196 protein-coding genes and 1 tRNA gene (2 of these 197 only partly in view) are annotated in these 230,686 nt (G+C 58.6%); 84 read left to right on the top strand and 113 right to left on the bottom strand.

The window, feature by feature from the left end:
* Positions 1-254: the 3' portion of a hypothetical protein gene (locus GQF00_RS07350; protein WP_161318525.1), read on the top strand. 76 nt of this gene lie to the left of the window's left edge; 254 of the gene's 330 nt are visible here — the last part of the coding sequence; its start codon lies off the left edge, out of view; the stop codon is at positions 252-254.
* A gap of 148 nt (positions 255-402) precedes the next feature.
* On the opposite strand, the gene GQF00_RS07355 is transcribed toward GQF00_RS07350, so the two are convergent.
* Positions 403-1,254 (bottom strand): patatin family protein, encoded by an 852-nt coding sequence (locus GQF00_RS07355; RefSeq protein ID WP_161318526.1) that lies wholly within the window; start codon positions 1,252-1,254, stop codon positions 403-405.
* Between the two features lie 346 nt (positions 1,255-1,600).
* Here GQF00_RS07355 and atzF point away from each other — a divergent pair, with 346 nt between their 5' ends.
* Positions 1,601-3,394, top strand: a complete 1,794-nt coding sequence (gene atzF / locus GQF00_RS07360) for an allophanate hydrolase (RefSeq protein ID WP_161318527.1) — start codon at positions 1,601-1,603, stop codon at positions 3,392-3,394.
* Positions 3,395-3,508: 114 nt separating this feature from the next.
* Entirely contained in the window at positions 3,509-4,234 is a 726-nt protein-coding gene (locus GQF00_RS07365) for a GntR family transcriptional regulator (protein WP_161318528.1), read from the top strand.
* Positions 4,235-4,243: 9 nt separating this feature from the next.
* On the opposite strand, the gene GQF00_RS07370 is transcribed toward GQF00_RS07365, so the two are convergent.
* Complete coding sequence (locus tag GQF00_RS07370) at positions 4,244-4,555, bottom strand: hypothetical protein (RefSeq protein ID WP_161318529.1); 312 nt, start codon at positions 4,553-4,555, stop codon at positions 4,244-4,246.
* Between GQF00_RS07370 and GQF00_RS07375 the strand changes: the two genes are divergently transcribed.
* Complete coding sequence (locus GQF00_RS07375; protein WP_161318530.1) at positions 4,535-5,452, top strand: bile acid:sodium symporter family protein; 918 nt, start codon at positions 4,535-4,537, stop codon at positions 5,450-5,452. The two genes, GQF00_RS07370 and GQF00_RS07375, sit on opposite strands and share 21 nt — an antisense overlap.
* A 14-nt stretch (positions 5,453-5,466) precedes the next feature.
* On the opposite strand, the gene pdxH is transcribed toward GQF00_RS07375, so the two are convergent.
* Positions 5,467-6,096 carry a pyridoxamine 5'-phosphate oxidase gene (pdxH, locus tag GQF00_RS07380; protein WP_161318531.1) on the bottom strand — a complete coding sequence of 210 codons (630 nt, stop codon included), beginning with the start codon at positions 6,094-6,096 and terminating at the stop codon, positions 5,467-5,469.
* A gap of 79 nt (positions 6,097-6,175) precedes the next feature.
* Between pdxH and GQF00_RS07385 the strand changes: the two genes are divergently transcribed.
* The 4 genes from GQF00_RS07385 (at position 6,176) to GQF00_RS07400 (ending at position 9,344) form a co-directional block, all read left to right on the top strand.
* Complete coding sequence (locus GQF00_RS07385) at positions 6,176-6,739, top strand: gamma-glutamylcyclotransferase (RefSeq protein ID WP_161318532.1); 564 nt, start codon at positions 6,176-6,178, stop codon at positions 6,737-6,739.
* On the top strand, positions 6,736-7,182 hold the full coding sequence (locus GQF00_RS07390) for a YchJ family protein (protein ID WP_161318533.1): 447 nt from the start codon (positions 6,736-6,738) through the stop codon (positions 7,180-7,182). The genes GQF00_RS07385 and GQF00_RS07390 overlap by 4 nt, the downstream gene beginning before the upstream one ends.
* Positions 7,183-7,812: a DUF2238 domain-containing protein gene (locus GQF00_RS07395; protein ID WP_202560417.1), complete on the top strand. Its 630-nt coding sequence runs from the start codon at positions 7,183-7,185 to the stop codon at positions 7,810-7,812.
* Between the two features lie 107 nt (positions 7,813-7,919).
* Entirely contained in the window at positions 7,920-9,344 is a 1,425-nt protein-coding gene (locus GQF00_RS07400; RefSeq protein WP_161318534.1) for a fatty acid desaturase, read from the top strand.
* Here the strand turns inward: GQF00_RS07400 and GQF00_RS07405 are convergent, their stop codons facing one another.
* A complete protein-coding gene (locus GQF00_RS07405) occupies positions 9,345-10,376 on the bottom strand; it encodes an AraC family transcriptional regulator (protein WP_161318535.1) in 1,032 nt (343 codons plus the stop codon). It lies immediately after the preceding gene.
* 150 nt (positions 10,377-10,526) lie between these two features.
* Here GQF00_RS07405 and GQF00_RS07410 point away from each other — a divergent pair, with 150 nt between their 5' ends.
* Together GQF00_RS07410 and GQF00_RS07415 are read left to right on the top strand one after the other, a co-directional pair.
* Complete coding sequence (locus GQF00_RS07410; RefSeq protein WP_161318536.1) at positions 10,527-11,702, top strand: alkane 1-monooxygenase; 1,176 nt, start codon at positions 10,527-10,529, stop codon at positions 11,700-11,702.
* 166 nt (positions 11,703-11,868) lie between these two features.
* Entirely contained in the window at positions 11,869-13,089 is a 1,221-nt protein-coding gene (locus GQF00_RS07415; RefSeq protein ID WP_161318537.1) for a trans-acting enoyl reductase family protein, read from the top strand.
* Positions 13,090-13,465: 376 nt separating this feature from the next.
* Here GQF00_RS07415 and GQF00_RS07420 read toward each other — a convergent pair whose 3' ends face one another.
* The 4 genes from GQF00_RS07420 to GQF00_RS07435 form a co-directional block, all read right to left on the bottom strand.
* Positions 13,466-13,903 carry a hypothetical protein gene (locus GQF00_RS07420; protein ID WP_161318538.1) on the bottom strand — a complete coding sequence of 146 codons (438 nt, stop codon included), beginning with the start codon at positions 13,901-13,903 and terminating at the stop codon, positions 13,466-13,468.
* Between the two features lie 253 nt (positions 13,904-14,156).
* Positions 14,157-14,918: an ABC transporter permease gene (locus GQF00_RS07425; RefSeq protein WP_161319183.1), complete on the bottom strand. Its 762-nt coding sequence runs from the start codon at positions 14,916-14,918 to the stop codon at positions 14,157-14,159.
* A 2-nt stretch (positions 14,919-14,920) separates the two neighbouring features.
* Positions 14,921-15,871, bottom strand: a complete 951-nt coding sequence (locus GQF00_RS07430; protein WP_161318539.1) for an ABC transporter ATP-binding protein — start codon at positions 15,869-15,871, stop codon at positions 14,921-14,923.
* A gap of 36 nt (positions 15,872-15,907) precedes the next feature.
* Positions 15,908-17,320: a PhoPQ-activated protein PqaA family protein gene (locus GQF00_RS07435; protein ID WP_161318540.1), complete on the bottom strand. Its 1,413-nt coding sequence runs from the start codon at positions 17,318-17,320 to the stop codon at positions 15,908-15,910.
* Positions 17,321-17,468: 148 nt separating this feature from the next.
* Here GQF00_RS07435 and GQF00_RS07440 point away from each other — a divergent pair, with 148 nt between their 5' ends.
* Positions 17,469-18,482: an isocitrate dehydrogenase gene (locus tag GQF00_RS07440; RefSeq protein WP_161318541.1), complete on the top strand. Its 1,014-nt coding sequence runs from the start codon at positions 17,469-17,471 to the stop codon at positions 18,480-18,482.
* Positions 18,483-18,888: 406 nt separating this feature from the next.
* Here the strand turns inward: GQF00_RS07440 and GQF00_RS07445 are convergent, their stop codons facing one another.
* From GQF00_RS07445 to GQF00_RS07470, 6 genes are all read right to left on the bottom strand, one after another.
* On the bottom strand, positions 18,889-20,865 hold the full coding sequence (locus GQF00_RS07445; protein WP_161318542.1) for a hypothetical protein: 1,977 nt from the start codon (positions 20,863-20,865) through the stop codon (positions 18,889-18,891).
* 211 nt (positions 20,866-21,076) lie between these two features.
* On the bottom strand, positions 21,077-23,152 hold the full coding sequence (locus GQF00_RS07450) for a thrombospondin type 3 repeat-containing protein (protein ID WP_202560419.1): 2,076 nt from the start codon (positions 23,150-23,152) through the stop codon (positions 21,077-21,079).
* A 174-nt stretch (positions 23,153-23,326) separates the two neighbouring features.
* A complete protein-coding gene (locus tag GQF00_RS07455; protein ID WP_161318543.1) occupies positions 23,327-24,499 on the bottom strand; it encodes a helix-turn-helix transcriptional regulator in 1,173 nt (390 codons plus the stop codon).
* Positions 24,500-24,570: 71 nt separating this feature from the next.
* Complete coding sequence (locus GQF00_RS07460; protein WP_161318544.1) at positions 24,571-25,521, bottom strand: helix-turn-helix transcriptional regulator; 951 nt, start codon at positions 25,519-25,521, stop codon at positions 24,571-24,573.
* 138 nt (positions 25,522-25,659) lie between these two features.
* A complete protein-coding gene (hemH, locus tag GQF00_RS07465; protein ID WP_161318545.1) occupies positions 25,660-26,742 on the bottom strand; it encodes a ferrochelatase in 1,083 nt (360 codons plus the stop codon).
* Between the two features lie 256 nt (positions 26,743-26,998).
* Entirely contained in the window at positions 26,999-27,403 is a 405-nt protein-coding gene (locus GQF00_RS07470; RefSeq protein WP_161318546.1) for a thioesterase family protein, read from the bottom strand.
* A 193-nt stretch (positions 27,404-27,596) separates the two neighbouring features.
* On the opposite strand from GQF00_RS07470, the gene GQF00_RS07475 reads away from it, so the two are divergent.
* Positions 27,597-29,186, top strand: coding sequence for an ABC-F family ATPase (locus tag GQF00_RS07475; protein ID WP_161318547.1), 1,590 nt, complete (start codon positions 27,597-27,599; stop codon positions 29,184-29,186).
* A 198-nt stretch (positions 29,187-29,384) separates the two neighbouring features.
* Positions 29,385-29,693 (top strand): DUF1244 domain-containing protein, encoded by a 309-nt coding sequence (locus GQF00_RS07480; RefSeq protein WP_161318548.1) that lies wholly within the window; start codon positions 29,385-29,387, stop codon positions 29,691-29,693.
* Between the two features lie 262 nt (positions 29,694-29,955).
* Here GQF00_RS07480 and GQF00_RS07485 read toward each other — a convergent pair whose 3' ends face one another.
* The 3 genes from GQF00_RS07485 to GQF00_RS07495 form a co-directional block, all read right to left on the bottom strand.
* Positions 29,956-31,845, bottom strand: a complete 1,890-nt coding sequence (locus GQF00_RS07485) for a choice-of-anchor I family protein (RefSeq protein ID WP_161318549.1) — start codon at positions 31,843-31,845, stop codon at positions 29,956-29,958.
* 229 nt (positions 31,846-32,074) lie between these two features.
* The gene (locus tag GQF00_RS07490) at positions 32,075-33,661 is read right to left on the bottom strand and encodes an NAD(P)/FAD-dependent oxidoreductase (RefSeq protein WP_161318550.1); all 1,587 of its coding nucleotides are present in this window, start codon (positions 33,659-33,661) and stop codon (positions 32,075-32,077) included.
* Positions 33,662-33,743: 82 nt separating this feature from the next.
* Positions 33,744-34,676, bottom strand: coding sequence for a ferritin-like domain-containing protein (locus GQF00_RS07495; RefSeq protein WP_161318551.1), 933 nt, complete (start codon positions 34,674-34,676; stop codon positions 33,744-33,746).
* Positions 34,677-34,789: 113 nt separating this feature from the next.
* Here GQF00_RS07495 and GQF00_RS07500 point away from each other — a divergent pair, with 113 nt between their 5' ends.
* Positions 34,790-35,401 (top strand): TetR/AcrR family transcriptional regulator, encoded by a 612-nt coding sequence (locus GQF00_RS07500; RefSeq protein WP_161318552.1) that lies wholly within the window; start codon positions 34,790-34,792, stop codon positions 35,399-35,401.
* Positions 35,402-35,420: 19 nt separating this feature from the next.
* On the top strand, positions 35,421-35,915 hold the full coding sequence (locus GQF00_RS07505; protein WP_161318553.1) for a DUF4282 domain-containing protein: 495 nt from the start codon (positions 35,421-35,423) through the stop codon (positions 35,913-35,915).
* A gap of 212 nt (positions 35,916-36,127) precedes the next feature.
* Here the strand turns inward: GQF00_RS07505 and GQF00_RS07510 are convergent, their stop codons facing one another.
* Positions 36,128-37,627: an NAD(P)/FAD-dependent oxidoreductase gene (locus tag GQF00_RS07510; RefSeq protein WP_161318554.1), complete on the bottom strand. Its 1,500-nt coding sequence runs from the start codon at positions 37,625-37,627 to the stop codon at positions 36,128-36,130.
* A gap of 252 nt (positions 37,628-37,879) precedes the next feature.
* Positions 37,880-38,218 carry a hypothetical protein gene (locus GQF00_RS07515; protein ID WP_161318555.1) on the bottom strand — a complete coding sequence of 113 codons (339 nt, stop codon included), beginning with the start codon at positions 38,216-38,218 and terminating at the stop codon, positions 37,880-37,882.
* Between the two features lie 215 nt (positions 38,219-38,433).
* Here GQF00_RS07515 and GQF00_RS07520 point away from each other — a divergent pair, with 215 nt between their 5' ends.
* Positions 38,434-38,676: a hypothetical protein gene (locus GQF00_RS07520; protein WP_161318556.1), complete on the top strand. Its 243-nt coding sequence runs from the start codon at positions 38,434-38,436 to the stop codon at positions 38,674-38,676.
* 23 nt (positions 38,677-38,699) lie between these two features.
* Here the strand turns inward: GQF00_RS07520 and GQF00_RS07525 are convergent, their stop codons facing one another.
* From GQF00_RS07525 to nudE, 3 genes are all read right to left on the bottom strand, one after another.
* Positions 38,700-39,584 carry an alpha/beta hydrolase gene (locus tag GQF00_RS07525; RefSeq protein WP_161318557.1) on the bottom strand — a complete coding sequence of 295 codons (885 nt, stop codon included), beginning with the start codon at positions 39,582-39,584 and terminating at the stop codon, positions 38,700-38,702.
* 82 nt (positions 39,585-39,666) lie between these two features.
* Complete coding sequence (gene cysQ, locus GQF00_RS07530; protein WP_161318558.1) at positions 39,667-40,479, bottom strand: 3'(2'),5'-bisphosphate nucleotidase CysQ; 813 nt, start codon at positions 40,477-40,479, stop codon at positions 39,667-39,669.
* A 333-nt stretch (positions 40,480-40,812) separates the two neighbouring features.
* On the bottom strand, positions 40,813-41,358 hold the full coding sequence (gene nudE, locus GQF00_RS07535; RefSeq protein ID WP_161318559.1) for an ADP compounds hydrolase NudE: 546 nt from the start codon (positions 41,356-41,358) through the stop codon (positions 40,813-40,815).
* A 61-nt stretch (positions 41,359-41,419) separates the two neighbouring features.
* Here nudE and yrfG point away from each other — a divergent pair, with 61 nt between their 5' ends.
* The 5 genes from yrfG to GQF00_RS07560 all read left to right on the top strand — a co-directional run bounded on the left by yrfG (position 41,420) and on the right by GQF00_RS07560 (position 46,862).
* Positions 41,420-42,082, top strand: a complete 663-nt coding sequence (gene yrfG / locus GQF00_RS07540) for a GMP/IMP nucleotidase (protein ID WP_161318560.1) — start codon at positions 41,420-41,422, stop codon at positions 42,080-42,082.
* Between the two features lie 2 nt (positions 42,083-42,084).
* Positions 42,085-42,471 (top strand): RNA-binding S4 domain-containing protein, encoded by a 387-nt coding sequence (locus tag GQF00_RS07545; protein ID WP_161318561.1) that lies wholly within the window; start codon positions 42,085-42,087, stop codon positions 42,469-42,471.
* 77 nt (positions 42,472-42,548) lie between these two features.
* Entirely contained in the window at positions 42,549-43,403 is an 855-nt protein-coding gene (gene hslO / locus GQF00_RS07550) for an Hsp33 family molecular chaperone HslO (protein ID WP_161318562.1), read from the top strand.
* 362 nt (positions 43,404-43,765) lie between these two features.
* The gene (locus GQF00_RS07555; protein WP_161318563.1) at positions 43,766-45,310 is read left to right on the top strand and encodes a phosphoenolpyruvate carboxykinase; all 1,545 of its coding nucleotides are present in this window, start codon (positions 43,766-43,768) and stop codon (positions 45,308-45,310) included.
* Between the two features lie 259 nt (positions 45,311-45,569).
* Positions 45,570-46,862, top strand: coding sequence for an NAD(P)/FAD-dependent oxidoreductase (locus GQF00_RS07560; RefSeq protein WP_161318564.1), 1,293 nt, complete (start codon positions 45,570-45,572; stop codon positions 46,860-46,862).
* A 353-nt stretch (positions 46,863-47,215) separates the two neighbouring features.
* Here GQF00_RS07560 and GQF00_RS07565 read toward each other — a convergent pair whose 3' ends face one another.
* The 11 genes from GQF00_RS07565 to GQF00_RS07615 all read right to left on the bottom strand — a co-directional run bounded on the left by GQF00_RS07565 (position 47,216) and on the right by GQF00_RS07615 (position 75,783).
* The gene (locus GQF00_RS07565; RefSeq protein ID WP_161318565.1) at positions 47,216-52,408 is read right to left on the bottom strand and encodes an OmpA family protein; all 5,193 of its coding nucleotides are present in this window, start codon (positions 52,406-52,408) and stop codon (positions 47,216-47,218) included.
* Complete coding sequence (locus tag GQF00_RS07570) at positions 52,408-65,562, bottom strand: isopeptide-forming domain-containing fimbrial protein (protein ID WP_161318566.1); 13,155 nt, start codon at positions 65,560-65,562, stop codon at positions 52,408-52,410. The genes GQF00_RS07565 and GQF00_RS07570 overlap by 1 nt, the downstream gene beginning before the upstream one ends.
* Positions 65,563-65,969: 407 nt before the next feature.
* A complete protein-coding gene (locus tag GQF00_RS16820) occupies positions 65,970-67,367 on the bottom strand; it encodes an AgmX/PglI C-terminal domain-containing protein (RefSeq protein ID WP_161318567.1) in 1,398 nt (465 codons plus the stop codon).
* Between the two features lie 23 nt (positions 67,368-67,390).
* A complete protein-coding gene (locus GQF00_RS07580; protein WP_202560420.1) occupies positions 67,391-67,876 on the bottom strand; it encodes a biopolymer transporter ExbD in 486 nt (161 codons plus the stop codon).
* Complete coding sequence (locus tag GQF00_RS07585; RefSeq protein ID WP_161318568.1) at positions 67,873-68,355, bottom strand: biopolymer transporter ExbD; 483 nt, start codon at positions 68,353-68,355, stop codon at positions 67,873-67,875. Before GQF00_RS07585 ends, GQF00_RS07580 begins: the two co-directional genes overlap by 4 nt.
* A 10-nt stretch (positions 68,356-68,365) precedes the next feature.
* Positions 68,366-69,085: a MotA/TolQ/ExbB proton channel family protein gene (locus GQF00_RS07590; RefSeq protein ID WP_161318569.1), complete on the bottom strand. Its 720-nt coding sequence runs from the start codon at positions 69,083-69,085 to the stop codon at positions 68,366-68,368.
* A 32-nt stretch (positions 69,086-69,117) separates the two neighbouring features.
* Entirely contained in the window at positions 69,118-69,402 is a 285-nt protein-coding gene (locus GQF00_RS07595) for a hypothetical protein (protein WP_202560421.1), read from the bottom strand.
* 14 nt (positions 69,403-69,416) lie between these two features.
* Complete coding sequence (locus tag GQF00_RS07600) at positions 69,417-70,007, bottom strand: tetratricopeptide repeat protein (RefSeq protein WP_161318570.1); 591 nt, start codon at positions 70,005-70,007, stop codon at positions 69,417-69,419.
* Complete coding sequence (locus GQF00_RS07605; RefSeq protein WP_161318571.1) at positions 70,004-73,294, bottom strand: tetratricopeptide repeat protein; 3,291 nt, start codon at positions 73,292-73,294, stop codon at positions 70,004-70,006. Before GQF00_RS07605 ends, GQF00_RS07600 begins: the two co-directional genes overlap by 4 nt.
* On the bottom strand, positions 73,291-75,273 hold the full coding sequence (locus GQF00_RS07610) for a lipopolysaccharide assembly protein LapB (protein ID WP_161318572.1): 1,983 nt from the start codon (positions 75,271-75,273) through the stop codon (positions 73,291-73,293). The genes GQF00_RS07605 and GQF00_RS07610 overlap by 4 nt, the downstream gene beginning before the upstream one ends.
* A 3-nt stretch (positions 75,274-75,276) precedes the next feature.
* Positions 75,277-75,783 (bottom strand): hypothetical protein, encoded by a 507-nt coding sequence (locus GQF00_RS07615; RefSeq protein WP_161318573.1) that lies wholly within the window; start codon positions 75,781-75,783, stop codon positions 75,277-75,279.
* A 318-nt stretch (positions 75,784-76,101) separates the two neighbouring features.
* On the opposite strand from GQF00_RS07615, the gene GQF00_RS07620 reads away from it, so the two are divergent.
* Both GQF00_RS07620 and GQF00_RS07625 read left to right on the top strand, forming a co-directional pair.
* Complete coding sequence (locus GQF00_RS07620; RefSeq protein ID WP_161318574.1) at positions 76,102-77,001, top strand: YihY/virulence factor BrkB family protein; 900 nt, start codon at positions 76,102-76,104, stop codon at positions 76,999-77,001.
* Between the two features lie 77 nt (positions 77,002-77,078).
* Positions 77,079-78,308 (top strand): lytic murein transglycosylase, encoded by a 1,230-nt coding sequence (locus tag GQF00_RS07625; protein WP_161318575.1) that lies wholly within the window; start codon positions 77,079-77,081, stop codon positions 78,306-78,308.
* A gap of 31 nt (positions 78,309-78,339) precedes the next feature.
* On the opposite strand, the gene GQF00_RS07630 is transcribed toward GQF00_RS07625, so the two are convergent.
* Positions 78,340-79,248: a LysR family transcriptional regulator gene (locus tag GQF00_RS07630; RefSeq protein ID WP_161318576.1), complete on the bottom strand. Its 909-nt coding sequence runs from the start codon at positions 79,246-79,248 to the stop codon at positions 78,340-78,342.
* 109 nt (positions 79,249-79,357) lie between these two features.
* On the opposite strand from GQF00_RS07630, the gene GQF00_RS07635 reads away from it, so the two are divergent.
* From GQF00_RS07635 to GQF00_RS07655, 5 genes are all read left to right on the top strand, one after another.
* Positions 79,358-80,113 carry an SDR family oxidoreductase gene (locus GQF00_RS07635; protein WP_035246190.1) on the top strand — a complete coding sequence of 252 codons (756 nt, stop codon included), beginning with the start codon at positions 79,358-79,360 and terminating at the stop codon, positions 80,111-80,113.
* 64 nt (positions 80,114-80,177) lie between these two features.
* The gene (locus GQF00_RS07640; protein WP_161318577.1) at positions 80,178-80,432 is read left to right on the top strand and encodes a hypothetical protein; all 255 of its coding nucleotides are present in this window, start codon (positions 80,178-80,180) and stop codon (positions 80,430-80,432) included.
* A 16-nt stretch (positions 80,433-80,448) separates the two neighbouring features.
* Positions 80,449-81,030, top strand: coding sequence for a TMEM175 family protein (locus GQF00_RS07645; RefSeq protein WP_161318578.1), 582 nt, complete (start codon positions 80,449-80,451; stop codon positions 81,028-81,030).
* A gap of 4 nt (positions 81,031-81,034) precedes the next feature.
* On the top strand, positions 81,035-82,198 hold the full coding sequence (locus GQF00_RS07650; RefSeq protein ID WP_161318579.1) for a low temperature requirement protein A: 1,164 nt from the start codon (positions 81,035-81,037) through the stop codon (positions 82,196-82,198).
* Between the two features lie 46 nt (positions 82,199-82,244).
* Positions 82,245-83,366 carry a PQQ-dependent sugar dehydrogenase gene (locus GQF00_RS07655; RefSeq protein WP_161318580.1) on the top strand — a complete coding sequence of 374 codons (1,122 nt, stop codon included), beginning with the start codon at positions 82,245-82,247 and terminating at the stop codon, positions 83,364-83,366.
* A gap of 198 nt (positions 83,367-83,564) precedes the next feature.
* Here the strand turns inward: GQF00_RS07655 and GQF00_RS07660 are convergent, their stop codons facing one another.
* Positions 83,565-86,315 carry a hypothetical protein gene (locus GQF00_RS07660; protein WP_161318581.1) on the bottom strand — a complete coding sequence of 917 codons (2,751 nt, stop codon included), beginning with the start codon at positions 86,313-86,315 and terminating at the stop codon, positions 83,565-83,567.
* Positions 86,316-86,520: 205 nt separating this feature from the next.
* On the opposite strand from GQF00_RS07660, the gene GQF00_RS07665 reads away from it, so the two are divergent.
* A complete protein-coding gene (locus GQF00_RS07665; RefSeq protein WP_161318582.1) occupies positions 86,521-88,476 on the top strand; it encodes a CocE/NonD family hydrolase in 1,956 nt (651 codons plus the stop codon).
* A gap of 603 nt (positions 88,477-89,079) precedes the next feature.
* On the opposite strand, the gene GQF00_RS07670 is transcribed toward GQF00_RS07665, so the two are convergent.
* Together GQF00_RS07670 and ompR are read right to left on the bottom strand one after the other, a co-directional pair.
* Positions 89,080-90,396 (bottom strand): ATP-binding protein, encoded by a 1,317-nt coding sequence (locus GQF00_RS07670; RefSeq protein ID WP_161318583.1) that lies wholly within the window; start codon positions 90,394-90,396, stop codon positions 89,080-89,082.
* A 164-nt stretch (positions 90,397-90,560) separates the two neighbouring features.
* Positions 90,561-91,271, bottom strand: a complete 711-nt coding sequence (ompR, locus tag GQF00_RS07675; RefSeq protein WP_161318584.1) for a two-component system response regulator OmpR — start codon at positions 91,269-91,271, stop codon at positions 90,561-90,563.
* A 213-nt stretch (positions 91,272-91,484) separates the two neighbouring features.
* Between ompR and GQF00_RS07680 the strand changes: the two genes are divergently transcribed.
* From GQF00_RS07680 to rsd, 10 genes are all read left to right on the top strand, one after another.
* Entirely contained in the window at positions 91,485-92,789 is a 1,305-nt protein-coding gene (locus GQF00_RS07680) for an efflux RND transporter periplasmic adaptor subunit (protein WP_161318585.1), read from the top strand.
* Entirely contained in the window at positions 92,782-96,390 is a 3,609-nt protein-coding gene (locus GQF00_RS07685; RefSeq protein WP_161318586.1) for an efflux RND transporter permease subunit, read from the top strand. The genes GQF00_RS07680 and GQF00_RS07685 overlap by 8 nt, the downstream gene beginning before the upstream one ends.
* Before the next feature lie 305 nt (positions 96,391-96,695).
* A complete protein-coding gene (locus GQF00_RS07690; protein WP_161318587.1) occupies positions 96,696-97,058 on the top strand; it encodes a PleD family two-component system response regulator in 363 nt (120 codons plus the stop codon).
* Between the two features lie 145 nt (positions 97,059-97,203).
* Entirely contained in the window at positions 97,204-99,552 is a 2,349-nt protein-coding gene (locus GQF00_RS07695) for a Tex family protein (RefSeq protein WP_161318588.1), read from the top strand.
* A 113-nt stretch (positions 99,553-99,665) separates the two neighbouring features.
* Complete coding sequence (gene gshA, locus GQF00_RS07700; protein ID WP_161318589.1) at positions 99,666-101,228, top strand: glutamate--cysteine ligase; 1,563 nt, start codon at positions 99,666-99,668, stop codon at positions 101,226-101,228.
* Between the two features lie 246 nt (positions 101,229-101,474).
* Positions 101,475-101,669, top strand: coding sequence for a ribosome modulation factor (locus GQF00_RS07705; protein ID WP_161318590.1), 195 nt, complete (start codon positions 101,475-101,477; stop codon positions 101,667-101,669).
* Positions 101,670-101,862: 193 nt separating this feature from the next.
* Positions 101,863-102,366, top strand: coding sequence for a disulfide bond formation protein B (locus GQF00_RS07710; protein ID WP_161318591.1), 504 nt, complete (start codon positions 101,863-101,865; stop codon positions 102,364-102,366).
* 6 nt (positions 102,367-102,372) lie between these two features.
* On the top strand, positions 102,373-102,744 hold the full coding sequence (locus GQF00_RS07715) for a CidA/LrgA family protein (protein WP_161318592.1): 372 nt from the start codon (positions 102,373-102,375) through the stop codon (positions 102,742-102,744).
* Positions 102,734-103,462, top strand: a complete 729-nt coding sequence (locus GQF00_RS07720) for an LrgB family protein (protein WP_237440436.1) — start codon at positions 102,734-102,736, stop codon at positions 103,460-103,462. The genes GQF00_RS07715 and GQF00_RS07720 overlap by 11 nt, the downstream gene beginning before the upstream one ends.
* 247 nt (positions 103,463-103,709) lie before the next feature.
* Positions 103,710-104,192: a sigma D regulator gene (gene rsd, locus GQF00_RS07725; RefSeq protein ID WP_161318593.1), complete on the top strand. Its 483-nt coding sequence runs from the start codon at positions 103,710-103,712 to the stop codon at positions 104,190-104,192.
* A 358-nt stretch (positions 104,193-104,550) separates the two neighbouring features.
* Here the strand turns inward: rsd and creD are convergent, their stop codons facing one another.
* The 3 genes from creD to creB form a co-directional block, all read right to left on the bottom strand.
* Positions 104,551-105,909 (bottom strand): cell envelope integrity protein CreD, encoded by a 1,359-nt coding sequence (gene creD / locus GQF00_RS07730; RefSeq protein ID WP_161318594.1) that lies wholly within the window; start codon positions 105,907-105,909, stop codon positions 104,551-104,553.
* Between the two features lie 269 nt (positions 105,910-106,178).
* Entirely contained in the window at positions 106,179-107,579 is a 1,401-nt protein-coding gene (creC, locus tag GQF00_RS07735) for a two-component system sensor histidine kinase CreC (protein WP_161318595.1), read from the bottom strand.
* Positions 107,576-108,232 (bottom strand): two-component system response regulator CreB, encoded by a 657-nt coding sequence (creB, locus tag GQF00_RS07740; RefSeq protein WP_161318596.1) that lies wholly within the window; start codon positions 108,230-108,232, stop codon positions 107,576-107,578. The genes creC and creB overlap by 4 nt, the downstream gene beginning before the upstream one ends.
* Positions 108,233-108,306: 74 nt before the next feature.
* On the opposite strand from creB, the gene GQF00_RS07745 reads away from it, so the two are divergent.
* Positions 108,307-108,669 carry an STAS/SEC14 domain-containing protein gene (locus tag GQF00_RS07745; protein ID WP_161318597.1) on the top strand — a complete coding sequence of 121 codons (363 nt, stop codon included), beginning with the start codon at positions 108,307-108,309 and terminating at the stop codon, positions 108,667-108,669.
* 53 nt (positions 108,670-108,722) lie between these two features.
* Here GQF00_RS07745 and GQF00_RS07750 read toward each other — a convergent pair whose 3' ends face one another.
* Entirely contained in the window at positions 108,723-109,193 is a 471-nt protein-coding gene (locus GQF00_RS07750) for a GAF domain-containing protein (RefSeq protein WP_161318598.1), read from the bottom strand.
* 118 nt (positions 109,194-109,311) lie between these two features.
* Here GQF00_RS07750 and GQF00_RS07755 point away from each other — a divergent pair, with 118 nt between their 5' ends.
* Together GQF00_RS07755 and GQF00_RS07760 are read left to right on the top strand one after the other, a co-directional pair.
* Positions 109,312-109,935: a TetR/AcrR family transcriptional regulator gene (locus tag GQF00_RS07755; RefSeq protein WP_161318599.1), complete on the top strand. Its 624-nt coding sequence runs from the start codon at positions 109,312-109,314 to the stop codon at positions 109,933-109,935.
* Between the two features lie 137 nt (positions 109,936-110,072).
* Positions 110,073-111,038: a nitronate monooxygenase family protein gene (locus tag GQF00_RS07760; protein WP_161318600.1), complete on the top strand. Its 966-nt coding sequence runs from the start codon at positions 110,073-110,075 to the stop codon at positions 111,036-111,038.
* 311 nt (positions 111,039-111,349) lie between these two features.
* Here GQF00_RS07760 and GQF00_RS07765 read toward each other — a convergent pair whose 3' ends face one another.
* The 5 genes from GQF00_RS07765 to glnK all read right to left on the bottom strand — a co-directional run bounded on the left by GQF00_RS07765 (position 111,350) and on the right by glnK (position 117,661).
* Positions 111,350-111,679: a potassium channel family protein gene (locus GQF00_RS07765; protein WP_161318601.1), complete on the bottom strand. Its 330-nt coding sequence runs from the start codon at positions 111,677-111,679 to the stop codon at positions 111,350-111,352.
* Between the two features lie 237 nt (positions 111,680-111,916).
* Entirely contained in the window at positions 111,917-113,116 is a 1,200-nt protein-coding gene (locus tag GQF00_RS07770) for a class I SAM-dependent rRNA methyltransferase (protein WP_161318602.1), read from the bottom strand.
* A 72-nt stretch (positions 113,117-113,188) separates the two neighbouring features.
* Entirely contained in the window at positions 113,189-115,873 is a 2,685-nt protein-coding gene (locus tag GQF00_RS07775) for an ImpA family metalloprotease (protein WP_161318603.1), read from the bottom strand.
* A gap of 127 nt (positions 115,874-116,000) precedes the next feature.
* A complete protein-coding gene (locus GQF00_RS07780) occupies positions 116,001-117,248 on the bottom strand; it encodes an ammonium transporter (RefSeq protein ID WP_161318604.1) in 1,248 nt (415 codons plus the stop codon).
* A gap of 74 nt (positions 117,249-117,322) precedes the next feature.
* Complete coding sequence (gene glnK / locus GQF00_RS07785; protein WP_008930504.1) at positions 117,323-117,661, bottom strand: P-II family nitrogen regulator; 339 nt, start codon at positions 117,659-117,661, stop codon at positions 117,323-117,325.
* Positions 117,662-118,008: 347 nt separating this feature from the next.
* Here glnK and GQF00_RS07790 point away from each other — a divergent pair, with 347 nt between their 5' ends.
* On the top strand, positions 118,009-118,257 hold the full coding sequence (locus GQF00_RS07790) for an accessory factor UbiK family protein (protein ID WP_161318605.1): 249 nt from the start codon (positions 118,009-118,011) through the stop codon (positions 118,255-118,257).
* A gap of 231 nt (positions 118,258-118,488) precedes the next feature.
* A complete protein-coding gene (locus GQF00_RS07795; RefSeq protein ID WP_161318606.1) occupies positions 118,489-119,976 on the top strand; it encodes a YifB family Mg chelatase-like AAA ATPase in 1,488 nt (495 codons plus the stop codon).
* Between the two features lie 245 nt (positions 119,977-120,221).
* Here the strand turns inward: GQF00_RS07795 and GQF00_RS07800 are convergent, their stop codons facing one another.
* Both GQF00_RS07800 and GQF00_RS07805 read right to left on the bottom strand, forming a co-directional pair.
* Entirely contained in the window at positions 120,222-120,890 is a 669-nt protein-coding gene (locus GQF00_RS07800; RefSeq protein WP_237440437.1) for an OmpA family protein, read from the bottom strand.
* Between the two features lie 9 nt (positions 120,891-120,899).
* Positions 120,900-125,972 (bottom strand): autotransporter outer membrane beta-barrel domain-containing protein, encoded by a 5,073-nt coding sequence (locus tag GQF00_RS07805; protein WP_161318607.1) that lies wholly within the window; start codon positions 125,970-125,972, stop codon positions 120,900-120,902.
* Positions 125,973-126,162: 190 nt separating this feature from the next.
* Here GQF00_RS07805 and GQF00_RS07810 point away from each other — a divergent pair, with 190 nt between their 5' ends.
* Positions 126,163-127,140, top strand: coding sequence for an AraC family transcriptional regulator (locus GQF00_RS07810; RefSeq protein ID WP_161318608.1), 978 nt, complete (start codon positions 126,163-126,165; stop codon positions 127,138-127,140).
* Between the two features lie 209 nt (positions 127,141-127,349).
* Here GQF00_RS07810 and GQF00_RS07815 read toward each other — a convergent pair whose 3' ends face one another.
* From GQF00_RS07815 to GQF00_RS07830, 4 genes are all read right to left on the bottom strand, one after another.
* Entirely contained in the window at positions 127,350-128,549 is a 1,200-nt protein-coding gene (locus tag GQF00_RS07815) for an acyl-CoA dehydrogenase family protein (protein WP_161318609.1), read from the bottom strand.
* Between the two features lie 33 nt (positions 128,550-128,582).
* Positions 128,583-129,338 (bottom strand): SDR family NAD(P)-dependent oxidoreductase, encoded by a 756-nt coding sequence (locus tag GQF00_RS07820; protein ID WP_161318610.1) that lies wholly within the window; start codon positions 129,336-129,338, stop codon positions 128,583-128,585.
* A gap of 65 nt (positions 129,339-129,403) precedes the next feature.
* Positions 129,404-129,892, bottom strand: coding sequence for an NUDIX hydrolase (locus tag GQF00_RS07825; protein ID WP_161318611.1), 489 nt, complete (start codon positions 129,890-129,892; stop codon positions 129,404-129,406).
* Between the two features lie 219 nt (positions 129,893-130,111).
* Positions 130,112-131,140, bottom strand: a complete 1,029-nt coding sequence (locus tag GQF00_RS07830) for an AraC family transcriptional regulator (protein ID WP_161318612.1) — start codon at positions 131,138-131,140, stop codon at positions 130,112-130,114.
* A 136-nt stretch (positions 131,141-131,276) separates the two neighbouring features.
* On the opposite strand from GQF00_RS07830, the gene GQF00_RS07835 reads away from it, so the two are divergent.
* Positions 131,277-132,341 (top strand): fatty acid desaturase, encoded by a 1,065-nt coding sequence (locus GQF00_RS07835; protein ID WP_202560426.1) that lies wholly within the window; start codon positions 131,277-131,279, stop codon positions 132,339-132,341.
* Between the two features lie 200 nt (positions 132,342-132,541).
* Here the strand turns inward: GQF00_RS07835 and GQF00_RS07840 are convergent, their stop codons facing one another.
* Positions 132,542-133,231, bottom strand: a complete 690-nt coding sequence (locus GQF00_RS07840) for a 16S rRNA pseudouridine(516) synthase (protein WP_161319190.1) — start codon at positions 133,229-133,231, stop codon at positions 132,542-132,544.
* A 177-nt stretch (positions 133,232-133,408) separates the two neighbouring features.
* On the opposite strand from GQF00_RS07840, the gene rep reads away from it, so the two are divergent.
* On the top strand, positions 133,409-135,430 hold the full coding sequence (gene rep / locus GQF00_RS07845) for a DNA helicase Rep (protein WP_161318613.1): 2,022 nt from the start codon (positions 133,409-133,411) through the stop codon (positions 135,428-135,430).
* 180 nt (positions 135,431-135,610) lie between these two features.
* Here the strand turns inward: rep and GQF00_RS07850 are convergent, their stop codons facing one another.
* Complete coding sequence (locus GQF00_RS07850) at positions 135,611-136,042, bottom strand: YqaA family protein (RefSeq protein ID WP_161318614.1); 432 nt, start codon at positions 136,040-136,042, stop codon at positions 135,611-135,613.
* A gap of 650 nt (positions 136,043-136,692) precedes the next feature.
* Between GQF00_RS07850 and ggpS the strand changes: the two genes are divergently transcribed.
* Positions 136,693-138,975 (top strand): glucosylglycerol-phosphate synthase, encoded by a 2,283-nt coding sequence (gene ggpS / locus GQF00_RS07855; protein WP_161318615.1) that lies wholly within the window; start codon positions 136,693-136,695, stop codon positions 138,973-138,975.
* 186 nt (positions 138,976-139,161) lie between these two features.
* On the opposite strand, the gene GQF00_RS07860 is transcribed toward ggpS, so the two are convergent.
* The 8 genes from GQF00_RS07860 to GQF00_RS07895 all read right to left on the bottom strand — a co-directional run bounded on the left by GQF00_RS07860 (position 139,162) and on the right by GQF00_RS07895 (position 146,895).
* Entirely contained in the window at positions 139,162-139,833 is a 672-nt protein-coding gene (locus tag GQF00_RS07860) for a hypothetical protein (protein WP_161318616.1), read from the bottom strand.
* Between the two features lie 91 nt (positions 139,834-139,924).
* Positions 139,925-140,560, bottom strand: coding sequence for a hypothetical protein (locus GQF00_RS07865; protein WP_161318617.1), 636 nt, complete (start codon positions 140,558-140,560; stop codon positions 139,925-139,927).
* 413 nt (positions 140,561-140,973) lie between these two features.
* Positions 140,974-141,333, bottom strand: a complete 360-nt coding sequence (locus GQF00_RS07870; RefSeq protein WP_161318618.1) for a cytochrome c5 family protein — start codon at positions 141,331-141,333, stop codon at positions 140,974-140,976.
* A gap of 2 nt (positions 141,334-141,335) precedes the next feature.
* A complete protein-coding gene (locus GQF00_RS07875; RefSeq protein WP_161319191.1) occupies positions 141,336-141,794 on the bottom strand; it encodes a cytochrome c5 family protein in 459 nt (152 codons plus the stop codon).
* A gap of 172 nt (positions 141,795-141,966) precedes the next feature.
* A complete protein-coding gene (locus GQF00_RS07880) occupies positions 141,967-144,561 on the bottom strand; it encodes a CHASE2 domain-containing protein (RefSeq protein ID WP_161318619.1) in 2,595 nt (864 codons plus the stop codon).
* 3 nt (positions 144,562-144,564) lie between these two features.
* Positions 144,565-145,689 (bottom strand): FecR domain-containing protein, encoded by a 1,125-nt coding sequence (locus GQF00_RS07885; protein ID WP_161318620.1) that lies wholly within the window; start codon positions 145,687-145,689, stop codon positions 144,565-144,567.
* 35 nt (positions 145,690-145,724) lie between these two features.
* The gene (locus tag GQF00_RS07890; protein WP_161318621.1) at positions 145,725-146,414 is read right to left on the bottom strand and encodes a response regulator transcription factor; all 690 of its coding nucleotides are present in this window, start codon (positions 146,412-146,414) and stop codon (positions 145,725-145,727) included.
* Between the two features lie 151 nt (positions 146,415-146,565).
* Positions 146,566-146,895, bottom strand: a complete 330-nt coding sequence (locus tag GQF00_RS07895) for a multidrug efflux SMR transporter (RefSeq protein WP_161318622.1) — start codon at positions 146,893-146,895, stop codon at positions 146,566-146,568.
* 275 nt (positions 146,896-147,170) lie between these two features.
* Between GQF00_RS07895 and GQF00_RS07900 the strand changes: the two genes are divergently transcribed.
* Positions 147,171-147,247, top strand: a tRNA-Arg gene (locus GQF00_RS07900).
* Positions 147,248-147,328: 81 nt separating this feature from the next.
* Here GQF00_RS07900 and GQF00_RS07905 read toward each other — a convergent pair.
* Positions 147,329-148,345 carry an AraC family transcriptional regulator gene (locus GQF00_RS07905; protein ID WP_161318623.1) on the bottom strand — a complete coding sequence of 339 codons (1,017 nt, stop codon included), beginning with the start codon at positions 148,343-148,345 and terminating at the stop codon, positions 147,329-147,331.
* 131 nt (positions 148,346-148,476) lie between these two features.
* Between GQF00_RS07905 and GQF00_RS07910 the strand changes: the two genes are divergently transcribed.
* The gene (locus tag GQF00_RS07910) at positions 148,477-149,397 is read left to right on the top strand and encodes a fatty acid desaturase (RefSeq protein ID WP_161318624.1); all 921 of its coding nucleotides are present in this window, start codon (positions 148,477-148,479) and stop codon (positions 149,395-149,397) included.
* A 61-nt stretch (positions 149,398-149,458) separates the two neighbouring features.
* On the opposite strand, the gene GQF00_RS07915 is transcribed toward GQF00_RS07910, so the two are convergent.
* Both GQF00_RS07915 and GQF00_RS07920 read right to left on the bottom strand, forming a co-directional pair.
* Positions 149,459-150,280, bottom strand: a complete 822-nt coding sequence (locus GQF00_RS07915) for an alpha/beta hydrolase (protein ID WP_161318625.1) — start codon at positions 150,278-150,280, stop codon at positions 149,459-149,461.
* Positions 150,281-150,352: 72 nt separating this feature from the next.
* Positions 150,353-151,855, bottom strand: coding sequence for an NAD(P)/FAD-dependent oxidoreductase (locus GQF00_RS07920; protein ID WP_237440438.1), 1,503 nt, complete (start codon positions 151,853-151,855; stop codon positions 150,353-150,355).
* A 168-nt stretch (positions 151,856-152,023) separates the two neighbouring features.
* On the opposite strand from GQF00_RS07920, the gene GQF00_RS07925 reads away from it, so the two are divergent.
* Complete coding sequence (locus GQF00_RS07925) at positions 152,024-153,055, top strand: AraC family transcriptional regulator ligand-binding domain-containing protein (RefSeq protein ID WP_161318627.1); 1,032 nt, start codon at positions 152,024-152,026, stop codon at positions 153,053-153,055.
* Between the two features lie 279 nt (positions 153,056-153,334).
* Entirely contained in the window at positions 153,335-154,642 is a 1,308-nt protein-coding gene (locus GQF00_RS07930; RefSeq protein ID WP_237440439.1) for an OmpP1/FadL family transporter, read from the top strand.
* 120 nt (positions 154,643-154,762) lie between these two features.
* Here GQF00_RS07930 and GQF00_RS07935 read toward each other — a convergent pair whose 3' ends face one another.
* The 6 genes from GQF00_RS07935 to GQF00_RS07960 all read right to left on the bottom strand — a co-directional run bounded on the left by GQF00_RS07935 (position 154,763) and on the right by GQF00_RS07960 (position 158,944).
* On the bottom strand, positions 154,763-156,328 hold the full coding sequence (locus GQF00_RS07935) for a PepSY domain-containing protein (protein ID WP_161318629.1): 1,566 nt from the start codon (positions 156,326-156,328) through the stop codon (positions 154,763-154,765).
* The gene (locus GQF00_RS07940) at positions 156,325-156,582 is read right to left on the bottom strand and encodes a hypothetical protein (protein WP_161318630.1); all 258 of its coding nucleotides are present in this window, start codon (positions 156,580-156,582) and stop codon (positions 156,325-156,327) included. Before GQF00_RS07940 ends, GQF00_RS07935 begins: the two co-directional genes overlap by 4 nt.
* The gene (locus GQF00_RS07945) at positions 156,579-156,857 is read right to left on the bottom strand and encodes a hypothetical protein (RefSeq protein WP_161318631.1); all 279 of its coding nucleotides are present in this window, start codon (positions 156,855-156,857) and stop codon (positions 156,579-156,581) included. Before GQF00_RS07945 ends, GQF00_RS07940 begins: the two co-directional genes overlap by 4 nt.
* Positions 156,858-156,949: 92 nt before the next feature.
* On the bottom strand, positions 156,950-157,540 hold the full coding sequence (locus tag GQF00_RS07950) for a hypothetical protein (RefSeq protein ID WP_161318632.1): 591 nt from the start codon (positions 157,538-157,540) through the stop codon (positions 156,950-156,952).
* Positions 157,537-158,148, bottom strand: a complete 612-nt coding sequence (locus tag GQF00_RS07955; protein WP_161318633.1) for a hypothetical protein — start codon at positions 158,146-158,148, stop codon at positions 157,537-157,539. The genes GQF00_RS07950 and GQF00_RS07955 overlap by 4 nt, the downstream gene beginning before the upstream one ends.
* 565 nt (positions 158,149-158,713) lie before the next feature.
* On the bottom strand, positions 158,714-158,944 hold the full coding sequence (locus GQF00_RS07960) for a hypothetical protein (RefSeq protein WP_161318634.1): 231 nt from the start codon (positions 158,942-158,944) through the stop codon (positions 158,714-158,716).
* A gap of 178 nt (positions 158,945-159,122) precedes the next feature.
* On the opposite strand from GQF00_RS07960, the gene GQF00_RS07965 reads away from it, so the two are divergent.
* Positions 159,123-160,223, top strand: coding sequence for an alpha/beta fold hydrolase (locus GQF00_RS07965; RefSeq protein ID WP_161318635.1), 1,101 nt, complete (start codon positions 159,123-159,125; stop codon positions 160,221-160,223).
* Entirely contained in the window at positions 160,205-160,852 is a 648-nt protein-coding gene (locus GQF00_RS07970) for a class I SAM-dependent methyltransferase (protein WP_202560428.1), read from the top strand. The genes GQF00_RS07965 and GQF00_RS07970 overlap by 19 nt, the downstream gene beginning before the upstream one ends.
* Before the next feature lie 2 nt (positions 160,853-160,854).
* On the opposite strand, the gene GQF00_RS16735 is transcribed toward GQF00_RS07970, so the two are convergent.
* The 7 genes from GQF00_RS16735 to GQF00_RS08000 all read right to left on the bottom strand — a co-directional run bounded on the left by GQF00_RS16735 (position 160,855) and on the right by GQF00_RS08000 (position 166,561).
* Positions 160,855-160,977: a hypothetical protein gene (locus GQF00_RS16735; protein ID WP_255461748.1), complete on the bottom strand. Its 123-nt coding sequence runs from the start codon at positions 160,975-160,977 to the stop codon at positions 160,855-160,857.
* 92 nt (positions 160,978-161,069) lie between these two features.
* The gene (locus GQF00_RS07975; protein WP_161318636.1) at positions 161,070-161,660 is read right to left on the bottom strand and encodes a GNAT family N-acetyltransferase; all 591 of its coding nucleotides are present in this window, start codon (positions 161,658-161,660) and stop codon (positions 161,070-161,072) included.
* A gap of 228 nt (positions 161,661-161,888) precedes the next feature.
* Entirely contained in the window at positions 161,889-162,629 is a 741-nt protein-coding gene (locus GQF00_RS07980) for a sulfite exporter TauE/SafE family protein (RefSeq protein ID WP_237440440.1), read from the bottom strand.
* Positions 162,630-162,632: 3 nt separating this feature from the next.
* A complete protein-coding gene (locus GQF00_RS07985; RefSeq protein WP_161318637.1) occupies positions 162,633-163,427 on the bottom strand; it encodes an SDR family oxidoreductase in 795 nt (264 codons plus the stop codon).
* Positions 163,424-164,362, bottom strand: a complete 939-nt coding sequence (locus GQF00_RS07990) for an SDR family oxidoreductase (RefSeq protein ID WP_161318638.1) — start codon at positions 164,360-164,362, stop codon at positions 163,424-163,426. The genes GQF00_RS07985 and GQF00_RS07990 overlap by 4 nt, the downstream gene beginning before the upstream one ends.
* Positions 164,344-165,267 (bottom strand): bile acid:sodium symporter family protein, encoded by a 924-nt coding sequence (locus tag GQF00_RS07995; RefSeq protein ID WP_161318639.1) that lies wholly within the window; start codon positions 165,265-165,267, stop codon positions 164,344-164,346. Before GQF00_RS07995 ends, GQF00_RS07990 begins: the two co-directional genes overlap by 19 nt.
* 1 nt (position 165,268) lies before the next feature.
* Positions 165,269-166,561: an NAD(P)/FAD-dependent oxidoreductase gene (locus GQF00_RS08000; protein WP_161318640.1), complete on the bottom strand. Its 1,293-nt coding sequence runs from the start codon at positions 166,559-166,561 to the stop codon at positions 165,269-165,271.
* Positions 166,562-166,713: 152 nt separating this feature from the next.
* On the opposite strand from GQF00_RS08000, the gene GQF00_RS08005 reads away from it, so the two are divergent.
* Positions 166,714-167,679 carry an AraC family transcriptional regulator gene (locus GQF00_RS08005; RefSeq protein WP_161318641.1) on the top strand — a complete coding sequence of 322 codons (966 nt, stop codon included), beginning with the start codon at positions 166,714-166,716 and terminating at the stop codon, positions 167,677-167,679.
* Here GQF00_RS08005 and GQF00_RS08010 read toward each other — a convergent pair whose 3' ends face one another.
* From GQF00_RS08010 to GQF00_RS08030, 5 genes are all read right to left on the bottom strand, one after another.
* Positions 167,680-168,951, bottom strand: a complete 1,272-nt coding sequence (locus GQF00_RS08010; protein WP_161318642.1) for an O-acetylhomoserine aminocarboxypropyltransferase/cysteine synthase family protein — start codon at positions 168,949-168,951, stop codon at positions 167,680-167,682.
* Between the two features lie 58 nt (positions 168,952-169,009).
* A complete protein-coding gene (locus tag GQF00_RS08015; RefSeq protein WP_161318643.1) occupies positions 169,010-169,876 on the bottom strand; it encodes an enoyl-CoA hydratase-related protein in 867 nt (288 codons plus the stop codon).
* 2 nt (positions 169,877-169,878) lie between these two features.
* Positions 169,879-170,661 (bottom strand): AraC family transcriptional regulator, encoded by a 783-nt coding sequence (locus GQF00_RS08020; protein ID WP_161318644.1) that lies wholly within the window; start codon positions 170,659-170,661, stop codon positions 169,879-169,881.
* 43 nt (positions 170,662-170,704) lie between these two features.
* Positions 170,705-171,196 carry a DUF962 domain-containing protein gene (locus tag GQF00_RS08025; protein ID WP_161318645.1) on the bottom strand — a complete coding sequence of 164 codons (492 nt, stop codon included), beginning with the start codon at positions 171,194-171,196 and terminating at the stop codon, positions 170,705-170,707.
* A 148-nt stretch (positions 171,197-171,344) separates the two neighbouring features.
* Positions 171,345-171,755, bottom strand: a complete 411-nt coding sequence (locus GQF00_RS08030; RefSeq protein ID WP_161318646.1) for a CBS domain-containing protein — start codon at positions 171,753-171,755, stop codon at positions 171,345-171,347.
* A gap of 185 nt (positions 171,756-171,940) precedes the next feature.
* On the opposite strand from GQF00_RS08030, the gene GQF00_RS08035 reads away from it, so the two are divergent.
* Complete coding sequence (locus GQF00_RS08035) at positions 171,941-174,682, top strand: ATP-binding protein (protein WP_161318647.1); 2,742 nt, start codon at positions 171,941-171,943, stop codon at positions 174,680-174,682.
* A complete protein-coding gene (locus GQF00_RS08040) occupies positions 174,675-175,478 on the top strand; it encodes a mechanosensitive ion channel family protein (protein ID WP_161318648.1) in 804 nt (267 codons plus the stop codon). The genes GQF00_RS08035 and GQF00_RS08040 overlap by 8 nt, the downstream gene beginning before the upstream one ends.
* A gap of 89 nt (positions 175,479-175,567) precedes the next feature.
* Here GQF00_RS08040 and GQF00_RS16610 read toward each other — a convergent pair whose 3' ends face one another.
* The 7 genes from GQF00_RS16610 to GQF00_RS08070 all read right to left on the bottom strand — a co-directional run bounded on the left by GQF00_RS16610 (position 175,568) and on the right by GQF00_RS08070 (position 181,969).
* On the bottom strand, positions 175,568-175,807 hold the full coding sequence (locus GQF00_RS16610; protein WP_202560429.1) for a hypothetical protein: 240 nt from the start codon (positions 175,805-175,807) through the stop codon (positions 175,568-175,570).
* Positions 175,808-175,899: 92 nt separating this feature from the next.
* Positions 175,900-176,772 carry a metal-dependent hydrolase gene (locus tag GQF00_RS08045; protein ID WP_161318649.1) on the bottom strand — a complete coding sequence of 291 codons (873 nt, stop codon included), beginning with the start codon at positions 176,770-176,772 and terminating at the stop codon, positions 175,900-175,902.
* Between the two features lie 85 nt (positions 176,773-176,857).
* The gene (locus tag GQF00_RS08050; RefSeq protein ID WP_161318650.1) at positions 176,858-177,793 is read right to left on the bottom strand and encodes a GGDEF domain-containing protein; all 936 of its coding nucleotides are present in this window, start codon (positions 177,791-177,793) and stop codon (positions 176,858-176,860) included.
* Positions 177,794-177,795: 2 nt separating this feature from the next.
* Complete coding sequence (locus tag GQF00_RS08055) at positions 177,796-178,308, bottom strand: methanogen output domain 1-containing protein (protein WP_161318651.1); 513 nt, start codon at positions 178,306-178,308, stop codon at positions 177,796-177,798.
* A gap of 151 nt (positions 178,309-178,459) precedes the next feature.
* Positions 178,460-179,062 carry a 16S rRNA (guanine(966)-N(2))-methyltransferase RsmD gene (rsmD, locus tag GQF00_RS08060; RefSeq protein WP_370519468.1) on the bottom strand — a complete coding sequence of 201 codons (603 nt, stop codon included), beginning with the start codon at positions 179,060-179,062 and terminating at the stop codon, positions 178,460-178,462.
* Positions 179,049-180,647 (bottom strand): pitrilysin family protein, encoded by a 1,599-nt coding sequence (locus GQF00_RS08065; RefSeq protein ID WP_237440441.1) that lies wholly within the window; start codon positions 180,645-180,647, stop codon positions 179,049-179,051. The genes rsmD and GQF00_RS08065 overlap by 14 nt, the downstream gene beginning before the upstream one ends.
* Positions 180,644-181,969, bottom strand: a complete 1,326-nt coding sequence (locus tag GQF00_RS08070) for a pitrilysin family protein (RefSeq protein ID WP_161318652.1) — start codon at positions 181,967-181,969, stop codon at positions 180,644-180,646. The genes GQF00_RS08065 and GQF00_RS08070 overlap by 4 nt, the downstream gene beginning before the upstream one ends.
* A gap of 266 nt (positions 181,970-182,235) precedes the next feature.
* On the opposite strand from GQF00_RS08070, the gene ftsY reads away from it, so the two are divergent.
* The 8 genes from ftsY to trmB all read left to right on the top strand — a co-directional run bounded on the left by ftsY (position 182,236) and on the right by trmB (position 189,245).
* On the top strand, positions 182,236-183,432 hold the full coding sequence (ftsY, locus tag GQF00_RS08075) for a signal recognition particle-docking protein FtsY (RefSeq protein ID WP_161318653.1): 1,197 nt from the start codon (positions 182,236-182,238) through the stop codon (positions 183,430-183,432).
* A gap of 129 nt (positions 183,433-183,561) precedes the next feature.
* On the top strand, positions 183,562-184,248 hold the full coding sequence (ftsE, locus tag GQF00_RS08080) for a cell division ATP-binding protein FtsE (protein WP_161318654.1): 687 nt from the start codon (positions 183,562-183,564) through the stop codon (positions 184,246-184,248).
* A complete protein-coding gene (gene ftsX, locus GQF00_RS08085; protein WP_237440442.1) occupies positions 184,238-185,266 on the top strand; it encodes a permease-like cell division protein FtsX in 1,029 nt (342 codons plus the stop codon). The genes ftsE and ftsX overlap by 11 nt, the downstream gene beginning before the upstream one ends.
* A gap of 340 nt (positions 185,267-185,606) precedes the next feature.
* Positions 185,607-186,470, top strand: coding sequence for an RNA polymerase sigma factor RpoH (rpoH, locus tag GQF00_RS08090; RefSeq protein ID WP_161318656.1), 864 nt, complete (start codon positions 185,607-185,609; stop codon positions 186,468-186,470).
* A 315-nt stretch (positions 186,471-186,785) separates the two neighbouring features.
* Positions 186,786-187,154: a DUF423 domain-containing protein gene (locus GQF00_RS08095; RefSeq protein ID WP_161318657.1), complete on the top strand. Its 369-nt coding sequence runs from the start codon at positions 186,786-186,788 to the stop codon at positions 187,152-187,154.
* Positions 187,155-187,162: 8 nt separating this feature from the next.
* Entirely contained in the window at positions 187,163-187,360 is a 198-nt protein-coding gene (thiS, locus tag GQF00_RS08100; RefSeq protein WP_161318658.1) for a sulfur carrier protein ThiS, read from the top strand.
* A 55-nt stretch (positions 187,361-187,415) separates the two neighbouring features.
* Entirely contained in the window at positions 187,416-188,195 is a 780-nt protein-coding gene (locus GQF00_RS08105) for a thiazole synthase (RefSeq protein WP_161318659.1), read from the top strand.
* Between the two features lie 333 nt (positions 188,196-188,528).
* Positions 188,529-189,245 (top strand): tRNA (guanosine(46)-N7)-methyltransferase TrmB, encoded by a 717-nt coding sequence (trmB, locus tag GQF00_RS08110; RefSeq protein ID WP_161319196.1) that lies wholly within the window; start codon positions 188,529-188,531, stop codon positions 189,243-189,245.
* A 132-nt stretch (positions 189,246-189,377) separates the two neighbouring features.
* Here trmB and GQF00_RS08115 read toward each other — a convergent pair whose 3' ends face one another.
* From GQF00_RS08115 to GQF00_RS08125, 3 genes are all read right to left on the bottom strand, one after another.
* Positions 189,378-190,004: an outer membrane beta-barrel protein gene (locus GQF00_RS08115; RefSeq protein WP_161318660.1), complete on the bottom strand. Its 627-nt coding sequence runs from the start codon at positions 190,002-190,004 to the stop codon at positions 189,378-189,380.
* 205 nt (positions 190,005-190,209) lie between these two features.
* Positions 190,210-190,809, bottom strand: a complete 600-nt coding sequence (locus GQF00_RS08120) for an outer membrane beta-barrel protein (RefSeq protein WP_370519469.1) — start codon at positions 190,807-190,809, stop codon at positions 190,210-190,212.
* A 112-nt stretch (positions 190,810-190,921) separates the two neighbouring features.
* On the bottom strand, positions 190,922-192,223 hold the full coding sequence (locus GQF00_RS08125) for an MFS transporter (RefSeq protein ID WP_161318662.1): 1,302 nt from the start codon (positions 192,221-192,223) through the stop codon (positions 190,922-190,924).
* 90 nt (positions 192,224-192,313) lie between these two features.
* On the opposite strand from GQF00_RS08125, the gene GQF00_RS08130 reads away from it, so the two are divergent.
* From GQF00_RS08130 to GQF00_RS08155, 6 genes are all read left to right on the top strand, one after another.
* Positions 192,314-192,829: a hypothetical protein gene (locus GQF00_RS08130; protein ID WP_161318663.1), complete on the top strand. Its 516-nt coding sequence runs from the start codon at positions 192,314-192,316 to the stop codon at positions 192,827-192,829.
* An 87-nt stretch (positions 192,830-192,916) separates the two neighbouring features.
* Complete coding sequence (locus GQF00_RS08135; protein WP_161318664.1) at positions 192,917-194,104, top strand: homoserine O-acetyltransferase; 1,188 nt, start codon at positions 192,917-192,919, stop codon at positions 194,102-194,104.
* A complete protein-coding gene (metW, locus tag GQF00_RS08140; protein WP_161318665.1) occupies positions 194,097-194,687 on the top strand; it encodes a methionine biosynthesis protein MetW in 591 nt (196 codons plus the stop codon). Before GQF00_RS08135 ends, metW begins: the two co-directional genes overlap by 8 nt.
* Before the next feature lie 138 nt (positions 194,688-194,825).
* Positions 194,826-195,416: an RdgB/HAM1 family non-canonical purine NTP pyrophosphatase gene (rdgB, locus tag GQF00_RS08145; RefSeq protein WP_161318666.1), complete on the top strand. Its 591-nt coding sequence runs from the start codon at positions 194,826-194,828 to the stop codon at positions 195,414-195,416.
* A gap of 184 nt (positions 195,417-195,600) precedes the next feature.
* Positions 195,601-195,816 carry a hypothetical protein gene (locus tag GQF00_RS08150; RefSeq protein WP_161318667.1) on the top strand — a complete coding sequence of 72 codons (216 nt, stop codon included), beginning with the start codon at positions 195,601-195,603 and terminating at the stop codon, positions 195,814-195,816.
* Between the two features lie 89 nt (positions 195,817-195,905).
* Positions 195,906-196,217, top strand: a complete 312-nt coding sequence (locus GQF00_RS08155; protein ID WP_161318668.1) for a hypothetical protein — start codon at positions 195,906-195,908, stop codon at positions 196,215-196,217.
* Here the strand turns inward: GQF00_RS08155 and GQF00_RS08160 are convergent.
* Positions 196,208-196,654: a YaiI/YqxD family protein gene (locus GQF00_RS08160; RefSeq protein WP_161318669.1), complete on the bottom strand. Its 447-nt coding sequence runs from the start codon at positions 196,652-196,654 to the stop codon at positions 196,208-196,210. The two genes, GQF00_RS08155 and GQF00_RS08160, sit on opposite strands and share 10 nt — an antisense overlap.
* Positions 196,655-196,798: 144 nt before the next feature.
* Here GQF00_RS08160 and hemW point away from each other — a divergent pair, with 144 nt between their 5' ends.
* Complete coding sequence (hemW, locus tag GQF00_RS08165) at positions 196,799-197,950, top strand: radical SAM family heme chaperone HemW (RefSeq protein WP_161318670.1); 1,152 nt, start codon at positions 196,799-196,801, stop codon at positions 197,948-197,950.
* Positions 197,951-198,007: 57 nt separating this feature from the next.
* Positions 198,008-198,778: a TetR/AcrR family transcriptional regulator gene (locus tag GQF00_RS08170; RefSeq protein WP_161318671.1), complete on the top strand. Its 771-nt coding sequence runs from the start codon at positions 198,008-198,010 to the stop codon at positions 198,776-198,778.
* Between the two features lie 149 nt (positions 198,779-198,927).
* Here the strand turns inward: GQF00_RS08170 and GQF00_RS08175 are convergent, their stop codons facing one another.
* Together GQF00_RS08175 and mutM are read right to left on the bottom strand one after the other, a co-directional pair.
* The gene (locus tag GQF00_RS08175; protein ID WP_161318672.1) at positions 198,928-199,305 is read right to left on the bottom strand and encodes a hypothetical protein; all 378 of its coding nucleotides are present in this window, start codon (positions 199,303-199,305) and stop codon (positions 198,928-198,930) included.
* Between the two features lie 137 nt (positions 199,306-199,442).
* The gene (mutM, locus tag GQF00_RS08180) at positions 199,443-200,252 is read right to left on the bottom strand and encodes a bifunctional DNA-formamidopyrimidine glycosylase/DNA-(apurinic or apyrimidinic site) lyase (protein ID WP_161318673.1); all 810 of its coding nucleotides are present in this window, start codon (positions 200,250-200,252) and stop codon (positions 199,443-199,445) included.
* Positions 200,253-200,397: 145 nt separating this feature from the next.
* On the opposite strand from mutM, the gene GQF00_RS08185 reads away from it, so the two are divergent.
* On the top strand, positions 200,398-202,374 hold the full coding sequence (locus GQF00_RS08185) for a hydantoinase/oxoprolinase family protein (RefSeq protein ID WP_161318674.1): 1,977 nt from the start codon (positions 200,398-200,400) through the stop codon (positions 202,372-202,374).
* 146 nt (positions 202,375-202,520) lie between these two features.
* On the top strand, positions 202,521-203,717 hold the full coding sequence (locus tag GQF00_RS08190) for a fatty acid desaturase (protein WP_370519470.1): 1,197 nt from the start codon (positions 202,521-202,523) through the stop codon (positions 203,715-203,717).
* A gap of 275 nt (positions 203,718-203,992) precedes the next feature.
* Here GQF00_RS08190 and GQF00_RS08195 read toward each other — a convergent pair whose 3' ends face one another.
* From GQF00_RS08195 to radC, 14 genes are all read right to left on the bottom strand, one after another.
* Positions 203,993-205,723 carry a hypothetical protein gene (locus tag GQF00_RS08195; protein WP_161318676.1) on the bottom strand — a complete coding sequence of 577 codons (1,731 nt, stop codon included), beginning with the start codon at positions 205,721-205,723 and terminating at the stop codon, positions 203,993-203,995.
* Positions 205,698-205,976: a hypothetical protein gene (locus tag GQF00_RS08200; protein ID WP_161318677.1), complete on the bottom strand. Its 279-nt coding sequence runs from the start codon at positions 205,974-205,976 to the stop codon at positions 205,698-205,700. The genes GQF00_RS08195 and GQF00_RS08200 overlap by 26 nt, the downstream gene beginning before the upstream one ends.
* A gap of 29 nt (positions 205,977-206,005) precedes the next feature.
* Positions 206,006-206,674 (bottom strand): hypothetical protein, encoded by a 669-nt coding sequence (locus GQF00_RS08205; protein ID WP_237440443.1) that lies wholly within the window; start codon positions 206,672-206,674, stop codon positions 206,006-206,008.
* A 38-nt stretch (positions 206,675-206,712) separates the two neighbouring features.
* Entirely contained in the window at positions 206,713-207,585 is an 873-nt protein-coding gene (locus GQF00_RS08210) for a type II secretion system F family protein (RefSeq protein WP_161318678.1), read from the bottom strand.
* Positions 207,578-208,498 carry a type II secretion system F family protein gene (locus GQF00_RS08215; protein ID WP_161318679.1) on the bottom strand — a complete coding sequence of 307 codons (921 nt, stop codon included), beginning with the start codon at positions 208,496-208,498 and terminating at the stop codon, positions 207,578-207,580. The genes GQF00_RS08210 and GQF00_RS08215 overlap by 8 nt, the downstream gene beginning before the upstream one ends.
* Entirely contained in the window at positions 208,495-209,655 is a 1,161-nt protein-coding gene (locus GQF00_RS08220) for a CpaF family protein (RefSeq protein WP_161318680.1), read from the bottom strand. The genes GQF00_RS08215 and GQF00_RS08220 overlap by 4 nt, the downstream gene beginning before the upstream one ends.
* Before the next feature lie 28 nt (positions 209,656-209,683).
* Positions 209,684-210,877 (bottom strand): hypothetical protein, encoded by a 1,194-nt coding sequence (locus GQF00_RS08225; protein ID WP_161318681.1) that lies wholly within the window; start codon positions 210,875-210,877, stop codon positions 209,684-209,686.
* 4 nt (positions 210,878-210,881) lie between these two features.
* Entirely contained in the window at positions 210,882-212,042 is a 1,161-nt protein-coding gene (locus tag GQF00_RS08230) for a type II and III secretion system protein family protein (RefSeq protein ID WP_237440444.1), read from the bottom strand.
* Positions 212,032-212,871: a Flp pilus assembly protein CpaB gene (gene cpaB, locus GQF00_RS08235; RefSeq protein ID WP_161318682.1), complete on the bottom strand. Its 840-nt coding sequence runs from the start codon at positions 212,869-212,871 to the stop codon at positions 212,032-212,034. The genes GQF00_RS08230 and cpaB overlap by 11 nt, the downstream gene beginning before the upstream one ends.
* Positions 212,872-212,940: 69 nt before the next feature.
* Positions 212,941-213,393 (bottom strand): TadE/TadG family type IV pilus assembly protein, encoded by a 453-nt coding sequence (locus GQF00_RS08240; protein WP_161318683.1) that lies wholly within the window; start codon positions 213,391-213,393, stop codon positions 212,941-212,943.
* Between the two features lie 26 nt (positions 213,394-213,419).
* Entirely contained in the window at positions 213,420-213,656 is a 237-nt protein-coding gene (locus GQF00_RS08245) for a Flp family type IVb pilin (RefSeq protein WP_202560432.1), read from the bottom strand.
* A 398-nt stretch (positions 213,657-214,054) separates the two neighbouring features.
* The gene (rpmG, locus tag GQF00_RS08250; RefSeq protein ID WP_007151127.1) at positions 214,055-214,222 is read right to left on the bottom strand and encodes a 50S ribosomal protein L33; all 168 of its coding nucleotides are present in this window, start codon (positions 214,220-214,222) and stop codon (positions 214,055-214,057) included.
* Positions 214,223-214,245: 23 nt separating this feature from the next.
* Positions 214,246-214,482: a 50S ribosomal protein L28 gene (gene rpmB / locus GQF00_RS08255; protein WP_035232732.1), complete on the bottom strand. Its 237-nt coding sequence runs from the start codon at positions 214,480-214,482 to the stop codon at positions 214,246-214,248.
* A gap of 185 nt (positions 214,483-214,667) precedes the next feature.
* On the bottom strand, positions 214,668-215,342 hold the full coding sequence (gene radC / locus GQF00_RS08260; protein ID WP_161318684.1) for a DNA repair protein RadC: 675 nt from the start codon (positions 215,340-215,342) through the stop codon (positions 214,668-214,670).
* A 290-nt stretch (positions 215,343-215,632) separates the two neighbouring features.
* On the opposite strand from radC, the gene coaBC reads away from it, so the two are divergent.
* From coaBC to slmA, 5 genes are all read left to right on the top strand, one after another.
* Entirely contained in the window at positions 215,633-216,832 is a 1,200-nt protein-coding gene (coaBC, locus tag GQF00_RS08265) for a bifunctional phosphopantothenoylcysteine decarboxylase/phosphopantothenate--cysteine ligase CoaBC (RefSeq protein WP_161318685.1), read from the top strand.
* A gap of 169 nt (positions 216,833-217,001) precedes the next feature.
* Positions 217,002-217,454: a dUTP diphosphatase gene (gene dut, locus GQF00_RS08270; protein WP_161318686.1), complete on the top strand. Its 453-nt coding sequence runs from the start codon at positions 217,002-217,004 to the stop codon at positions 217,452-217,454.
* Between the two features lie 37 nt (positions 217,455-217,491).
* Positions 217,492-219,897 carry a phosphomannomutase/phosphoglucomutase gene (locus GQF00_RS16780; RefSeq protein ID WP_304503110.1) on the top strand — a complete coding sequence of 802 codons (2,406 nt, stop codon included), beginning with the start codon at positions 217,492-217,494 and terminating at the stop codon, positions 219,895-219,897.
* A gap of 72 nt (positions 219,898-219,969) precedes the next feature.
* The gene (argB, locus tag GQF00_RS08280) at positions 219,970-220,869 is read left to right on the top strand and encodes an acetylglutamate kinase (protein ID WP_161318687.1); all 900 of its coding nucleotides are present in this window, start codon (positions 219,970-219,972) and stop codon (positions 220,867-220,869) included.
* Between the two features lie 340 nt (positions 220,870-221,209).
* Positions 221,210-221,794 carry a nucleoid occlusion factor SlmA gene (slmA, locus tag GQF00_RS08285; RefSeq protein WP_161318688.1) on the top strand — a complete coding sequence of 195 codons (585 nt, stop codon included), beginning with the start codon at positions 221,210-221,212 and terminating at the stop codon, positions 221,792-221,794.
* 215 nt (positions 221,795-222,009) lie between these two features.
* Here slmA and GQF00_RS08290 read toward each other — a convergent pair whose 3' ends face one another.
* Genes GQF00_RS08290 through rph form a run of 3 tightly spaced genes read right to left on the bottom strand, consistent with a single transcriptional unit; the run spans position 222,010 to position 223,997 of the window.
* Entirely contained in the window at positions 222,010-222,624 is a 615-nt protein-coding gene (locus GQF00_RS08290) for a hypothetical protein (RefSeq protein WP_161318689.1), read from the bottom strand.
* A 2-nt stretch (positions 222,625-222,626) separates the two neighbouring features.
* The gene (gene pyrE, locus GQF00_RS08295) at positions 222,627-223,271 is read right to left on the bottom strand and encodes an orotate phosphoribosyltransferase (protein ID WP_161318690.1); all 645 of its coding nucleotides are present in this window, start codon (positions 223,269-223,271) and stop codon (positions 222,627-222,629) included.
* Between the two features lie 9 nt (positions 223,272-223,280).
* Complete coding sequence (gene rph, locus GQF00_RS08300) at positions 223,281-223,997, bottom strand: ribonuclease PH (protein WP_161318691.1); 717 nt, start codon at positions 223,995-223,997, stop codon at positions 223,281-223,283.
* Positions 223,998-224,203: 206 nt separating this feature from the next.
* Here rph and GQF00_RS08305 point away from each other — a divergent pair, with 206 nt between their 5' ends.
* The 4 genes from GQF00_RS08305 to GQF00_RS08320 all read left to right on the top strand — a co-directional run.
* On the top strand, positions 224,204-225,067 hold the full coding sequence (locus GQF00_RS08305) for a YicC/YloC family endoribonuclease (protein WP_161318692.1): 864 nt from the start codon (positions 224,204-224,206) through the stop codon (positions 225,065-225,067).
* An 85-nt stretch (positions 225,068-225,152) separates the two neighbouring features.
* Positions 225,153-226,619, top strand: coding sequence for a Wadjet anti-phage system protein JetA family protein (locus GQF00_RS08310; protein WP_161318693.1), 1,467 nt, complete (start codon positions 225,153-225,155; stop codon positions 226,617-226,619).
* A gap of 19 nt (positions 226,620-226,638) precedes the next feature.
* Positions 226,639-227,280, top strand: coding sequence for a DUF4194 domain-containing protein (locus tag GQF00_RS08315; protein WP_370519471.1), 642 nt, complete (start codon positions 226,639-226,641; stop codon positions 227,278-227,280).
* A gap of 154 nt (positions 227,281-227,434) precedes the next feature.
* Positions 227,435-230,686, top strand: the 5' portion of a protein-coding gene (locus GQF00_RS08320) for an ATP-binding protein (RefSeq protein ID WP_161318695.1). The gene runs 402 nt beyond the window's last position; only the first 3,252 of its 3,654 coding nucleotides appear in the window; the start codon lies at positions 227,435-227,437; its stop codon lies off the right edge, out of view.

The following is a 230,686-nucleotide window of genomic DNA, read 5'->3' on the forward strand; positions in this document are numbered from 1 at the left end:
AAGCTCCGCAAAGCTGCGAAGAAAAAGGCGAAGTCACCATCACCACCGGCAGCAAGTTTCAGGGCATGATCTTCAGCGACGCCTGGATCAACAACAATGCCAGCAAGAAAATCAGGAAAGCCATCAAGAAAGCCGGCGGCAACGTGGGCGTCATCAGCGACCGCCGTGAGTTCCTGATGGAAAGCCAGTTCCGCGGCCTGGAGAGAATTGAGCTGGATGCCTGGGCGTGGAAGTGCGAAGAAAAGGACGATTGAGCTACAAGCCTCAAGCCGCAAGCTACAACGCGGCATAAATCCCCTGATTAATTCCAACATCTCAGCCGCGCCCAAACCATTGAGCGCGGCCTCAATGCTTGAGGACACATGCCAAACCGGCCCGTGTTGCAGCTTGTAGCTTGCTGACCTATAAGCTCGAAGCTACTTTTGTGCCTACTCCCATCGCCTCCATGCCCGCCCAATGCCCCTGCTGATACCCCACTTCCAGCTTTCTCGCATTGGTGGTCAGGCGGCTGACCGGGAAATCTTCCGGTGGCGCAATCACAGTAAGTCGACAATCGCCTGGCGGATTGGCGATGAACGCCAGCGAATCATTGTAGGCATCAGTGCGATTGACCATGGCCTCGTACAACGCGGGCATATCCCTGACCCAGGGCTTGAGCAGGGGAGTCAGGGCACTGGGTTTCTTGCGGTAGCCCTGGTGTCGGGACAGCACCACAGTGATCTCCCGTGCACCCTGCTCATAGGCCCAGCGCACCGGAATGGAGTCGGCCAGCCCACCATCGGTCATGGCATGCCCGTTCACGGTGGGAAAATCCCGGTAGGCAAAGGGGATGGAACAGGAAGCCGTCATGACCTCGTTGAGGTTCTCAGGCCGGGTCTGAAAGTAATGCGCCGTGCCTTTTTCCACTGAGGTAGTCACCACCCACAGCGGCACCTGCCGCTGCCAATGCCGTTCCAGCGCCAACGGCACATCCTCGAGAGACTGGTGCCACAGCCAGTGCACGTCACACAGATGACCGCCGGCCATGAAGCGCTGCCAGTTGATAAAGTCAGGCCGACAGGCATGGTCAGTGATGATCGTCCTGCTACGGCCATGGTCTCCCGCCAGATAACCAATCAGATTGGTAGAACCCGCGGACACACCAACCGCAAAATCGAAGTCCTGATAGTCGCATTCCAGAAACGCATCCAGTACCCCGGCAGCAAAAATGCCGCGCATGGCACCACCCTCTACTACCAAAGCACGCTGACTCACAACGCTCCTCCTGCTGTCTGACTGAACCTGATCTCCACGCAACCATGCCAAAGTGCTGCACGCAGCGGAAATAGAATGGCGCTGTTTCAGCCATCAATTACGGCAATGCCATACGAGGCAGCAGCCGCAATGCACCACGCCGCTTCCATGGCCACAGGGCGTGCTGCACCGTTGCAGCGCAGACGCATCAGGTTGGCGCATTCAGAATCGCCGATCCGTCCCCAAGCAAACAAGGAAACACTGATTAATTATTGTAAAAACAAGGCATTAAAAAAACTCCAGCAGACTGGCACCCCGCTTGCACAAGTAGGCATACAAACTTGTATACAACCAGGTGTGCGAAACAATGATCGGCTGGACTCTGGAAAAATGGCAGGCTGCCTACCGCAGCGGGGAGCTCACCCCGGCGCAGGCGATGAAACAACTGGCAACCGCATTGCACGACAGCGAACGTGCCTTGTGGATCCACCTGCTGGATGAGTCCTCGCTGGTTGCCCAGGCAGAAGCACTTACCGATCCGACTCTGCCCTTGTACGGCATTCCCTTCGCTGTGAAGGACAACATCGACGTGGCCGGCATGCCCACCACCGCCGCCTGCCCCGCCTTTGCCTATACCCCGGAAGAAGATGCCAGCGCCGTTCGCCTGCTACGCGAAGCCGGCGCCATCGTGGTGGGCAAGACCAACCTGGATCAGTTTGCCACCGGCCTGGTGGGCACCCGTTCACCCTATGGCGAAGCACCCAACCCATTCAACCCGGATTACCTCAGTGGCGGTTCCAGTTCCGGTTCCGCAGTAGCCGTAAGCAGCGGCCTGGTGCCATTTGCACTGGGCACCGATACCGCCGGCTCCGGTCGGGTACCGGCTGCCTTTACCAATACTGTCGGCCTGAAACCCACCCGCGGCGCGGTGAGCACCAAAGGCGTCGTGCCGGCCTGCCGCACTCTGGATTGTGTCAGTGTATTTGCCCTCGACGTCACCGATGCGCAAACCATTTACCACCTGATCGGCCAGTTCGACAACGCAGATGCCTACAGCCGAGCCGCACCAAGCCTGCAAAACCAGGGCCTTCCCTCACGCCCCAGGCTCGGCATTCCCAAGGATCTGCCCTGGTTCGGCGACGATCAGGCAAAAGCTCTGTGGGAACGCAACCTGGCGGCCATGAGTGATATCGCCGAGCTGGTGCCGGTGGACACCACGGTGCTGCAGGATGCGGCCGCCCTCCTCTACCAGGGCCCCTGGGTGGCGGAGCGATTCACCGTGGCTGAATCGCTGCTGACAGAACAACCGGATGCCGTGCTGCCGGTAATCCGCAACATTCTTGAACCTGCCGCGGGCATTACTGCCACGGACAGCTTTCGTGCCCAATACCAACTGGCCGAACTCAAACGGCAATCGGAACAACTGATGTGTCAGGTAGACGCCCTGCTGTTGCCTACCACTCCAGGCATCTATACCCGTGCAGCGGTCAATGCCGATCCGATCACTCTCAACAGCCAGCTGGGCACCTGGACCAACTTCGTCAACTTGCTGGACATGTGTGCCCTGGCACTGCCTGGTGGTTTACGGGAAGACGGGCTGCCCGGCGGCATCACGTTGATCGGTGACGCCTGGCAGGATCATGCACTGGCAGAGTTCGGCCGCCGCTGGCAGCGCCACCACCCCTGGCAGGCCGGCGCCACCGGGCAAATGCTGGCGCAGCCCGACAGTGTCGCGGCCAACGACGACCAGGCAGACACCATCAGCGTGGCAGTGGTGGGTGCCCACCTCACAGGTATGCCCCTCAACAGTCAGCTCACTGAACGTCAGGCTGTGCTGCTGGAAGCCACCCACACTGCATCCTGCTACCGGCTTTATGCCCTGGCCAACACGGTTCCCCCCAAACCCGGCCTGATCCGCAATGACAAGGACGGCGGCGACAGCATTCCCATTGAACTGTGGCAAATGCCCGTGGAGCACTTCGGCAGCTTTGTCGGACTGATCCCGGCGCCACTGGGTATTGGCAGCCTGGAAACCGTGGATGGCCGCTGGGTGAAAGGGTTTATCTGTGAGCCCTGGGCCATTGATGACGCCACTGACATCACCGCACTTGGCGGCTGGAGAAATTACATCGCCCAGCTGAAAAAGAAGGAGACACTGTAATGTTGAAGAAAGTGCTGATCGAGTCCGCCATATCGGGGACCGGGGTGACAACCTGATCAGCGCCAACGTCTCGACGCGACAGGTGGAAGAAGACGTCACGACCAAGGATCCGCAATGAGCCGTGCAGCGAAGAAAACTGAAAATCTGGCAGACCGAATTTACCTGCAACTCAAGAAGGACATTTTTGATTTCCGCCTGATGCCCGGTGACCGTTTTAGTGAAAACGAAATCGCCGAGCGCATGGGCGCCTCACGTACCCCCGTGCGTGAGGCGCTGTTCCGCCTGCAACGTGAATGCTATGTGGATGTGTTGCATCGCAGCGGCTGGCAGGTCAAGCCTTTCGATTTCAAGTATTTCGAAGAACTCTACGACGTGCGCACCATCCTTGAGTGCGCGGCCGTGCGCAAACTCTGCGAGGAGCACAGTGACCTCAGCAATCTGGAGGAGCTGGTGGCCCTGTGGTGCGTACCAGCAGAACAACACCTCGACGATGGGCGAGTGGTGAGCGGCATGGATGAGCACTTCCATGAACAACTGGTCGCAGCCGCCGGCAACGATGAAATGGCACGCATTCATCATGACCTGACCGAACGATTACGCATCATCCGGCGTCTGGACTTTACCAAGCCGACCAGAGTGGCGGCCACCTATCACGAGCATCGGGCCGTGCTGGAAGCCATCCTGCATCGCCGTGCGGAGCAGGCCCAGAGGCTGCTGCGGACCCACATCGAGGAATCCCGAAATGCAGTACGCAAGATAACCGTTCACATGCTGCACGAGGCCAATACACGTGGTGAGCGCCAAGCCGGCGAGAACAAAGAAATGACTTCAGCGGGATAGGATCAGTACTCAAACGCGCACAAACCATCTGCGCCAAACAGCAGCATCCAAACAGGGAGACACCGTCTTGAACCGCAAGGGGAAACGGCCATGCGAAAATGCGCTGGACTGTCTGCTTGACGAGCTTGCGCGAAGCGCTTCGTTGATCCATGGCGAGGAAGAAGTGGAGGCGATGGTGGGCATCAGCACCTTTCGGGCATTCTTGATTTTGCCGTTTTGTTTGAGGCTGACAATGTGACTATCATCACCCTCGTCATTTCCACCTAGTAGCGAGCCAATACCTTCGAGGATTTTGATTTCATGATCCAGCGACTCACCCAACTCTTCCCGCTCTGGGCGCTGCTATTCTCCCTTCTGGCGTACTGGCAACCGCAATGGCTTGTCGGCGGCAAACCCGCCATCGTGCCGCTGCTCATGCTGATCATGTTCGGCATGGGGCTGTCACTGAGCTGGGCGGATTTCCGTCGGGTCTTCAAACGGCCCGGGGTGATTGGGCTGGGGGTGCTACTGCAATACAGTCTGATGCCGCTGATCGCCTGGGGCATCGCCACCGCACTGCAACTGCCGCAGGAACTTCTCATTGGTCTGGTGTTGGTCGGCGCCTGCCCCGGCGGCACTGCTTCCAATGTGATTGCCTATCTGGCCAAAGCCAACGTCGCCCTATCCGTCGCCATTACCTTTGCCTCTACTCTGGTCGCCGTGGCAGCAACGCCGTTGCTGACCTGGCTTTATCTGGGCGAACGCATTCCCGTCCCGGTGGATGGCATGCTGCTGTCACTGGTGCAGATCGTGGTGATTCCAGTGGTCGTGGGCAGCGCCCTCAACACGTTCCTGCAGCAACAACTGACGCCTCTACGGGAGGTTTTCCCACTGGTGTCCGTGGCCGCCATTGTGGTCGTCATCGGGATCATTGTGGCGCTGAATCAGGGGCGCATCGGAGAGGCTGGTATGGCTGTGTTTGTGGCGGTGGCGCTGCATAACGGGCTGGGATTGTTGAGCGGGTACGGCATCGCCCGGCTATTACGATTGGACCGCCAGACCGCCCGCACCCTCGCCATTGAGGTGGGCATGCAGAACTCCGGACTGGGCGTCGCCCTGGCCATCAAGCACTTCACGCCTCTGGCCGCTCTGCCGGGAGCCCTGTTCAGCGTCTGGCACAATCTGTCCGGGTCGCTGTTGGCCACGTTCTGGCAGCGCACCGCCAAGACCGACCCGTAGCCGCAGCGAGCCCCTTATGGGGCCAGCCGCTCAATCGTCCAGTCACCATTCGCCTGTTTGCGATAACGATAACGGTCGTGCAAACGACTGGGGCGGCCATGCCAGAACTGGATTTCTGTGGGAATGATCCGATAGCCCCCCCATTGTTCGGGCCGTGGCACCGGCGCAAGGGGGAATTCCTTTTCCAGACGCTCCACTTCCTCTTCCAGCCATTCCCGGCTTACCGGCTGGCTCTGCGGAGAAATGGCCGCGCTGATCTGGCTGGCATGGGGCCGGGAAGCAAAGTAGCTATCTGATTCTTCCGGGTCCACTTTGTGTGCTTCACCGATGACAATCATCTGCCGATCAAAAGGCTGCCAGAACATGGTGAACGACACCTTCGGATTGACGGCTATCTCGCTACCCTTGCGACTGTCGTAATGGGTAAAGAAGGTAAACCCGTTGCCTTCAACCCCTTTCAGCAGCACCACTCGGGAGGACGGCTGGCCGTCTTCGCTGACCGTGGCCAGCGTCATGGCATTGGGCAAAGGCAACCCCGCCTCGATGGCTTCGTCCACCCAACGGCGGGCCTGCTCAAGGGGATCATCGTGGAGCGAGGCTTCTGTCAGCCCTTCTGCGTGGTATTCTTCGCGTACATCTTTCATGGTTTTTCCGACGACCTGTAATACGTGACAACAGTATAGCGCCGCGACCGTGAAGGACACGAACCGGGATCAAGACTGCATGCTGGACACCTCCGAAGAAAACCGCCGTCGCCATTCACTGGATCCACATGAGCCAGTATGGCTGTTCGGGTATGGCTCCCTGATCTACAAGGCGGACTTCCCGTATCTGGAACGTCAGCCAGCGTTCATTACTGGCTGGGCCCGGCGCTTCTGGCAGGGCTCCCATGATCATCGCGGCACCCCCGAGCAGCCCGGCCGGGTGGTGACCCTGATCGAAAGCCCAGGCGCGCGCTGTGACGGTATGGCCTATCACATAACGCCGGACGTGTTTGAGCATCTCGATCACCGGGAAAAGAATGGTTATCTGCGCGTGCGCCAGTCACTCACTTTTGCTGATGGTCACTCAGCCGACGGGCTTATTTATATTGCCAGCGAGGACAATGCCGCCTTTCTCGGCCCGGCAAACGAGGCAGTGATAGCCCGTCATATCGCCAACAGCCATGGACCCAGTGGCAGTAACCGGGACTATCTTTTGCATCTGGCCGAGGCGTTACGAGCCATGGATGCCGACGACGCCCATGTATTCTCCATCGAGCAGCACCTTCAGGAACTTTCGTCATGACTGCACGCGCCTGCCCTTGCCAGTCCGGCAAGGACTATAACCAGTGTTGCCAACCGCTCCATGACGGCCAACCTGCCAGCGGCCCGGAAGCCCTGATGCGCTCACGCTTCAGCGCCTTTGCCCTTGGCAACGCCGATTACATTCAACGGAGCTGGCACCCAGGCACACGCCCAGCCACCCTGTCACTGGACGATGACGAACGCTGGGTCGGGCTCACCATTGCGAGTGCCGATCAGGACGGTGAGCATGGCACGGTACATTTTCGCGCCGTCAGCCAGGCCCCAAACGGCTTCAACGTCCTGGAAGAAACCTCCAACTTTGTCCACGAGAACGGGCACTGGTTCTATGTGGATGGCTCCCCCTCGGTGTCCACACTCAAGCCCGGCCGCAATGACCCCTGCCCCTGTGGCAGCGGCAAGAAATTCAAAAAGTGCTGCGGCTGAATGCCCATGATCAAGGCCGCCTCCCCCCGTTATGCGCTCACCCTGTTTGTGCTGTTCTGGGGATACTGGCTGGTGCTGGCCATTGCGCCGTTACACCGGGACGACTGGATACTGGAAAATGTCCTGGTGGTGCTGACGGTGCCGCTGGTGATTCTCGGCTGGCGCCGCTATGCGTTTTCCCACACCGCCATCACCGCCCTGTGGCTGTTCATGTTGCTCCACGTGCTCGGCTCCCACTACACCTATGCACAAGTACCCTATAACCACTGGACGGAACAGCTGTTCGGCCAGCCCCTCAATAGCTGGTTCGGCTGGGAGCGCAATCACTTTGACCGGTTAGTGCATGGCCTGTTCGGGTTGCTGTTGATGCCGGTATTGTGCGAATGGCTTGCCCAGACCACCGGCGTCGCGCGCCGCTGGCAATACACGTTTGCCATCAGCCTGGTGCTGGCCATTTCCGCAATTTATGAAATTATTGAATGGGTCGCCGTACTGTTGTTCGGCGGTGACCTGGGTCAGGCCTACCTTGGCACCCAGGGCGATGTCTGGGATGCCCAGAAAGACATGGCCCTGGCCGCTCTGGGTGCCATGGTCGGCGCACTTTGCCTGCAGCTCATACGCAAAAAATAGCCAGTCATCAAAACGCTCAACGCCGTTACAAACCGCAACTTGGCCTGCCCGCGAGACAGGCATACGGTAAAGGTATGCACTCTGCGTCTCGACGATTGAGGTGGACCATGGCTTTTGCGCAATCACAACAAACACAACCTGCGGCCTGGCATGACGGCAAACGTTACCTATGGCTGCTCAGCCCCGGCATTCCCGTTCTTGCCCTGTCTCTGCTGCTGATTTACCAGTTCGCCTGGTCCTGGCCCGTGTTGCTGTGGGGCGGACCGATTCTCGTCTATGTGCTGATTCCCTTTGCGGACTGGGTCATCGGCACCGATACCAACAACCCGCCGGAATCCGCCGTTAAGGATCTGGAGGATGACCGTTACTACCGCCTCATCGTTTACGCCTACATCCCCACCCAGTATCTGGCTACCGCTCTGGGTGCCTGGATCGTGGCACAGGGCAATGCTCCCTGGTGGGGAATCGTCGGGCTGATATTGAGCGTCGGCGCGGTCAACGGCATTGCCATCAATACGGCCCACGAACTGGGCCACAAGAAAGGCCAGCTTGAGCGCTGGCTGGCCAAGATCACTCTGGCACCGGTGGCCTACGGCCACTTCTTTGTTGAGCACAACAAGGGCCACCACAAGAATGTGGCCACCCCGGAAGACCCGGCCAGTTCGCGCATGGGGGAATCCTTCTGGCAGTTTTTACCGCGCACCATGATCGGCAGTGTCCGATCCGCCTGGCAGATCGAAGCGCAACGGCTGGCGCGGTGCGAGCAACCCCTGTGGTCACTGAAGAATGAAAACCTGCAGGCCTGGCTGATGACCGTGGTGCTGTTTGCGCTGCTTACTCTCTGGTTTGGCTGGATCGCGCTGCCCTTCCTGCTGCTGCAGGCGTTCTACGGCGCCTCCCTGCTGGAAGTCATCAACTACATGGAGCATTACGGCCTGCTGCGACAGAAAGATGAGCGCGGCCGTTATGAGCGCTGTCAGCCCCGTCATTCCTGGAACAGCAATCACATCGTCACCAACCTGTTTCTTTATCAGTTGCAACGGCATTCGGATCATCATGCCAACCCCACTCGCCGCTTTCAGGCCCTGCGTCATTTTGATGACAGCCCGCAGCTGCCATCCGGGTATGCCTCCATGCTGATCCCGGCCTACCTGCCCTTCGTCTGGTTCAAGAAAATGGATCCGCTGGTCTATCAGCACTTCAAGGGTGACCTGACAAAAGCCAACCTGCAGCCAGAAAAACGGGACGCGCTATTGGCCAAATGGCGGGCGACACCGGTGACCTACCAGAGCGCCGATTCCGAACCGGACGTGGACCAGGCCGCCCTGGAAGCGGCCCACCGGGCAGAACAGGAACAGGATCGAGAGCACCAGTTTGAGTGCCCCAACTGTGGCTATGTGTATGACGAAAGTCAGGGCGATGAGAGCGAAGGTTTCGCGCCGGGCACGCACTGGATCAACATCCCGGATACCTGGTCCTGCCCGGATTGCGCCGTGCGGGACAAGGTGGATTTCGTGCTCAAGCAGCCCTGATCAGCGTCGGACAGACGCTTTGCGCGTCGCCAGCGGTGTCTGTCCGAACCAGCGCCGAAAGGTACGGCTGAAATTGGAGGTGTCCTGATAGCCCAGCTGCTCGGCGATCTGTTCGACAGGTAACGCGGTCTCCTGCAACAGCCATAGCGCCTGCTCCTTGCGCACATCATCCAGCAATTGCTGGTAGCTGGTGCCCTCGGCTTTCAGCTTGCGGATCAGCGACCGTGTGGACATGGCAAAGCGCTCGGCCATCACATCCAGCGTGGGGAATTCCCCGCTCTGATCCAGTAACGCGATACTCACCTGCTGACTGACGGGCCCGCCTTTCTGCAGCATTGCCAGCTGATGCTCACAATCGCGAATCGCATTACGGTGTGTCCCGGCGTCGGCGGTCAGACACGGCATATCCAGCACGGCCTTCGGCACGGTAATGGAGAAGATTTCGGCGGCAAACGTGAGGGGGCAATCCAGCAAGTCGGTGTAGCAGGCACGAATATCCGGCGCATCAAACGGCAATGCCACCGACAACCGTGACGACTGGTTCGGCATCACCGCCTGCACCATCTGGATGAACGTCCCCAGCAAGGCACCATGGATGAATTCGCGACAATCCCCCAAATCCACCGTTTCCTGAATCTGCAGCTGCACGGAATCCGGGGTGTGCTGCAGCACAATGCGCACCCAGCGAATCCGTATGGACACGAACCGCTCCAGCACCTCCAGCATGCCCTCCAGACTGGCAGACGAGACCACCGCATAGCCCAGCGCACCGTGGGCGGAGACCGAGGTGGAGCGGCCCAACGCCAGCCCCAGCCCTTGCATACCGGTCAACGTCGTGGCGCGGCGAATCAGTCGGGACAACTGTTCGAGACTGAGATAACGGTGCTCATTCACCAACTCGGCCCACTGCAAACGGGTACCACTGAAGATCTCAGTCTGGGCATGCCCCATCCCCTGCAGGTGTGCACACAGCAGCCGGCTATAGGTGGGATGTATGCCCGGTTTGAGTCGTTCTGCCGCCAGCTGTTCCATACCCTGCTCACCACGGACAAAGGAACCCCAACGCTAATACATTCTGTTTAACTTGTCACCATATGACGATTATCTGCCATCTCAAGCGGTGCCGCACCCGGCTGGCCGCGCGCATGATGGCAAACAAGGACAACAACAAGAGGCAATACCATGAGCAAGGCAGGTGTATTTATCGGCCCTTCCGGTGTGGAGTACCGTGATCGCAAGCGTCCCCTGTGGATGGTATCGCTGCTGGTTCCCGGCAGTGTCTTTCTCGGCCCGGTGCTTTATTTCGCCACTGGCGAAGCCCTCACCCTCTGGCTTCCCCTGGCATTCTATTATCTGATCATTCCGTTGCTGGACATGCTGATTGGCGAAGACCTCAGCAACCCACCGGAAGAGGTGGTGCCACAACTGGAGGCCGACAGCTACTACCGCTATATGACCTATGCCCTGGTGCCCATCCTCATCGGCGCCTACCTGTTTGGCATGTGGTTTGTAGGCACTCACACACTGCCATTCCATGGCTGGCTGGCCATGGTGCTGCTCACCGGCACCATCTGTGGCGCCGCTGGCATCAATCTGGGTCACGAACTGGGCCACAAAAAAACCCGCCTTGAGCGCTGGCTGGCCAAGATCGTGTTGGCCCCTCTGGGCTACGGGCACTTCCCCATCGAACACAACAAGGGCCACCACCGGGATGTGGCTACCCCGGAAGATCCGGCCTCCTCACGCATGGGCGAGACCATCTGGGGCTTCGCCGTGCGGGAGATCCCCGGCGCCTTTCTGCGCGCCTGGGAACTGGAAGCCAGTCGCCTGAAGAAAGCCGGTCAGCCAGTCTGGTCCCTGCATAACGAGATCCTCCAGCCAGCGCTGATGAGCCTGGTATTGTGGGGCAGCATCATTGCCCTGTTCGGCTGGCAGATGGTGCCCTTCATTGCCGCGGTCACCCTGTGGTCCTACCTGCAGCTGACCTCCGCCAATTATGTGGAACACTACGGTCTGCTGCGCCACAAGCTGCCTGACGGCCGCTACGAGCGTACCCAGCCGCACCACAGCTGGAACAGCAACCATATGTTCTCAAACTGGGCCTCGTTCCACCTGCAGCGCCACTCGGATCATCATGCCCACCCGGCCCGCCGCTACCAGAGCCTGCGCCATTTCGAGAACCTGCCGACCCTGCCCAATGGCTACTTCGGCATGTTCCTGATCAGCTATTTCCCCCCGCTGTGGTTTCGGGTGATGGACCGCAAACTGCTGGAGCACGCCGGCAACCAGGCCAGCAACATCAACTTTCATCCCCGCAAGAAAGAACAGCTGATCCAGCGCTATCAGATCCAGCCCTGATCGAGTTATTCAGAGACGCCTAAGCAACATGGCTACCCCGGTGTCGCCAAAAACGACACCGGGGTGGCATCTACCGCCTTTTTCACTCCAAAGCACATACATTCCAGGCCTTGTTGGTTAGAGTCTTTCTCTGAATTGATTCAGTCAGTCAGCGCAAGGAGTTCCCATGAGTGACGCCCTCTATGATGTGGTGGTCTTTGGTGCCACCAGCTTTGTTGGTCAGATTCTCTGCCAGTACCTCTCCGACACCCACGGGGTGGATGGCGACCTGAAATGGGCGGCCGCCGGCCGCTCCCGCGACAAGCTGGAACAGGTAAAAGCTTCCCTGGGCAGCACCGCCAGCACCCTGCCGCTGATCACCGCCGACGCCAATGATGCCGCCAGTCTCGACGCACTGTGTGCCCAGACTGCCGTGGTAATCTCCACCGTTGGCCCCTACGCCCTTTACGGCGAGCCGATGATTCGCGCCTGCACCGAAAGTGGCACCGATTACTGTGACCTCACCGGCGAAGCCCAGTGGATTGCCGCCATGCTGGAAAAATACGAAGCCACCGCCAAGAAAAGCGGCGCGCGTATCGTGCATTGCTGCGGTTTCGATTCCATCCCCTCCGACATGGGCACTTTCTTCCTGCAACAGCAGGCACAAAAGCAGTTCAAGGCGCCGGCTACCCGAGTGGCCATGCGCGTGAAAGTAGCCAAAGGCGGCGTGTCCGGCGGTACCGTGGCCAGCATGATGAACATCGCCGAAGAAGCATCCAAAGACCCGGCCCTGCGCAAGAAGCTGGCCAACCCCTACCTGCTCTGCCCGCCCAGCCATGGCCTCACCGCTCGCCAGCACAGCATTACCATGCCCGAGTACGATGAGGACCTGCGGGCCTGGGTGGCGCCGTTCGTGATGGATGCCATCAACAGCCGCATCGTGCATCGCTCCAATGCCTTGAACGACTACAGCAAGGACATGACCTACAACGAAGGCATGCTTACCGGCGACGGCGTGGGTGGGCGCATGAAAGCGCTGGGCATTGGCGTGGGTACCGGCCTGTTCTTTGGCGCGGCCGCCATGGCCCCCACTCGCTGGGCACTGAACAAGTTTGTCGTGCCCCAGCCCGGCGAAGGGCCGAGCCCGGAAGCCCAGAAAGCAGGCTTCTACGATGTGCGCTTTGTGGGGCATACCGCCAATGGCGAGATGATCAAGGTGAAAGTCACCGGCGATGCGGACCCGGGCTACGGCTCCACCTCCAAACTGCTGGGCGAAGCCGCGGTGTGTCTGGCCAGAGACATTTCCTCCGACGCTCCCGGCGGTTTCTGGACCACCGCCAGCCTGCTCGGCGAAGCGTTACTCAAACGCCTGCAGAGCAACGCGGGGCTCACCTTCGAGGTGATCTAAGGGATCGCCTGAGGCCTGACAAAAAAGCCCGCCCCGATTTCCGGGCGGGCTTTTTTGCTTCATACCCTACCTTGATAGAACCCACTGCGGGAGGAGCCTGCTCGCGATCCGAGCCTGAGCGAGAGAAGAGTTTCGAAGACCAAAACCCCAACCCTGTTGTGTGCTGTTGGCGCAGCCTTTCGAAACTCGCTTCTCGCAACGCGAAACTGATTACCTCGCTGTCGCTCGGATCGCTTGCTGGCAAGTTATTCGCTACGCTCACCCTTCGGGCCCGCCTGCGGCGGTTACCTCCGTTGCACTCCGGTTCCTACGGCGATTTCGGCAAAGGCCGGGGTTGAATTTCTCGTCAGGCAACCGGCATCAGGCTTCCTGCGCGCTACTGCTTCTTCATCATCTGGTAACGGGCCGAGGTTTCCCAGATCTCATTGCTCTTTGGCAGATAGTAGAACTTGGAAATGTGGTACTGACCCTGGATTTTCATGGCCAGGATGTAAGCACCCACAAACTCTGGATTGCCCGGGCTTTGCTTGATGCGCATGAAATCGCTGCCATCCTTGGTGCGCACCAGTCCCCAGTCAGCCTGCACCGTGCGGCCACCTGCCCAGTTCACCGTGACAGTCCCATTCTTGCCAAAATGGTAGCTGCTGCCGTCCCGGGAGAAGCTGCCGCCCTTGCCTTCGTAGTTGTCATAGCTACCGAAGACGGCGGAGGGAGCCCCGCTCACCGTCACCCTGTGGCCGGAATAATCGAAATCCCCTGCCGATGCCGTCATGGCGAGCCCCAGGCTCGCGATCAACATGATCAACCAACGCATAACCATCCCCTCTTTCCGTAGTTTGGCAAACCGGAGTGTGGCTCCGGTATGCACTCAGGAGCCTCTGAATAACCCCTTGCGTACTCAGCGTGACCTGGAGCGACTGGATTGCGAACCAGCCTGAAAGACTGCGCATGCAAGGGGTATTCAGTAAGGTAGCGGGCGACCACGGCGCCGGCATCCCCCAAATTAGGGATGCCGATCAAAAAAGATCACGGGACAACAGAGCCAATGCCGGGCAACAATCGGGACATCAACTCTTCAGCTTGTAACCGGTCTTGAAGATCCAGCCGACCAGTCCGATACAGATGGCCAGGAACAGGGCGGTCATGCCAATGCTGACGCCGATATGCACATCCGCCGTGCCAAAGAAGCTGTAGCGGAAACCACTGATCAGGTACACCACCGGATTGAACAGTGTCACCGTCTGCCAGAATGGCGGCAGCATATCGATGGAATAGAAACTGCCCCCCAGGAACGTCAACGGTGTGATGATCATTAACGGAATAATCTGCAGTTTCTCGAACGTATCCGCCCACACCCCGATGATGAAACCGAACAGACTAAAGGTGATCGCGGTCAAGAACAGGAAGCTGATCATCATGAACGGATGCTGCACCTGGTAGTCCACAAAGAACCGTGCCGTAATCAGGATCAGTATTCCCAATATCGACGACTTGGTGGCTGCCGCCCCCACGTAACCGATGACGATTTCCACATAGGACACCGGGGCCGACAACACTTCATAAATGGTGCCGGAAAAGGTGGGCATATAAATTCCGAAGGACGCATTGGAGATACTCTGCGTCATCAGCGTCAGCATGATCAGACCAGGAATGATGAAGGCGCCATAGCTGACCCCATCGATCTCCACCATCCGCGAACCGATGGCCGAACCAAACACTACAAAATACAGGGACGTGGAAATCACCGGCGAAGCAATGCTCTGCATCAGGGTGCGCCAGGTGCGCGCCATCTCGAATTTATAAATGGCCTTGATGGAGTAGAAATTCATTTTCATGATGCCTCTCCCTCCAGAGCCTTGTCGCCGTTCTTGACCAGATCCACAAAGATATCTTCCAGGGAACTCTGGCGGGAATGCAGATCCTTGAAGTCGATACTTTCCTCACTCAGCTTGCGCAACAGTTCAGCAATACCCGTACTTTCCTGATTGGCATCGTAGGTATAGATCAACGACCAGCCATCACTGGCCAGCTCCAGGGCTTCGTAGTTGAGCGAACCGGGCAGCTGTTGCAGCGGCTCTGCCAGCTGCACGATCAATTGCTTGCGGCCCAGCTTGTCCATCAAACGGGCCTTATCATCCACCAGGATAATTTCACCGCGGTTGATGATACCCACCCTGTCGGCCATTTCTTCCGCTTCTTCGATGTAGTGGGTGGTAAGAATAATCGTCACGCCCTGCTCGCGCAGTTCGCGCACCATTTCCCACATTTCCCGGCGTAATTCCACATCTACCCCGGCAGTGGGCTCGTCCAGAAACAGGATCTTGGGCTCGTGGGACAAGGCCTTGGCGATCATTACCCGACGCTTCATGCCGCCGGACAACGTGATGATCTTGTTGTCCTTCTTGTCCCACAGGGACAGGTCACGCAGCACCTTCTCGATGTGGGCATCATTGCGAGGCTTGCCGAACAAGCCTCGGCTGAAGCTCACCGTGCCCCACACGGTTTCGAACGCATCGGTGGACAGTTCCTGGGGCACCAGACCAATGGCGCTTCGTGCCGCGCGGAATTCCTTGATGATGTCATGGCCGTCCGCCAATACCGTGCCACTGGATGGATTGACGATGCCGCAAATAATGCTGATCAGGGTGGTCTTGCCGGCCCCGTTGGGGCCCAGCAAGGCAAAAATTTCACCGGCCTGGATATCCAGGTTCACCCCCTTCAGGGCCTGAAAGCCGGACTCATAGATCTTGTTCAGATCCGTCACGGAAATGACAGCACTCACTTGCTTCTCCCTGATCAACTTGCGCAGCTCATTATGTCATGAATCCGCTTCGCTGCGGGGTGAAGCGCAACGGCGCGGCGAATAAGGCATGGCATCCGGGCGCACATGCACTCCACTGGTATAAATTTGCTGCTGCATACCCAGCCAACCACCGAAGCGAACTTCAACAAACCAGCCCCGGTAACCTTGTTGCGGCGTGTCGAGCGTCACCCGATAGATACCGTCGTCATCTGGCTTCAACACACTGGGCATCCAGTTGGCTCCCAAGGTAGCAAGACGAAAATCCCGTGTTTGCGAATTGTGAGCCTGCCACAGCACTACCTCGCGAGGCGTCTCGCTGGGGATCACTTCCAGCACTTGCCCGGCAAGCTTTGACGTCACTGATGGCGGCGTTTCACCGGCAAGAATCTGATCCAGCCAGTTGGCCACCTGGGCCAGTCGGGTAAGACGATCAAACCCGTCCCCCTGGGAATGGCCGGTGTTCGGGGTATAGCGCAACCAGTTGCTGCCAGCCAGATTCGGGTAATAGAAACGCCAACTGTCGCTGACAAAATAGGGATCGCCGGAGGCATTGATTATCAACTTGGGCAGGGTGAGCTGGTCACGCCAGGCGTAAGGGTCCACCTGATTGAGCATGGCCTTGCCCGCCATGGTCCGGATCAGGCAGTCGATACCTTCAGCACTGAACGCGTTCAGCGCCGGGGTGTAGACACCATAGCTCGAATATTGATGATCAAACTGCTTGCCCAGATTCAACATGTCGATGGACACCGGAATCAGGGCACGAATACGAGGATCATGGGCAGCCACCAGCCAGGCCGTCCAGCCACGCTTGGATGAGCCCAGCAGGGCGAAATCGTCAATGGCACCGAGACCACTCTGTTCCAGACTGAAGGCCTGCACCGCATCCAGCGAACGGATTACTGTCTTGACCATGGCATTGTGCAGCGGCCACTCCCCGTCCGGGTTCGCCACCGCCAGCGTCATGGAGCGGGCCAGCAGGCTGTCTTCCCGTCGCGGTGTCGTCTCGCCGATAAACTGCAATGGCTGGTTGGGCACCTGTCGCACATCCACCACAGGCCGACAAAACAACAACGCAAGTCCGGTGGCCATACTGCCCGGCGACGTGCGGGCAGGAACGTCCGGGCGATCCCCGCCAGAGATCAACACCAGCGCCGTTCGATCATCCCGCTCTCGCCCCGGACAGGCCACAGACCGGGGTACAGACACCGTCACCTCATGGTGCCACAGCGAACGATCCACCTGATCTTCATCAAGCCAGCGCTGGGAGGTCACACGCAGGAAATGGTGATCGGCCAACACGCCCTCATCACTGTAGTAATGCTGCCAGGTAAAGTCCGGCTCTGGCTGCGCAAGATAAGCGGCCATGTCCTGACTCCGGGCCAGAGATGATGCCATCAACATCAGCAGCAACAACAAGGGTTTCATTATTCTGTCTCGGGCAGCAGTCATGGTGATCAGTCACCGACAGAGCATGGGCGATGCGACTTAGGTCGGCATTCATTTTGCCTGTCTTAGCGGGCAAAATGGGCTCTCCAGTGACACCCCCATCCAGATTGGCTATTCAGGAGGCAGTATGAACGACAACACAGTTACCGTAATCCCCGGTGATGGTATTGGCCCGGACATTGTGGATGCCACGGTACGCGTACTGAAAGCCCTGGATTGCGGTCTGGAATTTGAATACGCCATCGCCGGTCAGACTGCCCTGGACCAGGGGCTGGACCTGGTACCGGAAGACACCCTGGCCACGCTCAAACGCAACCGTCTGGCCCTGAAAGGCCCCATCACCACCCCGGTGGGCGGCGGCTTCACCTCAGTGAACGTGACCCTGCGCAAGACTTTCGACCTGTTTGCCAATGTACGCCCGGCCCTGTCCATTCCCGGGGTGAAATCCCGCTATGACAACGTGGATATCATGACCATCCGCGAGAATATCGAAGGGATCTATTCCGGGCTGGGGCAAACCGTCAGCGAAGACGGCGAAACCGCTGAGCTGCGCAGCCGCATCACCCGTACTGAATCCGAGCGGCTGCTGCGTTTCGCCTACGAAACCGCCGTGAAGCAGGGCCGCAAGAAAGTCACCGTAGTGCACAAGGCCAATATCATGAAGTCCACTTCCGGCCTGTTTCTGGATGTGGCGCGAAAAGTACGAGAGGACTATCCGCAGCTGGAGCACGAGGAAATGATTGTGGATGCCACCGCCATGCAACTGGCCATGAACCCGCACCGCTTTGATGTGATCGTCACCACCAACCTGTTCGGCGACATTCTCTCCGACCTGTGTGCCGGTCTGATCGGCGGTCTGGGTGTGGCGCCCGGAGCCAACATCGGCGAACACGGCGGCCTGTTCGAAGCCGTCCATGGCAGCGCCCCGGACATCGCCGGCAAAGGCATCGCCAACCCCACCGCCATCATGCTGGCCGGGGCCATGATGCTCGATTACATGGAACTGCACGACAAGGCGAAACAATTGCGCCGCACGGTCCGCCAGGTGGTCGGCGCCGGCGAAGTGGTCACCCCCGATCTGGGCGGCCGCGCCAGCACCACCGAATTCACCGACGAGCTGATTCGGCAGCTGACGACCTGACGAGCACGGGTTTGCCACAGAGGGCACAGAGAAAAATCCGGACCACAATGGCGTACTGGCAGAGCTGCTCTGTTTCGATCTGACTCGGCCCGGAACCCAGGTCTGCGAAAACTGGTGGCCGAACTGAATTTGCAGACCATCCCCGAGCAGCTGGGTCGCGGGGGCGCCACTGCACGTACACAGATCAAACAGATTGCTCTCAAAACCAGTTGCTCACGGCAGAGGGACGTCATAAGCAAGCTGCTGGGAGCATTATTGCGATAAATAAAGCAGCCAATAATTCTTAGCCATCCCGAACTTGATCCGGATCTCCTCCCGATTTCACCGTCTTCCCGAGCGCTCTGCCAATGGAGCGAGGGCCTGGGAGGACGTTGATTTTCTTCAACAGGAAGAGAATATACTGCTTCTACTGTTGATAACCCCCAGCCTGAGTCCCTGCGCCGCTATTACTACACAGACACTCGTAACGGTAGGCATCCCAAGAAACACGGGCACCATTCGGCCGACCATTCTCACCTCGAACGGGCTCTTGCTTGTACGTCGGCGGCCGGCTCAACCAACTAATATTTCCCGTGTCCAGATTATAGGCTCCCGCCATGACAGGCTTGCCCCCCGCCGGACACTGATAATCCGGGCTTGCCTTACCGCCATTGAGGCCACGGACATCAAACACTTGGTTCATTGCCGGAACAGTAGCGGGACCGCCACACACCCGGTAGGCAGACTTCCCTGAAGAACCAGCCCCCGCTGTCGCGACACCACCGGATTTCATGCCACCAGAACCACTGCTGGCCGAGGTATCAAACGAACGGTCAATCCCTTCCAACTTCTTGTTCAACTCTCGCATTGCCGGGGCAGTAGTCGCCTGATAACCAGAACCGGCTCTGACATTACGCATCTGCTGCATCGCATACGCCTGCTGAATGACCTGCTGGGTTTGCGCCATATTGCGGTCCAACATGCGATTCGTCCTATCGAACGTGTTCTGAATGTGATTCATGAGGTCCGCAATCTGTTGCTGCTCACGACGCCGTGATTCCGCGCGTTCGGCGCGGGCTTCCGATTCCGTGATACGAATGAGCTGCTGCTCGATGGGTGCGTATTGTTGTTCTACCTTCTTGTCTGACGGAGTACTGGCGACACGGTCATCAACGATCGTTGCAACCAGACGGGCATTCTGGCCAAAGACACCGGCAAACCAGTCCCGCTGTTTTTTGTAAGTGGAATCCAGGCTGGAGTAATGGCTTGACGCCTGCCTCCTGACAACCTTCCATTCCGACAAACAGGCTTTAGATTGATAGAAACTGTTATTGCTTCCGGTTTCGCATAAGCGACCGAACCCGTTTTCCCTGATGAACGAATCAACAGCTTTTCTTTCTGCGCCGATTTGCACCACTTCATCCAGCGCCTGACTAAGATCAGGGCGGAAGGCAACATAGGAACTGATAGCCTGCTTTTTGGCCTTGACTCTTTTTTGGGCAATTTCCTGCTGGCGACTACGTTCAGCAGCCTCTCTTTTTATTCTTTCGTTTTCCTCTATTTCCTGCTTTTTATTAGCTAAATACGCATCCATTTCAGCCCAATGAGGCATCGCCCCAAGATGCCTAACTTCTTTTTCGGCAAGCAACTTAATTGCGTTATTTAGCCCATTCTTATCATTTGCATCTGGCATCCCCAGCCATGCATCCGAACCGCATTTCCGCCCAGGAACTGAAATAGAAACTTCATCAATAGGATTTTCCAAATCATCCACGTCATAAAGATTAAAATTCGCCCTCACATCTATATCGTCACACCCAACCGGAAGCTGACCAAGGGAATACATAAACATAGCAGAAGAGAGCAGAACTTTTATTGCAGAGTCATCAGGGCCAAAATCCTCCTTTCGACTCACTTCGAATCCATGCGAAACCAAAACAAAGTCTACCCTGCCAAGCTGATCACGGCTCAGATAGGAATAGCCATAAACGTCATGACGCATCATCTGGCCTTCATCAACCACATCTACACCAGCTCTTCTCAGTGAATCCCTAAGAACATTTACCAGTGGCTGCCTGGGCTTATCGTCGTCTTTATTTTCTGTCAAAAAATTATACACTTCCTCACTTTCTCTTCCTTTATATGTATACAGCTTTGCATCATCAATACGGCTTTTCTTTTCAGATTTCGATATAGAGTCTGCAAAGTATGACTCCCATAAAGTTTTTCTATGCCCGGCATCCCTCAATACCGCCACCTTTGCTTTACTTTCAATCAAGCCAAAGTCACCAGAAATTTCCTCAGGCTTAAACCCTGTACACCCACCAACCATTAAAGCGACAACAGAAAGCACAAAAGCAAGGCATGATTTTTTATTACCAGAAAAAATATCACCTACCCCCACATAACAAACCAGAAAAAATCCACCTGATAAAAAACAAAGCCCTTGATGCCATCCTGAGGCGGCGCCCGGTAAATCGTCTTTTTTTGCTATTCCTTTGTCACTCCGAGCTCACCCCGGAGTCTCTCTCACCCCATCGCAGCCATTCCAAACGCCTTTCCAGCGGAAGGAGATCCCGGGCCTGGCCCGGGATCACGATGGGTTATTGGCTTCCTCAGTCTGCCGTAAAGTTCAGGGTGTAATGGCAAACACTTTCTTCGCTGTTGAGGTCCCACGTCCAGGTTTCGGTGACATCAATCGAGCCTGTGATCTTGGGGGATTCTCCTGGGTGATAGGTTGCATTCCACTCAAATTCCACTTCGGCCCACTGGGTAACGCAGTCACCAACCCCATTGCACCCTTGGTAAATCACTTCCTTGGGGTCCGCGCCGCTGGTTGAAATAGAACGGTCAACCTTGTCGTAACTCCCTGCACTTTCACCATCGATAGTGAAATTTCCACTGTCTGCATAAAGGCGCCATGTTTCATCAAAACTTTCGGAATCACCGATCTGACCATCAATATGGCACTGCATGATGGCCCGGTTAGTGGGGTCATTCTCCGGGTCATGGTAGTAGGTCAGCTCTTCACCTGGTGTATAGGCTGACAGTGTCTCGGTAATTGTCAGGTTCAGTGTGGTGGTGCTATTGGAAGGAGCCGGATCTATACCGTCCTCAATACCATCATTATCCGAGTCAGTATCAAAATCATTCGGATCCTGACCGTTCGGCAGGCCGTCTCCATCAATGTCCGGGTCGGCCACATCACCGACGCCATCATTATCAAAATCTTCCTGGCCTGGATTCGGGATAAGAGGGGCATTATCCAGATCATCGATCACGCCGTCCTCATCGGTATCCTGCTCGCAGGCATCCCCTGTGCCATTGCTGTTTTCGTCGGTCTGACTGGCATTGGGAGTCAGACGGCAGTTGTCCGAGGTGTCGGCAACGCCGTCCCCATCATCGTCACTGTCACACACATCACCCTGGCCATCGCTGTCGGTGTCCAACTGACTGGCATTGGGGATTGCCGGGCAATTATCTTCGGCATCCACAATTCCATCGTTATCGGCGTCCAGATCACAGGCATCGCCGATGCCATCGTTATCACCATCCGCCTGGTTGAAATTCGGCGTTTCCGGGCAGTTGTCTTCATGATCCAGGATTTCATCGTTGTCCATGTCCCGGTCACAGGCATCACCTGTACCATCGGCATCCTCATCTTCCTGGTTCGGGTTGGCGATGGCAGGGCAGTTGTCTGCGCTGTCAAGGTGGCCATCCAGGTCGCTATCCGCTTCCAGATCTGGGTTTTCCACGGTTTCATCCAGATCCTCGGGGGGATCCACCTCGACTCCGGTTTGTTCTGTTTCAGCTTCCAGCAGGGTTTCCAGATCACTGATCAGAGTATCGGTGCCCGGCACTTTAACCACGCTCAGGTCCTGGCTCAGATCATCCACCACATTGGTACCGGAAAACCCGGAGATAGGAGCGCCATCAACTTCCCCATCTACAATTCCATCGCTGGCGTCTTCTGCCAGCATGGCGATAACCTCATCGGAGGACGCCGGCGTACTGGTTCTACCCCCAATCCCGGTAGCTACGGCAACCAGCGCTTCATTCGCCATGCGATATTTCACGACGGAGGAGTAATCCGCCTCCTCCATGCCTTCCACGTAGAGAGGCGGTGTTTCAAACAGATTCAGGGCTGGATCGATACCAAACCCCAGCGTGGTAGCGACTTGCGCCTGCGCCGCAGCAAGCTCGTTATCGAAGTTTTCTGTGTTGAGCGCTTTATTGCTCAACAGCTCTACCACCATTGAGGTCATCGGCGTCGCATAAACCGGCTGATTACCACTCAATTGCGACCGGGTCACAATGGTTTTCAGCGTCTGCATAGCGGCATTACCATCATCGGAGGAAAGATCCGTGGTTTCGCCATCGACGGTAATCACTAACAGGAAAGGCGCCTCCACTGGCTTCAATGTCAGGCCTTCAATGGCTGCCTGCTGATTAGTGCGCGTTTCTCCAACGTTGGCTCCCTGCAAATTTTCAGCCGCCACATCAATTCGATAGGCGGTAACGGGAGCATTGGCCAGCGGCCCTTTCACGGCGGCTCCGGACATTTTCATCCCGGAGCTGTTGCCACCATTGTCGGCGGGCGCACTGCTGCTTCCGCCACCACCACAGGCGGACAACGCCGCCGCCACACCTATTGCCAACGCGCTTCGTATAAACCGGCTCTTTGTCGTCATTTCCCCTACCCTCATTCGAGTTTCACCAACGGCAGTGTCTGTCGCCCTGCCATTCATTCACTCAAAGAAAGGTAGCCATGCTGGAAAAATTCCACATCCCCAAAATTGGGGATGAGTAATCACTAACCGGACAAGCCATAAACGCAAAACCTTCCAAGGAAAGCAAAACGAAAGTTAGCCCGCGCTGAAAAGCAGAAAGGGCGCTCGGGGAAGGGAAACCTGGCGCCGCACCGGCAGCGCCCGCACCAGTCTGGTCAGCTGTGCCTGGCTGGATATGTCGGTTTTGAGGAAGATGCTCTTGATCTGGCTGCGTATGGTGTGAATGGAAACGCCACAGCATAGGGCAATGTCCGCCGGCTTTTCACCCTGGGCCACCAGAGACGCCACCCGGGCTTCGGCGTGGGTCAGATCCAGCAGTGATGCCAGCTTGTCCAGATCCATCTGCGTTTCCGCTTCCCCATCCACCAGATAGATAGCAGCATGGGCAGGGATCGGCATCAGCTTGCTGTCAGCATCCGGATGCAACGGGATGACCTGCATCAACAATGGCGTGCGACCAGGGCGCCACACTGGCACCACGCCGCCGGTCACGGGAGCATGGCGGTTGCTGCTGTCAAAAGAGGCCGAGAGCAGCCTGTACAGTTTTTCCTGCCCGGCCTTCTCTACCAGGCGCAGTTTGCGGGCATGGATTCGGATGTTGGTTTCTTCCCGCACCATCTGCCAGGCCGACTCTGACCCATACACTACCTCGCCCCGCACATTGACCAGCAGCATGGCACTGAAGCGACCCTGCTGCTCCAGGTATTCCTGCTGTTGCTTGCGCTGGTGCATGATGGCTTCCAGCCGCAACGCCCGGCGAATGTGCGGCGCAAGGGCATTTAAGGCATTGGTTTCGGCACGGGTGAAATGGCCTTGCCCGCCGGTGCGCTGCATGAACATCTGGATGGTCTGGCCATCATGCTGCCAGACCGTACCGCTGGCCCCGTGGTGGATATCCAGATGGCGAGCCCAATCATTGAAGAATTCAGAACGGTAGAAAGTTTTCTGGTCGCAGATACCATCCAGAAAAGAGGAATAAAACTGTCCCGGTGGCAGTGTCGCCAATCCGGGCCGCCAGGGGCAGAGATTCACATAATGCTCAACAAACGCCTTGTGAGCAGAGGCATCGGTGTTGACCTGCACACCATTGAACACTTCGTCAGCGTCCTGATTCATCACCAGAATCCGCGCCGAGCGACTGCCGGACAGGCTCACCATCCGGTTCAGAAATTCCTGCCACCCTGATGCTTCATAGGGGGCGTGGTACAGGGCATCCAGTAACGTATCCAGCCCCTTGCCAGCAAACATGATGTTAGCCTCTTGTTATCAACCCCTGGGTATCAATATTACCCACAACAACCACGTCCTGCGTTTATGTCTCACGCTGGCAGATTTAGCACCAGTGCGGTCAGCTGAGACTGGGAGTGTGCTCCCGTTTTTCGATAGATATTCTTCACATGATGCCGCACCGTATGCACGGACAGATCGATCTCACCGGCGATATCCCCCGGGCGTCGCCCTTGCGCAATCAGGCTGGCTATCCGTGATTCCGATTCTGTCAGTCCCAGCCACTGGCCGATTACCGCTTCCTGGGAATTTTCCTCACACTGGGCACCCACCATAAAGACCGCCACCAGACCATGGGACAGGAACAACTTGTTATCGCGGGGCTGCACAGTACTGACCAGTAGCCGGCTGATGTTCTGCTCCCCGTCTTTGAGGCTGACCATGCCGGTAGTCCGGCTCTCGAAGCAGCCTTGAATCAAGGCCTCCAGTTCTGCCTGCTTGCTGCGCTGGGTCAACCGCAAACGACCAGCGTCCAGCTTCGCCGCCTCTGTACGTGACAACAGGGATTCCGCCTCCGCGGAGAGGAACACCACATTGTGCTGGCCATCAAGCAGCAGCATGGCACCCTGCTTCTGCCGGTGGACCGCCGTCTGGCGATCGTTAAGCAGCCTGAACACCTCTTCCTGACGCATGGCCCGGGCAATATGGGGCATCAGGTCGCCAAGCAGGCGTTTTTCCGTGCTGGCAAAGTCACCGTGCTCCGCCTGCCGCTGCACAATCAGGTCCACCAGGGTCCCGTCTATCTCGTGCCGGGTACTCCAGGATATCAACGCAGGAGAGTCATCACCTGCATCCCCACACCCTTGCACAGCCCCAGCGCGGCCCTGATAACCTGCCACAAGCTGACCGCGGCCCCCACTCACCACCAACAACTGCGCGGCTTCGGCGCCGCTAATCTCACTGAGCAGATCCAGACAATCCTGCCATCCATGCTTTTGGTGAGACGCAAAATAGATCGCATCCATCACCTCGGTCAGATCCATGTCCCCGATCACCCCAGGTTCCTTTTTATTCCCTCAGCATCACCCTAACCACTTCAAATTGCCTGCACATCCCCAATTTGGGGGATGCCCATAGCAAAACGCCCGCATAAAGCGGGCGTCCTGAAAGCGACATGGGATTTACCTGAGAGCATCCGCCCGGGCTGAGCGCGCCTCGAGGGTGGCGACGTGATTATCCTCCGGCTCCCAGCCTTGCAGGTTATCTTCAATCAGCTGTGTCAGGGCATCCAGGTGCACCGGCTCTGCATTCAGGGCGGGGATATAAGCAAAGGACTCGCCGCCGGCTTCCTCGAAGTAACCGCGATTTTCCACATCGATTTCCTCGATGGTTTCCAGGCAGTCAGCAGAAAAGCCCGGGCAGAACACTTGCACGGATTTCACACCCTTTCCGGGCAACGCCTTCATGGTGGCGTCCATGTAGGGCTGCAGCCATTCCTCACGACCGAAACGGGACTGGAAGGTGGTCATCCACTGGTCCTCATGCAACCCCAATGCCTCTGCCAGCAGCCGCGAGGTCTTGTGACACTCGCAGAAGTACGGATCGCCATTGAGTAGATAGCGCTTGGGGACACCGTGGTAGCTGAAGACCAGCTTGTCGGCACTGCCGTGCTGTTCCCGGAAGACGCGGATGTGATCGGCCATGGCCTGGATGTACGGCGGGTAATCCGGGTAGTGACTGATAAAGCGCAGGTCCGGCAGCCAGCGCCGTTGCATGAAATCCTTGGCCAGCGCATCGAAAGTGGAGCCGTTGGTGGATCCGGAATATTGCGGGTAGAGCGGCAGCACCAGCAACTGGCGCACCCCTTCGTCTTCCATTTCCTGCAGCTGGCTTGGGATGGAGGGATTGCCGTAGCGCATGCCCAACTTGACCACCACATCTTCGCCGTACTGCTGTTTCAATCGTTCACGGATACCTGCCAGCTGGTTTTGGCTGTGCACCAGTAACGGTGACCCTTCCTCGGTCCATACCGTCTTGTAGGCATGGGCGGAACGCGGCGGGCGGATCACCAGAATCACCAGATTGAGAATGAAGAACCAGAGTAAACGCGGCACCTCTACCACCCGGGGGTCCGACAGAAACTCGCGCAAGTAGCGACGCAGGGCGCCCGTCTCAGGGGCATCCGGGGTGCCAAGGTTGGTGATCAGCACGCCAATACGGCGAGGCTGACGATGGTCGAAATTGGGTTGTCCCTTGTAGGCCATCCGGTTCTCTCACTGAGGTAGATGCTTGAACGAGCCACTAGTGTAACGAGATAACGTCAAGACGCCATGATGCTGGTGTAATGACCGTGGTCTGACGCCGGAAGTCGAACGACTGACGCCAAACCCAAGACCCGCTCCAGATCTGGCCCAATATCGTTTTGCTTGTCGCGTCCGTCGTCCGACCTCAGACTTCCGACCGCACTCCCCGGGCTTTTGACTTTCCTCGCAGCTCGTAGCTCAAAGCTCGCAGCTGCTTTTACTCCGGCAACGCGCCCAGATTCCGTTCCAGCTCTTCCCGGAACCGCGCCGGAATCGGCGCCGACGCCTGTTTGTCATGCTCGAAATAGACCTGCACGGCTTTTCCCCGCGCCACCAGTTTGCCCTTCTGCCAGGCCTGCTGGGCGACAATGAAAGAGCTGTTGCCAATGCGCTCGATACCGGTGCGCAGCAGGACGTCACTGCCGTAGTAGATCTGACCAACGAAATCCACCTCCACCCTGGCCAGGATCAACGGTAGTTCTGCAGGTTTGTCATGTCCGGCCGCAAACAGTTCGAACAGCGGTGTCCGGCCGGTCTCGAACCAACCGGTGACCACCGTGTTGTTCACATGGCCAAAGGCATCGGTCTCATAGAAGCGCGGAGTAACGGTCAGTTCGAACATGGCATGATCCTGGTCAGGTAAACAGGAGGGCAATGATACTCCCGCGCCGCGGCAAGTCGAGTTGTCGCCGTCTATCTGGCCCCAACTGCCCGGCGGGACTGCGCTTTACGACATGAAACGGTACAATGCCGCCACTTTTCACCTCGCTCGCGCCGATTCGCCGCCGAGCCGCTTCTTCGTACAGGACAGACCCTTGATCTCTACCGCCAACATCACCATGCAGTTCGGTGCCAAGCCGCTGTTTGAAAACGTCTCCGTCAAGTTCGGCAACGGCAACCGCTACGGCCTGATTGGCGCCAACGGCTGCGGCAAATCCACCTTCATGAAAATCCTCGGGGGCGAACTGCAACCCAGCAACGGGCAGGTGATGCTCGACCCCAATGACCGTATGGGCAAGCTGCGCCAGGATCAGTTCGCCTTCGAGGAACACACGGTGCTGGATACCGTGATCATGGGCCATACCGAGCTGGCCCGCGTCAAGGCGGAGCGCGATCGCATCTACAGCCAGGCGGAGATGAGCGAAGAAGACGGCATGCGGGTGGCGGAACTGGAAATGGAATTCGCCGAAATGGACGGCTATACCGCCGAAGCCCGTGCCGGTGAATTGCTGTTGGGGCTGGGCATTCCCGAGGAACAGCACGCCGGGCCCATGACCGCCGTTGCCCCCGGCTGGAAATTGCGGGTGCTGCTGGCACAGGCCCTGTTCTCTGACCCGGATGTACTGCTGCTGGACGAACCGACCAACCACCTGGACATCCACACTATCCGCTGGCTGGAGGAGATCCTGGTGGCCCGCTCGAGCACCATGATCATCATCTCCCACGACCGCCACTTCCTTAACAGCGTATGCACGCACATGGCGGATCTGGACTACGGTGAACTGCGTCTGTTCCCCGGCAACTACGACGAGTACATGACTGCCGCCACGGCGGCCCGTGAGCGTCTGTACTCAGACAACGCCAAGAAGAAGAAAGAAATTGCCGAGCTGCAAAGCTTCGTCAGTCGCTTCTCGGCCAATGCCTCCAAGGCCAAGCAGGCCACCAGCCGCGCCAAGCAGATCGACAAGATTCAGCTGGAAGAGGTGAAACCCTCCAGCCGGGTGAGCCCGTACATCCGTTTTGACCAGACCAAGAAACTGCATCGTCAGGCAGTCACTCTTGACGGCCTGACAAAAGGGTTTGACGACCTGACCCTGTTCAAGGATCTGAATCTGCAAATTGAAGCTGGCGAACGGGTGGCCATCATCGGTCCCAACGGCATTGGTAAAACTTCCTTGCTGCGGTGCCTGGCCGGTGATCTAGCGGCTGACAGCGGCACCGTCAAATGGGCGGAAGCCGCAGAGCTGGGCTACTTTGCCCAGGATCACAGCCACGACTTTGAAGAAGACATGATCCTGTTCGACTGGATGGCCCAGTGGACTGCTGATGGCGAGCAGGCCGTGCGTGCCGCACTGGGTCGCATGCTGTTCTCCAACGACGAAGTGAAGAAATCCGTCAAGGTCATCTCCGGTGGTGAGCAGGGACGCATGCTGTTCGGCAAGCTGACCCTGACCAAACCCAATGTGCTGCTGCTGGATGAGCCCACCAACCACCTGGACATGGAATCCATTGAAGCGCTCAATCTGGCGCTGGAAAACTATCCCGGCACCCTGATCTTCGTCAGTCATGATCGGGAGTTTGTCAGTTCCCTGGCCACCCGGATTCTGGAAATCACCCCGGACGGGGTTCGTGACTTCAGCGGTAACTACGACGATTATCTGCGCAGCATTGATATGGACAGCTGACGTTACTGTAGGAGTTCCCTTCCAGGGGACGAATCGTGCGCAGCACGACCATCGCCGACAGGCGATTAAAAGGCCAATTGTTATTCAGCACACAGGCTAGCGTTAAGCGCTTTCGAATTTGAACAAGCGCCGGGTTCGTCCCCTGGAAGGGAACTCCTACAGCGGCTTCGAATCTGGCTATGCGAAAAGGAGAATTCCATGACCGACATCGACCAGAACACCAAAACCGAACTGGAAGCGGCCGCCTTTCGGCGCCTGTTGCAGCATCTGGATGAACACAAGGAAGTACAGAACATCGACCTGATGATTCTGGCGGACTTCTGTCGCAACTGCCTGTCAAAGTGGTTGTCCGCTGCCGCCAACGAGCGGGATGTGGAACTGGATTACGAGCAGGCCCGCGAGTGGGTGTACGGCATGCCGTACAGTGAATGGAAAGACAAGTTTCAGGCGCCGGCAACAGACGAACAGATGGCCGCGTTTGAGGCAAAGCAGAAGGCTAAATCGTGATACAAAAATAATGCTCGGACGTCGGACGTCTGATGCTAAAGGCTGAAAACCAAGTCACAAGCATCCCAGTGGAAACACAGCGCCCACAGCGGCCCTCGCCCGGTCACTGCAGCATTCCCGGATAGGCGGATTAGGGGGTACCTCGTACGGCAGGTTTGGGTTGCGCGTCGGACGTCAGACCTCTGACGTCCGACCAACCGGCTTCCCTGCCAATCCGCTACCGAGCAAGAAGCTCCCACTGCGTCGGAGTAGATTCAGCGTCTTACTCGTTTGACACCTGGACTTCGTAAACGGCGGTGGAGCCACTCACTTCGTGACCGACCACCAACAGCGGCTCACCAGTGGGTGAATCTTCCCCGCTGATAAAGACCAGACCTTCCGGACCCAGATCCCCATAGCCATCCAGGTTGCCCGCGTCTGGATCCACATCCCAGGTATTGCGACTGTTCAGGTAGTCCTGGAACACCGGCGATTCCGGGTTGGTAATATCATAAACCAGAATACCGCCCATGCGCTCCAGCCCCAGGAACAGGAAGGTCTGTTCGCCGATCTGGCCGATGGTCAGCCCTTCCGGTTCCGGCCCTTTGGCATCGCTGCGGCTGTCCAGGGAATCCCCTTCGTCATGGCCGGTATTGAAGTAGTCCGCACAGGCAATGGAACGATCCACACCCAGCATGCAGTCGGCGCTTGCCAGGAACTGCTCGATGGCATCGCCGCTGTCGAATACCAGCCCGCCATTTTCGTCCCTCACGGAGAAGGAACGACCGCCGTAGCTGTACAGCTTTTCGTACATGATGCGGTCACCGCCAGCATCTTGCACACCGGCATCGGTGTACATCACCGGGTTACCGGATGCATCGGTCTTGTATCCAGCCGTCCAGGTAATGTTCAGGCGGCCCAGCACATCGTCTTCGCGGCAGTCACCGGGATCCCCTGCGGTAGCGCCGCAGTAGTTGAACACGGCGGGATCCAGCAGCGCGCCGGCAGCCAGATCGCGTAGCTGCGGAGGCATGTCATCGCCACAACGACGATCAAAGCCGCTGGCATGCACCAGGTGCTTGACGCGCCATTCCTCCACGAAGCCCTGGCTGGCATCCGGCTCACAAAGCACCGGCGGCGTCACGGAATCATCCGCTTCCTCACCCCAGTAGGCATCATTGTCTTCACCCCAGGCGCGGGCATCCCCTTCATTGGCGGTGACCAGATAGGTATTGCCACCCGCTGTATAGGCATGAATGGCATCCGGCTGGTAGAGACCAACCACACCAGGCCAGGTCTTGATATTGATGATTTCATCATCATCGCTGGCATCGATACCAAAGCCTTCAACACTGCGGTCGATTTCACCCAGCGGCAGCACATCGGTCACCGTGGCACTGGCCACATCCAGTTTGGCCAGTGCATTGTTTTCCTGCAGCGCCACCCAGGCGGTTGTGCCATCGGCGGACACCGCAATGTATTCCGGCTCCAGATCCTGGGCCACGCTGGCATTGGGGCCATAAATGCGCACACCCTCCGCCTTGAGGGCATCAGCCTGGGCGTTGAAGGCAGTGAAATCGGCGGTGGCAACGCTCAGGTTTTCCAGATCGCGAATATCCACGATGCTGATGGATCCTTCCGGATCCACACTGTAATCATCGCTGGGCTCACCTTCGTTGGCAGTCATGACCGACTCACCATTGGGGGTAAAGGTAATCATGTCCGGCTGGGCACCTACCTGGATGCTGTTGACCAGACTCAGGTCTGATGCCTGATAGATCGCCACATACCCGTTATCGGTTTTGGGATCGGCTTCAACCGCAATGGCCACCAGACCATTCTGTACCGCCACGCTGTTCACTTCTGCACCGGCAGCAATGGCGCCTACACTGATACTGTCAACTTTCACCGGCGTAGCAGGATCGCTCAGATCCAATACGTCCAGTTCACCGGCTTCGGCATTGACCACAAACAGGCGCTGGCTGGCGGCATCATAGGCAGGAATTTCGGCCGCAGAAGCATCGAAAATGCCGGTCTTGTAGCTACCCAGCCAGTTCAGCTTGACGCTGGCGCTGGCACCGCTGTCAGTGCTGTCATCGTTCGAGTCGCCGCCGCAGGCGGTGAGAGCAGCCGCCATCACCAGGCAGCCCCCTAGTGTCGCAATACGTCGCATGGTTATCCCCACTTGTGTGCTGATGTTCGGACCGGAAAAGATGCGCGACAGTATTACTTGTGAAGTGTTGCACCAGCACGACGGAAGTTTGACGGTTTTATGGCGACGGGAAGCACTTCATGCTGCAGACATTCTCAAGGCAATGCCGTTGCTCATTTGGGCGGGGACATAAAAAAACGCGGGCCTTCTCAGACCCGCGTTCACCGGACAAAACCAAGCCTGATTCACATCAGGCGGTTTCGTAATCGTCCTCTCTGAAGTCCGCCATCTGTGCCGCGTACTGGGTAGCAAACCCCGGGTACATGGTGGCATTGAAACCGTCTTCAGTGAGGTACCAGCTCTTGCAGCCGGAATTCCAGTTGGTCTTTGCCAGACGTTTCTGAATACTCTTGTTGTAGCGCTGCTGCACTTCTTCTTTGACGTCCAGCACCTTCAGGTTTTCCCCGATAATCTTGCGAATTCCTTTCAGGGCATACTCAAGCTGCGACTCCATATAGACCAGCGCCGAATTATGGCCAGGCCCGGAGTTTGGTCCGAAGGTCATGAACAGATTGGGGAAGCCGGCGACATTGATACTCTTGTAGGCCTGGGCACCGCCTTTCCATTGCTCACCCAGCACGCGGCCACCACGCCCTTTCACCGGGAACGGGGTACCACTGTTACTGACATCAAAGCCGGTGGCAAACACGATGCAGTCCACCTGGTGCTCAATACCTTCCACCGTGCGCACGCCTTTCTCGCTGATGCGGGCAATGGGCCAGGTAATCAGCTTGGCATTGTCTTTCTGCAAAGCCGGGTAATAATCGTTGGACACCAGCACCCGCTTGCAGCCAATGGTGAAGTCCGGCGTCAACTGACGGCGCAGCCAGCGGTCTTTCACCTGGCGGCGCAGATGCAACTTCGCGACCCGCTCAGCGATCCGGGTCAGGGGCGAATTCCAGATCACCGCCAGCGCCATACTCTCGTGCGTCCAGTACAGCAGATTCCGCATGGCCTGCTGGCTGGCAGGCAGTTTTTTGAACAGCAGCTTGTTCCATTCCGGCGTGGAAAAATCCGGGCGTGGCAACACCCATCCCGGCGTCCGCTGGAACACTTTGACATGCTTCGCCACGTTGACCAGCTCGGGAATAATCTGGATGCCGCTGGCGCCTGTGCCAATCACCGCCACATTCTTGCCGGTAAAGTCATAGTCGTGGTCCCAGCGTGCGCTGTGAATCTTCTTGCCTGCAAAATCATCGATGCCGGTAATGTTCGGGAAACTGCAGTTGGACAGCGGCCCCTGGGCCATGATCGCTGCCCGCCCGGCAAACCTTTCTTTCTTGTCCGTCGTCGCCGTCCAGACACCTGTCTTCTCATCAAAACTCAGGTCAGCCACGTTCTTTTCAAAACGAATGTGTTTTTCCAGATCAAACTCAGCGACAAGATGATGGATGTAGTCGAGGATTTCCTGGCTACCGGAAAAACTTCGCGACCAGTTGGGATTCGGCGCGAAGGAATAGGAATACAGATTCGAGGGGATGTCACAGGCAGCGCCCGGGTACTGGTTGTCACGCCAGGTGCCACCCACCGCGTTACCCCGCTCCAGAATAACGAAATCGTCAATACCCGCCTGCTTGAGGCGAATGGCCATCCCCAGACCGGCAAAACCGGCCCCCACAATCAATACGGACACCGGTGTCACTGCCGGAGCGCGTTTGGCCGGGGCCTTGCGCGCAGCCGCTTTTCTTGCTGTCGCAGCTTTCTTGGCGGCAGACTTTCTGCGAGCCGGCGCTTTCTTGCCCGCTGACGCTTTCTTTGCATTGCTTGATTCAGACATACGGATTCGCTCTTGCTCTTTTCACGACAGGGCAGGGGGCGGATTACCTCAGCCCCCTGCCCTGCTTTCCACTCAGCCGTAATTAACGGGTAGCCACGGGCTCGTAAGTGAGCTCTTTCACCCATGACGGAACAGCGGGCAAGGCCTTACGGGGCACCAAACCGGTGATCTTGACCAGCGCATCCACCGGTACGTGATAAGCCTTGTTGCTGCGATTGGTGACCCAGCGACCGTGCTGCTTAATCAGCTGGAACCACGGGTTGCGGCGGCCCTCTTCCGTCCGCCCACCGATGCGCTCGAACTTCTGCATGGCCTTGTAGAGTTTTTCTTCCGGCAAACCCATGGCAATCACGTTATCGCGCATCTTGTTAAGCAAGGGCATATAGGACGCGATACCCAGGATCAGACGGGGATCCATTACCCGGGCCATCATCTGTACCATCTTGATGTAGGACGCACTGCGGCCCTGCATTTCCATCACGGTAAAGCCCACACCCAGATGGCGGGACTCATCATCATTGATCTTTTCAAACGCCTGATGACACACCGGATCCTCAACGGTTTCCAGCAGGAAGGTGCACAGGGCGCCGTCCAGGGCGATTTCCAGCATGGGTACCACCGTGCCCAGTACATACACCGGCATTTCATCGGCAAAGCGGTCCAGCCACTCGATCACGATGCGCAGGTTCACGTTCGGCTCGGGAATCTCATCGCCGTCCAGCATGCCCCAGCGACGCATCAATGCCATTTCCGCATTGGCGTGGCGCTGCTCTTCCGCATGGAAATAGCTGTAGATTTCGCGCAGGGTGTCGGTAGGCGCCTTTTTGGACAAGGCGGCAAAGGCGCGCGCACCTACATGTTCAATCCACATCAGGTCGGCCATGAATTCCTTTAGCTTGGGCCACTGCTCTTCCGTGATCAGCTCCGCACCGGGCGCATCCCAGTCAATATCCGACAGGGCCCACTGGGTGCTTTTGATTTTTTCCAGCATTTTGTCCAGATCGATGGAAGCCATGATTGTCTCTCCCTTAAACCGATATTCGCGCTTGCGCATGCAGGCGGATTAATGTCACATTGCACAATGTTAAGATAAAGCGAATGCTCGTTCGGTTTCAATTCGGATATCTCATGGCCAGAAAACCCAAACAACAACGCTCCAAAGCCACCGTGGATGCCATCATCCAGGCCACCATGATGGCCATCGCCGAGCATGGCCCGGCCGCTATCACCGCCCGCCAAATCGCTGAAACGGCGGGGATTGGCGTGGGCTCACTGTATGAATACTTCGAGGACAAGGACGCCATCATTCATGCCGCCAGCGTGCGCTTCGTGGACGACACCGTGGCCATGATCAAGCCTCTGGTCCCCGAGCTGGTCCAGATGGATATTCGCAGCGCCATCAAAATGTTGCTGTTCAGGTTTCGGGATTTCCTGGAAGAGAATAACCAGCTCTATCTGAAGTGCGCTCGTCACGCCTTTACCATGGACATGGTGGTCTATCAGGAGCCGGTAAACCGGGCACTGATGGATTTTTTTACCCAGTATCTGATGCACCACCCGGAGCTGCTCAAGCTCCCCAACATCCCCACTGTGGCCTACTTCTATATCAACGGCGGTGTGTTCACCGTGGTCCGCCATCTGTGTGAAGAAAAACCCATGCAGACCTTCGAAGAGTTGACCGAGGTGTTTGGTGACGTGCTGGCCAGTTACACCGAGCACAAGCTGACAACGATGCGCTAACCACAGGCAGGCAGATGCGATGAAAACTCCCAACCCGTCTTCCCCGACCCCCAATGCCTCGCAAGGGCCCATCCCGAACCTGGCGGACTGGCGCTTTAACCGCTATCTGACCATGCAGCTGATGCCGCTGTTTTACCTGTTGCTGATTCTGGGCGCGCTGGTGGTAGTGGTTGGCATCGTCGGCATCTGCTTCTGGTTTTCCATGCTGGCCGGCATCATTGCCGCGCTCATCGCACCGCTTGCGTTTCTGGTTATCGTGGCGGTAATCCGCGCAGCGCTGGAATACCTGATCATGGCCCACCGCATCATGCGGATTATCGAGCGCATGGATGCACTGCCTGATCAGGTCGCCGACCTCTCCGTGCGCGTCGACGGCATTACCGACCATGTGGATTTACTCAACAGCCATGTCCACGACATTCATGAAACCCTGATGCACGTGCAGCCACTGCTACGCTCGGCGGGCCTGCCCAGCCGACTGATCAATGCCTTGCGTCCACCGGGAAAACGCTGAAAGGCAAATCGAACGTCGAATTCGTCCAGCCCAGCCGGCCCCCACAATAAGCTCCCGTCCACGTGACCAGCCTCATGCATCTGCACTCCTGGGGAGGTAGCGGGTGTGGCCTGCTTTCCCTCTAACCCGCGATGAATCACAAAAAAGGCCGCACCCGTTTCCGGATGCGGCCTATGTTTTTTCTCGCAGCTCGAAGCTGGTAGCTCGCGGCGTTAAGCCCCGAGCAGCGACGCTACCAGCCCTTTCTTTTTCACCGGCTGGTAATCACTGAATTCCAGCACATCATCTTCCACGCTGCCGTATCGCAGACGCGGCAGATCGTAGAAGTAGTTCTGCACAACCTGCCATGGCGCCCGGGTACCCTGGCGCGGCAATTCGTTGTTGGCGCGCTGGATATAACCGGATTGCATGCCGAGGAAGTTGCCCTCGTCCTGGCAATCTTCCTTGTCCCGCGGAATCACGGTCTGGGCGCCCGTCTTGTCCATATGGTTCAGCACACGACAGACATACTCACAGACCAGGTCCGCCTTGAGGGTCCAGGAGGAGTTGGTGTAGCCGAAGATCATGGCCATGTTGGGCACATCCTTCAGCATCGACCCCTTGTAGACCATGGTCTCGTTGGGATGTACCGGCTTGCCATCCACCGTCCCCTGAATGCCGCCCAGCATCTGGATGTTCAGGCCGGTGGCGGTAATGATGATATCCGCCTCCAGCTCCTTGCCGGACTTCAACAAAATGCCGCTCTCGGTGAAACGCTCGATGTGATCGGTAACCACTTCGGATTCCCCCTTGCGCAGGCTCTTGAACAGATCACCATTGGGCACCGCACAGAGACGCTCATCCCAGGGGTTGTAGCTGGGACGGAAATGGGACATGTCAAAATCATCCCCCAGCTGACGTCGGGCAGCGGCCAACAAGGCGCGACGCACCAGTTTCGGACGCTGCTTGGCCAGCTTGAACACCATCCGCTGGATACCGATATTGCGCGCCCGCCCAAGACGGTACACCGCCATGTCAGGCAGAAAACGACGCAGCCCTTCTGAAATGGGATCCACTTCAGGCACGGTGGCCACATAGGTGGGCGAGCGCTGCAGCATGGTCACTTTCGCCCCTTTGGAGGCCATGGCAGGCACCAGGGTAACGGCGGTGGCGCCGGAGCCAATCACTACCACTTTCTTGCCTTCGTACTGAAGATCTTCCGGCCAGTGCTGCGGGTGAATGATCTCGCCCTTGAAGGTTTCCTCGCCGGGGAAATCCGGACGGTAACCCTGATCGTAGTTGTAGTAACCCGTGCAGGAGAACAGGAAGTTGGCAGAGAAATGTTCCTTCTCGCCAGTTTGCTCATTGGTGGTTTCCACGGTCCAGCACTTGTCGTCGCTGGACCAGTTGGCGTTAATCACCTTGCGGCCAAAGCGGATGTGTCGGGTCACTCCGTTTTCCCTGGCCGTGTCTTCCACGTACTCACGGATGGAAGCGCCATCCGCCAGCACCTTGGACTGGGTCCAGGGCTTGAAGCTGTAGCCAAGGGTGAACATGTCGGAGTCAGACCGAATGCCTGGGTATTTGAACAGATCCCAGGTGCCACCGATGCGCTCACGGCGCTCAAGAATGGCATAGGTACGATTGGGGCACTTGCGGGTCAGGTGCACCGCGGCGTCGATGCCGGACAGGCCGGCCCCGATGATCAGGACATCAAAATGGTTATTGGACATTATTCGTTACCTCCGACAGCACGCTGCCTGGTCACAGCGGCAAACACTTACATTGAGCAATGGCACAATGATCTGAGCTAGAGAATAGACGTACCGGCGGGTAGGGAAAAGGCCAGAATGGGCCGATTATTGGCCGTAGAGCCGAAAAAAACTGCCGCTGCAGACCTGTGGAATGGCCCAGTGGGCAGAATGTATGGGCTGGAGAGAGCGGCTCAGCCGGGAAGCGATCACCTTACTGTTGTCTGACAATGCTCAATAGCGCCCGCCATGGCGTTCCAGACAGTCCATCTTGTTGGCAGGAATCATGTACTCCAGCAAACGCCGCTGGCTGCCATACTCCGGGTAGGCCCATTGGCGACGGTCATTGGCCACACGTCGTGGCTGGTAGCTCAGCCCTCGCTCCCGCAGCAACTTGTCCATCAACGCTTCGCGCTGGTCGTCGCCCAGCTGCCGACCCATTTCTCGTACGCAATCTTCATAACCGGCAATCAGAGCGAACTGCTCCAGAGAGTAGTGGAAGTTGCCGGCTGCCATCGCCGCTGCAGGCGACAGCAACAGCAACGCCCCCAATGCGGCCATTCGCTTGTTCACTGTACCGCCCTCCATACGCAACGAATGTCGCATTGCAAGCCATTAATAATAAAGAAGTTTCATAAAAAATGCGGCACGTTCGAACCAAGTTCAGCCTGCACTTTCCTTTTTGTGAAGCCTGCCACACTGACAGAATTTTACATTATGCATACTGCATCCGGCATTTCGGGAGGGGCTGGATTACCTGCCTGACAAATAATAACAAGGGGATTGAGATGCAGGCTTTAACAGAACTTTGGCACACCCTGGGCGACCACCCCTGGTTGGGCATGCCCTTCCTGTACGCACTGCTGTTCGCCATGTTGTTGTGGACCGGGCGCATTCGTCACCCGGCGGCCATCAATGTGGTTGCCATCGGATTGATCCTTCCCTGCATCAATCTGGGAGTCATTGCCACTGGCATCATGTTATCCACTGGTCGTTTGCAGGTGGCCATGGGCGAACTGATGCCTTTCTGAGCACAGTTCCTGCACGTCCTCCCTCAGGCCAGGGCGCTCAGGAAGTCCAGCTGATCCGCCACGCTAATCTCGCGGGCCTCACCTTGATAAACATCAAAGTGCCCCACTGGATAACGCTTCACCACCGCGTTGGCCATGGCTGCTGCCGCTTTCTCGGCAGATGATGCAGGCGCCACCGTATCGGTTTCACAGATCAGAATCAGGGCCGGGCAGGTCACCTTGCTGGCGCTGGCCACCGGCCGAAACAGGGGCAGGACCAGGGCAATCCTGGCCGCCACCTCGTTGGGAACATTGGCAGGCATCAGTGCGGTATACCCGTCCCAGGCATCCGCGCTGGACATGGCTGCCAGCTCACCAGGGCGACCCGCAGAGGGCAACGTCTTCGGCCCCATACCCACCGCACTGGCGGCAAGATCCATCATGCCGAGAGCGCTCATCTTCAACGCCTGACCAATACCGGCATAACGCACCACCTCCAGCACCGAGGCAAGGCCGTCCATCATCGGACACTGGGCAATAATGCCGGCCACCGGCTCACGACCGGCCACCACCGACACCAGCCCGCCAGAAAACGAGGTCCCCCACAACACAATCTTCTGATTGTCCACTTCCGGGATCTTGCGCACACAGGCCAGCGCAGCCTGCCAGTCAGCCACCTCCCGATTGGGCAGTAACACCTGACGCGGTACGCCCTCGCTTTCACCAAAGTGGCGGTAATCGAACAGGAACACCGCATAGCCAGCCTTCAGAAAGGCGTCACGAAACGGCTCCAGACCACACTCTTTGGTCAAGCCAAAGCCATGGGCCATCACCAGTGTCAGGAAAGGGCCGTCACCGTCAGGAAGGTACAGATCACCACGACAGGACTGGCCATCACTGACAAACCGTAATTCACGTTTTTCACTCATGGGAGAGCTCCATATTCAGGACCGCAATCGCAGGGCGGAAATCGCATCTTGCTTTTCGCGTTGAGCATACGACGTCTGGCGTTTACCCAATCGCCGGTGCGATAAAGCGCCATTCGTCGATGCTTTGACCCAGCACCAGGAAGTGCGGGTTAAGGATATTTTCCTTGTTGTATTGAAGCGGCTCGAAGGCGGTGTTCACCACGACGCCCCCGGCGGCGGTGACCACCGCATGAGCTGCCGCGGTATCCCACTCGCTGGTAGGTGCCAGACGCGGGTAGATATCGGCACTGCCTTCTGCCACCAGGCACAGTTTCAGGGAAGAGCCCATGGAGGCCCGCTCCACCTCGCCAACCTCCTCCCGGATAAAGGCTTCCAGCTTTTCCACCGCCTCACCGCCATGACTGCGGCTGGCCACCATCACCACCGGAGTAGTGCGGGCGCGACAGGTAATCGGCTGGCGTTCATTATTCTGTTCCTTGAAGGCACCGACCCCCTCACCACCCAGATAGGTGATACCCGTCACCGGCACATGGACCACACCCAGCACCGGGGTGTCGCCGCGAATCAGGGCAATGTTCACGGTGAATTCGCCATTGCGCTTGATGAATTCCTTGGTGCCGTCCAGCGGATCAACCAGCCAGAACTGCGGCCAGTCCTTGCGATCCGCGAAGGCAATATCCCCGGATTCTTCGGAGTACACAGGAATCTCCGGGGTCAGCGCTTTGAGACGCGCCTCGATAATGTCATGGGCCGCCTTGTCCGCCTCGGTAATCGGCGACTTGTCGTCCTTGGTTTCCACCCCGTGATCATCCCGCTCATACACCTCAAGAATCGCCTCACCGGCTTCACGGGCAATATCGGCGAGGGGGTTGAGCAGGGTGTTGAAGTCGGTCATTTGTGTTTTTCCTGTTTTCGAATTCATGTCTGAGGAGCAAGCTACAAGCTTCAAGCTGCAACGCGGTGCAAGGTCTTCATGACCTGCCATCCCGTCACTCCGCGCTGGCTGTTAACGGGGGGCGCGCAAGGCCTACGATCACAGCACGGCCTTACCCGCGACTTGCAACTTGTCACCTGGAACTTGCGTCTAATCGCTTGCAGGCAAGCTCCTGCAGCGGACGCCGCAGCGGCCACGTTTTATGGCCGCACCGAATCCCGCAGCGCGGAGCCGGGAGGACTCGGCTCACCCCGCCACATCCGCGCGTTGCAGCTTGAAACTTGTAGCTTGCCCCTATCTCTTCTCCAGCAACCGCTTGGTCATCAACAACGCCGCGATCACCCTTGCCTCCGTCACATCATCCCGTTCGATCAGCTGATCCAGCGCGGACAACTTCCAGGGCACTACTTCCAGTGTTTCCGGTTCATCGCCGGGCAGTGATTCTTCGTAAAGATCTTCCGCCAGTACCACCTTGATACGGTGGCCCATGTATCCTGGCGACAGAGTCATATCCTTCATCAGGGTGAGTTGGCGAGCGCCATGGCCCGCCTCTTCCTTCAATTCCCGGTTAGCGGCCTCGCGCCAGTCCTCACCATGCTCGAACGCGCCCTTGGGCAGGGTCAGCTCGTAGCTTTCGGTGCCAGCGCCATACTCGCGAATCAACAGCACGGTGTCATTGTCCAGCAACGGCACCATCATCACCGCAGCAATCGGCGGGGTACGCAGGCGCTCATAGGTACGCTCCACCCCGTTGCTGAAACGCAAGTGCAGCTCTTCGATACCGAAAAGACGGCTCCTGGCCACCAGACGGGTGTCGAGAATCTCCGGTTTCTCATCCATAATCTGTCATCAAGTGCCTTCTTCTGAAGAGCGAAGACTAACCTGATCGCCCGGGAATTGCATGATTGACTGGCAGTCTGTGGACACTGTGTTACTGGATATGGACGGCACCCTGCTGGACCTGAGTTTCGACAACTGGTTCTGGCAGCGCCATGTCCCCGAAGCCTACGCCCGGCAGCTGGGACTTCCCCAGGATGAAGCTGACCGCATTATCCATGACTGGATCACCAGCCATCAGGGCACGCTGAACTGGTACTGCCTGGATTTCTGGACCGATGAGCTGGGACTGGAAATCGCCCGCTTGAAAAGCGAAGCCCGCGACCGCATATCGGTGCGGCCCGGCGCCGAGATGTTCCTGGAACACCTCCAGCAATCCGGCAAGCAGATCATCATGGTAACCAATGCCCATCGTGATGCACTGGACGTAAAAGTGGCCCAGACCGGCATCGACAAGTACTTTCATGAGCTGGTCTCCAGTCATGACTACGGCCACCCCAAGGAAGCCCAGGCCTTCTGGCAGCATTTGCAGCGCCACCTTCCCTTTGAGCCGACCCGGGCCTTGCTGGTGGACGATTCCCTGCCCGTGCTGCATAGCGCCAAACTGTATGGCATCGGCCAGCCGGTGAGCATCCTGCATCCGGATTCCAGCCTGCCCAAACGGGAGCACACCGACCCGTTTGTGGCCATTGATGATTTCGAATCGGTACTGCCGGAAGCAGAATAACCATGGAAAGCGTACGCATTGATTCCTGGCTGTGGGCCGCCCGCTTCTTCAAGACCCGCACCCTGGCCAAAACCGCCATTGAGGGTGGCAAGGTACATATAGATGGCAGCCGAACCAAACCCAGCAAGGCGGTTCAGCCCGGCCAGACCGTGACCATCACCAAGGGCACAGAACACTTTGAAGTGATCGTGCGCGATCTGAGCAGCAAACGCGGCCCGGCCAAGGTGGCACAGACACTGTACGAGGAAACCCCGGAAAGTGTGGCCAAACGGGAAATGAGCAGCGAACAGCGAAAACTGGCCCGGGCGGCAGCAGCGGCCCCGGATCACAAACCCAGCAAGAAGGAGCGCCGGGATATCCAGCGCTTCCGGCGGGACAATCTGGAATAACCTTTATCGTGGTAGAACGCCCCCTGCCCAGTGAGAGCCGGTATTCGACCACGAACTTCCAACATCAGGACATTGTCATGCAAGACCACAAGCAGCGCTTTCTTTTCCCTGACTCTGACATTCGGGGCGAACTGGTCCAGGTAGAAGGCAGCATCAGCCGCATTCTTGAAGGCCACAGCTACCCGCTGCCCGTGCAGGGCCTGATCGGCGAAGCCGTGGCCGCCGTGGCACTCCTTGCCAGCACCCTCAAGTTCAAGGGCCGCCTGGCACTGCAAGCGCAGGGCCACGGCCCGGTCTCCCTGTTGCTGGCCGAATGCACCAATGAGGGCGAGCTGCGCGCCGTGGCTCGCCACAGCGAGGGCCAGGACTGGAGCCACGGTGACATCCGCACCCTGATCGGCGATGGCAACATGGTCATTACCATCATTCCCGAGCAGGGACAGCAGTACCAGGGCATCGTGCCGCTGGAAGGCGACACCCTTGCCCAGTGCCTGGAATCCTATTTTCAGCAATCCGAGCAGCTGCCCACCCGCCTGTGGCTGACCAGCGGCAACAATCGCGCGGCCGGTCTGCTGCTGCAGCGGCTACCCAACCAGCTGGCCAGCACGGATGCCAATACTCAAATGTGGAATCACCTGGATGCCCTGGCCACCACCCTGACCATGGAGGAGCTGCTGAATCTGGATGACCAGACCATCCTCCACCGGCTGTTCCATGACACTCCACCGCAACTGCCCGACGCCCAGCCCCTGCAGTTCGGCTGCACCTGCACCCGGGACCGCAACCGTAACGCCTTGATTTCCCTTGGCGTCAACGAATTGCAGACCCCGCTGGACGAAGACGGCGAAGTTACCCTCACCTGCGACTTCTGCCGCCACCAGGAGAAGTTCGATGCCGTGGATCTGGCGGAGATGATCAAGGAAATCAATTAATAATGAATAGTTAATAAATTCGCGAGATTGGTGATAGGTTCTGCAATGTGAGAGGCCGCGACCAAGGGATAGGCGCGGCCTCTTGCGTATGAGGCAAAACCACACTGCCGCGCGCAACTGTTAACTGTTCATTATTAACTATTAATTGCCTTTGGCGCATGACCGGCCAGTCCGAGGGGGAATCGCCACTGTTTCAGATTTCTGGCATAATCGCGCGCCTGTGCTGACTGGAGCCTGGCTCTAGTCACCTTTATGTCTTGCCCGCTGGCTGTAACGGGCACGAGACCGGCACTGTTACCCGCAATGCGAACCCGGTACGGAACACCACGCCGTACCGCATGGCTACAAGCCCAGGAATGACCATGACCGACCCGATTGTTTATAACGACCTCAGCCCAGCCCAGCTGGTAGAAATGGCTGTTCAGCGTAACGAAGGCCGCCTGTCCGACACCGGCGCCCTGGTGGTGGAAACCGGTCACCGCACCGGCCGCTCTCCCATGGACCGTTACATCGTTGAAGAGCCGAGCACCAGCGAGCATATCCACTGGGGCGCCATTAACCGTCCCTTCCCCGCTGACAAGTTTGATGCTCTGTGGGATCGCGTTTCCGCTGCCACCGGGGAAAGCGACAGCTTCGTTTCCCACCTGCATGTGGGCGCTGACTCTGATCATTACCTGGCCGTAAAAGTGACTGCGCAAACCGCGTGGCACAACCTGTTCGCCAACACCATGTTCATCCGCCCGGAAAAGTACAACCCGCGCAGCAAGGAAGAGTGGCAGATCCTGCACGCCCCGCACTTCCAGTGCGAGCCCGAGCGTGACGGCACCAACTCCGACGGCTGTGTGATCCTCAACTTTGCCCAGCGCAAGGTACTGATCGCCGGTATGCGTTACGCCGGTGAAATGAAGAAAGCCATGTTCTCCGTGCAGAACTTCCTGCTGCCGGAGAAAGACGTACTGCCGATGCACTGTTCCGCCAACGTGGGCGATGACGGCGACGTGGCCCTGTTCTTCGGCCTGTCCGGCACGGGAAAAACCACCCTGTCCGCCGATCCGGCCCGTTACCTGATTGGTGATGACGAGCACGGCTGGGGCAAGGACGTGGTCTTCAACATCGAAGGCGGTTGCTACGCCAAGTGCATCGACCTGAGCCAGAAGAACGAGCCGGTAATCTGGGACGCCATCAAGTTCGGCGCGGTACTGGAAAACGTCATCATCAATGACGAGACCCGCACCGCCGACTACACCGACGTGTCCCTGACCCAGAACACCCGTGCCGCCTACCCGCTGGAAAACATCGACAAGAAAGTCGAAGCCAACCGAGCCGGCGAGCCCAAGCACATCATCTTCCTGACTTGCGACCTGACCGGCGTCCTGCCGCCTGTGTCCAAGTTGTCCAAGGAAGCGGCGGCGTACCACTTCCTGAGCGGCTACACCGCGCTGGTGGGCTCCACTGAAATGGGTTCCGGTGGCGGCATCAAGAGCACCTTCTCCACCTGCTTCGGCGCGCCCTTCTTCCCCCGTCGTGCCGGCGAGTACGCCGAGCTGTTGATCAAGCGCATGGAAGAATTCGGCTCCAAGGTTTACCTGGTGAACACTGGCTGGACCGGTGGCCCCTACGGTGAAGGCGAGCGTTTCAGCATCCCCACCACCCGTGGCGTGGTTACTGCCATTCTGTCCGGCGAGCTGGACGAAGCAGAAACCGAGCACCTGGACATCATCAACCTGGACGTGCCGAAGTCTGTTCCCGGCGTTGACAGCAAGCTGCTGCAGCCCAAGAACACCTGGGCCAACCCGGAAAACTACGAAGCACGCGCCCGCGATCTGGCCGAGCAGTTCGAGAAGAACTTCGCCGAGAAGTACGCGGATGTGTCCGACGAGATTCGCGCCGCCGGCCCCAAGGCCTGAGTAGCGTGAGCTATTGAAGAAGCCCGCCACCGGCGGGCTTTTTCATTATCGCCCGGCGTGCAGACCCGCGCGCCAGGGAAGATAGGGAAGTTTTTCCAGTTTGATCCCGCGCCAAGTGCGGGATCAAATTTGCATTTCCGGCCCGGAAAGCTCGGCGCCGGCCGCCCCAAAAGGGCCTGCCTTTGAAGAATAATTCAGAAACACAAAATGAATTTGAACGGTTTGCCCGTCCGTGACGGCGAACCTGACAGGAGCTTCAATGAGCATACCCAAGATTGTTGTCGTTGGCGGCGGTGCCGGCGGCTTGCCTCTGGTCACCAAACTGGGCCGCAAACTCGGCCGTGTCGGCAACGCCGATGTGACGCTGGTGGATTCCTCCAGCATTCACGTCTGGAAACCCCGCTTCCACGAAGTGGCCACCGGTGCCATTGATGCCGATCTCGATGCAGTGGATTACCGTGCCCATGCGCAGTTGAACCATTACCGCTTCGAGCCCGGCACGCTTACCGAAGTGGACACGGCCAACCAGCAGCTTACTCTGGCCCCGCTCCATGATGAGCACGGCAAGGAAGTGCTGCCACAACGCCAACTGGACTACGACTACCTGGTGCTGGCCACCGGCAGCCAAAGTAATGACTTTGGCACTCCCGGTGTACGCGACAATTGTCTGTTCATGGACAGCCGCGCCCAGGCCGAGCGTTTTCGTGAGCGTTTCCTGAATGCCTGCCTGCATGCCAACTACGAGGGCAAACCGGTCTCCGTGGCCATCGTTGGCGGTGGCGCTACCGGGGTGGAACTGGCGGCAGAACTGCACCACGCCGTGTCCATGCTCAACTTTTACGGCCACGACAAGCTGGATCGCAAGCACCTGCAGGTGGATATCATCGAGGCGGCACCGCGCATCCTGCCGGTGTTGAGCGAGCGCGTGTCTGCCACCGCCACCAAACGCCTGGAAGCCCTGGGCGTGAAAGTGCGCACCGGCGTCATGGTGGCTGAAGCCACCGAAGAAGCCTTCGTGCCAAAGGACGGCGACCCGATCAAGGCTGATCTGCTGGTCTGGGCCGCGGGTGTGAAGTGTCCGGAATGGCTGGGCCAGATTGAAGGCCTTACCACTAACCGCATCAACCAGGTGGAAGTGGAACCAACCCTGCAGGCCAAGGGCCACAAGAACATCTTCATCATTGGTGATGCGGCCTTCCTGATCCCGGAAGGCGCGGAACGGCCAATCCCGCCGCGCGCCCAGTCTGCCCAGCAGATGGCCCAGCACACCGCCCGCAGCCTGCAGCAGTTGCTGATGAACCGCGACCCGCGTCCGTTCGAATACAAGGACCACGGCTCCCTCGTGTCCCTGTCCAACTACAGTTCCGTGGGCATGCTGATGGGCAACCTGAAAGGCGGCAACTTCTTCGTGGAAGGCTGGCTGGCAAGAATGATGTACATCAGCCTGTACCGTATGCACCAGGCCGCGCTGTATGGTTGGCCGAGAACGGTGATGCTGTTGATCGCCGGGCGCTTCAACAAGCTGGTTAGACCGCGATTGAAGTTGCACTGAGGCGGTAGCGAGCTTCGAGCTTCGAGCTTCGAAGATCAAACCCCGGACCGAAGTCGCCCGCAATAAGAAAAGGCCGCCCCCAGATTGGGGCGGCCTTTTTGTTTTCTGTAGGAGTTCCTCTCGAGGGACGAACCGTGCGCAGCACGGCACCGCCCGAAGGGCGATCAGGTTTGTTGGCGCAGGCCTTGGGCTGCTCACCTCGCTATCGCTCGGGTTCGTCCCTCGAGAGGAACTCCTACAAGGAGCGCTGTAGAAAGGTTCTCATTTATGTTGCGCGGGCAATCATGCGGGAGGGTTGGCACCTAACCCCTCCCGCGCCTCGTAGCTCACAGCTCATAGCTCGCAGCTGCTTTTTAAATCTTCCCGACCAGGTTAATAAACGCCCCTTCGTGATCGTAATCCAGATCGGTCAGATCATCGGAGAAGGTGCTGAAGTTGTAACCCACACCCAACTTCAGATTGTCATTCAAGTGGCGATAGATAGCCGCCAGCATACCGCTCTTGCTGTCTTCTGCATCCGGCAGATCCAACATGCGGCCTTCCAGGGAGGCATCCCACTTGCGGATGAAGTGCCAGTCGATACGCGCCACATAGAGGCTGGCACGGCTGTCGAAGAATTCCGGATCATCCCGGTCCTGGCTGATCTGGCCCAGACGGTAGGCATACTTGCCTCCGATGCTCCAGCGACGGGTCAGGTCGTAGATCGCATCCACGGAGAGGATGTGGCTCTTCTGGATGAACTCGGCGCTGGTGTTGTTCACTGTCACCTGATCCGCAGTCGGCAGGTTATAGAAGTAAGTGTACTTGGCCAGCACGTTAAGACGGTCGTTATACACGGGACGGTAACCGTAACCGAAGATGGCTTCGATAAAGCGGCCATCGTAAAAATCCCCCAGCGAGCTGTCGCTGTCTGAGTAATTCAGACGACCAATCAAACGCCAGTCCGGCGTGAACTGATACTTGAGGCTATTCTTGGTCAGCCAGGTCTTGCGTTCGGAATCGCTCAGGTTGGACGCTTCCATCTTGTCGATCCGATATTCAAGAATACTCGCCATCTGCACGGCGTTATGGCCATAACCCACCTTGAAACCGTACGCCTGGCGCTCCTGCTCAGCACCCGTCTGACGATCACGCAAGGTGCCGAAATCCAGAGTCGCACCGTAATTCCAGCGATCGTTCGGGGCGATATCCACACCCGTGGCATGAGTCAGGCCAGTGGGCACATCCCCATGACTGTAGCGCTCTTCCAGATACACACTGGTGGTATCCGAGTAACGGCTACGCACCCCGGTGGCCATATCGCCACGACGGGCACGCACACCGTTATCGCTACGTTCATTTTCCAGTGAATAGTTCAGGTACAGATTACTGCGATCCGATACCTGGAACTCGGTGCCCGCCTCAGCGCCAACGCCCAGATCACCACCGGATACTTCACCATTGGTACGCCAGCGGTCAGTCAGACGCAGTTCACCACCGGCCCCGAATCGACCATTGTCTTCCTGGTTGCCATCCTTGGAGGCCGTGTCCTGGACATAACCGTAAGCCGCCCAGCGCTTGAGAGAATCATAATCACCGCGCAACACCACATCCGTACGATCCCCTTCCACCTGGGTCAGGGGTACGACCACGGAGTTATCCTCGCGCTTCTCCTGACGCACCCCGGCACTGACTCGCCATTGTTCATTCAGGCGCTGCCCCACGTTCAGCTCTGCCGCGCTGGTTTCCAGTCCCTGCTCCTGCTCCAGGCTATCCACCTTCACGGTCACATCCGTGCTCTTGGTCACCGGCACCTGCAAGGTGGCACCCACCTGCTCGGTGTCCTTGGCGGTAATCTGGCCCGGAGCGGAGTAACCGGCTTCCACTTCCTGACGATAGGCGGTCACGTTACCGTCCACCGCCTTGTCCCACACATCCCGAAAGCCAACGCTGGCATCTACCCGATTGGCGTCGGCGGTGATGTCTTCACCCGGCAATGCCCCATTGCTGACACCGGCAAAATTGTAACCGCCATCGGTGGAGAAAAAGGTGGAGTCGTCAGAACCCTCGCTGGTGGCTAATTCGGTTTTCACCCAGGTCCGCGCACTCTTGCGCAGGGTTAGATCCACGGATCCCAGATCGCTGCTGGCCTCTTCACTGGAGTTACTGCCAGTCACACCCAGTTTCACATGATCGCCAAACCAGTAGTGCATCCGGCCACCCTGGGACAGGTCACTGGTTTCCTCAAAGCTGAAGGTGTACTCATAACGAGCCACCAGGAAAACGTCGTTGCCACTGCCGGCATCAGTGGAGACCAGCAGTTCATCTGCCATCTTGGGTGACAGCGGCTCGTTGAGCATCACCCGGCCCTGCAGATAATCAATGTCGTAATCAACACCGGGCACCAGATTCTTCACGGCCAGCACGATGCCGGAATCCTTGTCACGGACTTCCACCCGAACCCGGTCTGACCCTTCCAGCACATCCAGATGGCGCAGGTAGTAAAGCGAACCACCCGTGCCCCGGAATTCATCACGACCGGCAATGGTGCCCGGATCCGCCACAAAGCCGTCGATCATGAAACGCTGCTCACCGAAGCTGGTGACGCCAGCGGATTCATAGTGGAACTTACCCCCGTAGAGGCTGCGATCCACCTGCGCCAGAGTGGTGTCCAGATAACTGGTGTGGAAGTTACCCCACATTCCGTAATCATCATCACGCTGCACTTTCAGATAGAACTTGCCCAGCGTGGGAGCTCCGTCTTCCACGGTGCTGTCATCACCGTAAGTAGGGAAGTAATAATCCGGATCAATGCGACGGAACATGGCATCCGGTGACTTGTCCATGAAGCCGGAGAACAGTTCATCCACCGGCCCGTCCAGGGTGTCCGCGCTGGACGTCAGCTGCCAATTATCACCAAACTTTCCGCGAGCGTAGTAAGCCAGTCGACCATAGAGGTTGAATTTGTCGTCATAGTAATCGTCATCGGTCACCAGCTTGGCCGGGCCGTCTGTTTCACCGTAGGAGGCGGTCACATCGGCCACACCCACATAGAACCAGTCGTTCTTTTCCAGTTCCAGATCACGCAGGAACAGCTCACCATTACCTTCGTTGTCGATGACCGCCACTTCCACGGTATGCAGACCCGGAGGAAGAATTTCCTCTACCGCAAACTCACCCTCGGCCGCCACGGGCACACTGCGCCCGGCAACGAAGACTTCACGTCCTTTCGGAATTGCATTGCCGTAAACCCGGATGGTGCCGCCGTTGAGCGGGATATCGGAACGCACCAGACGGTTTTCCCCGTAACCCACTTTCAATTCTTCATCAGGGGTCAGGTACTCATCTTTCTTGTCCGCCAGATCTTCCGGCGTCACTTCGTCCACTACCCACAGTGTCTGCGGTGCGGTTTCGTCGTAATGGCCTTCCTTGTCGTAAACCCGTAACAGATAACGCAGATCGGTACCGGAGGTTTTCTCATCCAGTTCTACCAGCCATTCACCATCACCATTCACCGGCAGTGCCACCACTGCCAGCGGCTCATCACGGACAGACTTACCCAGTTCGAAAATGCGCACTTCTGCCTTGTCGAGATAGGCCGGGTAGTTGCTATACGCGCGGAACTGCACCAGGTTGTCCGGGCCTTCGGTTTGCGGGTTATCCTGCCCCGCCACGGTATTAGGCCAGGCGCTCACGTTCAGACGCGGTTTGATTTCCAGGTTATCAAACTTGAACTGGATATCGGTGTCCTCCAGTGCCACGTCGGTACAGCGCTGCACGTCTGCCGAGCTTTTCAGCGGATCATCAATGGCCTTGCCGTCCACGCTGATGCGCATCAGGTTCAAGGCATAGGGATTGGCCATATCCACTTCGCGGGTCAGGCGCTGAATATCCACCCCTTCCAGATCATCCAGCACCGCCAGCTCGTCGTAGATCACTTCCACATCCACGCGGGACAGATCGGATTCCACAAAACCGGCATTGACCACATCATCGCTTTGCACGTGGCCGCGACCTTCAAACTCGGTCTGCTCTTCAGTGAGTTTCAGCTGTTTGCTGACTGCGTCCATCACCCGGCGGGCACGCGCCGTGGACAGCCCTACATCATCGCCATAAACCATGGCGGTACGACGATCCAGACGCTCGTTGCTGGTGTAACCGATAAAACGCAAGCGAACATTGGATTTGTCTTTCACATCCTCAAGAATGTTGGCCAGACGCGCCATGTAGCCGTCAGCAATGACCGGATCTCCCTGCTTATAGATCACAGGGCGAATCGCGCCGGAGGGCGGATCATAGGTTCGCGTGACGGTTTCGGCGCCCGCCTCTTCCGGACACATCTGCGGCTCACCGGACAGGGACTGCAGAATATCGTCGTACCAGAATTCCACTTCTACCCGGCGGTTAAGGGCACGACCGGATTCAGCCTCGTTGGAGGCAATCGGATTACTGCTGCCCTTACCGGTGCTTTCCAGCATGGCAGACGGCAGTGAAAGCGCATCCTGCAGAGCCAATAATGCCCGACGGGCACGCGCTTTCGACAAACCTTCGTGGCTGCCATAGATACGCGCATCACGACCGGTGATGGGCGCATTGTCGGTGTAACCAATCAGGCGGATAACCACATTGTCCTTGTTCGCCAGATTCTCCAGCGCCTGCTGGATATGGCTTTGGAAAGAAGCGGGAATCTCCACGGACTCATCATTGAAGTGCAGCGGCGGTACCAGATTTTTCACCCGGGTACGCTTGGAATGCCCTTCCTTATAAGTCAGCTTACACACCGTCTCTACCCGGCAGACTTTCACCCGGTTGAGCTTTTCTTCCACCACCACTTCTTTTTCGACGGTCTTTCTCTCGACCTCGTCATACCAGACTTCCACTTCCACCCGGCGGTTTTCCGCACGGCCCGCTGCTGAGTCATTGGACGCCAGCGGCTGGGACTCACCCATGCCTTCATAGGAAATGGATTCTGGTGGCAGATCGAGAGCCACCTGAAAATATTCTGCTGCGGCACCGGCACGCTCACGGGACAACCCTGTGTTATCACCAAGGCGAGCACGCAGCGCCCCAAACAATGGCACGTTGTCAGAATGGCCAACAAAGTGCAGACGGACGTTCAGACGCCCACGCATGCTGGCCAACACATCACGCAGCTTTTCCACATAGGAAGCCGGGATTTCCGACACACCGGATTCATAGCGAATCGGCGGCACCACATTGGTCAACTTGATGGTCTTGAGGTTTTCCACCTCCTCAGTCTGGGTTTCAATACGATCCCCCAGATTCTGCTCATAGCGGCCAGGGTCCTGCACCCAGGTCTGATAGTCCACATACAAGGGCAGCTGGCGCTCAACCGCCTCACCGAGAGGGGCCGTTTGGCGGACTTGCCCCTTGCTCTGCTTTTCGGCCGTAGTTGCCCCGGTCGCTTCCTGTGCCTGCAGCGGTGCGCTCAGCGTCACGGCCAAACCCAGTGCACTGATACGCAGCGTCTTGCCCAACACCGGAGTCCCCGCAATCAGCAAGGATAGCGTTTTCATTTTTGTCGTTAGCACGGTAAGTCTGCTCATTACTTGCCACCCCCTTTCAGAGGCGCGCCGGTTCGCCAGAAGACTTCCGTCTCTATCACCAGCTCGTAGGGGTTCCCCAGCTCGTTCCATTTGCGGGCAATCTGTTTCTTCATGGCCTTGAGGCGATCCTCCACCAGGCCTTCGTTTTCCCGCTCAGCCATGTAGGCAATACGCAGGACAGATTGTTCTTCGACCAACTGCTCCATGAGCAGAGGCATCCGCGAAGCCCATTGCATGCGCATCTCGACACTGCCCGGCTCGAATACTGGATCAGCAATGTCCAGACGCACGGCCCGATGCAGCGCTGCGCCGAAGTTGAACTTGATCATCTTGCCTCGGGTGGCACGGCGCACCAGCGGGTTTTCGGTGGTCATGCGATAACCGGAAGGCAGGGAACGATCATCCACCTTGAGAATGAAGTTGGAGCCACGCAGATCGTTGGGAACCACCGCACAGGTGATATGGAAACGGCCATACTGATCGCTGGTCACAATCAGCCCACGGGCGGTCACTGCGCGCACATTCGGCAAGCCCGCTTCACCGTCATCCTGATAGCCGTTCAGGTTGGCATCATCAAAGACCTTGCCAATCACGTCGGAACAGTCGAAGTCCGGATCGGGCACCACTCTTACTGTAGCGCTGGCCTGGCCGGACACTGACGCAGCTCCGGACAACGATGTGCGAGCCCGTCGTGTACTACGCGCCTGGAAGACCTGGGCACGGTTCACGTACTCGCCTTCCCCCACACCGGCACCGACAATAAACAGCATCTTGAGGGTATGCTCACCAGAGGCACCGAGATCCAGTCCCTGCCAGATCAGGCGACGCCCCTGCACCTCCGGTTCTACCGGCAGGTCATCCAGTCGCGCAGACCCTTCCACATATTTGAAGCCCGCCGGGAAGTCATCGACGATGGCCAGATCATTGAGGCGGCTGCCGTAGCTATTGTTGATGCGAATCACATAGGGCACGAACTCACCGCGACTCACATTAACCACTGACGCCACCTTGCTGATGGTGACCGCGCCACTGAGTTTCGGATCCACCGGAATGTGGTTGTTGAAAATCTGCCGACCGTCCACGGCCGCACCGGCCAACATCAGGTTGAGGTAATACCCGGTCAACGGGCTGTTGGCCGCCACAGAGGTTGGCGGTGCCGCAGCGCTGACCTGCGCCTCACACTCGGCAGACGTCCCGATCGCATCGTCACTACATACCGGCACGTCATAGGCTGCGGTCTGCTCCCCGGTGATCGGAGTAATGATGCTCGATTCACCGGCACTGAAGCCGCCACCCGGCGCCTGCACCTGGATACGGTAATCCCCCCCGGAGAGACAGGAAGGATCACTGAAGTTCATGTCGAACTTGTAGAAACCCGAAGCCAGTGTCACCTGACCCTGCTGTGCGGGATCATCAAAGCAGGCTGATGCCACCGGTATGCCGTTGGCAGTCACCATGCTCAATGTGGCTCCTGCCAAGGGCTCGCGGGTGATGGCATTGTAGACCACCCCGTTGGGATCGATGGGCAGGTTCAGGTTCTGCACCACCGCATCCGCCACGGCAGTAATGCCGGTGATACGTTGCAACCCATCGGTAAAGGCAGGATCGGAGTCGGTCATGCCCAACGCCGCAGTGGTAGCCGTGGCCCCCGGCGCTTCAAATCGCAGTTCGTAGCTCGCCCCCGGCTGGGTCTCCGGCAGACCTGCCAGGCTGTAGCTGCCGTCGTTGGCCGATTGGGTTACCCGTAGCAGAGTATTGTTGCTCCAGACCTGAATTTCCCAATCCACCAGCGGGGTTTCGGTGGCATCAAAGAGGTTGTCAAAATCCTCGTCATGCCACAGCGAACCACTCAAGGTGGCGGCACCCGGAATAGCCCCCACCTGGATATCTACGGTACTGCTGGCCGTCTGGGTATTGTTGTTCCAGTACACGTCACCGGTGTTGCTGACGATGGCATCCCAGGGAATGGCGCTGTCCAGGGTCACCCGGAAGCGCAACAAGGCATTGCCCCCCGGTGCCAGATCGCCATAGGCCATGCCGTAATCTGCGACCAGCACAGTGCCTTCAGTCACACCGGCAATGCCGCCATTCAGGGTGGCCGAATTGGCGGCAAAGACGCCCATGGTCGCCAGCCAGGAAAGGTCATCCTGAATAATCACCTGGGTCGCCGGCACGGTTCCCACATTCGAGACCTGCACCGTGTACTCCAGCTCGGAACCCGGCATCACCGCGCCACCGCCCACCACGACCACATTTTTCACAATGGCCAGCTGTTGAGCTTCACCCACAGTAATCATGGTGGGCTGGTCACCATTGGAATCGATACCGTCCTGATCCGACAGTTCGTCCGGCAGTTCTTCACTGCTCATGGTGCCCTGGTTGACGATCACCGTGCCGTTGGCGGTACCGGCATTGATAGTGACCCGCAGGGTGACTTCGGCAGTGCTGTTAGCCGCCACGGTGCCGGCGGCCTCACCGACGGAATTCACCGGCATGCCGGACACCAGTGGCGAAGCACCGCTGAGATCGGCCACCGCCACCGTGTTAAGGGTGGTGCTGGCTGGCACATAGCTGGTGTTAGCCGGCGTCAGATCGGTCAGCATTACATTGGTGGCAGGCTGATCCGCGGTGTTGGTTACCGTAAAGGTATACAGCAAGGTGTCGCCCGGATCCGGGGCATTGTTAGCGTTAAGATCATTGGCCAGCACCACGGTTTTCTGCACATCCAGCAGCGGCAGATTGCCGACAATATCCACGGTGGGGTCATTCAGCGCCGGGGTGGCCGGATCATCGGAGGGCTGCTCCATGAAGTCGGTACCACCATTGCCGGTGCCTGCCACAAAACCCTGGTTGGCAATCAATGTGCCGGGCAACGTATCGCTGTCCACCTGTACATCGAAGGTCACCGTGGCCACGTGATCGGCCGGTGCCAGGCTGTCCGCCAGCATCACCCCGGCGGTGACATCCACCGGCCCATTGACCAGCATGCCGCTTTCGATGGCCGACATGCCGGCAGCCGGGTCGGCAACCGGATCACCGTTCAGCGTGGTGGTGCCCGGCAGGTAAGTGGTGTACTGCGGGATGGCATCACGCAGGAATACATCACGGGCATCTTCATTGCCGATATTCGCCACGGTAATGGTGTAGCGCAGGGTTTCCCCCGGCTCCAGCACGCCGGGGTCGGCACTGATATCGTCTGACACCTTCTGCACCAACATGCGTGGTGCTGAATTCACCGTGATCGCGGTGGGATCTTCAGTCCCTCCCAGGGCGGGGTCATCGGTGAGCTGCAGGGTGTTGCCCAGGAACTCGATCCGGCCCTGATTCAGTATCTCGGTGGCATCATCCAGCACCGCCCCCAGAGTAATGTCGAAAGCCAGCTGGATGGCGTCGCCAGCGTCGCCCTGGGCGGCAAGATTGAGGTCACGGATGTCCACCAGCCCCTGACCGTTGGTGCCGCCAGCCGGGTCGGAGTTATCGGTGCTACCGGTTGGCAACGAGGCAATCACCAGAGAGCCAGGCTCAAACCAGCTACCGGCATTCAGCGCCCCCGGATCATCGATGATGGAGAAACCGGTCAGCGATGCCGCACTGGTGTTGGTCACATCAATCACATAGCGCAGGGTATCGCCAGGGCTGGGCTGGCCATCACCATCCGCATCCACCTGCACACTGACCGTCTTGTCCACCTGCATGGAGGGCAGTACCGGAATCAGTGTGTGGTAATCCTGCGGGTCCGCCACATCCTCGATCACCTGCTGCAAATCATGATCATAGGTACGACGCACCGGTGCCGTATCGGCAGCGCTGAACCATTCCGTGGCCGCCGCAAAATTGGTCAGCGTGGCATCGGTAGGAGTGTCCTGATCCAGTTGCGCTTCATAGCTCACCACCAGAATCTGTTCCGGCCCCAATACCGCTGCAGCACTCTGGCCGTTGATGATCAGTGCACAGGGATCGCCAGGCGCAAAGCTCACCGCATAGTCAGTGCCTTCTGCCAGTGCCGTCACCAGGGTAGTGGCATCAGCTTCGAAGATACGCACATCAGTGACTACCGGCGGCACATCACACATGCCGCCCTCTGCCAGGGTTGGCAGGTAATCGGTCACCGTGATGTCCCGTGCCGTGGCGACGATGTCCGTATTCTGTACCGACAGGGTGAACAGTCCCGGCGTGCCGTAGGCAAGGGTGGCCGGGCCATCCTTGGTCATCACCAGGGCCGGCTCGACAATGGTCATGTCTTCGGAGGTATCGGCCAGGGTGGCGGTATCACCGGCGAAGCTGCCGTAGGAATAACGCGCGGTATTATTGAAGGTGAGCCCCGCCACATTGGCCGGGTCATCCTGCAGATAGACCGTCAGCTCCACCAGCATCTGCCCCGATGCCGGCACATCCACACCATTGCCGCTGGCCTGATCCACCAGGTCCAGTGCGGTGGCCGTACCCTGGTTGCTCATGGCGGACCAGCTGGTGCCACCGTCGAGACTGTAGCGGGCGTCGCTGAAGGCCAGCGCCGCCGCAGAAGTGGACAGGTCATCCAGTACATGCACATCGCTCAGGGCAATGTTTTCCGCCACCGCGGGCACACGCATCTGGTAAGTGAACGGCACCCCGATTTCGGCTTCCGGCTGGGTGATGGTTTTATCCAGCGCACCGGCACCCGGGGACGTCAGGCTGGCCGACAGGGCCGCCGTCGGGCCGTAATCTTCCCGCTCACTGGCGTCACCGTCGGTGGGCACGTCTCCGTTGTCGAAGGAGAAATACAGATTCACCAGCACGCTGTTGTCCAGCGTCAGGCTGGCACCCAGATTCGCATCCGCCTGGGCGGTATAGACCAGGCGCAGGGTGTCCCCTGCCGGGATGGTCCAGGCATCGGCGGCGCCATCCAGATCCCACTGGGCCAGGCCCGTCACTGGATCATAGGTCGGGGCCTGTACCGGTAACGCAGCCCCGGACAACAACTCGATACTCTGGGTGGTCACACCTGCCACTCGCAGACCGGCAGGCAGCACATCCTGAATCTGCACATCGTAGGCCGGGGCCTGACCGTTGTTCTGAATATCAACGGTGTAGGCAGCGGCTTCGCCTGCTGTCACCACCGCATCGCCGCCGGTGGCAGTGGACACGTTGACCGCGATCACGTCCAGCAAGGGCTGATGCACCGCAATGCTGGCCGTGGCCGGAATCGGAGCAACCGGACCACTCACCAGGGTATAGGTCAGTTCTGCACTGTTGGCGAGGGTCTGCACCAGCGGCTGCTGGCTGAGCGTATCCAGATTCAGCACCCGTGCCTGATAGGTGATCACATAGACGTCGTTGCTGGCATCGCCATCCACCGGGTTGGTGATATCACCAATGTCGAAAGTGACGGTCTGGCCACTCACCGCCGGTGCCGCCAAGGTTCCTGGCATACCAAACTGGTCCACACTGACCACTTGCTCGAACGCCATGCCAGCCGGCAGGGTATCGGTCACCGCCAGATCGGTGTGGGCACCTTCCTGCAAGGCAAGCTCAAGGGCAAAGTTGACCCGGTCACCCACCCGCAACACGGCATCATCAACCGGCAGAAAAGTATCGCTGACCACCTGTTTGCTGAAGGCGGTGCTGTCGGTAGTGGCGACCTGACTGCTGTCCGTCGCCACATAGTCATTGAACGCCGGGCTCTCGCTGCCGGTGCGCTCGTAGACACTGCTGCCCGCCAGACTGGTCCAGCGCAGCACCAGGGTGTTGTTCAATGTCTGGCCGGCACCCACGCTGTCTTGCACAGCCGCCTGATAGGTGAGGTTGAGACTGTTACCTTCCGTCAGGCTGGCCACGTTCCAGGTGAGCACTTGCGGGGTGCTGATACCGTCACCGGTAATCGTATCCGGCTCACCCAGGTTGGCACTGCCGGTTTCATACACCAGCCCGATATCCAGCGTATCGGTGAGTGTCAGGTCGTGGGCATCCGCGGCATTGGGCCCCGCGGCTGCCGTTACCAGCACGCTGTAATCCAGTACTGTACCTGCACTGATGGTGGCCGGAGCGGTCACATCCTTGGTCAGGGTCAGTTGCGGCTCCGCAATGGTGAGCGCCGCCGTCGCCGAACTGGTCAGCGTGTTGCCGTTGAAGGTATAGCTGGCGGTGTTCACGAAGCTGTCGCCGGCATTGCTGTCTGCCGTGTTCACCACCCTGGCCACCAGGGTAATTTCCGCCTGCTGCCCGGCCGGAATTTGCGCCAGGGTCAGATCCACGTTCTGGTCTGCGCTGCCGTTGTCGGTCAGCCCGAACGCAGGGTCGTTCACCGTTGCGGAGACAAACTCCAGATCGCTATTCAGGGTATCGATAATCTGTACATCGCTGAGCGCTGCGGACAGGGTCGCACCGGGTACCGCGATGGTGTATTCCACTTCCTCGCCGATCACCGCCTTGGTGGTGGGGCTCAGCAACGTCTTCACCGGCACCGCCAATGTTGCCGGATTGCTCATCACAAATTCGGTCACTGCCACCGGCGCATAACGCTGGCCACTGGTGGCGGGCAGCGACCAGTATTCGGTGATCCCGGCGCCATGGCTCCAGCTGGTATTGGGCGGCGTGTCGGTATGGAAACCAATGTCGTAATCGATGATCAGCGCACTACCCGGCATCACCGGCACATTCAGTTTGATACTGAAGCTGCCACCGCGGGCCGCGGGCGGGGTATAGACAAAGTCGGCGACGTCCAAAGGCGTGCCATCGAGGGTCAGCACCGGCGACGTCAGGGTGCCTTCATCCAGCTCGTAGGCCACATCGGCGCTGATCAGCAAATCATAGGCAGGTGCATCACCGTTGTTCTGCGTCTCCAGCCGGAACTCCATGGTCTCGCCAACCAGATCCATGACGTTGTAGGGACTGGTGCGACCACTGCGCTCGGTCTTGACCACATCACTCATCAACGGCTGGTTAACGGTGATCGCCACCGTATCCTGCATGCGGGTCGGATCCAGCGGCACCGGATCACCACTCAGGGTGGCGTAGGAAAGGGTGACCGCGTTATCCAGCCCCAGGGTCGCCTGGTGCGCCAGCACATCCTCGACCACACGGGCACGGTAAACCAGTACCAGCTCATTATTGGCCGAGTTGTTATCGTTGGCGTTACTCACATCCCCCAGATTGAAAGTGACCGTCTGCCCGCTGGTTGCATCACCAGCGACGGATGGCGCGCCAATGGCCGCGTGGGTAAACGGATACACCGGATCAAACGGCGCTGCACTGTCGCCGTTGACGGATACGATCCGGTCAAACTCCATCCCTGCGGGCAGCACGTCGGACAACACCACGTTACGGGTAGTGCTCTCGTTCAGGGTCAGAGAGAGCTGGTAATCCAGGCTATCGCCCACCCGCAGTCGGGCATCGCCGCCCAGGCTGCCATCGGCGGCCCAGGTATCCACCAGGAACGCCTTGCTGATCGCAGTGTCATCAGCAGAATCAGCAGTGGTCACCTGAGCCGAGACACAGTAGTCATCCGGCGCAGTGATGGCCGGACAGCCGGCACCGGTTCGTTCGTAAATGCTGGCATCCTGCAGCGAGGTCCAGTCTGCGTTGACGCTGTTGGTGAAGGTGCCGCCGGGGATGCTGATCACGGCACGGTAGGTCAGCACCAGTTCCTGACCGGCAGGTAGATCCAGACTGCCATCACCATTATCGCGACCCCATATCCATTGTCCGCCGCCGCTATCCGTGGGCGTGCTGACAAAGCTGCCTACTGCCGCACCATTGATGGTTACCGTCGGGGCAAAGGTGGTATCCAGCGACAGTCCTGCCGGCAGGGTATCGACAATATTAAGATCATAGGCGGTGGCGTTACCGGTGTTCTCCAGGGTAACGGTGTACTCCAGTACGGTACCTCCGGTGAGCTGACCACCGCTGATGTTGGTATAGTTCTTGGTAGCAGACAGGTCCGACTCGATAGCGGTCACCAACGCCGTGCTGTCATTCAGGGTGGGGGCTGGCGCACCGGTCTGACCGTGGGTGTAATTCACCTGTACCCCGTTGCCCAGGGTATCGCCAGCATCCGTACCCAGATCATTATTGATCCGGCCGTAATAGGTAATACGGATCTGCGGAGTCAGTGTAGTGGTGCTCAAATCATCTTCTGTGGCGGTGAGCACCGTGCCCACATTCCACAGCACCGCGCCGCTGGCTCCATCGGCGGGCACCGCATTCATGGCCGCTTCTGATGGCGCAGCGCCGTTGATGCTGGCGATGCCGATAAAGTCGTAGCTGATATCAAAGTCGGCGTTGTCTGCCAGCAGATAGCTGACCGCACCACTGTTGAGGAAATCCTGGATCTGCAGGTTCTGGGTGGTGCCCTCCGGTAACTGAAGATCCAGCTGGAACGCTTTGTGTGCCCCGATTTCCGGCGCCAGGGTTGGATCCAGATCGGTCTTGGTCAGGGTCAGCGGACCCACGCTGGCCTGCACCGTGTTGCTGATAGCTTCATAGTCGTTAGGTGCGCTGGCGGTGCCATCCAGCGAACCGATACGCTGACCATCCACTGCACCATTTGTGCCGATCTGTCCGTTGCTGTTGAGGGCGGTTCCCTGTCCCGGCAGGGACGTCCAGTCACCGCGCACCAGGTTCTGCAGCATCTGCAGGGGCTGCACGGTGTCATCGACCTGCACCTGGAAAGTGAAGGTGCGGCTGGCACCCGGTGCCAGCGGGTTGGCGGGCTGCCACACAAATACCGGACGGTTCGGGCCATAGGTGGTGGTGTCCACCACATCCGGGGGATCCGTTCCTGACACGCTGCCGGCAATAAAGGTCATTTCACTGTCGAGCAGGTCTTCCCACACTCGCAGGTTGTAGGCCGGCGCTGTGCCGTTATTGGTGGCGGTGATGGTGATGTCGATCAGATCGCCACCATCCACCGGATTGACCCAGACCTTGTCCAGGCTCACGTTCGCCTCCGTGACCTCCACAGCCACTTCATCAAAGGTGAGCACCACGGTGGCGCCCCCCTGATTTTCATAGCTCAGCTGGGTGGTGGTGGCCGGGAAGCCATTGGTCAGGGTGGTGCCATCATTGTTGCCGGCACTGTTGTCCACACGGGCAATAAAGGTCAGCGGGAACTCGAAGCGACTCTGGCCGGCAATCACGGAGGTCAGCGTTACATCACCAAAATCCCAGCGCACCTGGGTGCCGCTACAGGTCGGCGTAATCGGCGGCACCGGAGTCAGGTCCGGACGTTTGAAACCTGCGGCGGCATAGGGAGGCTGACTCAGATCCACCACCGGTGCCTCGGCACAGGTCAACCCGCTGGGTAATTGATCTTCCACCACCAGATTGCGCAACACAGCCACCGGCAACTCTGCCAGCAGCTGGTATTCGATTTCTTCACCCGGCGTCACTTCCTGGGGACTGCCCTGCCCCAGCGGCGTCTGCGACAGACGCAGGATTTCCTTGGGCTGGGTCAGCAGGGGAATGATTTCGATGGCGGCATCGGCTTCCGCGCTGTTGTACTGACGGGCACCGCCCAGTTCGCCGTTGCCCGGCGTGGTCACGGTCTGCTGGCCATGCTCGTTGGCGCTACCTTCCAGGCTGTCGTAGACGGAGCTGAAGCGGTTGGTCAGCACCTGCTGCGGGGCGGCGCGCTCATCCGGGTCCACCCGGTAGTACAGCTCCACACTGTCGCCCGGCTCGATGCGGCGCAAACCCGTGCCATCCACCCCGTGCAGGTGCGAGAAGGTGATGACGGCCGGGGTACCGTTGAGCACCACATTGTCGGCCACGCCTCCTTCGCCATCAGTGTCGGCCCCATCGATCAGGCCATCACCATCGTTATCCAGACCATCAGTGGCGAAATCCACCACCAGCATCAAGTCACTGGCATCCAGATTGTCGGTGATTTCAAGATCGTAGGCCGGCGCTCGCGGCTGGCCATCATCGTCGGCACGGTTGCTGACAGTCAGACGGAAAATATAGCTGTGGAAGGTGTCACCCTCGTCGGTGAGATCAACCCAGGTACTACAACTTGGCCCCGCACCATAGAGCGTTTCATTACAGACTTTCTTGTCAACTTCGATGACCGGTTCGGTTACCAGAACATCGGCCCGTCGGATGGGTTCTTCCGGGTAACCGGTAGTGGTGCCTTGGGACAAACTGCCCTCTGCCCCGATCAGCCCACTACCCAGGGTGTAGTTTTCCTGCAGCTGGGTATTCTCGTTAAAAAACGCCGCATCAAAGGTGGAGTCCAGCACATTGGTACGGTTGGCAGCATGCACGTTGGGCGGATTGCGATCATCCTGGGGTTTGTTAAGGATCCGGGTGACGGTATCAAGGATGAACCACTCATCCGCCACTTCGATGCGCGTGCTGTCAGGCACGTTGAAACGCCAGCCAAATTCGCCCTCTTCCAGTGGAGTCCGCGCTGCATCCATGCTCACACCGGTAATCCGTGCCGTGGATTCCAGGGTGTAGTCGGTATTGGAAATATAGCTCTGGCCATCCGGCACCTGATCGCGCACCTGGATGTTCTGTACCGAGATAAACGAGAAGCCCGGAGTTTCAAAACCGAACCAGCCGCCGGTCTCAATCTTCCAGGTACACTCTTCACCAATCTGGACCCGCTCCCGGTCCTTGGCCTGCCCCGACGCAGGACCGTCGTAACTCACGTCTGCCATGTTTTCACTACAGACGCCGACAAGATCCTTGATCAAGTTAAAACCGATAACCCTTGCCCAGTGCGTATCCAGGGAATAGTTGTTACCCCGATCGATTTCACCATCAGCACGCAGATTGTTGGCACTGCCGGGTTCCGGGAACCACAGGGGCAGTCCAGCACCACTGGCATTGAGTCCGTTGGCAGTAAAAATTTCACCCACCACGTCAGCACGGAAGGTCAGGTCATCTTCTGCAATACCCGCAGGATCACTAGTCTTGATGACCTCAAAGTCATAATTGACGGTCTGCCCCGGCGCGACAGGCAAGGGTTCATCACAACGATACACCGTGGCGGTGGAGGGGATGTCGACCGTGTCCACCCAGGTCTTCCAGGGGTTGGGCTGTGTAGGACTACCTGACAGCGAAACTACGGAGCACTGTCCCGGTGAAGAGACAATTTCCATGGTGGCCCCGAAGGTGACAAATGCCTGGTAATCCTCCGCATCGTGACCGCCGTTGTTGGTCAGAACAACCCGCAGAGGTAGACGCTGATTGCGGTCATTGGTCAGGATAAAAGTCTGGCCATCAATATGGATATCCAGGTCTTCTGGATCTGCCGGAACAAGTCCCCGGTCCTGATCACCGATTGCGTAATTGTTCAGGTTTCCGCCGGCAATGTTGCCATCGTTATTGTTGCCCCTCAGGTCATACTCCTGCAGCCCCTGGGCATCACAAAGCGTACGAAACTGAACATAGAGGCGGTTCTCCAGATCCGGCACCCTGGAAGGATCCGTGTTCGGCTCTGGCGTGGAAATCACTTCCTCTTCCAGCACATCCAGGTTGGCGGAACGGTCGTAGTAATCCGGATCGATCAATACCACACGAAACTGAAAGGTGAGCTCATCGCCATGGCGCATCAGGTGCCGGTCTTCTTCGGCCTGGTCTGCGTCACTGTCAGTGGTGGAACTGGACAGGCGAAATTCCGGTGCAGTGTTGTTGAGGTAAGAAGTGTAATCCGAGCCACTCAGTGGCAGGGCGCCAGCCCGGTTTATCCAGTCCAGCGTATCAACCCTGCCCTCATAATTGCCGTACAACTGGGACTCGGCAATGATCCGCGGCGTGAAGGTGGGATCCATCACATATTCCGGAGGCAGCACATCGCGCAGATGCCAGCTATCCCCCTGGTCAAAGTAGACTGTACCGCGACCTTCATTACGCAGGGTAATGGTCATCAGACCACGGGCACCCACTGGCTGGTTGCCATCAAGCCCGGTTAACCGGCGCTTCACACGCAGGCCGATATTGCTGCCGCCACCATCGGTTTCGCCATAACGGGTGTACATGTTGGCGTCACCAGTATCAGACACATCGATCCCGCCGGGACCTGGCTGTGATTCACAACCGTACTCCACATCCTGCACATCATTCTGCAACCAGCCCTGGCGGCAGGAGGCGTCGTCGTAAATCTTGCCGACCATGTAAAGGTTGATGGTCTGGCCGTCATTGGCATCGACCAAATCACCATTTTCATAGGGCTGGTTGTCATCCCCTGCCCCGAACGGCGGTTCCACCACGTAATTATTCAGCGGGTTACCCAGCGCAACGCTGGTTGCCTCACAATTGGCAGGCATGCCGGCGCCATTATTCGCCGCCACATTGTTGGCTGATCCCTCGGACGCACAGATGTGCGTTATTTCCATTAGGTCGGCATCGCTGATCACATCATCCAGGCGCAGATCCTGCACGGGAGCATCGCCGTTATTGCGAATCCGCACACGCCAGACCACATCGTCATCGTTATGACCATAAACCGTGTCGCTCTCGGTACTACGACGCTGGCCCGCATCATAATTCCAGCCGGATTTGGCTACATCGATGTTGGGGGAACGGTAATCCAGGGTGTCATTACGTGAAAAACTCCCTTCGTTATAAGGATCCGTTTCCCAGCTCCACCCCCCTGGAAAGCTCCATTGACGATCCCACTCCAGTGCATTGCTCACCGAGCAGCTATCCTGCATGTCAAAATCAGTCAGCTGGGCGCTGACATTCTTGGAGGCAAACTCCAGCCCCTCCGGGTTGGAAGGACGATGCACGGCAATACGCACACGCAACGTTGTGGCACGACCAATGCCTCCACCATTTTCACGGTTATTACTGCCGTTATTCTGCAGAACAGGAAGATTGGTAACTCTTACCGTATTACCGGACTGGGACACTGAACCACCAGCGGTATACCCTCCTCCATTAAGACTGTAAGACACCTCGGGTACCGCCCCGCCACCGCCGTACCAGAGCTGCAGGCCCGTGGCCCCCAGATCAAACTCGATCTCGATATTCTCAATATCCGGATCGCTGGTGCCATCGGCACCGTCCATGAAGGGGTTGCGAACTTCAACAGTCACGTAGCCGTAGCCACATAACTCGCAATAGTTGAGATTGTTATTACCGACAAAATCAAACAGTTGTGGCGAACCTTCCCGGGCATAACACTGCGCCCACAGCTGCCCACCCGACACAGACAACAGCAACAACATCCCCAAAAGCCGAACAGCCGATAAGGCTCGGAATCGAGAATGGACTTCAGAAACGGCTTTCACCCCGGCCAAAAGCAGGCGGGAGAGGCTTTTTGTCGAGTTCAATTGATACGATCTTCTTGGCTGAATAGGCTTAATTCCCCTTTATGGGGACTTTTTTATTAGTAATATATTCGTATATATAAGCTTTCAATACCGTGAAGCCTCTCGCATCTGGCCACTTCACCTAAGAAGAAAGCGTGACACCGCTCAAAGAACTGCAAGGCAGGCAGGTGTTTCTTCCAACACCAAAACACAACGCCCAAAAAGGTATGGGATGCATCTGAGTAGCCGGTATGGCCGAGCGGCAAGGCAAAAAAAAGGCGCCTGTCCTGGTCCGGACGACGCCTTCTCTCCCGCCTTTAAAACTAACCTGCAGGCAGGAAGTCGATGGGGTAGAGGATCTTCGTCTGCGGCACACCTTCCTTGGGCCCGAAGTTGAACATCTTCACACGCATAACAATCTTCTGGCCCAGGGTCGGAGAATCCAGATCCGAGGATTTCACCCGACAGGCCGACACTGAACCGTCCGGCTCGATCACCAGTTCCAGCACCATTTTGCCCCGCAAACTGGGATTGTTACGCAGCTCCCGGTTGTAGATCCGGTAGAGCGCAGACTTGTAGCGATCGAAGACAATCTGGATCTCTTCGTCAGTACGTGACGGACCGGCACCCTTGGTGAGCGGGCGAGCGCTTTCCTTGACACTGGCCGCCACAGCACTCTGTACCTGGCCGGTGGAAAGGCCACTGCCGCTGATGGCGTTACCACCACCACTGCCAACACCTCCACGGCTCACCGAGCTGGCCGCCGCCACACCGCCACTGCCACCTGCGGAGGCGGTGATAAGTGCCCGGGAACCTGCCGCACCATTGGCTGCGGCCGCCCCCGTTGCCCGACTACCCGAAATTTTGGCTTCCGCCCCCAGGTTGGAGGTCATGGAATCATCCATCAGGTCAGAGAACATATCGCTATGGGCCAGCACCCCTTTGGTTTCAGCGGTCTTGCGCGCCTTCTTGATCTCTTCAGGCTTTGGCTCGTCCTTCTTCGCCACCTTGGGCTCTTCCGGTTTGGGCTCGTCGTCTTTCCTGGCCTGCTCCTGTTTCTTCTCAACAGGTTTTGGCTTGGCTTTTTCCTTCACCAGCTTGGCCAGACGCTCGGGAATTTCGATCTCCTTGTTAGGATCCGGTGGCGGCAATACCCAGATTGCCGGAATACCACCAATGAGGAACATCAGGAGCAACGAAATCAGCAGTATCTTGCGCTGCCGCTTCTCGTCCTCTTCTGCTCTGGACCAGGGCAACAATCCAGCCGCAAAGACTTTCTCTTCGTCCGCGTCTCGCTCAATGACAAAATCGAACTTGGCGTTTTCCAGTTCCTCGGTGACTTCAGCCAGGTGAAAGTTGAGTTCATTGATATTGCCCTGATGCCAGGCAATTTTTTCATTCAATGAACCCTGCGCTTCATCCAGCACCTTGAGTTCGTCGTTGAACTGTTCGGCCACATCGCGAGTACGGGCGATCTTTTGCTCATGCTCCGCCTCGGACACGCCCTCACCCCAGAAGAGCGACGCAGCTCCCATTTCATGCAGCTGGTCCAGTGATTCGCAAATCACACCCAGCAACTGAAACTTCTGGCGCTGCGGCGCCTTTTCCGTCAGTTCGGTTTCAACTTTTCGCAGCTCTTCCTGCAGGTCGGTGAGCGCTTGCTGCTCGCTTTCCACCCGTCCTATCAGGTCCTGCTGTCGCCGTGCTAATGATGTATTCACAGGATCTGCCAATCTGGAAATTATTATTTCTGATTAACCGCAAGTGAAATCTTGGTGTATCCGGCAGCGGTACATGACGCCATCACGCGTTTCATTACGCTGTAATGCACCTTGCGATCAGCCATGATCGTCACCTCGGTACTCTTGTCTTCTTCTTCTTCGGCCCCCAGACCGATGGAACTCTCCCGGATTTCCACCATGCGGTCACGAATCGGCGCAATAATGCCTTTGTCGTTCTCCAGCACTTCGGCCATGGAGACGACCGCCTCGCCTTTCACGATCACCTGGTCCGCATTGACGGTCACCACCACAGTTTCCCGCGGCTTGGTTTCGACAATGGAATCCGGCAGCTTCACATCCTTGGGCGGCTCCAGCGGAGTATCCGACTGGTTTACCAGCAGATAGAGCAGCAGGATGGTGAAGATATCCATCAAAGAGGTCAGATTCAGACTGGAGCCTGACTTGTTCCCGATCCGCGCCAGTCGGCGCATTCGACGCTGGTTTCTCATGGCGCATCCCCTATGGAAATATCAGGGAACAGCACCTCGGACTCATCCGGGCCATCTTCCTGCTCAATTTTGTGGATCTTCACCGTATCCATCACAGCGATCATGTCGTTGTATTCAATATCCGGCTCAAGAAGCACAGTGACATCTTCCTTTTCCGGGTGCTTTTCTTTCAGCCTGCGCAGCTCTTCAGTCAGTCCCGCCAGGTCATACTCACCATCCTTGCTGGGGAAGCGGTCGGTGATCACCTTGCCATTACTGATTTCCAGTGCGTCCTTACGCACCATCACCTCAATATTGACCTTGGGCTTGTCCGCCACTTCACCTCCAGAACCGGAGGGCAGGTTGAGCTCCTGAATGGAAACCTGGGAAAACACCGCGGTTGCCAGCAGGAAGGGGATCAGAACCACCATCAGGTTCATGAACGAGGTGACGTCCAGTTCCGCTTCAGGCAGCTGCTTTTTATGTGTTTTGCGTGCCATGACTTACCACTCAGCTGGAGGCTTCGGCGGAGGTATCGCCCTCTTCCTCATTCTTTTCTTCTTCCTGGTCCGCTTCGTTGGAAGCAGGCGGCGCCTGGAAACCACGACGGGACAGGGTGCTGATCAGCTTGAGGGTTTTCACAGAAATCATTTCCAGGCTACCCACGATGGCAGCAGTCTTGGAGTTGACCATGTTGAAACACACCAACAGCGGAATTGCAGCAATCAAACCAAACGCTGTGGTGTTCATCGCCATCGCGATAGAACTGGACAGCAGCGCTGATTTCTCTGCCGGGTTGGCATTGGCTACCGCCTCAAATGCAGAAATCAAACCGATAATGGTACCCAGCAGCCCCAACAGGGTGGCCACATTGGCAAACATGGAGATATATACCGTGCGCGCTTCCAGCTGTGGCGTAATTTCCATCATCGCTTCTTCCATGGCGATTTCGATATCGTCACGGCGGCGCACGGTACCCTGGACTTCCAGCCCCATGGTCAGAAGCTGGCCCACTGCCGAATTACTGGCTTCCACCATCTGGCGAGCCTTATCGAAGTCCCCCTTTACCAGCAACGGATGGATATCATTCCATGTGCGCCGGTTAGCTCGCTCAAGAAGCTTCAGCTTGATAAAACGCTCGACGGCAAAGGCGCCACCCAGGATCCCCACAATCAGGATCGGGTACATCCAGAAACCGCCATCCTGGAAAAATTTGATAATAACGTTCATGACTTCACTCTTCCTCAGAACCTAATGGTTGATTATTTTTCAGTGCCTTCCGTGCTTACCTGATAAAACTCCAGCTCCCGCATGAATACCGGCTTGTCTACCGGTGTCATGTCCTCATTGAGAAGACTGGAAGTCAGATCCGTTTCCAGTCCGATTTCGGAAGTTTTCCAGGGCACGATGTACAGGGACTTGGGGGCGTCGTTATTCCCCATTACAGACATCCCTGATATTTCCTTGGTTTCCTGAGCAGTACCTTCTGCCTGAACCCAGGCAGGCAGAAGGCACAGCAGGAAAAACATATAAGCAAGCTGTCTCATGATGCCTCCCTTGCCTATTGCGTTCGCATTTCCAGATCCGAAATCCAGATCTGCACATCTTGATCGTCCGGCGTCACTGCGCTGTATGCCTGGTAGGCATCCAGTGCGCACTGGTAATCCTTGATATAGATATCACACAGCACGCCCAGGTTTTTGTTGGCCAACGCAAACTTTGGATATTTTGTCAGAATTTTTTCGTAAGTCTTTCGCGCCTCGATAAACTGTCCCATTTTTCTGAGGAGCAGTGCGTACTCATTATTCGCGACGGGATTTTCTGGCTCCAATTCCAGCGCAAGTTCCAGTTTTTCCCTGGCCTTGTCTGGTGATTCAAGCTTTTTGTAAGCGATAGCCATATTGATATAGGGCACCGCACTGGTGTTATTCTGGGCAACTAGCTTCTCAAGTTGATCGATGCCCGCCTGATAATTTTCCTGATCCATTTGCAGCATGGCAGCATTGAACAAGGCGTTCTGCGCATCATCTAACACGATATTGCCGGCGGACTCTCGAGGGCCCGATGTGGTTGCGCAGCCGCTAACCATAAGAGTTATCAGCAACCCAACAGTTGGTGACATGATTCGAAGAGAGCTCAGTCGCATTTTCATGACTCCACTTCCTCGGTAGACGCTGTCTCGGCCGGAACCACAGCCGCACCTGCGGCCTTTTCACCGGTATCATTTTCAGGCGACGCTTCAGTCGTGCCGACCGCCTCGTTTTCACCAGCCTTCTCCAAAGAAGAATCTGGGGCGGACTCATGCGTCGATACCGTTTCATTCTTTTCAGCAACGACCGAAGCGTCGCTGGCAACACCGGCTTCAATCGCGTCACCAGCAAGAGCCTCTTTCTCCAATGGCGTCACCGGCAATCGGGGATTTACCAGTGACTGGTAACTCACATTATTGACCATCGTAATAAAGCCACTACTTTCCTCAAACTTGGCATAGCGGCCAGGCATCACCTTGGAAAGCCTGGCAATACTCTTGTCCACCCAATCGTTGTAGACACCCACATCAATCAGCCCCACGTTTTTCTCGTGAATGTCGATGGATTTTTCTTCGAAAGGATAGGACTGCTCATCCAGAAGGAATTCATACTGCTGCATTTCCAGCTCACTCAAACCGCTGGGACGTTCTGAATTCAACAGCGAGCGACTAAAGTTGTAGTAGATTTCCGCAATGTAGTACGTCGCTGCCGCCGTCACCTCACCAATTTCGTAATCCACCAATTTACCGAAGGCAGAATTTGCTGCCTTCATGGCATCGCGCTTTTGACGCAGACTGGTTTCAAATGGCTGGGTCAGCTTGAGCTCGGCAAACTCGTCATACATCGGCTCGGTGAGGGTCAGGTGTGCGGTACCGGCCAGGTAGCGCATACGATCAGTACGATCATCTGCTCCTGCTTGAGAATACACATTCACCAGTGCATTCAGTTCGTTGTGATAGCCCGCAATATCGCCTCTGGATTTAAGAATACCGGCAATTGCGCTATGCATTTCCATCACCGGTTCACGGGGGGCCGGGAAGTACGCGATAAAGCGACGACGAACATCGATGGCCTTATCCTTGTCATCCACTTCCATGTAAAGATCAGCAGCAACCTTCAACGCTTCGCGACGAATACCCTCATCATCACTCTCACTTTCGATGCGCTCATATTCTGCCGCAGCCAGCGCCAGCTTGCCGTCTTCGCTGTAAACCTGTGCCAGTTTCTTGGTGACATCCGCCTGGAGTTCGTGATCAGGATAATTATCGCGGAATGCCCTCAGCACATTCGCGGAGCGGGTCCAGTCTTCCAGTTTGATCAGTGCCGTTGCTGCATCGTAGTCAGCAGCAGGACGCAGCCTGGATTGCGGCGCCGCCTGACCTACACGCAGAAAATGCTCTGCCGCCATCAAGAACTGGCCTTCGTCATTGGCTTGTTCACCCTGCTTGTAAATGGAGGCGGCCAGATTCTCCACCAGCTCACCACGACTCGGGTCATCCGGGGCCGTCAGAGTCAGCACATTCTGGTAAGAGGCTTCAGCATCAGCGAACTTCTCCAGCTCGAAGGATGAATGCGCCACGATCAGCCAACCGGAACGGCGTTCTTCCCGGGGCGCCTGCGGGAACATTTCCAGCATCTTGCGACCGGTTGTCACTGCGAAGGTGTAATCCTTCATGGCAAAGATATCTTCCAGCGCGGCGTTCATGACCAAGGACGCCTTTTCGTGCTCCGGGAATGCCTCTGAAAAACGCAGGGAGCTGCGAATCACATCACGCTTGACCGTATCCTTGCTCTCTTGCTCCGCCACCTCCAGGTTCTTACGGTGGGTATACACTGCTGCGTAACCTGCCGCAGACGCTTTCTCGTGAGCCGGGTAATCATAGGCGGTACGCTCATATTCCAGCGCAGCCTCATGATAGGACTTGTTCTCCAGCAACAGGTCTGCCAGCTGATAGTTCATTACCGGCGCCTGCTTGTCCTTCGGGAAAGAGTCGAGGAATTCGTGGTACCAGTGCTGTGCTTCAACAAAGTTGTCGGCCCGTTGTTTGGAAAAGTCCCTGTTCTGGTACATGGCGTGGTAGTAATTTGCCAGTTCGGTCAGTGTGGACTTGAGCAATGCCAGCACGTCCGGGTAGGACGCCACTTCAAAGTGCTGCCAGTATTTCGACTTCAGGCCATAGCTGGTGGCAAATTCCTTGTTGGCATCAATAACCAGTTTCGGAAAGCCCCCTTTCTTGTAGATCTCGATGACCCGCATATCAAAGTGCGGCGCCACCTTGTGATAGGGATTGAGCTCTACAAAAGTTTTATAGGAAGACGCTGCATCCGCATAGCGACGCTTATCGAGATAGTACTCGCCCAGATTGCGGTAGATATCCACTTCATAGCTGCGCTCGCCATTTTTCTTGAAGTAGTTGACCACGGAATCCGGGCCGCCCATGGCAGAAAAACTCAGACTGATAACCCGGAAGGTATCATCAACGCGCTTCTGCTCAATATCATCTTCCGGGCTGTCGAAGTCGTAACCAATACTGATCTTGTGGTCGAGCAAGGCCACAAACTGGTCCATGCCTTCTTCAAGCATGTCCTGCTTGTAGAAGGTCCAACCCAGCTTGTAGAGCGACAGCTCGTAGTAAAAAGAACCCGGCCCCATGTTAACGATGGCCAGGTAGGCGTTTTCTGCGTCCAGATATTTCTTGCGCGTAAAGTAATACTCACCACGCCGAAACTGGATTTCATCAATGTAATCGGAATTCGGGTATTCAGATGCGATGCGGTTCATTACACCAATGGCTTCATCCACTCGCCCCAGCTCTTCATAGGCCCGTGTCATCTGATAGAGCACTTGATCGTTACGCTCGTACATCGGGTATTTTTCAAGCAATTGCTTGTAAAGCCCAATGGCTTCTTCTGCGCTCTTGTTTTCCAGACCATTGGCAACCTGGTCTTCCGGCACTGCACCAACTGTTGTCGGCAAATCTGTCTGGGTGGTTCGGTTTTCGAATTCGGACTCCGACTCCTGATCACCAACCACCGCGATGCCGGAAGCCGCAGCTTCCGCAGCTGTGGACAGTGCTGATTTCTCCGGCGCATCCATTGCCGCGACTGCAGCACCAGTAGCCGGCGCGGTCACGCCCACCCCCGGGCTCTCGAAAGTGCCGTATTCACGCTCGATTTTCAGATCGGCAAGACGACGAATCGCCTCCGGCGTCATGGCCGACTCCGGGGTTTCTTCCAGGAAATTCCGGTAACCCTGCATGGCCTTTTCGATGCCACCCTCGATAACCTCATCGGAAAGATCCAGCTTCACATTACGCAGTTCGGCAATGGTGCCTTTTTCCGATACCGACGCACAGGAGGCCAGCATCACGGAGGTGGCAAGCAAACCCACAAAACGAAAAGGCATCATGGCGTGCTAGCCTCCCCGTCTTTTTCTCCGACAGCAGCGTCATCCGATGCTTCACCACCGGCCTTACCTGCCTCTCTGATCTGCATCATTTTCTGCTGCGCTGCTTCCTGCTGGGCCTTCACCGCGCGGTCATAGCTTTCTGCCATCGCGAAGCGCGCCTGAATCTGGTATTGATCGATACGCTCACGGCGCTGCCTGAGTTCGTTGATCGCCATTTTCTCCAGCATGTGGCCCACGCCATTCATGAGGTGCGCCACCGTCTTGTTGGCACGGTCGATCTTGGCCCGCGCCCTGACAATCTGCTCTTCATAGCCTTTATAGCTTTGCGTCGCCGCCTGGCGATTACGTACGTAGGAGGCATAGAGAGCCTCCATTCTCGCAACGTCGGCTTCCAGTTCGCGGAGGTGCTCGAAGGCCTCAGTCAGACGATCCTGGTAATCCTGATTCACATTCCAGCTGAGCACGCCTCGCAGCCGCCTGATGCGTCGGCGCGCGTCAACACCTGCAGGGCTCTCATCGTTCTGGTATTGACGCTCAAGCTGATCGAGCTGCATGGAGACAATCCGCTCATTCGCAGTAATCAGCATTTCCGGACGCGGAGCGACCAGCAAACGCTGCAGACGATCGCGAATGCTGTCGCGCTGCTCCATGCGAAGCAAAATTCGGGAATCCAGTTCGCGGAAACGGGCATCAATACCCGGCAACAATGGTTCGTAGTAACGGCGGCGCATTTCGATCAGATCTTCGTAGGCTGAAAGGTTTTCTTGCCATGCCCTCATTCGCCGGCGCATATCTTCCAGATCCAGATAGTTTTTTAACAGCACCTGAAAGTCATTGGATGCCATCAAGTCCATCAGATAATAGGTTTCCGGGGTTTCCGGCAGCTCACGCAGTCGAATCAGCCAGTTACTGTCCAACTTGATCTCTTCGCGCACCATTGCCTTGAAGAAGTTGCCGTTCTGAATGCTCTCGATGGAATCATTAAGGCGGACCTTTTCCACACTGAAGGCATCCAGCGCGCTGCCATACAGCACTGCCGCGCGGCCATGCATTTCCAGATTGGCGTAGGAATAGGGGACACCCAACAAGGTTTCCTGCACGGCCTTGTTGGTGGGATTACGCTTGAAAAGAATGGTCCAGGGAACCAGGGCACGATCAAAGCGCTGTAACGCCACATCAGACCAGCCTGATCCCAGCAACGCCTTGTTGGAGAACGGCCCGTCGAGCCGAACCCGGTCAAGATACTGCTTCGCTTCTTCCGGTTTCTCTGCTTCCAGCAAACGATAGCCCAGCACCAGGTTGGCCTTGTCACGAATACCCAGCGATGGCTCGTCTTTTTTGCTCACCTTGATTTGACCAGTCTTGTCCAGCTGGTCGAGGCCCTTCTTTTCTTGTCCGGAGAGAATCAGGGCAATACCCAGGTTGTACCCCGCAAAGCCTTCATAGCCGGGCACCTTTTCCAGTTTTTCCAGTATGTCGATGGCTTCACTGAATCGACCATTCACAGTGTAGATCTGCGCACGCAGCAGGCGTTCATCATCTCGCACACTTTCCGGTACCTTGCCTTCGATACGGTCGATGGCATGCACCGCATTCAGCTTTTCGCCTTTCTCGTAAAAGATTCGGGCTAATCGGTAGGCGGCTTCATTCTTGACCGGCTGCTCCACATCGCCTTCCAATACTGCGCTGATAGCGCGACCGGCCTTGCGATGCATCCGATAGGAGAGCTCAAAGTCCCCCACGGAAAACTCGGCATAGCTGGAATGAATGTGCAGCGGGTCCAGGTTCCGCTCATCCACCCGATAGTACTGCTCAAGCTCGGCGTCCAGCCGGGAGATAGCATCAAAGTACAGCCCTTGCTGGGCGTAATAGAATGCCTCCCCCAGGAACAGATCCCGAGGCTGCTGATCAGAAATCTCGTCAGCCCAGGCAGGCACCATGGCGCACAGCCCGAACAGCACAACGTGTCGCAGAGCCATGAATTACCGGTCTTTGAAATTGATGGTGTTACCCGAATCAAACAGGCTGATTTCGACCAGGCGCGGTCCCTGTTCCTTGCTGAAGGTGTGGGTGGCGGCCTCCTGGAAATCCTGGCCTGATACAGTCACTTCAAGCTTGTGCTGCCCTTCCCGCACATTGCCGGTATAGATGCGCTGCACCCCCCCGGACTTGAGAGCCTCCAGCTCCTTGTGGGTATAGACGTGGTGCATGACATCTTCGCCATCCACACGGATATCCACGGAATCCACCCGTGCATCCGGATCTGCCGCCATGGAGACGAATACGGAAACCTGGGTATTGGAGGGGTAGATCAGCTTCTCTTCCAACTGCAACAGCTCGGCAGAAATGGCAAGCACATCCTGCTTGATATCCTGAACCTGCTCGTCCAGACCTTTGATCTTGTCACGAGACACGTCATCCGCCGCACTGGCGAGCTGCGCCAAGACCAACATCATGGCCAGCGTCAGGCCCTTCATCACTTCCAACATATCGACCCCGGGGCGAGCCCCTCCAGAATTCTTTTAGGCCATATGATCACGAAGCAGATAATCAAATCATCCGACTGGTACTCATTTTTATAAGTTGAAAGCATTACTTTTTTATATATAACAAGTACCTAGCCTGCACCGTTAAAGGGTGATATCCGAACCCCGCATTGAATAAATGCCAGATGGCAAAGCCCTCCACCCCATCAGCGCTACCGCTCATACCCCGCAATCACCCGATTTATGAACCGCATCACACCCCCCTTTCTCCATCACGGCAAGTACGGCACACTCTCTGCACAGGCAAACTATCGAGGCGTAATGACCACATTCCTCACTCATGGACTGAACATCCTAAAGCGGGCAGCGCGATTGTGGCTGGACAGTAATGCGGGCAGCTATGCCGGATCACTGGCCTTTTTCACTCTGTTTTCTCTGGCGCCAGTAATCATTCTGGCGGTAAAGGTCACCTCCCTGGTGATGACCAGCGATGTGGCCATGTCGGAAATTCTTGCCCAGCTGGAGAGCACCGTCGGACCTGCGGCTACGGACGAGATCCGCAACCTGATCGCCAAGACCCAGACGCCTAGCCAGGGATTGCTGGCGGGCGCGCTCAGCCTGCTGGTCATGGTCATCGGCGCCACCACTGTGTTTGGCCAAATGCAGCACTCCATGAACACCATCTGGGACGTTGCTCCCCGGCCCTCTCGCAACACTATCGTGGCATTGATAAAAAGCCGCCTGCTGTCACTGACCGTGGTAATTTCGCTTGGCTTTGTCCTGCTCGTCTCGCTATTACTGAACGTCTTTGTCCAATCGCTCATGGCGTATGCCAGCGACTGGATTCCGTTTCACGGCAGCCTGGCCGTGGCCATGGAAATGCTGGTCTCGTTATTGGTCATCACCCTCCTTTTTGCCACCATGTTTCGTGTGCTGCCGGACGTGGTACTGCAAATGAAGGATGTATTTCTGGCTGCCCTCATTACCGCCCTGCTGTTCTCCATCGGCCGCGCCCTTATCGCCCTATATCTGACGTATACCGCAACCGCCTCCAGCTACGGCGCCGCCGGTTCACTGGTGGTATTACTGATGTGGGTCTACTACTCCTCCATGATCCTGCTGTTTGGCGCGGCCTTGGCACGCGCCATCTGTGAACATCGAAATATCGACGTTCGCCCACGCAGCACCGCCATTCGCGTGCGCCGAGAACTGGTTCACTGAGTTTTTTACAGCCCCGCCCGATGCGGACAGGTATCCTTGGCATTTACCACCCCCTATCGAAATTGCCTGGAGAGTGCATGTCCGCTGTACGCCTGCTGCCCCTCATTGTTCCTGCCCTGTTCATTTCCCAGCCAGCCCTGGCAGTGAATACCGGGAAAACACTCACGGAAGAGGCTTTTCGCCAGTGCGTCACCACCCTGGAAGCCGATGCCATTGCGGCAGGCCTGCCGGAAAAGACGGTCAGGGATAACCTGGCCGGCGTCAGCCTCAATGAAAAAGTCATCGAACTGGATCGCAGCCAACCGGAATTCACCAGCAGCTTTGCCGACTATTACACTCGCCGGGTCAGTGACACCCGGGTGGCCAGCGGCCGCCAGCGCTATCAGGATCTGCAACCCCTGCTACACCAGCTGACACAGGAATATGGCATTCCCGGCCACTACCTGGTGGCCTTCTGGGGGCTGGAAACCAATTACGGCGGCTATCTGGGCTATATTCCCACTCTGGATGCTCTCAGCACGCTCTCCTGCGAAGGGCGGCGCGGGGAGTACTTCAAGGGCGAGCTATTCAATGCCCTGCGCATTCTCGACCGCGGCGATGTGGCGCTGAAGAACATGCAAGGTTCCTGGGCCGGCGCCATGGGGCAGACCCAGTTCATGCCTGCCATTTTTCTACGCTATGCCATCGACCACGATGGCGACGGCAAACGAAACCTGTGGGGCAGCGAGCGGGACGCACTGGCCTCTGCGGCCAATTTTCTTCGCGATCTGGGCTGGGAAAAGGAGCAACGCTGGGGCAGGGAGATCTCCCTGCCGGACAATTTCGACTATTCCCTCAGTGGCCTGGGTAGCAAGCGAAGTCTCACTGAATGGGCAACCATGGGCGTGCGCATGCCCGATGGCAGCCCGCTGCCTGCCGCGGACATGCAGGCATCCGTGATCGTGCCGTCCGGTCATAACGGCCCGGCGTTTCTCGCCTACCAGAACTTCCGCGTCATCATGGGCTGGAACCGCTCCGAGTCCTACGCCATCGCGGTGGGCCGCCTGGCGGACCGCATCGCCGGCGCCGGCGCCCTATCACAGCCCCCCCCGCAGGCACCCCGGCTCGACCGGGAGCAGGTCACCCGCCTGCAGCGCATCCTCAATGAGCAGGGCTTTGACGCCGGCGAAGAAGATGGGCTGATGGGGCCCGGCACCCGCAAGGCCATCGCCCGCTACCAACAGGCCAACGATCTGGTCGCCGATGGTTTCCCGGGTGAAGACGTGCTGACTCGCATCGGCGCCTACCCTGGCCCCCCAGGAGAATAAGCCGGGGGATGCCGGAGTTCGCCAAGCCTGACTACGCCATCCCCAGCACCTTGTCTTTGAGCACCGGCACGACCCAGTCAATAAAGGCTTCAAGGCGTCGGGTCATATGTTCCCGGTGCGGATACAACAGGGTGATGGGCATGGGGGGCGGCACGGCGTCCGGCAGCACGCTGACCAGGCGGCCAGAGTCCAGATGATGGCGCACATCATAGTGCGGCACCTGTATCATCCCCAGCCCTGCCAGGGCACAGGCGATCAGCGCTTCTGCGGTATTCACCGTGACACGGGACGGCAGCGGCACACTCTCCAGCCGGTCGCCCTGACGGTATTCCCAGCTTTCCACCCTGCCGGTCATCGACGACACAAACGCCACAATGGGATGGGATGACAGATCCTTCGGGGTGGCCGGTCGGCCATACCGGGCCAGATAGGCCGGGCTGGCGCAATTGCACAGCGGCAAGCTTCCCAGCGGCCGGGCAATCAGGTTGCTGTCGGTCAGCTCCCCCACCCGAATCACGCAATCCACGCCTTCACTCACCAGATCCACAGCCCGGTCGGTGACCCCCATCTGGATATCAATATCCGGGTAACGATTCAGGAAATCCGGCAACGCCGGCGCCAGAATTCGTCGTCCCAGACGCCCGGGCACATTGATGCGCAGCTTGCCTTGGGGGCGGCGATCATTGGCCACAAATGCCCCCTGCAACTGTTCATAATCCTGCAACAGTGTCACGCACTTCTGATAGAGAAAATGGCCCTCCTCGGTAACCTTGATGGCCCGGGTGGTGCGGTTCAGCAGACGCGCGCCCATCTCGGCCTCCAGTTCCTTGATGGCCGTGGACACGGTGGAACGGGGAATTTCCAGGCTCTCTGCGGCCCGGGTAAAGCTCAGGCAATCCACCACCCGGACAAAGATATGCATTCTTTCGAGACGGTCCATGCTTTTCCATTGTTCGTTATTTTCGACATATGCTGTCAGCTTACACCGGTTTATGCCCACGCCAAGCCTGCAGACAATGTCGACACCTTAACGAGCAGGAGCAAGACTGATGACGGATTACGGATTCAAGGACAAGGTAGTGTTGATTGCTGGCGGCGCCAAGAACCTGGGCGGCCTGTTGAGCCGGCAAATCGGTCGCGAAGGCGCCAAGGTCGTGGTGCATTACAACAGCGATGCCAGCCGCGCCGATGCAGAAGACACGGTCAAGGCGGTGAAAGACCTGGGTGGCGAGGCCTACATGACCCAGGGCGATCTGACCCGGCCGGCCAACGTGGAAGCACTGTTTCTGGAAGCCAAGGACAAGTTCGGCGGCATCGATGTGGCCATCAATACCGTGGGCAAGGTGTTGCGCAAACCGATCGTGGAAACCAGTGAAGAAGAATACGACTCCATGTTCGACATCAATGCCAAGTCCGCCTATTTCTTCATCAAGGAAGCGGGCAAACACCTGAACGATAATGGCAAGATCGTCACTGTACTCACCTCTCTGCTGGCCGCCTTTACCGATGGCTACTCCACCTATGCCGGCGGCAAGTCACCGGTAGAGCACTTCACCCGTGCCGCCGCCAAGGAATTCGGGGGGCGTGGTATCTCGGTCTCCGCGGTGGCCCCCGGCCCCATGGACACCCCCTTCTTTTACGGCCAGGAAACCCCGGAACGGGTGGCCTACCACAAGTCACAGGCCATGAACGGGGACCTGACCAAAATCGAGGACATCGCCCCCATCATCAAATTCCTGGCCACGGAAGGTTGGTGGATCACCGGCCAGACGATTTTCCCCAATGGCGGCTACACTACCCGGTAATGCCAGCCACTTACTCCAGGCGGGCACATAACGTGCCTGCCGCTCTTTTGACTGGGAGCCGCCCATGCATACGCTGACTGTCATTCTCGGAGGGCTGTTGTTGTTCGCCGTACTGGCGCTGACCGCCCGCCTGATCCCCTGGTTGCAACACCACCTGCTCGCCGTCTTCGCCCTGCTCTGGTTTATCGCTTCGGCCATCAATATGACCGTCGGCATTGTCCACGCCGGGTATTCTTTTATGGCGGAGTTACCGATCTTCTTTGTCGTGTTTCTGGTACCGGTGGCCCTCGCCAGTTTGATAAACCGAAAGCTCCTCTGAGGAGCGCACACAAACCATGGATACACACCGCTTGGAAGCCCTCAGCGATGGCGTTCTTGCCATTGCGATTACCATCATGGTGCTGGAGTTGAAAGCCCCGGACCAGGCCGGAACGGCGGGATTGCTATCCGTTGCCCCAACCTTTTTGTCCTATATCCTCAGCTTCGTTTACCTAGGCATTCACTGGAATAATCACCACCACCTTTTCATGGCCTGCCGTACTGTCACTGCGCCGGTGATGTGGGCCAACATGCACCTGCTGTTCTGGCTGTCGCTGATTCCTCTGACAACCGACTGGCTGGGAAAGAGCTCCTTTGCCGGTCTTCCCTCTGCAGTTTACGGTTTTGTGTTATTCATGGCTGCCATCGCCTACATTATCTTGCAACGTTGTGTGCTAGCCACCTACCCGGAATCGGCCCCACTCCGAAAGCGTTTCCATGCTGATACCAAGGGACGAATTTCCCTGCTCTTGTATCTGGCCGGCATCGCCATTTCCGGGGTGTCACCCTTTCTGGCAACCACCCTTTATGTCTTCGTCGCCATTTTATGGGTCATCCCCGACAAGCGCCTTGCGACCCACCTGAACGTGAAACCCTGACACCATGAAGAAACCATCCCTGCTGCGCATACCCGGCCACAACGATCACAAGGCCTCCTTTGTTGAGCTGTTTTTTGATCTGGTGTTCGTCTTTACCATCATCCAGTTATCTCACACGCTGTCGCATCATTTCAGCTTGAGCGGCTTTCTTGAAACCCTGCTTCTCGGCATTGCGATCTGGTGGATATGGATCTACACCACCTGGGTCACTAACTGGCTCGACCCGGACAAGAGCTCCGTACGAGGCATGTTGTTCTTCCTGATGTTTCTCGGGTTACTGATGTCCACGTCAATCCCCGATGCGTTTGGCGAGCGGGGCTGGCTATTTGCGGGAGCCTATGTCGCCATTCAGATTTTACGGTCTGCCTATATGCTGTACGCATTGAAGGGAACAGATAAGCAGAATTTTCGAAATTTTCAACGAATCACAATCTGGCTGACGGTCTCTTCCTTGTTCTGGGTAACCGGCACGTTTTTCCACCATGAGCAACGTCTGCTGATCTGGACAATTGCACTGACCCTGGAGTTTATTTCTCCGGCACTGGGCTTCCGGGTGCCCGGCCTGGGACATTCCTCGGAGAAGGACTGGAAAGTCTCTGGCGAACACATGGCTGAACGTTGTGCACTTTTTATTATTATTTGCCTTGGCGAAACCATTCTCGTCATGGGTAGCAATTTCACCGACATCGCTCCCAGTGCCATCAATCTGTTGGCCTTTGCCATCACCTTTATCACCACCATCAGTTTCTGGTGGCTGTACTTTCGTTTTGGCCACGAACGGGCCGCCCCTCTGATCGCCAATTCCAGCAACCCGGGCGGGCTGGCACGCTGGGCCTACACCTATGCCCATACACCCATTGTTATCGGGATCCTGATTACTGCAGTGGCCGCCGATTTCACATTGAGCCACTCACAACAAATCGCCACGATGGAAACTGCAGCGGCCATCATCGGCGGGCCGATGATCTTTCTTGCCGGAAACATGCTGTTCAAGACCATCACCAACGGGCGACCGCCCTTGTCTCACCTGTTCGGTCTGGTCACCTTGGGCATGCTTGCCTTCCCCCTGACAATCAGCAACCTGACACTGGCCACTCTGTGCACCATGGTATTGCTGATAACCGCGGCGTGGGAATGGCACTCCCTGGGCGGCACGGTTCAAACCTGACGACCAACATGTCATTCTCAAGCTCTGTTCTCATACGGAGTTCACCATGCACTCGTATCTTTTCCTGCTACTCGCCAGCCTGACTGTCACCGCCTGTGCGGATCACAACCCCACCCTGCAACCACGGAGCGACGCCAACGCAACCACCACGGTAATCACCGATGGCCTGCATCACCCCTGGTCACTGGCATTTGTTTCCGACAGCGAATGGCTAATTACCGAACGCCGCGGCACTCTGCGCCGGATCATGAACGGCGAGCTGCAGGCCAATCCGGTCAAGGGTGTCCCTGAGGTGATCGCAAAAGGACAGGGCGGGCTGCTGGATATGGCACGCCATCCAGACTTTGCCAGTAACCAGCGGCTGTACCTGAGCTACGCCAAACCCTGTCACGAAGGCGGCGGCACGACCGCCGTGGGCTACGGCACCTACCAGAGCGGCATCCTTGCCGACTTCCGCGATATCTATGTGGCTGAAAAATCCTGCACCAATACCGCCAAACATTTCGGCGGCAGAATCCTGTTCGATAATGACGGCTACCTGTTCCTGACCATCGGCGATCGTGGCCAACGGGACCGAGCCCAGGACACCGCCGACCCCGCGGGCAGCGTGCTCCGCCTGCATGATGACGGGCGCATTCCTGAAGACAATCCGCTGACCGGGCAGGCAGGTAAAGCCACCGAAATCTGGAGCTGGGGTCATCGCAATCCACAGGGGCTGGCTCTTCACCCGGAAACCGGCAACCCCTGGCTGAACGAACACGGTCCCCGTGGCGGTGACGAAATCAACGCCCCCGAACCAGGCACCAACTACGGCTGGCCGGTGATCACCTATGGCCGCGAATATTACGGCCCCAGCATTGGCGACACAGAAAAGAAAGGCTATGCCCAGCCGCTGCTGCACTGGACGCCCTCTATCGCGCCCTCCGGCATGGCCTTCATCACCAGCGACCGCTATCCGGGCTGGCAAGGCGATGTGGTGAATGGCGCACTGAAGCTGACCCACCTGAACAAGGTCAGCTTTGAGGATCAAACCCCCACAGATGAAATACGTATGCTGCAGGACCGCAACGAACGCATCCGCGATGTGCGCCAGGGCCCGGATGGTTATCTGTATCTGCTCACCGACAGCAGCAATGGCAAGCTGTTGCGACTCGAACCGGGGGAATAGAAGCAGTTGAACGTTTAACGTTCAAAGCGCGAAGACAGGTCATGACTGATTGAAGGGCTCGTCTCCGCGTTGAAAGGGTTGAAGAACATCCTTTACCAAATCGAGGTTCAACTCACTGTCACTGCGGCGCGGAACCAAAGGCATGGGGATGACACCACCCCCTCCGCGCCTTTCAACTTTAAACTTTCAACTCATCCCCTAGAACGACAGCCCCGCCACCAGCTGAAAACTGTTCTCGCTGGTGAGGGTGTCATCGTCGGTATAGGCATACTCAAACGCGAAACGCAGTGGCGAGCGATGGAACAGCAACAGCTCAAAATCCAACCCGACAATGGCCTGATTCAGCTCCAGCTCAGCGCCACCAAAATCAATGTCGTAATGCCGATAGCGCAGGTGCAATGCCTCACGGCGCAGTGATACCGGTGACTTGAAGGAGTACCAGGGAAGATTGATCACTTTGGACAGACTAGCCTCACCAAAGCGAACCTGTTCCGCGTAGTAGGTATCATCCAGTGCCGGAATCACTACCCGCGACGGATCATTGGCAATGTAATCCGGTGCCTCGTCCAGCTCCACACCGCGCCGCTCAAACTGATTGGGTGCAGCATTGCTGCGCGAGAACTGGCCCTTTGCCCCCAGATAAAACTCCGCCGGCAGATCGGTCATCAGACTCAGAGTACCGCCGTAACTGTTGTCATCGCGGTCATCCACGCCGTAACCGGTGATGCCAAAATGCTTGTTGGGCAGATAGCTGTTGCCGAACTGTGTGGTTCGACTCAGGCGCCACTGGCCAGCCAGGGGTTCACGTTCGTCAAGGTGATAATCCTGATACCAGGTGCCAGCCAGCTCGCTATACCAGTACCCGGACTGCAGTAAGGGCAGACGCAACTCGGCGCTCAGACCGTGATTGCGCGCTTCCTCTGGCGGTGTCTCACGATCCAGCTGATCATCCAGCACCCAGTATTGCTTCACCCCTCCGATCAGGAAGAACTGGTTGTTGCTGTAGGCCACGCCTCCCAGCTTGGTAAGATCCTCATCGCGATAGCTGAATAAGGTAACCTGATTTTGTTCCAGCGGGTCGGCAAAATTGATCCAAAGGTTATATAGCCCATGCAGATCTTCGGACTCATCTTCCGGTGTGGCGTCATCATCCTCTTGTGAATACAACGAGAAGGACAAATCGGTACCGCTGTAACGCATGGCCGTTAAGGAATGATAACGACGATCCAGTTCCACTGGCTCTGATACGCGCTCCCGGGTCAGATTCTCCGCCTGCCCCTCCTCGGTATCCCAGCGCAGCTGACGTACAAAAGGTACACCCTCCTGCTGTTGCAGCGGCTTCAGGTAATACCCGTAATAGTCCGCCTGTATCGCCACCGCCAGCACCTTGTCATCGTCCAGCAGGCGCGCTGCCACGATGTCATCTTCTGCCAGCACCCGGCTGACCGTGCCCTCCGTATCCACGCGATACAGGGCCGAACCATGCTCGCTGTTGGCTACAAACAGCACTCTGCCCCGACTGTCTATATCGGCGACGACGCCGTAGTAACCCTGATAGCGATAGAGCACTGTCCGGTTGCGATACAGGGTGCGTTCTGCGCCATCCTGAACGAAGTAATAAAGATCATCGCCGCGCACTTCCACACCGGAGTTCACCTGACCATAAAAGGTATCGCCCACATACAGTTGCGGCTGATCATAGGAACTGGCCACGTCGAAATACACCGGCTTGCCGGCCGAGGTATACCCCTGAAGAACCTTGCCGCGCGTGCCATCCTTCAAATAGCTCCCTTCGCTGAACAGACCCTGCGAGATACGCCACGGCGAACTGTAGGCGCTGGCCATGGACCAGGTCTCACCCTCATGACGGAACAACTCGCCGGCGCGATAGGTGCTGCGTTGTTTTTGCAGGTCCCCGGTTTGCCGATTGAGCACCACATGGAAGGGCGCACGCACGTCCTGGGGACTGGCCAGAAAGAACACCTCGTCCGCATCACTGTTCAACGCAGTGAAGTGCCTGGAGGTGATCAGCGGCTCCCCTTCAGACATCACCGCCAGCGCTGCTTTTTGGCTCGCTTGCTCTGCCCATTCGTCAAAGGTGTCATCAAAATTTCTGCCGATGGCCGTGCGCAGTGGAGCATTGGTAACGAATGGCAGATACCAGTAACGGGAACGAATCTTGAAGTAGCTGTTGGTGGCATCCAGGCCGTAATTATCGGCCAGGTAATACTGGTAATGACTACCCAGCACGTAACTGTTTTCGCCGTAAGGGAAATACAGGGTCTGGTTATAGGCGCGCTCCGGCGTCAGATGCCCGGCCTTGGCCTTGGCATTTACCAGCGCATCAAAGCGCCCACTGTAAAGCCGCCCCCCATTGCCATGTCGGGACTCATTCAGTACCGCATTCCCTTCCAGCATGAACGAGGACTCGAAAACGTTAGGGACAATGGCCGGAAAGAAAGGGGTCATGAAAGTCCCGTTACCCAGCACCGTATTCAGGGAACGCGACACCGCATTGTCCTTGGCGTTCATCTGGTAGTTGTGGGCCGTCTCGTGAAACAACAGGGTATCGAGCCAGGAGGTGGTGGCGAAATAATCCACCGCAGAAGCGCCCCCCACATAATTGATCTGGCGGTTGTGGGGAAACTGGGTGGAGAAACCGTTGGCGATCTGGTTGTTGTCGGAGATCAGTCCCACGTAAAGTGGCGCATCCATCCGATAGCCGAAGGTGGCCTCGTAATCCGGCTGCAGATGCTGCTCAATACCGGCGGCATGCTCTGCGAAGGGCCAGTTCTGCTCAGTGAAGATCAGTTCGGTATTGCGAACCGTCGCCTTGTAGTAATCCTCATCATGGGGCACCACCGTTTGATTACGCTGCACCAAGGTTTCCGCCTGTGCGATTGTCGCCATCAGCAGTCCCGATACGATCACCCCAACCATCCCTTTCATTGCCGTTCCCATCGCAAATCAAACAAAGGCCGCAAGCGTAGCAGATTGGCTTCTGCGAACCATTACACAGACTCACAGAACGCATCATTGCGCAAACCAACATCCACCGCATACCAACTGTATTGCATGTTCACATTATTTAGCCTCGGTGGCACTTGCTCCTTTCACGTCCGCCTGACGACAAATAACAATACCGAGGCCAAGTATGCTGACGCCCCATTCAATCCGTTACTGCACCGTCGCGGCCACTACCCTGGCCCTATCCCTGATGCTTTCCGCCTGTGGCGGTGGCAGTTCGTCAGCAGCTCCCTCCAGCCCAGGCAGTAGTGCAACCAGTACTGCTACGCCCAACGCGGGCGAACCTGATGCGGAAACAGAAGCGCCAAGGGCAGTCAATCTGGAGTGGCCGGAGGCCTACCAGCGCGACATCGACTACCCGGGCACCGTCACGCTCCCCCAACAGCTTATTACCCTGCGCGACGGCATTCGTCTGGCCGCCAGCATTACCCTGCCAGCGGATGAAAACGGCAACGCCATCGACGGGCAATTCCCGGTCATCGCCACCTTCACCGGCTACAACCAGTTCTATTCCGCCGGCGTGTTCGCCGATACCGGACTGGTGCAACGGGGCTATGCCTATATCACCGTGGACATGCGCGGCACCGGTGCTTCGGAAGGCAGCTGGCAGGCGTTCAGCCAGATCGATCACGACGACATCGCCGAACTGATCGATTACATCAAGGTGCAACCCTGGAGTAACGGCACCATCGGCATGAATGGCGCGTCTTACATGGGTATTACCGGCCTGCTTGCCGGCGCCACGGAAGATCCGGCGGTGAAGGCCATTTTTGCCGTGGTCCCCATGGCCGATGCCTACCGCGATGTGGTGTTTGGCGGCGGCCAGGTCAATGCCGGTTTCATCCCCCTGTGGGTCACCCTGGTCACCGGACTCGGCCTGATCCCCACTCCCGCCGGTTTTGACAACAACGACCCCGGTTACAGCCTGACCACCCTGTTGCAACACGTGCAGGGCGCCCTCACCGATTTTCAGGTTCCGGTGATCGCCGGTGCCCTGATTGGCGATGAGAATAAATACGACACCCCGTTCTGGCGCATCCGCTCTCCCATCGAGAAGATAGACAAGATCGCAGCTCCCACCTTTGTGGTCGGTGGCCTGCACGACATTTTCCAACGTGGAGAGCCTCTGGTCTACGAGGGCCTGAAAGCGCGCACCAATGCCAAACTGCTGATCGGTCCCTGGACCCACCTGCAGGGTTCATTCGGCGAAGGCCTTCCCGCTGACGGGGTGCCGGACCTGGCCAGCATCCGTCTTGCCTGGTTTGATCATTACCTCAAGAGCATAGACACAGGCGCCGATAACTACCCGCCGGTCACCCAGTTCTACAAGGGCGAAGAGCGTTACGTTACCGCCGCCGACTGGCCACACCCGAAAGCCGTTGCGGACACCTTCTACCTGCACGGCAAGCCGCTACTGCCACTGTTCGGTACCATTACCGAACAGGCACCGTCCGCCAGCTACCAAACCAGCCTGTTGCAGACCCCGCTCAACGGCCTGTGCTCTGCCAGCGCCAGCCAGTGGACTGCCGGCGTGCTTGGCATGATCACCCCGCCCTGCGCCGAGCAAGACAACGTGGTCAACCTGCTGGAAGCGGTCTACACCAGCGCGCCGCTGGACGAGCCCATGGCTATCAATGGCCCGATCACCGGCCAGATCTGGGCTTCCACTACCGCCTTCGATACCAACGTGACCGTTCGCATCAGTGTGGTGGATGAAAACGGTATCGCCCGGCCGCTGACCCACGGCATTCAGATGGCGTCCATGAGCGCCAACGACCCTGAGCGTGCCCGCTATCTGGATGACAAACTGATCCAGCCCTGGCACCCCTACAGCGCCGAAAGTCAGCGCAGCATTACCCCCTTCAAGCCCTTTCAGGTGGATGTGGAGGTGTTTCCCACCAGCGCGCTGATTGCTGCCGGTGAACGACTGCGCGTGAGCGTCGGCGCCAGCGATTTGCCTCACGGCCTCAGTCCACTGCCCGACCTGCTCGCCAGTCTGCTCGGTGCGCTTACGATCTACAGTACCCCGGAGATGTCTTCGCGGGTAAATATTCCGCTGGTGCCAGTAAGCGAGGTGCAATAGAGAGTGTCAGTGCGGAGGCCTGAAAACTGACTTGCCACGGAAACCGCCCGGAAGTGTTGACGCCAAACCGGTTTCGTTTTTGGTGTCAGATGTCGCACATCGGGCCATCGAGCAGTCTTATTCCCGCCGATCCCCGATAAACCAAAAAAAAGGCCGCACAAAAGTGCGGCCCAACGACCTGTGCCAGGGGGCAGCAGGTTATCGGCATTCACAACACGACATGGAACTGCCATTCAAAGAGCAGAACCCGCGTGATGGAATCAGCAGAAATGAGTGTTGGGTGGTGAGGCAATACGGGGCGAAAACCCGTTATCCAGACAGGTCATAATGAGCTCTCCCAAGTCCTTTTGTTCGCTCGCGGCCTGCTTGTCTTTGGTTGTTATCAGGCCGTTCTGTGTTCTCTGTGCTTTTTATATGCAGCTACGCGCGTAAACACAATCCCTCGTTTACGGCCAAAGGCCAGGCGGTCGAATTTCACGGGTTTGCGGTTGAATTCGGCTGCCGAATGGCCTTCATTGATTTCGAGAATGCGCCGCCAGAGAACAGCAAACCGTGAACTGGCGCACAACCGACAAAACTGACAAGCAAATGACCACTGGATGCCTACCGGACACCCGCAGACAGGGACTCCGGTTGCACGAATTGGCCTGTGACCGGGAAGCGTACCGTCACCAACAGACCTCCATGGGGGTGATTGGCCAAGCTCATCTCTCCGTGATGCATGTCCACAATCCGCTTGACGATGGCCAGCCCCAGCCCGCTACCGCTGAGAGTGCGCGCCTTTTCGCCACGGGAAAACGGCTGCAGCAGCAGAGGAATATCTTCCTCCTTCACCCCCTTGCCATGATCACGCAAAGCCAGCACCACCACGTTGTCTTCCACTGCCGTGCGGATCTCCACCGGTGAGGCGCCGTACTTGAGGGCGTTGCCAATCAGATTGGCCAACATGCGCTTCACGGTCAGCCGCTTGAGCATCATCCGCGGCAGGTCATCCAGCTGAAAGCGCAGTTGCTCCGCCGGATACTTGCCCGCAACTTCCTGAATCAGACCATTCAGATTCTCAAAGTCCGGAGTCTCATCCGCCCCGTCACGAATGAAGGCGATGAACTGATCGAGGATGGCATCCATGTCCTCAATGTCTTCGATGATGCCTTTGGCCAGCTCCTCGTCCTGCATGAACTCCGCCGACAGGCGCAGTCGGGTCAGCGGTGTGCGCAAGTCATGGGAGACCCCCGCCAATAGCAGAGCTCTGTCCCGCTGGGCATGCTGCAAATCGCTGGTCATGCGATTGAAGGCCGCATTCACCGCCTGAATTTCTTCCGGCCCGATGGAGGTGTCCAGCACCGATACGGCCTCTCCGCGCCCGACTTTCAACGCCACCCGGGCCAGACGACGCAGGGGCAGATTCAGGCCACGGGCAATCAGCAAGCCACCGATAATGGCCAGCAAGGGCACGGTCACCCCCCAACCCAGCAGCAGATAACGGTCGTAGTCGCGGAAAAACTCCATGGGCACCCGCAACCAATTACCCTGGAACGAGGGCGCGCTGACCCACAGCACCGGCTGGCGATTGTCCTCCAGTCGCACGGTCACTGGCTCATCCAGCATCTGTTCCAGCTCTTCCTTGAAACGGCTGACCACCGGCAGCGACAACAACATGGCGCCCTGATGAAGGTTACTGGGAGTAGCGGCCTCAATACTGGTGGCCCCCGCCAGACGCCCGGCCAGCCGGGCATCCTCATCACCACTGCCGGTAAAGGCCAGCTCCGCCTGCAGCACCGTCAGGCGAGCGTATTCCCGGATCCCGGGCAGGTAGGCATTGCGCGCAAAGAACCACAGGGTCAGCGCCTGACTGATACCAATCACCAGCCCCACCACGATGGCGGAGCGGACAAAGGCGGTGCGGGGATAAAACTTCACTGGCAAGATTCCATGACTGTTTGGGCTGAGAATAACAGGTCGGACATCGCACGTCGGACGCCAACGCCCAAACCATGAATTCCCGGAAGTGCAAGGATAATGCAGCCGAGATTCAGCCTCGTAAGTACAGCGTCAGACATCCGACTTCAGACGTCAGACCTCTCTCAATCCGGAACAAACACATAACCCACGCCCCACACGGTCTGGACGTAGCGGGGCTTGGAGGGATCGTCTTCCAGCAAGCGCCGCAGACGCGACACCTGCACGTCGATGGAGCGCTCCATGGCAGACCATTCGCGGCCCCGGGCCAGGCTCATCAGCTTGTCACGGGTGAGCGGTTCACGGGGGTTCTGCACCAGCGCCTTTAGCACGGCGAATTCACCCGTGGTCAGGCCCTGCGGATCGCCATCGCGGGTCAGGGTGCGGTTGGCCAGATCCAGGGTCCAGGGGCCGAAGCTGACCTGCCCTTCTTCCTTGCTCGGTGCCCCCGGCAATTCACGCACATGGCGACGCAACACGGCACGGATGCGGGCATCCAGTTCCTTGGGATTGAACGGCTTGGGCAGATAGTCATCCGCCCCTGCATCCAGCCCTTCGATCCGTTCAGCGTCATCCCCCTTGGCCGTGAGCATAATGATCGGCATGCTGTTTTCCGCTTCCCGCAGGCGACGGCAAATAGACAAACCATCTTCGCCCGGCAGCATCAGATCCAGTACCATGAGTGAATAGATTTCACGGGACAGGGCACGGTCCATCTGATCGGCATCGCCCACCGCCTTGACGGTGTAACCGGCCTCTTCCAGAAACCGTTGCAACAGGCTGCGCAGTCGCGCATCGTCGTCCACGACGAGAATCTTGTCTTGTTGTTCGCTCACTGGACCTCCCGGGGCTCTGCTGTCAGGCAAGCAGACGAAAAAAATGACGCCATCTAACTGTTTCAGCGTCTGATTTACGCATTATGCTGCGAACGTGCAAGAAATTGGCATGACCAGATTGTTTAAAAACATTGCCGAGCCCATTGCTCCGGCTTGACGGACCCTTGCCACAACGGTCCTTAATCTCAAAAGAAAACAGAAAAGGGGTCGACCTTGCGCGAGCGCCTCAAACAGATTCCACCAGTACCGAGGGTCATGCTGGGCACGCTAGTGGCCATTATCCTGCTGGCTGTATTCAAGCCTCCCGCTGAAACCCGGGATGTCAGCAAGCATTATGACCGGGTACGCTACATGCTTGCCGAGCCTGGCGCCCGTGCCCCGCAAATCCAGCTGTTCGGTCGGGTACAGTCTCCCCGTGCCGCCGGCCTCACTGCGGTAGTGACCGCCAATGTGGCAGACATCCCCGTTCGCGCCGGCAACCGTGTCAGCCAGGGCGACCTGCTAATCCAGCTGGATGACAGCGAAGCGGCACTGGCCCGCGACAGAGCGCGGGCCAGCCGCGATGAAGCCCAGGCCCAGCTGCAGACCACACGGCTGCGCTACGACAGCGACAAACAGAATCTGGTGCTGGAAAAGAAGCTGGCACAACTGGCCGCCGACAACCTTGAGCGTCTGCAGTCGCTGCGCGGCAAGAATCTGGTTTCACAGACCCAGCTGGACCAGGCCGAAGAGGCCAAGGCCCGGGCCGACCTGTCGCTGGCCCAACGCCAACTCAGCGTGAACGACTTCCGCAACGAACTGGCACGCATGGAAGCCCGTCTGGCCAGTGCCAATGCCCAGCTCAAGCAGGCCGAAATGGATCTGGGACGCACCCGCGTGGAGGCCCCCTTCGATGGCACCGTCACCCGCGTGGCCGTGGCCCCCGGTGAGCGGGTTCGCCCCGGCGAGCCCTTGATCAGCCTGTTTGCCGACACCGAACTGGAAGTGCGCGCACAGATTCCCGACCGGCACCTGCCCGCCATCCGGGATGGCCTGCTGCAGGGTGATCTGACCGCCAGCACCCATCTGGAAGGCCAGACTCTCGCCCTCAATCTCAAACGTCTGGCCGGGGACGCCGCCGATGCCCGTGGGGGTATCGACGGTTTGTTTGCTTTTGTTGATGGCGCCCCCGCCGCCGCCCTGGGCCGTCCCATCACCATTACCCTGACGCTGCCCAAACAGGACCAGCTGCTGGCTCTGCCCGCCACATCCCTGCACGGCCTCAACCGGTTGTACCGCATTGATGACGACAATCGCCTGCAGCGGGTGAGCGCGGAGATCGTCGGCGAATCCATGGACGGCGACCAGTCACTGTTGCTGCTCAGGGCGCCGCAACTGGCCGAGGGCGAGCGGGTAATGACCACCCAGCTGCCCCAGGCCATCGTTGGCCTGAAGGTAGATCCGCAACCGGTACCCGGCAGTAATGCCGACCCTGGCGTGACAGAGGAATCATCCAGCACGGAGAATCAGGGTGAGTGAACCCCGCAGCCTGATCGCCAGCTTCACCGGCCACAAGGTGGCCGCCAACCTGCTGATGCTGTTGATGCTGATGCTGGGCCTGCTTGGCCTCACCCGCCTCAACACCCAGCTGTTCCCCAACTTCGAGTTTGATTACGTCACCGTCACCATTCCCTGGCGCGGCGCCAGCCCGGAAGACGTGCAACGCTCCATCACCATTCCGGTGGAGCAGGCCATCAAGACCCTGCCCAACACCAAGAAACTGATCGCCCGCTCCCAGCAGGGAGCCGCCGCCTTCTTTATCGAACTGGAAGCCGGCACCGATCTTGGCCTGGCCCTGGATGAGGTGCGCCAGCGCATCGATTCCATCCGCAACCTGCCCCAGGATGCGGAACGCCCGGTCATCCAGAAGATCACCCGCTATTCGCTGGTCACCAGCATTCTGCTCACCTCCGAGAATGGCAGCCTGGAAGAATTGCGCCATCTGGCTCGCCAGATAGAGGACGAGCTGTTAGCGCTAGGGGTCGGCAAGGTGGAATATGCCGGCATGCCCGAAGAGGAGATGGCCATTCAGGTGCCCGCCGGCACCCTCCACGACCTGCGCATGACCCTGGGCGATATTGCCAACCGGGTGCGCAGCTTCAGCCAGGACACCCCTGCCGGCACCGTGGGCCGCGACGATGCCGCCAAGCAGCTGCGGGCCCTGGGCCAGCGCCGTGATGAACGCGCCTTCGCTGAGCTGCCGTTGATCACCACTGCTGATGGCCAGCAGCTGACCCTGGGCGATGTGGCCATCATCGAACGGCGCCCCCGTGACGATCAGGCCACCCTGACCTACCAGGGCAACCCGGCCATTGAACTGCAGGCCTTGCGCGGCGAAGACGATGACATGCTGGAACTGGCTGACCGCATCCTCAGCTGGGGCGCACAGCGCCAGGCCAGCTTGCCGGAAGGGGTCACGCTCACCTTTCACTCCCAGGCCTGGAAGCTGGTGGAAGATCGCATTTCCACGCTGTTATGGAACGGGATTTCCGGCCTTGTACTGGTCATTCTCACCCTTTATTTCTTCCTCAATGCCAGGGTCGCCTGGTGGGTCACCGTGGGCATTCCGGTGTCATTCATGGCCACGCTGGGGCTGCTGTGGTTCTTCGGCGGCACCATCAACATGATCAGCCTGTTCGGCCTGATCCTGGCCCTGGGTCTGATCGTGGATGACGCCATCGTGGTCGGCGAGGACACCCTGACACATCTGCAGCAGGGGGAATCCGCCCACCGCGCCGCCTTGGGCGGGGCAAGGCGAATGTTCTGGCCAGTGGTCGCCTCCTCCACCACCACCATGGCCGCTTTCCTGCCACTGGGCATGATGAGCGGCGCCATGGGCAAGATCGCCTTCGACATTCCCTTTGTGATGATCTGTGTGATCCTCGCCTCGCTGCTGGAATGTTTCCTGGTCCTGCCCGGCCACCTGCATCACAGTTTCCGGGGACTGCAGATCAAAAGCAGCGGCCTGCGTCAGCGCATTGACGACGGCTTCAACCGTCTGCGCGACGAGAAATTCCGCCCGCTGGTGCACTGGGCCGTGCGCCACCGCCACCTGGTCAGCGTCTCGGCCATCTGCGCCTTTGTACTGGCGCTCACCGTGGTGGCCACCGGCTGGCTCAGGTTCACTTTCTTCCCACCGGTGGACAGCGACCAGATCCGCGCCATCGCCGAATTCACCTCCGGCACCGACCAGGCCCAGGTGAATCAGTTTCTCGATCATCTGGAAGAAACGCTTTATGCCACCAACGAAGAATTGGGTGGTCATCTGGTGCAGACCACCATCATGCACCATGGCGCCGCCGCCGGATTCCCCAGCCCCGGGGGCCGCCAGGACAAGAGCGGCGATGAATACGGCACCCTCATGGCAGAGGTCTACATCGGCGCCGATCGGGAAATCAGTAACGACGAGCTGATCAAGCAGTGGCGTGACAAGGTGAAACTGCCTGCCGGTCTCGAACAGCTGACCATTTCCCAGCCGGAGGCCGGCCCCCCGGGCAAGCCCATTGAGGTCAAACTCACCGGCAATGATGCCGAATCCCTCAAGGAGGCCTCGCTGATCCTGCAGGAGCGTCTGCGGGAATTCTCCGGGGTCAGCAACGTGGACGATGATCTGCCCTACGGCAAGGAGCAGCTCACCTTCCAGCTCACCCCCCAGGGGCGGGCGCTGGGACTGTCACTGAACGATGTGGCCGGTCAACTGCGCGCCGCCTTCGACGGCAACCTGGCCCAGCTCTACAACGAGGAAGATGACGAGGTGGAAGTGCGGCTAATGCTGCCCGACAACGAACGCCGTCGCTTCAGCGCCATCGAACGCCTGCCCATCATCACCCCCCAGGGCGAAGCCGTGCCGCTGCGTGACGTCGTCACCTTCGATGCCCGCAAGGGCGTGGATCTGCTGCGCCGGGTCAACGGGGAACTGGCGGTCACGGTCTATGCCGATCTGGATCCGGAGCAGGGCAACGCCAACGCCATCATCGCTTCGCTCAAGGAAGAGACGCTGCCCGGGCTGCAAGCTCGCTTCGGGGTCGGCGTGGGCTACGAAGGCAAGCTCCAGGAGCAGGCGGACAACCTCCGAGATATGGCCACCGGTGCCCTGCTCGGGTTGGCCATCATCTATATCGTGCTGGCCTGGGTGTTCAGTTCCTATTCCTGGCCGCTGGCAATCATGACCGCCATCTTCTTCGGGCTGACCGGCGCCGTGATTGGCCACCTGTTCACCGCCCCGTTTGGCATCAAGTTCTCCATGTTCTCGGCCATGGGTCTGTTCGGCCTGTCCGGGATTATCGTCAACGACTCCATCGTGCTGGTGAGTTTCTACCAACAGCTGGTGGCCGATGGCATGGAGCGGTTCGAGGCCATCGTGGAAGCCTGCGTACGACGCCTGCGCGCCGTGCTGCTCACCTCCATCACCACCATTGCCGGGCTGACACCGATCCTGTTCGAGACCTCCATGCAGGCCCAGTTCCTCAAACCCATGGCCGTGAGTCTGGTTTTCGGGCTGCTGTTCGGCACCAGCCTTATTCTGCTGGTTGTGCCCGCCATGTTGATGATCATCGAGGAACAACGGGATCGCGTCCGGCATCTGGGACACACCCTGTCAGTCAGCAACTGGGGCAATCTGGCCAGAGCTGTGTGGCGCTTTGATCCGAGCCATTACCGCCGGCAACCAGGCCCCGAAGGACTCGGCGGCCACCTGTGGTGGGTGATGATTCTGGGCCCCTGGTTGTTGCTGATGGTGCTCGGCAAACTGCCCTTGATTATTACCGCGGCCAAGGCCGGCAACCTGCTGGTGGCAGTCTCCGGCGCCCTGCTGTGGGCAACCATGATGGCTCTGGGCGGGCGGTTCCTGTGGCAACTGTTCCGGCGCCGCCAGCAAACCCCGTGCAGTGCCGCCCGCTGGCTGCTCAGCATCGGCATCGGCGGGCTGCTGGCAGCCGCCCTGGCTCCCCTGGCGGGCCCCGAGGCCACCCCCCTGGCCAATGCCTTCTGGTCGCAGAGCCGCACCGCCCTGTGGTTTGCCCTGATCATTCTGCCACTGCTGTTCTGGAGCCGGCGCAGCGCCAGCACCCTTACAAGGTAGCAACTTGCCTGCAAGCGGCCCGAGTCTTGAGGAGCAGACAAAAAGTTTCGAGTGACGAGAAGCGAGCCTGGATCGCTTGCAGGCAAGCTCCCACAGCTGCTGCGGAGAGAGGGACCTTCCGCACTGCAGGGGCCCGTGGAAGGATCGCTGCTTTTGGCGACATTTTGCGTCACAATGCATGCCGCAATTCGACAGATTACCTGCATGGGTTCAGCTGATATGATGCTGAATTGATCGCATAGCAGAACGACAAAGATAACAAGACAGGCCACCAAAGCGGGATGGCCCGGTTTCAGGAGAGCAAGATGGCAAAAATCCTTGTAGTGGATGACTCCCCGACGCAACTTACCAACCTGGTCAAGATCGTAGAAAACCAGGGGCATAGCGTCGTGACCGCCACCAATGGCATGGAAGGCGTCGACAAGGCCCGTGCAGAGCAGCCCGATCTGATTCTCATGGACGTGGTCATGCCGGAGCTGAACGGCTTCCAGGCCACCCGCAAGATCACCCGTGATCCCAATACCGAAAACATTCCGGTGATCCTGGTCACCACCAAGGATCAGGAAACCGACAAGGTGTGGGGCGAACGTCAGGGCGCCTTCGGCTATGTGGTCAAACCACCGGTGGAAGCCGAGCTGGTGGCCATGATCAACAAGGCCCTGGGATAAGCTCCCGGCGCCGCCAGATTCCAAGCCACAGCAGCCAATACAAGTCAATCTGTTAACGACCGGCATCATTCCCTATGATTCCGGTCGTTTTCGTTTTTAAACACCGGAGATCCGCCCGACACGGGTGTGCATATCAGGGAATATCATGCGTAGTATTGAACAGATTATCGCCGAAGAAATCGGCTGCCAGGAACGCCAGGTCAACGCTGCAGTGGCGTTGCTCGACGAAGGTTCCACCGTCCCCTTTATCGCCCGGTACCGCAAAGAGGTGACCGGCGGACTGGACGACACCCAGCTGCGTAATCTGGAAGAACGGCTGCGCTACCTGCGCGAGATGGAAGAGCGCCGCGAGGCCATCCTGAAAAGCATCGCCGAACAGGAAAAGCTGACTCCGGAGCTGGAGAAAGCCATCAAGGCGGCGGATACCAAGACCCGCTTGGAAGATCTCTACCTGCCCTACAAGCCAAAGCGCCGCACCCGCGCACAGGTCGCCCGCGAAGCCGGTCTGGAGCCCCTGGCGGACAGTCTGCTCACCGATCCCACCCAGGACCCCGAGGCTCTGGCCGCCGGCTACCTCAACGAAGAACACAAGATCGCCACCGCCAAGGACGCCCTGGACGGTGCCAAGCAAATCCTCATGGAGCGCTTCGCCGAAGACGCCGAACTGCTCACCCGACTGCGGACCTACCTGTGGGACAAGGCCCAGATCCAGGCCAAGGTGGCCGACGGCAAGGAGAAGGAAGGCGCCAAGTTCAGCGACTACTTCGACCACAGCGAAGCGCTGAAAGACATCCCCAGCCACCGTGCCCTGGCCCTGTTCCGTGGTCGCAATGAAGGCATCCTGCACGTCTCCATGGGACTGCCCGAAGAGCTGGAAACCGCCATTCCGCATCCCTGTGAAGCCATGGTGACTGCGGTCTCCGGCTGGAACCATGAAGGCCGCGCCGCCGATGACTGGCTCAAGGAAGTGATGCGCTGGACCTGGAAGATCAAGCTCAACACTCACCTGGAAACCGAACTGCTGGGCCGCGTGCGCGAGCTGGGCGAGGAGGAAGCCATCCAGGTGTTTGCCCGTAACCTGAAGAGCCTGCTGATGGCCTCCCCGGCCGGCCCCAAGTGCACCATGGGTCTCGATCCGGGCCTGCGTACCGGGGTCAAGGTGGTGGTCGTGGATGCCACCGGCAAGCTGCTGGAGCACAGCACCATCTTCCCGCATCAGCCCAAGAACCAGTGGGACCAGTCCCTGTCCGTGCTGGCCGCCCTGTGCATGAAGCACAAGGTGGAACTGATTGCCATTGGCAACGGTACCGCCAGCCGAGAGACCGACAAGCTGGCCGGTGAAGTGGTCAAGGCCAGCAAGGGCAATATCCAGAAAATCATGGTCTCGGAAGCTGGCGCATCCGTGTACTCGGCCTCCGAAACCGCCGCACGGGAATTCCCCGATCTGGACGTGTCCTTCCGCGGCGCAGTCTCCATCGCCCGCCGCCTGCAGGACCCACTCGCCGAACTGGTGAAGATCGACCCGAAAGCCATTGGTGTGGGCCAGTACCAGCACGACGTGAGCCAGCTGAAGCTGTCCCGTTCCCTGGACGCCGTGGTGGAAGACTGTGTGAACTCCGTGGGCGTGGACGTGAACACCGCCAGCGCGCCGCTGCTGTCACGCATCGCCGGCCTCAACAGCACCATTGCCGGCAACATCGTGACCTACCGGGAAAAGCATGGCGCCTTCGGCTCACGCACCGACCTGAAACAGGTCCCTCGCCTGGGTGACAAGACCTTTGAACAGGCCGCCGGCTTCCTGCGCATCATGGACGCCGCCAACCCGTTGGACAGCTCTTCCGTGCACCCGGAAGCCTATCCGCTGGTGGAAAAAATCGCCCAGAAACACGGCCGCCCGATGAAAGAACTGATCGGCGATGTGCCCTTCCTGAAGAAGGTCAACGCCAGCGAGTTCACTGATGACAATTTTGGTCTGCCCACCGTCACCGACATCCTCAGCGAGCTGGAAAAACCCGGTCGAGATCCACGTCCGGAGTTCAAGGCCGCAGTATTCAAGGAAGGGGTGGAAACCCTCAAGGACCTGAAGCCCTCCATGATCCTGGAAGGCACTGTCACCAATGTGACCAACTTCGGCGCCTTCGTGGATATCGGTGTTCACCAGGATGGCCTGGTGCATGTGTCTGCTCTATCCGACAAGTTCGTTGAAGATCCGCACACCGTGGTCAAGCCCGGCGACATCGTCAAGGTGAAGGTGCTGGAAGTGGATCTGGACCGCAAACGCATCAGCCTGACCATGCGCATGGATGACCAGCCCCAGGAGAAAGCCGCCGGGCAGCGTCCTGCCGGTGCCCGCCCTGGCAATGGTGGCCAGCGTCGTCAGCAGGCTGGCAACAAGCCACGCGGTGGCGGCCAGCCCCAGCAAAGCGGCGGCACCTTTGCCGATCTGTTTGCCAAGGCCAAGCAAGACCAGAAAAAAGGCAAGAAACGCCTGTAACATCGTAGGGGCAGTCAGACTGACTTTTCACCGTCACACAGCTGCCCCATGATTGTCGGATTACCGTCACACCCGCCGCCGGCAACGACCGGCGGCATGGACCGGGCCCAAGCATGAAACAACTCGAACAGCGTATCCAAGCCCTGCTCGACTCCGATGCCGCCGCCACTCTGGCCGGTATCCGTCGCGGGATCGAAAAGGAAAGCTTGCGCATCACCACCGATGGCACGCTGGCGCAAACGCCCCATCCCGAGGCCCTTGGCTCCGCCCTGACGCATCCCTATATCACCACCGATTATTCCGAAGCGCTGCTGGAATTCATCACCCCGGCCACCACCGAGGTGCACAAACCACTGGCGTTCCTGGAACAGCTGCACCGCTATGTGTACAGCCACATCGGCGACGAAGTGCTGTGGGTGAATTCCATGCCCTGCATGATCAGCAAGGACAGCGACGTACCCGTCGCCCAGTACGGCAGCTCCAACGTGGGGCGCATGAAAACCGTCTACCGGGAAGGCCTGGGGCATCGCTACGGTCGCAAGATGCAGACCATTGCGGGCATCCATTACAACTTTTCCTACCCGGAAGAGTTCTGGAAACTGAACCAGCTGCTGGAAAAGGAGAACGCGCCGCTACAGGACTATATCTCGCGCCGCTACTTCGACCTGACCCGCAACTTCCAGCGCTACTCCTGGTTGCTGGTATACCTGTTCGGCGCCTCACCGGCGCTGTGCAAATCCTTCCTGGCCGGGCGCGAGCATCAGCTTGATACCTTTGACCACACCCTCTACAAGCCAAACGCCACCAGCCTGCGGATGAGCGATCTGGGCTACCAGAATAATGCCCAGTCCTCCCTGGCCATCAGTTACAACAGCCTGGATGAATACGTCGACACGCTGACCCATGCCATCAAGACCCCGGAAGCCGCCTACGAAAAGTTCGGAGTGAAAGATGCGGCCGGCAACTATCAGCAGCTCAACGCCAACATCCTGCAAATCGAAAACGAGTACTACTCGTCTATCCGCCCCAAGCGCACCATCAATCAGGGCGAACGCCCCACCACCGCTCTGCAGAAGCGCGGCGTGGAATATATCGAAATTCGCGCTCTGGACCTGAACCCCTTCGAGCCGGTGGGCATCAACCAGCAGGAGATCCGTTTCCTGGATCTGTTCGCCACCTATTGCCTGCTGCGCGAATCCCCGCTGCTGGAGAAATGCGACTTCAACGCCAGCAAGGAAAACCTGCAACGCGTGGTCTACGAAGGCCGCAACACTGCGGTTGAACTGTGCAACTGGGGTAAGGCCGTCACCCTGAAAGACTGGGCCACGGAAAAGCTGGAACAGATGCAGCCCATCGCCGAACTGTTCGATCGTGCCCACGGCGGCAGTGATTATGCAAACGCCCTGGCACGCCAGCAGGAAAAGATCTGCACCCCGGATGCCACCCCATCGGCGCGCATTCTGGAAAAACTGGAAAGCCGTCAGCAAAGCTTCTTCCAGTTCGCCATGAACCAGGCCCTGTCCCACCGCGATCACTTCCTGTCCCGCCAGCGTTGCGATGAAACCAACGCCCGTCTGGAACAACTGGCCGCCAGCAGCCTGTCAGAGCAGACCGCCTGGGAGCAAGCTGACAAGCAGACCTTCGACGAATATCTCGCTGACTACTTCAAGGATTAAAACGCCAAAGGGGAGTAGCCCGTAACGCGTTCCGAAAGGTTGCGGCACGATTTCAGTTTTTCGGCACTCATTACCCGAAATCTGCGACTCCCCATGCCTTGCCCCCGGGGCCCCTGTCACACTCCCCATGACCACCCGTACACGTTGTTGCACTTTACGTCGCATTCACTACAAAAATTCGCGCTATTCCCCTATGCAACATCACCGCCAATGCTAGTCTCAAAGCATGGATCAGGGAGATTCAGCATGAATCCGAACCAGCAACAACGGAAGAAAGCCTACAATCAAGGCTGCATGTGGGGACTGGGCGGGGGTGACAGCAACCGCTGCCCTTATATGGCCGACGATCCGCTCACCCAATGGTGGTATCAGGGCTGGGAAGCCGGTATGGATGCCTGGAACGAACGTAACCACCACACCAGCCCGGCCCGTCAGGCCTGAGCTGCAGCCAGCCTCCTCGCGTCTGCCTGCCAGTTTCTGGGGAAGCAAGCGTACGACAGCGAGATATGCCCACCTTTCGGACTCACACAAAGCCACACGCCCGCCGTTGCGTCACGCCCCATTATCGCTCCAGCCTTGCCGCCACCGGTGCTTTTCCCTAACCTTCCGGCGTCAACGAATGAAAGAGCCCACCATGACGTCCATCATCCCTGCTCCGCGACTGCTTAACCTGCTTGCCCTGCTGGCCTGCATTTTTGCCATGGCTGGCGCCCTCTATCTGCAACATGTGGATGGCCTGGAACCCTGCCCGTTGTGCATTTTCCAGCGCGTGGGGGTCATTGCCGCCGCCCTGATATTGCTGGTGGCCGCCGTGCATGGCCCGAAACGGATTGGCGTTCGCATCTACGCCGTACTCACCGCCCTGGCCGCCATCGGCGGCGGCGCGGTTTCCATCCGCCATATCTGGCTGCAGAACCTGCCGCCGGATCAGGTGCCCGCCTGTGGTCCCGGCCTGGAATACATGCTCGACGTCTTCCCCCTGCAGAACGTGGTCCAACAGGTGCTGGCCGGCTCCGGCGAATGTGCCGAGCTGGACTGGAGCTTTCTCGGCCTGAGTCTGCCGGCCTGGTCGCTGGTGGTCTTTTCCGGTCTGTTACTGGTGGCATTGATTCAGCTGTTCCGCCCTCTGCCACGCTGATTGACCATGATCGACGGCCTCCTGATTCTGCTGTTTTTTCAGTTCCTCGGTGAAGTGGTCATTCGCCTCACCGGCCTCCCACTACCTGCCCCCGTACTGGGCATGGTGTTGTTGCTGCTCGCATTGCTGCTTAACGCCCCCTTCAGCCAGCGAGTCGCCCCGGCCGCCGGCGCCCTGATCAAGCACATCAGTCTGCTGATCTTTCCGCTGGGTGTGGGCATCGTGTTGCAGTGGGACCGCTATCAGGACAACGCCCTGGCCCTGGTCGTGGCCGTGGTGGGCGGCACCCTGCTCAGCCTTGTGCTGGTCACGCTCATGCTCAAGCTCCTGATGGGCGGCAAGCATCGGGAAAAGGGAGGCGACGGCCATGGACACTGAAATGCACGGCCTGGCAGGTCTGGTGCACACCCCCCTGTTCGGCATTCTGCTGACCCTGATCAGCTACCGTTTTGCCCTGTGGGTGTACGGCAAAAGCAATAGCCTGCCCCTGTTTCACCCCTTCCTGGTGGCCTCCATCCCGGTGATTGTGGTACTGCCCCTGGTGGGCGTGAACTACGAAGAATACCGCGAGCAAACCACCCTGATCGCCTTCCTGCTGGGCCCTGCCACGGTGGCCCTGGCCTGGCCCCTGTATCGCCAGCTGCATACCGTGCGCAGCGTACTCACCCCCATTATCATCGCCACCGTGATTGGCGCCTTCATTGCCGCAGGCATTTCCGTGGGCCTGGCCTGGTGGCTGGGTGCGCCGCAGGATGTGATCGCTTCCCTGGCCCCCAAATCCATCACCACCCCCATTGCTGTGGAAGTGGTGAAATCCACCGGCGGCTCGGAATCGCTTGTCGCCGGCGCCGTAGCCATCACCGGCATCGTCGGGGCGCTGGCAGCGGGACCGGTGTTCCGCTTGCTGAAAGTGAATGATGATCGCATCCGCGGCTTCGCGCTGGGCCTGGTTGCCCATGCCATCGGTACTGCACGCGCCTTTGAATATGGTGAAAAAGCCGGTGCTTTCAGTGGCCTGGCGCTGGGTCTGTGCGGACTGGTCACCGCCCTGGCCTTGCCCTGGATCTGGCCCTGGATTGCCGGATTCCTCTCCTGAGCTGTGCGCCGGGACACACTTTCCCGGCCCCGGCCTCACAAGCACAAAAACCTCTCTGGTTATAAAAAATTCGTCTTTAGCGGCAAGTTCCTGACCGCTCTCTGTTTTTTCCGATCAAGCCGTTCGGCAAAGTATCACGCCCCATTCTGCCCATTGCGATCTCCCGTACCGACAGCCTAGTCTCGATAGCCCGTAGGGAAAACGGCACAGCGTCATCACTCAGCCATTCCACTAAGGAGGACACACAATGGCGAGCACCTCAACGGCAGCCATCGAACAATGGCAACGCATCGAAACCCTGGTCAAAGCCTGGCTGGATGAACGCCAGCAACTGATCGTACTGCTCTGCACATTGCAGGGCATTCGAGGCTTCAGTCCCCAGCAGCCCCGGCACAAACAGTTGCAGCAGTTCTGCGAATTATTGATGGACTACATCAGCGCCGGCTACTTTGAGGTGTACCGCGAACTGGTCAACGAAGCCCGCCATTTCCATCGCGAAAATCCCGCTCTCACCCAGCACATCCTGCGTCAGCTGGACAATTCCACCGACGAAGCGCTGGCCTTCAATGCGGACTTCGAGAATCCCGAGCGCAATGCCGATCTGAAATCAGCCCTGCCACAACGCATCAGCCAGTTAATGCAAACCCTGGAAGAGCGTTTCGCCCTGGAAGATCAACTGATCCTGAGTATTCACCAGCAGGAGCCGCCGTTACGACAGGCGATGCATTGAACAATGCTGACTGCTTAGCGCAGCAGGCAACACGCGAAAACCCCGGGAGTATCCCTGGGGTGCGCCTGTCGTTACTCGCGATCTGCACCCAACACCGTCGTTCAGCTGCAGAGTGTCAAACTCTGCGAATGGCTGCCCTGTCCCGATCCGTGCAGCCTCAACAAGTCTTGCCCCCGCTGCTTCGCACCGAGCCGCCACCACACCATGCCAAGACATCGAATCGCATCGCGATCATCTGCGCGCAGTGCCAGTGCCTGCTGCGCCAGGCGTAATGCCTGACACAGCAACCACTCTGAACACCCGGGCTGTTGTCGTGATCTCATCAGCAGGGCATGGATCGTCACCCGGACCGCCCGCTTCATGTTTCCAGCCCATCGGCAGCTGCCGGCTTCTCGCTGGATCGTCCTGCGGCAAAGCCGTACCAGTCCAGTTTTCGGGTGACCAGCATCACCACCGACAGGGCAGCGAACAACAACATGGCCCCAAGCAGCAACGCATAGTCTTCGGCCATGAGAATCCCGTAGATCAGTCCCTGCACCAACAGCAAGCTACCGGCAAATCCCCAGCCGGAAACCGGTGAGCGCATCACTGCCATCAGGTAGACACCTATCAGTGCACAGCATGACAACGCTGCCGACAAATACGCCCAGATAAAATCCACATGTTCGCTCAGCGCCACCAACAGCAGATAGAACATGGCCAGCGCCAGCCCCACCAACAGATACTGCATCGCGTGCAGCGGATAGCGACGCAGCACTTCAAACAGGAAGAAAGCCGCAAAGGTCAGACCGACAATCAGAAAGGAATACTTCAGCGCTCTTTCACTTGAGAGAAGCCCAGTGACTGGCTGCACCAGCCTTACCCGCAGTGCCTGATCCGGCTCACTGCACAAGCCATTGCCGCCGGCACAATGAATGGCACTGGCCGCGGCCAGACTGTTGGTGCGCCATTGACTGGAGAATCCGTCCGCGCGCACCTCTCTTTCCACAGGCAACACCAACCCTTCAAAGCTGGGATGCGGCCAATCTGCACGCAGAGCCATACGGGTTTCCTTGGCCAGCGGCAACGCCGCCAGGGATTCCGTGCCATTCAGATTCAGGCGCACCTTTACCGTAAAGGCGCCGTGGATATTTTTCGGCAATTGCACGGCCACTGCGCCATCTCCCAATCCGGAAGGAAGCTGCTCCGTTTCCACCAGCGGCAACGCCACATCGTTGACGAAAATCTGCGGACGCTCCACCAAACCACGCAAATCCGCGACCTGCATAACCAGCAGAGGGGCATCCGATGAAACCACCTGCTCTGGCGATTGCATCCGGTTCCAGCTGGCCGGGAAAACGGCTTCCAGTTGCAGCAAACTGCGATACACCGGCGTTCCGTAAATACCGCGATAACGCATTTGCGTCTGCAGTTCACCATCAACGCTCAGGGTATCCGGAATGGCACTTTCCATAATGCGTCGGTGTCGCTCAACCCGACAATCCTTCGGCGCCTCGCAATCGGATTTCTCTGTCAGATAACGACGGATTCGTGGCACCACCAACACCGGCCCACTGATCAACTGCTCGCCACTGACCTGGCGGGCGATCTCGTTCTTTACATGCCAGGCCTCATTGCTACGATCGCGTACCTTGCCCTGGATCATCATCAACGGCACCACCAACACCAGCATCAACCCGGCGATAGTGAGCATTTTCAATAACAGACTGTTTCGCATGGTTCCTCTCCCTCATTGATTGATGGAAAGGATGAAGAAGGAATGGGAGGGTTTTGTGGGGATTGTGTGGGGAAAGGACAGCTACGAGCTTCGAGCTCAAAACCGAAGGGATCAAAAAGGCACAGGCGGCCCTGTGTGGGAGTCTGCCTGCAGACGATTACCGTTGATTTCACCCGATGTTATTCGTGTGCAGGCACACACAGTAAACCAGTAAATCCCTGCCCTCTTCCGCCTTGCTTTTGACTTTCCTTGTCGCTTGTCGCTTGAGGCTATAAAAACAGTGACACCACCACACCATCGACGGTGTTTTCTACCTTCAGGGTGCCGTCGTGCAGGCTGGCAATTTCCTGAACCATGGCCAGACCCAGGCCGGAACTTTTTTCCTGATCCGGGGCAGGCAGAGAGTAGAACCGTTCGGTGACACGGGAAAGCGCATAGTCCGGAATTCGCGGGCCGCAGTTTTCCACCTGCAACGCAGCCCCTTTTACCCGGACCACAAGATCAGATCCTGGCTCCGCAAAACGCAGGGCATTATCCAGCAGATTGAACAGCGCCAACTGCAGCGTTTCAGGTTCCGCATTCAAGGCGCCACCCTCAACCTTCAATGACAAGCGTTTCTCTGCCAGCAACGCATAACGGCTGGCTTGCCACTGCTGCACCATGGCACCGACATCCACCTGCTGTTTCTGTGCCGGCAAACTTTCCAGCTTTTCCAGTCTCGCCATGGCCAGCAAGCGATCAAGCAAATCACTGAGGCGTACGCTTTCGTGCACCACGTTGTCCGTAAATCGTTCCAGCTCCGGATCATGAATTTCGTCAGCCAGAATTTCACCGGCACCACGAATGGCTGCCAGCGGGCTTTTCATTTCATGGGTCAGCATGGTCACGTTCTCTTCCAGCCGCGAGCGATCCTCCAGCTTGCGGCGCATGGCGGTGACCGAATCCGCCAGGGCTCGAATCTCGTCCCTGCCACGGAATTGCGGAGGCGAGGCTCGCTCCCCCGCCGCCACCGCTTCGGCATAACGCTGCAACCGCTTCACCCGCTGGCTCAGCCACCACACCAGCAACCCGCCCAGTACCAGACAGAATAGCAACACACCACTGCCGTAGAGCATCAGGCGCCGCTCCGCCCGCTGGATGAAAGGTTCGATAGATCGCCCGGCCTTGCCCAGACTGATAACCCCAATCAGGCTGCCGGCATCGCGAATGGGCGCGGCCACATACATCACCGACGTGGAAGGGTCGTCAGGATCACTGCGCGTGGTACGGGCGCCATAACTGCCTTGCAGGGTCAGATACACATCGTTCCAGCGGGAGAAATCTTCGCCTTCGTCGCGACCCCGGGAATCAAACAACACCTTGCCGTCTGGCCCGGTGATATACACATGTGTATGAATAGTGCCTTTCCTCATACCCCAGATGTCCGCGTCCGGGGTACGCACGGCGTAACGCTGCAGCGCTTCACGCAACTTGGGGGTAATGACGACGGCCCCATTCTGCGCATCCACCGCCACCATTTCTGCCAGCAGATTTGCCGCATCCACCAGGGTTTCTTCCGCCGACTGACGCACCAGCGGCTTGGCCTGGCTGAACACCATATCCAGCACGAACCAGCCCAGCACACCGAGAATCAGGAAATAGAAAAGCAGCAACCGCTGACCGAGTTTCACGGGCGCTCCAGGTAATAGCCGATACCACGCCGGGTGGCGATCAGGGTGTCCGCCTGCAATGGCTTGAGCTTGGCCCGCAGGGTCTTGATGTGGGTATCCACGCTGCGTTCAAAGCTGTCTTCATCGCTGTCACAGATATCCAGCAGGTGAGCCCGACTGAATACCTGACCGGGGTGCTGAATCATGGCCGACAGGATCCGGTACTCGGAACGCGTCAACGCCAGCGCTTCTCCCTGGCAGAGAATCCGTGCCCCCGCTTCATCCACTTGCCAGAAAGAGGCCGGCGCTCGAGGCGATAGCCGTTTGAGAATGGCACGAATACGCGCCACCACTTCCCGGGGGCTGAACGGCTTGGTGACATAGTCATCGCCGCCCAGTTCGATACCCAGAATCCGGTCCACTTCTTCCTGGCGGGCGGTGAGGAACAGGACAGGGATATCGCTGCTCTGTCGCAACCGTTTGAGCACCTCGAAACCATTGATATCCGGCAGCCCCACATCCAGCACCATGAGGTCCACCTTGCCGAAAGCCAGCCGGCTCAGCGCCTCCTCACCCAACAGCACATGACTCACAGTGAAGTGCTCCCGCTGCAGCGCAAACATCAGCGGCTCCGCAATGCGCGGTTCATCATCAACAATTAAAATGTGAGTCACGAGCGAGATCCCTTGCCAGTTATCGTGGCATGATAACCAGAGCAACGTCGTCACCCAAGGAAAGGAGACACACCATGCTGGAACGCATCGACAATCTGCCCGAGGATACCGTGGGCGTCAGTGGCCACGGAGAACTGACCGCCAGTGACTACAAAGAGGTCCTGATCCCGGCCATCGAGGCCGCGCTGAGCGACCATCACCAGATCAATTTCCTGTATGAACTGGGCCCGGCCTTCGAATCCTTTTCCGCCGGCGCCTTGCTGCAGGATGCCCTGCTCGGCCTCAAACATCCGCTCAGCTGGCACAAGATCGCCGTGGTCACGAGCCACGACTGGATCGCCAGACTGGTCAGCCAGGCCAGCGCCATCATCCCCGGTGAAGTGAGGGTGTTTGAATGGGCGGAGCAGAAGGATGCGTTAAGCTGGCTGGCGAGCTGAGAAAACCAGCTACGAGCCACGAGCTTTGAGCAAACCACAACCCATTCTCGTTTTTAGTTTGTCGCTCGCAGCTCATCACTCGAAGCTCGAAGCTGTTTACTCAATATCAACGCATCCAGCAAGTCCTTGCCGGCACTGTGCAGTTCGCGGATATCTTTCAGAAAGAAGGTCTTGCAGGCCTCGGTCTGAACCACCAGAACCCCGTAAAGCACGCTGTCACATTCCAGTGGAATACCCAGATAGCTGCGGTAATGCTCCTCGTCGGAGCCGTCGATGTGAAAGTAATCCTTGTGGTTCTGAATGTCCCGCGCCACTACCGGGCTGCGGGAGCGAGCCACCTTGCCGGTGAGCCCCTGAGAAAAGGTCAGGGTGGCACCCAGCACACTCTGGTTCAGGCCACTGGTGGCAACAATCGCCAGAGTCTGGTTGACCACATCCGCCTGATACAGGCTGCACACCTGCACACTAAGTCGGTTTCTTACCGAGTCCACACGGGCCTGCATAAAATCCGGGGGAAGAGGCACGGTACTTCCTTGGCTGTTTCTGGACACAGAGTCTTTCAAGTTTCGTGCCGTTTCGGTCCATTACAGCCCGTTCCTTTTTGTTTACACTGTATATGTTAACTTTCACCGGAGCGCCGTTTTGGCCAAAAAAGCGAAAACCGAAGCCGAAATCGCCCAATTCCGTCACTCGGTCTGCGAAGCGGCCACCCGCCTTTTTATTGAACGCGGTCCGCAGAATGTGACCATGCGACAAATTGCCAGCGAAGTGGGCGTCAGCCCCATGACCCCCTATCGCTACTTCCGCGACAAGGACGAGATCCTCGCTATCGTCCGCGCCGAGGCCTTCAACCGTTTTTCCGGTGCCCTGGAAACTGCCGTGGCCAATGCCCCGGATGCGCGCAGCAAGGGCCGCGCCGTGGGCGATGCCTATGTGGATTTTGCCAAGACCTACCCCGCCGCCTACCAGCTGATCTTTGCCTTTGCCCAACAGGATGAAGAGCAATACCCGGAGCTGCAGGCCGCCAACGCCCGCGCCCAGAAAGCCATGGTCAATTATGTGGAAGAAATGATTGCCGCCGGCCTGCTCGAGGGCGACGCACAGTTGATCGGTTATATGTTCTGGGCCACCCTGCATGGCATCGTAGTGCTGGAGCTGGCTAGCGGCCTGCGCGGCATGAATGGCGACACCCTGCGCGAAAAGATCATGCGAACACTTTACGCCGGCATGAAGGTGCATCCCCCAACCCTGGGGAATACCGAATAGCACCTCCGGAGTCAGCCGGGCCCGATTGACCATTCCGCTCATCCACCGATCAGCACCCTTGACCTTTAAGATGTACAGTGTAAATTTATACCGTAAATGATATGCCCGTCCCCGGGCCCAGTATGAGGAAAGTCACCATGTCCCTGCCAGAATCCATTACCTCCCGGCTCCGCCTGCCGGTCATGTGTTCCCCCATGTTCATCATTTCCAACCCGGATCTGGTGCTGGCCCAGTGCAAGGCCGGGGTGATTGGCTCCTTCCCCTCCCTGAATGCCCGCCCCCTGTCCCAGCTGGACGAGTGGCTGCACCGCATCACCGAGGAACTGGCCGAGTGGGATCGGGATCACCCCGATCAGCCTGCGGCCCCCTTCGCCGTCAACCAGATCGTGCATCGTTCCAATGATCGTCTCGAGAAAGACCTGGAGCTGTGCGAGAAATACAAGGTGCCGCTGGTGATTACCTCCCTGGGTGCCCGCGAGGAAGTGAACCAGGCGGTGCATGGTTGGGGCGGTATCGTGATGCACGACATCATCGATAACTTCTTCGGTCGCAAGGCCATCGAAAAGGGCGCCGACGGCCTCATCGCCGTGGCTTCCGGTGCAGGCGGTCATGCTGGCACCCAATCCCCCTTCGCCCTGATCCAGGAACTGCGCCAGTGGTTTGATGGCCCGATTGCCCTGTCCGGCTCTATCGCCAACGGTCGCTCCGTACTGGCGGCGCAAGCCATGGGGGCCGACCTGGCTTATATCGGTTCCATGTTTATTGCCACTGAAGAGGCCAATGCAGAGCAGGCCTACAAGCAGATGATCGTGGATAGCAGCGCCAAGGATATCGTCTATAGCAACCTGTTCACCGGCGTGCATGGCAACTACCTGGCCCCCTCCATCGTCAATGCCGGCATGGACCCGAAAAACCTGCCGGAAAGCGATCCGTCAGCCATGAACTTCGGTTCCGGTGGCAACAGCGACAAGAAAGCCTGGAAAGACATCTGGGGCTGCGGTCAGGGCATTGGTGCCATCGAGGCGGTGCAGAGTGCCGGCGATGCGGTGGCTCGGCTGGCCGAGGAATATGCGGCCGCAAAAAAGGCACTGTGCAGCATATAAACCATGACGCACCACGAAAAAGCCCGCCCGGAAATCCGTGCGGGCTTTTTTATATCAAAAGGAAAGATTTCAGACTCGTGATCCGGGGACGTTCTCTGTAGGCGTTTTCTGTGCCCTTCAGGGTATACCTGCAAGCGGCCACAGCGACTGCGAAAGGGGAAAGGGGAAAGGGGAAAGCAAGAAGAGCCTGTGGCACAAACCTGAACTTCAGAGCGCCTCATTTTTGCCTTTCGCGTCTCGAAGCCCATTCCCTCGCCAAAGCCCGGCCCGCATCGCTTGCAGGCAAGCGCCTGCAGGCCCCCTTGGCACGGCTAGCCGGAGACACCCGGCATATAACGATGGAACGCCTCAGTGGCAGCCGCCACCGTCACCGCCACAAACACCCCGCTGAACATGATCCCCACCGTGGCGGTCGCCAGTGCCAGCACCTTGCTTTTGCGACTGGAGGGACGAAAGTCTCCATAACCCACCGTCAGCGCGGTAATGAACGACCAGTAGAACGCATCAAAACGTGACCATCCTTCCAGCCGCCCCACCCATTGCCCGAACAAGGTAATCATCAGAAAGAAGAAAGCCAGCAACGGAAAACCCAATCGCATGGCTTTCAGAAAAAGTTCGAGAAACAGCAGCGTAAATTCCATTTATTTCTCCCTCAGCTGGCCGGGTTCATCCGCATACAAAACCAACATCTCAGCCGCTACAGGAGCAGCATCTTATTCGCTACACCCCCTTCAGCCCTAAACCTGCTTCAGAAACCCCTGCCTCGCTTAGGCTCGGATCGCGTGCAGGCACGCTCCCACAGCGGCGCTGCAGAAAAGCTGAAAAATCCGGGAAACCTTTCGGGTTCTTACAATCCTCGCGTAGTCTGTAGTTGATAACTACTGGCTAAAGTTCACCCGGCAGAACCAGCTCTTCAGGTACGAGGTTTCCGGGATAGCCGGGTGCACCGGATGGTCTGGCCCCTGGCCTTCATAACCAATCACCTGCACATTGCGGTCGATATGACGTGCGCTGGACTGGATCACCTCCAGCAGCTTGTCCGCGGGCATGTGCATGGAGCAGGAGGCAGAGATCAGATAGCCGCCCGGCTTCACCAGCCGCATGGCCAGCTCGTTAATGGCGTGATAACCCGCCAGGCCATTCTTGAAATCCTTTTTGCGCTTCACAAATGCCGGCGGGTCCAGCACCACCAGATCATACTTTTCGCCATCGGCGATCAGCTGCTTCATGGCGGCAAAGGCATCCCCCTGAATGGAACCCACCGTGTCACCCACCCCATTCAGTTCGGCATTACGATGCACATAGCCGATCGCTGTTTCCGACGCATCCACACAGGTAACCGATTCCGCGCCCGCCAACGCGGCCTGCACCCCCCAGCCACCGCAGTAGGAAAACACATCCAACACCCGCGCACCTTTCGCCAGCGCAGACATTTTCTGACGCGCGGCCCGGTGGTCGTAGAACCAGCCGGTCTTCTGGCCTTCGGCCAGAGGCGCAGTAAAATTGGCACCATTTTCAGTCAGGGAAATTTCTTCCAGCATCTCACCCTTGAGTGCACGGGTATAACGCTCCATGCCTTCAATTTCGCGAGCCGCGGCTTCGTTCTTGGCAATGATATGGGAAGGGCTCAGCACCGCATCCAGCGCACTGACGATCACATCCAGATGCGCTTCCATGGCACCGGAACCCGTCTGCACCACCAGCACGTCATTGAAGCGATCCACCACCAGCCCCGGCAGCCCATCGGCCTCGCCAAAGATCAATCGGTAACAGGGCACGTCGAACAGGGTGTCGCGCAGGGACAGTGCCTGCTCGATACGCTTCTTGAAAAAACTCCGTGACAGTTCCTGCTTCACATCGCGGCTGTACAGGCGGGCCGCAATGAGTGAGTGAGGGCTCAGCAAGGCGCGTCCCAGCGGCTTGCCCCGGCTATCCTCTACCACGCAGGCAGCCCCGACGGGCAGGTCTTTCAGCGGCGTCTCACGCGTATCAATTTCATTGGCATAGACCCACAGGTGTCCTGCCTTGAGTCGTCGCTCTTCGTTCTTGCGAAGTCGGATCACGGTCTGCTCTGTCATTGCTACTGCCACTCGCCTGATAAAAGGCGAATGGTAGCACGGCGCCCACCCGGGCAGTGAGCGCCAACCTGGTCAGAATGGCCAGGCCATGTCGCTGGCCACCGGCACCTTCTGTACCAAAGACCAATCATTGCTGTCAGGGCCGACCCAGATCACCGCGTCCTGGGCTGGCAGAGCCAGTGCATCCAACTGTGCCTCCACGTCGGAGCCGTAATCCAGCCCCCATTGATCCCATAATGGGCGCAGGTCCCTGCCACTCAGAAAGCTATTGAGAATCAGCAGGAATTCATTCCCGCTCAGGTCCGGACGGGTTGCGAACGTTCCCATTCCAAAATCATCCTTGCGGGCGGCCCAATCGCTATCATTCAGGCGACTGAACTGACGCTCTGCAAGATAGAGCAAGGTGATGATGTCCCAAGCCTGGGCATCATCACCCACCACCTCGGCCCACAGGTGAGGCAGCTGAATGTAGAATGCCATCCGCAAACCGTTATTGGCCGCGTAACTGTCATCAGCCCAGATACCGTCATACGCCGCCTGGAACGCATCCCCGCTACCGGCGCCATTCTTGAGAATGTTGAATGCCTGCTGATACTGAAGCCGGGTGCTGCTCATATCGGCACTACGTTCCTGGAGAAGACGCCAGTTCTTGTGTAGCGGGAAAAGGTTGTTGGATACCTCACCACTACGCCCGCCATAAACATTCAGCAGGGCGCGCTGCAGGTTATGGCCCAACTCATGGCTCTCGCCCCAACCGTAAGGGTCCAGCGCCCACGACTGATCGTAGGGGTTACCACTGCACCCGGCACCGCAATGGGCATACCAGTCAACGTTGATGTGTTGAACACTGGGCAGTGAATGAATGGAGGCACTACTGCAATCCCAGCCCAGATTTTGACAACGTGCAGCCACCGTCGCCGGAAGCGCAATGCCCTCGCCCTGGAACCCGGCCAGCGTATAGGCATCGCGCAGCACATATTCAAACAGGTCATCCAGGAATGTCTGGCTGTCCCCCGCATAGCGGGATTCATTGATGGACTGGTTCATGCGATCACGTCGCGAGTGCACTTCCGCAAACGGCGTGCGAATTTCTGCCCAGGTTAGCTCACTGTTTTGCAGCCCCCCCGCAAACGCGACCTGATCCATGCCCGGCCCGTATTGCAGGAACGGCTGGCGTGCCACCCCTTCCATACGCACCGTCACCGTTACCGGATCCGGTGTCTCACTATGCACCAGCTGCAGGGTTCCACCGTATGGGGAAGTAATGCGCACCGTTTCGCCAGCAGCCAAAGGCATGGCCGGGGAGGCAAGAAAACGCGGCCGGTTATACTCCGACCACAACCGGGTGGAACCGGTGCGCTGGGTATTGATACGCACCGCAATGGTGGCATTGCTGCTGTCCTGGCGGGTTACCCGCACCGTTTGACCGGGCAGAGCATAGGCACCAAGGGCAGTAAAATGACTTCCGGAAACGTCACGTTGGCGGGTCAAGGCAAGGGTGGCGGGCACCGTGCTCATGGGAGCACTGAAGCTTCCCAGATCGGGCTGGGCAGGCTGAATATTGCGCAGATAGTGGACACTGTAATCGGCATACAACGCCCTGAGGAAATCCTCCACCGGTGCTGTTTCCTTCTTCATCGGATAGGTGATCTCCTTGCGCCAGACATCACCCAGCAACACCAGCAGTTTAAGTAGCTTGCGTCCTTCCAGATCAAACAATGGGGTGCCGGCACGATCCAGCGTCCCGAGCTGGCTGCGCAATTCGCCGACACCATCCAGCAAAGCACTTTTCAGCACCGCATCATTATCGCAATTGCCCTTTGCCGGCCCGGACACACAGCCGGCAAAACTCACCGGGAAATCATGATGATAAAAATGCTGAAGCGCTATCTTGAGGGAATCCTGCGACTGCATGGCCGCCAGCATATCGGCCATACTCCCCCATGCCAGGGTGTCCTGCACCCAATAGTTGCCAGCATAGCCACCCAGCGATAATCCCAAAGGGGCCAACAACTCATGGCCCAATGTGGTATCACCCCACCCCCGGGTATGCACATAAAGCACGCCCACTCCTCGCTGGGACGCAAGGGTTGCCAATGCCTTTAGCGCCTCATCATCCCCGGCCTCCGGGCGGTCGCTGATGATCAGCACCTGCGCGCCATCCAGACAGCTGGAGGGCAAGCCAGCCGGACATGCCTGCACCGGAGACTGCGGAAACGATTCAGTCAGCCACGCCGTCAGGGCACCACTCTGAATACCTGCTGTCGTGATACCCACTGGCACATCACCACCCGCCAGCCATTCCAGCAAGCCCTGCCCGAACGCATCAATACCAAGCTGCCCGGAACGATCCTGATAGAATTCAAATCCCACCCCGGCAGCACGCTTGCGATTGAACGCCACCGCGCTGGCCAGTGACTGTCCATCGTCACTGCCACGCAAGATGGTGAACCCGTTGCCATAAGCGGCATGCACAAAGTGACTGCTCTGGGGCACTGAGTAATTCAACGCCCCGGTACCCAAACCACTGACCAGGGTTTGCTGAGCCAGGCTCAGGCGATCCATTTCTGCCAGCGCTTTTTCCAGCAAGGTCCGGTCATCCAGCCCCGCACTGTTTCCCGTTTGCAGAGCACGGCTCAACGGATCCACAACCGCCTCCGACGGAGAATTGCTTCCGCCACCACCGCCACCCCCGCAGGCCCCCAACACCAGGCTCAACCCCAGCCCCAGACATACAGGACGCCACTTCAAAGCCATTGCTCACACCTAAGATTTTATTATTAGCCGCAATCATAATTATTTCGGCAAATCCTGGGTGGATCTCGCGCACAAAAAAGGGCACCCGAAGGTGCCCTTTCTTTTTCGAAGTGTACCGTGAGGTGAATTAACCCTTCACGAACTCCGGGTAGGCTTCCATACCGCAGTCTGCGATATCCATACCCTCGTACTCTTCTTCTTCGCTAACGCGGATACCCATTACCGCTTTCAGGATGCCCCAGACTACCAGGCTGGCAACGAACACCCATACGAAGATGGTAACAGCACCGATCAGCTGGCCAGTGAAGCTGGCACCACCGTCGTCAGTCAGCGGGTTGGTGATCGGCACCAGCATCAGACCCAGGAAACCAACCACACCGTGGACAGAGATAGCACCCACCGGATCGTCGATTTTCAGCTTGTCCAGGGTCAGGATGCTGAATACCACCAGCACACCACCCAGCGCACCGAACAGAGTTGCCTGCAGGGCAGTCGGCGTAGACGGTTCGGCAGTGATAGCCACCAGGCCAGCCAGCGCACCGTTCAGCAGCATGGTCAGATCCGCCTTGCCGAACAGGATGCGGCCAACGATCAGGGCAGCAATGGCACCACCGGCAGCAGCAGCATTGGTGTTCATGAACACAACCGCTACGGCATTGGAGTCAGCCACAGAGGACGTGGCCAGTACGGAACCACCGTTGAAGCCGAACCAGCCCAGCCACAGGATGAAGGTACCCAGCGCGGCCAGAGGCAGGTTGGAACCCGGGATAGCGTGTACTTCACCGTTGGGACCGTACTTGCCTTTACGGGCACCCAGCAGCAGAACACCTGCCAGTGCAGCAGCAGCACCTGCCATGTGTACGATGCCGGAACCGGCGAAGTCAGAGAAGCCCAGGTCACCCAGGTTGTACATGCCGAACACATCAGCACCGTTCCAGGTCCAGGAACCTTCCAGCGGATAGATAACGCCTGTCATGAAGACTGCGAAGATCAGGAACGCCCACAGCTTCATACGCTCGGCAACGGCACCAGATACGATGGACATGGCAGTGGCCACGAACACAACCTGGAAGAAGAAGTCAGCGGAAGGCGCATACGTCGCCGCTTCTTCTGCACCGGCAACCCCGTCAGCAACAATGCCGGAGAGGAAGAGTGAACCGTCATACATGATGGCGTAACCGCAAACCATGTACATGATGCAGGCAATGGCGAACAACGCCACGTTCTTGGTAAGAATTTCAGTGGTGTTTTTGGCGCGGACAAGGCCCGCTTCCAGCATGGCGAAGCCAGCTGCCATCCACATTACTAGCGCGCCACTTACGAGGAAATAAAACGTATCCAGCGCATACTTCAGTTCAAAAATTTGGTTTTCCACAATGCAACCCTCCGGAAATGGAAGCGTGTCTTTTCAAAACCCTGGCATGGGTCGATTTCAAAACACGGTAAAACTTAAATCGCGTCCTCGCCGGTCTCACCGGTACGGATACGAATGGCCTGCTCAAGGGAGGTAACGAAGATCTTGCCGTCACCAATCTTGCCGGTGTTAGCGGCTTTCGCGATGGCTTCAATCACCTGGTCCAGAGAGGACTCGGCAATGGCCACCTCGATTTTTACCTTCGGCAGGAAATCCACCACGTACTCGGCACCCCGGTACAGCTCGGTGTGACCTTTCTGGCGTCCAAAGCCTTTCACCTCGGTAACGGTGATGCCTTGCACGCCGATCTCGGAGAGTGCTTCACGCACGTCATCCAGTTTGAACGGCTTAATTACGGCAGTAACCAATTTCATTTCATTCTCCTCAGCTTTCACCGCGTCCGGTGACGTCCGTTTCACTTCGAGCCCCGTTATGGTTCCCGATCCACAGCTTGCTCGAACGCTCTGACCCAATAAGTGCACGACCCATGCCAGTTTTTTAAAATCATGCAATTTCAAGGGGTTACAACTTCCATCGATAACTTCTACCGACGGCTGCGCGCCATTATAGCGCACTGATTTGGGGCAGGTTCCAGTTTGGTGCAGCACGCTGATGCCAGCTTGGCACCGTGCCCCAAAGTCACACACCGTGCTACCATTCATCGCGGATTACAAGGAAGCCGTACTCCCCCTAACCCATATCTGATCATTGCGGAGCCACCATGCCTGACCAGCCTTTTATCGACCGCCTGATGGCCGACATCAGCCGCCGTTTGCCCACCGATCTGGGCAGCCTGCGCAGTGAAGTGGAACGCAACGTACGCAGCGTGCTGGCAGAAACCGTCAGCCGCATGGATCTGATCACCCGGGAAGAATTCGATATCCAGCAACAAGTGCTGATGCGCACCCGCGAAAAGCTGGAGGCGCTGGAGAAGCAGGTGGCAGAGCTGGAGAAGGGCGGCGACGCCTGAATGTGGTAAAGATGCGAGTGACGTGTCACGAGTTGCGAAAGGCAAAACCGTCAAGATGAACCTGGGTGTGTCTTGATTTTCGCAACTCGTAGCCCGTAGCCCGTAGCCCGTAGCCCGTAGCCCGTAGCTAACAAAGTCAATCTCCTACACCCAACACCGCCAACTTCTCACACGCGTTGCTTTCCCTCCCCCTTACACTCCCCTGCTGTGGCTTTGATCAAGCGAGGGACCGTGACACACGCTCTACTGTACAGCCGCGCACCGTTGGGCATTGAGGCCAGAGAAGTGCGAGTGGAAACCCATCTGGCGCCGGGCCTGCCGGCTTTTACCATTGTTGGCATGGGCGACACTGCCGTGCGGGAAAGCCGTGATCGGGTTCGCTCGGCGCTGGTCAACAGCGGTTTCGAATTCCCCCAGCGGCGCATCACCGTCAGCCTCGCCCCGGCTGATCTGCCCAAGGACGGCGGGCGTTTTGATCTGGCCATCGCCTTGGGCATCCTCATAGCCAGCAACCAGCTGGGCAAGGTCAACACGGATCATCTCGAGTTCGCCGGTGAACTCTCCCTTAATGGTCTTCTCAACCCTGTCTCCGGAATCCTGCCCTGTGCCCTGGCCTGTCAGGCCAGCAAACGCAGCCTGATGGTTGCGCGGGATAACGCCGACGAGGCCAGCCTCACCGGGGCCGAAACCCTGGCCGCCAGCCAGCTGTGCGACGTCGCCGCACACCTCACCGGTCAGACGCCTCTCACCGCCCACCCCAGCGACCCGCCACGCAATCTACCATTTCAGGGGGGCTGCCTCTCCGAAATTCGTGGCCAGGCCACGGCCAAACGGATTCTGGAAATCGCCGCCGCCGGCGGACACTCGCTGCTGCTATGCGGCCCGCCCGGTGCAGGCAAAAGCATGCTGGCCTCACGGCTGCCGGGGCTGCTTCCTTCGTTGCGCACCCAACAGGCACTGGAAGTGGCCGCCATTCATTCCCTGAAACAGCCCCGGGACAGCCAGGTGTTCTACCAGCGTCCCTATCGGGCGCCGCACCATACCTCCTCCGCCACCGCTCTGGTGGGTGGAGGCAGCTACCCGAAGCCAGGTGAAATATCTCTCGCTCACCACGGCATACTGTTTCTTGATGAGCTGCCGGAGTTTGATCGTCGCGTGCTGGAAGTGTTGCGCGAGCCACTGGAAACCGGCGAGGTGAGCATCGCCCGTGCGGCCCAGCAGCTCACCTTCCCGGCTCGTTTCCAGCTGGTCGCCGCCATGAACCCCTGCCCCTGCGGTTTCCTTGGCGATCCTGAAAAAAGCTGCGGCTACCGCTGCGAAAAAGCCAAACGCTATCAGGCAAAGTTATCCGGCCCCTTACTGGATCGCATCGACCTGCATCTTGATGTCCCCGCCGTGGACGCCCACGAACTGCTGGGAGACAGAGAGGGAGAAAGTAGCGCGCAGGTGCGCCAGCGTGTACTGCAGGCCTGGCAACAGCAGTGGCAACGGCAACGATCGCTAAACCGGGACCTTTCTCCGGATGATCTGGAACCGCTCCTGCGCCCCCACCGCGATTGGCTGGCCGGGGTCATGAACCGTCTTGGGTTATCCGCCCGCGCCTTGCACCGCAGTATCCGTGTCGCACGTACCATCGCCGACCTGGCACAGAGTGAAGAAGTAGAAAGAGATCATCTGCGCGAAGCATTAAGTTATCGGCAGAATATTCAGCAGGGGTGATGTATCCATGTTTTCAGGTGATCCGGGGCTGGGCGAGAAAACAAAACCGTTTCGAGTTGCGAGAAGCGAGTTGCGAAAGGCAAAACCCGTGAAGCTTGTGCGTTGGCGTTCGCAACTCGAAACTCGAACCTCGCGTCTATACCTTAACCTTGCTGTCGCGAGGATCGTTGGCAGGCATACCCTGAAGGACGCAGATAGCCCACACAACAACATTAAGATGCCGTGATAGCGAAGCGGGCCACTCGTTACGGATCAGAAACTTCGGTCACTCTCAGCGTCACCCGCCGGTCCTGCTGATGGCATTGTTTGAGCGCCTCGCCACGCAGGGACGCACAAGCACTACCCGTCACGGAGTGGTCTGGCCCGTGGCCCTTAACGCTAAGGTCGGCGACACTCTCCCCCTGTTGCTGCCACCATTGCGCAACCGCATCCGCACGCTGCTGTGCCAGGGTACGGTTATATCTCGCATTCCCCAGCGGGTCGCTGTAACCGTTTACCTCCACCGTGGCACCGTCCAGTTGAGCCACCTGCTGATACCAGGTTTCAAGATGCCTCTGCCGCGCCTCGCTGATAGAAGCTGAATCAAAGGCAAACTCGATGGTCAGCGGCGCGGGCAACACCACCGTTTCCTCGGCAGCTTCTTCAGCACTTTCTTCCGCGAGCTGCGGTGCATCTTCGGGCTCGGGTTCCGCCACCCCGGTGATCGCCACATCGCACTCCTTCACCGCCATGGCCGGGGTCCAGTTTGGAGTTCGCCAGCAACGACCCTCTGCGGTTTTGAGCAGATTGCCGTCGCTGTCGGTACGATAGCCCGGCCAGTTGTCCGCGTCCGTGTTGGTGCTCTGCGTGGCGCAGCCTGCCAGGACAAGCAGACTGGCAACCGCCGTACGTTTGATCATCGTCGTGATTGTCATCATCGGTCCTTACCAGGTCAGGTTGGCGCTGAGCAGCCCACCGTGGCTTTCGGTATCCCCACCAAAGCGCCCGCGGTATCCAAGCCAAAGAGAAAAGTCAGGGCTCATGAACCACTCCACACCGGCATTGGCTGCCAGTTGCGTGTCATCCTGATCCGCGCCGTAGACGGTGAAGCCCTGGGCGGCGCCGTCGAAACGCGCGCTCTGCTCGGCCTGGGTATCCCCGAACGGCTGCACCACCGCCAGGCCGCCTTCGGCCACCAGCCAGTCGTTACCCACCACCAGGGCGCGGGACAGATCCGCCCCCAGCCAGGCTTCGCCACTGTTCAGTTCACTGTCGTCCACGGTCAGGGCGGCGATGCCGCCGCCGGATTCACTGAAGCCATCCCGCTCGATGCGGGTCATGGCGACCATGGCGTAGGGATGCAGCCCGGTTTCGCCCCAGGCCAGATCCCAACCGGATTCCAGTGCCACCCGCAGGGCATCCACGCTGCTGTCCGATTCCGCTGGCGCGCCCATGACAATGCGCTGCTGGGACACATCGCTGCTGCCGTAACTCACATCACCGCGCAGGAACCAGGCCCCCATGCTGCTCCAGCGGCCATACAGCCCGGCAAACCAGGACGACACCTCGCCGTTGGCGTCACGGTTGTCGTAGTCCAGCTCGCCGTCGGCGCTGCCTGCGGCCATGCCCAGCAACCACTGCTCACCCTGACGATCCATACCCAGTGCCAGCTGATCACCCCGGAAGGTAAAGGCCGCATTGCCCACATCATCCTGGGAATCTTCCTCGAAGCGGGAAGACTGCGCCTGCACCCACACGCCGTTGCGTTTGCCATCACCACGCTCGCCTGCCGCCCGGGACACCGGTGTGTCTGCCGCTGCCTGCGCGTAAGGATCCGACGGTGCCGCCAGCGCCTGCAATTCCCGGGACAAACGCGCATCCATACCGCCACCGGAATGACCACCGGCATTACGACCTCGCTGGCGCATGCCAATGGCAAAGCGTTGCTGCAACTGCTGCCCTGCGCTCAAGCCTGCCAACAAGCTGTCACCACTGTAGGTTCGGAATGCCTCGGCGGCTTCGGCTTCGCTCATCTTCACCACCCGCTGGTAAAGCTGATGCGCACTGGGCATGCCGTCCACATTGTTGGCCACCGCTCGCTGGTTGTCGGTGAGCACCACACTGGAAAAAGACTGGTCGTTACGCAGCAACTCCAGGGTCACAGCATCGGTGGTGTAGGTCAGCGCCGGATCGAGGAAGGCATAGTTGGAGGACACGTCATCGAACTGGCCATTGATGCCACCGGCCGCGCTGAGGAAGGTATAAGTACTGAACGGCTGATAGTCACCATCGTTGCCCACATGCAGTACTGAACCCGCCAGGTTGGCCTGGCCCGTCACGGTGATCAGATCACTGCTGGTGCTGGTCGGGTCCACTTCCAGTTCCAGCAGGCTGCCGCTGTTGAACGTCAGGTTGCCATTGATGGTCAGGGCACCAATGGAGTTCCCCGCGGCCAGGGTGCCACCAGACAGCACCGTGGTATCGCCCAGCGAACCACTACCGCCCAGCAAGCCGCCATCGTTCACGGTAAAGGCCACCCCATTCATGGCCCCGTTCACAACCATGCCGCCGGCATTCACCGAGGCATTGCCCGTCATGGAGTGATCAGCAGAGAGAATATAATTGCCGGCGCCGTTCTTGATCAGATTGCCGGCGCCGGAGATCACGCCGTCGTAGAGGTAGTCGTTGGCGCGGTTGATTTCCAGGGTGCTGGAAGTGTCAGAAAACAGCACATCCCCCACGATGGAGCCTGTGTTGCCCCCCATGCCCAGCGTAAGGTGCGCGCCATTATTAAGTAACGTTAACCCAGTAAAACCAGTATGGTCCCCCGTCCAGACCACATTCGCACCGGATATGTCATAAATCCCATCTCCCGAAATTGTCCCGTCATATTGAACCGGCGCCACCCCTCCAGTGGCAACGATTTGCCCCCCGGATTCAATCAAGATGTCCCCGGCAAAAGTGTCCGCCCCCCCATAAAGTTCACCATTCAGAACATGGGTCAGCCCGGTGTAGGTTTGCTTGTTGATCAAATTCGTAGGGCCGCCTAAATCCCAGGTAACGCTGCCGCTACCGCTGATTGTCCCCTTATAAGTAGGAGAACCAGAGTAACCGGCAATCAACACATGAGCGTCGTTAAGAATATTGCCACCCAGCTTATAGAGGTTTCCCTGCAGCGTGCCTTCCCGCACCCACCAGTCCTGCGGCTGAGGCAAAACGCCCGCCAGCACCAGCGTCCCCTCACCGGTTTTAACCAATCCATTCGTCGCGGTGATGTCATTCTCAATCGTCGCCACATAACCGCTGCTGGCAGCGCTACCATCGCCCACGCGGATTTCCCCTTCCGTGCCGGTCAGGTTCAGAGCATCGCCGCTGAGCACATAGCCATCGCTGGCGAACTGGATGCCTTGCGCTTCCACTGCGCCATCCGCATCGGACACCGTTACCGTACCGGCATCGCCGGCGAAGATGGCAAAACCGGGGTTGGGAATCATGGGGCCGGTGATGGAGCCAGTGGCATCGGTCCAGACGTGATTCGTCGCCGTCCAGGTGCCGTCGCCACCGCCCTGGGTGGTGCCGCTGGCCAGACCATTGGCGTTCCAGAAATTGAGCGTGGTGCCGGTGGTATTAATCAAGTTGATCTGCTTGTCGCCGGCCAGGTATTGCAGATCGTAGGACGGATCCGGGTTGGCCAGTTGCAGGCCACCGTTGCTTTCGGAAAGGGTGCCGGTGTAATCAAACAGACGGTACAAGCCCGGGCCGAAGCTGCCGGTATCGTTGATCGTCAGCGTCGAGCCATTGATGGCCAGATCGCCGTTGACGGAAACGCTATCGCTGGAACCCGGCGTCACGAAATCACCACTGGGCGCACCGAACTGGAAATCCAGCAGGCTGCCCTGCTCCAGGGTCAGGTTGCCATTGATGGTCAATGCGCCCAGGCCATCCCCCGGCGCCAAAGTGCCGCCGGACTGAACGACAGTGTTGCCCAGCGAACCACTACCCCCCAGCAGGCCGCCGTTACGAACAAACATCGCCAGGCCGTTCATGGCACCGTTTACGAACATCCCGCCTTCATAGACACGACCCTCGCCGTTAATGGCATGGTCTGCCGATAGATAGTAATTGCCGTCACCGAATTTAAAGAGATTACCGTTGCCGGAGATCACGCCATCATAGTCATAGTCGTTACCCCGGTTGATAATGAGGTTACTGGCTGCTGAACCATTGAAGACCACGTCCCCAATAATAGATCCGGTATTACCCCCGTTTCCCAGTGTCAGCTGAAACAACTTGTCAGTGCTTCCAGAGATATAGGTCGTCCCCGTAAAGTCATGATCCGCCGTCCAGATGATGCGGCTGTCGAGCAGGCGGACCTCTCCGCCACCCGAAATCCTGCCGTCATACCGGCCCGTACTGTTGTAGAAGTAGGTTAATGCTGAGCCAGCATCCAGAAGGATGTCACCGGCAATGGTATTGGCCGAAAACACGTTCACCATGCCATTCTGGATATGAGTCAGCCCGGTGTAAGTCTGCGGGTTGCGGACGAAGATCGGCCCTCCCTGCCAGGACACATCGCCACTGCCACTGATCTGGCCGAAGTAATCTGATACTCCCAGGGTATCCATCACTCGCACATGGGCATCGTTGCGGATATCCCCGCCAAGAGTCCTCAGCTCACCACCCAGTGTTCCTTCCCGCACCCACCAGTCCTGCGCGCTTGCGCCCGTCAACGTCCAGGTGCTGGCACCGGTTTTCTCAAAACCTTCAAAACCCTGAAAGGTGCTTCCCACAGCGCTCGTAAAAAAGCTACCGTCAACATCCCCGCCCAACGCCAACACATCATTGCTGCCATTGGCCAGCACATTGCCGCCCAGGCTGTAGCCACTTTCCAGAGTCAGGCTGTTGTCGCCACCGGCAAAGTGAATGGCGGTGGACTGGTTGGCCCCGGGGTTCACCGTGCCTGCCAGGGTCACATCCAGATCGGACCCGGTGATACCGTAGCCGCCGATACCATCGGTGCCCGCCGTGCCACCGGTTCCGCCCTGGCCCCCATCCCCGCCTGCAACCAGCGCACCGGCACTGATGGTGATTTCGGCACTCGCGTCGGCCTGAATGCCTGCGCCACCATCACCGCCATCGCCGCCAATACCCTCTGCACCGCCCGCGCCGCCGTCGCCACCGTTCCCGCCAAGAAATTCCGCACCGTTAAAAAGGGTGAAGCGATCCCCCGGGGAGGTGATACGCAATCCGGCACCACCGTTGCCGCCGTTACCGCCGTTACCGTAGAAGTAATCCGAGAAACCGCCCGCCCCGCCATTGCCACCCGAGGTATCAAAAGTGAAGTAGTAATCCCCCGGACTGAGGATAGAACCAGCGCCGCCATCACCGCCGTCACCACCATGACTGAAGGGGCGGGCGGCATCCCCCAGTGTTCCCGGCAGGTTGTCAAACCTGATCCCTGCCGACGAAAACGGGGCCCCCAGGACATTGCGAATCTCTAATTCCAGAAAATTGTCGCCACCACTAATCACCAGCTGACCACCATCACCCGGTAAGTTGAAAGCGCCGGCGGCCATCCCGTAGGGGCGGATTATCTGGTGAATATCGTCTGCCAAATCCTGCAGGGTATCGCCGGTGTTGATGGTGACAATGGTGGTATTACCATCCACGGTAACGCTGAGCTGATCGCCATTGTTTATGCCTGCCAGGGCAGTCAGGTCAGTGATAAAAGCGTCAATCCCGGGAGTGTTGGAAATTTCCGTAAACTCACCATCGGGATAGTCCAGGCTGACGCCATTGCCACCATTACCCCCATCATCAAACGGCCCGCCGTCACCTCCATCCTCACCGCGCCCGCCGGTTACACCGTCATGGCCCGTGCCATCGGCGCCATCCGGGGCTGCCAAGGCCTGCCCGGACAACAACAGTAGAAAGGCCAGCACCGGGCCGAACGCGGATAACGTCTCCCCACGGACAGAATAACGCCCCCCAATACGGCGCCGATGGAACAAGGACATGACACACCCCGACATAATTTTTTTGTGACTGCGCTGTAGGGTAGATAGCCATCATCCAGTGAACCAGTTCTCACTTGTGTCATTTTCCCGGTTTTTATCATTTTTCTGTCCACCCCGGTTTGAACGATCACAAGTCAGCCGCGCACAGCGCCGGTTGCAACAATTCAACAACACAACATGGCACTAGCGCATGGGGACTAAAGACACCGTTTCCTCACAGGGTAGCATCCATACCCTCAACATGGCGGGCGGGGAAAAGTTTGAGATCCCCGGCGTGCGCGGCCGCATGGAACGCTTGACGTTTCCCTCAGGCATTGTTCTTTTTCGTCTGGAATACGAAACACTGGATGATTGTTTTCTGCAGATGCAGGGTGCCTTCGAGGAACCCTGGGTAGGCAGCGCCCTGCATATTCAGGGGCGATCGGAACTAATCTGTCCCAACGGGGACTGCTATAGCCTCAACCCGGAAACTGCCATGCTCATGCGAATTGATCAGCACGGTTCCCGTTTTCGCCTGTATAAAGGGCAAATTGTTCGCCATATCGGTGCGGCGTCTACCCTGAGCGCGCTTCGTCAGCGCTTTGGCGGCAACCTGCCAGCAATACTGCAGGAATTTGAAGGCCCCTATGGTGACAGCTGCCACCTTCGCGGCCAGGCGCCCAGTTCCCGTTTACGCCAACAGGCCTCCGGGCTGTTTTCCCAACAAGCCAACGGCATTTGCCGTGAATTAAAACTGGAAGCCATTGCCAATTTGTTTCTGGCAGAGATGATCGAAGGACAGGAAGGGCTTGAAGGACAGAGGGAAACGCCCCACACCGAAACGCTGCCACTCTGGGAAGAGCAGGCTTACCATGATGTGCTGGAGCAGGTACGTAACCACCTCGACACCCCCCTTTCCATTCCCACTCTGGCAGACCAGGCCGGGATCACCGAAAACCGGCTGGACCAGATTTTCAAACTCAAGCACGACCAGACCTGCGCAGATTTCATTCGCCATGAGCGGATGACATTGGCGCAGCGATTGCTGGAAACCGGCGAGCATCCGGTAAAGGTCGTGGCGGACCGGGTCGGCTATGGTCACGTCAGCAATTTTTCCCGCGCCTACCGTGCCCGCTTTGGCGAAACGCCAGCCAGAAACCTGCGCCGTGCCAGCACGTCGGATGCTTGATGCCCTCCACTGCATACCCCATACCGGAGATTCCCTCTGGCATCTCCGACCTGCGAAACTAACACCCCAGTTGCGTAGGAGCGTCGCTAGCGGCGCGATTCCATAACGGCGCGTCTGGTTATCGCGCCGCCAGCGACGCTCCTACAGAAACAAAAAAGCCCCGCGAATGCGGGGCTTTTTGCATGGCGCGTGTTGCCGCAGTGGCGAAGCTATACGCCCCACTTGAAGAAGCCACGCTTCTCTTTCAGGTAGAAGCGAGACAGCACCATCTTGTGCACTTCGCTGGCGCCGTCTACCAGACGGGCCTGACGGGCATAACGGTAGATCCATTCCAGCAGAGTATCCTTGGAGTAACCGCGGGCACCGCACAACTGAATGGCGGTATCCGCTGCCTTGTGCAGGGTGTCGGCCACGTGGATCTTGGCCATGGAGATTTCCTTCTTGGCGAAGTCGCCCTGGTCCAGCATCCACGCTGCCTGCATGGTCAGCAGACGCCCCACTTCGATGTCCTTGGCCACATCGCCCAGCATCCACTGCACGCCTTCGTGCTCGGCCAGGGTGGTGCCGAAGCTCATGCGGTTTTCCACGTAGCCGGCGGCTTCTTCCATGCAACGCTTGGCCAACCCCAGCCAGCGCATGCAGTGGGTAAGACGCGCAGTGCCGAGACGAATCTGGGTAACCTTCAAACCGTCGCCTACTTCCAGCAGACGGTTCTCGTCCGGAATCACCAGACCATCAAACTTCAGCTCACAGTGACCACCGTGCTCTTCCGGGCCCATGATCGGGATACGGCGAACGACTTCCCAGCCGGGCTGGTCGGCATCAAAAAGAAAAGCGGTAAGGCCCTTGCGCGGGTCATCGCTGGTCTTGGCGATCAGGATAAAAGTTTGCGCCCCTTCCGCACCGGTGATGAACCACTTGCGCCCCTTGATAATCCAGTTGTCACCGTCCTTGGTGGCGGTGGTGTAAGTCAGGGACGGATCGGAACCACAGCCACCCTCGGGCTCAGTCATGGCGAAGGCCGAACGCACCTTGCCGTCGATGAGCGGTTGCAGCCAGCGCGCTTTCTGTTCGTCGTTGAGAATCTTGTTAAGCAGGATCATGGTGCCGTCATCCGGCGGCGCACAGTTGAACACCACCGGGCCGAACGGACTGCGGGCGGCTTCTTCGTAAAGCACCGCCATGCCAGCCACACCCACGTCCAGACCACCACGTTCTTTCGGCAGCTGGAACCCCCACAACCCTTGCGCACGCGCTTTTTCACGCAGTGCATCGACCACGCTTTCCTTGAAGTTTTCGTGCTCGTCGTAGTTGGCCTTGTCGCCTTCCAGCGGCATGATTTCGGCTTCAACAAACGCGGCCACACGTTGACGCAGGTCTTCCAGTTCCGGGCTCAGGGAAAAATCCATGATCTGTCCTCGGTGAATTCAGTTAGCAGGCAATTAAAGCGTGTTGCACAGGTGACCGCCGTCAACGGCGATGATGGCCCCGCTCATGTAGGACGAGGCATCCGAGGCCAGCAGAAGCAGCGGCCCCACCAGTTCGTCAATCTGTCCCAGGCGACGGTAGGGGATGCGCTTGAGCATCTTCTCGGCCTGCGGGCTGCTGAAGAAATCGCGATTGATGTCGGTTTCCACATAGCCAGGGCAGATGGCGTTGCAACGAATGTTGTAACGGGCGCAGTCCAGCGCCAGGGATTTGGTGAGCTGTACCACCGCCGCCTTGGACGCGGTGTACGGGGCCACCCGGCCACCCACTCGCAGGCCGAGGATGGAGGCAATATTGACGATGCTGCCGGGGCGACCATCGCGCTTCCATTGCTGGATAGCGAATTTGGAGACGGCCCAAACGCCTTTCAGATTGGTGTCCACCACCCGGTCCCATTCGTCTTCCGGGATGTTCTCGGTGGGACCTTCCTGGGAAATGCCGGCGTTGTTCACCACCACGTCCAGCGGCGGCATGTCAGCAAAGGCGGCTTCCACGCTGGCGTGATCGCTCACGTCCATGGGCACCACCGTGGCTTCACGGCCCAGGGCACGCACGGCGGCGGCTGTATCTTCCAGTTTTTCCACACGGCGGGCGGCCAGCACCACATCCGCGCCTTCTTCGGCCAGGGCGGTGGCGAAGTGGGCACCAAAACCGCTGGAGGCACCGGTGATCAGAATACGCTTACCGGCAACACTGAATCGCTGAGTCATAAGGCTCTCCTTCTTGATGCAGAGAACCTACCCAGCAGAAGCCTGGTGAACAAGGACGAAAACGCTCAGCGCGCTGATGCCAGCAGTAAGGAGAGGGCATGGCGAGTGTCCGGCGTGGCCCCGGGCAGGGCCTGCGCCTGCTGTGCCGGCAGCCAGTCAATGGCCACCACCTCGTCGCTCAGGGATACCGCCTGTGGGCACACCCGCACCGACGCCAATGCACCCCAGACCCGGTGATGGGGGTTGGCAAACCAGAACCACTGCCAGCGACTGAACTGACGACGCAGACCCAGTTCCTCAAACAACTCTCGGCCCAGGCTCTGCGCCACCGACTCGTCCGGTCGCATCACTCCGCCGGCGGCCAGGTCCCAGCCCCCCGGATAGAAATGCTTGTCCGCCGCCCGCTGCTGCACGCACACACGACCGGCCAGATCCTGCACCACCACATAGGAGGCACGGTGGATCAACCGCTGGCGCTGCATACGCCCACGCTGGCAACTGCCGCGGGGATGATTATGCCGGGACACCAGCAGGACGGGTTCGTGGTTGCTCATGGGGTGCTGTTTTTACCAAGTCGAGCGGGCAACACTAGCGTTATAAGGCGGCGAATGCCAGATGGGGAGAGCGGCAAGCTACAAGCTGCAAGCTGCAACACGGGGTATGACCTCATCATTTGGAACGCCGTGCCCGCGCACCGCCTCACTCACGATTCGCGGGCAGGGCATTGCAGATAGTCAAGGCCTTGCACGCGTTGCAGCTTGTAGCTTGTGTTATTACGGCTGGAAATGACTGGGCGGGTGCCCGGTCCATTTGCGGAAGGCCCGGGCGAAGTTGCTGGGGTCGGCATAGCCCAGGCGGTTGGCCACCTGCTGGACGGTGATATTGGCCTGAAGATAACCCATGGCCTTGGTCATGCGCACCTCTTCCAGCAGTGAGCGGTAACTCACGCCCAGCGCATTGAGATAGCGACGCAGGGTGCGGGAGGTCACGTGGAAATTACTGGCCAGCTGTTCCAGGCTGGGCAACATCCCTTCCGCCTGCATCAGACGGGCACGCACCCGGCTGGCCCAGTCCTGGTCCGCTTCCAGGCGCTGCAATTCTTCCTCGCATTTCTGCGCGGCCATTTGCCGGGACGCCGGGTCGGACAGTGTGAAGGGCTCGTTGAGCAAGCGGGTCGGCAAACGTAACGCCGCCACTTCAGCGCCGAACTCCACGGGCATGCCCAGCAGCTCGCCATAAAGGTGTGCATGTTCCGGGGCTGCGTAAGGGAGCTCCAGCACGGCGCCCTGGAAACGGTCGCCCAGCAGGTAACGAATACCCCCCACCACGGCCGCCACCACCACTTCCAGGTAGGTCTCACGAATATCGCCCAGCGGCATGCTTTCGATCAGACAGAAACGCACCCCGGTGCTCACCGGTTCGATACGCGGCACACACAGACGAGTACGGGTACGGAAGTAGCGTTCCAGCAGACGCAGGGCGTCGCCCAGGTCAGGGCTGCTGATGGCAGCATAGCCCAGCAGGCCATGGGCGGTCAGCGTCAGTTGCTGGCCCAGCTTCAGGCCCAGGGCCGGATTACCGGTCATGTCGCGCGCGCCCACCATTACCCTGCGGAACTGCTCGAAGCGCAGTGCCGGTTCGGGGTTATAGACTTCGTCCTTGCTCAGGCCCACACGATTGAGCAAGCGCCGGGTATCAATACCAAGCTCGCCAATCAGCTCAACCAGGTTCCGCACGTAATTGACGGGTACCGGGGAGCGGCCTGTGCCGGGGTCCAACTGGATGAAACGTTCACGACTCATGGGACCATTATACGCCACATTGCATGCTTGTCCGAAAATGACCGATAACTGTCCAGCCCTGCACTTCGACTGGACACAACTGTTCACCAGAATGCCTGCCATCAGAAGATTTCGGCCGATCCGCCAAGGACAGAGCATGAGCACAGAAACACCGACCTACAGCCGCCAGTTTGGCGCGGATGACGCCCGCGCCATCCGCGATGCCGTCAAGAAAGATCTGGGCCCCGCGGCCTTCAAGGCCCGCCCACAACGTGCCCTGTGGTTTATCCCCATGACCGCCATCATCGTCGGCAGCATTGCCAGCATTCTCGCCTTTGACCTGCCCTGGTGGGGCAACCTGCTGCTCAGCCTGCTGGCCGGCCATACCCTGGCCTGCCAGGCCCTGCTGGCCCACGAGGTGCTGCACGGCGCCCTGGGTATGAGCCGGCGCATGCAGGATACCCTGGGCTGGATGGGCTTTGGCCCGGCCATGGTGCCACCGGAGTTCTGGCGCCGCTGGCACAACGTGGCCCATCATGCCCACACCAACCTGGGCGACAAGGACCCGGATTCCTTCGGCACCATGGTGCGCTATGAGAAGTATCCGAAGATGGCCAGTTTCACCAAACCGGCCCCGGGCAGCGGCACCTGGTACAGCTTCCTGTTCCTGTTTTATTCCTTCATGTTCCACGCCCAGCTGGTGTTGTGGATGCAGACCCGCCGCCGTGACGAGTTCAAGGGCTTCAACCGTCGCAAGGCCATCACCCAGTCCCTGCTGTGCGGTGCCGCCTGGATCGCCCTGGCCATCGCCTCCGGGCCACTGGCCGTCTTCACCGTGCTGATCCCGCTGATGATTCTGAACTTCATCGGCCAGAGCTACATCCTCACTAACCACATGCTGCGCCCGCAGATGGACAACAACCATCCGGTGGACAATTCCATGAGTGTGCGCGCCTGGCGCTGGATCGACCCGCTGCATTTCCACTTCAGCCATCACGTGGAACATCACCTGTTCCCGAAAATGGGCTCCGACCAGGCCCCCAAGGTCCGCGCCTGGCTGCAACGGGAAATGCCAGATCGCTACGTGTGCCCCAGCCATGTGAAAGCCGTGGCGATGCTCTACAAGACGCCGCGAGTCTACAAGGATGCCAAAACCCTGATCGACCCACTGAATCCGGAACGCACCGTGGACGTGATGGAACTGCAGGGGCAGTTGGGCTGAGAAATTTTTACCACAGAGAGCACTGAGTTCACTGAGGAAAACCTTCATTACCCCAAAACCGTAGGGCGGAAATTTCCGAAAGGAAATCTCCGCCTTTTTTATGGCTCATCGCGTATTTGCGGGAAAGGGCCGATTTAATCCTCTCACCTTCCCGCAGGAGGTTGCCTGCAAGCTCCTGCAGCAGCCCCGTAGAAACCGCCTCAGATACTGGCGATCTCTTCTTCCGTCAGCACCCGAAACTCCCCCGGCGCCAGACCCGCATCCAGCGCGATCTCACCGATCTGTTCCCGGTGCAGCCCCACCACCTTGTTGCCCCGGGCAGCCAACATGCGTTTGACCTGGTGATAGCGCCCTTCGCTAATCGTAAGCAGCAATTCGCACTCACTCACCCGCTCCGCCTGTGCCGGCAGGGTGGGCTTGTCCTCACCACGTAGCAGAATGCCCTCTCGCAGCGCCTGCAGATCCTCATCACTGACCGGTTCTGCGCATTGCACCCGGTAGCGTTTGCCACAGACATGGTTAGGCGAGGTCAGCCGGTGGGACCAATCACCATCACTGGTGAGCAGCACCAGCCCGGTAGTATCCCGATCCAGCCGCCCGGCAGGGTGCAAATCCCGGCGCAGCTCGGCGGGTATCAGATCCAGCACCGTGCGATGCTCGCCGTCCTCCGTGGCGCTCACCACTCCGTCCGGCTTGTGCAGCATCAGGTAGCGATGGCCCGGCAATTGCACCGGTTCGTCATGGAGCCACACCGCCTGGCCCTCGGCCAGCCGGGTATTGGCCTTGGGCCGGGCCTCACCCTCCACCCGGACCGCACCCTTGCCGATCAATATTTTTACCTGCTTGCGGCTCAGGCCCGTACTGTGGGCCAGAAAGAAATCAAGGCGCATGACCATGGTGACACTGACAACCTGTTCAGGCCTGACCCGGCCCCACTGGGGCGCCGCCGGTGCAGGCAAAATCCTTCGATCAACTGACACCCGGTATCTGGAGTGCAGCCACTACGCTGGTATCATACCCGCCTTTGGCACACATGCCCGAACACCCCAAACCCGGATACACGCCCAATGAGTAAACTCAATCCCCGTCAGCAGGAAGCCGTGGACTACGCCGATGGTCCCCTGCTGGTACTCGCTGGCGCGGGCTCCGGGAAAACCAGCGTGATCACCCGCAAGATCGCCTGGCTGATCCAGGAACGGGGCATGTCAGCGCGCCATATTGCCGCGGTGACCTTCACCAACAAGGCGGCCCGGGAAATGAAGGAGCGGGTGCAGTCACTGGTCAGCCGTGATCTGACCCGCGGCCTGATCGTCTCCACCTTCCACAACCTGGGCCTGCGCATCCTCAAGTCCGAACTCAAGGCCTGCGGTCTGCGCAATGGTTTTTCCATTCTCGATGGCGCCGACAGCAAGGAAATCCTCAAGGAAATTCTCCGCCAGGGCGATTCGGAAAAAGATCTGGATGCGGTGGACGCCATCCACAAACGTATCTCTGATTGGAAGAACGCCCTGGTGCTGCCTGAGCAGGCCGTCAGCACTGCGGATTCTGACGAAGCCCTGCGCGCCGCCATGGCCTATGGCGGCTACGACCGCATGCTGCGGGTGTGCAACGCGGTGGACTTCGACGACCTGATCCTGATGCCCGCGCGCATGTTCAAGGAGCAGCCGCGCATTCTGGAAAAGTGGCGCAACCGCATCCAGTACCTGCTGGTGGATGAATACCAGGACACCAACGGCGCCCAGTATGAGCTGGTAAAAATGCTCACCCTTCCGGAAGGCAAGTTCACCGTGGTAGGCGACGACGACCAGTCCATTTATGCCTGGCGCGGTGCCCGCCCGGAAAACCTGGAGCAGCTACAGGAAGATTGGCCGACGCTAAAGGTCGTAAAACTGGAACAGAACTACCGCTCCACCGGACGCATCCTGAAAGCGGCCAACACCGTTATCGCCAACAACCCCCACGTGTTCGACAAGAGCCTGTGGTCCGATTATGGCTACGGCGAACCGCTGCGCTTTTCTGCCCTGCGTGACGAAGATGCCGAAACCGAATGGATTGCCAGCGACATCTTCCATCGCCGCCTGCAGCAAGGCCTCAAGTGGAAAGACTTTGCTATTCTCTATCGCGGCAACTTCCAGTCACGGATTCTGGAAATGAAGCTGCAAAGCCTGTCGATCCCCTACAAGGTGTCCGGCGGCACCAGCTTTTTCTCGCGCAGCGAAATCAAGGATCTGATGTGCTACCTGCGCCTGCTGGTGAACCCGGATGACGACAACGCCTTCCTGCGTATCATCAACACGCCGCGCCGGGAGATCGGCCCTACCACCCTGGAAAAACTGGCCACCTGGGCACTCAAACGCGAGCAGGGGCTTTACCATGTGTGCGATGACTTTGCTCTCGGCGAAGTCATGGCCCCCAAGTCCGCGGAGAAACTGCAAAAGTTCAAGGCGTGGCTGGATGCCAAACGGGAATTCTGTTTTGGCCAGAACAGCCTGCAAGCCGTCAACGAACTGATCAGTGACATCGATTACGAAGGCTGGCTGATGCAGAACGCCTCCAGCCCGCGGATCGGTGAAAAACGCATCGAGAATGTCTGGCAACTGGTGCGCAGCATCGAACGCATGCTGGAAAAACAGGAAGAAGAAGAGGACGGCGCCAGCGACCTGGAAACCGTCATCAAGAAACTGGTGCTGCTGGACATGCTCGAACAGCAGGAAGAGGAAGACGATTCTGATCGGGTCCAGCTGATGACCCTGCATGCGTCAAAGGGTCTCGAGTTCCCCCACGTCTACATGATGGGCGTGGAAGAAGAACTGCTGCCCCACCGCACCAGCATCGAAGAAGACAATATTGTGGAAGAGCGACGACTGATGTACGTGGGCATCACCCGCGCCCGCGAAACGCTCGCCATGACCCAGGCACTGACCCGCAAGCAATACGGCGAACGCATCGATACCTCTGCCAGCCGCTTCATCGACGAAATTCCCCAGGACGATATCGACTATCTGGGCATTGGCGTCATCAAGGATGAAGCCCAGGAAGACGCTGTTGCCGAAGCCAGCATCGCCAACCTGCGCGCCCTGCTGGATTAAACCCCAGCCGATTTCTGCAGGCGTTTCCTTCAAGGGGACGAACCTCGCACAGCGAGGAAATCAGTTTCGAAAAGCAAGTTTCGAGTTGCGAAAATCAAATGCACAAACACCCGCTATTTGCAGGGCACGATTTTGCTTTTCGCTACTCGCTTCTCGTAGCTCGTAGCTGAAAGCTAGTCTCTACCCCGCCATCCACGCCACCACCACATAGCGCAGAAACTTCCCCACCGTCACCAACAACACAAACCACAACAGCCGCACCCTCAGCACGCCCGCCACCACCGTCAATGGATCACCAATAATTGGCGCCCAGGCAAGACACAGCGACCACACCCCGTACTTCCTGAAACGCGTCTCTGCCGATAAAAACTCCGCCTCCGACATTCTTAACCAACGCCGGATCACGGCCACCCCGGCCCAATAGCCCAATGCAAAATTCACCAGCGCACCCAGCACATTGCCCAGCGTGGCCACGGCCACCAGGGATGCCGGCGACATGCCATTGAGCAACAAGGCCACCAACACCACCTCGGAACTCAACGGCAACACCGTTGCCGCCAGAAACGCCGACAAGAACAGTCCGATGTGCCCCAACTCGGTGAAATATTCCATCAATGTGATAGCAACCTTTTGTTCCTACTGAGGGAGAGCCCGCAGGCACCCAGCAAACGCGCACCGACAGCTGTAAGAGTTCCCTTCCAGGGGACGAATCGAGCGCATCGAGGCGACCAAAGGGAGTATTTCTTCAAAGCCCGCCAAGCCCTGCAACGCCGGATCGCCCTACGATCGATGCCGTACTGCGTACGGTTCGTCCCTCAAGAGAAACTCCTACATTGGCTCCGTAGTAATGCAGCCGCGTTTCTGGCGCCATCATCATGCACCACCACCAGAAAACGCCCCGCCAACACCCACAACAACACCCGCAATCCCTGCAACCTTTCCGTCATCGCCAACCCGATACAACGTAGATACCCATTTTTTTGTAACCACCGCCATCCCGCGCTGCACCTGCCTTTAAGGCGTCATCAAAAACACGGCCCACAGACAGAAAACACCCTCCCGGCACAGATTATGCAGTACTACTCTCAGGAAACAGATTGCCAGTTAGCACCCCGGTGCCGGCACATGTTCCTTTCGATGCGGAATCACCTCCAGCATCCGGCTGCTAATTTGGCAATGCGTACTGACTCTGAATGGCTTGTTTTGAGTCAGCGCTATTGTGAACTCGCAATACTGGTAACTGGCCGCTACGCGAGGTAATTATGCTTTTAGCAACGGATCTTGACGGTACTTTTCTGGGTGGTGATGAGGAAAGCCGGAACAGACTTTATCAACTGATCACCGCCCATCCGGATATTGACCTGGTTTTTGTCACCGGACGCGGCCTCGAGTCCGTGCTGCCTCTGCTCTCAGACCCCACCATTCCCGCGCCGCAATACATTATCTGCGATGTGGGTTGCACCATTGTGGATGGCAACACCCTGCAACCCGTACAACCCATTCAGGGGCATATTGATAACCTCTGGCCCGGCGAGCACATCGTTGGCAGCGCCGTCGAACAAGTGGCCGCCTCACTGCAACGCCAGGATGTTCCCCAGGAACGCCGCTGCTCCTATTTCTGTGATGCCGATGAAGTCGACATCACCCTGAAAACCCTGGTGGACGATCTGGGCTGCGACCTGCTCTATTCTGCTGACCGTTATCTGGACGTGCTCCCCAAAGGCATCAACAAGGGCAAAACCCTGCTCAACCTGGTGAAGCATCTCGGCATCTCCACCGAAAAAGTGCTGGTGGCCGGTGACACCCTGAACGACCTGTCCATGTACGAGCATGGCTTCAAGGGTGTCTGTGTTGGCGAATCTGAAACAGCGCTGCTGGACGCCACCGAAAACTGCACCCGCGTCATGCACGCCACCTCACCCGGTTGTGGCGGCATCCTGGAAGCCCTTGGCTATTTCGGTTTCATGGGCCCGGCCGGTATTGATACCGAGATCCGCGACATTACCAAGTCCGGCAAGGCCGATCTGGTAATCGTTTACCATCGCCTGCCTTATGAGGAATCCCTCATTGACGGGAAAGTGGTCCGCCATCGCCCCAAATCACCCAACGGCATCATCCCCACCCTGTTAAGCTTCTTTGATGACGACAAGGCCGGCTCCTGGGTGGCCTGGTCTGCTCACGATGGTGATCCCGCCCACTTCCAGACCCACACCGACGTGGATAGCGATCGTTATCCCAACCTGGTGGCGGCCCGTGTGCCGCTGAACAAGGACGATATCGACATCTTCTACAAGCGCTTCTCCAAGGAAGCCTTCTGGCCCACCCTGCACACCTTCTGGGAAAGAGCCAGCTTCAAGGAAGAACACTGGGAAGTGTTTCTCAGAGTGAACAAGCTGTTCGCCGAGCGGACCGCCGCCGAGGCTGCAGAAAACGCCACCGTCTGGATTCACGATTACAACCTGTGGATGGTGCCGGCCTACCTGCGCGAACTGCGCCCGGACGTGACCATTGCCTTCTTCCACCACACTTACTTCCCGTCGGCGGATGTCTTCAATGTGCTTCCGTGGCGGCGCGAGATTGTCGGCAGCTTGCTGCAGTGCGATTACATCGGTTTCCACATTCCCCGTCAGGCCGAAAACTTTGTCGATGTGGCCCGGGGCGTGACACCACTGGAGGTGGTCGAAAAGGTCGGCTGTGCGCCACGCTTCCTGACCTACGGCTGCGCGGTTGGCCTGGATGAAATGAGCAAGACCATCAAGGTGAATGATCGCTATATCGGGCTGGGTGCCCACCCGGTAGGTATCGACCTGAACCGCATTAAAACCGTGTTGGATGATCCCAAGTCGCAGCAACGCATGGCCGAACTGCGCGAACAGCTCAAGGACACGCGGCTTATTCTGTCTGTAGAACGTCTGGACTTTACCAAGGGCATTCTGGAGAAACTGGTGGCCTATGAGCGCCTGCTTACTGACAACCCGGAACTGATCGGCAAAGTCACCCTGCTGACGGTCTGCGTACCTGCCGCCAAGGAGATGCGCATCTACGATGAACTGCAACATCAGATTGAACAGACTGTCGGACGCATCAATGGTCAGTTCGCCAACGTCGGCTGGACCCCTGTGCAATTCTTTTTCCGTGCCTTTCCGTTTGAAGAACTGGTGAGCTACTACGCCATGGCCGATGTCATGTGGATTACCCCATTGCGCGATGGACTCAACCTGGTCTCCAAGGAATACGTGGCCACCCAGGGGCTCACCAAAGGCTGCGGTGTGCTGGTGCTGTCAGAATTCACCGGTGCCGCCGCCGAACTGCGCGGCGCCATCCTCACCAACCCCCACAATCCACTAGAGCTGGCCGAAACCTGCTACCTGGCACTTTCCATGAGCAGCACCGACGCCCGCGCGAGACTGGACGAGGCCTTTAGCGCGGTGCAGCACTATGACATCGACTACTGGGCCAACGATTTTCTCGAAAACGTGGAAAAGTTCAGTCGCTCGCCGAGTCCCCGAGTGAAGCTGGTCGATGCGTCAAACCAGGTTGCCTGAGGCGAGGAGGATGGCACTGAAAGCCCGGCTTTGCCGGGCTTTGTATCTCATCGAGGATCGACTACAGAGCAAGAAGTAAGGTGTCTACTTTTCTTGGGTAACTCGGGCACTTAACGCCCGCAGCACACGCGGGTTTGTAGTGAAGGCGTAGCCGTAACGGAAAACCCGTCGCTATGCCTTCGATTATTAAGTTTTCTCCAGCTCAAACCGAGTGTTCGGAATTAATTCTTTCTTTGCCATGATCTGGATGCGACCCAAATACTCCAAGGACGCCAAAAATTCTTCTAAGTCCATATTCGATTGATCAAAAAAATATTTCTGGTAGTCCGCACCAACAGAATATTCTGAGGCCTCCATACTTCCATTATTGATGGAGACCTTTCTTTCTGTGCCATCTGGGCCGACTAAAACTCCGCTGGCGGCAACCCCATTCTGGAAAGTGATGTGACCACACTCACATAATGTGTCGGAAACAATATGAGCCGTCGCATTATTAAAACGTGAGCTTAGCTGTCTGGCCGTGGCCACTGCAACAATTCGACTAATGTAAGCAGATAGATCTTGCTCTGCCGGTGACCCACCGAATTTTGAGAAAAGGTTAGACAAGAATCCAGTCTTCTGAGCTTTAGACGAAAAGGACGAGCGCAAAACGGGGTCCGGCCGATCCAAATAAAAGGCATCTTTATTTTGGAAAGCCACCATCGTAACGATAGTTTCGCCTTCACGCGGATCTCGATAGAAGACGCATGAGAAATTTATTGGATTCGAGAAGTTTATGATAACCCGCTGCATGGTTTCAGCGATATCTTCGAGCTTTGCTTCGCTTGTTATTCTCACTGCCCGAAATTTAGCGCCCAAATCCAACTCTCCTAAAACTTAACGCCAGCCGTAACCGGCATATATGTAGTGAGCAGCGCGAACGAAATATACGTCCGCGTTGACGGCCTTGTTAGCCATAAATGCTCTTGCGATGAAGGTGCGATAGCAGCAAGACCTCTCCTTCTTCACGCGAATCGGCAAGATTTTGTGACAACTCATCATCAAGATTATCGGATGGGTAAAGCTGTCGCTGTGCCTCGATGATCTGCGGCGAATCTGGAAAGTACGTATTGGAGAAGTCTTGAAGCAGGTCTAAATAAGCGTTGACGCGCTCTATCGATTCGGTAAGAGACCGACCAAAAGGCAAAAAACCCTCGTAAATTTTTGATCCTACTAAGATGCGAAGGTCAAGCATAGCTGACTCATATCGTTTTAATTCCTCTGCGAACTTTTCGATTTTTGCTTTATAACCTTCTGCCTCGGATAGACGCCACCTTTCATTTTCTGTGGTGTGCTCGATTTCTTCATCTGTGAATTGACGCTTGTCGTAAGGCCAAAGGGGTTGCCGGAGTGTACGGGCTGCCTTACAGACTAGATGACTTTCTTTCACGAGCTTTCTTGCCGCTGTGTAGAGTTCCTTTCCAACCAAATCCCTCTTCCAAGCCCTCACCCCGTAAACGCCAACAAAGATCGTCACGATTGCAGCCAACCCCAACAGGGCATCTTTGAGCAATGCAATCCATTCCTTGATTTCTGGATCCGGCAAGATTTGTTCCTCTTTTGGCTAACAGTTTATTCAGTTGCAGATGCGATATAACACTTTGCTGTATATCCCCGATCTTCTCGCCCGCAAAAAAGTACATCAAATTGCCTGCCAATCAGTGACTTACCCCTCAACCAGGAATCACCCTCAACCGACTTTTCTTGCACTTGCGTGTTGAACGGGAATGTTTACTCGGACTTTTCTTGCATCCGCTTTTTTGAAAAACCAATTTAGCTCAATCACTTACAAATTTATGTAAGCCATATCCTACAAATTCAACTTGCGCGCTGTTGAAAAACGGGAATTGAGAATGGTTTAGAAAGCCAGCAACAAGTGCTCACGCCAAAACGCGGGCACAGCATTACAGTCAGCACGACACCAAACCGCGCCTTGTAGCTTGCAGCTTGAAGCTGTGTTTACTTCGCCGCGCTCAACTGCAGCATATAGATAACGGCGTTGCGGATTTCCTGATCGGAACAGTCGTAGCAGTTGCCGCGGGGAGGCATGGCATTGATGCCATGGATGGCTTCCTGAACGAGGGTCTCGAAGCCCTCTTCTTCCACTTCGTGGGACCAGTACAGGCGATTGTGTTTGCCCACCTGGGGGGCGCCGGCGGCGCCACTGCCGTGGCAGTTGACGCAGTACTGGCGATACAACAACACCCCGCTGCGTCGTTCCGCCTGATCGGCGGTGGCAGTCGGGGCGCTGTTGGTGGATTCGCTATCCGAGCAGGCGGTGAGGATCAGGGCCGCCGCCGCGAACAGGATCCGGGTCAAACTTACTTGCTCTCGCCAACCATGTACTCGACGGCAGCCTTGATTTCGTCGTCAGAGCAAGTCATGCACATGCCTTTCGGGGGCATGGCGTTCAGGCCATTAATGGCGTGCTTGACCAAAGTGGCTTCGCCTTGGGCGATACGGGGTGCCCAGGCAGCCGCGTCGCCAGTCTTGGGAGCGCCAGCGGCGCCAGTGGCATGACAGGCTGCGCAGGCAGAGTTGTAGACGGCATCGCCGGAACGCGGGCCGCTGGCCACTTCAGCCTCAGCCGGGGCGGCGGTGCCACACTCTTCACCTTCCACACACACAGAACCGACCGGCTTGATACGCTCTTCGATGGCGCGGTCGCTGAACACGGAACGTTCACCCAGCGGGTAGGGGGAAATTTCCTTGGTGCTCTTGGCAGCCACATTGCCGGCGGCAAACAGGGCGGCAATCAGGACCAGGCTGGCTGTCAGCATCTTTTTCACAATTACACCTCTACTGTTCTGTGAGTCGCCTCGGGGGCGTGCGGTTGGCGATTATACCCGCTCAGGCCGTGGGGACAAAATGGCATCTTTTTGCGGCTTACGCCCAGGTAACAGGCAGGGTAGCGGAAATCCCTTATCGGGCGCCCCAAGTAGCCAAACTGCCTCAACCCATGTCAATGCGAGGTAAAACCAGGGTGAAGCGGCTGCCTTCGTTGACCACGCTGTGCACCCGGATTTCACCGCCATGGCGCTCGGTGACTACCTTGACGAATCGCAGCCCCATCCCCGCGCCGCGGACGCTGGCGCCGCCACTGGTACTGGCCCGGCTGAAGCGCTGGAACAGGCGCGCCTGGAATTCCGGAGGAATACCCACACCGCGGTCACGCACGTCGCAGCACACCTGATCATTCTCGGCATACAGGCGCACGTCCACAGAGCTGCCTTCATGACTGTATTTGATGGCGTTGGTGAGCAGATTGACGATCAGACGCTCCAGCAATTCATTGTTGCCCTGTACCCAGACATCCTGCTCGGGATCGTAATCAAAGCGCAGCCCGATGCCGCGTTGCTGGGCCTGAATCTGCACCTGGTCGATGGCGCTTTCCACCACGTCGAGCATGTCCTGCTCGTTCATTTCCACGGTTTCCACCGCTTCCACCCGGGCCAGCTGCAGGAATTGCTCGGCAATGTTCAGGTTCTTCTGGGCGTAGTGCTGAACGTTGTCCAGAAACTGGGGCAGCTCTTCCAGGGTGCTGCCCTGGCGCATTTTTTCAGTGAGGGCCAGCACCGAGACCATGGGTGAGCGCAGGTCGTGGGACAGGAAGTCGAGCATTTCCGAGCGCGTGCGCAGGGCCAGTTTGACCTCAGAGATATCCTTGAAGGACAGGATCATCATCCGCCCGGGGTTATCGCCGGCATGCACCAGCAGCATGTCCAGGTAGAGATCGGCACCCTGGCGATTGCGGCATTCCAGCTGGCTGCGGCCCTCTGCCAGGGTTTGCCGAAGCAGCACATCCCAGCTGTGTTCACGCAGTTCCAGCTCGCGCCCCATGTCGGTGACGGGAAAATCACCACTGTTCAGCCGCACGGCATCCACGCCCAGCAACAGGGCCGCCTGAGGATTGGCAAAGATGATGCCGCCACAGGCGTCGGCAATCACGACGCCTTCGCGGATCTGCGCCAGGGTCACCTGGAAGAACCGGGTCAGGGCTTCCTGACGCTCTTCTTCGCGGCGCAATCGTTCAATGTGGTTTTCCAGCACTTCGTAACGCGGGCCTGCGCTGGGCACCCCGGAGCGAATCCGCACCAGCATGGCATGGACCCAGTAATCATAGGTGTCCGCATCCAGCCCCTGATGCCACACCACTTGCAACTCGAAACGCCGCCCCTCATAGCGGAAGCGATACTGGCGCGCCAGAGACCCCTTCCATTGCGATGCGGCAAGGGCCTCGCCGCCGGATAGCTGCACATCCGGGCCATTGAGTTGCCAGGCCCGGACCGGCAGCACCTGGTCGAGCATCACGCCGAGCTGCTCCAGGGATGCCGAACGGGTAAGACGGCGATTCAGTTCGCTGTATTCCGCCAGCCTTTCCAGCGCCTTGCGCATATAGGACAGGGAGTATTCCAGACGACGCCAGGTCCACAGCGGGTAGGCCATCAGCGCCGCGGTCATGGCTGCAGCAGGTGGCAACCAGAGCCGCAGGGTAATCAGCATGATCATGCTCGCCAGCATGCAGGACAGCATGATGGCGGCCACCAGCGGAATGCTCCAGCGTGGCAGCACATAGGGCAGCAACAGCGGCGCCAGTAGAGCCAGCAGTGCGCTGAGGATCAGCACACTGGGCATGTTCAACTCGCGGATCAGACGATCATCACGCAGGGCGTCCAGCAGGTTGGCGTTGATTTCCACTCCCGCCATGAGCTCGCCGCTATTGGCCACCGGGGTGGGCAGCATATCGCCCAGCCCCGCCGCGGTGGCCCCCACCAACACAATGCGGTCACGAATCAGCTGTTCGGGGATCAGGTTTTCCAGCAGCTCCACCGCGGACACCTGGGGGTAACTGTTGGGGCCGCTAACAAAGGGGATGTAACGGTGATAGCGGCGCACGTTGGCGAGCCCGGAAAACTCCTCACCCTGATTCGATGGAAAGCGATTTTCTGCCAGCTCACCTTCGTGCACCAGCAGGGTCTGGGTGATATGTGGCCACCAGGCCTGGCCAATCCCGGAGCGCATGTATACCGAGCGGGCCACGCCATCCGCATCCAGCTCCAGGTCCACATGCCCCAGACCCGCAGCCGCGCGGGCAAAGGGCGAATAGGGCAACACCTCGATAAGCTGGCCTCCGGCACGCAATTGCTCCACATGCACGGGCAGATAGACATGGCCATTGGCCGTCATGGCCTGCACCAGGGCCTCATCGGATTCAGGGTTGTTGCGGTCCGGCTCGGAGAGAATCAGATCCATCAGCACCGCACGGGCGCCCATTTCAGTGAGGCGGTCGATCAGCTGCGCATGCACCTTGCGGTCCCAGGGCCAGCGACCAATTTCGCGCAGGCTGTATTCATCAATGCCGACAATCACCACATCACTGGCGGGCTCGTCTGGCAGGGTCTGCATGAGGTTGTCGTAGATGTAGCGATCAATGAACGACAGGGCACCACTAACGCTGAGCAATACACTCAGTGCAGCCACCAGCAGCAATACCGAGACGTGTTCGGCCAGATAGCGGCGCTGATCCAGCGTCAGGCGGCGGCGCATGTCTTACAGCGCCAGCATCAGGGCGACCCCGCCAATGAAAACCCAGAGATCCCAGGGCTTTTTCTTTTCCGGCTCGGGTTCGGGCAACGGCTCGGGTTGAACCACCGGTGGCGGTTCGGCGGGGGGCGGGGTAATGCGGATCGGCTGCCAGGCTTCTTCGCCCCGCAGACCATTGGCATCCACTGCACGCACCAACAGGCGGTATTGGCCCACCGGCAAATCCTGCTGCCAGCGGGTATCGGTGAGGAACTGCTGCCCCAGCAGGGCGCCATCGGGTTGCTGGTACCATTCCACCGCATACTGTTCGGCTTCGGCCTGGGCCGGCCAGACTGCCTCTGCACCGGTGTGAGATTCGGTGATTACCACGGCGGGGGCCGGAAGCAAGGCCACGGGCTCCATGGGCGGCTCATCCACGGCCGCCAGGGTGGCATAGCCGTCGGTCACTTCCCGGGTGGTTTCCCGGCCGGTGACATCCACCTGCCCTTCCAGCACTTCGTTACGGGTGGTCTCGGCACCATCCACCGAGAGATAGTATTCGGTACCGCGCACCGCCGCGACCACACCGGGGGTATAGACCTCAAACGTCGCTTCGTCCTGATCCTGGGGGGAAACAGTATTGCGGATGTTGCCACGCTGCAGCCGCAACTCGGTGCGCTCGCCTTTCTGGCCAAGAAAGCGCCGATACTGGTTAACCACCAGCAGGCTGGAAGGCTTGATCAGCACCACAGACTGGTCGGCGAAGTGCACCCGCACACTGCCATTCATGCCGGTTTCCAGGGCATCACCGAAAGCAATGGATTGCCCTTCCTGGACCAACAGCGGTTCACCACCTGATACGGGATAAAGCAGCACTTCTCCTTTCACCGCGTGAGCGGTGGCCGGGATGGGTTTTTCCTTGAGCCAGTCGATGGGCACCCGCAGGGTATTGCCGGGGCTAAGGCTATGGGGGTTATCGAGGCCGTTATAAGAGGCAAGTTCGCGCCAGCAGGCATCTGGCTGCTGGGCGAAGCGGTCACAGATCTTCCACAGGGAATCACCGGGCCGGAGGGTATACTGCCAATCCTCTTGCGCGCTGGCTGCCGAGGACAACAGTCCCAACAGCAACGCCATCCACAACCAACCCTTCATCTCACCCCTTCCTGAAACAGTTTTGCCTGTTCAGCTTATTCTTCGATCGGCTCCAGCCGATAGCCATGCTGATAGACAGTCTTGATACGGTAACCACGTTCCGGGCGGATCTGCAGGCTGCGGCGAATGCGGCTGATATGTACGTCCACCGTGCGCGATTCAATCGGCGTCATGATGCCCCATACCTTTTCCAGCAGGTGCGCACGACTCATCAGCTTGCCCACATTCTGGAACAGGTAACAGGCCAGTTCGAAATCCTTGTCGGTGAGTTTCACCGCTTCATCGTCCAGCAGGATCTGACGGCGGGCGCGATCCACTGTCCAGGGCCCCACCGAAAGCGAAGTTTCTTCATCCATTTCCGCTACCCCTGCCCGGCGCCCAAGGGCTGTGATCCGGGCCAGCAATTCCGCTTGCTTGGTCGGTTTTACCATGTAGTCATCCGCTCCGAGCGACAGTGCGCCGACAATCGAGGATTCATCATCACGCTGGGTGGCGAACAGTACCGGGGTTCGGTTGCCACTGGCTCGCACCTCTTCCAGCACGGCATAGCCATTCATGTCAGGCACTTCCCAATCCAGCAGGAGAATGTCGAAAGTATCGCGCCGCAACAGCGACATGAATTCTCGACCGCTGGAATGATGAATACAGTTGTGTCCCGCCTCCTTCAGCCAGTGGGTCACCAGCTCGGCCTGGGCCATATCATCTTCCAGATAAGCAATCCGCACGGTTTTCTCCATCTGTCTGCAGTCTGCAAGTGCCTGCAGAGACTAACGGTTCATCGAGGTATTAGCGGGAAAAAATTGTAAAATGCCAGCTACAGGCATTCGACACCAAAAGCCCGACAACGTCCAATACAACCCGCAATCTGCCCGACAATCACCCCACCTTCGCCGTCAACTTCAGGCCCACCACCCCGACAATAATCAGGGCCATGAAGGCCACCCGCGAGGCACTTAGCGGGTCGCTGAACCAGAGAATACCAATTACCGTGATACCCACTGCTCCCAATCCGGTCCATACCGCATAGGCCGTACCCACCGGAATGCCACGCATGGCATAGGACAACATCAGCATGTTGAGACCCGTCAGCACCAGAGACGTTCCAATGGACCACACTCCCGGCTGGGTCTGGATCCATTTCAGGCTCAGGGCCCAGGCGATTTCCACGATCACCGCCAGTAACAACACCACCCAATAGACGTTCATGCAGACGCTCCGTCATTCATCGGGCTCGAACAAAGACAGGATGCCGGAAACCCGCAAGAGACAACCTGCCAGAGAATACCCCGCACCAGAACAGTGCGGCGCGCAGATTATAGCCAACTGAAATCATTTCTGAAGATTCGCCGGTCAGGCCGTTGCTCGATCCATGGACGCCACCGCCACAAACGGCTATCATTCGCCGCCGTTGGATCCCCCAAGTTCCAGCCTTGCACAGCCAGGGTGTCAGAGCGACACCCCACCGCTGTGCAACATGTTCTGCGCCCGTAGCTCAGCTGGATAGAGCGTTGCCCTCCGGAGGCAAAGGTCAGAGGTTCGAATCCTCTCGGGCGTGCCATATGAAAAGGCCTCTCAATCGAGAGGCCTTTTTTATGTCTGTCACCAGGGCGACCAGGGTCATGTCAGCGTTGCAGGCTGCTCACGGCGCCCCCTCACTGCGGTATTCGCTCGGCGAGCAGCCCTGCCAGCGACGAAAGGCCCGCACAAATCCGCCCGCATCGGTATAGCCAAGATGGGCGGCAACTTCCTCGATTTTCATGCTGGTGCTGCTTAACAACTGCAGACCAAGCTGTTTGCGCTCATCGTCAACCAGATCCCGGTAACTGGTGCCCTCCTGTTCCAGCCTGCGCCGCAGACTGCGGGATGAGAGCGCCAGCGCGCTGGCCATGTCATTCAGGGATGCACCCAGGCCAAGGTCACCCAGCAGTTTCTGCCGTACCCGGCCAGCCACCCCGCTATTTTCCACGGTTTCCATGCGCTGCCGGCATTGCTGCTCCAACATCCCGGTCAGAGCAGCATCGAAACCGGGAAATGCCTGGCTGGCACCGGCCCGGTTAACCAGGATGCGATTGGCCGACGCATGAAACCGGGGAGCCACCCCGCACAGTGACGCCACGGTGTCGGCTGTCACGTCGGTGTCGCCGGTGAACTCCACCGCCTTGAACTCCACGCCCTGAAAGGTAATTTCGCGGATCAGGTTCAGGGCGGTGGCCATGTCCCGTTCCAGCAGGAACTGGCGCAGGTGCGCGGGAATCGGATCAGGATCGAACACCACCCCGAAGGCGTCATCTTCGTCACACATGGTGATCTGGCAGTAGGCGGTGCTCAGCGGCAGATAACGCAGCCCCAGGGAGGCCGCATCGCGCAGGGTGCGACAGGTGCGCAGGGCAAACCCCCAGACCCCGAAAGTGGCGAGATTGTATTGCAGCCCCAGATCAAAACCCGACGCCCCCACCTCAGGCAGCGCCAGCATCAGATTCTCTATCAGACGCATTTCCTGAGTACGGGAGACCAGACCCTCACCCTTGCTCAGGGCATCTTCCGTAATGCCGGTCCCCAGCAAACAGGTCTGCCGGTCTATACCGTTGCGCTGGGCAAAGTTGACCATGACCTGGGTGATGGCCACGGGATGCAGCTTGTCATCAGTTGTTTGCATTGGCCGTTACCGCCGCCACCGTTGCGAAACACTGTGGCCACTTTTTCAGGGTGAATGGCCACGGAGGCTATTCTGGTTATTGTCTTGCCGCCGTAATCTGGGATCTGATAACACTGAAAAAGGCCACCAGCATGGATTCGGCAACACTGAACAAACAGGCGATCACCTGCGCCAAACACTATATGGGGAAAACCGCCTGGCCAACAGTTGCGCTTACGTTGGCAGTGGTGGCTGCATTTGTTTTGACGCTATCCCTGTTTGCCAGCGGCACCTTGCCCGCCTGGGGCGCCTTTTGGGCGGTGGCCGCCCTGACCTACATGTCCTATACCCCGTTGCACGAAGCCGCCCATGGCAATATTCATGGTCAGCACGACGGCCGCAAATGGATCAATGATCTGTGCGGCTATCTGGTCGCGCCGATCATTGCGATTCCGTATGCCTCACATCGCATTGAGCACTTTACCCACCACCGCTATACCAACCAGCCCGACAAGGATCCGGATTTTGTCGTCAGCGGCATGCAAAAAAGTCCGCTGGCATTGATCACCGCCGGGCTGCGTTTTCAGTGGACTCAGAATACGTTTTTTGTGACGCACAGCTGGCGAAGCGCATCGCGAATGGAGCGCCTTGTTTACTGTGCGGAAATCGCCGTCTCTCTGGGCTGGCGCATTGCCTTCCTGATGCTGGTGAGCCAGCCCGGTACCGCGCTGGTCATTCTGCTGGCCTACTACGTCGGCGGGCTGTTCACAGCCTACTGGTTTGCCTATCGCCCCCATCTGCCCTACAAGGTCAGCGAGCGCTACCGCAATACCAACAGCCTGATCATGCCGGCCTGGATGAAACCGGTTGAGTGGTTCTGGCTGGGACAGAATCTGCACTCCATCCATCACCTTTTCCCACGGGTCCCTTTCTACCAGTACCATGCACTGCATCAGGAGATCGAACCGATCCTGCGCGCCCAGGGCACGCCGATCATCGGCATTTTTTCACGTAAACCCGTGGGCAATGGCATGGAAGACTCATCGCCGAGGCCGGTGAGCCGCCGGCAATGAACAAAAAAGCCCGCCTCGCCTGCTGGCAGCAGGACGGGCGGGCTGTTGTCAGCCACGGTCGCTATCCGGCCACCAGGGCCTGTTCTGTTTTCGCCGTGACCTCGCCGCCTTTCAGCCAGTCAAACAGGGCATGGCGAATCTCCGGGAAAAAGCGGCCACCCACGGTCCAGTGATCACAGCCGGGAATTTCCACTAACTGACAACGATCCCCGTAACGCTTTGCAATACGACGCTGAACACCGATGGGGGTAATGCGATCATCCACCCCGCCGATAATCAACACCGGGCAACGAATACTCTCTGGCTCCACGTTGGCAAAGGTCTTCCTGCTGAACGCCGCCAGGGTCATCTGAAACGTCACCATGCCGGATTCGTAACTGCAACTTTCGAACACCTCACGTTGCACCGCCTCACTCTGGGTGTTGGCCACGCCGTATCTCACATTGGCCAGTTTAAGGTGGGTAGCGCTACGCCATAGCGGAAAGCGGAACAGATTGCTGCCCAGCGTGCGGAATACTGAAAAGCCCAGCCCGTTAATGCCTGCCGGTGCAGCAGAAGACAGCAGCACAAGGCGCTCACACTGCACCCGTGCCGCGGTGAGCTGCGCCAGCAAGCCCCCCATGGAATGCCCCACGACAATGGGCGCTGACGGCATTTTTTTCACATGCTCCACCAGAAATCCCACATAATCCTGCAGCGTGGCACGCGCCAGACTGGCCAGGCTGGCGGACGTATGCTCCGCGCGGGGACGGTGGTAAGGCAGCGTCACTGAATCGACCGCGTAGCCTTGCCCGATAAAGGCATCACGCACTTCATGTAACGTCTCTCCGTCGCTCCACATGCCGTGGATCAGCAATACCGGCGGCTTGTTATCCTGTTTCATAGTCTCTCCCAAGGCCTGCCTGAACCGCTCTCCCGAATCCGGTTAATCAGGCAGGCAAATTTCATCATGCACTCAGGCGGATGCCCGCAGCGATGAGACATTGCCGACTTTGTCGGCCGCCGTTTTTTCAAATTCCAGGATACCGTCATCCACCGGATCCTCGGTGAGAATTTTCTTGTCCTGGCCATAGTGCATTGTCACTTTCCATGGCCCACCGCGACCCTGTCGGGGCATGCGATCCTTGGCCCGATTGATGTAGCCCGGAGCAAACCCGTCAAGCATGCCCACGTCGGTGAGATTATTGTCATGGTCAACCGGGGTCGCCACTGCGGCACCTTTCTTTTCCATCTGCGCGAACAGGCGACACAGGTACTGGCCGCCGATATCACTTTTCAGGGTCCAGGGCGCATTGGTATAGCCGAAGATCCAGCCATAGTTGGGGACATCCTGAATCAGGATTCCCTTGTAGGTCATCTTGCCGGGCAGATCCACAGGCTGGCTGTCCAGTGACAACTGCAAGCCGCCCATCAGCTGAACATCCAGCCCGGTCGCCGCAACAATAATATCCGCATCCAGATGCTCGCCGGATTTCAGGACGATACCGGTTTCGTCAAAGCGGTCGATATGATCGGTGGCGATATCCGCCTTGCCGGCACGCAGGGCCGCAAAGAAATCACCGTCCGGCGCGGCACACAGGCGCTGGTCCCAGGGCATGTAAGACGGGGTAAAGTGCTTGGGATCAATGTTCGGGGCGCGCTTGCTCATGTGCGAGACAAGCAACTTTCGCGCTTTTTCCGGCCAGCGCTGACACGCCAGGTACAGGCCTCGCTGGAACAGGATGTTGCGCTTGCGGGTCATGTTGAAGACCCACTTCTTTGGCAGCACCTTGTTCATGGCCATGGCAATTTTGTCGGTATCCGGCATGGCCATGATGTAACTGGGTGAACGTTGCAGCATGGTCACTTTGGCCGCCTTCTCTGCCATGGCCGGCACCACGGTGATGGCCGTGGCGCCACTACCAATCACCACCACTTTCTTGCCGCTGTAGTCCAGATCTTCAGGCCATTGCTGGGGGTGAATAATCTGACCCTTGAAGTGTTCCTCGCCCTCAAAATGCGGACGGTAACCCTGATCAAAATTGTAGTAACCGGCACAGTTGACGATAAAGCTGCAGGTGTAAGTGCGGATTTCACCGCTGGACTCATGCCGGGCCGGGATGGTCCAGCGCTGCTCACTGCTGGACCAGTCAGCCTGTTCCAGCTTGAGCCCGTACTTCACCTTGTCGTACAGCCCAAATTCCCTCGCCGTCTCCGCCACGTACTCGCGTATATCGCCCCCCTTCGCCAACACCTTGTCGGAGTACCAGGGTTTGAAATTGAAGCCGAAGCTGGCCATGTCGGAATCGGAACGAATACCGGGATAACGGAACAGATCCCAGGTGCCGCCCACCTTCTCGCGGCGCTCAAGGATGGCCATGGTCTTGTCCGGGTACTCGCGCGCGATATGACACGCGGTGCCAATGCCGGACAGGCCGGCACCAATAACGATGATGTCGTAGTGCTGAGCTTCCATCATGTTCTCCTTGTTATGACTCTCTCGGTCTCCCCCCAGACTATTCCAAATGGGTAGCTTGACAATATTGACGAATGCGGACATCTTTTTGACATATTGCGACATTCTTCAGCCAGCCAATTCAATACCTTGCAGTGCATACTGCCAAAGCAAGATCTTTTGGGAGGTTGCGTGTCCAGCCTTATCCGGGCCACCAATCTATGGGGCTATGACGAACAGGTCAGGCGCAAGGGCGGAGATCCGCTGCCGTTGCTGGCCCTGCATCACATTGCGCCAGAGGAACAACGGGATGACCGCAGTTTTCTGGTGTTCAAACACCTTACCGGCCTGCTGGAAGATACCGCCGACGCCCTGAATGAGCCGGCTTTCGGCATGAGCCTGGCGGAATACCAGGGCATGGATATTCTCGGGCCGATCTCGGTGATCGCCCGCAGCTCGCTGACCGTGGGCGACGCCATCAACAACATTGCCCGCTACCTGCACCTGCACTGTCCCGCCCTTGGCCTCACCACCACCCTTGCCACCGCAAAGGGCCAATCCGTTATCCAGTTTGTCTTCCTGATCGATGACGAGGGCGCCGGCTACCGGATCCAGTCCCACGAACTGAGCCTGGCCAACGCCATGCAAGTGATGAAGCTGCTGTGCGGCGACGACTTCCAGCCGCTGTCCGTGCATTTCAAACACAAGCGCAGTGCCGACATGGCCACCTACAACCAGATCTTCCGCTGCGAGGCCTTCTTCGAGCAGGACTGGACCGGGTTTTACCTGCCTCTGTCCGCCTTTGCCATGCCGCTATCCAGTGCCGATCACCAGACCTGGCAGCTCGCCGAGCAATATCTGGATTCCCAGCAGGCCCCCAACGCCAACACCCTGTCCGAGGATGTGGTGCAGCTGATCAACACCCTGCTGCCCACTGGGCATTGCTCCAGCGACACCATCGCGTCCCACCTGTCCATGCACAAGCGCACCCTGCAACGCCGCCTGGCCAAAGAAGGCACCACTTACGAGCAGCTGCTCAGCGAAGAGCGCATGAAAATGGCCCGCCAGTATCTGCTGGAGCCCAACCTGAAGCTGAGCCAGATCGCCGGTTTGCTGGGTTATTCGGAGCAATCCGCCTTCAACCGGGCCTGCCGGGACTGGTTCGACGTGACACCGCGGGCCTACCGTCAGCAGCTTCTAGAGCAACCGCCGGCACCGGTCTAAGCCCTGACACCCTCCCTCCGCATGCCCCGGCAGCCCTGCCCCCCCCGACCCCTCGCCACCCCGGGCTGAGTTTCAACCACTTAGGCATGCATTTTTTAACCAAAGGCGACATCAGGCAATGTAACAATGAAACATGTTCAGCGAATTAAACAGCGTGTTTAGCGCCTTTTGTCGCAAATTTAACGACAAATGGCACATTTTTCCGAGAACCCCCATGGCCATACCCTCCAGTACGGTGATACCGTGCGCGCGCTACAAAACTCATAACTCGGGAAAGCTATGATGAAGCAGTCAAACAAGATGATTTTGGCGGCCGCTATTGCTGCCACATCGGGTCAGGTATTGGCCAACGGTCTGTCACTTAACGAACAAAGCGCCAGCAGCGCGGGCTCCGCCTACGCCGGTCGTGCCTCCACCGCCAGCAACGCCAGTGTCCTGTTCGGCAACCCTGCCGGCATGAGCCGCCTGCAGCGCGCCGAAGTCTCCGGTGGTCTGGCCTTTATTGATGCCAGCACCGATATCAGCAATGCCAGCGGCCCATTCCCCGGCACCAATGAGGGCGACATGGTGCCGTTCTCTGCCGTGCCGTTCGGTTACTACGTCACCCCGGTGAGCGACAAGCTGCATGCCGGTATCGGCCTGTACGTCCCGTTTGGTGTGGAGAGCGATTACGAAGATACCTTCCAGGGTCGCTACCATGGCCTCAACAGCGTGGTAAAGGTCGTCACCATCCAGCCGACCATCAGCTACGCCTTCAACGACAAGGTCTCCATTGGCTTCGGTCCGACCATCAATCACATTGAAGGCAAGCTGACCAGCGCGGTTGCCAACGGCTCAATCGCGCCGCTGGGCGTCAATGGCGAAGGCGATGCCAACGTGAAAATCGAAGGCGACGACATTGCTTATGGCTACAACCTGGGTGTATTGGTGGCCGTTTCGGATCGTCTCGACTGGGGCCTGACCTACCACTCCAAGGTGGATTACAGCCTTGAAGGCAACACCACGGTTCGCGGCGGCAACGGCACACTGGGTCCAATCGCGCCCAACCCGATAATTCCAACCGGTCTCCCCGGCCTGAACGGCAAGTATGATGCCGAGCTGGACATCACCATGCCGGAATCCGTGGACACTTCGTTCAGCTATCAGGCCACCGATGAGGTCACCCTGTACGCGGGCGCCACCTGGACTCGCTGGAGCCGCCTGGAAGGCATTGACGTTGAGAACAGTGGCATCAATGCTGCCTATGTCAGCGACTTCGGTACGGTTTCCGAAGAGCTGAACTGGGAAGACACCTGGGCTGTAGCCATTGGCGGCGCCTACCAGCTGAACCCGGACTGGGTACTGCGCGCCGGTTACGCCAAGGACCGCACCCCCACCAGCGACATGGACCGCACCGTGCGTATCCCGGTAAGCGATCGTGACATCGTTACCCTGGGCGCCGGCTGGAATTTGTCCGATGACCTGACCCTCGATGCGGCCTACGCCTACATTGACGAGAAGAAAGGCCGTGTTTCTCAGGCGTCCTACAGCGGCGACTTCGATAACACTGCTCACGGCTTGAGCTTCCAGGCCACCTACCGCTTCTGATCATCAGCCAGCGGAACACAAAAAAGCCGGGCGATCTGCCCGGCTTTTTTGTGGGTTCAGAAAATGATGACGGGTCACGACTTGCGTGCTGTGAGTGTCGAAACTCGCAAAACGGTACCTCTACGACTCCGCATCCGCCGCTTTAAGCGGGTGCGTCTCACTGACTCGCCCCACCCAGAGCGGGTGCGGCTCTGCCAGGCGCACACGGCGGCGAAAATGTATTCGCACCAGCCACAATAACCCAGCCAGCGACAGCATCAGCAGATTGACCAGCAACACATCACCCTCGCGCCAGGCTCGACTGCCTTCCAGCAACACTGACAGCACCGGAATCGCCAGGTACAGCCAGGGCATGATGCGCATTCCCAACCCGCAATACCGCAGTGGCGAGGCGCGCAGACTCCAGAGCACCAGCGGCAGCAGCACCAGCACAAACGCCAGCCGCTCCAGCAGCTGCACCTGATCTGCCCAGGGGGAGTGCAAGCCCAGCTTGCTGACCCAGAAACTCACCGCAACACCACTCACCACACCCACGCAAACGCCCAGCGTAAGGCGCAACAAAAACGCCGACGCCCTGGATGGACCGGTACGATCACTACGACGTTCGCACCAGAGAATATTGCCAGAGACAAACAGCAGACACCCCAGCAGCCCCAGCAGGAAGTACATCAGCTTGACCGGCAGCCCGCCGTAATCGCCAAAGTGCAGCGAATACACCGGCGACAGTGAGGCATAATTCAGGTTGCGCTGCTGCGGACTGATCACCCGCAATGGCTTGAGTTCAGGATCCAGCACCACATGGGCATGATGCCCCAGATTCCCCGGTACGGACCCTGCCACACCCAGCCAGCCCTGGCTGTCGCCATAACCCCGCACCTCTACCCAGGCCACCTGCAAACCTGGCACAGCATGTTCAGCGGCGGACAGATAATCCGCCATCAGCGCCATGGCGACCGGCTCCCCGGCACGTTCCATGGGCGGCCAGACATCGGTTTCCTGAGCGATCACATCCTGTAACTGGGGCCCAAACACCAGCGCCCCCAGCAGCACGGCCATCACCGTAAACAACCCCATGGCCGCCCCGGTTACCGCCATGATCAGATGGAACGGCAGACTGATGACGCCGATCAAATTGTGCAGGTTTTTCCAGTAGCGACGCAGGTTGCCCTGATGCCGCAAGGCAAGCAGCTCCTTGCCCAGCTTGGGCCAGTGAATCAGCAGACCACTGAACAGGGCCACGCCGTACAGCACCGCCACCAACCCCATCAGGGTCATGCCGATATTAAGCAGGCCCGCGCCGCCAGGTATGGCCAGTTGGTAGTGCAACTCATTGATAAAGTCTGCCAGCCCGGACTCGGGCAGCACGGAGAAGGTGCCCTCCCCGGTGAAGCTGGAAGCATGGGCTGTGCGCCACTCACCATCCTGCTTCCACATGGCCCCCGGGTCCTCACCGGGCAGAAAATAGAACCGTTCTGCCGCCTGCGGGAAATGGCCTGTCAGCCGCTCGAGAAAGCGGTCCGCATCATGGGGGGCAGAGGAGGAGGACGGCAGGGCCTGCCAGTGATGAAGCTCATGGTGGAAGACGTTGATGGCACCGGCAAAGAACGCCACAAACAGCAGTAGCCCGCTGACCATCCCGACCGAAGCATGCAGATCGATAAACCGGCGCAGTCGCTCGGCCTTCATGTGCCACCCCCATACAGCGCCGTTGCCTGCAACAACAGTGCCGCCACACCATTCGCCACCAACAACCCCGCCAACCCTGGCAGGACCCGCCGGGGCATGGCCGCCAACACCACCAACCCCATCCACAGGATGACCACCAGCAACAGCATCAACACCAGCCAGGAAGACCAGGGCACCGGCAAGGCAGCCGCCAATAGCCCTACTAGCATGACACTCAGTGGCAAGGACAACAGCGCAGCGCCCCACAGCCTCATGGGCGCCCCCCCGATTTCTGGAAAGTATCGCGATGGTGACCCGCCAGCAGGGCCAGCACTATCAGAGACAGCACCAGTACCCACAGCCACGCCATCAACCCCACGGACAGCCCCAGCGACAGGGACCACAACCCGGCAGCAGCAAGCAGCATCAACAGGCTGATGAGCCGCTGCCAGGATGAAAGCGGTTTCATTAGCCAGCGTTGTTCACGGTCGGTCAGATAAAAAAGCGTCGCCGCAACCAGCGTCAGCAATGACGCGGCTATCCCCATCATCAAGATTGCCCCTTTCTATTTTTTTGATAATGGTTCTCATTTAATAGCAGCAGGGGAACAGCGTCAATAACAGAAGGAAGGGCGAGGGGAAATCAGTGTGCAGGACGGAGCGGCAACAACGCCTCCGTGGCACTACAAAGGCGAGCCGTGGAAAGCCGGGCCCAGTCGATGCCATCGCGGTCCGGCATCCAGACATCTCGAAAGGCGGCCGCATCCGCCACCGCCATCTCCGGACTGAGCATGGTTGCCCCATGACGCCCCTCGGCAGACAAGCCGCCCACCTGACGCATCACCGACCACCAGCCCGCAGGGCGAGAGTGCAGCCCCACCTGATTCAGATTGCAGTCCGTCACCGGTTCGGCCACCGCACATTCGAGAGTGCTGTCCTGCTGCGTGCTTACTCCCTGACGCCACAGCGCTGAACCGCCCACGATCACCACCGAGGGGAAGGTGCGCATCAGGGCTTGCAGCACTTCCGCCTCACTGAGCGGCTGACCAAGAATCACCCGATAGAAAACCGGGCGCTCAGGGGCCACCTGGCGAATCACGCCAGCCTCCAGCCAGCGCAGAGTCACATCCAGGGCATGCTCGCCGTCGCCAGGCAAACGCTGCTTCAAATCTGACAGAGAAAAGATCTTGGGCAGGCTGTCCAGGGACGGGAACATCACATCCTGTTGCATCATGGCTCCATGACCCTGGCCATCGGCAGCGGCAGCCCAAGCCCCTGGCGCAACACCATCACTGCCCGCAGCAGCTGACAACACACACTCACATGACGCGGCTCCGGAAGATGGTGGCGGCGCAGCATTGAGGCCTGCTCGAGACGGCATTCCAGCTGGCGCAGCTGGGCATCCGTAACCCGGGCAGGAAACTGTTTGGCGGTAAGCCGACGAGTCAGCAACTGGCCCTGCACATCTTCCTCGAGAGTCACATAGGCACGCAGCACCAGGCTATAGCTACCCAGGCGGCGCATGGTGCGCGCCGGATGCCGGCGACGGGGCTTGTCTTTTTTCAGTGGCATCATCGGGATCAATAACGCGCTCAGCTTGTCCAGCCAACGCACCCAGCCAGCATTGCGCTGCTGACTGTTCAGATACCACCACCAGGCCTGAAGGCGGGCGATGTCACTGCGTAACACCCGGACCTGGCGCCATTGCCAGCCACCCACACCGGAGGCCAGACCGGCACGATACACTGCCAGATACTCGGACAAGGCCTGCAGGCGATGCTCCACGGCTTCGAGGGCAACACCATTGAGGCTGTCATTGCTCGACGAGCGAGTGGACGTCATAGAAAGGCTCCTGGTACTTCGGTTGAGACTGCGGCGAACGCACAATCAAACCCCCAGCGTAAACTCCGGTCCGGGGAGCATAGGTAGCCTAGCGCTGGCGGAACCATCCCCCCAGCACGAAAATGTGGCTTTTCGTAGTACCGCGTTGCGGTTTGTTTCACCGCCGTAAATTGCCGGAACCAGTTCACATTTCTTGTCATTTAGGTCATCGCCCACACCCCTTACGGCTGATGCTTTACGCATTTATTCTTAGCCTGATGAGTGACCTCTCTCGCGCCCTCCTAGCCCTTTTTCCTGTCGCTTTTCCCATTCTCTGCGCCCATCCCGGAGGGCTAGATAACCAGGCGGTCATATCACCGCCACCGTAGCCAATGCACAAAAGACACGTATGAAAAACCGTTGATGGTCAGGATACCCGCGTCGACATTCTCATCCAGCCCATACCTCTTGCCCAAATCCGAAAGAACCACAAAAAAGGCCGCGCCCGAATCCGGGCGCGGCCTGGGCGCATCAACCCGGGAGCACCTCTCCCGCGTTGTTGCGTGTTACCTGCAGCGTATGACGCTTACTGCTCCGCCGCATCCTTCATGCTGTCCACGGACTCTTCAGCACTGTCCATGGCATCATCCAGGTCTTCCCCCATCTCTTCCATGGGACCCTGGGGGTTCATGCTTTCAACAGCCTCATCCACTTTCTCGCCGGCTTTTTCAACCGGTCCGTCATTGCTGTCACAGGCTGCCAGCAGCGCCGTGGAGGCAAAAATGGCGGCCAATGCCGCTTTACCGAAAATACGCATAGACTCACTCCTTGGATGTCTGTGATTCGAACAACACCCACCCTACCGGGGAAACCACTGGGCTGGCTATGGAAAAACCCACAGAACAGACGCATTTTACGAAGCGTTACGAATGCGCTAGTGACAGGAAAGCCTCCTGGAGGCACCTCAATCCGTCACCTCATCAGGAACACGCGCCATGAAAAAAGTCGGACATCAAGTAGGAGGACTGGCGCAGCTGGTCACGCGGTTTGGCAATGAGATCACTCAGGTGGTGCAGGATATGCACGGCACCATCGCCAATCCCTTTGGGGTGCGCGGCCATGATTACACCCCAGCCCCCATGGTCTATAACCTGATCCGCTACGGATTTCGTCAGGCCGGGAATGTGGCAGGAATGGCCGATCTGCTTGCGGATCCCAACCGGGAACTGCGCGAAAGCCTGGACCTAAGAAGCATCCTCAACGGCATCTTCGGGCAGCTGATGGTGGAACAAAACAGCAGCTACGCACTGCCAATGACCCTGCTGCCGAAAAAAGAACCCGCACCGCAAACCGACACCCTGGTGATCTTTATTCACGGCCTGTGCATGAACGATGCCTGCTGGAACAGCCCAGCCGTGGACGGCTTCAGTCACTGGGCCCGCCGCCACCTGAATGCCGAGACACGCTACCTGCGATACAACACCGGGCTGCACATCTCGGATAACGGCCGCAAGCTGGCCGGCCTGCTGGCACACAGCACTCTGCCGAAGCAGGTGATTCTGATTGGCCACTCCATGGGCGGCCTGGTAGCACGTAGCGCCCTGCATCAGGGGCGGCAACGCAAGGACGGCTGGGTAGACAAGATCACCCATCTGGCCTGTCTGGGTGCCCCGCATCAGGGTGCCCTGCTGGAGCGCATCGGCAACAACGCCAACCGGCTTCTGGCCGCCACCCCCTGGTCAAAACCGCTGATGCGACTGGGCAATCTTCGTTCCGACGGCATTCGCGATCTACGCTTTGGCTATGTACTGGAAGACCAGTGGAAGCACCGTCCCATTGATGACGTGATGCCCAGCAGCAAGGTGCCGCTGGACCCCGCCGTCAAACAATTGTTCATCGCCGGCAGTGTCAGCGAGCCAAATCACCCCCAACCCCAGGGAGACTGGCTGGTGTCGGTGGACAGCGCCCTCGCAAACAGGCTGTACCCTGATGCGCCTCTGCTCACCCGGGAGCTGTTCTGGCAGATGGGGCACATGACCATGATCGAGGAAAGCCGTACCTTTGCACGGGTACAGCAATGGCTGGAACAGGATTGATGGATTGCACGCTTTGTCGGACCCCAGCGCAGCGATTCACTCAGGTGGACAACCGCGAATACTTTCGCTGTCCCTGCTGCCAACTCACGTTTGAGCACCCGGACAAACTCCCGTCTCCCGAGCAGGAAAAAGGACAGTACGATCTGCATGAAAACCAGCCGGATGACCCCGGCTACCGACGTTTTTTATCCCAACTGGCCGATCCGCTCATGGCGCTCCTGCCCGATGACGCCCAAGGGCTGGACTTTGGTTGCGGGCCCGGCCCGGCACTGGCCACCATGCTGCAAGAGCAGGGATTTGATTGCGAAACCTTCGACCCCCTTTATGCCCCCGACACTTCAGTGCTGGATCGCCACTATGATTTTGTCACCTGCACGGAAGTGATTGAGCACCTGCATCAACCCGCCCGTGAGTGGGACTGGTTCGCCGCACATGTGAAACCCGGGGGCTGGCTGGGCATCATGACCCGCTGGCTGATCGACGACACCGCCTTTGCCAACTGGCATTACCGTCGCGATCCAACCCATGTGTGCTTCTGGCAACCCGCCACGTTCGAGTGGCTGGCCCGGCAACAGGGCTGGTCACTGCACCTGACCGGCAACCCGGTCGTCCTGATGCAGAAACGCTGACTTCAGCCAGCCACAATCACCGCCACCCCGGCAGCCAGCAGCGCTATTGGTATGATGATGAGCGCCTGTCTCAGCATGCGCTCTGCGAACAGGGAAAGCCTGTATTGAGGTTCCATTTTTTTCATATTCCTGTATCCCTCCCGCGATAGTAAGGGAGACAGGGTCACCCGCAATCCCCCAGATGGGGGATTGCGATGATTTTTAGTCAATTTTTTGTTTACAGGCTATGCATCCAGAATTGCATATTCTTGTGGGACGGGGCGGTATCTCCCACATCTGTCCAGTCAAAGTCCGCCACCAGCTGGGCCTGGGGAAAATATCCGCGGCTTCGCCAGAAAGCATCCAGCGCACGGTAGCCTGCAGGCCTTGCCGGGTGATCCTCGGGGCGCTGCACCGCACAGAACGCGGTATTCTGAAAACCGAAATCCTCGGCATACTGCTCGCGCAAATCAAAGAACCGGTGGCCGATGCCCTGACCACGCCAGGCCTTTTTCAGCACTGACTCACCAAAATAGAACACCGTGCACAGATCGGCCCCCAGCTGCCGGAACGGCGCCTGGAAGGCATCATCCGCCTCCTTCAACGGCAAACCGGTTGCTGCTCCTACCAGCTTGTTGAACTCCAGCGCCAGCACAAAGACGCTGCGGTCAGACTGGGCATAGCGGTCCAGATAGCGGCGCTCGTACTCCAGATCGCCCTCATACAGGTAAGGGAAATCGCGAAACACCTCAATGCGCAACTGCGCCAGCTCATCCAGCCAGGGATCAACAGCGATACCGGTCACCGGGCGGATCTCCACAGACGACATTAGCACTCCCCAGAAGATATAACGTCAGGAAAGAATGAATAGCACGATGTCAGGGGGAAGGAAAAGGCAGGGAAGATGAGCTGCAAGCTTCACGCTACAAGTTGCAACGCGAAAGAGGGTGTTAGATGGATCCGACGCCGTGCCCGCGCACCCATTCTACCCTGGTTCGCGGGCACAGCGTGTCCTGTTATTCGGCATTGTCCCCGTTGTAGCTAGAAGCTTGCAGCTCTACGGCCGCATCAGAATCAACCCTGTAATCCACAACACCACAAACACCGCCTGGCGAAAACGTTCTTCGTTAACCCGGTGATGCAGCCACTCCCCCAGCACCATGGCGGCGATCACCACGGGCACCAGCATGCCGATCTTCGGCGCGGCAGGCAGCAGCGAACCATCGATCAGAAACACCACCGTGAGCAGGCTGTTCAGGGACAACCACACCAGGATCAGGGTGGCGCGAAAACGTTGCTTGTCCAGCTGCAGGCCACTGAGGGCATACACCAGCAAGGGGCCGCCGGAAGCAAACAGGCCGTGGGTAATTCCCGCCAGAAACATCCAGCAGCGAGACCACCAGGCCGCATGAGCATGCACCTCCAGCCCCTTGAACATGCGCCACAGCTCACGGCTGCTGAACCACAGCACAAGTACACCAAAGCCCTGACGCAGGTAATCGTCCCCCAACCAGGGGCGCAAGCCATAACCGGCTAGGGTGCCCAGCACCATCAACGGCAGGATCAGCTTCCACAAAGTAGGCCAGTGAATGTTGTGGCGATGCCGCCAGCTCAGAGTACTGCTCATGACGATATTGAGCGGCACCAGCACCGGCAGGATCTCCGGGATAGGCAACACCAGCGCCCCCAGTGACAGGGCGATGACGATGCTGCCAAAACCCGTCATGGCTTCGGTGGTAAAGGCAAAAAAGATGAAAAGCCCCAGCAACAACCAGGGCCATATGACAGCGATATCCAAGGGTTACTGCTCCAGCTCGACGGCGAATTTACGCATCATCAGGCGCTGATACAGATCCGGCGCGATACGCCACAGCACACTGGCAAACCAGGTAAAACGGTCAGGAAAAAGGCGCTTCTGCTTTCTGTGATATGACGCAAACACTTTCTCGGCCAGTTGCTCCGGGCTTCGCATGCGCCCCACCATGGAACGGGCATGGCTGGCCGGCTTGCCATCATGGCCCAGGGCATTGGTCTCGATGGGGGTATCCAGAAAGCTGGGGTAGACCATGAGTATGTGCACGCCATAGCGGGACACTTCCCCGCGCATCACTTCAAAGAACTGCCCCAGGGCACTCTTGGCACTACAGTAACCGGCCCGGCCCAACACCGGCATCCACCCTGCCATGGAGCCGATATTGATGATGCCTCCACGGCTTTTTTTCAGCTGCGGCAGCAGCGTAATGGACAGTTCCACCGGTGCTGCCCAGTCCACCTGCATCACTTTGCGGAACACCGGTACCGCGGTTTTTTCTGCCAGAGAGCGGTGGGTAATGCCGGCATTGTTGATCAGCAGGTCCAGATCGAACGGCTGCTCCTGCAACCACACGCTGAGCGTGGAGATCGCATCGCCATCGGTCACATCCAGCGCCCGGCAGATAACGCGCCCATCTTCCGCATCACCCAACTGCTCCGCCCGAGCCTCAAGCAGCACGGTGTTCATGTCGGTCAGGATCACCCGGTAACCACAGGCAAACGCCTGCCGCGACAGCTCCCAGCCCAGCCCGGAGGCCGCACCGGTTATCAGTACGGTTTTCATGATGCCTGCCTCTGTCTGGTGCCAGCCAAATAAAAACGAAATACCTCTTCCGAGCTCTTTTTCGGCTGGTAACCGAACTCGGATTTGAGGCGCTGATTACTCAGCACCGGTCGGTAGCGCAGGAAGTTGATCTGCGCCGGCGTGTAACCGGTAAGCCCCAGCTTGTTGCCCAGCCACAAACCGACACGCAGCACACCAGCAGGTATGGCCACCACCGGCTTGTGGAGGATGCGGCCGAGTTCATGAATGCTGAGCGCGCCGTCACCCGCCAGATTGAAACAACCGCGAGCTTCTTCGTTCACGCCCTTCTCAATGATCTCCAGCACATCCTGGTCCCAGATAAACACAAACGGAGACGGCGAGCCGGCCACCGCCAGCAAACGCTTGCCCTCGAACAATTTGGTAATCAGGTTTCTGGTGCCCGCCCCCAGTACTGTGCCCGGGCGCAACACCAGCTGTGCCAGTTGCGGGTACTGCTGGCGATAAGAGGCGAGCAGCTCTTCCACCTGACGCTTGTGATCCGAATAGGCAAACTCCGGGTTACCCCGCAGCGGATCCTGCTCGTCCAGCCAGGGGGGATTGTCCGCGTGATACCCGTAGGCTGCACCGGAGCTGGTCACCACCAGCTGGCGGACCCCATTGGCTACACACGCCTCCAGCACATTGCGTGTACCGTTTACGTCGATATCGTAATCCCGCTGGCGATCCCCCGAGTCTTCCAGCACCGCTGCCAGATGCACCACCTGTTCAATGCGATGCTCGCGAATCAGTTCTCCCAACGCGGGATCGCGCACATCCATCACCCGGAAAGGAAAGACCGCAGACGGATCCTCACGAATGTCCACGCCCACCACAAAGTGGCGCTCTGCCAGACGGCGGGCCAGCAGGCTGCCAATGTAGCCCCCGGCACCGGTAATCAGGATACGTCTTTGCACGGCGCATCCTCCTTTTTTGCATCATCGGCGCCGGATTGACGCCCCCACCAACCTGCCAGCACCAGACCGGTGATCAGATGCCACACACCCCAGAAACCGGCAATCAGTATCATCTCGCTGGCGTCAGGGAAGAAGGTGAACAGAATGGCCAGGCCCAGTCCGGAATTCTGGATACCCACTTCAATGGTTATGGCCCTGCGATCATTACGGGGCAAGCCGGTGAGACCGGCGGCAAAGGCTCCCAGCCCCAGCGCCAACAGATTCTGCAGCACCACCAGGCCAACGATGCGATCGGCATTGGCCAGAAACACATCCATGTTGTTACCGAAGGCCACGCCGACGAACAGAAGCAGCACCAACAGGGTGATGACACGCATGGGCTTCTGGGCCGCTTCGGCGAACGCCGGAAACGCCTTGCCCACCAGCATGCCAATCACCAGTGGCAGGCCCAGCACCAGCGCCACCAACGCAAGTATCTCCATGCTGTCGAGCTGGATCTCCGTGAGGATGCTGCGGGTATGGGGGTTGATGTAGCCGTACAGGGCAAAGTTGAACGGCGTCAGGAACATGGCCGCCAGACTGGACACTGCGGTCATGCTGACCGATACCGCCACGTTGGCTTTCGCCAGCCAGGTCATGATGTTGGAAAAAGACCCGCCCGGACAGGACGCCACCAGAATCATGCCCAGCGCCAGCTCGGGATCCACATCGAAATACCAGGTGGTGAGACAGGTGGCCGCTGGCAGCAACACAAACTGGGCGATCAGGCCGACAATGGGGGCATCCGGTCGCTTCAGCACACGGCGAAAGTCATCGCCGGTGAGCGACAGGGACACGCCGAACATCATGAAGGCGAGGATGACATTGAGGATCAGCAGATTATTACTGCCAAAATGCACTTCCATCTCACACCCCCTGCTTCAGTTCGGCGATGTGCTTGCCCACCGCCTTGCGGTAGGTATCCTTGTGAACATAGTAGGCCATGCGAGCCAGCTTCAGGTATTCCAGCCCCCCGTCCAGGGTCTGGCCAGCTTGCGAGGAAGCCTTCTGCTCCAGCGCTGAAGCCAGCGGTGAACCTTTCGCTTTCGCCTTCAGGTAAAGGGCCACCATCTCTGCCTGCTCGTTGCGCCCTTCCCAGCCAAGGCCCGCCGCTTCCACCATGCCCATGATGAACAGATTGCGGTGTTGCGGGTGGAACACATTGAGATACAACTGCGGCGCAGCCTGGCCCTGCCAGTTCAACTCATTGCCATCAATGAACGGATAATCCAGCTTGTAGCCGGTGCCCATCAGGATCAGGTCGTACACCCGGGACTGGCCATCGGCAAAGGTCACGGTCTTGCCGGACACTGCCGCAATATCCCCATGGGCATTGATATCACCATGCCCCAGATGGTGCAGGATCAGGGAATTGATCACCGGGTGGGATTCATACAACCGGTAATCGGGATCCGGCAATCCATAATCGCTGGGCTTGCCGATCAGCAACTGGATCAGCGCCGCATCCACTTTCTGCTTTACCATCCGCGGCAAGGTGAACTTGCCACCAAAGGTATCGGTGGGCTTGCCCGCGATGAACTTGGGCAGGAAGTAGTAGCCGCGCCGCACAGACAGATCCACGCTGGCCGCCCGGTGCACCGCATCCACGGCGATATCACAGGCGGAGTTGCCACAACCCACCACCAGCACCCGCTTGCCGGCAAACACCTCAGCATTGCGATATTCGCTGGAATGCATCAGCTCGCCGTCAAACTGGCCAGGCAGGCTGGGCATGTTCGGCTTGTGCAGGGTGCCATTGGCAATCAGGACACCGTCAAACCGGCGGGTCTGCTGCTCACCATTCTTGCTGGTGGTCACCTGCCAGCCATCACCATCGCGCACCACATTTTCCACCCGGGTGGAAAACTCGTAGTTCTCATAAAGACCGAACTGGCGGGCGTAGCTCTGGAAGTAGCGCTTCATCTCACTGTGATGAGGATAGGTGGCCACACCGTCCGCCATGGGGAATTCCTTGAATTCCGTCATGGTCCTGGAGGAAATCAGGTGGGCGGACTCGTACATGGTGCTGTGGGGGTTGTCGATATCCCACAGGCCACCCACATCGGAATTCAGGTCGAATCCAATGAACGGGATGTCATACTTTTTCAGGTTGCGGGCGGTCGCGAGCCCCATGGGGCCGGCCCCTATCACTGCGTACATGCCAATACCACTCTTGTTGTTGTAGTAGGAGCCCGTGCAGCACTCCTTTGCTGAGCCAAACTCAGAATTTGTTATGATGTTTACTTTACGGTCCCCGGGCAGCCCCCTCACGGCCAATTCAGGACCACCCTGCGGTTAATTCGAGACAGGCAATGCCACAAACTCCCACCGTTACCGTGCGCTATACCCAGGCCATCAGCCAGGCCGCCGCCAAACTGGGGTTTTCCCTGCCGGACGACCTGCAGCAGGCGTTTGCCGAGCAGGACCGGGTTTCTCTGGAGTTGCAGGGACAGATCTGGGAAAACTTCTGTTCGCAGGCGGAAGATGCCCTGGTAGGGGTGCGTTTCGGGCTGGCGTTGGAAGTGGGTCATCTGGACACCGCCGGCATGGTGCTGATGAGCTGTGACACTGTGGCCGACGCCATGGAAAGCCTGATCGACTACTACCCGATTGTCGGCGAAGGCGGCACTTTCGAATTCGAGATTCAGGGTGACGAGTGCATCGTCAGCTACCAGCCCCAGTATCAGGAGCGCCAACAGGAACGGGTGGAAGCTGCGCTGGCCTCATTGCTGCAACTGTCGCGCTGGTCCACGGGCGGCAAACTCAAGGCTCTGCGCCTGGAGTTCGCCCACGCAGCCCTGGACGACAACCGACGTTACGAAACCCTGCTGAATGTACCGGTGCGTTTTCTGTCCAGCCGCAACAGCCTGGTCATTCCAGCCAGCTCACTGGATCTTCCCTTGATCTATGCCAACCCGGCCCTGTGTCAGCACTTGCGCACCCTGGCCGATCAGGTACTGGATTCCCTGGGGGAACAGTCGTTGAGTGCCCAGGTCACCGATCTGCTTCGCCAGCAACCCCACTGGGGCAAGGAAAAGGTCGCCGACAGCCTGGCCATGAGTGGCCGCCATCTGGTCCGCAAACTGGGCGAGGAAGGCAGCAGTTTCAAACTGCTGCGAGATGGCCTTTTGCAGAGCATGGCCGAAAGAAAATTACAGCAAGGGGTACGTCTGACTGATATCGCCGAGGCGTTGGGGTTTTCCGATGAGAGCGCCTTTTCCAAGGCATTCAAACGCTGGACCGGCATGACGCCGGCCCAGTTTCGGGAACAGACCTGATCAGACCTTGTCGAGCGCCTGGGTGATATCCGCCAGGATGTCATCAATATGCTCAATGCCCACCGACAATCGAACCAGATCGGCACTGACACCCGCGCTTTTCAGCTCTTCGTCATTCAGCTGACGGTGCGTCGTGGTGGCCGGGTGACAGGCCAGCGACTTTGCATCACCAATATTGACCAAACGCTTGATCAGACCCAGCGCATCAATAAAGCGCGCCCCCGCATCACGCCCCCCTTCAATGCCAAAGCTGAGAATGGAAGACGGCACCCCGCCATCCATATACGTCTGTGCAGCCTGATAGTCCTGATCCGTTTCCAGCCCGGCAAAGTTAACCCAGCTGACCTTGTCATGGTCGCGCAGGAAGGCAGCCACCTTCATGGCATTCTCACAATGGCGCTCCATACGAAGACTCAGGGTTTCGATGCCCTGCAGAATCAGGAACGCATTCATGGGAGACAATGCCGCGCCCATATTGCGTAGCGGCACCACTCGCGCGCGACCGATAAACGCCGCTTCTCCCATGGCTTCCACATACACCACACCGTGATAACTGGGATCAGGCTCATTAAATTGCGGAAACCGTGGATTGCCTTTCCAGGGGAATTTTCCAGAGTCCACAATCGCACCGGCAATCGTCGTCCCGTGCCCACCCATATACTTGGTCAGCGAGTGCACCACGATATCGGCACCATGTTCAAAAGGCCGACACAGCGCAGGAGTGGCAACCGTGTTATCCACCACCAACGGGACACCGGCATCATGGGCAACCTTGGCCAGCGCAGCCATGTCCACCACATTACCCGCCGGGTTGCCGATGGATTCACAGAAAACCATTTTGGTTTTGTTATCAATGGCAGCGGCAATGGATTCAGGCTTGCGGCCATCGGCCATGCGTACGTCGATGCCCTGATTTGGCAGGGTATGGGCAAACAGGTTGTAGGTGCCACCATAAAGCTGGCTCACCGATACAATGTTGTCGCCGGCACGAGCCAGGGTCTGCACGGTGGCAGTAATGGCTGCCATACCCGATGCCATGGCCAGGGCACCAATCCCGCCTTCCAGCATGGCTACCCGTTCTTCCAGCACCGCATTGGTGGGGTTCATGATGCGGCTATAGATATTGCCCGGCACTTTCAGATCAAACAGATCCGCACCGTGCTGGGTGTCATCAAAATAATAGCTGGTGGTCTGATACATGGGCACCGCCACCGCATGGGTCTGCGGGTCGCCCTCAAAGCCACCATGAATGGATACGGTTTCTTTCTTCATTTCTCTCTCCCTGCCAACAATAAAAAAAGGCCGCCGAAAGGCGGCCTGATCAAGCTACTTATTCAAGCGGAGGTTCAGGCCAGAAATCAAATTGCCTGGGCACTTCTGACAACGACATTTCAAATCGCGGCGCGCGCTTTTCCAGAAAGGCATCAAACCCGTCACGACCATCCCAGAACGTGTGGGACCAGTAAATCATTTTCGATTCCACCACATGGGCCTGCATCGGATGATCGAACTCCGGGTTGCGCCACAGCATGTGGCGAGCCAGCGCCACTGCCACCGGGGAACTCTTGGCGATCAGTTTTTTCGCCATGCAGCGGGCCACGTCCAGGACTTCGCCCTTGTCGTGGGCGCTATGAAACAAGCCGGCCTCCACCCCTTCTTCGGCCATGAAGATATCCCCACTGAGCACCCACTCCAGCGCCTTCTGACGTCCCACCACGCGAGGCAGGAACCAGGAGGAACAGGCTTCAGGGGTAATGCCGCGCTGGGTGAACACGAAGCCGATCTTGCTGTTCTCGGCGACCAGACGAATATCCATGGGCAGGGTCATGGTGATGCCCACGCCCACGGCGGCCCCATTGATGGCACCGATCACCGGCTTGCGGCAGTTGTAGATGGCCATGGACAATTCACCGCCGGAATCACGGATGGTTTCCAGCGGCGGCTCCATACCTTCTGCGTCATCGTACCCAAACAGGTTGCCGCCACCCTCCGGCTCCATTTCCATACCGGCACAAAACGCCCTGCCCGCACCGGTAATAATAATGGCACGTACTTCATCGTTGCTGTCCGATGCCTCCAGCGCATGCACCAGTTCATCCTTCATGCGCAGGGTAAACGCGTTCATTCGCTCAGGACGGTTGAGGGTTATGGTGAGAATATTCTCTGACAGATCGGTCTTGATGTCCTGGTATTGCATGGCTACTCCATGGAAGTTGTTCTTGTGTTGGCAGACAGATCCACCACCTGCACTGACTGCCCCCGAGCATAGCGCGACGGCAAGGCGTCGAACATGGCGCGAAGTGTCCGGTTCAGGTGGGGTTGGTCGTAGAAGCCGGCGGCGACAGCCAGTTCCGTGAGTGTCATGCCGCTTTCCCACAGGGACAGGGCTCGCTGACACTTGAGATGCAAGACATAACGCTTGAAGGTGACGCCCAGCTGCTCGCTGAACAGACGCCGGAAACGGGATGCCGACAGGTTGGCCCCCGCCGCCAGTGCGTCCAGATCCAGGCTGTTGTCGGCCCGCAATTGCTGGCAGGCGCGAACCACCCGGGCATCCGGCGGATTCAGCGGTGCAGATGCTCGCAGTTGCTGGATAAAAGCGCCGGCAAGATCCGCATGGGGCTGCCCGTCCGCCAGCACCTGCAAGCCCTGACGCAGCTGGGGTAACGGTAACTGTGCGTCAGCATCGGCCTCGCGCAGCGACCACCAGGCAGGCTCGTCCGGATCCAGGTGCATGACGGCCACGGGCCCGTCACTGTGCAACGACTGGCGGGCTTCCGGCGGCACCCTCACCAGCGGCTGCTGCAGGCAACGGTCATCCACATTGACCCGCAATAAACCGTCGAGAGACACCAGCAGGGACGCCGCCACGTGCTGGTGGGGGCGGTTGTCCATGGCGGACAGCAGCACCAGCCAGCCTCCCGGCCAGATATACAGGGGCGACAGTAAACGGGTCAGGGGTGCCGGCGGGGAAACAGTCATGCCGGCATAATGCCCGGCGAACGCCGGGCGGACAATCTGCCGATCAGGCCGAAACGCTGTCGCGTCGCAACCCAAGTTTGTGCGCCAGCTCCAGAGACACAAACATGGGGCCCACCAGCAGGAAAACCAGGTCATCCACGAAGGACGGCTTTTTGCCTTCCACTTTATGGCCCCACACCTGCACAGCCCAGGCAATCAACCACACGGCAGCACTGGTCCAGCCCAGAGACATGCCACTGCGATCCACGGCTACAACGGCCACCAACGACAGTGCCAGCCAGGCACTCATCAGGACGGTCATGGCGGCAGACATGCGCAGATAGAAAGGCATGCAGATGGCAGCCAGCAGGGTGCCACCATTCACCCAGTAAGCCATCGCACCTTCCAGCCCCAGCCAGCTACCCAGCGGGAGCAACCAGAACAGGCCGATGGTGGACACAAAAATGGCAGGCACACAAAGAATGTGTACCCACTGATTGACCGGATTGCGATGGCTGTCGCCATAATCCGCCAGAAAGGTCTGCAAATCACGCATGGGAACGCTCCGGAGTTGTTGTTTTCAATCCGCAGACTACCGGGAGGGCAAGCAGGAAAATTGTACGCAGGGGCCAACCGGAAAGCGGAGGCCCTGACGCGGACGTCCGCAACTGACAGACCCAGGCATCAGACGTCCGGCGTTCAAATCACACGTCGCAGGCGCGCCGGGTATCTTTCAGGGCGCCCAGCACCTGGTGGCGGCTCAGCATCCCCACCAGTCGTTTCTGCGCATCCACCACCGGGTAGATCTTGGGCTTCTGATTCACCATCAGCTCCGCCACATTGACCACCGAATCGCTCTCCGCCACGGTGAGGGGCTGGTCATGCATGAACTCATCCACGATCAACGAGCCTTCACAGTGGTAACTGGAGACCAGCAGTTTGCGCAGACAATCCTGCTCCGACACAAAACCCACCACCCGATGATTTTCATCCACCACCGGCAGGCCGGAGGCCTTGTGTTTCAGCAACTGGTCCACCACCTCGGTCAATTCCGTGCCCAACGCAATGGCCGTGGGATGTTTGCCCATCAGGGCACCGACTGTCAGATCACTCATTGTCACATCCTCTGCAATGGCTCTTCTTTGACTATAGCACTCTGACTCTCCCCGTTCTGCGCTATTCCTCAATCTCCTGCATGACCGTTTCTTATACAGTAGGTGACGCCATCCGCTACCCTTCCTACAATGGTTGCCGCAGCCACCCCGAACTCCGGGCCGAATCAAGGACACAGGAAATGCGAATGGGATCGCACCGCAGACAATTGCCCGGCTTTGTGATGGCTTGCTTGTTGCTGTTGCTGCCGCTGGCCAGGGCTGCCACACCGGCCTGCGAAGAAGCCGAACAACTGCTGATCAGCCTGGAACGCGAATACCAGCAGTTGCAGAATGACCGCCAGCAACTGCAACGCGTTATTGATGGCCAGATTCCCAGCCATGAACAGCTGGAAACCCTGATCGGCCACTCTCTGGATAGCCCCCTGATCACCCTGCCGTCCACGGCCCCCTCACGGTCACTGGAATTACCCGAATGCCCGTCACTGAATAGTGACCTGGAAGCCATCAAACGCCAGCTGGAAAAGCAGGACCAGGCCCTGCTTGTGCTGCGCCATCAGATTACCGACCGCAACCTGACGCAGCGGCGCGCCATGGTCAGCCTCACCGAGCTTAACCAGCAGCTGGAGAGCCTGCTCAGTGCCGACACGCTGGACCCGGGCATTCGTCAGGGCGCCCTGTTGCTACAAGACAACCTGGCAAGCACCTGGGCGCTGATTCCCAGGCTGGATGAAGAACGCTCACAGCAGGCGCGGGCGCAGCTGGATCAACTCTGGTATGACAGCCCGACGCTGAACGCGCCAGTGCCCGTCACCGAGGCATATCGCACCCTGATCAAGATCCGCCTGGATATCCAGCGACAGATTCGGGTACTGCGTGGAGATATCTGGCAACGGCGTCAACTGGCCCGGCAGATTGCCGATTTCGGTGGCCTGAGCGCATCCCCCGCCCTGGTCGCCAGAGAAGCCCAACGGATCGGACAGCGGGCAATCGACACAATGGTACTGGTGCGCTACGACCTGAACGCGCCGATCCGTGGTAGCGGTTATCTGCCTTTAGTACAGAATGTCCTTGCTCTGGTGCTGGGCATCGCCGGGTTCGTGCTGCTGGTCAAACTGGCGCGACGCACACGCCACTGGGCCCTGAGTCTGCACGAGAAAGTGATCAGCATGAGTGGCGATAAACGCTGGGTACGCAATGCCAGTCGCCTGATCAGCGGCCTTGCCCCCATGCTGCCCTGGTTCCTGCTATGGATGATTCTCGACCAGCTTGACATGCGACTGAACACACCCTCCACCAAGGTGCTGTTCTGGTTACTGCCCTTTGCTCACCTGTACGTAATCTATGGCCTGCTTTGCCTGATGGGCGAATGGCTGCTGGGCCGTGTGGCCCAGAGTGCTGGCACCTATCTCAGCGGCGACCCGGCACAACAGGTCATAGAGCATTCCCGCGGCGTGGCTCGATGGCTGATGCTGCCCTGGCTTCCCCTGCTGGTGATCTGGGAAAGCCTCGGTCCATCCCTGCTCTACTACCTGATGCAGACGGTCCTTGGCGTTTGCCTGTACATTGCACTCAGCCGCCTGTTGACCCTGCGCAGCAAGGATTATCTGGTCTGTCTGCAAGCCATTCTGCCGTCACGACTGGATCCCATTGCCGAACGATTGCTCGGAGAGCGCTATTTCCCGCTGTTTGCCCCCCTGCTGTTACCGGTGGCGCTGATCAGCTTCCTGGTGGGCTTTATTGATCGGGTGCTGACCGACTTCGATTGGTACGTGAGCTTCAAGGCCCGCTGGTTCAGGCTGCGCACCCGTATCGCCAGCGACGAGGGGAATGACCAGGCGACAGACCAGGATGACGAGGTGGAGATCCACTACGAACGCTGGTTTGCCCAGGATGTCCCGGAAGGCTCCAAATTGCCGTTCATCGATACCGGCCTGGTTGCTGCCATCGAAAAAAGCATCCAGCGCTGGCATGAAGACAAGACCGACGAGAACGCACTGGTAGTGGCCGGTGAAAAAGGCAGCGGCAAGAGCATCAGCATCAGCAAGCTGAAAAGCGCTCTGGAGAGCAGCTGTGAAAGCCTGAAGGTCATCGACATCAAGGTGCCCGCCCGCACCACCATGCCAGCGGATATCCTCGCCTTGGTCGGCGATACGCTCGATGTGGAACTGGGTGAAAACGGCGCCGCCGCGCTGGTAAAAAGTGATGAGGACAGAACACCCACCCTGGTGGTGCTGGATGAAGCGCAGAATTTCTTCCTCGCCCAGCAAGGCGGACTGGAAGGCTGGCGACAGGTGCTCAGTCTGGTGAACGCGCGACTGGATAACGTGTTCTGGCTGCTGTTGATCAATAACCAGAGCTGGGCCTACCTGTGCAACGTGTTCGGCCGAGACTACCAGTTCCGCAATGTGATCAAGGTGAAGCGTTGGGCCCAATCCGACATCCGCTCCCTGATTCTTTCTCGCAACCATCTCAGCGGCTACAAGGTACGCTACGACGAAGTGTTACTGTCTTCCCGTGGACCGGAGGCAGGCAATGTCCGTAACGCCGAACAACGATACTTCAGCCTTTTATGGGATGCCTGCCGGGGCAACCCCCTGGTCGCACTGAGACTGTGGCTCACGTCTATCAAGGTACAGGGGCGCGATGTGCTGGTGGGTCTGCCTACCCCGCCTTCCGCCAGTCTCCTTGACAACATGGGCGAGAACGCCTTGTTTGTTTATGCCGCCATTGCCACCCACGGCACCCTCACCAGCAATGAAATCAGTGGCGTCACCTGCCTCCCCGAGAACGTGGTGGGGTACGCCCTGAAAGGTGGTTTCGATGCCGGCTTTCTGCAAAAAGCGGAAGACGGTCGCTACCGGCTGGTGCCATTGTGGTACCAGCCGGTGATCAGTTACCTGACAAGGAAGAACCTGCTCAATGAATGATGGAAATATCGTCAACGACCTGGCGGTAGTGGTTGAGCTGTTCAACATCTACGCCATTCTGCTGCTGTTCATCGGTGGCTTTGTGTTGTGGGCACTCAACTGGGGCATCCACAAGGCCGGCCAGAAAGTCACCGAAAAGCTGCCTACCCGGCGCTTTCTGATTTTGCAGATCACCACCCTGATCGGCTTCGTGCTCTACACCGTGGGCGCCATTGCTCTGGTGGTGGGCGTATTGCAGCCTCCCAAGGAATTCATGCTCGCCGCTGGCGGTTCCGTCGCCGTGGCGCTGGGTTTTGCCCTCAAGGATATTGCCGCCTCGCTGGTGGCCGGCCTGCTGCTGCTGTTCGATCGCCCGTTCCGGGTGGGAGACCGGGTCAGCTTCGACAGTGTCTATGGCGAGATTGTTTCTATCGGCCTGCGCACGGTGCGACTGCAAACCCTGGATGACAATCTGGTCACTATCCCCAACTCCCGATTCATTACTGACGTGGTCGCGTCCGGCAACGCCGGGGAACTGGACATGATGGTGGTGACGGATTTTCATGTGGGACTGGACGCAGATCTGGAAGAAGCAAGAGCCATCATTGAAGAAGTGATCTTTACCAGCCGCTTCGCTTATCTGAAAAAACCCGTGAGCTTCGCTATCGAGGAAATCGAGATCGGTTACAAGCTGGCCATTCGCTTACGGGCCAAAGCCTATGTACTGGATGTGCATTACGAGAAAGCGTTTCAGAGCGATATTGTGGTTCGGGTATCCAAACGATTTTCCGAGGCAGGGGTCATTCGACCTGCCTGAACGTTTTGCGAAGCGCATGCCTGCATGCGAAAAGCGGGACTATCCGCGTGCAGGTGCTCAAGAACAGAAACCTGACAATAAACCGACCATCATTGCCGGTCTTTTTTTTGCTTTTCCAGGATGGCCTCAACCTCTTCCCGTGGCAGGTAATCCAGATCCCAGTGATTGGTAAAGGTTTCCTTGATTCGGTGCCGACCGCGGTGCAGATCATCCGGCGTCTCACCTTCATGGGCGGGATGATAGACACGGTGCTCAACGGGCTCCTCACATTCATCCTGCGAGGGAGACGCTGAAAAAAAACGTTGCTTCAGAGCTGTGAGCCAACCCATGGTCACCTCCTCATGACACTATCAGTTCACGCTATCACAGGAGGCGACAAGGTTTCATGAAGCCGTTAGGCAACATATCCCTGGGCCGCTTTTTACGCTACCAGATCCGGCCTCCCCATCATGTCGGCAAGACGAATCAATGCGCGCCTGCGCAGGTGGGCACTGTCACGTTTTGACGGATGGAAGTCACGCTTGTAGTAGGCCAGGTAAGACTTGCCCAGCTTGCGCAACCATCCGGGTTTACCCAGCAGCCAGTTGAAGCCATTACGCACCGATTTCCAGTCCGTGGGATCGTCCATTTCCTGGCGCAACTGGATATAGTGAAAAATGGTAAAGCCAATGAACTCCACCGTGGTGAAGGCCATCTCGGAACTGCGCACCCAGTAGCTATCCACCTGGTCCTTGAAGACATCGAAGGCCACCGCCTTGTGTTCACTTTCTTCAATCGCGTGCCACAGCCACAGCGGCACCATGCGCTCATCCATGCCCTCAATGAATTCCGGGTTTTCCAGAATCATTTCCGCCAGCATGGCGGTGAAGTGCTCCAGCGCACAGGTCTTGGCCAGCTGTCGTTCTGGTGACAGCACCTTGGCCATAAACTTGAGGCCGTCTTTCACAAAGGCATCCACTTTTTTGGCCGGTACGCCCTTGGTCTCCATAAATTCATTAAACGCATCATGCTCGTTTCCATGATGCGCTTCCTGACCAATAAAACCCTTCACCTGCTCGCGCAGCATTGGGTCCTGAATATTTTTCTGGAAGTGACGGACCGAACGCACAAAAAAACGTTCGCCTTCGGGAAAAGTACAGGACAAGGAGGTAAGCAAAATGGATTTGAACTGATCATTATCAAACCAGTAACGGGGCATGGACGGGTCAAACTCAAAGTCCATCCGGCGCGGCTGAATATCGCTCTGGTTTATTTTTTTCTTGGCAGCAAGTTGCCCAATCACTTGATCAGTCATGGTAGCCCTCCTGTGATTCATTCAATATGGGACAGGAGAACATGGGACGCTAGTGCAGTTTGTGCCATTTTTGCGTCCCGTGCTGTCAATCGGCGCCTCTCAACTGGACCACCTGATCACGCCCCTGCTCTTTCGCCAGATAGAGCGCTTCGTCGGCCGCACGCATCAGGGTCGGGACAGAGAGGGTGCTACCGGGAGCCCAACTCGAGGCGCCCACAGACAAAGTCACCGGCTGCCAGTCTGGACCACTCTTCACCTCCTGATTGGCACGCCGCATGGCTTTGACCAGACGCCAGGCCACATCGTGCGCACCGGATGCGTCCGTATTTGGCAATAGCACCGCAAACTCTTCACCGCCGATCCTGGCCACACGATCCCCTTTGCGTACCAGAGCGTTAGATAACAGGGACGCCACGGCGCACAACACCTTGTCACCGGTTTCATGGCCATGGTTGTCATTGATGCGTTTGAAAAAATCCAGATCGATCAGTAGCAGAGAGAGAGGGAGCGACCCTTTCACTGCCTCCTGACACAGTTGCTGAAACCACTGCTCGAAGGCCCGGCGGTTGCCAATGCCGGTAAGTGGGTCCTGGTAGGCCTGGGAAAGTGCTGTCCGTTCCGATTCCCTGGCCCGCACATAGTTTCGCTGCAGAGACGCCTCCCGGCGACGTATCTCAGAAAGTCGATTGATGGCTCCCACTGCCAGATCCCTGGGCATCAGTTCGATCAGATAACAGTCCTGCCACTCGCCCGCGCGGCAGACACGGGAGCTGGCCGGGTAGTAGTGCTGCAAAGGCTCGATGAAACGAGTAGCAAGGTGGGCACATTGACGGTTTCGACGCACCATTTTCAGGAAGGCCTCACCATCGGTACGGAGAAGCGCGGCAATGTGGGTGGGCTCACTCCCGCCAAGCAACCGTCGAGCGTGGGCATTCAGCACCTTGATGCCCCCCTCTCCATCCATCAGCACCACCGGCAGGGAGATCGCGTCGAGAATGGCGAGGCAATCGACAGTGACCATGGTCAGTCATCCGCTGAAAAGTATTCCCGTCCCGCAGCGCCTTCTTCCGGCTGCAGATTCACGGCGACCCGGCATTCCGCGTGGCCACTGGCAATGGCTTCTCGAATCTCTACCCTGGCATAGCCGTGATTTTCCGCGGCAATCACGCCAAAGACATTGGACGTCATCATGCACAGCGCAGGACGACCTTCCACGTAACGACCAAAGGGACAGCGACGATTGCCCAGGATGATCTGTTGTTCATCCTGTTGAATGATGTAGAAGTCACCGCGGATTCGCCGTTTGAGATCGACCAGCACAGCCGCCATGCGAGCCTTGTCCAGCCTGGCCACGCCCAGGGCACTTCGATACTCGGCGTTTATCTCATCACCAATTTTCTGGCCGACTATGGATACCAGGCCCTCCGCATGCTCAAGGCCCGCCACATCCTGAATCGCCTCGGCCAGATAACCCAGCAACTGGCGGAGAAACCGGTCCTGATTCAGCGGTATTCTGGCACTGCTGATCTCATCCATGCAGTCCTCCAAAGGCAATCCCTAGCCGGAACAATGACGCACTACACGCAGTAAAGCGTGATACATATCACATTATTGCATTTCCATAGGAACCCGGAGCGGATTTCGCCCAGTTAACCCGGATTCTGGACGAATGGCTGTCATGAATACGTTAAGGGCACGCTGGAGCATGCCGCCGGAACAGCCGGGCATGAATTTCGCCGGCCTGTTTTTCCCGATGGAGTGACCAGTTTGCCGGCACCGCAGGCACCGCACCCTGACGGCGGGATTCCAGGTAAATCCAGGCGCCGTCCGCCAGCCAGCCCCGCTTTTCCAGGTCCGCGCAGGCGGGCTCTGCCAGCCCCAGATCATAGGGAGGATCCACGAACACCAGGTCAAAGGGCTCGGCAGGCTGATGCAACCACACCAGCGCATCGTGGCAGAGCACGCTGACTCGACCATCAAACAGGGGCTGCAGCTGGCGCTGCAGGTCTGCTACCCGGTCCCGCTGTTTCTCTATCAGCACCGCTTCGCGGGCACCACGACTGAGCGCTTCCGCGCCCAGTACCCCGGAGCCGGCAAACAGGTCCAGCACACGCATGCCCGGCAATTCGAACTGTAGCCAGTTGAACAGGGTTTCCCGCAACCGGTCCGAGGACGGGCGCAAGTCGCCACCGTGATCCACAAACTGCAATCGCAAGCCACGCTTCTCGCCACCGATAATACGCACCTGGCCCTTGCTGGCCGTAGCGGCACGGCCCTTATTCTTCGCCACTGTCCGCCTCTTCCACCACGGCAGCCACATCACTGCCGGCACCCTCATCCACCGGGACAATCTCCGGCGCCTTTGGGCCAATGCTGACGATGGCCAGGTCATCGGCATCCAGCGCGCGAGCAAACGCCTGACGAATATCTTCGGCTGTCACATCCCGGACCTGCTGGCTGAACTGCTGCAGGTAATCCAGCGGCAGATCATAGAAGCCAATGGCTCCCAGCTGGCCAATGATGTCGCCGTTGTCCGCCGTGCCCAACGCAAAGCTGCCAAGAATGCTGGTACGGGCTTCTTCCAGCTGGGTGTCGGTAGGCCCTTGCTGGATGAAGTCATCAATCAGCTGCAGGGTCAGGCTAAGGGCCTGATCGGCATTGTCGTTGCCTGTCTTGAACGACACCTTAAAGGGACCTCCCGCCGCCATGGCCGAGAACCCACTGCCGATGCCATACACATACCCGCGCTTCTGACGTACCTCATCGGTAAGGATGGAGGCGAAGCCGCCACCGCCCAGCACCATGTTGCCCACGTACAGGGCAACGTGGTCCGGGTTGCCCCGCCAGGTGCTTTGATTACCCAGCAGGATGCTGGTCTGGGCAGAGGGGAAGGTGATGTGCTCGCGCTTGCGACTTTCCAGCGGTCTGGCCCGCTCCAGCTTCGGCGCGGCATCACCCGCTGGCAGCGCCGCACTGATACGGCTGGCGATAGCCTCCGCCTGCTCGCGGTTCACCGCACCCACCATGGCAATCACGGCATTTCCGGCAGCGTAATAGGTGTCATAAAACTGCTGCAGCTGTTCGCGCTGAATCGCCGGCAAACTGTCCAGAGTACCGCCGCTGGCAGAACCGTAGGGGTGCCCCTGGTAAAGGGCCGCCATGAACGCCTTGCTCACCTGCGGCCCCGGCACCTGCTGCTCCATGCGCAGGCCCTGCATCATTTGCGTACGAATGCGCGCAAGCGCATCCTCCGGGAACGTCGGCGTGCCGATGACCCTGCCGAACAAGTCCAGTACCGGCTCGCGGAATTCCGGGTCAGACAGGGTACGCAGGCTGATAACGCCCATATCCCGATAGCTGCCGGATGAAAACTCCGCGCCGCGATCCTCGAAGCCGCGGGCGATATCATCCACGTCCAGGTCCGCAGCGCCTTGGCCAAGCAGCGAACTGGTCAGGGACGCCAGGCCTTCCTGCCCGCCGTCGCGGGCACTGCCGGCATCCATCACCAGACGGATATCCAGCATCGGCAGCGCATCACTGGGGACAAACAACACTTTCGCGCCTTCCGTTGTCTGCCAGGACTGAATCGCCAGCTCCGGCGCCCTCGGCTCACTGGCCGCCACCTGCGCTTCAGTGGTGGGGAAATTATCAGAGGAATTCATCGAAGCGCAGGCGCTCAGGAATATCGCTGCTGCCACTGTCAGGAAGCGCAAGCTGCAAGCTGCAAGCTGCAACACGCGCAGATCTCTCAGCCAACCGAACAACGCCAGCGCCGCGCCGCCAGCAGCGCGGAACTCTGCCCCTCCTCGCTGGCGACGACCTTTTCTCGCGCCTTGCAGCTTGTAGCTTGTAGCTTGTAGCTGATTCTTCATCATTCTTCCCCCTGCTCCGGCTCAACATGCCCGACCGCCAGGCGCTCCGGCACCAGCCATTGTTTCGCCACCCGCTGCACATCCTCGGCGGTCACCTTCGCCAGTTCATCAGCAAACTTCGCAGAAAGATCCAGGTCCAGCCCAAGGGTGCTGAGCGTACCCAGCTCCATGGCCTGCCCCATCACCGAATCCTTTTCGTAAACCTGCCCCGCCAGCACCCCGGCGCGCACCCGTGCCATCTCTTCCTCGCTGGGCAGGGTGGTCTGCAATGTCTCAATCTGTTCGCGCAGGGCCTCTTCCACCTGGTCCAGAGTGACACCGGGGTTCGGCGCCGCCTGAATCGTGAAAGTGCCATTGCCGCGCTGAATGCCGGAATAGGAAGCCCCTGCTCCCGCCACCAGTTTCTGTCCGCGCACCAGATCGGTCTCGATGCGCGCGCTCATGCCGCCATCCAGCACCCCGGCCAGCATGGTCAGGGCGTAGAAATCCAGCTTGTCCTGCGCCGTAACCAGGGACGGCACGTTGTACATCATGAACAGGGTGGGCACCTTCACCGGCAGGGCTAACGTCAGCCGGCGCTCCCCAGCTGGCGGATTGATGGTCTGTTTCGGGCGGGGCGGCGTGCTGCCAGCGGGCAGGTCACTGAAGAACTTCTCCACCAGCGGTTCTACCTGATCCCGGGTCACATCCCCGGCAATGACCAGGGTGGCATTGCCCGGCACATAAAAGCGCTGGAACCAGCTGCGCGCCTGTTCCGGCTGCAGCTGGGAGAGCAACGAACGCCAGCCAATAATGGGGTGCGCATAACCGGTCCCCGGCCGCGCCACTGCCTGGAACTTCTCCCAGGCCAGGGCATTGGGATTGTCATCGGTGCGCATGCGGCGCTCTTCCATGACCACCTGCAGTTCACGGTAGAACTCCTCATCGTCGATCTTCAGGTTGGCCAGCCGCTCTGCCTCCAGCTCAAGGGCCAGGGGCAGCCGGGACACTTCATACTGCTGGTAGTAACCCGTGTAGTCATAACTGGTGAAGGCGTTATCGCTGCCACCGTAGCGTGCCACCAGCCTGGAAAAATCACCGGGACCCAGCTTTTCCGTACCTTTGAACATCATGTGTTCCAACACATGGGCCAGCCCGGTCTCAAACGGTGCCTCGTCAATGCTGCCGGCCTTGAACCACACCATCACCGTGACCACTGGCGCACGATGGTCTTCACGCACCAGCACCTTGAGCCCGTTATCCAGAGTAAAACTGTGAGTGGGCAACGCGGCCCCGGCCAGACCGGCCCAGCAGGCCAGTGACAGGCCCAATATCCATTTCTTCATTATGTATCCCATTGTCATGCGCCTTGGCACCGCTCTGGTCGACGCTGCGGACAGCCCGGATCGTCCTCGGTAAAGTGCGGCGAAAGCTGCTCACCTCAATGCTTAATGGTAGGATAGCCACCCGCTCGCGTGTCGAGCGGCCAACCTGCAGGCAGGCGCCTTTTTCTTTTGCCGGCATAGCATACCGGTTTATTGCCCTGCACTTGCAGCCCGATTGCAGAGGAAGGGGGAACTTCTTTTCCCTTCACAAGTGGATACGACTGATCATGAGCGACGAAGTTTCCCGCGACGACGACAATGGCAAGCAGGAACCCAAAAAAACCGGTTTCTGGAAGCGTATGTTTGTGGGGGTAGAGGAAGACGCCTCGCCGGAGAGCACACAGCCGCCGGCCTCTGAGCAACCTGCCCAGGCCGAAACCCCGGACACCGCCGAGCCGCAACCCGCGCCTCAGCCTGCTGCTGAACCTGCTCCTGCCGCCGAGCCTGCACCGGCGACCACACAGCCTGCCGCAACAGCGCCAGGCGACGAGGACAGCGAGAGTTTCTGGGCCCGCATGAAGCAGGGCATGAGCAAGACCCGCAAAGGCCTTGGCAAAGGCCTGGCCGACCTGCTGGTGGGCGCCAAGGAGATCGACGACGAGATCTTCGAGGAAATCGAAACCCAATTGCTGGTGGCCGATGTGGGTGTGGAAGCCACCGACGTGATTATTCAGGCCCTCACCGACCAGGTAACCCGCGAAGAGCTGGTAGATGCAGATGCCCTCTACGAGTCCCTGCAGAACGAACTGCGCAAGCTGCTGGAGCCGGTGGATCAGCCAATGGTTATCGACGGCAGCAAGAAACCTTATGTGATCCTGATGGTGGGCGTGAACGGGGTCGGCAAGACCACCACCATCGGCAAGCTCGCCTGCCGCTTCAAGGCCGAAGGCCAGAACGTGATGCTGGCCGCCGGCGATACCTTTCGTGCCGCTGCCGTGGAACAGCTGCAGGTATGGGGCGAACGCAACGACATCCCGGTTGTGGCCCAGCACACCGGCGCCGATTCCGCTTCAGTCGTGTATGACGCCGTGCAAGCCGCCCAGTCCCGCAACGCCGACGTGCTCATCGCCGACACCGCCGGGCGTCTGCACACCCGCGGCAACCTGATGGACGAACTCACCAAGGTTACCCGGGTCATGAAGAAGCTGATCCCGGATGCTCCCCACGAAGTGCTGCTGGTACTGGACGCCGGCACCGGCCAGAATGCCATCCAGCAGGCCGAACAATTCCGCGATGCGGCCGGTGTGACCGGGTTGGCACTGACCAAGCTCGACGGCACCGCCAAAGGCGGTATTCTGTTTGCCTTGGCCAAACGGACCGGGCTGCCGATTCGCTTTATCGGCGTTGGGGAACGACTGGAAGACCTGCGTCCTTTCCACGCAGAAGAATTCGTCCAGGCGCTGTTTGAAGATGTAACGGGGTAAAACCAGCTACAAGCCACAAGCTGCAAGCTACAACGCGGGCAAGGCCTTGCTAACAGCACCGCCCTCTCCGCGCCCACTTGTTTTCCTTGTAGCTTGCAGCTTGAAGCTTGTAGCTGCTTAGGGACTTCCATGATTCAGTTCGACCGGGTCAGCAAACGCTACCCGAATGGCAAAGACGCGCTCAGCAAGGTGAGTTTCACGCTCCCCGCCGGGCAGCTCACCTTTCTTACCGGGCATTCCGGGGCGGGCAAGTCGACGCTGTTGAAACTGATCATGATGATAGAACGCCCCACCCAGGGTCAGGTGTTCGTGGAAGGCCAGAACCTGAACGGGTTTGGCAACCGTCACATTCCCTTGCTGCGCCGCAAGATCGGCATGGTTCACCAGAACCACCAACTCCTTTTCGACCGCACCGTGTTTGATAACGTGGCCCTGCCCCTGATCATCGCCGGCTATTCCCGCGCCGATATCGGCAAGCGGGTACGCGCAGCCCTGGACAAGGTAGGCCTGCTGGAGAAAGAAAACCTCAGTCCGATCATGCTCTCCGGCGGTGAACAACAGCGCGTCGGCATCGCCCGCGCAGTGGTCAACAAACCCCCACTGCTTCTGGCCGACGAGCCCACCGGGAATCTGGATCCGGCCCTTTCCGAAGAAATCATGGACCTGTTCCAGGACTTCGCCCGCGTGGGCGTGGCGGTGCTGATCGCCACCCACGACCTGAGCCTGATTGCCCGCTACAATCACCGCCTGCTAACCCTGCGCGAGGGGCGTCTGATTCACGATGGCGACGAGGGAGAAGACCACCATGGCGTCTAACCGTCCTCCCCGTAATGCCACACCGATCAAGCCAGCGCGGCAGAAGGCCGACAAGCCACGTCGAGTGGTGGGCGCCCAAAGCGCCAACACTTCCCTGAAGGATCGTTTCACCAGCTGGCGCCAGCACCACCGCGACTCCTTCCGCGACGCGTTGCAACGCATCAATAGCAGCCGTGCCAGCAGCGCCATGACTATCCTGGTCATCGCCATTGCCCTGTCCCTGCCTGCCGGGCTCGCCGTACTGCTGGATAACGCCCGCGCCATTACCAGCGGCTGGGACGGAAACGCCCATCTGTCCGTGTTTCTGGACATGGACGTAGACGAAAACCGCCAGCGGGAAATGGCCAGGCAATGGCGGGAAATAGACCACATCGAAAGCACCCGGGTAATCACCCGCCAGCAGGCTCTGGAAGAATTTCAGGCCCTGTCCGGCTTTGGTGATGTGCTTCAGGCCCTGCCGGACAACCCATTGCCCCCGTTGATCGTGGTGTTCCCGGACAGCACCGACCCGGTCACCCTGCGCGCCCTGGAAAATCGCCTGGCCGAACAGGACCACGTGGACCTGGTACAGCTGGATGTGGAATGGGTGCGCCGCCTGCATGCCCTGATAGAACTGGGCGAGCGACTGATCTCCGCCCTCACCCTGGCCCTGGCCGCCGCCGTGGTGCTGGTGGTGGTGAACACCATCCGGCTGGGCATCGAAAGTCGCCGGGATGAAATCATGGTGGTCAAAATCGTCGGCGGCACCGACGGCTTCGTCCGGCGCCCCTTCCTCTACACCGGTTTCAGCTACGGCTTTGCCGGCGGACTGGTGGCGGTCATTCTGGTGCAAACCGCCCTCTGGTGGCTGGGCGGCCCCATCGACGAATTGCTCAATCTATACAACAGTGAGCAATCACTCACCTCCTTGGCCGCATCCAGCCTACTCATCATGCCACTCTTCAGCGGCACCCTGGGCCTGCTCGGTGCCTGGCTGGCGGTGGGACGGCATCTGAGCGACATTGAGCCGAACTTCTGAAGGCAGCTACAAGCCTCAAGCTACACGCTGCAAGGCGCGGGTCAGGCCCTGCCAATCGGCAAAGCCCTGCCCGCGAACCACAAGGATACCAGCGCGAAATCCGGAACTTTCCCGGCCCTCCACTCTCTAATCGCGTTGTAGCTCGTAGCTGATTCTGCGCCCCGGTTCACAGCCTGTTCACCAAAACCCGTTATGCTCCGAAAACCATCAAATTTGTTGATGGAACGGAACTTTCTGGCCGATTAGCACTCTACTAATTCGAGTGCTAATATCGAGCACTGATGGATTTCAGAAAATCCTCAACGGAATTTAACAAGGTCTTCACAAGGAGACATTGCGCATGACCAAGCCTTCAATCCCCGCACAGGCGCTCACTCTGGCAGTACCAGGCAATGACTTGGACGCCTACATGCGAGCCGTTAATGCCGTGCCGGTGCTCAGCGCAGACGACGAACACCAACTGGCTGAACGCCTTTATTACCAGCAGGATCTGGATGCCGCCCGCAACCTGGTGCTGGCCCACCTGCGCTTTGTGGTCCATATCGCCCGCAGCTATACCGGCTACGGCCTGCCCCTGGGTGACCTGGTGCAGGAAGGCAACGTGGGCCTGATGAAAGCCGTCAAACGCTTCGACCCCACCAAAGGTGTGCGCCTGGTGAGCTTTGCCGTGCACTGGATCAAGGCCGAAATCCACGAGTATGTGATCAAGAACTGGCGCATCGTGAAAGTGGCCACCACCAAGGCTCAGCGCAAGCTGTTCTTTAACCTGCGCGGCCAGAAGAAACGCCTCGGCCGCCTGACCCTGGAAGAAGCCCAGCGCGTGGCTGACGACCTGGGCGTCACGGCCGAGCAGGTAAAAGAAATGGAAGGCCGCCTGGGTGCCTATGACGCCAGCTTCGACGGCCCCGCCAACGACGATGAAGACAGCACCGTGGTCTCCCCGGCGACCTATCTGCACAGCGACAACAGTGACCCTGCAGATATCATCGCTGAGCAGGACCAGCAGAACCGCGAAACCCGCCAGCTAAGCTCTGCGCTGATGGCCCTGGATGATCGCAGCCGTGACATTCTGGAACGCCGCTGGCTGGCTGACCAGAAATCCACCCTGCAAGATCTGGCCGATGAATACGGTGTCTCTGCCGAACGCATCCGTCAGCTGGAAAACAACGCCATCAAGAAGCTGCGCAACGCCATGGCGGCGTAACGCAACAGGCTTCGCGCAACAGGCACCCATAAAGCCCCTCGCAGAGGGGCTTTTTTATGCCGCTGTGGGAGCTTGCCTGCAAGCGATCCGAACCCCAGGCGAGGCAACCCGTTTCGAGTTGCGAGAAGCAAGTTTCAACAGGAAAAAGTCTTGCGCACTATCAGGTTTAGACCTTCGAAACTCGCCCCTCAACCCCACCATCTGTACTCCGCGCCATCGCCACAACAGGCACGAATTTCCCCGACGCGAAAAGTTTTCCGGTACACTGTGCAACCCGAGGCGGCACCCGTTTTGACCGCCCATGCGGAGCCCAGAATGAAAGTCCTGCTTATCCTTGGCGCCATTAACGGCGCGCTGGCTGTGGCCCTTGGCGCCTTTGGTGCCCATGGTCTCAAGAGCCGGGTAGACGAGTCCCTGCTGGCCACTTGGTCCACCGCCAGCGAATACCACTTTTACCATGCCCTTGCCCTGCTGCTCACCGGCCTGCTGGCCAAAGCCTTCGGTGCTTCCGGCATGGTCACTGCCGGCTGGGTACTGTTTGCCGGCATGCTGGTATTCAGTGGTAGCCTGTATGTACTGGTGCTGAGCGGACAAAAATGGCTCGGCGCCATTACGCCACTGGGCGGCACCGCCCTGATCATCGGCTGGCTGATGCTGGCCTTGTCTCTTTTCAAACACGCTTGATCAAGATCATGAAGCTCACTGTAAATGGCGATACGCTCACTTTGAATGGCAACACCATTGCTGATCTGGTGACGCAACTGGAACTGAACGGCCGCCGACTGGCCGTGGAAGTGAACCGGGAAATCATCCCCAAGAGCCAGCATGGCGACCACACCCTTAACGACGGTGACGTGGTGGAAATCGTCCATGCCATCGGCGGTGGCTGACCCCGCATCCGAACAGCGCTGACAGCTATCCACCCACTGAATTATCGAGGCCAGAATGTCCGATCTGCTTACCATTGCCGGAAACACCTACTCCTCCCGCCTGCTGATCGGCACCGGCAAGTACAAGGATTTTGACGAGACCCGCGAGGCCATTGAAACCAGCGGCGCGCAAATCGTCACCGTAGCCATCCGCCGCACCAATATCGGCCAGAACGCCGACGAGCCCAACCTGCTCGACTACATCACCCCGGACAAGTACACCATCCTGCCCAACACCGCCGGCTGCTACACCGCCGAGGAAGCGGTACGCTGCTGCAAGCTGGCCCGGGAACTGCTGGATGGTCATGACCTGGTCAAGCTGGAAGTCCTGGGCGACCAGAAAACGCTTTACCCCCATATCCCGCATACCCTGACCGCCGCCCGCGAGCTGATCGACGACGGCTTCAAGGTAATGGTCTACACCAACGATGACCCCATCGTTGCCAGGGAACTGGAAGACATGGGCTGTGTGGCGGTGATGCCGCTGGGCTCGCTGATCGGCTCCGGCCTGGGCATCCTCAACCCGCATAACATTCGCCTCATCATGGAAGAAGCCAACGTGCCCATCATCGTGGACGCAGGTGTTGGTACCGCGTCCGATGCGGCTATCGCCATGGAAATGGGGTGTGACGGGGTGCTGCTCAACTCGGCCGTTGCCCACGCCCGGAAACCGGTACTGATGGCCTCTGCCATGAAGAAGGCCATCGAAGCCGGCCGCGAATCCTTCCTGGCCGGACGCATGCCCCGCAAGGCCTATGCGTCTGCGTCATCACCGCTGGACGGCATCAGTCAATAAGAAACGCGGCACGCTTCAGGCAACACAAAAAGCCCCTCGAAGAGGGGCTTTTTGTTGGGCTCTCTGCGGCTGCTGACGCCTGGCACCATGGATAGACTCTGCAGAAGCCATGCTTGCAGGCAAGCACCCGCAGCAACAACCTGAACCGGCCTCCCGAGAAACGGGCAAAAAAAAGGCACTGTCCGGGGGAGGAGTCAGTGCCAGGGGTAAGTATTGGGGAAGAATAATCTTCAAGAGCGATCATCCCCCAGCGTCCATGAACAGCACGTGAACACGCCTCCTCGCCGCTTTCTGCTACAATCACGCCCCAATTCCATGACAGCTCCCATTGCCATGCTCGATTTCATCAAACAGGACAAAGACCCGGAAACCGGCAAGGTCATGCGCAAGGTGCGCAGCTTTGTGCTCCGCGAAGGCCGACTGACCACCGGGCAGCGCAATGCCCTGGATAACCTCTGGCCCACCTTTGGCCTGGAGCGGGATCAGGGCATGCTGGATCCCATGGCAGTATTCGGCCGCGATGCGGACCGGGTGCTGGAAATCGGCTACGGCATGGGGCAATCCCTGGCCGCCATGGCGGCAGCGGACCCGGACAAGGACTTCATCGGCATCGAAGTGCACCGCCCGGGAGTCGGCGCCCTGCTGATGGAAATCGAGCAACTGGGTCTCAGCAACCTGCGCAGTTACTGTGATGATGCGGTGGAGATTCTCGAGCTATGCATCCCGGACAACAGCCTCTCCCGCGTGCAGCTGTATTTTCCTGACCCCTGGCACAAGAAAAAGCATCACAAGCGCCGTATCGTCCAACCGGCCTGGGTACAGCGGGTACACCAGAAGCTCAAATCCGGCGGCGTGCTGCATATGGCCACCGACTGGGAAAACTATGCCGAACACATGATGGAAGTGATGAACCCGGAGGAAGGCTTCATCAATCTGGCGGGCCCCGGCCAGTTCTCACCGCGCCCCGACTGGCGTCCGGAAACCAAATTTGAACGCCGCGGCGAAAAACTCGGGCACGGGGTCTGGGATTTGTTGTTCGAGAAAGACTGAGCGGCAAGCTTCAAGTTAAAAGGCGCGGGCGAAGCTTCCCTGGACTAAAACGCATCTCCCGCGCTTTCAACTGACTTACTGAACGAAAGCCCCTGCACTTTCGCAACAACGATAGAGCAAGAGGCAGATCAATTAACGAAAATACCCTTCCAGGCCAAGGCTGAAACTGTTGTACTCCAGCTCCTCGCCCTCTTCATCTTCGAAGCTGTACAACGAATACCCCACAACAAAAGCAGCTTTGTCCTCGTTGAACTTTGCCTTGCCCCGAAGCCCATAAAAGAAATCACGGCCATTGCTTGAATCACTATAGCTGCCGTAGGTGTTTTTAATGCTGATATCTCCATCCCAGCTCTGCAGACCCAGCGTTCCACCCAGTGAAAAGGTCTTGTTAATCGGGTACATAAGGTCAACAGCCAGGTAGGCGCCATCCGCATCAACCTTGTACTCGCTTGCTTTTACACCGCTGAAAAATACTTCTCCATCCTGATTGCCAAAAGTTCGGTAACCCAGACGGACACTTGATGCAGCACCAAAGGCATAACCCAAATAGAAACCTGTACCAGTACCTGCACCCTCATCGTCCACTGAGAAGCCGGGCCCTGAACGATTCAGGAGAGCATCCTCCAGCTCATCGCCATAGTTACTTTTATCTTTTACAAACTCCGCCCCAACCATAAATGCGCCTTTGCGCTGTTCTTCAGCAGAAAAAACATTTCCCGCCGCCAGCATGGCCACGCCCATCACCAGAATTCGTTTCATTGATTCCCCCCAGCCGTTGGTAAAACCAGGCGGACTACTACTTAAGACCAGCAAGTAAATCTCGAATGTCAGTTTTGAGACATAGCCTACAGAGATGTCAGAGATCTCTTACAGGGAGCACTCAGTAATGCGACTGCTTCTCGCACTTTTTCGCATTGTTGATAAGCAGGCACCAGAATGATGCCTGCCAGGATTCTTCCAGCACTTAAAGAAAAAACTCTACACCAACAGAAATCGGCGTGTATTCCAGGTCAGAACCATCCAGCTCGAAGCTGTAACGATTGATGGACATGGTCAGTGCGCCGGTCTGATCCTGGAACAGCATCTTGCCGATGACACCAAAGAAAAGATCATTACCGTCTTCGCTGTCGCCATAGCCCTCAACGTCCAGATCAATTTCCCAGTCCTGCAACCCCAGAGTTCCCCCCAGATAGAAGGTATCGCTGACCGGAAACAGCAAATCCAGGGCAGCGTAGATACCATCTGCATCCAGCTCCGCCGTCGCAGTACCCGGAAGACCGACTACGCCCACCTCTGCGGATTGCTGACCGAACTTCCGATAGCCCACCCGAAAGCTGGAAGCCTCCATGAAGCCCAGACCCGCATGAATATCCAGCCCCACCGCCAAACCGGTATCATCGTCCACATCAAAACCCAGACCAGCAAGATCATCATCAAGCTCATCCGCAAAGTTGCTGGTATCAACGGACAATGCACCACCCAGAATAAAATGCGGCGCCCCCTCTTCCGCCTGGGCCAACCCAACTGACATCAGCAATGCTCCTGCAATCGCGATTTTTTTCATCTTTTTCCTTCCCTGTTTTGGTTTCGAAACAGCATCAATATTATCGTCGGTCAGTATAGAAACACAGACCGGTGTCCATGCCTGGACAATTGAACGGCTACCTGCCGCTCACTCACACATCCCTCAATGACACCGCGCTGAGCACCCCGACCGCCCCCATGACGCCCAACACAAGTAACGCCCAGTCATTACCCAGGGTCGCCACCCCCGCACTCATGGCACCTACTGCCAACAGCAGCACACCAATCACCGTATTACTGACGGAGGTGTAATCCGTGCGTTTGGTGCCACCGGCCATGTCCACCAGATAGGTTTTGCGTCCGATACGGATTCCCGCATGGGCGATCGCCAATACGAAATAGGCGATGGGGAACAACCAGTGCAGCCAGGACACGGTCGGCCCCCAAAGGGCAAATGCACCGGCCAGCACACAGATCACGGCAGCCAGGCCGCCCCCGAGAATCATCACGTTGCGGCTGGAGGTATCGGCCATATAGCCCCAGACCGTGGCACTGACCGTGCTGGCCAGACTGGAAGCCAGCACAAAACTGCCCAGCAGCAGGGGCAGGGAGGATTGGTCTTGCGCCAGCAGCACCAGAAACGGGGACGCCAGGGACGAGGACATCAACAACGCCCGGGTAATAACGAAACGGCGAAACGGCGCATCCGTTTTCAACAATCGCAGACTGCCGATCGCTTCTCGGAAGGCATTATGGCCACCCTCGCTGGCACCGGGGTATTCATCCACGGTGAAAAACACCCAGGCCGCCGCCAGCCAGGCGCCCCCGGCCCCGGCCAGCAAGGCGGTGTAAAATCCCCGGCTCGGGTCATCGTCACCCTGAAAGATCACCAGGGACAACGTGAAGGTAATCGCTCCGGACAAGGTCGCCGACAAACCAGTAAGCCGACCGCGGCGGGACTTGGGAATACACTTCCCCTGCACATCTTTCATGGCCACAGAACAGAATCCGCGGCTGATGCTGAACAGGATTAACAGGCCAATGATAGCCAGGCCCGCCTGCATGCCGTCCAGCCACCACACCGCCACGGCCATGCCCAGCACCGCCAGCCCCTGCAAGGCAGAGCCCAGCACCCAAAAGCCCTTGCGCACCGGATAGCGGCGAACCAGGGCACCGATCATCAATTGCGGAATCAGTGATCCAGACTCCCGAATGGGCACCAGAAACCCGGCCAGCCAGGCCGGCGCGCCCACTGCGGTGATCAACCAGGCCAATACGGTTTTGGGGTTGATCAGCAGATCGCCGATCTTGGTCAGGGCATTGGCAGTGATGATTCGGAAAAAATTCCCCGGCACTTCCCGGCAGGCGTCCTCGCTGATGTCCGTGCAGGTTCGGGCATCCTCATCATTGGCCACCTGGGCGTACAGCTTGTCCAGTAATTCCCGATTTGCCATTCTTCACCTGTTTCTGATCATCTTTTGATCACTTCTTCACTTGCCCACGCCTAGCGTGGGAGGCATCTATTACGAAGGAGGGAAACGCGTATGTACAGGATCTACTATCTCGTCCCCAACCTGCAGCAGGTTCGTAATGCCCTGAACCGTCTGGATGATGCCGGCTTTGGCGGCGACCGGGTGCATGTGATGGCCCGCGACAATGGCGAACTGGAACGCCTCGGCATCAACAGCACCACCCCCTGGAAAGATACCGACCTGATGGCCGATGGCTACAGTGGCGCCACCCGTGGCTTTATCGCCGGTCTGCTCGCAGGTTATGCCGTGGCCTTCGCCGACCCCTGGGGAATTGACGCCCACCTGGGCATCTGGGCGCTGACAGCGTTGTTTTTCACCTGCTTTGGCGCTTGGGTGGGCGGCCTGCGAGGCATCTCCCATGCCAACCACCACATTGAACCCTACGTTCAATCAGTCAAGAACGGCAATTACCTGCTCCTCGTGGATGTGGATCGCAAGTTCCAGCGCAACAAGGTCCATCAGGCACTGGATGACTATATTGATGTCCGCCAGCATCACGAAGAGGCCGACTTTAGCCCACTGACCTGAGATAACTCTGCGCTTCTCGCCGGTGGCCGATTGCACGGCCACCGGGCGGGCTTTAGACTTTGCGGCTACAGACGCAAGCGAGTCATCATGCCGCAACAGATTCCTGCCGATTCCGTCGGACTGGTCGAGCCGAAAACCCACCGCTTCGATACGCCTCTCGAACTGGAGTGCGGTCGGACGCTGCCTGCCTATGAGCTGGTCTACGAGACCTATGGCACCCTCAACAGCGCCGCCTCCAATGCAGTGCTGATTTGTCATGCCCTGTCCGGCCATCACCATGCTGCGGGCTATCACAGCATGACGGACAAACGCCCGGGATGGTGGGATACCTGCATCGGACCCGGCAAGGTGATCGACACCAACCGCTTCTTTGTGGTCTGCCTGAACAACCTGGGTGGCTGCCATGGTTCCTCCGGCCCGTCCTCCATCAACCCGGAGACCGGTCAGCCCTGGGGGCCCGACTTCCCCATGATGACCATCAAGGACTGGGTCAACAGCCAGGTACGGCTGGCCGACGTGCTCGGCATTGCACGCTGGGCTGCCGTCATTGGTGGCAGCATGGGAGGCATGCAGGCCCTGCAATGGTCCATCGATTATCCGGAGCGGCTCAGCCACGCCGTGGTCATCGCCGCCGCGCCCAAGCTGTCTGCCCAGAATATTGCCTTCAACGAAGTGGCCCGTCAGTCGATCCTCACGGATCCGAATTTCCATGGTGGCCGCTACTATCTGCACGACACCTATCCCCGCCAGGGCCTGATCCTGGCGCGCATGGTCGGGCATATCACCTATCTCAGTGATGACGCCATGCGCATGAAGTTTGGTCGCGATCTGCAGGCAGGGCGTTTTCATTTCGGCTTCGACGTGGAATTCCAGGTGGAATCCTACCTGCGCCATCAGGGCGAGGTGTTCTCCCGTAACTTCGATGCCAACACCTACCTGCTGATGACCAAGGCGCTGGATTACTTCGACCCCGCAAGGGAATTCGAGGATTCCCTGGAAACCGCTCTGGCCCAGCCCAGCTGCAAGTTCCTGATCATGTCCTTCACCTCGGACTGGCGTTTTGCCCCGGAACGAAGCCGCGAAATCGTGGATGGTCTGGTGCATGCCGGCCGCGACGTGAGCTATGCGGAGATCGATACCCCCAAGGGGCACGATGCCTTCCTGCTGGACATCCCCGAATACATCAAGCTGTTCGGGGCCTATATGCACAGGGTCGCCAACGAGACCGTGAACGACACCAGCGAAGCGGCAAACCAGGAGGCGGGCAATGCGTGATGACCTGCAGCTGATCAGCGACTGGATTCCCCAGGGCGCCACCCTGCTTGATCTGGGCTGTGGCGACGGCACCCTGCTCGCCTGGCTGGGCAAGCACAAGCAGACAAAAGGCTACGGCCTGGAAATCAACCAGGACAACCTGGCAGCCTGCTTCGAAAAGGGCGTCAACGTGCTGGAGCAGGATCTGGATGGTGGCCTGGGCAACTTCCAGGATCTGCGCTTCGATTATGTGGTCATGACCCAGGCCCTGCAGGCCGTCTTGCGGCCCGACCAGATCCTCAATGAAATGGTTCGTGTGGGCCGCGAAGCCATCATCACCTTCCCGAACTTCGGCCATTGGTGGGTACGCAGCTACCTGGCACTGAAGGGCCGCATGCCAGTTTCTTCGGCACTGCCCTATGAGTGGTACAACACGCCCAATATCCACCTGTGCACGGTGCAGGATTTCGAAACCCATTGCCGCAAACACAACATCCGCATTCTTGAACGGCAGGTAATCAACCGCCATCACCGCAGCGGCTTTCTGGCCAAACTGTGGCCAAACCTGTTCGGTGAGATTGCGATTTATCGGGTTAAAGCATAGAGACAGCTACGAGCTACGAGCTACGAGCTACGAGCTAAACAATTAGACAACGAGGAACCAGCATTAGAGTTCCCGGTTTGTTCTTTTCCTCGAAGCTAGTCGCTAGAAGCTCGTAGCTAACCACGTCAGGAGTTCCCCATGGAAAAAATCGTTCTCGCCTCCGGCAACAAGAAGAAACTCGCCGAACTGCAGAACCTGCTCACTCCGCTCAACATTGAAGTGGTGGCACAGCGCGAGTTTGATGTACCCGAGGCGGACGAGACGGGCACCACCTTCGTGGAAAATGCCATCATCAAGGCGCGCAATGCCTGCAAATATACCGGCCTGCCCGCCATTGCCGACGACTCTGGCATTCAGGTCGCCGCCCTGCGCGGTGCACCGGGGGTCTTTTCTGCCCGGTTTGCCGGCGTCGGCGCCAGCGACGACAAGAACAACAAGCTGCTGGTGGAACTGCTGTCCGACCTGCCAGACGTGAACCGCGATGCCCGCTATGTGGCAGTGCTGGTACTGATGCAACACGAAGACGACCCCACCCCGATCATCTGTCAGGGCACCTGGGATGGTGAAATTGTCCTTGAACCCCAGGGCGATCAGGGCTTTGGCTACGACCCTCATTTCTTCGTCCCGGAGAAAGGCTGCACCGCGGCCCAGCTTCCGCCGGAAGAAAAGAATGCCATCAGCCATCGGGGCAAAGCGATGGAATTGTTACTGGCTCAGCTCAACAGTTAACAACCCGCCGTCCTGTAAAAATAAACGTATTTTCAAGCACACAAGGCCGCACCCGTAGCATGGGCGGGGCTTTGCCTGTCTCGCCTGACCATCCCCGCTTTGCGCACACTATTACCAACATTCACCCTCCCTTACCATTGACGCTGCTACAGTGCCTGAACTCCCACCACACAAGGATGCGTGCGTGTTCCAACGACCGGTAATGATCCTGCTGCTGATTCTCCCCCTTCCCACCCTGGCGTCGGGTGTACAAGGCAGTCTGAATACACAGTGGCAAAGCCGATATATCTCCGAAGGGCGCGACAACCTGGATGGCTCGGGTTTTTACACGGCCAGCATGGATTTGTCGGTATCGGACTTTGCCGCAGGGGTCTGGCAGGGGACTGGAATCCCTACCTAAACCTTACTTATCTGCAGTTCCACCCGGATGACCCCGATGATCTGGAGGCCGGCTTCGGCGTCTCGCGAAAACTGACAAAGATTCTGCACGTGGCGCTGGATGGCACCTGGAGCAAACAGGCTGAGGGGAGCTTCTATTCTCTCTCGCTGTTCGCAGAGAAAGACCTGGCAGACTCACTCCACGCCACCCTGCACCTGACACAGGCCTACGATCACGGCTATGCCAGCGAAGCCTATAATGGACTGAACAATACCGAAGCGGGCATCCAGCTCAGCTGGACAGCCCTCAAGCCCCTCACCCTTTACACCGGCTGGCAATATAGCTGGGCCGGCGAAGATGTACGGCGGGACGGAGGGAACGATGAAAGCTGGGGCCAGATCGGACTGACAGCCTACTTCTGACGGGCCAGCCAGCGATCGATGGCGTTGGCAAAGCGACCCTTGTCCTGGGGGGAAAAGCTTTTCGGGCCACCGGTTTCCATACCGGCGGAGCGCATCTCTTCCATGAAATCGCGCATGTTAAGGCGCTCACGCACGGTGTCCTTATCGAGCCAGTGCCCCCGTGGCGTAACCGCCTCACAGCCCTTGGCCACCACCTCCGCGGCCAACGGGATGTCCTGGGTCACCACCAGATCACCCGCCGCACAACGCTGCACGATCTCGTTATCGGCCACATCAAAGCCCTGCCCCACCTGAATGGAACGAATCAGTGCCGAACGCGGCACCGCAATGGGCTGATTCGCCACAAAAGTACAAGGCACCTGCACTCGCTGCGCCGCCTTGACCAACACTTCCTTCACCGGACGCGGACAGGCGTCGGCATCAACCCAGATATGCATAAAAAGCAATTAATAATGAATAATTAATAGTGAATAGTTAAACAACCAGCAGGCCTTGGCGTATGGTAGCAGACCTCAATGTGCTGAAGAGCCTGTCATTTGCCTTTAGCTATTAATTATTAACTATTAATTATTCATTGCCCCATGTCCCTGCCCCCCCTCTCCCTCTACATCCACACCCCCTGGTGCGTGCGCAAGTGCCCGTACTGCGATTTCAATTCTCATGAACGCGGAGAGTTGCCGGAGCAGGCGTATCTGGACGCGCTGCTGCTGGATCTGGAACAGGATGTGGCGATCACCGGTGAGCGCCCGGTGGAGACCGTGTTTATCGGTGGGGGCACACCCAGCCTGATGTCAGCGGACTTTTACCGGCAACTGTTTGACGGCATCCGTGCCCGGCTGCCACTGGCCGACGACGTCGAGATCACCCTGGAGGCCAACCCGGGCACCACCGAAGCCACTCGCTTTGAAGGATTCCGGGCAGCCGGCATCAACCGGTTGTCCATTGGTGTGCAAAGTTTCAATGATGGCCACCTGAAGACACTGGGCCGCATTCATGATGCCCGGGCGGCAATCACTGCTGCCGGCCAGGCCCGGGACGCAGGTTTCGACAACCTGAACCTGGACATCATGCACGCCCTGCCGGGCCAGAGCCTGGAACAGGCCATGGCGGATCTCGAGCAGGCCATCGCCCTCAAGCCCACTCACCTGAGCTGGTATGAGCTGACTATCGAGCCCAATACCGTGTTCTATCGCTCACCCCCCACTCAGCCGGACAGCGACAGCATGGCCGACACCGAACTGGCCGGCTTTGCCCTGCTGGCGGCTGCCGGCTTCCAGCGTTACGAGATTTCTGCCTTCTCTCAACCTGGCAAGGCCTGTCGCCATAATCTCAACTACTGGCAATTCGGTGACTATCTGGGCATTGGGGCAGGAGCCCATAGCAAACTCTCCACCCTGGACGAGCATGGCGCTCTGGTCATCACCCGCTACCAGAAAACCCGCAAGCCCGAGGATTATCTGGCTGCCCCGGCCAGCGCCCGGCGCAATCCGCAGCCTGTTGAGGGTACTGACAGAATCTTCGAAGCACTGCTGAACGGGCTAAGGCTGATCGATGGCATATCGTTACAAACCGTCGAACGAACCATGGGCCTGAATCCGGCACAATGGGTCCCATTGTTAATCCCCTTGCAGCGCCAAGGCTTGTTGACCATCAACGATGAACGGCTCGGCTGCACGCCGAATGGCCTCCGTCACCTTAACGGTGTGCTGGAAACGCTGGCAGAGACATTGTAAAACGTTCATATAAAGCTCACGCTTGCATCAAGACGAATCAGGGACAGAAAAAACACAATGATCAAAACACGTAGTGGCCGGGAACAGGCCCTCGCTGAGCGGGAAAAGCTCTTTATCGAAGCCACCCGCCAGCAGCTCTGCAATGAAGGGCTTCTCGGCATCCAGATGGCGGCCATTGCCCGCAGCTGTAATTTTGCCACCGGCACCCTGTACCACCATTTCGCCTCCAAGGAAGATCTGCTGATTGCGGTGTGCACCGAACTCACCGCCACCCGCCAGGAATACTTTCGGCGCGTAGCCGAATCGAATCTCTCTACCCGCGACAAGATGCTCGGTTTCGCCGTGGCTTATACGCTCTTTGCCCAGCACCATCCGGAACATTTCCGCCTGGAGCAGTACGTGATGACCGAAGTGGTCTGGCTGGCCTCCTCCACCCACCGTCGGGAACAGTTGATGGCCGCCACCATGCCCATCGGCCGTATGGTGGAAAGCGTGGTCGCGGAAGCGATCACCAACAGCGAACTGGAAAGCCACGGCAAGGCGCCCCTCACGTTCAGCTCGGGCCAATGGGCCATGAGCATGGGCATGCACACCCTGATCCACGCGGAAGGCGTGCTGGACATGTACGCGCTCAACGACCCCTACCGCATGCTGTTACGACATATTCAACTGCAACTTAACGCCATGAACTGGCAGCCCATGGTCAGCGACCCCTTTGACGATGCCGCCCTCGACGCCAAAATCCAGTCACTGTGCGAAACACTGTTCGGCGACCTTTGCAGCGAACGCAGCTGCCTGAAACTGGACAAGCCGGCCTCGAACGCCTGACGCCTGACGCAATAAAGCCCGTCCGGGATCCCCGGGCAGGCTTTATTGCGTTTGTTACCCTGCCAATCAGTTGTGTCCTGCATTCCACAAAAAAGGGCATCCCGCCAAGCGGGATGCCCTTTTTTCAGACAACGCTGTGCAGCCGGAAATTACTCCGCGGCAGCCACCGTCTCTTCCTGTGATTCTCTGGTGGCCTTCTCGGCTTTCAGGCTTTCATGCTGGGCCGGCGTACAACCCAGACAGCGAATAAAAGTACTCTTGCCCGGATTCAATACCAGCACCTGCCCTGCCTCACCGATATTGCCCCCCAGCAGGCTGAACGGCGATGTGACCAGCCACAGACCCGCACCGACCACGGTGGACGCAAACAGCACCGGCCGCGCGATCAGCGAATCGGCGATCATCGCGATTTCCCCCGGACGATCCTGAGACGTGGAGCCTGCAATCGCCGGCAACGGCGCCATTGCACTCAGCATCAGGGTGGAGGCGAGAACAGATGCCACTACCGGGCGCTTTGCTCGCTTCATGGTCAGTCCCTCTTGAAGTTCTTATAGTTAAAGTATCGCTGACATTGTTTCAGCTAAGTCGTTAATATTCCGACAATTGCATCACAATCTACACCTTTGCAGGGACCCCGGCAATACGCAAATCGCTCATTCCCTGATCAACGCTGGCACTGCGGGCAGTAACTGGTGCTGCGTTGCCCGTGACGGTCTGCCTTAAGCAAGGCCTTGCACCTCAGGCAGGGCTGCCCCGCCCGCCCGTAGACATTCAGGGACTGGGCAAAGTAACCCGGCTGGCCATCCGCGCGGGTGAAGTCTTTCAGCGTGGTCCCACCCGCTTCGATGGCTCTGGCCAGCACCGTTTTAATGGCTTCGGCGAATCGCTCATAGCGCGCTTTTGAGATTTTCCCCGCCGCCCGGGAAGGGTGAATGCCGGCAAGAAACAGGCTCTCCTGGGCATAGATATTCCCCACCCCCACCACGGTGGCGTTGTCCATGATGAAGCTCTTTACCGCCACCTTGCGGCCTCGGGAGCGGTCAAACAGCCAGTCGCCACTGAAAGCCTCACTGAGCGGCTCCGGCCCCAGCTTTGCCAGCAGAGGATGGGGCTCTCCCCCCGCCTGGAACAACACCGTGCCAAAGCGACGCGGGTCGTTAAACCGCAGCACCTTGCCGCTATCCAGCTGCAGATCCACATGGTCATGCTTGCGCAGGGGCACACTCTGATCCACCACCCGCAAGGTGCCGGACATGCCCAGATGAATCAGCAACTCCCCGCAATCCAGCTCGATCAACAGGTACTTGGCGCGCCGCCGCAAGGCCAGCACCTGACTATTACGCAGCGTCAGCAGCTCCTCACTTACCGGCCACCGCAAACGCCGTTCACGCACCACCACCTCGCTCAGCACCTGACCTTCAAGATGAGGGCGAATGCCACGCAGGGTGGTTTCTACTTCGGGTAATTCGGGCATAAAAAGGCAATTAATAGTTAACAATGAATAATTAATAGCGAAAACCGGCACATCGTCCAAATCCCGGCAAGTCTTGCGCTACACTACGTTAGCATCTTGTCCTTTCAGCTATTCATTATTAACTATTAATTATTAATTTACTGTCATGCCTCTCTCTTTCTGGCTCGGCGTCGATACCGGCGGCACCTTTACGGATTTTGTTCTGCTGGGACGCGGTGAGCCGCGCATTCACAAGGTATTGTCCACTCCCGCCTCCCCGGAGCAGGCGATCCTGCAGGGGATCCGGGAACTGCAGCTGGACGCGGCCATGGCGGCAGGCGAGCTGGCTATCGTCCATGGCACCACCGTGGCCACCAATGCGGCACTGGAAGAGAAGGGAGCACGCACCGTCTTTGTCACCAACCATGGTGTTGAGGACATACTGCGCATCGGTCGACAAAACCGCAGCGAGCTCTACAACCTGACGCCCTCGTCCCGGGCCGGAGTGCTGGCGACACTGCCCTGCGAAGGCGCCCACTGCCGCCTGGATGCCACCGGCAAGGAAATCCAGCCCCTCTCTGATGACCACCTGAGCGATCTGGTGGCGCGCGTTATCAGCCATGGTCCGGAATCCGTGGCCGTCTGCCTGCTGTTTGCCTATCTGGATGGAAGCCAGGAACAGCGAATCGCCGACGCTCTTCAACAGGCAGGGCTGGCCGTGAGCACCTCCCATAACATCATTCCCACCCGCGGCGAGTACGAGCGCGGCATGGCCACCTGGCTGAACGCCTGGCTCTCTCCCAAAGTGGCAGCCTACCTGGAACGCCTTCAGCGGGCCACCGCACCGGCACCACTTGCAATCATGCAATCCCATGGCGGCACCATGGCCGCCCACCAGGCGCAGGAACTGGCCGTGAATCTGCTGCTGTCCGGCCCGGCCGGTGGCCTCGCTGCCGCCCAGCGGCTGGGGGAACAACTGAATCAGCCACAGCTGATGACCTTCGACATGGGCGGCACCTCCACCGACGTTGCCCTGCTGGATGGGGAAATCCGGCTCACCCAGCAAGGCCACATTGGTCCCTATCCGGTGGCCGTACCCATGGTGGACATGCACACCATCGGCGCCGGTGGCGGCTCCCTGGCTTATGTTGATGAGGCCGGACTGCTCCATGTGGGCCCGCAATCTGCCGGCGCCGATCCCGGCCCTGCCTGTTATGGCCGCGGCGGCCAGCAGGTCACCGTTACCGACGCCAATGTGGTGCTGGGCCGCCTGCAGCCGGACTTTGCCCTGGGCGGCTCCCTGAATCTGGACGTGGCTGCCGCCGAGCAAGCCATGGCCAAACTCGGTGATCAACTGGGTATAGACACCCTGCAAGCCGCCGAGGGAGTGCTGGCACTGGCCAACGAGCACATGACCCAGGCCCTGCGGGTGATTTCCATCCAGAAGGGGCATGACCCGGAAGACTTTGCCCTGATGAGCTTTGGCGGCGCAGGCGGCCTGCATGTCTGCGAACTGGCGGATAACCTGGGCATGCGCCGGGCCATTGTGCCGCAACGGGCCGGCGTGCTCTCCGCGGAAGGGCTCGTCTACGCGCCCCGTAAACGGGAGTTGCTCAAGGCCCTCCCGGATGGATTGCCAGATCACGCCTGCGGAGAAGAGATTCAGGCACTGAAGCAGCAGGGGCTGCACGAATTACAGGCCGAAGGCGTTGCCGCCGACCAGGTCCGCTATCACGTCTTCCTGGACATGTGCTACCGGGGGCAGTCGTCGGTACTGCAGATTCCCTGGCTGGATGACGCCAATCAGCGTGAGCAGGCATTTCATCTGGCCCACGAACAGCGTTTCGGGCACCGCCTGGGCTTGCCGGTGCAACAGGTTAACCTGCGAGTGCAATGTCTCGCCGAACAGCGCCCGCCAACCCCTCCGGCCCTGCCTGATCAGGTTGGCCACCCCCTGCGGACCGCTCATCTGCCAGGCACCAAAGAGCAAGTGGGCATTTATCGACGCGAACATCTGGGCAATGGCCAACACCTCAAAGGCCCGGCTCTGATCGCCGAATCCGTGGGCACCACCTGGCTGGCTCCAGGCTGGGGGGCCCGCGTAACACCACAGGGGCATCTGCTGTTGGAAAAGACCGGATAAACACCTGACGGCTGCGGCGACTGCCCTTCATCCCGGCAATCCCGCCGTCCGGTCGATGCAGTGGCCGAAAGTCCGAATTTGACCCATTCAGCGTCTTCTTACCGTCACCGGGACTGGGCACAATACATACTCCGTATTCTTAGTGTATGAACCTGATGCTTGATTTCATTGAACACGGCCTGTTGGCCCCGAGTCTGGGCGCGCTGGTGCTGATTACCCTGGCGATGACCCACGCCACTATCGTGAGCGTGACAGTCTATTTGCACCGCTATTCCGCGCACCGGGCGCTGGAACTGAGCCCAATCCTGAAACATTTTTTCCGTCTCTGGCTGTGGCTCAGCACCGGTCAGAACACCCGTGAGTGGACCGCCATTCACCGCAAACACCACGCCAAGTGCGAGACTGAAGATGATCCGCACAGCCCGCAGGTAAAAGGCATCAAGAAGGTACTGCGCGAAGGCGCAGAACTGTACCGAGAGGAAGCCGAGAACGAAGAAACCCTGCAGAAGTACGGCGCCGGCTGTCCGGACGACTGGCTGGAGCGTAACGTCTACTCCCGCTTCCCCATGGGCGGTGTGGCACTGATGGCCGTCATCAACCTGATGCTGTTCGGTGTGTACGGCATTACCATCTGGGCAGTGCAGATGATGTGGATCCCGGTCTTCGCTGCCGGCGTCATCAATGGCATTGGCCACTACTGGGGCTACCGCAACTTCGAGTGCGCCGATGCCAGCCGCAACATCTCCCCATGGGGCATCCTGATTGGCGGCGAAGAGCTGCACAACAATCACCACACCTACCCCAACTCCGCCAAGCTGTCCGTGCGCCGTTTCGAGTTTGATGCGGGCTGGGCCTGGATCCGGCTTTTCGAGATGCTGGGGCTGGCTAACGTCAAGAAAGTGGCGCCCAAGCCAGTCATCGACAAGGAAGCCAAAGGCATCGACCTGGACGCCCTCCGTGGCGTCATGCAACACCGTTTCCAGGTCATGGCCAACTACCGCAAGACCGTTATTGTCCCGGTTTTCAAGCAGGAACAGGAACGAGCCTGCGAGGCCACCCGTGACCTGTATGCCCGGGCCAAAGCCCTGTTCCACAAGGACCTGTCTCTCATCAAGCCCACTCAACAGGAGCGTCTGGTCAGCCTCACCCAGAGCAACGAGACCCTGGACGCCATCTACCAGTTCCGCCTGCGCCTGCAGGACATCTGGTCGCAGACCAGCCGCAATTCCTCGGAAATGGTGGAAGCCCTGGAGCAGTGGTACCACGATGCCCGCGAATCCGGCATCGCCGCCCTGCAGGACTTCGCCGATCAGCTTGCCCGCTACCGGCACGCTGCTGCGTAATCAGAAACGGCCGCTTTTGCGGCCGTTTTTTTTGAGCGCATCAAGGATGGCTGAGGCGTAACGGTTTTGCCGCTTTAGAGGAATATCACAAGCGCAATGCGCAGGGGCTCGGCTTTCATCAAACAGCCGGAAGGCTATCTCTCAGTAAAAAACCACCGTGGACAGTGTTCAGCGCCAGAAGGGATTCAGTATGCTGAGCGCATAAAGGGATTTTCTCGAACGGAGGCAACGCGGCGCATTGGCGTTGCAGGCTCACGCTTAAAGCTTGCCACCAATCAGTTATCCTCTACCACTGTCACATTCTCGATCACCTGACTTCCACCCTGATCTGCATTGGTTACGGTGACGGTAACACCGCCAAGCCCAATGCCCAGAGACTCAAGCAAAGGATTGATGAGCGCACCCGCCAGCGCTTCCACCACATCCGATAGCAGCCCCTCCAGCAGGTTCAGCAGCGAGGAAAGGTCCAGAGGCAGGCCCAGCAACGCAACGTTGCGCAAATCCAGATCCAGATCCAGCCCGCCAACGCCATCGCCGGTATCCTGATAGGTGTCTTCACTGCAACCCAGATCGCTGCAATAGAGCGGGTAATCATCGGAAATGATGACATTGTTCTCCTGGATGCCTGGCACCTCGCCGGCAATAAACACATCCGCCGTCAGCAATTGCAAACCCAAGATCCCCAGCAGATCCAGATCGCCATTTTCGGGGATAATATCCCCCGTATCCGTGTCTACGGTCCCCGTCCCCAACCGCGCCACACTGCGGTTCAGATTGATACCAATCTCTACCTGATTGACACCGCCCACCGCGCAACGAGCTGAGACAAACTCTCCTTCTGCCCCGCCCACATTGACGGCCAGCGGCAGATAGACGTTCGCACCGGAGAGCAAGCCACCCAGCGATAACAACTGCACGTTCGCCAACACCTGCAAACGGATATCCGGTGCATAAAAGCGGGTAACCCAGTTTCCATCCGCATCCTGCCGGGCCGGGCCAATCACAATCCGTGGCGCCTCGCCCACATTCAATCGAACGCTGGCATTCACATTGGCAACCGCGCCAAGATCCAGATCCACATCCAGTGGGACCGTGAGAAATCCGCCCAGTGCATCCTGCTGGGTTTCTGCCACATTCAGCACCAGACTGATCAACATATCGTACAGCGGAAACTCACTGCTGGCTGGCACCTGCGTGCCTTCCACCACCTCCAGCACATCACTGACCTGTACCGTTTCCAGACCGGCAGCACCCAGCAAGTCATCCAGGGTCCGTCCTACCGGACTGGAAATGCCTCCGATATCACGCAATGCCGCAGCCAGAGTCTGCCCATCCAGACCCAGTAACGCAGTAACGTCAGCCACACCCACTTCCGTCAGCAAGTCACCCAGCCGCACCGTGGTATTGCGCAGGCTGTCCAGGCTTGTGGGGTCCAATACATAAAATGGGTCACCCAGCACAGAGCCCAGAAGCCCTCCTACAATGCCGGAGTCCACGGTGGCAGTGCTGCCCGCAGCACTGAGGGTGGCAACAACTTCCTTACGGGCAGCAGCGTTGACAGTAATATTCAGGGTGCCGAACACGGATTCAGGCAACAGCAGAGAAATGGGTTCATTGCGGGTATAGGAGACCAGCACCGCATTGCTTTCGATAAAGCTGACCGGACGAAACGCCAACACATTGTCGGCACCCCGCTCCACGACACCGCTTCTCACTGTGAGGGCGTCTGCCTCACCAGAGAACCCCTGGGCTTGAGCGGCAGCCAATGCACGCTGACGAATCAGGAATGTGGACGCAGCCAGCCCGCCACAACTCTGGGTGGCCGACGCACCCGCCTGGGCCGCCACGTTCACCTGCGCCTGCATCTCGCCGCGCAGCTTATAGAGTCTCGCCCCGTCCAGTACCATCACGGAAAGGGTAATGATGACCAGCAGCAGCAAGGGGGTGATGATGGTCAGCGCCCCCCGCTGGCGGCGAGGATCAGTTATCGTCCCGGGTCTGCTCACCGAAGGACTCCGGAATCGGGGTGCGGAAGGAGTCAGCCAGACGACGCTGACTGTCAACATACAAGGAAGCAGACAGCTCACTGTCCTGTTTCGGGGGAGCGGTACGCTGCTGTTTCAGCAACCACTCTGTTTCTGTCGCCGGAGGCTTGCTCACCACCTGATCAGAAATGCCGAAGGCATATTGCCCGGGCGGCTCCGCAGCCAGCGCTGCCACAGGCAGGTAGAGACCAATCAATAACCATGGAGCTTTCATCTTCTTGCCCTCCTGTTTCCCAGTGCGTGTCATTGTTCAGACTTGCCAAACTGCTGCCGCAGCGCCCTGGCGTAGTCCAACTCATCCTCCGAGAAACCATAATCCGATTTCAACGCGTCCAACCCCTGCTCGTCACCCCTTAACAGATAGGCTACCGCCACATTCTGACGAACCGGCCCCTGACCATTGGCCAGCTCCAGCGCCGTGCGAAGTTCGAAAGCCGCCTGTTGGTAACGCCCTGCCAGCAACAATGCATAACCATAATCGTTGCGTACCTGGGCAGAGGCCGGTGACAGGTTGCGGGCAATCTCCAGATGCAGCAGCGCCGCATTCACATGATTGCGCTTGAGCTGCACCATCCCCAGACCATGTCGGCTACGGCCATCGACACACTGGAGCACCAGCTCACGGAACACCTGCTCGGCATCATCCAGCTTGCCGGTAGACGCCAGCAGCTGACCGTAACGCAACCAGTAGTCAATGCCGTCCATGGGCTTGCTTTCCAGACGCGCCAGTGCAGCATGATTACGCCCTTTACCCATCAGGGTATCGATCATTTCCAGATCCACGCGCTGCTCCGGTTGTACCGCCTCCTGACAGGTAATATCACTGGTATCCACGGTTCCCTCGGGCGTTGTCTGTGACGGCTGACTGGCACAACCCGCCAGAATCACTGCCACCCAAACCCAACCTCGCATCGGCATCTCTCTCGTCCCTTCCTGTGCTTTTCTGTTAACTATCGTGCCAGCGCATCAGCAATGGAAATCACCGCCGGGCCGCCGATCAGAATAAAGAGCGCTGGCAGCATGAATGCCATCATTACCACCGTCATCTTGGCCCCGATCCGGTTGGTTTCCTCCCGAATGCGGTTGCGCTCCACGTTTTGCGCTTCCTCAATAATCTGGTCCAGGCTGGCAGACACTCCGGAACCCAGCAAACTGCTCTGTTTCATCAGTACCACATAGCTGCGCAACACCGGAATCCGTTTGTTCTCGCCCAGTTCATCCAGCGCCAGGCTTCGCTCGGCACCGGACTGCATCAACCGGTTGAACCGGTCAATGCGCAGGATCAGCACGGGCAACAGTGGGCGCCCCTGTACACCGATGATCCGCATCACCCGCTCCAGTGACAGGCCCGCCTCCATCAGCATGCGGGTCATGTGGCACAACTCCACCGCTTCCAGGTTCTGGCGCATTTCCGCATGCGCCCCCATCCCCCGAAGAGTGCGCCGGGGCAAAATAAAACCGGCCACCGACAGCATCACACCACCAATGACTCCAAAAAACACAAAACCCACCACGACAACCAGCGCGGGCAAGACCCAGCAGCTCAACAGATAAATCACCTGTGACTGCTCACGACTCTTGCCCATGACGGCCATGGCCTGACGAATTTCCTGATAGTCACCGGCCGCCAGAGCGGATTCCGTCAGCGCCGCGGACAGTCTCCACAACCAGAAGCGGGCGTTGTCGCCCTCGCCATTGCGCGAGCCGGTCTCGTTGAGACGCTGGCTGACTTTGCCCTGTATTTCCCAATACCGGGCACGAAACAGCAGCCACAGGGACAATCCAGCCAAAACCAGCGAAAGGATCAGCAAGACATCATTCACGGCCCACCCCCTGCACCATGCGCCAGATAACCACCACGCCCAACCCTTGCAGGATGCCGGCAATGATCAGCATGGTATGACCGGTATCGGTGTTAAGCAGCACCTCGGCATACTTCTCGTTGATCAGCATCATGTAGGCGGCCATGGCCAGCGGCAGCAGCGTGAAGGCGCCAGCGGTAAACCGGGTTTCCGCAGTGGACGCCAGAAACTCACGGCGCAACTCCTGCTGGGAACGCAGCGAATTCGCCACTTGCTGTAACACCGGCCGCACGGAGGAACCAAAACGGGATGACGTACGCAGGGCGATGGACACCATCACCAACGAGGGAACCTGATAAAGCCGGGAAAAATCATCAAACAGCCCGGTGTAATCCCGGCCCGCCTCAATGGCGCTGCGCAGCCGGAAGGTCAGCGGCGTAAACACGGGAGGTGCATCATTGAACGACTCCAGCAGCGAGGCTTCCAGAGAGCGACCCGCCTCCATGTACCGCAGGGTGGAATCCATGATTCCTGGCAGAGATTCGAAAATTGTGCTGCGCTGCTGCTGAAACCGGAACCGCCAATACAGCCAGGCACTGGCCACAATCAACGCCAGCACTACCACCGCGGCCACTGGGCCACTGCTGGCCAGCACCAGCGCCACCAGAATAAACGTCAGTACAGCCAACAACGCCAATTGCGTGCGGGAAAGACGAATATCCGCCCGCAGCAGCACTCGCTCCAGTGGGCTGCTGGCCACCCGTGCCAGAGCCGGCTCTACGGGAATATCGGTTCGCTGCTGCAGCCGCTGGCGCACCCGGTCATTGAACAACACCTTCTCGCGACGCCGAAACCACAGCACCTGTACCAGCACGGTCATCACCGCAATGATGCCCAGAGTCTGGGCCATGCCAAGCAGCGCCACGGCGCTCATGGATCACTCCGGTAGAGATAGTCCAGGTTGTACTGTTCATCATCGGTGGGCGACAGCGCCACCACTTCACTGACCCGGCGACGCCCATCAGGCAGACGTTCCAGCTGGATAATCACATCCAGCGCCGAGCCGATCAGGCGCCCGATGGCCTTCTCACTGGCTTCATAGCCACTGACAGCCAGCAGGGTCTCGATACGAACCAGCGCATCCCGGGTACTGTTGGCATGGATGGTACTCATGGAGCCCTCGTGGCCAGTGTTCATGGCCTGCAACAACTCAATGATCTCATTGGAGCGCACCTCCCCCAGAATCACCCGGTCAGGGCGCATACGCAGGGAATTGACCACCAGTTCCCGAGCGGTCACCTTGCCCTTGCCTTCGGTATTGGCCGGGCGAGTTTCCAGCGACACCACATGGGGGTGGTTGAGCACCAGCTCGGCAGAATCCTCGATGGTCAGGATACGTTCCTCACGGGGAATGTACTGGCTGATCAGATTCAGCATGGTGGTCTTGCCAGTCCCGGTACCGCCGCTGATGATGATATTCCGCCGGGTTTCCACTGCCGTAATCAGGGTATCCAGGCAGGCCTGGGTCAACGAGCCGCTCTGGATCATTTCTTCGGCACTGAGATGATTGCGGGTAAATTTACGGATACTGATGCTGGGACCGTTCAGGGCCAGCGGCGGAATAATGGCGTTCACCCGCGAACCATCCGGCAGCCGCGCATCCACCATGGGGCTGGACTCATCCAGACGCCGCCCCAGCGGAGCCAGCATGCGACGAATTACCCGGGTCACATGGTCGTCATTGATAAAGCGGACCTGGGCTTTCTGCAGCACCCCGGCCACTTCGATAAACACATTGTCCGGGCCATTCACCAGAATATCGTTGATGCGTGGATCGTCCAGCAGCGGCTCCAGCGGACCGAAACCCAACACCTCGTCCAGGGTGTCTTTCACCAGCTGATTGAGGTCCTGGGTGGAGAGCGGCACCCGGTTCAGGGCGATTTGCTGCCCCACCGCATTGCGGACAAATTCAGACAGCAGATCGCGGTTGGCATTGCTGACCTCAATGCCTTCTTCATCCAGCCGCTCCACTACCCAGCGATGGGCGCGGTCTTTTAGCTGCTGGTATTCCGCGTCAATGCGTCCTGCCACTCTAAACTCCTTTCATGACAGCAGGGCCCTAGCCCTGGCTGCGAATCCGTTGCCACCAGCTTTCGCTGCTCTGGGCATTGTCCGGCTGCATCTCCAACTTGCTCACCAAACCCTGCAAAGCGCGGCTGTAATGGCTGCGGGGGCTTTGTTCCTGTATCGGTAAACCGGCATTCATGGCCATCAGGCGATGCTGCCAGTCCATGGGCAACTGCCCGATGACATCGGCGCCGGCGGTCTCTGCCAGTTCATCGGCGGCAGGCGGCACCCGGTTATCAGCGCCATCCACCACCAGTCGCACCTGGCTGTCGCGCCCAAGATGGGCACGCCATTCATTACCCAGGGTGCGCACCGCATGGGCCTGATCCACCAGCGGATGCATGGCGATCAACAGATGCCGGGCATGGATACCCAGCGCCCGCACCCAGTGACGACGCTGCATGGTGCCCACATTGATGATGATGCGATCAAACATCTGCATCAGATGATTGAGCGCGATGAAAAGATCCGCGCTGCGGTCTCCTTCCATGTCCTCCCGATTGACCCCGCCCGCCAGAAGACGCAGGCCCGGGCGATATTCCTCAAGGGCAGTACCGATCAGGGTATCGTCCAGGGTTTCCGGGCTGGCCAGCAGGTTTTCCAGGCTGTACTCGTTATGCACATCCAGATAAAAGATTCCCCGCTCGGACGGCTGGGTATCAATGGCCAGGGTTCGCTCATTGGGGAACAGCTGGTTCACACTCAGAGCAATGTTCTGGGTCAGAAAGCGAGTGTCCACGGTGGGACTGGCTGAAGCCACCAGCACCAGATTGTTGGTGGCAGACTGGATACGGTCATCATAATGCCCCACCCGCATCAATTGATGCCTACGCAACCGCTCACGGACATCGCCGGCATCACTGCCGGCCACAAAACAGTCGCGGGCACCGGCGCGCATGGACTGCAACAGCAGCTCCTGATTGGCACGGGCGCATACTGTAATCACCGTGACCCATGGGCGAGCACTGGTCAGGGCGGTAATGATGGCGAGCGACTGGTCCAGATCCGCATCGGAAATTTCCACCATCACCACATGGGCGGTGGTGGCCTCCAGCAAACGCAGCACCCGGGTCAGGTCGGTCCGGCTCACCTGCTCCAGGCGGAAGGGTTCTTCGACTACCCGCTCCAGCCAGGCCTCCAGGCCCGCATCGTCGACAACGGAAAGAACAATGTCATGATCACTCATGGGGTCACCAGCTCAGGCCGTGGCGGATGGGTTGGGAACCTCGACGCACCTGTGTGGCCATGTCCAGCCAGCCCATGCTGCTGTTTTGATACCCGGCACCGGGCAGGGTCGCCGGCATTTCCTGCTGCTTCTGGGGCGTCACCAGGTGCGGCGTCACCACCATCACCAGCTCCTTGTCATTCTTTTCAATCCGGGAAGAGCGGAAAAAGGCGCCAAGAATGGGCAGGTTACCGATGCCCGGTAACCGGTCACTGTTACTCACCGTATTGCGACTCACCAGGCCACTGATAATGAAAGTCTCACCGGGGGCCAGGGAAACCGTAGTTTCCGCACGACGCACCCGCAGCCCGGGCACGGCCACACCACCGGTTTCCACCCCGGCAGAGAAATCCAGCTCGGAGACTTCCGGGGCAACCTTGAGAATGATCTGGTTTTCATCGATAACCGTGGGGGTCAGGCTCAAGCCAATACCGAATTCCTTGAACTCGATCTGCACGCCTTCCGTGGTACTGCGGGTAGGAATGGGAAATTCCCCACCAGACAGGAAGCTGGCACTTTGTCCAGACAAACTGGTCAGCGAAGGTTCGGCCAGGGTGTAGGCAAACCCCCCGGCTTCCAGGGCATTAATGGCCAGCACGGAATTGGAACCGAAGCGGAACAGATTGAAGCCTTCGCTGCTGATTGGTGTCGGTATGCTGCCCGGCACCTGGAAACCACTGCCCGGTACAGCCACTCCTGCCGCTGTATTGCCACCGTCCCACACATTGCTGTAGCTCATGCCTAACTGATTCAACTCGGCACGACTCACTTCCAGCACCCGGATGTCGGTCTGCACTTGCGTGCCGAACGGCAGGGAAGATCCCAGGGTCGTCGCAACCACCACCGTACTGCGCAACGGCTTGCTCTCGCCGCGCAACCAGATTGAGAGCACCGCGGAGCCTTCCGCCTTGGCAGTCAGCAGAAGCTCCTGACCGCCCGTCACCGTCAGCGCTGCCACCGCAGGATCTGAAGTCGCCACCTTGGCCACCGCCGATGGAAAGGTCAGCACCTTCTGGTCTCCCGGCGCCACGCGCATGGACCCGGCGAGACCTTCCGCCTGGGCCGGCATCAGCCATACCGACACCAGCACCATCATGGCCAATCTGAACAGCCTGCTAACGCACATAGGTGCTCCTCGAATCCGATCCTTCGTAAACTTCCACCCGTTGCCCCGGTGCCGCACGACGCACAGGGGGCGCCTTGCTGGGGAACAGGTCGCGGTAATACACCGGCTTGCTACGGCCTCCGGCTGCCACACTCTTGTCCTCACTGGCCACCACGGCCAGCCGCAGCGCCCCTTGCTCCTCCGCCAGCAACACCGCCGGCATCTTGTCACTGGGCACCGCCAGCACAACGGTATTGTTGCGCCGTTGCCGCTCTTGATCCTGGTTAGACTGGGCTTCCGCCATGGCTCCCTTCACCGCCAGCACCTGCACATTGCTGAGCAGCACCATGGCTGCCGGGTTATCCCGCTCGCCATCGCCCTTGCGGAAGGCCACCACCACATCCACCAGATCACCCGGCGTCACCAACCCACCTGCCATGACCACGTCATCCACGGCCACCGCCAACGCACGGTACCCTGCCGGCAAGGTGCCAGGCAGGGTACCGCCGGGTTCCAGATGATTTCGGGAAAGCAGCTCGCCCGGACGGGCAAACTGGCGTAATTCTTTACCGACCACCTCTTCATCCGCGGTCAGCACATTGGCGATCGGAGCAGGGGAAGACACCACCGCCAGGGATTCTTCATCCAGCACATCGCCAATGGCAAGGTTCTCCGTCACCACCCAATAGCGAAATGTCGGCGCCTGTTGCTCCTGTGTGACACGATCCTTGTCTTCCGGCGCCACCTTCAGGGAAGGGGACGGGTCACGACTCAACCCCACCACCGCCAGTATCAGGGCAACCAATGCCACCACCAGGGCGGGCAGCATGTACAACAGTCTCGATCCCATGTTCTCTCCGGAACATCCTTGTCGGTTTTATTTGTTATCCCGCGCCAGAAACTCCGCAATGCTGACCGCTCAGAATGCGGCTCTTGCATCCACATCCAGTTGCGCAGGTAATGGCGGGAACTCCCCCAGCATGCCGAAATTCAACGCCGGCGCAATGGGATTCGCCGCATAATTGCTATAAACCAGCTCGCAGCGAAGCATTTCGATACCGCCCACTGTCTCCAGAGCGCAGGCGGAATCCGTATCAAGATTCCGCAGACTCTGAGGCAGCTGTGCCACCAGCCCGGCCAACGCATTATTGGCACGCTGGGTCACGGCGGCGGACAGTGCTTCGCTTTCGTAGGCAGAACGATCCAGATACAGGGCGGTGGCCACTGCCGCGTCCACCGCATTCTGCATCCTGTATTGGGCAAAAAAGGTAAGGCCGTACACCGCCGCGCCATACAACATGGCCACCACGAACGGAAACAGCATGATGAATTCGAGTGCTACCGCACCGAATTGCCGGCGACGAATGTTCACAACAGAACGTCCAGCCTGGTCAGGCGTCAACCGCCACCACCGCCACCGCCACCCGCAGCGGCATCGTCAAAGAGATCGGTGAAGGCCGTTTCTATGGCATCGCTACCCACTGTAGTCAGTGCAACACCAATGATGATGATAAGAGCTGCGGCCAGCACGATATATTCCAGCGCACTGGCGCCACGCTGACCATGGGCACGACCCGGCATACGGGTAAATAAGCGCGCCAGAAGGGAATAATAAATTCGGGACAAACTACTCATGATTAATCTCCATTGACATCCTTGTATACCTGTCTTGTCTGCATATGAAGCCGTTTTGATATGCTAGGCATCCACGGAAACAGGCTCAACCATTGCTGCGTAGGCATTCTGTTATCCATGTTTCCGTCACGTAAACGCTAACACCACCGTTCCAGAATTACGCAGCACCAGCTTCCCACCGGTTTTATAAGAACGACAAGCGGTTAAGAATGCATTTTTGTGATAACGATCACAGCGACAAAGCAATGCAAATATGTTAAGGGCAGATAATTGAGTCGGTCTTCGAAAGCAAAAAAGCGGGAAGGAACCCCGCCTTCTGACCACTTTCCTGCAGACACAAAAAAACCCGGCCAGGCCGGGTTTTTTCTGTCCGTATTGCCAGGCAGCAATGATCAATATTACTTGATCTTCGCTTCCTTGTAGGCAACGTGCTTGCGCACAACCGGATCGTACTTCTTGGTTTCCATCTTTTCAGGATGGAGACGCTTGTTTTTGGTCGTGGTGTAGAAGTGACCAGTGCCAGCAGAGGACACCAGACGGATCTTTTCACGAATCGGACCAGCCATGGGTTAGCTCCTTAAATTCAGTCTTAAACGCGTTCGCCGCGGGAACGAATATCGGCCAGAACGGTATCAATACCTTTCTTGTCGATAATGCGCATGCCCTTGGAGCTGACGCGCAGGCGAACAAAACGCTTCTCGGACTCAACCCAGAAACGGTGGTGGTGCAGATTCGGCTCAAAACGACGCTTCGTCTTGATGTGCGAATGCGAAATATTGTTGCCCGTTACAGGGCGCTTACCGGTCACCTGGCAAACTTTGGACATTGTCTTGCTCCGTAAATCTTCCTGCGGGGACGGTAGAGCCCCGGAAAAGGCGCGATTTATACCAGTGGACCGCTCAAGATTCAAGCACAATCTTGGAATCCGATCCCGATTCACCAACATTCAAGGGCTTAGCGGCGAGCAACCTTCCAAACGGTAGAGATCGACCCTCGCCGCATTCCAACTGTCTACACCGCCCCACGGGCCGCCAGGGACACCCAGCCCCCATCGCCAATTACCAGATGATCCAGCACCCGGATGTCCACCAGCGCCAAAGCTTCTACCAGGCGCCGGGTAATCGCGTGGTCCGACTGGCTGGGTTCGGCCACCCCGGAAGGATGATTATGGGCCAGGATCACCGCAGCGGCATTATGCTCCATGGCCCGGCGCAGCACTTCCCGGGGATACACCGCCGCCGCATCTATGGTGCCCTGGAACAGCTGCTCATAGGCAATCAGCCGGTGCTTGTTATCCAGGAACAGACAGGCAAACACTTCATAGGGCAGCCCGCGCAACCGGGCCGTAAGCAATTGCCCGGCCTTGTCCGGATTATCCAGCGGCAGGCCGCGCTCCAGAGGCTCGGCCAGATAGCGCCGTCCCAGCTCCAGCGCTGCCAGCAACAGGGCCCGGCGCGCCGTCCCCATGCCCGGCAGCCGCGCCATGGCCTCAGGACTGCTGTCCAGCATGGCGCGCAATCCGCCACCGGCGGACAGTTGCCGCCGCGCCAGATCCACCGCTGTTATCCCCTGCTGCCCGGTTCGCAGAAAAATGGCCAGCAACTCCGCATCACTGAGCGCCTCTGCGCCACGCGCCAGTAACTTCTCCCTCGGCCGCTCATCCGTCGGCCAATCTGTAATCGCCATGACTTTCCCTAGTCCTGTTAACGGCCAGCCTGAAAAACTCGCCCTTCCCCCCACGAAACTGGCAGGCATACACACCACAGCTCTCCACACCTGCTGATCAACCCACAGCCACCGCAGGCTGGAAACCCCGGATCTTCTCGTATGTCCCCAGGCATCCAGCAATCAGCGTCAATGCGTGATGCGCATCATATTGAGTGCTACCCTATGCGGCTGAAATTAGTAGCACTTTCGGGGCAGCGCTGGCAGGGGAGATTTGCCATGATTGCCGTCAGCCATTTAAGGGTTTTCGCATGCAACGACTGGTCAACAAACGCATCCTGCTGGGGGTAACCGGCGGTATCGCAGCTTACAAGGCCGCCGATCTGGTGCGCCGCCTGCAGGACGCCGGCGCCCAGGTCCGGGTGGTCATGACCCAGGGTGCCTGTGAATTCATCACCCCGCTGACCATGCAGGCCCTGTCCGGCAACCCGGTGCACACCACCCTGCTGGACCCGGCCGCCGAAGCCGCCATGGGGCATATCGAGCTGGCCCGCTGGGCGGATCTGGTGCTGATCGCCCCGGCGTCCGCCAACTTCATGGCGCGACTGGCCCACGGCCACGGCAACGACCTGCTCAACACCCTGTGTCTGGCCACCGGCGCCCCCATCGCCATCGCCCCGGCCATGAACCAGCAGATGTGGGCCGATAAAAGCACCCAGCAAAACCTGCTGATGCTCCAGGAAAAGGGCGTACACGTCTTCGGCCCCGGTTCCGGCAGCCAGGCCTGCGGCGATGTGGGTGCCGGGCGCATGCTCGAGCCCATGGAAATCATTGAGCAGGCCGCTGACGTGTTCGATTACGAACTGCTCACTGGCAAGCACGTGGTGATCACCGCCGGCCCCACCCGGGAAGCCATCGACCCGGTGCGCTACATCACCAACAAGAGCTCCGGGAAAATGGGCTTTGCCCTGGCGGAAGCCGCCGCCGAGGCCGGTGCCCGTGTCACCCTGATCGCCGGGCCGGTGAACCTGCCCACGCCCAACCGGGTGACCCGCATTGACGTGAACCGCGCCGTGGACATGTTTGATGCCTGCATGCAGGTGGTCAGCGACGGCTGCGATGTGTTCATCGCCACCGCCGCCGTGGCGGACTACCGCCCCACCGTCACCGCCGATCACAAGATCAAGAAATCCACCGAGGAAATTCACCTCACCCTGGTGAAAAACCCGGACATCGTTGCCTCCGTGGCCGAACACGAAAAGCGTCCCTTCACCGTGGGCTTCGCCGCGGAAACCCAGGACGTGATGGCCTACGCCCAGGGCAAACTGGTCAACAAGAAACTGGACATGATCGCCACCAACGACGTGTCCGGCAGCAACGTGGGTTTCAACAGCGACAACAACGCCCTCACCGTGATCTGGCCCGGCGGCCACAAGGTGTTGCCGCTGGCTTCCAAGGCCCAGATTGCCAAACAGCTTATTGAACTGATTGCGATCAGGTATAAGGATTGATGACGCCACAAGCCTGACGGCTGCATCGTCAGACTTTCGGCATCCAGTATTACGAACATAATAACGGGTTGGCATTCACGGGTGACCACCCCCCATTAACGGTCCGGCGGCGACGGGCTTTTTGCGTCAGGCATCAAGCATCAGGCTTCCGGCAAGCAGGAACTGATCCATGAAACTGCAGTACCGCGTTCTCGATCCGCGTCTTGGCGACAACATTCCGCTGCCCCACTACGCCACCGAAGGCTCCGCCGGCCTCGACCTGCGTGCCATGGTCAAGGAGCCCCTGACCCTGGCCCCCGGTGACACCCAGTTGCTGCCCACCGGCATGTCTATCTATATCAGCGACCCGGGCTACGCCGGCATGATCCTGCCGCGCTCCGGGCTGGGCCACAAACACGGCATCGTACTGGGCAACCTGGTGGGGCTGATCGATTCCGACTACCAGGGTGAACTGATGGTGTCCTGCTGGAATCGTGGCCAGCAGCCCTTCACCGTCGAGCCCGGGGAACGAATCGCACAGCTGGTGATCGTGCCAGTCATGCAGGTTCAACTGGAACAGGTAGACACTTTCACCAGCACGGAACGCGGCAGTGGCGGCTTCGGACACAGCGGCCGACAATAATTACGCTTTTCAGCCATAACGGCTTTGGGAGGGGGATATGGAAAACAACAATAACAAGGGCGCCACCGACAAACACACCACCAGCGCCATGAAACAGCTGCTGCCACTGATGCTCACCGGCATGCTGGCCGTCGCCGGCAGCATTGCGGCGCTTTACACCTGGCTAAACAGCAGTGCACTGCAACAGCAACAGCAGTCCCAGGCCACCATGGTGGCCGGCGCACTGGCCCAGCAGGTCAATGGCTATCTCACCGACACCCAGCAGCAGCTGACCCTGATCAGCCAACGCCCGGATGTAAACCAGGCCCTGAGCGAGGGCAATGCCGCCAGTCTCAACGCCACCCCCCACCTGTGGTTATCAGATGCCACCCTGACCCTGCTTCCCCGCCGTGACAGCAACGTGGATAACCTCAGCTATACCGCCCAGGAAATGATCAAACAGATTCGTCTGGGCAAACAGCCGGCCCCGGCCATGATTTCCGGCAAGCCGCCGGAACTGGTGATCGCCCGGGCCGCGGCAAACGACAACGGCATCCTCCTGCTGACCCGCTCACTGGCATCACTCAGCACCCTGATCCAGGCCGGCGTCCCCGAAGGCACCCAGGTGAACATCAAATACCGCGGCACCGACATCTTCAACAGCGCCCAGCAAGCCAATGGCGCCATGGCCACCGCCAATGCCGGCCCGGTATCCGTGAGCTTCACCCTGCCCACGCCCGGCAGCAACCTGTTCCTGCTCGCCGCCACCGCTCTCGGGCTGTCCCTGATTGCGCTGCTGGCCGTTACCCTGGTAGTCAACCGCCTGCTGGTGCGCGCCCTGCGCCAGGACGCCGCCGAACTCATTCGCTACAACGACGAGCTGGGTCGCCAACCCGGCGTCACCGCCCGCAACCGCTTCCATTTCAGTCTGTTTCGATCGGTCACCGAGGCTCAGGCCAAAACCGCCAACAAGCTGCGCAGCCGTCACACCCAACCCGCGACCAACAAGGCCACGCAGCCCAGCGAGCCCATGGTGGTGGAAGAAAGTGACGACGACAGCATCCTGCTGGTGGACGACAGCAAGGGCGAAACCCTGCCGGATGAAATCTTCCGCGCCTATGACATACGCGGCGTGGCAGGGGTCACACTCACCGCCCAGGCCGCCTACCTGCTCGGCCGCGCCATTGGCACCGAAGCCAGCGAAGCTGGCCAGCAAACCGTGGTGGTGGCCCGCGATGGCCGTCTATCCAGCCCGGAACTGACTCGCTCGCTGATCAAGGGCCTGATCGAATCCGGACGTGACGTAATCAATCTCGGACTGGTGCCCAGCCCGGTGCTTTACTACGCCACGGAAGTGCTGGAAACCCGCAGCGGAGTCATGGTTACCGGCAGCCACAACCCGCCCAGCCACAACGGCATGAAAATCGTTATTAACGGCGACACCCTTTATGGCGACCGCATTCAGGGCATCCAGGCACGCATTGCCAAGGGCGACTTCAACGAAGGCCAGGGGAAAGAGCAGGAACTGGACATCACAGACCGCTACCTCACCGACGTGACCAACGACATCGTGCTGGCCCGCCCGTTGAAGATCGGCATCGACTGCGGCAATGGCGCAGCCGGTGAACTGGCACCGAAACTGTTCACCCAGCTGGGCTGCGAAGTGTCCGCCCTGTACACCGAGATCGACGGCAACTTCCCCAACCATGCCCCGGATCCAGGCAACCCTGACAACCTGGCCGACCTGATCCGCCTGGTGGATAGCGAACAGCTGGACCTGGGCCTGGCCTTTGATGGCGATGGCGACCGGGTAGCAGTGGTCACCAACCGCGGCGAAATCATCTGGCCGGACCGGCTGATGATGCTGTTCGCCCGCGACGTACTCAGCCGTTCCCCGGGTGCAGACATCCTCTTTGACGTGAAATGCACCCGTGCCCTGCCTGCAGTGATCCGCAAGAGTGGTGGCCGTCCACTGATGTACAAGACCGGCCACTCCCTGATCAAGGCCAAGATGAAAGAAACCGGCGCACCGCTGGCCGGAGAAATCAGCGGCCACCTGTTCTTTGCGGATCGCTGGTTCGGTTGTGACGATGGCATGTACGCCGGTGCGCGCCTGCTGGAAATCCTGTCATTGCTGGACGATCCGGCCAGCCAGGTATTCAGCGAACTGAAAACCGGCATTACCACCCCGGCCCTGTACATCGACGTGGACGAAGAGCGTAAATTTGATCTGGTGGAAGCACTCAGCGCCCGTGCCGAAAGATTTCCCGGTGGCCGACCTACCACCATTGATGGCCTGCGGGTGGACTTCCCCGATGGCTGGGGCCTGGTGCGCGCTTCCAACACCACCGCCTCACTGGTCACTCGTTTTGAAGGCCGCGATGAAGAATCCCTGCAACGTGTGAAAACCATGTTCCGTAACCAGCTCAAGGCGGTAGACGAGAGCCTTGAGATCCCGTTTTGAGGTAGAATCGTGCGGCTGAGGAGTTGAAAGTTTAAACTTCCCCGGCTACCGCCAATCCCCCGAGGAGAAGTAATGGACACCACCAGCGCGCATGACATCGCCCGCGTTCTGATCGAAGCGCTGCCTTATATTCAGCGCTTTGCCGGCACCACCGTCGTGATCAAGTACGGCGGCAACGCCATGGAAAACGAGGAGCTGAAAAACAGCTTCGCCCGTGACGTGGTGATGATGAAACAGGTGGGCATCAACCCGGTGATTGTCCATGGTGGCGGTCCCCAGATCGGCAGCTTGCTGGAGCGCCTCGGGAAAGAATCCAAATTCATCCAGGGCATGCGCGTCACCGACCGCGAGACCATGGACGTGGTACAGATGGTGCTCGGCGGCCTGGTCAACAAGGACATCGTCAACCTGATCCAGCATAACGGTGGCCAGGCCATTGGCCTCACCGGCAAGGACGGGCGACTGATCAGGGCCCGCAAAATGCTGCTCAAGGCCCAGGACGAAGACAACCCGGCCCTGAAGACCTCCGAGATCATCGACATCGGTCATGTGGGTGAAGTGCAGGGCATCGACACCCGGGTTATCGACCTGTTTGCCGGCAGCGATTTCATTCCCGTCATCGCCCCCATCGGAGTCGACGACGAAGGCGTCAGCTACAACATCAATGCCGACCTGGTGGCCGGCAAGGTAGCTGAAGTGCTGCGCGCCGAAAAGCTGATCCTGCTCACCAATGTGGCTGGCCTGAAAGACAAGCAGGGCCAGGTGCTCACCGGCCTGACCACCGACCGGGTCAACGCCCTGATCAAGGATGGCACCATCCACGGCGGCATGCTGCCCAAGATCGGCTGCGCCCTGGAAGCGGTACAGAACGGCGTGCACACTTCGCACATCATCGATGGCCGGGTGTCTCACGCGGTCTTGCTGGAAATTCTCACCGACAAGGGTATCGGTACGCTGATCAGCAAGGACTAAACAAGCTACAAGCTTCAAGCTACAACGCGGAAAAGGACCTCGGGTTTAATTCACTCACTGCCCGCGAAAAAGATTCGGACGCGGGCAAGGGCGGCGGAACAACAAAACACCCGCCCCGCGCCTTGTAGCTTGAGGCTTGTTTGTAGCTTGCAGCTTTTTCTACGGCAAAGGGGATTGCCGCACAAAGAAGACGAAGCGCCGCTACAACACGCAAAAACAAACCGCAGTAACAAGCCCGGGATCGTTGGGCGCGGGCATGGCATGTGATATACCTCTAGCCACACTCGCGTTGCAGCTTGAAGCTTGTCGCTTGTAGCTAAAAAAACGGGAACGACATTTCATGACTGAAAAAAAACCGTCGCGCAAAGAGCAGATTCTGCAGTCGCTCGCCCACATGCTCGAAGCCGGTCCAGGAGGACGGATCACCACCGCCGGGCTGGCACGGGAAGTGGGGGTATCCGAAGCGGCGCTGTACCGGCATTTTCCCAGCAAGGCGAAAATGTTCGAAGGCCTGATCAGCTTTATCGAAGATGCCATTTTTTCGCGCATCAACCGCATCACCGAAGAAGGCAATGCCACCGCCCAGGTGGAACAGATCCTTACCCTGATGCTGGCCTTCACCGAACGCAATCCGGGCATCACCCGGCTGCTCACCGGCGATGCCCTCACCGGGGAAAACGAACGCCTGCACCAGCGCATCCAGCAGTTTTATGACCGGGTGGAAAACCAGGTCAAGCAAGTACTGCGCGATGCCGAATTCAAGGAAGGCCTGCGCACCATCGCCACCCCCACCATCACCGCCAACCTGTTGCTGGCCGTGGTGGAAGGTCGCATTGCCCAGTTTGTTCGCTCCGGCTTCAAACAAAAGCCCAGCCAGGACTGGCCGGCACAGTGGGAACTGCTGGTGCCCACGCTGTTCCGGTAAGGCGGCACGAACACCCCACCCGCAGGAGCCTGCCTGCAGGCTCCTGCGGCGATATCCAGCTGCGTTTCCCCTGGGGATCGGCAACCCGAAACGCCCAATATGCTCCCCCAAAACAAAAGAGGCCGCACCCAAACTCCGGGTGCGGCCTCTTTTCGTTGCGCTGCATCCCCTTCACCGCGAGCCTGCCGCGTGAAGCCTGTTGGATACCGCCGTGACTACTTGCCGTTCTCGATCGCGGTCAGCCGTTCGATAATGGGGGTGTATTCCTTGTTCACATCCTCGATCTCATGATCAAAGCCCTTCAGCTTGGCCTCCGAATTGCTGATCTGGCGCTTGAGGCGATCAATCGCATTCTGAACACCATCAGGAACCTCTCGCCCAGCGCGCTCGCTACGTGCCGCAGTAGCAATCTCGTCATCCAGCTTCATCTGCAGCTGGGCCAGATTGTTTTCCTCGTAACTGATGCTCAGTTCCAGGGCATCAATCTTGCGATCACGGGCACGGACCGCATCTTCCGGGCCGGCATAAAGCCGCAGAAGCTCCTTGTCCTCACGGGCCTGCCGCGCTTGCTGCATACGCAACTCACGGGCCTCTTCGTCATTCAGCTCAACCCCTTCCACTTCTTCCAGCACCCGGCCGTGGGCATCCAGCAGTTGATAGCCATTCTGGATAGCTTCGGTTCTCAGGGTACGGTTGAGATGTACCACCCCATCCGGGCTGACATGACGGAAATAGGCGCCTTGCGGCATCACTTCACTTGCCAGCTTCCCTGACCGGGCCCACAGCGGGGCTGACAGGGCCAGCGCCAGCACCAGGACAAGTTGTTTCATTGTTATTCCACTCCGTAGCGCTCCCGGTAGTTGCGCATCTGCGCCACTCTCGCCTCGCTATCAGGTTGCTGCTCAAGCCAGTCGATAATATCGCCCATGCTGACGATACTGCCCACCGGCACCCCCAACGTCTTTTCGACCTCCTGAATCGCGGAAAGCTCCCCATTACCTTTTTCCTGACGATCCAGCGCCACCATGACCCCCGCCATGGTGGCCTCGGTCTTCTCGAACAGGGCCGCCACTTCACGGATGGCCGTCCCTGCGGTAATCACATCATCAATCACCAGCACCCGACCCTGCAAGGGCGAACCCACCAGCCAGCCGCCCTCACCGTGATCCTTGGCTTCCTTGCGGTTGAAGGCCCAGGGCATGTCGATGCCATGGTGCTCAGCCAGCGCCACGGATACCGCCGCCACCAGCGGGATGCCTTTATAGGCCGGGCCGAACAGCATGTCATACTGCTGCCCGGACGCCACGATGGCATCCGCATAATAGCGGCCCAGCCGCGCCAGTGCCTCGCCGGTATTGAAGGTGCCCGCATTGAAGAAGTAGGGACTGACCCGGCCGGATTTGAGGGTAAACTCACCGAACTTCAGCGCCTCACGCTCCTGGGCGAAACGCAGGAAATGCTTCTTGTAGTTCTTCATGCTCATGCCTTACCAACCCAGCGTGTCTTGTTGTGCCTTGATGATCTCGTTGATGCCTTTCTCGGCCAGACCCAGCAGCGAATCGGACTGCTCACGGGTAAAGGGCGCCCCTTCTGCAGAGCCCTGGATCTCGATAAAGCCGCCTTGCTGGGTCATGACCACATTCATGTCGGTGCCCGCATTGGAGTCCTCAGCGTAGTCCAGATCCAGCACCGGGGTGTCCTTGTAAACACCCACAGACACCGCGCCGACCAGACCATTGAGCGGGTCTTCCTTGATCTTCTTGGTTTCCAGCAAATGGGTCAGGGCATCCACCAGCGCTACGCAGGCTCCTGAAATAGACGCCGTACGGGTACCACCGTCTGCCTGAAGCACATCACAATCCAGATAAATGGTGCGCTCACCCAGCTTGCTCAGATCCACCGCTGCCCGCAGGGAGCGGCCGATCAAACGCTGAATTTCCAGGGTACGGCCACCCTGCTTGCCGCGGGACGCTTCCCGGCCGGACCGGGTGTGGGTGGAACGCGGCAGCATGCCGTATTCGGCGGTCAGCCAGCCCTGCCCCTTGCCTTTGAGAAAGCGCGGCACGCCCTCTTCCACGGAGGCAGTACACAGCACCTTGGTATTCCCGAACGCCACCAGCACACTTCCCTCAGCATGAACGGTGTAATTGCGGGTAAAGCTCAGTTCACGCAGCTCATCAGTAGCTCGACCGGAAGGACGCATGGGATCTCCTGAAACATTGAAAACGAAAGGCCGGCCATTGTAGCAAACACCGGCGACAATGCCTTCCTTGCACCGTCCCCCGTTACGACTAGACTAGAGACCCCGGCACCGCCCACGGTTTTTCATGCCGTAGGAGCCTGCCTGCAGGCTCCTGCAGCCCAGACACCGGGCCGCGCCCATTCCATGGCCAACAACGAGGTTCACCCATGATCTGCAGCATGACCGCCTTTGCCCGCGCCGACCGTCACCTGGAAGGCTTCAGCCTGGCCTGGGAGATCAAATCCGTGAATCACCGCTACCTGGAAATCAGCCCGCGCCTGCCGGACACCCTGCGCGCGGTGGAAAACGGCGCCCGGGAGAAATGCCGTCAGGCCCTGGCCCGCGGCAAGGTGGAAATCACCCTGCGCTACCAACAGATCGACAGCGACGTGGAGCTGGAACTCAACGAAGAGCTGGTAAAAAAACTCTCCGACGTGTCCCGTCGGGTGGGCGATCTGGTCCAGCACTCCGGGCAAGTCAACCCCATGGAAGTTCTCCGCTACCCCGGCGTACTCAGCACTCAGGAGCTGGACGTGGAACTGCTGCAGAAAGAAGCCCTGAGCCTGCTGGATGACGCCCTCAAGGCCCTCATCGACACCCGTGCCCGGGAAGGCGAACAGCTCGGCAAAATGATCACGGAGCGTCTGGACGGCATCGAAAAGCAGGTGGAGATCGTCAAGGCGGCCATCCCGCGCATCAAAGAGGCCCAGCGTGAGCGCCTGCGCAAACGCATTCAGGACGTGGTGGAATCCCCGGACCCGGACCGCCTGGAGCAGGAACTGGTCATGCTGGCCCAGAAAATGGACGTGGACGAAGAACTGGACCGTCTCGTCACCCACGTCAGCGAAGTGCGCCGCATCGTCAAGAAAGGCGGCCACATCGGTCGGCGCCTGGATTTCCTCATGCAGGAACTCAACCGCGAAGCCAACACCCTGGGCAGCAAGTCCGTGGACAGCGAAACCACCGCCGCCGCCGTGGAACTCAAGGTGCTCATCGAACAGATGCGCGAGCAGATCCAGAACATCGAATAACGGCCACAAGCCCCTTGGAGCCCCTGCCCCAACCTGATTAAATGGCCCATTACCCCAACGGGCCATTACCCCATAAAAGCGAGCCATGTTCTTCAGCGACGAGCGCGCCCAGTTCTTCAAGCCCCTCACCGGCAAATACCGCGAACAGGTAGTCGAGTGCCTGCGTCTGTTGCACGAGAGGCTCTACAGCGCCCAGGCGGACTACGGCGAATCCCTCAAGCGTGACCAGGTGCTGGATGTGTTCAGCGAAGCCCTGGAACGGGCGCCACTGCTGGACGGCGACGAAGACAACACCCGCTTTCGCAACAACCGCGAACAGGCCGGCTGGATTCTCAACCTGCTGGTGGAACACGGCTGGCTGAAGCGGGACAAGGACGACGCCTCCTTCCAGTCCACCTACCCGTTCAGCCGCACCGGTCGCCTGTTCACCCAGACCCTGGCCGAAGTGGATGGGCGCAGCGTGCGCACCCGGCATCGCAACACCCGCAACACCCTCAACGCCCTGGCCGCCTTCGTGGACCGCGGCGAGGTCTATGACCTGCTCGATGCCCATGAACATTCCGAGCGCATCATCGCCGACTTCACCGACATCATCGCCGAGCTGGAAGAGCGCAAACGGGAACTGGTGAAGGAAGTGGAAGCCCAGCAACTGGTGCAGCAGGCCAGCGACCAGTTCTTCGACTTCATGGAAAAGCGCTTCCAGCCCGATGTGGCCATCCGCATGTCCGCGGACAGCGTGGAAAAGCACCGCGACCGCATCCGCACCACCATCGAACAGATCAAGCGCAAGCCCAAGACCTGGAAAGCCAACGCCGAAAACGAACTGCGACGGCTGGCCCCGGATCTGATCGTCAGCCAGGATGCCTCCGTGCTGTTCCAGCTGCTGGACAGCATCGACACGCGCATGCGCAACGCCTCGGAAATCATGCTGCCGGCCCTGCGCCGCACCCTGCAGGGTTTTACCCGCCGCGCCGACATCATCATCCGCCAGCTCAGCTACCTGCACAGCCAGAAGCACAACGACATCGTCGGGGTGTGCAAGGCACTCACCGAGCTGGACGAAGAGACTTACAACGCCCGCCTGCAACAGGCCGGCGACACTCTGGCCAGCCTGCACCTGGGGTTGATCGACCCGGCCCAGGTACGCCTGCGCGAACAACGCAGCCAGCGCGTGGTGCACAGCCGCATGGTGGAACTGGACGAGCCGGACGCGGCCACCCTGCGCGATCTGGCCACCCAGCAACTGCTGGAAAAAGCCTTCAATATCAACGGTGGCGCACTACGGGATTACCTGCGCGATGCCCTCGGCGCCAGCCGCCGCATCGACAACCGCGACCTGCCCATCAACAACGCCCGCGACCTGCTGGCCCTGAGCCACGTGATCGAACTGGGCAGCGCCGACCACGGTGCCGCCGGCTTCCGCCTGCGCATCACCGAGACCGATCCCATCACCGACGAACACTACTTTGTGCGTCGCGATGGCTTCCTGCTGGAACTGGAACACGATGACCCAAGCACCCTCACAACAACCTCTGCAACACGCCCTGAATGAGGCCCTGGAGGCACGGGGCGTGACCCCCGCGCAATTCTCCGAGCTGATGATCCGCCTGCTGGATCACGGCGTGCTGTGCCGTGACGAAAGCAAAAAGGAAGCGGAACTCTACGACCGCTACCTGCAGATCCCCGAGCTGGTGGAAGACTACCTCAGCGTGCTGCACATTCGCCTGCACCACGAACGCCGCTTCACCGCCCTGCGGCTGTTCCCGCCCGGCGCCGAGATTCCCGGCGAAAGCGATCTGGACGACGGCTTCAACAGCGGCCTGCGCAACCGCCTGAGCCAGCAGGAAGTGGCCCTGATCCTGGTGCTGCGCGCCGAGTACGACAAATCCCTGCGCGACGGCCAGATCGACGAACACGGCCAGGCCACCCTGCCCTTGGAAGCCATCAACCTGGCCAGCAAAAACCTGCTCGGCCGCCCGCTCCCGGAAGGCCGCACCGAGCGCGACGCCCTGTTCCGCCGCCTACGCCAACTGCGCCTGATCCGCAGCGCCGGCGACGGCAACCTGGAAGACAGCGAAAGCTGGCTCATCATCCGCCCCGACATCACCAGCCTGGTCACCGACACCGTCCTCGCCCAACTCCTCGGCGACGACAACAAACCCGCAAGCAACGACGACGCCGAAGACGAAACCGACGCGGAGGAAAAAGAATGAACACGACCAACCCCTCCCGTAGGAGCCTGCCTGCAGGCGATTTCCCCAACCATTCTTTCCGTAGGAGCGTCGCTCGCGGCGCGATTCCCAACGTCCAATATCGCGCCGCCAGCGACGCTCCTACAGCAACCGTTTACCGCACACAGGCCGCCCCATGTATTTAAAACGCTCCATCACCGTCAACTGGGGCAACCTGCCCCCCGGCGAACTGGAATACGGCCCGGTGAACCTGTTCTCCGGCGGCAACGGCTCCGGCAAGACCACCGCCGCCGACGCCCTGCAAACCCTGATGACCGCCGCCCACGACAACCTGTTCAACTACAACCCGGGGCAGGACGAAACCACCCAGCGCGGCCGCGGCGGAAAACAGGTGCGCACCCTGGCCTCCTACGTGCTCGGCTGTGACGACGGCGCCTACGCCCGCCCCTACGACAGCGACGGCTACATCGCCGGGGTGTTCCACCCCACCAAGGGCGAAAGCGCCGAACCCTTCACCGCCGTCATCGGCGTGCGCGCCCATCTGGACAAGGCCGGCAGCAGCGCCCAGGCCCGCCAGAACGACCTGCTGTTGATGATCGTCCCCGGCGAAATGCTCAACCTGTCCCACTTCGTGCGCGAATACGGCGGCGAAAAAGCCACCGTGCCGATCACCGACATTGCGAACCAGCTACGCCAGCAGTTCGGCAAAAAGAACGTGGAAACCTACGAAAAGAAAGGCCAGTACCTGGCCCGCCTGTACGGTGCCCTGCGCGGCAAACGCGATGCGGTCTCGCAACAGGAAGCCAAAAACGCGGCGCGCACCTTCGCCCGCTTCATGGCCTACAAACCGGTGGAGTCCATCAACCAGTTTGTCGCCAGCGAAGTGCTCGAGCCCCACGACATGGGCGACACCCTGCGCCGCATCCGCGACCTCATGCGCACCGTCCACGGCATGGCCGAAGAAGCGGAACAACTGCAGCAGAACGTCACGCTGCTGGCCCAGGCCCAAAGCCACACCAGCACCTACCTGGACACCTGGCTGGAACGCACCACCCAGGCCTACGGCGCCGCCGCGCAACAATTCCAGCGCAACCAGAAACAGTATCTGGAAAAGAAGGAAGAACAGAACCAACTCCGCCAGCAACACGAAGGCAACCGCGAAGAAGCGGAGCAGGTGCAACAGCGCCTGGACCAGGCCCACAACGAACGGGTGGAACTGGAAGCGCGCATCCTCGGCATCCCCGCCCTGCGCGACAAACAGCAACTGGAACAGCAGCGCGACCAGCTCACAAAACAATTACAGGAAGGCGCCCGCCCGCTGCTGGAACAGGACCAGCAACGCAACGCCAACCTGGAAGCCCTGCGCAACATCCAGAACCTGCTGGCCCGCCACAGCATCGAACTGGAACTGCCCAGCTTCGCCAGCAAACACTGGCGCAGCACCAGCAAGGCGCTACTGGCCGAACAGAGCAACGCCCTGCCGGATCTCAATCAGATGCTGGCGCGGGACTGGATCGACCTGTCACCGCTGGAAGACGGCCTCACCCGGGTGCGCAGCGAACAACAGCTGCACAATCAACTGGCCGAGCAACTGCACAGCGAACGCGCGGACAAGCCCGGCCAGGAAGCCAGCTCCGTGGCCGAACGGCTGGATCGATTGGTCAGCAAACGCGGCCAGAACCTGGACACCCTGGACCAGCAACAAAAGAAAATCGAACAACAGATCCGCAACCTGGAATCCAAACGGGTGAACTACCCCCAGGATGTGGAGATCGCCATCCACGCCATCAAACAGGAATGCCCGCAGGCCGAACCGCGGGTGCTGTGTGATCACGTGGAAGTGCAAGACCCGGACTGGCAGATGGCCATCGAAGGCTACATCGGCGGCGCCCGCTTCGGCATTCTGGTGGAACCGAGCTACGAAGCGGAAGCCATCCGCATCGTCCGCCGCCTCAGCGGCAAACAACGCAACCGCGCCCGCGTCATTCAAGGCGAACAGGCCCGCCGCGATGCAGAAAAAATGCATCTGCCGGACGACTCCCTGTTCCACGCCCTGCGCTTCAGCCACCGCACCGCCGAGCACTACCTGAAAGCCTCCTACGGCAGCGTGGTGTGTGTGGAAGACGCCGAAGCACTCCGCAGCACCCGCCGTGGCATCACCGCCGATGGTCTGGGCTCCGGCGGTTACGCCATGTTCCGCTGCGATCTCGACGACAGCCAGCTGGTATTCGGCGAAGCCGCCCGCGAACGCAACCTGCACGCCCAGCGCAACGCGCTCATGGAACTGCAGGAAAACTACCAGCGCGCCGCCGACAGCTATCAGGCCGTGAAGCAACTGCACACCCAGGTGAAAACCTTCAAGCCGCTCAACTGGGTCAGCACCGCCACCCAGTTGCTGGACGCCCAACGCCAGCTACAGGAAACCGAGAAAGCCCTCGACACCTTGGACCTGAGCGACCACGAAGAACTGCAGGAAAAACAGCAGCAGGCCAAGGCCCTGCATCAGGAACTGGAAGCCCGGCAGAAAACCCTCACCGAAGAGAACGGCAAGCTCAGCGAAAAACTCGACGCCTGCAGCAAACTCATCAGCAAGCTGGCCGACCAGAGCGAACACTTCCAGGACGAACAGGACCAGGCCGAAGCCAACCTGCACGGCTGCACAAAATACTGGCCGGGCCTGGATGTGGAACCGCGCATCGCCGCCATGGATGAACGCCTGCAACAGGCCCACGGCGACATCGACTTCATTGCCGAAGAAGCGGCGCTCACCGAGCAGCTCACCAAAACCGCCGTGGCCCTGGAGAAAACCCTCAACCAGTACAACCAGCAGGCCCAGCCCGCCGATCAGATTCTGGCCGACAGCGCCGACACCCTTCACAGCGCGCCGTTCTTCGGCCACATCCAGAGCCTCCACCAGCAACTGGACAACCTGCACAACCGGCTGCGCAACAACGTGCTGCTGGAAAAACAGGAAAAACTGAACAGCCTGCGCGACACCTTCAACACCACCTTCGTCAGCGACCTGTGCAGCCAGATCCACCAGGCCATTCAGGATGGCGAGCGTGTCCTCAAGAGTCTTAACAGCGAACTGGAACACCACCAGTTCGGCGCCGACCGGGAACGGTTCTCCTTCGAATGGCAGTGGATTCCCGAGTACCGGGAGTACTGGCACTTCTTCAAGGAAGTCATCGACATCCCCAACCTGGGCGACGGCACCAGCCTGTTCGACACGCCCCTGTCAGCAAAAGCCGAAGCCGTGCGCGACCGCCTGCTCAACCTGCTGCTGGATGGCGACGAACAGCAGGCCCTGCGCGAACTGGAACGCATCAGCGACTACCGCCGCTACCGCCAGTACGACATCCTCAAGCACCCGCAGGGCAAACAGCCCATCAGCCTCAGCCAGTACGGCACCGGCTCCGGCGGGCAA

Source organism: Alcanivorax sp. DP30 (genome assembly GCF_009882945.1).
Classification (GTDB): Bacteria; Pseudomonadota; Gammaproteobacteria; order Pseudomonadales; family Alcanivoracaceae; genus Alcanivorax.

Bases quoted from the DNA above. Each gene is read 5' to 3' on its own strand.
- GQF00_RS07495 (WP_161318551.1), bottom strand. From the start codon at position 34,676: ATGGCTTCCATCGATCTGGACAAAATGCTGGAAAAAATCAAAAGCACC.
- GQF00_RS08135 (WP_161318664.1), top strand. From the start codon at position 192,917: ATGCCGCAACAGATTCCTGCCGATTCCGTCGGACTGGTCGAGCCGAAA.
- GQF00_RS07905 (WP_161318623.1), bottom strand. From the start codon at position 148,345: ATGCAAACAACTGATGACAAGCTGCATCCCGTGGCCATCACCCAGGTC.
- GQF00_RS07410 (WP_161318536.1), top strand. From the start codon at position 10,527: ATGAGCAAGGCAGGTGTATTTATCGGCCCTTCCGGTGTGGAGTACCGT.
- hemH (WP_161318545.1), bottom strand. From the start codon at position 26,742: ATGGCCTACAAGGGACAACCCAATTTCGACCATCGTCAGCCTCGCCGT.
- GQF00_RS07610 (WP_161318572.1), bottom strand. From the start codon at position 75,273: ATGGCTCTGCGACACGTTGTGCTGTTCGGGCTGTGCGCCATGGTGCCT.
- GQF00_RS07805 (WP_161318607.1), bottom strand. From the start codon at position 125,972: ATGTCCTTGTTCCATCGGCGCCGTATTGGGGGGCGTTATTCTGTCCGT.
- GQF00_RS07945 (WP_161318631.1), bottom strand. From the start codon at position 156,857: ATGATGGGGATAGCCGCGTCATTGCTGACGCTGGTTGCGGCGACGCTT.
- argB (WP_161318687.1), top strand. From the start codon at position 219,970: ATGGACACCACCAGCGCGCATGACATCGCCCGCGTTCTGATCGAAGCG.
- GQF00_RS07790 (WP_161318605.1), top strand. From the start codon at position 118,009: ATGCCTGACCAGCCTTTTATCGACCGCCTGATGGCCGACATCAGCCGC.
- mutM (WP_161318673.1), bottom strand. From the start codon at position 200,252: ATGCCCGAATTACCCGAAGTAGAAACCACCCTGCGTGGCATTCGCCCT.
- GQF00_RS07955 (WP_161318633.1), bottom strand. From the start codon at position 158,148: ATGACGTCCACTCGCTCGTCGAGCAATGACAGCCTCAATGGTGTTGCC.
- GQF00_RS07510 (WP_161318554.1), bottom strand. From the start codon at position 37,627: ATGTCCAATAACCATTTTGATGTCCTGATCATCGGGGCCGGCCTGTCC.
- GQF00_RS07645 (WP_161318578.1), top strand. From the start codon at position 80,449: ATGGATACACACCGCTTGGAAGCCCTCAGCGATGGCGTTCTTGCCATT.
- GQF00_RS07450 (WP_202560419.1), bottom strand. From the start codon at position 23,152: ATGACGACAAAGAGCCGGTTTATACGAAGCGCGTTGGCAATAGGTGTG.
- GQF00_RS08095 (WP_161318657.1), top strand. From the start codon at position 186,786: ATGAAAGTCCTGCTTATCCTTGGCGCCATTAACGGCGCGCTGGCTGTG.
- GQF00_RS07420 (WP_161318538.1), bottom strand. From the start codon at position 13,903: ATGCGTTGGTTGATCATGTTGATCGCGAGCCTGGGGCTCGCCATGACG.
- GQF00_RS07590 (WP_161318569.1), bottom strand. From the start codon at position 69,085: ATGAACGTTATTATCAAATTTTTCCAGGATGGCGGTTTCTGGATGTAC.
- GQF00_RS07930 (WP_237440439.1), top strand. From the start codon at position 153,335: ATGATGAAGCAGTCAAACAAGATGATTTTGGCGGCCGCTATTGCTGCC.
- slmA (WP_161318688.1), top strand. From the start codon at position 221,210: ATGACTGAAAAAAAACCGTCGCGCAAAGAGCAGATTCTGCAGTCGCTC.
- GQF00_RS08105 (WP_161318659.1), top strand. From the start codon at position 187,416: ATGTCCGATCTGCTTACCATTGCCGGAAACACCTACTCCTCCCGCCTG.
- GQF00_RS07545 (WP_161318561.1), top strand. From the start codon at position 42,085: ATGGAAAGCGTACGCATTGATTCCTGGCTGTGGGCCGCCCGCTTCTTC.
- GQF00_RS07875 (WP_161319191.1), bottom strand. From the start codon at position 141,794: ATGCTGACAGCCAGCCTGGTCCTGATTGCCGCCCTGTTTGCCGCCGGC.
- GQF00_RS07500 (WP_161318552.1), top strand. From the start codon at position 34,790: ATGGCCAGAAAACCCAAACAACAACGCTCCAAAGCCACCGTGGATGCC.
- GQF00_RS08170 (WP_161318671.1), top strand. From the start codon at position 198,008: ATGATCAAAACACGTAGTGGCCGGGAACAGGCCCTCGCTGAGCGGGAA.
- GQF00_RS07775 (WP_161318603.1), bottom strand. From the start codon at position 115,873: ATGGCTTTGAAGTGGCGTCCTGTATGTCTGGGGCTGGGGTTGAGCCTG.
- creD (WP_161318594.1), bottom strand. From the start codon at position 105,909: ATGCGAAACAGTCTGTTATTGAAAATGCTCACTATCGCCGGGTTGATG.
- GQF00_RS07820 (WP_161318610.1), bottom strand. From the start codon at position 129,338: ATGACTCAGCGATTCAGTGTTGCCGGTAAGCGTATTCTGATCACCGGT.
- rph (WP_161318691.1), bottom strand. From the start codon at position 223,997: ATGCGTCCTTCCGGTCGAGCTACTGATGAGCTGCGTGAACTGAGCTTT.
- GQF00_RS07580 (WP_202560420.1), bottom strand. From the start codon at position 67,876: ATGAGAAACCAGCGTCGAATGCGCCGACTGGCGCGGATCGGGAACAAG.
- GQF00_RS08115 (WP_161318660.1), bottom strand. From the start codon at position 190,004: ATGAAACGAATTCTGGTGATGGGCGTGGCCATGCTGGCGGCGGGAAAT.
- rpmB (WP_035232732.1), bottom strand. From the start codon at position 214,482: ATGTCCAAAGTTTGCCAGGTGACCGGTAAGCGCCCTGTAACGGGCAAC.
- GQF00_RS07695 (WP_161318588.1), top strand. From the start codon at position 97,204: ATGCGTAGTATTGAACAGATTATCGCCGAAGAAATCGGCTGCCAGGAA.
- pyrE (WP_161318690.1), bottom strand. From the start codon at position 223,271: ATGAAGAACTACAAGAAGCATTTCCTGCGTTTCGCCCAGGAGCGTGAG.
- GQF00_RS07480 (WP_161318548.1), top strand. From the start codon at position 29,385: ATGACCGACATCGACCAGAACACCAAAACCGAACTGGAAGCGGCCGCC.
- ggpS (WP_161318615.1), top strand. From the start codon at position 136,693: ATGCTTTTAGCAACGGATCTTGACGGTACTTTTCTGGGTGGTGATGAG.
- GQF00_RS07975 (WP_161318636.1), bottom strand. From the start codon at position 161,660: ATGTCGTCTGTGGAGATCCGCCCGGTGACCGGTATCGCTGTTGATCCC.
- GQF00_RS07920 (WP_237440438.1), bottom strand. From the start codon at position 151,855: ATGATGGAAGCTCAGCACTACGACATCATCGTTATTGGTGCCGGCCTG.
- rpoH (WP_161318656.1), top strand. From the start codon at position 185,607: ATGACCAAGCCTTCAATCCCCGCACAGGCGCTCACTCTGGCAGTACCA.
- rep (WP_161318613.1), top strand. From the start codon at position 133,409: ATGAGTAAACTCAATCCCCGTCAGCAGGAAGCCGTGGACTACGCCGAT.
- GQF00_RS16735 (WP_255461748.1), bottom strand. From the start codon at position 160,977: ATGAAAAAAATGGAACCTCAATACAGGCTTTCCCTGTTCGCAGAGCGC.
- GQF00_RS07595 (WP_202560421.1), bottom strand. From the start codon at position 69,402: ATGAGACAGCTTGCTTATATGTTTTTCCTGCTGTGCCTTCTGCCTGCC.
- GQF00_RS07815 (WP_161318609.1), bottom strand. From the start codon at position 128,549: ATGGATTTTTCCCTGAGCCCGGAACTGGAAGACCTGCGTCAACGTGTG.
- hslO (WP_161318562.1), top strand. From the start codon at position 42,549: ATGCAAGACCACAAGCAGCGCTTTCTTTTCCCTGACTCTGACATTCGG.
- GQF00_RS07835 (WP_202560426.1), top strand. From the start codon at position 131,277: ATGAGCACAGAAACACCGACCTACAGCCGCCAGTTTGGCGCGGATGAC.
- hemW (WP_161318670.1), top strand. From the start codon at position 196,799: ATGTCCCTGCCCCCCCTCTCCCTCTACATCCACACCCCCTGGTGCGTG.
- GQF00_RS07950 (WP_161318632.1), bottom strand. From the start codon at position 157,540: ATGATGCAACAGGATGTGATGTTCCCGTCCCTGGACAGCCTGCCCAAG.
- GQF00_RS07525 (WP_161318557.1), bottom strand. From the start codon at position 39,584: ATGAGTGAAAAACGTGAATTACGGTTTGTCAGTGATGGCCAGTCCTGT.
- GQF00_RS08040 (WP_161318648.1), top strand. From the start codon at position 174,675: ATGAATGATGGAAATATCGTCAACGACCTGGCGGTAGTGGTTGAGCTG.
- GQF00_RS07800 (WP_237440437.1), bottom strand. From the start codon at position 120,890: ATGACAATCACGACGATGATCAAACGTACGGCGGTTGCCAGTCTGCTT.
- GQF00_RS08160 (WP_161318669.1), bottom strand. From the start codon at position 196,654: ATGCATATCTGGGTTGATGCCGACGCCTGTCCGCGTCCGGTGAAGGAA.
- GQF00_RS07435 (WP_161318540.1), bottom strand. From the start codon at position 17,320: ATGAAACCCTTGTTGTTGCTGCTGATGTTGATGGCATCATCTCTGGCC.
- GQF00_RS08125 (WP_161318662.1), bottom strand. From the start codon at position 192,223: ATGGCAAATCGGGAATTACTGGACAAGCTGTACGCCCAGGTGGCCAAT.
- GQF00_RS08065 (WP_237440441.1), bottom strand. From the start codon at position 180,647: ATGATGAAGAATCAGCTACAAGCTACAAGCTACAAGCTGCAAGGCGCG.
- metW (WP_161318665.1), top strand. From the start codon at position 194,097: ATGCGTGATGACCTGCAGCTGATCAGCGACTGGATTCCCCAGGGCGCC.
- rdgB (WP_161318666.1), top strand. From the start codon at position 194,826: ATGGAAAAAATCGTTCTCGCCTCCGGCAACAAGAAGAAACTCGCCGAA.
- GQF00_RS07760 (WP_161318600.1), top strand. From the start codon at position 110,073: ATGTCCCTGCCAGAATCCATTACCTCCCGGCTCCGCCTGCCGGTCATG.
- GQF00_RS07460 (WP_161318544.1), bottom strand. From the start codon at position 25,521: ATGGATCTGACCGAGGTGATGGATGCGATCTATTTTGCGTCTCACCAA.
- GQF00_RS07615 (WP_161318573.1), bottom strand. From the start codon at position 75,783: ATGTTGGAAGTGATGAAGGGCCTGACGCTGGCCATGATGTTGGTCTTG.
- GQF00_RS08015 (WP_161318643.1), bottom strand. From the start codon at position 169,876: ATGCAATACCAGGACATCAAGACCGATCTGTCAGAGAATATTCTCACC.
- GQF00_RS08290 (WP_161318689.1), bottom strand. From the start codon at position 222,624: ATGAAACAACTTGTCCTGGTGCTGGCGCTGGCCCTGTCAGCCCCGCTG.
- GQF00_RS16610 (WP_202560429.1), bottom strand. From the start codon at position 175,807: ATGGGTTGGCTCACAGCTCTGAAGCAACGTTTTTTTTCAGCGTCTCCC.
- GQF00_RS08190 (WP_370519470.1), top strand. From the start codon at position 202,521: ATGAACCTGATGCTTGATTTCATTGAACACGGCCTGTTGGCCCCGAGT.
- radC (WP_161318684.1), bottom strand. From the start codon at position 215,342: ATGGCGATTACAGATTGGCCGACGGATGAGCGGCCGAGGGAGAAGTTA.
- ftsE (WP_161318654.1), top strand. From the start codon at position 183,562: ATGATTCAGTTCGACCGGGTCAGCAAACGCTACCCGAATGGCAAAGAC.
- ftsX (WP_237440442.1), top strand. From the start codon at position 184,238: ATGGCGTCTAACCGTCCTCCCCGTAATGCCACACCGATCAAGCCAGCG.
- GQF00_RS07810 (WP_161318608.1), top strand. From the start codon at position 126,163: ATGGGGACTAAAGACACCGTTTCCTCACAGGGTAGCATCCATACCCTC.
- trmB (WP_161319196.1), top strand. From the start codon at position 188,529: ATGCTCGATTTCATCAAACAGGACAAAGACCCGGAAACCGGCAAGGTC.
- GQF00_RS07425 (WP_161319183.1), bottom strand. From the start codon at position 14,918: ATGAATTTCTACTCCATCAAGGCCATTTATAAATTCGAGATGGCGCGC.
- GQF00_RS07660 (WP_161318581.1), bottom strand. From the start codon at position 86,315: ATGAAAGGGATGGTTGGGGTGATCGTATCGGGACTGCTGATGGCGACA.
- GQF00_RS07970 (WP_202560428.1), top strand. From the start codon at position 160,205: ATGGCTGGAACAGGATTGATGGATTGCACGCTTTGTCGGACCCCAGCG.
- yrfG (WP_161318560.1), top strand. From the start codon at position 41,420: ATGATTGACTGGCAGTCTGTGGACACTGTGTTACTGGATATGGACGGC.
- GQF00_RS08120 (WP_370519469.1), bottom strand. From the start codon at position 190,809: ATGAAAAAAATCGCGATTGCAGGAGCATTGCTGATGTCAGTTGGGTTG.
- GQF00_RS08005 (WP_161318641.1), top strand. From the start codon at position 166,714: ATGCCACAAACTCCCACCGTTACCGTGCGCTATACCCAGGCCATCAGC.
- GQF00_RS07765 (WP_161318601.1), bottom strand. From the start codon at position 111,679: ATGGAATTTACGCTGCTGTTTCTCGAACTTTTTCTGAAAGCCATGCGA.
- GQF00_RS08020 (WP_161318644.1), bottom strand. From the start codon at position 170,661: ATGACTGTTTCCCCGCCGGCACCCCTGACCCGTTTACTGTCGCCCCTG.
- GQF00_RS08185 (WP_161318674.1), top strand. From the start codon at position 200,398: ATGCCTCTCTCTTTCTGGCTCGGCGTCGATACCGGCGGCACCTTTACG.
- GQF00_RS07960 (WP_161318634.1), bottom strand. From the start codon at position 158,944: ATGCGTATTTTCGGTAAAGCGGCATTGGCCGCCATTTTTGCCTCCACG.
- GQF00_RS07885 (WP_161318620.1), bottom strand. From the start codon at position 145,689: ATGAAGGGTTGGTTGTGGATGGCGTTGCTGTTGGGACTGTTGTCCTCG.
- GQF00_RS07995 (WP_161318639.1), bottom strand. From the start codon at position 165,267: ATGGAAGTGCATTTTGGCAGTAATAATCTGCTGATCCTCAATGTCATC.
- GQF00_RS07965 (WP_161318635.1), top strand. From the start codon at position 159,123: ATGAAAAAAGTCGGACATCAAGTAGGAGGACTGGCGCAGCTGGTCACG.
- GQF00_RS07605 (WP_161318571.1), bottom strand. From the start codon at position 73,294: ATGATGCCTTTTCGTTTTGTGGGTTTGCTTGCCACCTCCGTGATGCTG.
- GQF00_RS08055 (WP_161318651.1), bottom strand. From the start codon at position 178,308: ATGGATGAGATCAGCAGTGCCAGAATACCGCTGAATCAGGACCGGTTT.
- GQF00_RS07745 (WP_161318597.1), top strand. From the start codon at position 108,307: ATGCTGGAACGCATCGACAATCTGCCCGAGGATACCGTGGGCGTCAGT.
- GQF00_RS07570 (WP_161318566.1), bottom strand. From the start codon at position 65,562: ATGTTGTTGCTGTTGTCTGTGTCGGGTGGGCAGCTGTGGGCGCAGTGT.
- GQF00_RS08200 (WP_161318677.1), bottom strand. From the start codon at position 205,976: ATGAAAGCTCCATGGTTATTGATTGGTCTCTACCTGCCTGTGGCAGCG.
- GQF00_RS08130 (WP_161318663.1), top strand. From the start codon at position 192,314: ATGTACAGGATCTACTATCTCGTCCCCAACCTGCAGCAGGTTCGTAAT.
- GQF00_RS08025 (WP_161318645.1), bottom strand. From the start codon at position 171,196: ATGCGTGATTTGCAGACCTTTCTGGCGGATTATGGCGACAGCCATCGC.
- GQF00_RS07405 (WP_161318535.1), bottom strand. From the start codon at position 10,376: ATGGAACAGCTGGCGGCAGAACGACTCAAACCGGGCATACATCCCACC.
- GQF00_RS07375 (WP_161318530.1), top strand. From the start codon at position 4,535: ATGATCCAGCGACTCACCCAACTCTTCCCGCTCTGGGCGCTGCTATTC.
- GQF00_RS07850 (WP_161318614.1), bottom strand. From the start codon at position 136,042: ATGGAATATTTCACCGAGTTGGGGCACATCGGACTGTTCTTGTCGGCG.
- pdxH (WP_161318531.1), bottom strand. From the start codon at position 6,096: ATGAAAGATGTACGCGAAGAATACCACGCAGAAGGGCTGACAGAAGCC.
- GQF00_RS07635 (WP_035246190.1), top strand. From the start codon at position 79,358: ATGACGGATTACGGATTCAAGGACAAGGTAGTGTTGATTGCTGGCGGC.
- cysQ (WP_161318558.1), bottom strand. From the start codon at position 40,479: ATGACCGACTTCAACACCCTGCTCAACCCCCTCGCCGATATTGCCCGT.
- GQF00_RS08000 (WP_161318640.1), bottom strand. From the start codon at position 166,561: ATGTACGCAGTGATAGGGGCCGGCCCCATGGGGCTCGCGACCGCCCGC.
- GQF00_RS07910 (WP_161318624.1), top strand. From the start codon at position 148,477: ATGGATTCGGCAACACTGAACAAACAGGCGATCACCTGCGCCAAACAC.
- GQF00_RS07490 (WP_161318550.1), bottom strand. From the start codon at position 33,661: ATGTCTGAATCAAGCAATGCAAAGAAAGCGTCAGCGGGCAAGAAAGCG.
- GQF00_RS08245 (WP_202560432.1), bottom strand. From the start codon at position 213,656: ATGAGTAGTTTGTCCCGAATTTATTATTCCCTTCTGGCGCGCTTATTT.
- rsd (WP_161318593.1), top strand. From the start codon at position 103,710: ATGGCGAGCACCTCAACGGCAGCCATCGAACAATGGCAACGCATCGAA.
- GQF00_RS07455 (WP_161318543.1), bottom strand. From the start codon at position 24,499: ATGTTTGCTGGCAAGGGGCTGGATACGTTACTGGATGCCCTGTACCAC.
- GQF00_RS07400 (WP_161318534.1), top strand. From the start codon at position 7,920: ATGGCTTTTGCGCAATCACAACAAACACAACCTGCGGCCTGGCATGAC.
- GQF00_RS08035 (WP_161318647.1), top strand. From the start codon at position 171,941: ATGGGATCGCACCGCAGACAATTGCCCGGCTTTGTGATGGCTTGCTTG.
- GQF00_RS07600 (WP_161318570.1), bottom strand. From the start codon at position 70,007: ATGAAAATGCGACTGAGCTCTCTTCGAATCATGTCACCAACTGTTGGG.
- GQF00_RS07395 (WP_202560417.1), top strand. From the start codon at position 7,183: ATGCCCATGATCAAGGCCGCCTCCCCCCGTTATGCGCTCACCCTGTTT.
- GQF00_RS07710 (WP_161318591.1), top strand. From the start codon at position 101,863: ATGACGTCCATCATCCCTGCTCCGCGACTGCTTAACCTGCTTGCCCTG.
- GQF00_RS07625 (WP_161318575.1), top strand. From the start codon at position 77,079: ATGTCCGCTGTACGCCTGCTGCCCCTCATTGTTCCTGCCCTGTTCATT.
- GQF00_RS08175 (WP_161318672.1), bottom strand. From the start codon at position 199,305: ATGAAGCGAGCAAAGCGCCCGGTAGTGGCATCTGTTCTCGCCTCCACC.
- GQF00_RS08030 (WP_161318646.1), bottom strand. From the start codon at position 171,755: ATGAGTGATCTGACAGTCGGTGCCCTGATGGGCAAACATCCCACGGCC.
- GQF00_RS07665 (WP_161318582.1), top strand. From the start codon at position 86,521: ATGCTGACGCCCCATTCAATCCGTTACTGCACCGTCGCGGCCACTACC.
- GQF00_RS07485 (WP_161318549.1), bottom strand. From the start codon at position 31,845: ATGCGACGTATTGCGACACTAGGGGGCTGCCTGGTGATGGCGGCTGCT.
- GQF00_RS07560 (WP_161318564.1), top strand. From the start codon at position 45,570: ATGAGCATACCCAAGATTGTTGTCGTTGGCGGCGGTGCCGGCGGCTTG.
- GQF00_RS07620 (WP_161318574.1), top strand. From the start codon at position 76,102: ATGACCACATTCCTCACTCATGGACTGAACATCCTAAAGCGGGCAGCG.
- GQF00_RS07720 (WP_237440436.1), top strand. From the start codon at position 102,734: ATGGACACTGAAATGCACGGCCTGGCAGGTCTGGTGCACACCCCCCTG.
- GQF00_RS07985 (WP_161318637.1), bottom strand. From the start codon at position 163,427: ATGAAAACCGTACTGATAACCGGTGCGGCCTCCGGGCTGGGCTGGGAG.
- glnK (WP_008930504.1), bottom strand. From the start codon at position 117,661: ATGAAATTGGTTACTGCCGTAATTAAGCCGTTCAAACTGGATGACGTG.
- GQF00_RS07470 (WP_161318546.1), bottom strand. From the start codon at position 27,403: ATGTTCGAACTGACCGTTACTCCGCGCTTCTATGAGACCGATGCCTTT.
- GQF00_RS07715 (WP_161318592.1), top strand. From the start codon at position 102,373: ATGATCGACGGCCTCCTGATTCTGCTGTTTTTTCAGTTCCTCGGTGAA.
- GQF00_RS07655 (WP_161318580.1), top strand. From the start codon at position 82,245: ATGCACTCGTATCTTTTCCTGCTACTCGCCAGCCTGACTGTCACCGCC.
- GQF00_RS07640 (WP_161318577.1), top strand. From the start codon at position 80,178: ATGCATACGCTGACTGTCATTCTCGGAGGGCTGTTGTTGTTCGCCGTA.
- rpmG (WP_007151127.1), bottom strand. From the start codon at position 214,222: ATGGCTGGTCCGATTCGTGAAAAGATCCGTCTGGTGTCCTCTGCTGGC.
- thiS (WP_161318658.1), top strand. From the start codon at position 187,163: ATGAAGCTCACTGTAAATGGCGATACGCTCACTTTGAATGGCAACACC.
- GQF00_RS07825 (WP_161318611.1), bottom strand. From the start codon at position 129,892: ATGAGCAACCACGAACCCGTCCTGCTGGTGTCCCGGCATAATCATCCC.
- GQF00_RS07385 (WP_161318532.1), top strand. From the start codon at position 6,176: ATGCTGGACACCTCCGAAGAAAACCGCCGTCGCCATTCACTGGATCCA.
- GQF00_RS07940 (WP_161318630.1), bottom strand. From the start codon at position 156,582: ATGAGGCTGTGGGGCGCTGCGCTGTTGTCCTTGCCACTGAGTGTCATG.
- GQF00_RS07915 (WP_161318625.1), bottom strand. From the start codon at position 150,280: ATGAAACAGGATAACAAGCCGCCGGTATTGCTGATCCACGGCATGTGG.
- GQF00_RS07630 (WP_161318576.1), bottom strand. From the start codon at position 79,248: ATGGACCGTCTCGAAAGAATGCATATCTTTGTCCGGGTGGTGGATTGC.
- GQF00_RS07520 (WP_161318556.1), top strand. From the start codon at position 38,434: ATGCAGGCTTTAACAGAACTTTGGCACACCCTGGGCGACCACCCCTGG.
- GQF00_RS08070 (WP_161318652.1), bottom strand. From the start codon at position 181,969: ATGAAGAAATGGATATTGGGCCTGTCACTGGCCTGCTGGGCCGGTCTG.
- GQF00_RS08205 (WP_237440443.1), bottom strand. From the start codon at position 206,674: ATGCGAGGTTGGGTTTGGGTGGCAGTGATTCTGGCGGGTTGTGCCAGT.
- GQF00_RS08045 (WP_161318649.1), bottom strand. From the start codon at position 176,772: ATGACTGATCAAGTGATTGGGCAACTTGCTGCCAAGAAAAAAATAAAC.
- GQF00_RS07830 (WP_161318612.1), bottom strand. From the start codon at position 131,140: ATGAGTCGTGAACGTTTCATCCAGTTGGACCCCGGCACAGGCCGCTCC.
- GQF00_RS07390 (WP_161318533.1), top strand. From the start codon at position 6,736: ATGACTGCACGCGCCTGCCCTTGCCAGTCCGGCAAGGACTATAACCAG.
- GQF00_RS07505 (WP_161318553.1), top strand. From the start codon at position 35,421: ATGAAAACTCCCAACCCGTCTTCCCCGACCCCCAATGCCTCGCAAGGG.
- GQF00_RS07415 (WP_161318537.1), top strand. From the start codon at position 11,869: ATGAGTGACGCCCTCTATGATGTGGTGGTCTTTGGTGCCACCAGCTTT.
- GQF00_RS07705 (WP_161318590.1), top strand. From the start codon at position 101,475: ATGAATCCGAACCAGCAACAACGGAAGAAAGCCTACAATCAAGGCTGC.
- GQF00_RS08305 (WP_161318692.1), top strand. From the start codon at position 224,204: ATGATCTGCAGCATGACCGCCTTTGCCCGCGCCGACCGTCACCTGGAA.
- GQF00_RS08230 (WP_237440444.1), bottom strand. From the start codon at position 212,042: ATGTGCGTTAGCAGGCTGTTCAGATTGGCCATGATGGTGCTGGTGTCG.
- gshA (WP_161318589.1), top strand. From the start codon at position 99,666: ATGAAACAACTCGAACAGCGTATCCAAGCCCTGCTCGACTCCGATGCC.
- coaBC (WP_161318685.1), top strand. From the start codon at position 215,633: ATGCAACGACTGGTCAACAAACGCATCCTGCTGGGGGTAACCGGCGGT.
- nudE (WP_161318559.1), bottom strand. From the start codon at position 41,358: ATGGATGAGAAACCGGAGATTCTCGACACCCGTCTGGTGGCCAGGAGC.
- GQF00_RS07895 (WP_161318622.1), bottom strand. From the start codon at position 146,895: ATGAACGTCTATTGGGTGGTGTTGTTACTGGCGGTGATCGTGGAAATC.
- GQF00_RS08050 (WP_161318650.1), bottom strand. From the start codon at position 177,793: ATGGTCACTGTCGATTGCCTCGCCATTCTCGACGCGATCTCCCTGCCG.
- GQF00_RS07585 (WP_161318568.1), bottom strand. From the start codon at position 68,355: ATGGCACGCAAAACACATAAAAAGCAGCTGCCTGAAGCGGAACTGGAC.
- GQF00_RS08010 (WP_161318642.1), bottom strand. From the start codon at position 168,951: ATGAAGAAAGAAACCGTATCCATTCATGGTGGCTTTGAGGGCGACCCG.
- cpaB (WP_161318682.1), bottom strand. From the start codon at position 212,871: ATGGGATCGAGACTGTTGTACATGCTGCCCGCCCTGGTGGTGGCATTG.
- GQF00_RS08215 (WP_161318679.1), bottom strand. From the start codon at position 208,498: ATGAGCGCCGTGGCGCTGCTTGGCATGGCCCAGACTCTGGGCATCATT.
- GQF00_RS07555 (WP_161318563.1), top strand. From the start codon at position 43,766: ATGACCGACCCGATTGTTTATAACGACCTCAGCCCAGCCCAGCTGGTA.
- dut (WP_161318686.1), top strand. From the start codon at position 217,002: ATGAAACTGCAGTACCGCGTTCTCGATCCGCGTCTTGGCGACAACATT.
- GQF00_RS07770 (WP_161318602.1), bottom strand. From the start codon at position 113,116: ATGACAGAGCAGACCGTGATCCGACTTCGCAAGAACGAAGAGCGACGA.
- ftsY (WP_161318653.1), top strand. From the start codon at position 182,236: ATGAGCGACGAAGTTTCCCGCGACGACGACAATGGCAAGCAGGAACCC.
- GQF00_RS07365 (WP_161318528.1), top strand. From the start codon at position 3,509: ATGAGCCGTGCAGCGAAGAAAACTGAAAATCTGGCAGACCGAATTTAC.
- GQF00_RS16780 (WP_304503110.1), top strand. From the start codon at position 217,492: ATGGAAAACAACAATAACAAGGGCGCCACCGACAAACACACCACCAGC.
- GQF00_RS07650 (WP_161318579.1), top strand. From the start codon at position 81,035: ATGAAGAAACCATCCCTGCTGCGCATACCCGGCCACAACGATCACAAG.
- GQF00_RS08225 (WP_161318681.1), bottom strand. From the start codon at position 210,877: ATGAGTGATCATGACATTGTTCTTTCCGTTGTCGACGATGCGGGCCTG.
- GQF00_RS08310 (WP_161318693.1), top strand. From the start codon at position 225,153: ATGTTCTTCAGCGACGAGCGCGCCCAGTTCTTCAAGCCCCTCACCGGC.
- atzF (WP_161318527.1), top strand. From the start codon at position 1,601: ATGATCGGCTGGACTCTGGAAAAATGGCAGGCTGCCTACCGCAGCGGG.
- GQF00_RS07935 (WP_161318629.1), bottom strand. From the start codon at position 156,328: ATGAAGGCCGAGCGACTGCGCCGGTTTATCGATCTGCATGCTTCGGTC.
- GQF00_RS07840 (WP_161319190.1), bottom strand. From the start codon at position 133,231: ATGCGCCTTGATTTCTTTCTGGCCCACAGTACGGGCCTGAGCCGCAAG.
- GQF00_RS07880 (WP_161318619.1), bottom strand. From the start codon at position 144,561: ATGCGCCGCCGCCTGACGCTGGATCAGCGCCGCTATCTGGCCGAACAC.
- GQF00_RS07690 (WP_161318587.1), top strand. From the start codon at position 96,696: ATGGCAAAAATCCTTGTAGTGGATGACTCCCCGACGCAACTTACCAAC.
- GQF00_RS07565 (WP_161318565.1), bottom strand. From the start codon at position 52,408: ATGAGCAGACTTACCGTGCTAACGACAAAAATGAAAACGCTATCCTTG.
- GQF00_RS07440 (WP_161318541.1), top strand. From the start codon at position 17,469: ATGAACGACAACACAGTTACCGTAATCCCCGGTGATGGTATTGGCCCG.